Source organism: Intestinibacillus sp. Marseille-P6563 (assembly GCF_900604335.1).
GTDB lineage: Bacteria > Bacillota > Clostridia > Oscillospirales > Butyricicoccaceae > Butyricicoccus_B.
In genome coordinates this window covers 1-230,686 of record NZ_UWOD01000001.1, presented here as the reverse complement: position 1 = coordinate 230,686, position 230,686 = coordinate 1, and the positions used below count along the sequence as shown (strand labels likewise).

The window sequence follows — 230,686 nt, the reverse complement described above, 5'->3', positions numbered from 1 at the left end:
AGGACTGCGTCGCCTGTGCGATGCGCACGGCTGCCTGCTGATTTTCGACGAAGTCATCACCGGATTCCGCTTGGCGCGCGGCGGTGCGCAGGAATATTTCGGCGTACGCGCCGATTTGGTCACGTTCGGTAAAATCATCGGCGGCGGCATGCCGGTAGGCGCCTATGCTGGTCCGCGCTGCATCATGGAAAAGGTGGCTCCGACCGGGCCGATCTATCAGGCCGGTACGCTTTCGGGCAATCCGGTCGCTATGGCGGCCGGTTATAAGCAGTTGGAAATCCTGCAAGCCAATCCGGGTTACTATCGGGATGTAGAGCGCAAAGCCCAGGCCATGGCGCACAGCCTGCGCGACAGCGCGAAGAAGCACGGCGTACCGATGACGGTCAACCAGTGCGGTGCGCTGCTGTGTCCATACTTTACCGACGAGCCGGTGCGCACGTTTGCGGATACACAAAAGTCTGATTTGAACCAATTCAAGCAGTATTTCCATGGCATGTTGGAACGCGGCATGTATCTGGCGCCCAGCCAGTTTGAGGCCACCTTCATCAATGTCAGCCATACCGAGGAGGACATCCTAGCAGTATGCGCGGCAGCGGATGCGGTTTTGGCTACACTTTGATACAAAAGGAGGGCCGTGAAATGAACTTAGAAACAGCGCGCCTGTTGATCGGCGGCACAGGCAGTGGGTGCGGTAAGACGACTGTATCCAGTGCGCTGCTGCGTGCCTGGCAGCGGCGGGGCGTTTCGCTGGCGGCGTTCAAGTGCGGCCCAGATTATATTGACCCAATGTTCCATACTGCGGTTCTGGGACTGCCCAGCCGCAATCTGGACTTGTTTTTCGTCGATGGAGCGGCTTGCCGTGCTGGATTGACGCAGCACATCCCGGCAGGTGGCTGCGGCGTCATCGAGGGTGTGATGGGCTTTTACGACGGCGTGTCTGGCACGACCGATACGGCTTCTGCCGCCCATCTGGCGCGGGAAACGAGGACCCCGGCCGTGCTGGTCGTCAGCCCCAAGGGGCAGTCGCTGACGCTGGCCGCTATGCTGTTCGGCCTGCGGCAATTTGCCGAAAATACGCTGCAAGGCGTGATTTTCAACGGCATCAGTAAAGGGATGTATCCCTTTTATCGAGCAATTGCCGAAAAGGGTGGCTTGCGGGCCTATGGCTATTTGCCGCGTGTCCCGGCAGCTTCTATTCCGGACCGGCATCTGGGCTTGGTGACTGCCGGCGAGATTGCCGACTTGCAGCGAAAGCTGGACCAGCTGGCCGACTCAGCTGAAGAAGGACTGGACTTGGACGGATTGCTTGCGCTGGCACAATCCGCGCCCACGTTGGCCGACCGGATGCTGCCGCTCGAAAAAGCGGCATCTCAGCCGGTGCGCATCGCGGTGGCGCGCGACGCGGCGTTCTGCTTTTATTACGAAGACAATCTGGATGTGCTGTGCGAACTGGGGGCGGAAATCGTCGAGTTTTCCCCGCTGGCGGACGGCCATTTACCAGATGGCATCGATGGACTGTATCTGGGCGGCGGGTATCCAGAGCTGTATGCCGCGAAGCTTGCGGAAAATCAGATGCTTCGGGCTGAACTGCGTGCACGTATCGCGGATGGACTGCCGACCGTGGCTGAGTGCGGAGGATTTATGTATCTGCACGAGCACATCGGTACAAGCGAAGGGAATTATCCGATGGTGGGCGTCATCCCGGGCACAGCCCGGATGACCGGCAAGCTGCAAAACTTCGGGTATGTGACTTTGACCGTGCAGCAGGACGGTTTGCTCGGCCCTAAGAGGACACGGACGCGCGCGCATGAGTTTCATTACGCGGCGTCGGATGATGCGGGGAGCGGCATGGAAGCCAAAAAGCCCAACGGCCGCGCCTGGCCGTGCGTTCATGTGCGCGATACGCTGTACGCGGGCTATCCCCATCTATATTTCCGTTCCAATCCGGAACTGGCTGCAAATTTTGTGCGCAAATGCGCGTCTATGAGGTGAGAAACATGGAGTTACACGAGGCCATCCGCAGGGTACAGCCGTTGTGCGAAGAGAGTATGCAGGCGGCGCGGCACCGGTTTACCAACATTGCCATTCCGCTGGGCAGTCTGGGACTGCTGGAAGATACGATCATCCAGCTTGCAGGCATCCAGCGGCGGGCCAAGCCGGAGATCGATCGCCGGGCGGTCGTTGTGTTCTGTGCCGATAATGGCGTTGTGGCGCAGGGTGTGACCCAGTGCGGGCAGGACGTGACCGCTATCGTGACTGAAAACCTGCACCGCGGCCAAACCACCGTATGCCTGATGGCCAAACGTGCCGGGGTGGATGTCATCCCGGTCGACATCGGCGTAGCGCGCGACGTGGAGGGCGATACCATTCGCCGCTGCAAAGTCATGTATGGCACCAACGATATGACGTGTGAGCCGGCCATGACCCGTGAACAGGCCATCAAGGCCATCCAGACCGGTATCGATCTGGCCGAGAAATGCAAAGAAAACGGCTATAAACTGCTGTGTGTCGGGGAAATGGGCATCGGCAACACGACGTCCACGGCCGCGGTAACGGCCGCGCTGCTTGGTCTGCCCGTGCCGGAAGTCACCGGGCGGGGCGCGGGCCTGTCGAGCGAAGGGCTGCTACGCAAGATCGCGGCCATCGAAACCGCCTTACAACTTCATCAGCCCGACCCGAATGACCCGATTGACGTGGTGCATAAGGTCGGTGGCTTGGACATTGCAGGCATGATCGGTCTGTACATCGGCGGTGCGGCTTGCGGGCTGCCCGTGGTCGTCGACGGCGTGATCGCCTGCGCCGCAGCACTGTGTGCCGTGCGTCTGTGTCCAGCGGCGCGGGACTATTTCATTATCTCCCATCAGTCGGCCGAGCCGGCAGGGGAGAAGCTGCTGCATGCGCTGGATGCCCGGCCATTTATTTCGGCCGGCATGCGCCTGGGCGAGGGAACCGGCGCGGTTGCGACCGTGGCCCTGCTCGATCTGGCGTTGGCGCCGTATCTGGGCATGGTTAGCTTTGAAGAAACCAACATTGAAGCCTACCAGCCGCTGACGTAAGGGGCCGTTATGAAAATCATGATTTCCGGCGGTGCGGCTTCGGGCAAGTCGGCGCACGCCGAGAGGATTCTGTGTCAGCATACGGCTGGCGGCAGCCGCTTGTATGTGGCGGCCATGCAGCCTTTTGGCCCGGCGGCTGAGGTGCGGATTGCGCGCCATCGTGCGCTGCGCGCCGGAAAGGGCTTTGAAACTGCCGAACGGTATACCGATCTCGCGCATTTTACCGCGCCATGCTATTACGACGGCATTTTGCTGGAATGCCTATCCAATCTGCTGGCCAACGAGATGTTTTCCCCCGAAGGGGTGGGAGTGAATGGAGCGGCGGACGCGATTTTGGCGGGCATAGACCATTTGGAAAAGCAGTGCGGTCTGCTCGTGGTCGTAACGAACGATATTTTTTCGGACGGGGAAACCTACCCGTCCGAAACCATGCAGTATATACGCCTGCTCAGCCAAATCAACGGTGCGCTCGCAGAGCGAGCAGACGCTGTGGCCGAGTCGGTGTGCGGCATTTTGGTGCTGCACAAGGGAGAAGATTTACTATGAAAAGCATTGTCAGCGGCTTTTTGGTCGCGTTTTCACTCTATTCTGCCATCCCGGTGCTGCAGGTGAACTGGGAGAAAAAGACTATGCGCTGGGCGCTGTCGTTTCTCCCGCTCGTCGGGCTGGTGATCGGCGGCTTGGAGTGGTTATGGTATCGGTTCTGCGTTTCATTTGGCGCATCGGTGGTGCTGTATGCCATCGTAGCGACGCTGCTGCCGCTCATTGTATCGGGCGGCATCCATCTGGATGGCGTATGCGATACCTGCGACGCGCTGTGCTCCTTTGGCGACCGGGAAAAGCGGCTGGCGATTTTGAAGGATTCCCATGTGGGCGCATTTGGCCCGCTGTGGATGGTTGCCTTTTTACTGGCTGAAGTGGCCTGCTTTGCGCAGATATATGAAACACCGCAGTTTTTGCCTCTCATGATGGTCGGCTTTGCCACCGCCCGTGCGGCAGGCGGCGCCAAGATTGTGACCATGCCGTGCGCAAAAGACTCGGGACTGGCCCATCTTTTTGCCGAAAACAGCGATAAGAAAGTGGTAGCGGTCGTGTTGGTAGCGCAAGCGCTCATGTATCTCATTGCGGCCAGCATGGTACAGTATGCTGTACCGCATGGTATAACAGCGGGAACAGCAGCACTTTTGCTGCTGCTCGTATGGTATTTTGTCCATGACCGCCTGTGCCGCCGTATTTTCGGAGGCATCACAGGCGATCTGGCTGGATTTTTCATTTCTACATCCGAACTGCTGATGCTGGCGGTTGTGGCGTTTGGAGGGTTGGTAGCATGACGGTACTCATCATCGGCGGCGCGCATCAAGGCAAACGCGCGCTGGCTGAGAGATTGTTTTCCCTGCATGAAAGCGATTTTGCGGACGGGGAAACCTGTTCGCTTGCCGACATCCAAGCCGCGCGCGCTGTGGATAGCTTGCATCGTTACACACGGCGGCAGGACGGCTGGGATGCGCAGGCTTTGTTGGATGCACTCCAAGGCAAGATCGTCCTGTGCGATGAGATTGGCTGCGGGGTCGTACCGTTTGCAAAAGCGCAGGATGACTGGCGCGAGCAGACCGGGCGGCTGCTGTGTGATTTGGCTGCACGGGCTGACCTGGTCGTGCGGGTGTATGCGGGTATCGGTCAGGCCATTAAAGGACAGCTGCCGAAAGAACCTTAAAAGGAGGGAAACCAATGCAATATGTGCATGGGGGAGATATATATGGCTATACGGCACAGTATCCCGGACAGAATGTGCTCGATTTTTCGGCCAATATCAACCCGCGCGGCATTCCAGAAGCAGTCCGGCAGGCGATGCTGGACGCTGTGGAACAGTGCGCGCAATATCCCGATCCTTTTTGCCGTGCCTTGACGAACGCTCTGGCCCAGACTTACGGGTTGCCGCCTGAAACATTCTTTTGCGCAAATGGTGCAGCCGAGGTATTTTATCGTTTGGCTGATGTGCTGCGTCCGCAGACCGCTCTCATCACTGCGCCGACTTTTTCCGAGTACGAGGCTGCGCTGACTCATTTTGGCTGCAACGTCCGGCATCATCGACTACGGGCACAGGAAAACTTTGCCGTTACAGCGCGTATTCTGGACGAACTGGACGGCGTGGATGTGTGCATCCTGTGCAATCCGAACAATCCCACTGGCCGGACAGTCGACCCGAATTTGATGGCGTGTATCGTTGCCCAGTGTCAGAAAAAGCGCATCCGTCTGATTGTCGACGAATGCTTTGCGGATTTTCTCTTGGATGAACCGGCGCATACGCTGCTGCCGCAGGTCATGCGCTGCGATTTGCTGGTCGTGGTGCGCGCTTTTACTAAGATGTACGCCGTACCGGGTGTGCGGCTCGGCTGGTGCGCAACTGCCGACCGGCTGCTGCTCGAGCGGCTGCACGCCGCGGGACAGCCCTGGAACGTTTCGGTGTTTGCGCAAGCCTGCGGAGTCGCTGCCCTTGGGCTAAAAGATTATGCTGCACAAACAGCGAAGATGATTGCGCTGCTGCGTCAGGAACTGGCGGACGCACTCGCAGACTGCGGGTTCCGCGTGTTCCCGGGAGAGGCCAATTATCTGCTGTTTTCGACGGCACAGACCGACTTGCGGGAGCGGCTGCTGCCGCGGGGCATTTTGATTCGGGATTGCTCGAATTATATCGGCCTTGGTGCGGGATATTTCCGCGTGGCCGTCAAGACCAAAGAAGAAAACGCCCGGCTCATGCGGGCGGTCAGGGAGGTGCTCACAGATGGCGAAAGCGATCATGGTGCAGGGGACAGCGTCCAACGCCGGGAAAAGTGTGTTGGCTGCGGCCCTGTGCCGCATCTTTAAACAGGACGGCTATCGGGTGGCGCCGTTTAAATCGCAGAATATGGCGCTCAATTCGTTTATCACAGCCGACGGGCGGGAAATGGGCCGCGCGCAGGTCATGCAGGCCGAAGCGGCAGGCATTGCGCCCGATGTGCGCATGAACCCGATTTTATTAAAGCCGACCAGTGACTGCGGTTCGCAGGTGATTGTAAACGGCAAGGCCATCGGCAACCAGACCGCCCGCGAATACTGGGGCAACAAGCGAGCGCTCATCCCGGTGGTGCGCGAAGCGTACGAAAGTCTGGCAGCCGAATACGACATCATCGTGCTCGAAGGCGCCGGCAGTCCGGCGGAAATCAACCTCAAGCAGGACGACATCGTGAATATGGGGATGGCGGCTCTGGCCGATGCGCCGGTGCTGCTCGTGGGCGACATTGACCGCGGCGGGGTGTTTGCCTCGCTGTATGGCACGGTGATGCTGCTTGAGGAAGACGAGCGGGCGCGTATCGGTGGACTGGTCATCAACAAATTCCGCGGGGACGTGGACATCTTAAAGCCGGGACTCACCATGCTGGAAGACCTGACCGGCAAGCCAGTTGTGGGCGTGGTGCCGTATGCCAAGCTGGACATCGACGATGAGGACAGTTTGTCCGACCAGCTCGAACAGACCAACCGGGGCACTCTGCTTGACATCGCCGTGGTGCGGCTGCCGCGGATTTCGAACTTTACCGACTTTTCCGCTTTGCCGCGCGTGCCTGGCGTCGGAGTGCGGTATGTCGACCGGCCCGACCAGCTGGAAGGCGCGGACCTCATTTTGCTGCCGGGCAGCAAAAGCACGATCGCAGACCTCAAATGGCTACGGGAAAGCGGGCTGGAAGCGCAGATTCTCAAACAGCATGCCGCGGGTACGCCGGTGTTTGGCGTATGCGGCGGCTATCAGATGATGGGCCGCGCGATTCACGACCCGGAGGGCAGCGAAGGCGGCGGCTCCATCCGGGGAATGGGCCTTTTGCCGACCGAAACCGTGTTCCGGTCGGATAAGACGACGACTCAGGCGTCCGGTGTCCTGCTCGATATTGAGGGCGACCTCGCGGCGCTGAGCAGCGCGCATACGAAAGGGTATGAAATCCACATGGGCGAAACCACGCTGCTCGAGGGTGCTAAGCCGTTGCAGCGGCTGACCCGGGGCACAGAAACCGTGCTGGATGGCTGTCAGCAGGGCAATGCCTATGGCACCTACCTGCATGGCATTTTTGACGAAAGCGAAGTGGTCCAAGGCTTGGCACAGGCGCTGGCAGATAAAAAGGGTGTCACGCTCGATGCGCATGCCATGGACGTGCGGCAATACAAAGAAATGCAGTATGATAAGCTGGCGGATACCGTCCGTGCAGCACTCGATATGGACAAGATCTATCAGTTATTGGAGGGAAACGCATGAACCAAGTAGGACTGATTCATTTATATCACGGCGATGGAAAAGGAAAGACCACCTGTGCGATGGGCCTGGCGCTGCGGTGTGCCGCGCAGGGAGAACAGATCGTGATCGCCCAGTTTTTAAAGGACGGCACATCGGGCGAATGCCGCATGCTGGCCAAGCTGGACAACGTTGCCGTATTGGCAGCCAATCCGGTTGGTAAGTTTTCCTTTGCCATGAACGAGGAAGAAAAGGAAACCACCCGGCAGGCGCTGGCGCGTACGCTGCGGGCCGCGGCCGATTTTGCCGAGCGGGAACACGCTCGGATGCTGGTGCTCGATGAAGTATGCGGCGCGATTTCGACCGGACTGCTGGATGAAAAGATGGTGCTGGATATTCTGGACCACAAGCCGGAAGAACTGGAAGTGGTCCTGACCGGCCGCGACCCGTCGGAAGAATTGCAGGCACGTGCTGATTATATCTCCGAAATCTGCAAACGGCGGCATCCGTATGATAAGGGCATCACCGCGCGGGAGGGCATTGAGCAATGAATCCCATTTTGAAACCAGCGGATATTGAAAAGCGCAGCTTTGCGATCATTACCGAAGAACTGGGTGACCGGACTTTCCCGGAAGGACAGGCCGAAATTGTGAAGCGGGTCATCCATACATCGGCGGATTTTGACTATGCCGACAATCTGGTCTTTTCGCCCGACGCGGTCGAGAAGGCCAAGGCAGCCCTCATGCAGGAGGCAACGGTCGTAACCGACACCAACATGGCGCTTTCGGGCGTGAGCAAGTCGGTGTTGGCCAAGCTGGGCGGCCGGGCGGTCTGCTTTATGGCCGAAGAAGAAGTGGCACGCGAGGCCAAGGCGCGCGGTGTGACCCGTGCGGTGGTATCTATGGAGCATGCTGCAAAACTGGAAGGCCCAGTCATCTTTGCCATTGGCAATGCGCCGACGGCGCTGATTCGTCTGCACGAGATGATTGAAGCCGGAGAAATCCAGCCCGCGCTTGTGATCGGCGTGCCGGTTGGGTTTGTCAATGTTGTGGAATCCAAAGAGCTGTTTTTGGGCGGACAAACGCCCTATATCATCGCGCGGGGACGCAAAGGCGGCAGCAATGTAGCTGCAGCCATTGTCAACGCACTGCTGTATCAACTGTACACACGGGAGGGCTTTGAATCATGAGCAAAAAAGCATTGGTCGTCATCAGTTTTGGTACGACCTATCCCAAAGCACGTCAGGCGATTGCACAGATCGAAGACAGCTTGCAGCAGGCCTTTCCGGGGTACGATTTTTTCCGGGCCTTCACGTCCGGTATGGTCATTCGCAAGATCGAGCGGGAAGAAGGGGTGCGCATCCTGAGTCCCGCAGAACAGATGGAACAGCTGGTAGCAGCAGGGTATGAGGAAGTGCTGTGCCAAAGCCTGCATGTGATGCCAGGCATGGAATATGAAAAAATGCTCATGCAGCTTTTGCCATACCGCAGCCGTTTCCAGAGCATGAAGATCGGCAAGCCCATGCTATTCCATACAGAGGATTACGCCGAAATCTGCCACAGACTGTTGCAGGAAATCCCCGCGCTGGCACCCGATGAAGCCTATGTTTATATGGGGCACGGCACCGAGCATTTTGCCAATGCGACGTATAGCCAAGTGGAAAATATGTTCCGTTCTCTGGGCGCCGAACGGGTCTATGTCGGCACCGTGGAAGGTTTCCCAGGACTCGACTATATCCGCGGCAGACTGAAACAGCATGGTGTGCGTCGGGTGACGCTGGCCCCCTTTATGATTGTAGCGGGCGACCATGCCCAAAACGATTTGGCCGGGGAAGAAGAGGATAGCTGGAAATCCATTTTGCAGGCCGATGGCTATGCGGTGCAAACCGATCTGCGTGGCTTGGGGGAACTGGATGCCGTCCGGGAATTGTTTGTCAGACATGCGCGGGAGGTCGCTCCGCGGTCCCTTTAAAACCCAAGATGCCTTCGTCACAAACTGGAAAGTTTGTGCATAGACTAGAATGCCTGGAGCCAAAGACTGGTTTCAGGCATTTTAGCCACGATGGACAAAAAAGGACCGGTTGAGATTGCAAGCCGGTTCCGTCCACAGAGTCATTCGGAGGCAATGAAGATGGAGATTCAAACAAAATTATGCAATCGATCCAACTATGGCGGTAAATTAAAAGAAGTTCTCTATATTGTGATCCATTATACGAGCAATGAAGGGGATACGGCAAAAAACAATGCGGATTATTTTGCACGGGAAGCGCTTGGGGCCCCGGCAAGTGCCCATTATTTTGTTGATGAAAAAGAGATCTGGAGCAGTGTTCCAGTCACGCATATCGCCTATCATTGTGGGGCAAAAGTATATGTTCATCCGGAGTGCCGGAATTCCAATTCGATTGGGGTAGAGATGTGTCTGACCGGCAAAGGAATGGCCATTCGGCAGGCGACGATCGATCGAACGGTTCAATTTGTACGCGAACTGATGGCGCAATATAACGTACCACTCGATCATGTGCTTCGCCATTATGATGTGACCGGGAAATACTGTCCAGGTCCCTTTGTTGATCATCCATCCATGTGGCAGGCTTTTCAGAAAGCACTCGCCGGAGAACAGGAGGAAGAAGTCATGAAGGTCTATAAGTATGTGCCGGAAATGCCGAAGTGGGCGCAAGATACCTTTACTCGGCTGGTGCAGTCGGGATATATCGCTAAAGATGAAAAAGGGGAAATCGATGTACAGGAATCTACGTTGCAGCCTGTCGTTTATTTGGATCGATTGACCGGGGGAAAAATTGAAAAATTACCGGAACTGATGAAAGACTTGGGAAAATAATAGAAAGAGTGCAGGCGATGATCGCCTGCACTCTTTTTTATGCAGCACATTTTTGACATGGGGTCAGTCCACGGGATTTGGCATCCGACAGAGTGGTCGATATTGCATTTTTCCCAGCGCAGCTCGCCTTGTAGTGATAACGCTTTCCGGTTCGGGTAATATAAACCGTGGAGGGAACGCCGGGATTGGAATCCGTATCGGGGTCGACGGTAGGCTCACTGGGCGGCGTGGTCGGGATCGATGGCGGTGTTGTAGTAGAGGCTGTGCCTTGGCTGGCCGTCAGGCGGCATGTCTGTCCATCGGTCATCGCAATGATCGTACCGTTTAAATCGGTACGCCAGACCGGAATCCCTGCCAGCTTTTCGAGAGTGCTGGCGCTGGGATGGCCGTACGAATTGCCCGCACCGCAGCTGATAACAGCTGCTTCCGGCGATACTGCCGCCAGAAATGCGTTGCTAGTAGAGGTATCCGAACCATGGTGCCCAACTTTCAGCACATCGCATTGCACAGGAGTGCCAGACGAAAGGATGGTGTTTTCCACTTCGGTTTCAGCATCCCCCATAAACAGGAAAGCAGTATTTTCATAGGTTGCTTTTAAAACAATGGAGGTATTGTTCAGATTGGTCGATTGCTCCGCAGCAATCACAGAAATCTGGGTGTCGCCCAGCGAATAGATAGCTCCTTTTTGTGGCACGGTGACTGTTAGGTTCTTGGCTGCCGCTGCGTCCAGAACATCGGTATACGTCTGTGTATTGGTGACCGTGCTGGGCAAAAGAAGGTTTTCAACGTGCAGATCTTCGATTACATCATCCATCCCGCCAATATGGTCGGCATGAGCATGTGTGCCAACGGCATATTTGAGGGTGTTTGCTCCGACCGATTGCAGATACTGTACAATGTCATCCCCGTCGGAATTGTTACCGGCATCGATCAGCATATATTCGCCATCACTGGACAATAAGATGCTATCCGCCTGTCCAACATCCAGATATTCTACCACCAGGGCATCGTGATCGGGAGTGATCACATAAACGCTTTGGGCGTTCGCATCCCATAGCACACGCGCATCCAGGGATTCGGAGACAAAGCGCGCTGGTACCATCGTGCGGCCATTTATGAGCTGCGCTGGAACATCCAAAGCTTGTGGCTGACCATTGACATAGGCAGTGGTCTGATTGATCGTCACCTGGATTTGTGTGCTGTCTTTTTGGGCTGCAGCAGTCTGGGTGGCGTCGTTCCAGGCAACATCTGCATCCAGCGCTTCAAAAATCGCGCGTAAGGGGACAAGCGTGCGTCCGCTGACAAGGGTAGGTGGTGCATCGGTTTGCAAAGCGCTGCCATCGACATACAAATCGACCGCCCAGGCGTTGCATGCTAGCATCCATAGTGCGAGCCATGCCGCCAGCAGTTTCTTTTTCATGTTTACCACTCCTTTACTTTTTGAAATTATAAAAAAATCCACTCCGTAGTTTTCACAAAAGCACGGAGTGGATATTCATTGTTTTGGCACGCCCGAAGGGACTCGAACCCCCAACATTCAGAACCGGAATCTGACGCTCTATCCAATTGAACTACGGACGCGGATAACATATAGAATAATAGCATATCTCGGAGAATTTGTAAAGAGCTTTTGGAAAAATTTCTATTATAAAGCGGTATACTATCAAACGCCTTGCCAGTCTATACGCTGCATGCCATAGAAAGTTTACAAAATGTTTAGAAGAATCCCGTATTTTGCGAAAGAAAAAAAGGGCGAAATTTGATATAATTGAATCAAATTGTGTTACATCCAAAGGAGGAGCATCAAGATGGCAGAAAATCGCATGCTTACCGTAAATGCCGAGGTCGAAGAATTGGCTGCATTGTGCAAACAAAACAGTCAGATTGATGGCAAACTCTATCAAGATATGCATGTAAAGCGTGGCCTGCGCGATTTAGATGGTAAAGGTGTCGTCGCAGGACTTACCAATATATCCGAAATCATTTCCAAAAAGGTTGTGGATGGAAAGGAAGAATCCTGCGATGGGGAATTGTATTATCGTGGATATAATATCAACGATGTGGTACGCGGCTTCATCAAGGGTGACCGGGATGGGTTTGAAGAAACGGCTTTTTTGCTGCTGTTTGGAGAATTGCCCGATGAACAGCAACTCAAAAATTTTCAAAAACTACTGGCCGATGGCAGAACGTTGCCGACCAACTTTGTACGCGATGTCGTAATGAAAGCTTCTTCTCATGACCTGATGAATACACTTTCGCGGAGCGTACTGACCCTGGCCTCATATGATGATTCCTGCGATGACATCAGCCTGCCCAACGTTTTACGGCAATGCCTGATGCTCATTTCGGTCTTTCCCATGCTGGCTGCATATTCCTATCATGCTTATAATCACTATGAATGCGGCGGCAGTATGTATATCCATTATCCGTCCGACAGTTTGGGCACAGCCGAAAATATCCTGCGAATCTTACGGCCCGACATGCAGTTTACACCGCTGGAATCCCGCGTTTTGGATTTGGCACTGGTTTTGCATATGGAACATGGAGGCGGCAATAATTCTTCGTTTACGACCCATGTTGTCACCTCGTCGGGGACAGACACCTATTCAGCGATTTCCGCAGCCCTGGGAAGCCTAAAAGGTCCCAAGCATGGTGGAGCCAATATTAAAGTTGTGCAGATGTTTGACGATCTGCGGCAGCATGTGGTGCATACCGACGATGAAGAAGAAGTGGCCGACTACCTGCGCAAACTGCTGCACAAAGAAGCCTTTGACAAAAAAGGCCTGATTTATGGCATGGGACATGCTGTGTATTCGCTATCCGATCCACGTGCACAGATATTCAAGAGCTTCGTTGGCCAGCTTGCGCGCGAAAAGCATCGGAACGAGGATTTTGCATTATATGAATTGGTTGAGCGAATTGCTCCGCAGATCATTCAGGAAGAACGCCGGATTTATAAAGGCGTTAGCGCCAATGTAGACTTTTATTCGGGCTTTGTCTATTCCATGCTGGGTCTGCCGCTGGAACTGTATACCCCGATGTTTGCTGCGGCACGCATCGTAGGATGGAGCGCACACCGCCTGGAAGAACTCATCAACACCGATAAGATCATCCGTCCAGCTTATCTGTCCATTCATGGCCAGCGGGACTATGTGCCGTTAGAAGAGCGCTAATGGATGTTTGCTTGTATTTACAGGGGAAAGCATGCTATAATAAGCCGTGCCAAAATGAAATCATTGGGAGAGGGAGAACGCAATGCAGAAAGGCGATCGAAATAAATTAAAGCTTTTACTGGTCGGTATCCGCGCACGGTTAGAGCAGAACCGGGATTATTTTGTCGATGTATCCTATACATTCCGTGCCGGCAAGAAAAAATTTGAGGGCAAACTGTCCTTGCAGGATACCGGATACCGGCTGCATTTTCAAGGGGCAGACCGACAGGTAGACGCCGTACAGGCGACCGAGTTTTTTGCGCAGCAAGCCGAACAATACGAAGAATCGATTCTGCAATATACCGAGCGAGGGGCTGTGCTGACCATTACGTGCAATTCCCGCGGGGTCAATATGAAGCAGGCCGAGCGGCAAAGCACACCGGAAAGTACAGCTGCCGCGGCCAATCCGCTGTTAGCCGGGGGGCGGGAATACTGGATTCGGGTGGATCAGGCCGCCGATTTGCTGCGTGAAATTGGCATCCTGACTGCCGAAGGGAAAATCAAAAACGATATGATCCGCAAGTATAACCAGATCGACCATTATGTCGAACTGGTAGCGCCCATGTTTCAAAAAGACGATAGCGAAGAAATCCTGTTGCTCGATTGTGCCTGCGGAAAATCTTATCTCAGCTTTGTGATGAACTATTACTTGCGGGATGTGCTGCGTCGCCGCTGCCGGGTGATTGGCATTGACATTAACGAACATGTCGTTGCCGAAAGCCGCAAAATGGCCAAACGGCTTGGGTATCATAATATGGAGTTTATTCAGGCCGATTTGCGCACTTATCAGCCGCCCAAGCATGTGACCGCCGTAATTTCCCTGCATGCGTGCGATATTGCGACCGATTTGGCGTTGGGGACCGCGATTCGGGCCCGGGCGAAATACATCGCGTGTGTACCGTGTTGCCATAAAGAACTGCTCGACCAGTATCACATTCCAGGTTTGGAGCCGCTGACCAAATACGGTGTCTTCAAAGCCCGCTTTAACGATGTGCTGACCGATAGCATGCGCGCCCTGAAACTCGAAGCAGAAGGGTATAAAGTATCGGTCGTCGAATATATTTCGCCGCTGGATACGCCGAAAAATCTGCTGATTCGCGGTGTATATACCGGACAAGCCAACGAAAGTGCCCGGGCAGCGTATGAAGCCGTGCGCCGCACGGTGGGGACCGATTCCGAACTCGACCGGCAATGTCGGATGCAGTCCGATTCGTTCTTTATTACAGACGATGATCTCATCGGATAAAAAAACAAGGCCAGTACGTGATGTACTGGCCTTGTTGCTTTACTTGCAGCGGGGCTTGCAGCAACCCGAATTGTTGTTGCCAACATTGGAACCACAACCGGAACCGCAGCCATTGTTGCAGCCGCAGGAGTCGTGATCATCACGCCGCGGCGGGAAGAAGGCATCGACCGGGAACTCGAAGCGGTCAAAGATCTCGCAGGGATCTTCGGTCTCACCGCCAGCGCCCGTGCAGTTGCAGTCACGCTCGGGCATGCAGATGTCATACGCCGGCATCAGCAGCTGAATATCGCGTTCCAGACGCATGATCGAGAACTGACCGATGGTAACAAACAGACGGTTGCCCGAATCGCTCAGATCCAGTTCTTCGCCGCCAAAGCACTGGCAGATCGGAGCCGGAACCGAATTGATTTCGCAGCAGCAGCCGCAGCAATAGGTCGGCTCTACAATCTTTGCTTCCAACAGGATGGGCTCGACGGTTTCGATCACCGCAGTCGGATTGTTGGCGCGCTGCATATACTGATAATCCGGTGCATCGGGCGTATAGCGCGAACTAAAGATGCGCGCGCCGCCTTCGCTGCCGAACAGGATGCAGCGCTTGTCGTATACTGCCAGACCGTTGAGCAGACGCGGGCAGCCAACCGTGGTGTTGGCCTCGACCGAGATGCGATAGAAGAAACGAACATCGACCGAGTAGAAGCCACGATTATATGGACCGCACGCTTTCAACTGGATACGGAAGCCGGGGATAGATCGTCAAGGTAAGGTCGCCCGCAAAACCGGGTGTTGTTCGTTCCGACTTTTGGTAGACGATTTTTTCGATCAGGGTTTTAAGCAGTTCATTTTGTTCACTTGGCGTCAGCTGGGTATAGAGTGCAGAAATAGAAGGAACGGGTATTTGTGGCGCTGTCGGCGCATGCGCGAGGGCATCCAGCGTTTGCTCGATCTGTTTCCGTTCTACATCCAGTGCCGCGATGCGCGTTCGAAATATTTCGGGAGAATACACCCCGGTTTCCAAAAATTCCATTGCGCGCGTTTGTTGCAGGCCAATCCGGTCGAGTCGTTGGTGGAGCCCTGCAAGGCTGTGTGCGCGGATGGCGTGGTCATCCGGCAAATCGGTTGGGTCCCAGGTCAGCGGCCAGGTCTGCAAAACGGCCTGCACGAGGGCTTCCACCGCCTCATAGGAAGAGGATACAGTCGCGCAGCCGCGGCGCATACAAAAAAGATAGGGTTTTCTGGGGCTGTTTTTTCCATATTGGCCGCGCTGCATGCGGGAGCCACAGACCGAACAGTATAAAAGGCCACAAAAGGCATTCGTTTGCCCCTTGCCACGCGGCACCGGGGGCGCGGCATGTGCTTGCAAGCGCTTCTGAGCTGCCTGCCATTGTTCGCGGGAGACCAAAGCTGGATGACGCCCTTCGTAGAACACAAGTTGCTGCGTGTTGCGCGGACGGGTTTTGCGTATAGCGCCATCTCGAATCACAGCCTTGACCGGGCGGCGGGAATTGGTCGTATATCCGGCATAATGGGGATTTCCCAGCAGATTGGCAATCGTTTTGGGATACCAGACGCCGCCGTTCGGACGGGGAACGGCTCCGGCATTGAGCCGTTTACTGATTTCCACCATCGAGAGCCGGTCGGTCAAAAACCAGGAAAAGATTTGCTGCACAATCGGGGCGGTTTGCGGGTCGGGGACAAGGGTAAAGCCTTTTTCGCCGCTCAGCTTTTGTTTAAGATAGCCATAGGGCGGGACCGAACCGGTATACTTTCCTTCGCGCCGGGAAGCCTGCACCCCGGCAGTAAGGCGACGGCGAATGGTTTGATATTCCCGGCGGGACATGAACAGTCCAAACTCTAAAAATTCCTCGTCAAATTCATTGCAGGGGTCGTAAATTTTAGACGGCGTGATGATTTTTGTCCCCGAATATCGAAAGGCGCGGGCGACGATGCCTTGATCGATCGAATCGCCGCGCGCCAGACGTTCGACTTCCATCACCAGCACCGCATCCCATAACCCGGCTTCTACTTCGGAGAGTAAACGCTGCATTTCCGGGCGGGCGGCAATGGTGTCACCCGATACGACTTCTTCATAAATGGCATCGATGGTCAGCTGCATCCGAGCCGCGAGGTCGGTCAAAGTGCGCCGGTGCCGCGCCAAAGTGTTGCCAGCACCCGATTGTTCAGCTTCGATATCGGCTCGGGATTTTCGCAAATATAACACCACATGGGCGCCTGAAACCTCTGTCATGGTCATGACTCCTTTCAAAGATCTCTGTTTCTTCGATATTCATCCGGAAGCCGATTGATGCCAGGTGGACTGAAAGGAAAAAATGCGCATAGGATAAAAATGAGGTGAGGATGATGGGGCGAGAGATTCGAGTCGAGGGCGTCGGTATGGTACAGATCATAACAGATGAGACAGGGTCCGAAACCGAGCGGCAAGAGCGGCAGCGGCAATATCAAAGGGTCGCGGCGCGGTTATATCGGCAAGTTCTGGACCGACAGCAGGAATCTGAATAAAAAAAGACGTGCATCCCGGCAGTTGGAATGCACGTCTTTCTTATTTAAGGTTTACATTGTCCGCAAGGGGAGTACCCTTGGTTGATTAAATCCTCCCGACTGCCTTGGTAAGTCTGTCGGTTGGAGTCCTTGATGGTTGCTGCGTTCGAGCAGTCGGTTGTATGGAATTTCTTAGAGTTCGTGTTGAGAATATATGTATTGGTAGTAGACGCCGAAGAAGCGGCAGAAGAGTCGGCAGGCTGCTTACCATCCAGCCAGTTTTCACCCGTTGCATAGTCGATGGTGATGCCGGGTTGATTGTTGTAAGCATAAATGTTAAAACAGATGCCTTCGCCGTCATCTTCGACCGACAGAGCTTCCATATGGACACCGCTGGCCACTAAATTGTCGCCTTCGAAAATCGGAGTGACCCGATACAAAACATGATTGTCGGTTTCCTTGATGTAGTCGGCTACCATGTTTTCAAACGGCAGCATCCCTTCCACATTGAGGTAGCGCGTGCCTGTAATGAGATTTTTCTCATTGGCACTTTCGCCGGTGAGCTGGTATCCGATCAGATGGCAACGGTTATAAAGATATCGTCCATCGACCAAATCGGCATCGTATTCCCGATTGACCCAACCGGAGGGCTTGACATTGCTGATGCTTTCGCGTTCCTCGGTCGGCATGAGGTCAGAACCAATGTTGGCATAGGCAGTTCCACACCGTCCCAGGGCATCCAACTCGCTGTACGATTCAAAGGAATCGGTATTCGTTTCGTCAAAATGCGGCTGATTGTCATCAATAACAACGTATGGTTCCCCGGAAAATGCAGGAACTGCATCCAGCGAAAAAGAGTCCTCAGGCTCCACCGAAATGGGCGCGCAGCCGCTGAAAAACAGGAAACATACAACAAGGGCGGTCCATTTAGCGATTGTTTTCATGGATATAAACTTCCTTTGTGATTTTTTCATGAGAGTAGCCGCGAAATTCGGTCATTTCGTAGCGTTGCCAGGCAGGAGCCTCCAACACAATCGGGAACTGTGCATCCGATGGATAGTGGCGATTCCAGCGATAGACGATGAGTTGTTCCATTTTATCCAAAGGAGGCAGCCGATCAGGGGATTCGGCAAAATAATACTCGCCCGGCGCGGCTTGCTGAGCGGCATCTTCGGCAATGCAGATGGACGCATCCGGCTCGGTGAATTGACGCGCCGTTGCGGCATCCATCCACAACCGGCGGCCAGCGGCCTGGGTGAGCATGTCCTGCCGCACCAGGCGGTCTTGGCTTTGGCGGCGGCCATGAAACTGCATTCCGTTGCGGTCGTCCAGGCAAACGAGCAGAATCAAAGAATCCTCTCCTTCCAAGAGAAACCGGCGTCTTTGGGCCGCCGGCGCACGATTACTTGTTTGGTTGTAGCACCTGTTGGCGCAGCTTATAGTGCATGAGCTTACCGGTCGCCGTATGCGGCAATTCTTTTACCAACGTATACGACCGCGGCCATTTATACGAGGACAGCATGGGGGACTGGATGCAATATTGTTTGAGTTCTTCGACCGCCAGGCTGTCGTCAGACGGTACGACGTAGGCGGCTACGACTTCGCCGCGCAGCTTATCCGGGATACCGATGACCGCGCTTTCGGCTACCTTGGGATGCTCGTTGAGCACGGCTTCGATTTGCGTCGGATAGATATTTTCACCGGCCGATACGATCATGTCGTCTTTTCGGCCGCAGATGGTGACAAATTCATTGTCATCCCAAGTGGCCATATCGCCGGTATACAGCCAGCCCTTATAAAATTTCTGAGCGGTCATTTCGGCGTTGTTGAAATAGCAAAACGCACTCTTGGCAGGCGAACGGATGATGACTTCGCCTGCGGTCTGGCCATCGCGCGGCACAGTTTCATCCGGCTCGGCATGGGAACCATCTTCATGCACCATAACCACACGGACATCATCATCGGTGCAGGAACGCCCGGCGGAGCCAGACATATCGGGCAAATCATAAGGACGCAGGAAGGTGTTCCAGAAGGTTTCGGTAGTGCCATACCCATTGAAAATATCGGGCGTGAGCAGCTGCATGTATTTTTCGCAGGCAGCTTTTTCAAAGGGAGCGCCCATGGTCACGATACCGCGCAGCGCGGACAGGTCAAAAGGCGTGCGTTCCTGTGTCCGGGCCAGCATGGCCAAAATCGTGGGCACACCGATAAGAAAAGTAACTTGATACTTTTCCGCATATTCCAAGCAGGTGCGCGGGTGGAAATCGCGTAAAATCACGATTTCACCGCCAGCGTACAGGGTAGGGCAGGGGCCGCCCGAATGAATGCCGCCGCGGTGGAACCAGGGGGTCATATTCATCGTGCGGTCGGTCGGCGACAGCGGAAAGTGCATGATGACATCATGGGCCGAAAGGACTTCGTTGATGTTGTTGATCGGCACACCCTTGGGACGGTTGGTGGTACCCGAAGTGTACAGCCGTGTGGTTTCATCGTAAATATGCGGATGGAAATCGATCGGCGGATTTTCATCCGACTGCCCGACCACATAATCACGATATGCAACCGTGCCTTCCGGCGCAGACTTCTCATTTTTATAATCTACGAAGATGACGCGAGACGGTTTGTGTTTGGCAAGCTCCAGAGCCTGGTAGGACAGATCGCCAAAATCCGCATCATAGACAAAGGCTTTGGGACAGCTGTCATCGATGACCAGAGCGATTTCACCAGCGCCTTGACGGTAATTGACCGGGCAGGCAATCGCGCCGATTTTATGGGCTGCCAGATAGAAAAATACAAATTCAGGCGAATTGAGCAGGGTGAACATCACGACATCATTTTTGCCGACGCCGTCCGCCCGCAGCGCATGCGCCAAATGGTTGGCTTCGGCATTCAGTTCCCGATAGGTCCAGCGGCGGCCCGATTGCGGGTCGTGCAGGGCGGGCGCATTGCCAAAGCGGGATACATTGCGTAAAAATCCATTTAAATAAGTGTATTCGGTTTCAAAAGTTTCGCGAAACATCGAAACATCATACGTGTAAGTGCTGGACAAATCGATTTCTCCTTATATTAAGCGCGGTGGTATTTTTTTACGATCAGGCTGGAATTTTGGCCGCCGAAGCCGAGCGAATTGCTCATAGCAGCTTCGATTGTTGCTTTTCGGGCAACCTTGGGCACATAATCCAGATCGCAGTCCGGGTCTGGGGTGTTTAAGTTTAACGTGGGCGGCAGAATACCGTCACGAATCGCCAGAATGCAGGCGATAGCTTCGGTCAAACCACCGGCCCCCATCAGATGGCCGGTTGCCGATTTGGTCGCAGAAATCGGCGGCGCCGATTCCGGACCGCCAAAGACTGCTTTGATGGCCATGGTTTCCGCCTTGTCGCCGAGCGGGGTCGAGGTGCCGTGGGCATTGATATACCCAATGTCCGATGGCTGCATGTTGGCACGTGCAAGGGCGCGCTGCATGCAGGCCGCAGCGCCAGCACCATCCGGACAGGGCGCCGTCACATGATGGGCATCCGAGGTGTTGGCATAACCCGCCAGTTCGGCATAGATGGTCGCTCCGCGTGCCAGGGCATGGGCTTCGGTTTCGATCAACAGGGCGCCGCCGCCTTCACCAATGACAAAGCCATCCCGGTCAGCATCAAAGGGACGGCAGGCACTGGCGGGATCGTCGTTGCGGCGGGAGAGTGCCTTGGCCTGGGACAAGCCGGATACGACAATCGGGCATAGAATGCTTTCCCCACCAACGGCCAGAACGGCATCTGCTTCGCCCGTACGCAGCAGCATGGCTGCCGTCATAACCGCGTCGCCACCTGCCGAGCAAGCGGTATTGAGCGTGAGGCTCGGGCCGTGAATGCCGTGTGCGATGGCGATCTGTGCCGCTGCGATGTTGCCAATGGTCATAGGAACAAAGCGGGGACCTACGCGATGGCCTTCGTCAAAAGAAGCCTGTGTTTGCGCAACCGTGGTCACACCATCCATCGCGGTGCCCATTACGATGCCGATGCGTTCATTTTCTGGTTCAATGCACAGACCACTGTCTTCGAGAGCTTCTTCGGCGGCAGCAAACGCATACTGCATAAATGGGTCCATCGTGCGTGCAAGTGTTTTGGGCATGAAAGCAGACGGATCGAAATCTTTGAGTTCGGCCGCGATCTGAACGGGCAAGTTCGAGGCATCAAATCGGGTGATCGGTCCGATGCCGCACATGCCGCTCGTCAGCGCCTTCCAATAATTCGCCACACCAATGCCGATGGGTGTGACTGCCCCCATGCCAGTAATGACAAGTTTATCCTGTTTCAAACGATGTTCCCCCTTATTTTGAATCTTTTATAATGCTTTATTATAGCAAAATCCCCTTAAAATAAAAAGGGTTTCTGGGCGGCATGCAAAGGTATTTGTGCATTTTTGGTCAAACCTCCTAAAAATAGTCGGTATTGCATGGCCGATTCTCTGGTCGTTTTAGCGACAAGAATGCCCATGTTTTTCCTGCATTAGGATTGAACTGTATGTTATAAAAAGGAAAATCCCCCTGCATCGATACGCAGGAGGATGTGAAAAGCAGGGGGTACTCATTTATACGGTACCTTTTCTACATCGATGTTCACATACAGCAATTCGGCTGCGCGCGGCTTTACCGAAACACTGTTGTTGTTGATGAAGTTCTGAGACTCTGTGGTCAAATAGACGCGCAGGTCACGGATGCATTCCTTGCTTTTGCAGGAATCATAAACCTTATTGGTATGGATACAAACAGCTTCCCGGAAGCAAGAGCCACCGCCAACCGGGCCGGGTGCGATTTTTTCTGACATGAGTATGACCTCCAATTAAGAAATTGAAGAAGCTTTCTTCATTGTCAGACTATGTATCGGGCATACAACTGGTGACTCTTTCTTGGGCAGCGATCGCGATTACATGCCAACCTTCAAATAGCGGCGAGAACACAGTTCAGAATCAGCGATCTCAATGATACGCCAGGGAAACTGATTGGGAGCATCATGCCGCTTCATAAAGCGCAGCGCTGCCGCTTCGGTATGGAACCGGCGCGCGTAATCGGGAAGATACAAAGCCAAACGATGGTTATGCAGGTACATTGTTTTGCCACGGACATTCATCTGTATAAAAAACATTTTGCGCCTCCTAAAGCTTACAGCCCTCCTTTTGGTTGTCCGTGACCCGATGGTCACGGGAGCTGAAAGAAAATTTTTGAAATCCGAAATTCGCTTTCTATCGACAGAGTAACATCTTTTTCAACAAAAAAATACGTTTTTCTACCTTTATGAACCGATTATACCATTGAATGCGCAGAAGAACAAGGGATATTCGATGGGTGTTCAAAATATATTAACCTGTGCAGACCCCTGGAGTGAAAGCGAGAAAATGTTTCAAAATTTACAGTCTGTTCATTTTCACGACATGGATTGTCCAACTCTGAAACTGAAGAATCCGATATAATAATCAGAAGAAGACTTGTTTTCTCAATGATTGTTCCAGCAAATGAGAGAATCCCCATGAAACCCTTATATCATATTCTATGGAATGAATCCCAACGCGGTGGCAGAATCGGCCGCATCGCTCGGTTTGTCCAAGCATTTCTGCCGGGGGCACGGGTCTTGCAGCCCGTATATATACGTATCGATAAATAAAAAGAAAGGTAGTGCAGCAAACTCGCACTACCTTTCTTTTTACGTTACCGGGGATGTGGGGCCGACAAAAAGATGCAACGCTTTTTGATGGTTGACGATCTCAGCAACCTGCGGAGCCCCGCCAAACTCGCCGTCCAAGGTCCAGGGGACTTCGATATCGGACACAAAACGCACATGCTGAGCTTTAAAACGCGTTACAAATTTACATTGCTCCGGTGAAACCAAAATCTCATTGAAGACCATTTGCAATTCGATGGGATTGGTTGGTGCTTTGACCAGGAACACTTCAAATAAGCCGTCATCCAGGCCGACATCGTTGGCAATGATTCCTTTGAATCCACCAACTGTGGTGGCATTGGTGACCATACCAAAGATAAAATCACCTTCCACCGATTGGGATTCGCTTTCCACACGGACATGGTAGTTGCGTAGTGTAGGCAAGGATTTGATGCCTTCCAGAATATAAGCCAACCGGCCGAGCGCATTCTTTGTGTTTTGCGGGGTGGAATAGGACACCTCGGTAAAAGCGCCAAAACCAGCGACATAGGTAAAATAACGGCCATTAAAGCTGCCGACATCCACGCTGGATGGCATGCCGTTTAAGATCAAAGCCGCAGCATCAAGCGGCTTTTTGGGAATTTGCAGACTGCTCGCAAAGTCATTGGTTGTACCCGAAGGGATGTATCCAAGCGCCGGCTTTTCCTCCAGCTGCATCAATCCGCCGACCGTTTCATTGAGGGTGCCGTCACCGCCGCTGCACACGATTAGATCAAAATCGCTGCCGCGGGTAGCGACGATGCGGGTTGCATCGCCGGCTTTTTGGGTTGTGTACAGCGTGACCTCATAGTCAGCTTTGACAAATTGATCGACACAATCCACAACATGCAAACGCATTTCGCCTTTGCCTGAATTCGGATTGACAATAAACAATAACTTTTGCGGCATAGGTCTATATCTCCTTTATTCCGACAAAAGACTGCAAACCGCGTTGGCATAGGCAACCGGATCTTCCGGCGCAATGCCTTCGATGAGTTGTGCCTGGGTATACAGAATGTCGGCATAGGTCTTGAGTTTGTCTTGGTCGCCGGACAGAGCACACAGCTTCTGGAAGATCGGGTGCGTGGCATTCAGTTCCAGCACGCGCTCGGCCTTGACTTCCGGTTCATTGCCCATGCGCTGCGCTTTGAGTACCTTTTCCATTTCCAGCGAAACGGCACCTTCGGTCGACAGGCAGCAGGGATGGCTCTTCAAGCGGGAGGTGAGCTGTACGCGGGTGACTTTGTCGCCCAGAGCGGTCTTAAGATCATCCAGCAAGGTCTTGTTGTCCGCAGAAAGCTTTTCGATCTCCTGTTTTTCTTCTTCGCTTTCCAGGCCGAGATCGCCGTCGGTGATGGACTTGAACTCTTTATCCTGGAACTTCTGCATCATCTTGACGCAGAATTCATCGATCGAATCGGTCATATACAGCACTTCATAGCCCTTATCGCGCAAACGCTCCATCTGGGGCAGCAGGCTGATCTTGGCTGCGCTTTCACCACAAGCATAATAGATGAATTTCTGATCTTCCTTCATGCGGGATACGTATTCTTCCAACGTAACCATCTTGTTTTCGGTCGACGACATATACAGCAGCAGATCCTGCAACAGTTCCTTATGCGTACCATACTCTACATATGTGCCATATTTCAGCTGCATGCCGAACGACTTGAAGAATTCCTCATACTTTTCCCGGTCGTTCTTGAGCAGGCTGAGCAATTCGGACTTGATCTTCTTTTCTAAGTTGTTGGCAATGAGCTTCAAATGCCGGTCGTGCTGCAGCATTTCACGCGAGATGTTCAGCGACAAATCAGCGCTGTCGACCAGACCCCGCACAAAATTAAAATGATCGGGCAACAGGTCGGCGCAGCGTTCCATAATCAAAACACCGTTGGAATACAGCTGCAATCCCTTTTCATAATCCTTGGTATAGTAGTTGAAGGGTGCGCTGGCCGGAATAAACAGCAGGGCATGGAAGGTGACAGCACCTTCGGTGCTCATATGAATATGCCGGACCGGGTCGGTAAAGTCATAGTATTTGGATTTGTAGAACGCATTATAATCTTCGTCCTTAAGTTCGGACTTGGATTTCTTCCAGATCGGCACCATGGAGTTGAGGGTCGTCAGCTCCGTGTAATCCTCGTATTCCGGCTTTTCCGGGTCGCAGCCTTCCTTCATGCGGGTGCGAGGCATCTCCATCTGGATGGGATAGCGGATATAATCGGAGTACTTCCGCACGATTGCCTGAATGCGGAAGGGTTCGAGATATTCGTCAAAATTTTCGTTTTCGGCATTGTCCTTAATGGTCAGGATGATGTCTGTACCGACGGTATCGCGCTGACAAGGAGCGATGCTGTAACCATCCGCGCCATCCGATACCCAACGATTGCATTCATCGGTCTTTTCCGAACGGCTGATGACCTCTACGGTTTTGGCAACCATAAACGCTGCATAGAAGCCTACACCAAATTGGCCGATGATGTCAACATCGTTCTTATCTTTGGCATCCATCTGCTGCTTGAAGGCCAGAGAACCGGAATGGGCAATAGTGCCCAGATTTTCTTCCATTTCTTCGGCCGTCATGCCGCAGCCGTTGTCCGAGATTGTCAGCTTCCGCGCCTCTTTATCGAGTGTGATACGGATGGGCAGCGAATCGCGGGTCACGCCCGTACGGCCTTCCTGCATCGCGCTGTAATACAGCTTATCGGTTGCATCCGATGCGTTGGAGATCAGTTCGCGCAGGAAGATCTCGTGATGGGTATAAATGGAATGGATCATGAGGTCAAGCAGGCGTTTGGACTCGGCCTGAAATTCTTTTTTTGCCATGATTTCAATACACCTCGGGAATTTAAAATTTGGGATTAGCACTCTGATGTGTCGAGTGCTAACAAGATGATAATAATACCAATGCTCCAAAAAATCAAGCCTGAGGCAAAAGATTTACAACACGTTCATTTTTTACCGCAGTTTGTGGCGGCTGATCTGGCGCTTTTGCAAACGGCTGCGCACCGATTGCCGCAACAGGGTATAGACGATCGAAAACAGCGGGATATTGATGATCATACCCACGATTCCCATGGTGCTGGCGCCCAGGGTGACCGCCATGAGCACCCAGATGGAGGGCAGGCCAACCGAGCTGCCGACAACATGCGGATAGATCAGGTTGCCTTCGACTTGCTGCAACACCAGGAACAAAATCAAAAACCATAGCGCCTGAATCGGGCTGACAATCAAAATCAGGAAGATACCGACGCCGCAGCCGATAAATGCACCAAAAATGGGAATGAGCGCGGTCACAGCGATGAGCGCAGAGATGACAAGAGCATAGGGCATACGCAGTAAACTCATGCTGATAAAGAACATCAGGCCCAAAATACAGGCTTCCAAGCATTGGCCAGAAATAAAGCTGGAAAACGTGTCGCGGGTAAGCTGGCAGATCTCCAGGAAGTGGTCGGCTTTGTCTTCGGGTACAAACGAATACAAAACGCGCTTGAACTGTCCGCCGAGGGTTTCTTTTTGCAGCAGAAGATAGATGGCAAACACCAGACCAATGATAAAATTGGTCATGCTGTTGATCACCGACGTTGCAAAACTGAACGTATCATTTACAATGTTCCCGTTGACAAAGAAATTATAGACCTGTTCACCGATTTTCTTCCAATCGATATTGTTCCAGTCGGAGAAGAATTTCTGGATTTCTGCCACGATTTCCGGATAATTGGTCGCAAGATCATTGACATAGTTGATGACTTGCGCCGAAAAAATCGTAATACGCTCGCCCACTGTGACAAACGACCGTGCCATTTCCGGAATGACCATCAGGGACAGAATGCTCAAAACTGCGATTACAAGAGCAAAGGTCAGAATCAAGGAAAAGATACGGCGCACACGATACAATGGATTTAAGCGGCGGCCCCACCGGCGGGGGAACAGCTTGCGTTCCAGAAAGCACATGGGTACATTTAAAATAAAAGCGATGGCGCCTCCCACAACAAACGGCATCACCAGATGAAAGATGGCATGCACGCCGCCGATCACATAATTAAACTTTTGCAGACCGACCAGCAGCAAAATCGTAAATACGATCAAAAGTGCAATCTTTTGCATGTTTTTCCGGTTTAGATCCATCGTCTCACCTCACAAATTTCATCGAAAAAACATCCACAATGTGGATGACTGCGGCTATTATAGCACGGATTGTCAGCCAGAAGCGTTAAGTTTCTGTAAAGATTGCAAAAAAGAAGGATACCGCCATGCAGCGGTATCCTTTTCAGATGCCTTAGGCTGACTGGGAATCGACGTGCAGCATGCGGGAAGCGTTTAAAATAGCAATCACCGCAACGCCGACATCGGCAAACACGGCTTCCCACATGTTCGCCTTGCCAAAGGCGCCCAAGAGAAGCACAAGCAGTTTGATGCCCAAAGCAAAGGCAATGTTTTGCTTGACAATGCGCAGCGTTTTTTTCGCAATGTGAATGGCGGCTGCCAGCTTGGAGGGCTGGTCATCCATCAGGACGATATCGGCCGCTTCGATGGCAGCATCCGAGCCCAGACCGCCCATGGCCACACCGACATCGGCGCGGGAGAGTACCGGCGCATCGTTTACGCCATCGCCCACAAAGACCAATACGCCGCGGGAGGATTTGGATTCCAAAAGCTGCTCGACCGCTTCGACCTTATCCGCCGGGAGCAGTTCACATTTGGCTTCATCCAGTCCCAGCGCCTGGGCAACATGTTCACCCGTTCGGCGGCGGTCTCCGGTCAGCATGACGGTGCGCCGTACCCCGAGACCACGCAGTTTGCGAATCGCGGCAGCGGCATCGGGCTTGACTTCATCGGCAATGGTAATGCAGCCCGCATAAGACCCACCGACCGCAAGATAAATGACCGTGCCAATGGTGTCGTGTATGGGGCAGGAGATACTCTCCCGTTCCATCAGGCGATGATTGCCGGCCAACACCTGCCGACCATCAACCTTGGCACAGATTCCGTATCCGGCAAGCTCTTCGACATCGGATACACGGGACGTATCCAGTGGTTTGCCATAGGCTTCGCGCAACGACGCCGAGATCGGATGCTTGGAGAACGATTCAGCCAGAGCAGCGATTTCCAGCACTTCGGCTGCCGTGCCTTTCGCCGGGAGGACTTCGGTCACCCGAAAAGCGCCTTCTGTCAGGGTGCCGGTCTTATCAAATACAACGATTTCCGGCTTGGCCAGTGCTTCCAGATAGTTGCCACCCTTGACCAAAATGCCTTGTCGGGATGCCCCGCCAATGCCGCCGAAAAAGCTCAGCGGAATGGAGATCACCAGGGCACAGGGGCAGGAAATAACCAGGAAAATGAGCGCACGGTGTACTGAATCGGTCCAGGCAATGTCGGTAAACAGCGGCAGCAGAACTGCAAGCGCCACAGCGCCGATGACCACGGCCGGGGTATAGTAGCGTGCAAATTTGGTGATGAAATTTTCGGCCTTGGCCTTTTTGGCACTTGAGTTTTCCACCAGGTCCAGGATTTTGGAAACGGTCGATTCCCCAAAGGCCTTGGTGGTACGTACACGGAGCAGGCCACTTAAATTGATGCAGCCGCTGATGACTTCACTGCCGGGGCAGACATCCCGCGGGACGGATTCTCCGGTGAGGGCTGCGGTGTCCAGCGAGGAGGAACCCTCGATGACCACGCCGTCGATCGGGATTTTTTCACCGGCCTTGACTACGATCGTTTGGCCGATCTCTACCTCATCCGGGTCAACCGACACAAGCTTGCCGTCTTGCACTACATTCGCATAGTCCGGACGAATATCCATAAGACTGGCGATTGACTGCCGTGACCGGCCGACGGCATAGCTTTGGAACAATTCGCCGATCTGGTAAAACAGCATAACCGCGACCGCTTCTTTTTCTTCCTGCACCAGAAAAGCACCCACCGTTGCCAGAGCCATCAGGAAGTTTTCATCGAATACCTGGCCGTGGGCAATATTGCGGATGGCGCGCCAGAGTACATCCCAGCCGATGATCGCATAGGGGATCAGGTAGAGAAAAAGCTGCATCCAGCGAGTGGCAGGGATCAGTAAAGCCGCGATGTACAGCACCAGGCTGACCACGATCCGGCCGAGCATTTTCTTTTGTTTCTTTGTCATGGGTATCACCTATTTCAAGTACACAGGGAACCGTGTGGTTACATCAGCGCTGGATGGTGCAGTCCGGTTCAATTTTCTTGCAGGCCTTGGCTGCCTGGTCTAAGATGCTTTCAAATTGCGCATCGTCGGCATCCAGAGTCAGCTTCATGGTCATGAAGTTGATGGAGGCCTTGTTGACGCCTGGAATCTTATTGATCGCGTCTTCCATTTTGGCGGCGCAGTGTGCACAGTCCAGGTCAATGAGCTTGAATACCTTTTTCATAATAGAATCCTCCTTTTGTTATATCACTCTAAAACATGTTCCATCCCCTGATCGATGATGCGGCGGACATGGTCATCGGCCAGAGAATAAAAGACGGTTTTTCCTTCCCGGCGGTATTTGACCAGCTTGGCGCTCTTGAGCACACGCAGTTGGTGTGAGATGGCCGACTGGGAAAGGCCGAGTAGCAGGGCGATGTCACAAACGCACATCTCGGCTTCAAACAAGGCATACAGGATTTTGATGCGGGTGGAATCTCCAAAAACCTTAAACAGTTCGGCAAGGTCATACAGAATCTCATCCGCCGGAAGATCCTGATTGACCTGCTGCACAATTTCGTTGTGGACAAATTTTTCTTCGCAGCACGCAATGGTTTCTGGTTGCATGAAGCATCCTCCTTTCATATGAACAAATGCTCATATGTCTATTATATGCTGCCTTTGGGAAAAGTCAAGAGACTAGAGAAAATTTTTGGACACTGGAGCATTGCACGATGCAAACGGGATTGCTATAATAGAAACGAAAAATAGGCGTCTGCCAAGGAGGGCATATCCATGAACACCTGGAAAGGTCTGGCGCATATTGCGCTGTTTACAAGCAATTTGGAGCAGTCCATTGCATTTTATGAAAATCTGGGCGGCGTATGTACCATGCGCAGCCAGGCACAAAAACCGGAATGGGTCAATCTGCTTGCACTGGTCGATCTGCACGGCTTTACTTTAGAAATTGTGCAGCCGGGCGGGGGAGAACCGGCGCAGCCGCAAAACAATGTGTTTGGCCATATTGCGATTGCGGTCGATTCGCTGGAAGATGCGATCGAAGAACTGCGGTCCCGTGGCGTGGATACCTTCTTAGGGGGCATCAATGAATTGCCGGATACATTTGGCGGAGTGCGCAACATCTTTTTCACCGGCCCCGATGGGGAACAAATCGAATTGCTTCAAAAAAGCCGCTAAAATGTAAAAAAAGAGCGCGAAATCTGGTTCCGCGCTTGTTTTTTGGGGACAGGCATGCTATGCTTGAAAGGCAGCAGGAAATCGGGTATGCTGCTGGATTTGGAAAGAGAGGAGTTATTTATGGAAATTACCTACGCAATCGAACCAGATGATTTTGTGGCATTTAATTTGAGTTATATACAAGGGAACCCGGTCATGCGGGCCAATATTCGCAATACTCGCATGATTAGTTCCGGTATTATTTTAATCGGTGGCTGCATCTTGATGCAAGTGCTTCAGGTGCTGAATATTCTGACCGCAGCCGTGTATGTGGCGTTGAGCATTGCCGTGTTCTTTGCTGTGCCGGTACTCATGAAACGGCGGGTGCGCAAAAGCATCCTGCGGATGCTGGCACGTCCGCAGAATAAGAATATCTGCTCGGACAAAACCATGACTCTGACTGAAAACGAACTGATCCTCACCGGGGGCGGGGAAGACAGTCACTATGAATACCAAGTCGTTGAGCGGGTGACCGAAGACGACGGGCATTATTTCATCTATGTAGGGGCCATGGCAGCCCTGATTGTCCCGTTCCGTGCCTTTTCCAATGGCGAGGAAAAAGCGGCGTTCTATAAGGAATTGTGCACACGGATTCAGAATGGCGGCGGCAAAATCGCGGCATAATGCCGAAAATAGTCAAACCCCAAGAATGGCACGTTTCTCCGGTTGACAAATGCGAACAGCCGGTGTATCATAAAACGTAACAAATCGAGAAAAGCGATGAGGGAACTTGCCATCTCATACAAAATCGATTCAGAGAGCGGCTGCCGTGGCTGAAAGCGGCTGTATCGTGGTTGGGATTTTGGCGACCGGCTCCGGAGCTGCGCGGAGGAAACTGAAGTATTTCGCGCCGTGTCGTTCACGTTACGAACTCCGAGCGGCAAAACCGGCATACGCCGATTTTGCAAGCAGGGTGGAACCGTGGGAATTAGACTCTCACCCCTGACACACGTTAGGGGTGGGAGTTTTCTTTTGCCCCGCGAAAACAGGAGGAACTGCAAGATGTCTGAAGCAAACAAGTACACGTTTGAAAACAAGGAATTCCGGGATACGTATCGTCATACGGTATCCCACATGCTCGCACAGGCGGTCAAGCGCCTGTATCCGGAAGTCAAGCTGGCCATTGGCCCGGCGATCGAAAACGGCTTCTATTATGACTTTGATGCGCCGTTCTCCTTCACCCAGGAGCATCTGGACGCGCTCGAGGCCGAAATGAAGAAGATCGCCAAGGAAAAGTTGCCGCTCGAACGGTTTGAGCTGCCGCGCGCTGAGGCCCGCAAGCTGATGGAAGAAAAAGACGAACCGTATAAGGTCGAGCTGATCGATGACCTGCCCGAGGATGCGATTATCTCGTTCTATAAGCAGGGCGAATTTACCGACCTGTGTGCGGGTCCGCATCTGGATTCGACTGGCCGCGTAAAAGGCAATGCGATCAAGCTGACGTCGGCAACCGGCGCATACTGGCGCGGTGATTCCAATCGCAAGATGCTCCAGCGTATTTATGGTACGGCGTTCCCGAAGAAGGACGAACTAGATGCGTATCTCAAGCAGGTAGAAGAAGCACGCAAGCGTGACCATAACAAGCTGGGCCGCGAACTGGAATACTTCACCACCGTGGATGTAATCGGTCAGGGCCTGCCCATTCTGCTGCCCAAGGGTGCCCGTGTCATCCAGCTGTTGCAGCGCTGGGTTGAAGACGAAGAGCAGAAGCGCGGCTATCTGCTGACCAAGACGCCGCTCATGGCCAAGCGTGACCTGTACCGCATCTCTGGTCACTGGGATCACTATCTCGATGGCATGTTCATTTTGGGCGATCCGCATGACGAGGAAAAGGAATGCTTTGCACTGCGTCCGATGACCTGCCCGTTCCAGTATCAGGTATATCTGAATCGTATGCGGTCCTACCGCGATTTGCCGATGCGTTTGGGCGAAACGTCCACCTTGTTCCGCAATGAGGATTCGGGCGAGATGCATGGCCTCATTCGCGTGCGTCAGTTTACCATTTCGGAAGGCCATCTGATTCTGCGCCCCGACCAGCTCGAAGAAGAGTTTAAGGGCTGTCTGGAACTGGCGAAATACATGCTTGAAACGGTTGGCCTGCTCGAGGACTGCACCTTCCGCTTCTCCCAGTGGGATCCGGCAAACCCGAACAATAAGTATGAAGGCACGGCCGAGCAGTGGGATGAAGCACAGCGCGTGATGGGACAGATTCTCGACCACCTGGGCGTAAACTACGAAATCGGCATCGACGAAGCAGCCTTCTATGGCCCGAAGCTGGATATCCAGTGCAAAAACGTCTTTGGTAAGGAAGATACTCTCATTACCATCCAGATCGATATGCTGCTGGCACAGAAGTTCGGCATGGAATACGTGGATCGCGACGGCGAGAAAAAGACGCCGTACATCATCCACCGTACCTCGATTGGCTGCTACGAGCGTACGCTCGCGCTGCTTATCGAGAAATACGCCGGCGCGCTGCCGACCTGGCTGGCACCGGAACAGGTACGCATTATGCCGATGACCGACCGCAATGCCGATTATGCAGCGGATATCCGTGCAGAACTGGAGAAGCAGGGCTTCCGTTGCGAACTGGATGACCGCAATGAAAAGATCGGTTATAAGATTCGCGAAGCGCAGCTGGAAAAGGTACCGTATATGCTGGTGCTGGGCGATAAGGAGCAAGAAGCTGGCGCTGTGGCCGTCCGTGACCGCAAGGATGGCAAGACGACGGTCATGCCGCTGGATGAGTTCGTAGAAAAGCTGGCATATGAGGTCAACAATCGTCTGAAGTAAGCGGTTGTTCCAGGATACGGGATGCCGTTCCGCTTTTGAAAACCTGGACTTGATACAAACCGTCAGGTTCGAGCGGACCAAAGGCGAACCGGCCGAGCGCATCGGTATAGAGTGCGCCAACCGGCTGGTCGGCCTGGTCCGCTCCGCCCGAACGATACACGGTAACCAGTGCATCTTCAACAGGACGGCCATTTTCTCCGCGCACCGTGCCCAAAAGGGCCGGACGGCGATCGGGCTGCAAGTGCACAACGGTTTCGACCCGTTCATGTGCGCCCGGCCGGACAAAAAAGGATTGTTGCAGATTCATTTTGGATTCGACCCCTTTCGTAAAACAGAAAAGAAAAAGGTGATAGATACATGGCAGATAATAAGAAAAAGCTGGTCAGCGAAATCACATCCATGGACGTGGATTTTGCGCAGTGGTATACCGATATTGTAAAGAAAGCCGAAATGATCGATTATTCGTCGGTCAAGGGCTGCATCATCCTGCGTCCCTATGCGCAGGCACTTTGGGAAAACATCCAGAAGACCCTGGATGGCATGTTCAAGGAAACCGGCCATGAAAACGTTGCGATGCCGATTTTTATCCCGGAATCGCTGCTGCTGAAAGAAGCCGATCATGTCGAAGGTTTTGCACCCGAATGCGCATGGGTGACCCATGGCGGTTCGGAAAAACTGGAAGAACGTCTGTGCGTACGTCCGACATCGGAAACCCTGTTCTGTGAGCACTATGCCAAGACCGTTCGTTCGTGGCGTGACCTGCCCAAGCTGTACAATCAGTGGTGCTCGGTGGTACGCTGGGAAAAGACCACCCGTCCGTTCCTGCGCAGCCGTGAGTTCTGGTGGCAGGAAGGACATACCGTCCACGCGACCGAGGAAGAAGCACGCGAAGAAACCATGCGCATGCTCAATGTTTACGCAACCTTCTGCGAAGACTATCTGGCAATTCCGGTGCTCAAGGGCCAGAAGACCGACAAGGAGCGTTTTGCAGGCGCCGTAGAAACCTATACCATCGAAGCGATGATGCACGATGGCAAGGCGTTGCAGTCGGGCACCAGCCATTACTTTGGTGATGGCTTTGCCCGCGCCTTCGATATGCAGTATACCGATAAGAACAATACGCTTCAGTATATGCATCAGACCTCGTGGGGCGTTTCTACCCGTCTGATCGGCGCCATCATCATGACCCATGGCGATAACGAAGGATTGGTGCTGCCGCCGCGTATTGCACCGTTCCAGTTGGTGGTCATTCCGGTCGCATCGCACAAGCCGGGCGTGACCGAAAAGGCGCAGGAACTGCTGGAAACCATCAAGCAGGCTGGCATCCGCGCAAAAATCGATCTGTCGGACAACAGCCCTGGCTGGAAGTTTGCAGAGTATGAGATGAAGGGCTTCCCGCTGCGTCTGGAAGTGGGTCCGCGTGATATTGAAAATGGTCAGTGCGTCCTGGTGCGCCGCGATACCCGGGAAAAGACGATCGTGAAGTTTGAAGATCTGACCACAGTCATCCCGCAGCTTCTGGAGGACATTCAGAATGCCCTGTTCCAGAAGGCGCTCAAGAACCGCGAGGAGCACACCTATTCGGCAACTTCGGTCGACGAAATGAAGCAGATTCTGTCCAAGAATGTGGGCTTTATCAAGTCCATGTGGTGCGGCGATCGTGCTTGCGAAGAGAAAATCAAAGAGGAAACTGGTATGCCGTCGCGCTGCATGCCCTTTGAGCAGGAGCATCTGTCCGATGTATGTCCGGTTTGCGGCAAGCCCGCCCATAAAATGGTCGTTTGGGGCATTGCATATTAAAAATACAAAAGAAAGAGGGGAACTAAGATGTTTCCCTCTTTCCTTGCTCTGAAAGGGGTGTCGGAATGGACGAGAGCACGGTAAATGCTGTGGGCGAAACCATGGAAACTGTGGTCGATGAAGTTGTGCCCAAGACGATTTTGCAGCAGATCAGCGAGTTTTCGCAAACCTGGTATGGCAAGCTGGTCACAACGGCACTGTTCATTGCAGTTGTCGTATTGTTGACCATACTCCTGGTTCGTCTGGTCAATCGATTTTTCCGTCGTACATTTGAAAAAATGCTAGCAGCTGGGAATCCGGGTGCCAGCGCTTTTTCGTATTTGCGGTATTTGGCGCTCGCGGGCATTTATTTTGGCGCGTTTGCAATCATTGTCAGCAACATTCCGCTGCTCGCAGCGGGAATGAATAAATTATTTGCCGCAGGCGGCGTGCTCGCGGTTGTTGTCGGTTTGGCATCCCAGCAAGCCATGGGCTCCATGGTGAGCGGCGCCATGATTTTGGCATTCAAACCCTTTGTGATCGGCGATGTGATCAATGTCGTTTCCAGTGGGGTTTCGGGCACTGTCGAGGAGATCACGCTGCGGCACACGATCATCCGAACCATTGAAAACAAGCGTGTCATCATTCCAAACGATTCGATGAACAGCGCAATCATTGAAAATGCCAATCATACCGAAAACAAAGTATGCTTGATGCTTGATATTGGCATTTCGTATGAATCGGATATCAGCCATGCCATGCAGATCATGCGGGAGGAAATCGCCAATCATCCCAATTATTATGACAACCGTTCGGAAGAGGAAAAGCAGAACCATGCACCTCCGGTTGTCGTCCGGGTACAGGAATTGGGGGACTCTGCGGTCATCCTGCGCGCACAGCTTTGGGCGAAAGACAACGCAACAGCCTTTCCCATGCGCAGCGATTTGCTGCAATCCATCAAAGAGCGCTGCGCGCGTGAAGGGGTGGATATCGCCTATCCCCATCTGGTGGTCGTCAATCAGCGATAAAAAAGAAGCTCTCCTGGGAGAGCTTCTTTCTTTTTACTTGGTCAAGCGAGCTAACACATCGGTGAGCAGCTGATAGAACCGCTCAAAAGAATCCAGAGGTAGATTTTCATCCGGCGTATGACAACCGCGGATGGTAGGACCTACGGCAATGGCATCTAATCCCGGCAGAGCGTCGGAGAACAGACCACACTCCAAACCAGCATGGATGGCTTCAATGCGCAATTCCTGCCCGAAAAGTGCCTGGTAGCTGTCGCAGAAGACCTGCCGGATGGGCGAGTTTTCCGCAAATGCCCAACCCGGATACCGTCCGGTCACTTCGGTGCGGAAGCCAAAGGTATCGGCCAACAACTGAAGCTGCTCCATGGTATCTTCCTGCAGGGAAGTCACCGAGCTACGCGGTGCAAATACCAGACACATCTCCGTGCCCTCAGTCGAAACGATTCCCAAATTGAGCGATGTCACAACGAAATTTCCCTGTTTGGGATTACGGCGGCGCACGCCGTTGGGAGCCAGGCAAGCCGCGGTAATCAGCGCATTTCCATCGGCTTCGGTCAGAACGTCCGCGGTTACCTGCGACTCTCGAGTAATCTCGCAAGAAAAATCGGGCTCGGTGGGATGGATTTCATCTTGCAAAGCGGCAACGAACGCTTGTGCTTCCTGTTCCGCGCGTGCGGCTTGTTCGGCATCGGCAAACAGCAAAGCAGCACTACACTCACGCGGAATGGCATTATCCTTGGTGCCGCCCGCAAAGGAAACCAGTCGACAAGCGCCCAACGAACGCAGATGATGGAGCACACGCGCGGTCAGCTTGACGGCATTGATGCGCTCCAAATCAATGTCCATACCCGAATGACCGCCGAGCAAACCGGAAATCGACAGATGCAGCAAATCACCTTGCTGTGTTTCGCGCTGCATGGGCCGGAAGAGCGAATACCGCATGCCGCCCGCGCAGCTTACGGTGGCGACACCTTCATCTTCCGAGTCCAGGTTGATCATCGTACGGGCCGAGAGCAGGGACTTATCCAGTGCCTGCGCACCATTGAGGCCCACTTCTTCTTCGGTTGTAAAAACGCATTCCAGCGCCGGATGGACCAGAGTGCGATCGTCCAGAATGGCCATCATCGCCGCAACGGCAGCACCATTGTCACCGCCTAATGTTGTGCCATTGGCGCGTAGAACACCGTTTTCTACTACCAGGTCCAGACCATCTTTTTCAAAGTCATGTGCAACCCCGGCGCGCTTTTCGCAGACCATATCCAAATGGCCTTGCAGCATGACCGGGGGCAGGGATTCTGCACCAGCGGATGCAGGCTTGCGGATAATCACATTCCAAGCCTTGTCTTGATGGACCCACAGGTCGCGGGCCTTGGCGAAAGCAACCAGGTAATCACTGACCGCCTTTTCCTGACCGGAACCACGCGGAATCGCGCTGATTTCTTCAAAAAACTGAAAGAGGGAAGCCGGCTGATAGCCGTGAATTTTGTATTGCATCAGAACTCATTCTCCTTATCCTTAAATCGAATGCCGTTCTTATTTTACCGTTTTTTTCGGAAAAAATCAATCGCCCTTAGTATTGATAACGTGGCTGAAACTTTTTCAGGCACTGAATCGATACAGAGATCGACAAAACTTCGGCAATCGGAATCGCCAGCCATAAACCAAGAACCCCAATCGCTTCGGGGAGCAGCAAGATACCGGCTACTAGAAATACAAAGGTGCGGAGGAAGGAAAGAAGTGCTGAAATCGTGCCATTGGACAAGGCGGTAAAAAGGGCAGAAGCAAAAATATTCACGCCCATAAACAAATAAGCCAGGGAAAAATAGGGGAGGCCCTCAACTGCCAGGTCATAGACTTCTGTGCCTGGGCTGGCAAAGATGGAGACCATCGGACGCGCCAAGGTAATCGCCAAACCGGTCATGCACGCGCCAAAAATCACCAGTGCTCGCAGACTGATGCGGCGAATGGCTCGCAGGTTTTCGGTATGATGGTTGCCGTAGTTGTAACTGATGAGCGGCGCCACACCAATCGAATATCCGAAATAAATCGCAACCAGAAGGGCGTCGGTATAAAATACGATGCTGATGGCAGCGACCCCATCCGATCCGAGCAGCCGCAGCATCATCAGGTTGAAGAGAAAGAACGTAACACTGCCGGACAGATTGGTCACCATTTCGGAAGCTCCGTTGGTCAAGCTGTGGAATAAGACCGGCCAGTCCATGGTGGGGCGCACCAAAAACAAGGTTCCGTTTCTCTGCAAGATAAAATACAGAAGTCCCAGCACGCCGGGGACCGAATATCCGATACCGGTTGCCCATGCAGCCCCGGCGATTCCCAGATGCAGCCGAGCAATGAACACATAGTCCAGCACCATATTGGTCAGACCGCCAGCGACGATGACAGCCAGACCCATCCGGGATTTTCCGGCTGTGACAAAAAAGGTCTGAAACAAAATCTGCAACATAAAAGTTGGGATGAATGGCAGCAAAGCCGAAAGGTATGTGATGCAATATTCCGATACCGCTGGGTCAGCTCCCAACATGCGTACGAGCGGATGCCGGAACATCAGTCCCAAGATGCTCAAAACCACACCGACCAGAATGCCGAAAAATACGATCATGGAAAAATTCTGTCGCGCTTCGGTATACCGATCTTGCCCCATCTTACGGGCAATGATGGCGCTGCCGCCCGAAGCTAGCATGATGCCGATGGTCATGACCAGCATCAAAAAGGGAAATACCAGATTGACCGCTGACAGGGCATCGGTCCCCACGATGCGTGAAACAAAGACCCCGTCGACCATGGTGTAAAGATTCATAAAAACCATCATGATAATGGTCGGCAAGGCAAAACCCAATAGGGAGCGCGGCGTAATCGGCCGAGCCAGTGCATTGTTTTCCATAAAAAACACCTCAATTGCTTGCTTTTTTTCTTGACATGAGATATCATAAACGATACAGTAACTGTAAAGTCAAGAGGGAAACATGCACGAAAAAAATAATGTTTTATTTACAGCCGGTCAGTTCGCTAAGATGCACCACATCAACAAACGGACCTTGCACTATTATGATGAGATCGGCCTGTTCCAACCAGCCCATAAAGGTGAAAACGGATACCGCTACTATACCTACTTACAGAGTGCGGCGCTTGAATTTCTTTTGACCCTGCGAGAATTGGGCATGTCCATTGAGGAGATCACTCAATATTTGCAGCATAAGAATGCCGAATCGCTGACGTTGATTTTTGAGAAGAAGCGCCGGGAAATCGATTTGACGATCGAGCGATTGCAGCAAACCAAAGCATTTTTGCAAGAAAAAGAGCGGCAACTGGACGAAAGCCGAAAAGCCCAGATGGGCAGCATTCAAATCGAAGAACGGGAAGCCGAATATCTCGCGCTGAGCGAACCAATCGGCGGAGAACTGGATGAGATCGCTTTTACAGAGGCTTGGCTGGCGCACACGCAAAATATCGGGGAATGCCGGTTATATCATCGCAATTACGGCAGTATGATCCATACCCGAGAACTGCTTGCGGGGGCGTTTGAGCAATATGCGTGTCTATATACCAAAGTTGATCCGCACAACCGGACCGAAGGACTGTTTTGCAAGCCCAAAGGACGATATTTGGTTTTCTATGTACAGGGGGACTGGGATACCCTGCCGCAAGCTTATCAAACGATTTTAGACTATGTGCAGCAGCAGGGGCTGACGTTGACCGGCTACTCCTATGAAGAAGGCCTCAATGAAATGGCAGTTGATCAGATGCAGGACTATATTACAAAAATCGAGATTCAAATTCAGGAATAAAAAAAGGATGTGCCGAAGCACATCCTTTTTTGTGTTTTTTATGACTTGATGTTGGAGTCCACAATGCTTTCCTTAAATGCCGTTGCCAGTCCAGCCAAGCCCTGGATTTCGCTGGGAATAATGATCTTGGTTGCCTTGCCATCTGCTACACTGGAGAAGGCCTCCAATGCCTTGATGCGCAAAACCGCATCCGACGGAGCTGCTTCATTGAGCAGTCGCAACGAATCGGCCAATGCCTTCTGGACAGCCAGCAACGCTTCCGCTTCACCTTCTGCTTCTTTGATCTTGGAAAGACGGGTTGCCTCTGCGCGCAGGACCATCGATTCCTTTTCGCCTTCGGCAACCAGAATCGCCGACTGCTTTTTGCCTTCTGCAACCAGAATGGCTTCGCGACGTTCGCGTTCTGCACGCATCTGTTTTTCCATCGATTCCTTGATGGCTGCGGGCGGAATGATATTTTTCAGTTCTACACGATTGACTTTGATGCCCCAGTCGTCGGTCGCTTCGTCCAGAAGAGAACGCATTTTGGTGTTGATAATATCACGGCTGGTCAGCGTCTGATCGAGTTCCAAGTCGCCAATGATGTTACGCAGCGTGGTGGCGGTCAGATTTTCAATGGCTGCCATCGGGTTTTCAATGGCATAAGTGAACAGCTTGGAATCGGTGATCTGGAAGTATACGACCGTATCGATTTGCATCGTGACGTTATCCTTGGTGATGACCGGCTGCGGCGGGAAATCGACAACTTGCTCTTTGAGCGTCACCTTGCGGGCAATGCGCTCAAAAAGAGGAAGTTTAAAATGAAGGCCGGTGCCCCAGGTGCCCTGGTAAGTACCAAGACGTTCGACGATGTATGCCTTTGCCTGCGGGACAATCACGATATTGGATGCCAGAAAAGCAACCAGGATAATCAATAAGACGATCCACAGGATCGGAAAGAACAAATCAGGCATAGTATTCAATTCTCCTTTCGAGCGTTCATGCGCTCCACAATGGCTTTGACGCCGGAAATCGAACAGATCCGCACGGTTTCTCCCACAGGAATTACCGCGCCATCTGCACTGCGCGCCGACCAGACCTGCCCAAAAACTTTAATGGTGCCTTTGGCTTGCGCGTTGTCGATCTCCTCTGTGACCAAAGCCGCTTCTCCTAAAATACGGTCTGCATTCGTGCGGGCTCCTTTGGGACGGAGCAGATGCCGGGTAAACGGACGGACCAGGGCCAACATCAGTGCCGATACAACCGCAAAGACGAGCAACTGCACAAAGAACGAACCGCCGATGGTCAGTGTCACCAAAGCAGCCAGTGCACCGACCGCAAACCAGATGGAAATCAAATAGAATGTCGCCGCCTCGACTGCGATTCCCACAATGATGACTGCAACCCATAAAAATGCGTTGCCCAAGTTTGATGGAATCAGAATGAGCCCCTCCTATTACAATAAATTTGGACAGGAAAGCCGGGCAGCCAGTCCGGCTTTCCCTCCATCTCGTGCCTAAGCTACAATGAGAGGAGCAACTGGCTGACCTATCCCTCCTTGGGCTTCTATGTCCGTTGGAAAGACTGTTAGCCATCCTCTTGTTGTAGCGTTCGATTTAAGCAGGTTGAGCCACCGGATGCCGGAGAGTTCGCGTCACCCAATAGATTGAATCGGCAGCGAGAAAAGATGGACTCCGGTTGCAGATTCTTTGTATTGGAGGAATATGGATGAACTGCGTTGGCATCGATGTTTCCAAAGGGAAAAGCATGATCGCCGTCATGCGGCCTTTCGGAGAAGTGGTGGTTTCACCTTTTGAAGTACGTCATACCGCCAATGAACTGAGCGAGCTGGCAGGGCTACTCAAAAGCTTGGACGGCGAGACCCGTGTGGTGATGGAATCCACGGGTAATTACCACGCGCCGGTGGCTTGGCTGCTCCACGACGCGGGGCTTTATGTTTCCGTAGTCAATGCAATGTTGGTACACGACTATGGGAACAACAGTTTAAGACGGGCCAAGACCGACAAGAAGGACGCTATAAAGCTGGCCAACTACGGCCTTGACCACTGGCTCACGCTGCCGAGATATGTCCCGGAAGAGGACACTCGTCTCATGTTGAAGGCTTGCTACCGGCAATACCAGCAGTATTCAAAAGTACAGACCATGCTGAAGAATAACCTGATCTCCCTGCTGGACACTACTTTTCCAGATGCAAACCGCCTGTTCACCAGTCCGCCCCGCGACGATGGCCGCGAGAAGTGGATAGACTTTGTAGCTACTTTTTGGCATCGCGAGTGCGTTTGTGACCTGTCTGAGAAGGCCTTTGCCGCCAAATACCAGAAGTGGTGCAAGAAGTACGGCTACAATTTCAGTGAAGGCAAGGCGCTGGACATTTATGCCGCCGCCCGTGGGCACTTCGGTGTCATGCCCAAAACGGATACGGCAAAACTTTTGGTGGAACAGGCTATTTCCCAACTCCGGGCAACTTCCTCCGCATTAGCTGCTCTCAAACAGGAGATGCAGTCCCTGGCGGCTTCTCTGCCGGAGTATCCTGTGGTGATGGAGATGTTTGGTGTTGGCCCTACTCTCGGCCCTCAACTCATGGCTGAAATTGGCGATGTGCGCCGTTTTCATTCCAAGAAAGCGCTGGTGGCCTTTGCGGGCATTGACGCCCCACCCTACCAATCCGGCCAAATGGATGTCCGTAGCCGCAGCATTTCCAAACGCGGATCTGCTTCGCTGCGCAGAACGCTCTTTCTGGTGATGAGTGTCATCCTACAGCATGCTCCAATGAATGAGCCGGTCTACCAGTTCATGAACAAGAAACGCTCCGAAGGCAAGCCCTACCGTGTCTACATGATGGCCTCCGCAAATAAGTTCCTGCGTATCTACTACGCTTCTGTGGAATCCTACTTGGATTCCCTGGAACACGACTGATTTTCTTGTGCTATACCATCTGGCTGGCCGCCGTTTTAATTTTGAGATGCTCAGCGGCTTGATTTTGTGTTGCCTTTTTGCCTCCCTAAAAAATCTGAAATTTCTACTTGACTTTTATTAGCAGGTCTTTCCACAAACACAACATGGAACAAAAATCCTATGCCCAGTATACCACACGCGCCTTGGAAAGTATACAGTGGATTGGTTAAAATCGGTTTACAGTTGCTGTGTTAACTGATAGCTGATAAACTGACGGGCTGTACGGGGCGAACGGCCGTTGCGGCGGAGGGCGAAACGTTCGGCCAGGAGATGCAGCTGCTGTGCCGGCAGCGTTAAGCCGCATTCCTCTGCAAGCTGGTCGACAATCGACAAATACTCATCCTTGTCGGGTACCGAGAAGGTGATCTCCAAACCAAAGCGGTCGGACAGGGAAGTGACGGTTTCCAGCGTGTCACGCACATGAATGTCATCACCCTGCCGGTCGGAAAAGTTTTCGCGAACCAGGTGCCGCCGGTTGGAAGTCGCATATAGGATAACGTTATCCGGCTTGCCGATTAGGCCACCTTCAATAAACGCTTTGAGGGTAGCAAAATTATTGTCTTCCCGGTCAAAGCTGAGGTCATCCATGAATACAATGATGTGGTAAGGGCTGCGGGCAGCTTCGGCGCACAGCTTGGGAAACAAACTGATCTGCTGGGGAGCCAGTTCGACGATCTTAAGACCACGGTCAGCAAACTCATTGCCCACCGCCTTTACAGTCGAGGACTTACCGGTGCCCTTGTCGCCATAAAGCAAAATATTGTTTGCCAAACGGTTTTCCAGGAACGCCAAAGTGTTGGTGATGACCTGATCCTTCTGCCGGACATATCCTTTCAAATCCGCCAAACGGATCGGGTCTGGGTGCAAAACAGCTTCAAACTCTCCAGATAGACCAGCTGTAAAGAAGGAAGCCTTTGCGAAAAGACCGTATCCATTGTTTCGATAATATTCGGCAAGTTGGTCGCCGCTTGTAAAGGGAAGTTCCTTTCCGCGCGGAAAATCCGGCAGACAATCAAGCGCGTTGCCGGCATCCGGGAAGGTCTGTCGTGCCTGGTCGATGAGGTCGTGTCCACACAGGGCGAGTACCGCGCGCAAGGTCTCTAAATCGCGGGTGGCCGCATCCAAAACAGCCGGGTTGGGTTTGTCCAGCGTATCGGTCAATGCGTTGCAATCGCATTGGATGCTTTGCAGCATTTCATGGCCGGGGTCCCCTGTGCGATAAATGTGGTCACAGAGTGCGCCATACGCTTCACCAAATGTAAAAATGTTTTCTGAATAAGCGTGCAGAACTTTACGGTATGCCTGCAAAAGCGGTTTGTCAGACAGGCTGCGCAGCGTGGATAAAAATGCAATGCGCACCTGAAGTGTGTGAAAATCCATCGTTTATCCCTCCATGTTTTTTAAATTGGATTTAGCATAGCACAAAACGAAAGTCTGCGCAACTGCTGTCCGTGTGGCATAGCATAAAAGAGAATCTATCTATTGAGGGAGGACAAAACCATGCGAAGAGCCATGATCGTTTGTCATTCGCAGACCGAAGCGTTTTCTTGTCTGCGAATGTTGGAAGGGGCGGGGGTGAGTGCGGTGCTACGCAAGCCGCTGCGGGCAAAGCAGGATAACGCATGCGCTTGGGGGGTACGCATCCGTGCAGCCGATTTGATGACAGCACAACGACGCATGCAGGAAAAGAATTTCATGCCCATCCGGGTCTATACCTTTGATGATGAGAACGGAGGTTGATATGATCTATTTGGATAGTGCGGCGACCTCGCTGCAAAAACCGCGCGCCGTTTATCAGGCCGTGCAAAAGGCTATGCAAAGCGCAGGGGGATATGGCCGCAGCGGACACCGCCCAGCGCTGTATGCAGGAGAGTTGGTCTATGCCTGCCGGGAAAATGCGCGCCGTTTATTTGGCTTACAGGAACCGGAGCAGGTGGTCTTTACCATGAATGCCACGCATGCGCTCAATCAGGCGATTCATGCTTTGGCGGATGCAAAAACGCGGGCCGCAATCACAGGTTATGAGCACAACTCGGTCGTTCGGCCACTGGTGGAGCGCGGCATCCCTTATCAGGTGCTCGAAAGTCGGCTGTTTGACTCAAACGGTATGCTGCAAGCCGCGCGGCAAGCGTTGGAGGATGGTGCGAATTTGTTTGTCATCAACCATGTATCCAACGTGTTTGGTTCTATTGCTCCCATCGCCGAACTGGATGCCATGCTGGCGGATGCAGGAGTTCCCATGATTTTGGATGCTTCCCAGTCAGCCGGGACGCTTGAGATTCATGCCGACAAGCTGCGATCGGCAGCTGCGATCTGTATGCCGGGGCATAAGGGGCTGCTCGGCCCGCAAGGGACTGGTATGCTGCTGGTCTGCTCGGAAAAGTTGCAAAAACCGCTTATGCAGGGAGGGACCGGGAGCTTATCGCAAGACATGACCCAGCCAAAGCTGCTGCCCGATCGTTTTGAAAGTGGTACGCCCAACGTGCCGGGTATTGCCGGGCTGGATGCCGGTCTGCGTTTTCTGCTGGCGCGTGGGCTTTCGCGTATCCGAAAGCATGAGCAAATGTTGGCAGCCGATCTGACGGATGGTTTATCTACGATTGATGGCGTGGAAGTGTTCTATCATGCGGATCCGGCCCGGCAGGCAGGCGTTGTATCCTTCCGGCATGCCAAGATGCCATGTGAGATTCTGGCGGAAAAGCTGGCCGATCGGGATGTTTGCGTGCGTGCGGGGCTGCATTGCGCACCGCTGGCGCATCGCTCGGCCGGGACGCTGGCAAGCGGTACCGTGCGGGTGTCGTTCGGGCCATTTAATACGCGGCGGGAGGTGCGGGAGTTCACCGGGAAGCTTTGTGAGATTCTTGAGAAATTGTGAAAAGTCGGTGAAATCTATTCACAGTTGGACAGCGGTATGGTAAAATAAGAACAGTCTTTTTGCAAAGGCTTTCTTTGGCATGCAATGGTATGGAAAAACAGGATGATTGTCGGAACAACAGGAAAAACAGGTGTGATAGATGGAATTTTGGGAAAATTATTGGTTGCTGGTCAAAAACGGCTCGATCATTGACCTGATCGATGTCGCCATTGTCGCGTTTCTGGTGTACCATTTGATTCGTTTTGTGCATAACACAAATGCGGAGCGGCTGATCAAGGGCGTCATCATTTTATTGGCAGTCCAGTTCTTCGCTTCCACGGTGCATCTCAATACGATCAGCTTTGTACTCGAAAAGTTGTTTGCCATCGGTATCGTGGCCTTGCCGGTCGTATTCCAGCCGGAGCTGCGCCGCCTTTTGGAGCAGATCGGTATGGGGCATGTCACCCGGCTGCTTGTGCGCCGTGAAAACGGGGAAACCGAGATCGATTTTGCCATTTCGCAGACCATCCTGGCCTGCGAATCGATGAGCTGGTCGCGTACCGGTGCGCTGATGGTCTTTGAACGTATGGAGCGTCTGGGCGAGATCACCAAGACCGGCACCCTGATCGATGCAGAACCATCGGCCGAACTGATTAAAAATATTTTTTATCCCAAGTCGCCGCTGCACGATGGTGCCATGGTTTTGCGCGATGGCCGCATTCATGCAGCTGGTTGTGTGCTGCCGCTGTCCAAGAATCTCAATTTGAGCCGGGATCTGGGTACCCGTCACCGTTCGGCGGTGGGGATGAGCGAAAACTCGGATGCGGTGGTCGTTGTTGTGTCGGAGGAAACCGGGGCTATTTCGGTGGCCATCGGCGGGATGCTCAAGCGGCAGTTGGACCCCGAAACCTTGCGCAAGATTTTGGAAACCGAGCTGGTCCCGGATACCATGGATAAAAAGAAGAAGTGTTGGAGCATTCTGGCGGGCAGGAAGGATAAGGCGAAAAAATGAATTTCTTAAAACAACACAATGTTTTTTTGAAAATACTCTCGCTGTTTGTCGCGGTCTTTCTTTGGTCCTATGTTGTATTGACCGATAACCCGCCGAAAACGCAGACCTTTCCCAATCTGACCGTACAGACCGTTGGTGTGGAAAATTTGGACGAGCGGGACCTTACGGTCGTCACCACAGAAGACCCGAAAATCACCTTGAAGGTTACAGGTACCAGCAAGGATATGGCACAGCTGTCGGTCAACGATATCAAAGCCGAAGTCGACTTGTCCAATATCCAGGAGGCTGGCGTATATTATATCCAGCCCACGATCACGATCGATAAAGATACCGACTCGATTTCGTTTGAGCCGCGCCGCCTGCAAATTACGGTGGAAAATGTGGTATCCAAGGATGTCCCGGTGCGGGTGACAACCATGAATAACCTTTCGGAAGATCGGTTGGTCGGCACACTGACCCCCAGCCAGGAAACCATTCAGATTACCGGTGCGGAAAGCATTGTTTCCACGGTCGGCTATGCGCTGCTGACGGTCGATTTGGATAATATTTCGAAAAATATTGCCCAAACCTGTCGGGTCACCCTGTATACGGAGGAGGATACTTTGGTCGATTCTCCATGGGTGACACCGGAAACCGATACGTTGGATGTTACGATTGGCGTCAATCATGTGGTGACCTTACCGCTGCAGGTATCGCTGATCTCGTCGGCGGATTTGACCAGTGATATGGTCGAAACCACGATTTCTCCAGGTTCTGTCCGGGTTTATGGGGAGAGCGACGCGGTCAGCGCGCTGACCTCTCTGTCTCTGGGTAGTATTGACCTGGGACAAATTGAAAAGGATGGGGAGCAAGTCAAGCTTTCCATCAAGTTGCCGGAAGGCGTACATTTGATGGACGGTGAGCCCAAGCAGGCCAGTGTCCAGATTACCATGAAAGATGATATTACGCGCACGGTAGAAGTCTCGTCCATCAGCCTGAAGGACACCAGTGAAGAAGCAGAAAAACCCATCGTTACCTTGAATACGTCTTCGGTCAATGTCGAGGTGGTTGGTAAAGCGAATGCTGTTTCCAAGGTTACGGCAGAGAATATCCAGGTTGAGGCGACCTTCGACTCTTCCGCGCTTGGCGCAGGAACGCATGAAGTTTCGGCTCAAGTCACGGTACAGGCCGACGGTGTGAACGTTCGTACCGAGGAAGTGACCGTGAGCATCACGATTGTCGCCCAAGAGGAGGAAGAAGAAGGAAGTTGAGCATCTTAGTATCCGGGATTCGTCAGCCGTTTGGTGAACCCAAAGAACAGGCCGTAGAAGCGGCGTGCAAGCAATGTGGCCTTGCACCTGGCCAGGTGACTGGTTCGGTGTATCGGGTGTCAATCGATGCACGACATGGAAAGATCCATCAGGTCTATACCATTTTGCTGGATGGAGCGACAGACGAAGCGGCGCTGGTAGAGCGCTTGCAATCGTCGCAGATCCGCCTGAAGCAAACCATTCCGTTTGCGCCGGTATGTGGACACAAGCGGTTGCCGCATCCGCCGGTCGTGGTCGGTCTCGGACCTGCCGGGTTGTTTGCCGCCTATATTTTGGCGCGATACGGGTATCGGCCAGTGGTTTTGGAACGTGGCGACTGCATTGAAGAGCGCGATGCCGCAGTGCAATCGTTTTGGACCGGCGGCCCGCTGAATCCGAACTCCAATATCCAGTTTGGAGAAGGCGGGGCAGGGGCCTATTCGGATGGCAAACTCACAACACGCATTCACGACCCACTATGTGAAGAAGTTCTGCATACGCTGGTGCGGTTTGGTGCTCCGCAGGAGATCACACGGCTGGCCAAGCCGCACATTGGAACGGATATCCTGAAAGATGTCGTGCGCGCGATGCGGGAGGAAATCCGGCGCTTAGGCGGCACGGTGCATTTCCGCTGTGCGGTAACCGGTGTGCAGGCGCAAAGCGGCACCTTGACCGGATTGCAGACCGCAGAGGGGAGCATTCCGTGCGAACAAGCGGTGCTGGCTATTGGCCATAGCGCCCGGGATACCTTTTATGCACTGCACGAAACTGGCGTTTATATGGAGCCCAAGCCCTTTTCGGTGGGGGTGCGCATTGAACACCGGCAAGAAGACATCGATCGTGCACTGTATGGCAAACTGGCCGAGATGCCAGGGCTTCCGCCAGCAGAATATACCTTGTCCCATCGGGAAAATGGACGAGCCTGTTATTCCTTCTGTATGTGTCCGGGTGGCCAGGTTGTGGCCGCTCAGAGCGAGGAAAACACGGTGGTTACCAACGGCATGAGTTTTCATGCGCGCGATGGCCGCAATGCCAATGCTGCCCTTGCCGTTTCGGTCGACCCGGCCGATTTTGCAGACGGTACGCCATTCGGCGGGATCGCTTTCCAGCGGTCGATCGAACGGGCTGCTTTTGCGGCAACCGGCAGTTATCAGGCGCCTTGCCAAACGGTCGGGGACTTTTTCCAAGACCGGCCGAGCAAACGGTGCGGACGCGTGCAGCCGACTTATCCGGTCGGGGTGGCCTATGGCCGGGTGGATGCTTGTCTGCCTGGGTTTGTCACTGATGCGCTGCGGCGGGGTCTGCATGTATTTGGCCGAAAGATTCGAGGTTTTGACGATGGACAAGCGCTGCTGACTGCTCCCGAAACACGGACCTCTTCGCCGGTACGGCTGTCGCGGGGCAGTGATTTATACAGCCGGACGCTGACCGGTCTTATCCCTTGCGGCGAAGGCGCGGGATATGCAGGCGGCATCATGTCGGCAGCTGTGGACGGTATCCGTGCGGCTTGCCGGATTTTGGAGCAGTATGCCCCCTTGGAGGAATAAAAGAAAGGAATCTGGTTTTTTTATGATACAGAAAGCAGTAGTTAAAAAAATACTCAGCGGCAACTACGCCGAAATCGAAGTGCAGCGGCAAAGCGCGTGTGGACACGACTGTTCTCACTGCGGCGGCTGTGGTGCGCCGCAGGAACGCATCCAGGCAGTTGCCAAAAATGCGGTGGATGCCAAAGTGGGCGATATTGTGACCATCGAGGGGGAGAACAAGGAAATCATGCGTATGGCTGCGATTGTATATACCTTGCCGCTCATTCTGTTTTTTGTGTTTTTCGTGATTGCCAGCCTGTGTGGTTTGGGCGAAGGCGCGTCGGGCGGTTTGGGCTGCCTGGGGCTGGTGGTTGGCATCGCCATTGCAGTTGGTTATAATAAAAAGGTCAAAAAGAATGGCGGCACCCCGTTCACCATCATCAAAAAAGGTTAAATATTTTTGAACATTTTTATGGAGATGGTTGAAAGCGTTATGATCATGAATCATATATTTTCTGCGGAAAAGTACAAGAAACGAAAATATATCCTATAACTCTGTCGTTTTTCTGCTGATTTCGGGTCGATTCTTTGGCAAAGAACACGGCAGAGAAACCTTGCTGCCTGCCCGAAGATGCGAGTGGGCAGTCTTGTTTTTTTGAGAAAAATCTTGTAAAATGGATTGAATACGGTTTGCAGAAACGCAAAAGCAAAGGAAATTATCGACTATGTTTGGATTCATCCGGCCGGTCAAACCCGAGCTGCGAGTGCGCGAGGTGAAGCGGTTTCAGAGCGTATACTGTGGCCTTTGCCACACCATCCGCGCGCGGTATGGACACATCCATACTATGTTTCTCAGCTATGATATGACCTTTTTAGCGCTCGTTTTGGGGAGCTTGGAGCCCGAAGAACCGGCGCTGTGCCGCAAACGCTGCGCGGCCAGTCCGGTCCGCCCCAAAGTGGTCTGCTCCGCCGGGGCTGGCATGGAGCGCACGGCAGATTTGAGCGTACTGCTGAACTATCATAAGCTGCAAGACACCATTGCCGACGAGCGCGGCAGCAAACGGCAGGCAGCCCGCATGTTGTCTGGCTTGGCGAGGCCCGGCTACCGAAAGGCACGAACCCGATTGCCGGAAGAAGACCAAATCATGGCGACTTGTCTGGCTGATTTGGCGGCTTTGGAACAAGCGCAGACCCCATCGCTCGACCGTCCTGCCGATACCTTCGCCCGGTTGCTGGCAGGCGCCGTTCCGCAAGCGGATGATGCAACCATGCGGATTTTGCGGCAGATGTTTTATCATACCGGACGATGGGTGTATCTGATCGATGCCTGCGCGGATCTGACAGATGATTTGCAGCATGGCGCGTATAACCCGGTTGCGCTGCGGTTTGGGCTGACAGCCCCTGATTTGGAACCGGTGCGGGAAACGCTCGAGATCACCTTGCAGCGTTCACTGGCTGATATTTATAATGCCTTTCAACTCCTGGACGTGTACCGCGACCGGGAATTACTGGAGAATATTATTTGTCTGGGCATGCCGCTGGTAACACGGCAGGTCTTGGATGGAACTTATCAATCGAACGGAGGACAAAGCAGGCATGGATCCTTATAAAGTGCTGGGTGTGACCCCGCAGACGAGCGATGACGACGTTAAGCGTGCGTATCGTGAGTTGGCCCGAAAATATCACCCGGATAATTATGTGGGAAGCCCGCTGGCCGATCTTGCGGAAACCCGCATGAAAGAGATCAACGAAGCGTATGACATGATTATGAACGCGCGTGCAGGCGGCGGCAATTCGACATCGGATGCCGGAACAAGCAGCCAGACCGGCAGCTCTTATGGTTCCAATACGTCCAGTGGGTTCAGTGCACAGATCCGGGATGCGATCAACAAGGGCAACCTCTCTTTGGCAGAAGAAATGTTGCAGCGCAGCCCCAACCGCAACGCCGAATGGTATTTCCTTATGGGTACCGTTTATTTCCGCAAGGGTTGGTATGACGAAGCACGTTCGGCCTATATGCAGGCATGTTCCATGGACCCGAACAATGCAGAATACCGCAATGCGCTGAATATGGTCAATATGGGCGCTGGGTATGGAGGCTATCGTCCGATGAACTCCATGTCCATGTGTGACTGCTGCACGACCATGCTCTGCATGAACTGCTGCTGCAATAGCTGCTGCGGTGGAGGCGGATGCTAAGTGAAGCATTCGGTACGTGTTGCATACGGTGGAATGTTGACGGGCATTTCGGTAGTCTTTTTGCTGCTGGCTTCGCTGATGCCAGCGCTTGGCTGGGGCTTGTGCATTGGCGCCGGGATGGTACCTGCCATCCCTTTGGCAAGGCGGCAAGTCCGCATGGGACTCCTCATATATGTAGCCACCAGCCTGCTGTCGGCCATGTTTGTGCCCGGAAAGCGATATGTCGTGGCCTATGCACTGCTTTTCGGCTTTTATCCGCTCGTGAAATATGGAATCGAGCGGCTGCATAAGCTACCGGTCGAATGGGCCTGCAAGCTGCTATATGCAGTTTTATTGCTGGTCGCCTTGTGGTGTTTTATCCGCTGGGGCTTTTTGGTCCCTGAAGCGCAGGTCGCAGCGTTCCCGCCGTTTTTGCTGGCAATTGCCTTTTTCATAGCGTTTGTCTGCTATGATGTTGTTTTTTCAAAAATAATTGCGCTATTTCGTATTCTTTTCCGCGAATAGGTGCACGAAAATATGGGTAAAAAGGATGATGAACCGATGAGAAGCATGACCGGCTATGGCCGCGCGCGTCTGGCGACCGAGGGCAGGGATATTGTAGTAGAGCTGCGTGCGGTCAACCACCGCTACCTGGATGTCAATGTCAAAGCGCCGCGGGGCTATGGCTTTTTGGAAGAAGCGCTCAAAAAGGAAGCCGGTAAGCGTATTTCGCGCGGCAAAGTCGATATTTTTGTAGCGATCACCGATACCGGCGCGCAGGAAACCGCAATCGTCCTGAACAAGGAACTGGCCCAGAGCTATTTGGATGCTCTGGTCGAATTGCGCGATACGCTGCATCTGCATGATGACATCACCGTGATGAGCATTGCACGGATGCCGGATGTCCTGGTCAGTGAACGTCTGGAAGTGGATGCCGAAGCGCTGACCAAGGCCGTGTGCGAGGTCTTTGACCAAGCTGTGAACGAATTTGACGGCATGCGGGCGCAGGAAGGCGAAAAAATGGCAGCCGACGTATCCAGCCGCATGCAGACCATCTTGGGACTGGTCGAAGAGGTGGAGAAGCGTTCGCCCGAGCGTGTGACCGCATATCGGGAACGGCTGGAAAAGCGGATGAACGAAATTTTGGCCGATACTACGGTCGATCCGCAGCGCATCCTCACCGAAGCGGCCATCTTTGCCGATAAGACGGCTGTGGACGAAGAAACCGTGCGTCTGCGCAGTCATCTGGAGCAGCTTCGGATGATGCTGGAGGACGATAAGCCGGTGGGCCGCAAGCTGGATTTCCTGGTGCAGGAGATGAACCGCGAAGCGAATACCATTGGTTCCAAGGCCAATGACACGGTGCTTGCCAATCTGGTAATCGGTCTTAAGGCGGAAATCGAGAAGATCCGGGAGCAGGTGCAGAACATCGAGTAACGGGAGGAAGCGATGAAGCTTATCAATATTGGCTTTGGCAACATGGTGTCCGCCAGCCGTCTGGTGGCCATCGTCAGTCCGGAATCGGCACCCATTAAGCGTATCGTGCAGGAGTCCCGCGACCGGGGCGTGCTGATCGACGCCACCTATGGCCGCCGCACCCGTGCGGTACTGATTACAGACAGCGATCATGTGATCCTGTCAGCCATTCAGCCGGAAACCATTGCCGGTCGGATGGAGACCCGGGAAGAGGAAGGGGAGGACAACAATGCGTAAACGGGGCAACCTTTATGTATTTACCGGCCCGTCCGGTACGGGAAAGGGCACCATTCTAAGTGAGGTACTGGGCAAGGACAAAAACCTGTATTTGTCGGTATCGGCCACGACCCGCACCCCGCGGGAAGGGGAGCGGGATGGTGTGCATTACTACTTCCTGACTCAGGAAAGGTTTGAAGAGCGCATTGCCGCCGGAGCTTTCCTGGAATATGCGCAATATGTCGGGAATTATTATGGTACACTCGAAGGCCCGGTCAACGACCAGCTGGAGGCTGGCAATGACGTTGTGCTGGAAATCGAAGTGCAGGGCGCTATGCAGATCCATGAAAAACGGCCGGATGCGGTCATGATTTTTGTTGCTCCGCCGTCGATGGAAGAACTGGAGCGCCGGCTGAAAGGGCGCGGCACCGAAAGCGAGGACAAAATTCGTCATCGCATGGAAACCGCCGAAAAAGAAATGACCTATGCCGACCGGTTTGATTATATTATTGTCAACGACGACTTGGCATGCGCGATCGATGACCTGATGGCCATTTTGCGCGCCGAGCGTTGCCGGAATAAACCATTGAATTTCAAATAAAGAGGGAGAAACTTATGTTAAAACCGTCCATGAATGAACTGATGAAGCGTGTTGGAAATCGTTATCTGCTGGTCAATCTGGCCGCGCAGCGTGCCCGTGACATCGCGCAGGAAGCCGAAGAAACCGGTGAGCCGCTGCCGGATAAGGCCGTAAAACTCGCGCTGGATGAAATCGCAGCAGGCACGATCGTGCACAAGCCGGGTCCGAAGATCGAAGAGCCCAAGGTGATGATCCCCCGCGAACTTAGCGGTACGTTGGATTTGGACCTGGATTTTGACGAAGACGGTCTGCTCGACGATGAGGAAGAGCACGACGCTGAGGATCACGAGGATATCGGCGAATGAACAGCCTGCAAGGAAAGTCGGTTGTCCTGTGTGTGACGGGGGGAATCGCAGCCTATAAAGCGGCAGATTTGACCTCGAAACTGAAGAAAAAGGGCGCCGAAGTCTTTATCCTGATGACCGAGTCGGCCACCGAATTTATTACGCCCCTGACCTTGGAAGTGCTGTCGAACAATCGCGTGACCGTCGATATGTTCAACCGGGAGTTCCCATGGGAAGTCGAACATATTTCGCTGGCCAAGCGGGCGGATGTGTTTGTCGTTGCTCCGGCAACAGCCAATGTCATCGGCAAAGCTGCGCATGGTATTGCCGACGATATGGTGACCACCACCTTGATGGCGACCAAGGCACCGCTTGTGATTGCACCGGCGATGAATACCGGCATGTATGAAAATCCGGTCGTGCAGCAGAATATCGAGCTGCTTCGTGCGCGTGGCACGCGGTTCGTAGAACCGGCCAGCGGACGCTTGGCCTGCGGGGATACCGGAAAGGGCAAGCTGGCCGACCCGGCGGAAATCGTTCATGCGATTGAATGCGCTGCAACGCCGCAGGATTTGGCGGGCGTATCGGTACTGGTTACCGCAGGGCCAACCCGTGAGGCGATGGACCCGGTCCGTTTTCTGTCCAATCATTCGACCGGTAAAATGGGCTACGCGATTGCGCAGAGCGCCCAGATGCGCGGCGCATCGGTGACCCTGGTATCTGGTCCGGTTGGGCTGGATGCACCGGCAGGCGTGCAGGTGGTTCCGGTCGTGTCCGCGCAGGATATGCGGGATGCCGTGATGGAACGCCTGGATAAGACCGACTGGGTCATCAAAGCAGCTGCGGTGGGCGATTATCGTCCCAAGCAGGCAGCAGAGGACAAACTCAAAAAGAAAAACGACGAAATGTCGGTCGAACTGGTGCGCAATCCGGATATTTTGGCCGAGATTGGCCACATGAAGCGGGACAATCAACTGGTCTGCGGTTTTTCGATGGAAACCCGCGACCTGCTGGACAATTCTAGGGCCAAGCTGGAAAAGAAGAACTGCGATATGATGGTCGCCAACAATCTGCGCACAAAAGGCGCAGGCTTTGCGCACGATACCAATGTTGCCACATTACTGTATCGGGATGGTACGAATGAGTCGCTGTCCCTGATGCGTAAGGATGATTTGGCCGATATCGTGCTCGACCGTCTGCTTCAAATTGCGCAGAGCAAAGGATAATTTTCATGCCCGATCGGATTTGCGCGGTTGCCGTGGATGCGGCGACATTCGCGATCGATAAATTATATACCTATATTTTGCCTGCTGCCTTGCAGGAAGGCGCGCAAGTTGGCTGCCGGGTGCTGGTACCGTTCGGGCGGGCCAGCAAACGGGCCGAAGGCATCATCCTGGCGTTTCGGGACGATGCGTCCCGGGAAAGACTGAAAGCCGTAGATGCCGTGCTCGATGACGAACCGGTACTCAGCGCGGCGCAGATTCGACTGGCCGTATGGATGCGGGAACGCCTGTATTGCACATTTTATGACTGTATCCGCGTCATCCTGCCCACAGGCTTGTGGCTCAAGCGAAACGATACCTACACACTGTGCGTGGAGGACGCAAATGCGCTGGAAGCGCTCAAGGCAGAAGGGTTTGGCCGGCTGCTGGCTGCCTTTGAGGAACAGCCGAGCCGGACGTTGGACGAAATCCGGCAGCTTTTGGGTGGGCGCACACCGGCAGGTCAGCTGGATGCGTTGTGCCGCCGCGGCATACTGGTATATGACAGCAAAATCACACAGCGGACGCAGGATAAAACCGAGCAGATGTACCACTTGGCGCTGGACCCGCAGGAAGCGCTGGCACGTGAAACACGAGCACGGCGCAGCGCGGTGCGACAGGATGTGATTGCCTGCTTGGCCGACGGACAGGCAATGAGCAAGCAGGAACTGCAATATATGACCGGCGTCTCGGACGGTATTTTGCGTACCATGGTCAAAAACAGTATTTTGGAGACCTTTGCCGAGGAGCGAATGCGTGTACCCGATTATTCGGATGTTTCCCTGGAGCCGCCCAAGTCTTTGACCGTAGCGCAGCAGCAGGTCTATGAGGGCTTGCGCGCGCAGCTGATGCAATCGCAGTCTTCGGTCGCTTTGCTGCACGGCGTTACGGGCAGCGGTAAGACGCAGATTTATTTAAACCTGATCGATGATGTGCTGGCAGAGGGCCAATCAGCCATTGTGCTGGTGCCGGAGATCGGATTGACCCCGCAGTTTATCCGGGTATTTGCCCAACGATTCGGCGGGGAAGTGACTGTGCTGCACTCGGCGCTCAGCGCCGGAGAGCGGTACGACAGCTGGAAAAAAATCCGTGCCGGCGCGGCGCGGGTAGTGATTGGCACTCGTTCGGCGGTGTTTGCCCCGGTCAAAAATCTTGGGCTTCTCGTCATTGACGAGGAACAGGACGGCGCGTATCAATCCGACCAGTCTCCGCGGTATCATGCACGCGATGTGGCGCGTTTTATCGCGCACCAGCAAGGGGCGCTGTTGCTGCTCGGTTCCGCTACCCCTTCGGTCGAAAGCTATTATTATGCACAGCAAGGGCGGTATGCTCTGTTTCACTTGCCTGAGCGTTTCGGTAGTGGCGGTTTGCCGCAGGTGACCATCGCCGACATGCGCGGTCTGTCACGCAAAGGGCTGACCGGTTCCATCGGTCCCATCCTGCGGGAGGAGATTGCCCACAATCTGGCGCAAGGGGAGCAAACCATTTTGTTCCTCAATCGCCGCGGCAACAGCCGGGTGATCGGTTGTACGATGTGCGGTTGGGTGCCGGAGTGTCCTTCGTGCTCGACGACCATGACGTATCATTCGGTCAATGGCCGGGCGATGTGTCACTATTGCGGCGCATCAATCAAAGTTCAGGAATTTTGTCCTTCCTGCGGCAGCGCCCATCTGTTTTTGGAAAACCCAGGAACCCAGCGGGTGGAGCAAGAACTGCACGAGTTGTTTCCAGAGGCACGTGTTTTGCGTATGGATGCCGATACGACATCCACCAAGAATGCCCACACCCAGCTTTTGCAAACCTTTGGGGAAGGGCAGGCCGATATCCTGCTGGGTACCCAGATGGTAACCAAAGGGTTGGATTTTGAACGGGTGACCCTGGTCGGGGTTCTGGATGCCGATCAGTCGCTGTATGCGCAGGACTTTCGCGCGCGGGAACGCACGTTTTCGCTGATTACCCAGGTCGTAGGCCGTGCCGGACGGCGCGAAGCGCAGGGGCGGGCGATTATCCAGACCTTCAGCCCGGAGCATCCGGTCATTCTGACCGCGGCCCGGCAGGATTATGCAGCCTTCTATGAGCAGGAACTGGAAAGTCGTCGGGCGATGCAATGTCCGCCCATCCGGGAACTGCTGCTGCTGTCAGCCAGCGGGGAACAAGAACAGGATGTGCTCGCTGCGCTGCTGCGGCTCAAGACCCGGCTGGCTGGCCTGATGGAAGGGCAGTTTGCTGATTTTAAATATCCGGTGCTTGGCCCCGCAGCGGCCAGCATCGTACGCATAGCCGGACGCTATCGGTATCATTTGACGATTCGCTGTCCGGACAACAAGCGGCGCCGGCAGTTGATTGCTGGCGTCATGCGAGAATTTGCCGCCGACCGGCGCAACCGGGGCGTGCATCTATTTGCCAACTTAAATCCGGACACTATGTAAAAAAGGGAGTCATGAAACATGGCGATTCGAAACATACTAACCCAAGGGGATGAAATGCTCAATAAAAAATGTCGCGTGGTTACGGCATTCGACGACCGGCTGCACACCTTGCTGGACGATATGAAGCAGACGCTGACCGAATCGGGCGGTGTCGGCCTGGCAGCGCCGCAAGTAGGTGTTTTGCGTCGGGTGGTCGTTCTGTTGGACATCAACCAGGACCCCGAAGAAATGATCGAGCTGGTCAACCCCGAAGTCATTGAAATGAATGAACTGGAGCCTACGGTCGAAGGCTGTCTGTCTGTGCCGGGCAAATACGGCTATGTGGACCGGCCGACCTGGGCAAAGATCCGCGCACAGGACCGGTTTGGCAACTGGTTTGAGCGCGAGGGTGAGGGCATTGTCGCACAGTGCTTCTGTCACGAGACCGAGCATTTGGACGGCCATCTGTTCACCGAAAAGGTGACCGAATACGTGGATATGGAGCAGGTGAACGAGGAATGAGAATCCTATTCATGGGCACGCCCGATTTCGCGGTGCCGAGTTTGGCCCGTCTCATAGACGATGGCCACGAGATTGTCGGCGTTTTGACCCAACCGGATAAGCCGCAGGGCCGCAAAATGAAACTCACCCCGCCGCCGATCAAGGTGCTCGCGCAGGAACATGGCCTACCGGTTCATCAGCCGCAGACCCTAAAAGACGGGGCGATTGCCGACTTGCTCGAGCAGACGCAGCCGGAACTCATTGTTGTTGTGGCGTATGGCAAGATTTTGCCCGCGTATGTGCTGGATTTTCCGCCGCATGGGTGCATCAATGTGCATGGTTCGCTCCTGCCACGCTGGCGAGGGGCGGCGCCCATCCAGTGGTCGGTCATCGCAGGCGATAAGTATGCCGGCGTTACCACGATGCAGATGGCGCAGGGGCTGGATACCGGTGATATGCTGCTGACCTATCGCACCGAGATCGGTGCGCGCGAAACGGCCGGGGAGTTGTTTGACCGGCTGGCACAGGCGGGCGCAGACTTGCTGCACGATACGATCGAGCAGCTCGATCAGATCACACCGCAGCCGCAGGAGGAAAGTGCAGCCTGCTATGCGTCCATGCTGGATAAAGATATGGCGCGCATCGACTGGTCGAAGTCGGAGCGTGAGATCGATTGCCTGATTCGTGGCCTGAATCCGTGGCCGGTCGCGTTGACCGAGCTCAGCGGCGCACGAATGAAGGTATTTGCAGCCGAGATGGAATCGGCAAAGGGCCGCCCCGGTGAAGTGCTGGAAGCGGACGCCAAAAAGGGATTGCTCGTTGCGTGCGGCGAAGGGGCGCTACGCCTGACCGAAATTCAGATGGTCGGCGGTAAGCGGATGCGTGCGCAAGACTATTTGCGGGGACATGCGATCGAAATAGGGACAGTTTTAGGGGTGTAACACAACAATATTTTGAAGAAAGTAGGTTGTTCTTATGCCTTATTACTATGGTTTTGACTATTACTATATCATTTTGGTTCTGCCTTGTATCGCGTTTGCGATGTGGGCGCAGTTCCGGGTCAAATCCACGTTTGAAAAGTACTCCCATGTATACAGCCGCCGTCAGATGACTGGCGCACAAGCGGCCGCTGCCGTATTGCGGGCTGGTGGCGTCAATGGTGTACGCATTGAACGGGTCGCTGGTCATTTGACCGACCACTTTGACCCGCGGGATAACGTGATTCGCCTTTCCCAAAGTGTCTATGATTCCACCTCGGTCGCATCCATCGGCGTCGCGGCGCATGAGGCCGGACATGCGGTCCAATATGCGGTGGGCTATGCGCCTATGAAGCTGCGCGCCGCCATTATCCCGCTGACCAATTTGGGTTCGACCCTGGCTTTGCCGCTCATTTTGATCGGTTTTCTCTTTAACTATGGTTCACTGATTACGGTTGGCATCGCCTTTTTTGCCTTTTCGACGTTGTTCCAGCTGGTCACGCTGCCGGTAGAGCTCAACGCATCCAACCGGGCTTTGGCAGCTATTCAAGATGGCGGTCTGCTTTACGACGATGAATGTCCGATGGCGAAAAAGACCCTGTGGGCCGCTGCGATGACGTATGTAGCTGCTTTGGCCGTTTCGCTGGCCCAGCTGTTGCGGCTGATCCTGCTGTTTGGAGGTCGAGGACGGAGCGATGATTAAAAAAAGACCGGCAAATGCCCGCGAAACCGCGGCATTTGCCCTATTTGCCGTGGCTGAGGATGACGCCTGGTCGGAAGGTGCACTGCATCACTTCCAACAGGCCGCCGGCCTGAACGGCCGGGATGCTGCGCTGGCAGCCCGGCTGACCTACGGCACGCTGCAAAATCGCTCGATGTGCGATTTTTATTTATCGAAATATTCCAAGATTCGGCTGGGGAAGATCGCGCCCCGTGTGCTGGACGCACTGCGCATGGGGGTCTATCAGCTGACCATGCTCGACCGGATTCCTGCACATGCGGCGGTCGGCGAGACGGTGCAGATTATTCGCCGGTATTGCCGGGCCGATGAGCGGACGGTAGGGTTTGCCAACGGGGTGCTGCGTGCCATCGCGCGCGACCAGGAAGCGGGTAAGCTTCCTCAGCTGGACTGCCCGGATAAAGAAAGCTATTACGCCCTGCGATACAGCCAGCCCGAATGGTTTATCCGCGCTTTGAGTGCACAGTTTGGGCAAAAGGAAGCGGGACAGATCGCTCAGGCCAACAATGAGAGCGCACCATCTTCGGTGCGGGTCAACCGGCGAAAGGCGACACCTTCGGAGGTTGCAGCGCACTTGCAGGCCGATGGGCTGGAAGTCTGCGCACATCCAACCGCAGAAAATATTCTGCTTTGCACAGGCGGCGATGTGTCGACTCATCCGCTGTTTCTGGATGGTACCATCACGGTGCAGGACGCGGCCAGTGTCGTATGCGTGGATACTTTGGACCCGCAGCCAGGCACCAAGGTGGTAGATTGTTGTGCGGCACCGGGCGGTAAAAGCTTTTACATAGCTGAAAAAATGGACGATCGCGGGAATTTGGTATCCTGCGATATTTATGAACATAAGCTGGATAAGATTGCGCAAGGTGCGCGCCGCTTAGGACTGAGCTGCATCCAGACACGTTTGGCTGACGGACGAGAGCCCCAAAACGATCTCATCGGCTGGGCAGATTTTGTTTTGTGTGATGTTCCTTGTTCGGGCTTTGGTATTTTGCGAAAGAAGCCGGAAATCCGCTTCAAAACCGAAGAGGAAATCCGCGATCTGCCGCAGACGCAGGCGGCTATCTTGGAAAATGCGTCCCGTTACGTAAAACCGGGCGGAACGCTCGTTTATTCGACCTGTACGGTGCTGGAGCAGGAAAATGGGGCGGTTGTGCAGCAATTTTTGCAGCAGCATCCGGATTTTTCTCTCGTGCCGTTTTCGCATCCGGTGTTCGGCGCAATCGGAGGGATGATTACTTTATTGCCGTCTCTGCACCAGACAGACGGATTTTTCATTGCAAAATTAAGGAGAGCGCCATGAGCAAGACCGAAATCAAATGTCTTAGCGTGGACGAACTCAAGCAAGCCCTGGTGGAAATGGGGGAAAAGCCCTTTCGGGCCAAACCCATTTTCAAGTGGCTGCATACCCCGGTGAGTTCGTTTGACGAGATGACCGACCAGTCCAAAGCGTTGCGCGAACGGTTGGCGGAACGGTTTGAACTGACAGTGCCCCATGTGGAGCGCAAGCAGCAATCCAAGATCGATGGCACAATCAAATATCTCTGGCGTATGCGCGAAGGCGACTGCGTGGAAAGCGTACTGATGCGCTATGAACATGGCAACACCATCTGCGTGTCCACCCAGGTCGGCTGCCGGATGGGGTGCAAATTTTGCGCTTCCGGTTTGCTGGGACTCAAGCGTAATCTGTCTGCCGGGGAGATTCTCGACCAGGTTTTATTTGCCGAAAAGGATTCGGGCCTGAAAATCAGCAATATTGTGCTGATGGGCACCGGAGAGCCGCTGGATAACTATGAGAATGTTCTGAAATTCCTGCATTTGGTATCTTGCCCGGAAGGGATTCAAATTGGACAGCGCCATATCTCCTTGTCAACCAGCGGATTAGCTGATAAAATAGAAGCGTTGGCAGGAGAAAAATTGCAGATCACATTATCCATCTCTCTGCATGCGCCGGACAACGAAAGCCGTGGACAGATCATGCCGGTCAACCGCAGTTATCCGATCGAACGGCTGATGCAGGCCTGCCGGCATTACTTTGATGTGACCGGACGCCGGATCTCTTATGAATATGCGATGTCCCGCGGGATTAGTGACCGGCCCTGGCAAGCCGAAAAGTTGGCAGCCTTGCTGCGCGGCCGGCCTTGTCATGTGAATTTGATCCCACTCAATCCGGTCAAGGAAAGTCCAATACAGCCTTCCACGCGGGAGGCCGTACGGCGTTTTCAACAAATTTTGGAGAAAAACGGGGTGACAGCAACCGTACGCCGCCGTTTGGGACCAGACATCGATGCGGCTTGCGGCCAGTTGCGCCGCAGGACCCTAGAAGAAGGTGATAGACAATGATCGCTTGTGGTAACACTCATAAAGGCATGGTCCGTCCGACCAATCAGGACAACTATGCGGTCGAATTGTTTGAAGAACTGGATACTGCGCTGTTGGTCGTTTGTGACGGTATGGGCGGCGCCAATGCCGGGAATGTGGCCAGTCGGTTTGCGTTGGATGAATTCCTCATCCAAATGCGGGAAGGCATCCGGACCGATATGGAGCAGACCGATGCAGAAGATTTGCTGCGTGTGGCAGCCCAATCGGCCAATCAGGCTGTTTTTGAATTATCCATCAAGCAGCCGGAATTTCGCGGCATGGGAACAACGCTGGTCTGCGCTTTGGTGCAGGGAGATCATGCCGAAATCCTCAATGTTGGTGATAGCCGCGCCTATCGAATTCATGGAGATTCTATCGAACAACTGACCGAGGATCATTCCTATGTGCAGGAGATGGTGCGGAAGGGGAAGATCACCAAAGAGGAATCGCGTTACCATCCTCATAAAAATTTGATCACACGGGCAGTCGGGGTCGATGCATTTGTTGACAGCGATTTGTTTCGTTATACTTTGGAGCCGGACGACGTTTTATTGCTTTGTTCGGACGGACTATGCGGTATGGTGGAAGATGACCAAATAGCCCGGATCGTTTCGAACGCCGATTCGTTGGAGGAAGCGGTCGACGACCTCATTGGATGCGCTTGTCAGCATGGCGGCGTGGACAATATCACCGTGGTTTTATATCGCCGCGGCGCTTTAGCCGAATAAGGAGAGAAGGAACGTATGGATAAATACATTGGAACCGTTCTTGGGGGCCGCTACGAGATCTTGGATGTACTCGGTGTCGGCGGCATGGCGATCGTGTATAAGGCCTATTGCCGGGTGCTCAACCGGTATGTTGCGATCAAAATGCTCAAAGAAGAGTTTACACAAGACGATGAGTTCCGCCGCCGTTTCTACAATGAATCGCAGGCGGTTGCCAAGCTTTCGCATAACAATATCGTTGCCATTTATGATGTTGTGCACTCGGATGGGCTGGATTACATCGTAATGGAGCTCATTGACGGTATTTCTTTGAAGGAATACCTGCAAAAGAAGGGACATTTATCCTGGCAGGAAACCGTATTCTTTGCGCAGCAGATTGCGCGTGCTCTGGAGCATGCACATAGCCGGGGCATCATCCATCAGGACATCAAGCCGCATAATATCATGTTGCTGCGAGACGGTACTGCAAAGGTCACCGACTTTGGTATTGCTCGCTTGGAAAGCAATCAGGAAACCCGTGTGATGCAGGAGGCCATTGGCTCGGTACACTATATTGCACCTGAACAGGCCAAGGGGTCTCCCATCGATGCCCGGGCCGACATTTATTCGCTGGGTGTTGTCATGTACGAAATGTTGACTGGCAAGCTGCCCTTTGAGGGAGATTCTGCTGTTGCAATCGTCATGCAGCATATCAATTCGGTACCGCTCATGCCCAGTGAGATCATGCCGAACATCCCCAAGGGCATGGATGATATCGTCATGCACGCCATGTGCCCCAATGTTTCCAAGCGCTATGCCACAGCGCAGGAACTGTACAATGATTTGGAGCGGATCAAACAGAATCCGGACGCACAATTTGGTTATGCGCAGCACGATACCCGTGGAGATGGCGCTTTGTTGGATGAAACACGCGCGATTTCCTATCAAAGACATCCGTCTTCGGATATGTCGCACGCAGCCGCGCCGCACCGCAGAGCAGAGGAACGTCCGCGTTCCAAGGAGCCGGCAGATGATTATGCACCGCGCCGTCCCCGCAAGAAAAGGTCCAAATCACCGATGGCGCTTGCCGGTATTGTGGTGGGTCTTGTCGCAGTCATTGCAGTTGTTGCCGGTATCTTTTTGATGATGCCAAGTGGCAGCGAAAAGGTTGCAGTCCCCAACTTCGTTGGTTTGGATATCGACGATGTACTCGCCGAGCAAGATGGCAAGTATGCCGATTTTTATCTGGCAGAAGCCGACAAACGCGAATATGACCCCAAATATAAGGAAGGACAGATCATCAGCCAGGATCCAGAGGAAGGCGAGAAGGTCACAAAGGGCACAAAAATCGTGCTGACCGTTTGCGGTACCGAGGAAGACCAGGAAGAGGAAGAAGGCTATGAACTCATTGACTTCTCCGATATGGAACTGAGTGAGGTTGAACGTCTGCTCAAACAAAATGGCCTGGAAGATGCCTATAAGATCGAAAAAGAGCCAAGCGATGAGATCGAAGAAGGTCGTGTCATCCGTTCGGATCCGGGCAAGGGCACCAAGGTCACCAAGGACGATACGATTACCATCTATGTCAGCAGCGGCAAGGAAACCGAAACGGTCAAGGTACCGGATGTGACCGGTATGACGCTGGATAGGGCAAAAGACATGCTCAAATCGTATGGCTTGACGGTCGGTGAAACCCACAACGAAGAGAGCGATCGTCCGGTCGGTGAAGTATTCCGCCAGTCGATTAAAGAAGGCACTAAGGTGGCAGAAGGTACAGCTGTCAATCTGTATATCAGTAAGGGCAAGACAGAAGAAACGACAGAGCCGGATAGCAGCAACGAAGGTGGCAACAGCGGCACAACGCAAGAGCCGAGTGAGCCCAGTGGCTCGCAGACGGGTACAGCCGAAGTTCCGGTGACGTTGCCCGATAGCGAATCCTGCCATGTAGTCATCTATCTGGGCAACGAAAAGCTGGCAGATAAGACATTGCCGGGTGGAGGCTCGCAGGTCATTCAGGTGACCGGACCGAAGGGTGATCAGATGTTGGACGTTTATATTGACGGCAACAAGACATCCGGCACCTACACGTTTAACTAAGAGGAGCGTGTGCATTGGAAAAACAGGGAACGATTTTAAAGGGCATCGGCGGTTTCTACTATGTAGATACCGCCGATGGCGTTATAGAATGTAAAGCACGCGGGAAATTTCGCAAGACGGTCGGCAAGCCGATGGTTGGAGATCGTGTGAAAATCGAAATGCAGACAGATGGTACCGGGTATCTGATGGAAATTGCACCGCGGCGAAATTATTTGATTCGGCCCGCACTGGCCAACATCGATTTGCTGGTTGCCGTTGCCTCGGCGGCACCGCCGGTAACCGACCCGTTTTTGGTCGATAAAGTGGTGGCGATTGCAGAGAATAAGGGTATTGAGCCGTTGGTCGTCGTGAATAAGACCGACCTAGACGCCGGGAAGGAATGGCTGCAAACCTATCAACTGGCAGGAATTGATGTTCTGGCCGTCAGCGCGGAAACCGGGGAGGGCATCCAGGATTTGCGACAAAAAATATCCGGAAAAACGGCAGCTTTTGCTGGCAATTCGGGCGTGGGCAAATCCAGTCTGCTCAATCAGCTGTTGCCGTCTTTCGGTGCGCAGGTGGGCGCGATTTCCGACCGCATCGGTCGGGGCCGTCATACCACCCGCCACATTGAGCTCGTACCACTGGATACGGGATATTTGGCCGATACCCCCGGCTTTTCTTCGTTTGATACCGAACAAATGGACTTGGTGCTGCGGGAAGATCTGCAATATGCTTTCCGGGAGTTTGCTCCGTATTTGGGACAATGCAAATTTACCGGCTGCGCCCATGTCAAAGAAAAGGGATGCGCCATTCTGGCAGCCGTCGAAGCCGGGGAAATTGCCCGCAGCCGACATGACAGCTATGTGAAACTCTATGAGAGCGTAAAGGATTTGAAAAAATGGGAGCTTGGGAAGGACGCCGGGCGCTGATTTTATCGGCGGCGCCCTGTGAAGATGTCGAATATGTCCGCGAATTTTTGCAAACCCAGAGCGATCCGGTCATTTTATGTGCGGATGGCGGTGTGCGGTATGCGCAGGCATTGGGGCTGATCCCGGATGTGGTCGTTGCAGATTTTGACTCCAGCGCGGGAACACCTAACTGCCGGGAACTCATTCGGCTCACGCCGGAAAAGGATGATACCGATACACAGCACTGCGTGGATGTGGCTATGGAACGCGGTTGCCGGGAACTGACCCTGGCATGTGCAACCGGTGGACGACTAGACCATCTGATGGCCAATTTACTTTTATGCGAAAGCGTGCAGGAGCGGGGCGGACGGTTGACCATTCTGGACAAGCAGAACACCGTTTTTTTACATGAAGGCGGACGCATGCAATTTGCCCGTGCCGATGCACGGAAATATATTTCGATCATTCCGCTGGACCGCAAGTTAGAGGGGGTCACCTTGCGTGGCATGAAATACCCCCTGGAAGATGCAGTCTTACAGCGTGACCGGATCATTTCGGTATCTAATGAGGCCATCGACCCCGTTTTTTCCATCGAGATTGGAAAGGGAAGGGCATTGATCATTTTTGCCGAAGATCGCGAATCCTCCTTGACCTTGTGAAAAAGAACACAGGATTGCACAAAAATTCAGATGAAAATTGTTGACCATGATTTTGCAATTTCTCAGATGCATACTTGCAAAAATGAAAAGTGCATAGTATAATCATTTTGTTAATATAAGGGGGTAGTTGAAAGTGCTACAAGAGTTGAAGCCGATTTCCACGATCGCATCGCAGGTCCAAGCGTCTACCACTCTGGTCATCGACAGCATGTTTAAAGAGATGAAAGCTGCCGGGGTCGATGTGGTTGGTTTTGGTGCGGGAGAACCCGATTTTCCCACGCCGGAGCACATCAAACAGGCAGGTATCTCCGCCATTGAAAGCAATAAGACAAAATATACGCCCGCTTCGGGTATGATGGAACTGAAAAAAGCAGCATGCTACCGTTTGGAGCAGGATTTTGGGCTGCACTACGAACCGAGTTCGATCGTCGTAGCTTCGGGCGCTAAGCATGCCATCTATATCGCGCTGATGGTTTTGTGCAATCCGGGCGATGAAGTGGTCATTGCTGCACCATACTGGGTATCGTACAGTGAAATGGTCAAGCAGGCTGGCGCTGTCCCGGTTATTGTCGCTGCCGGTGAGGAACAGCACTTTAAGATCACCGCAGAACAGCTGGAAGCGGCTATTACCGATAAAACCAAGGTATTTATGCTCAATTCGCCGTCCAACCCCACTGGCATGGTCTACTCCCGCGCGGAATTGCAGGCGATTGCAGATGTTTGTGTCAAGCACAATATCTATGTGATCGCAGACGATATTTACACCAGCCTGGTATACGATGGCATCGAATGCACTTCCATTGCTACCCTGGGTGAGGAGATCAAGCGCCGGTGCATCGTCATCAACGGTGTATCCAAGTCTTATGCCATGACCGGCTGGCGTATTGGCTATGCCTGCGCTGAACCGTCGATCGCGAAGATCATGAGCAATTATTTGAGCCATTCGACTTCCGCCCCGTCTACCATTTCTCAGGTTGCAGCGATTGAAGCGCTCACTGGTCCGCAGGAGGATATTGAAGAAATGCGCAAGGCATTTCAGGCACGGCGTGACCATCTGGTGGAGCGCATGAATCAGATCGAAGGCATTTCCTGCATCAAGCCGCAGGGTGCGTTCTACGTCATGATGAACATGAAAAACTTCCTCGGCAAGACCATGTATGGCCAGAAGATCGAAAGCGATACCGATTTTGCTCGCCTGTTCCTGGAAAAGGGACTGGTGGCAACGGTGCCGTGTGAATCGTTCGCTGCACCGGGCTTTGTCCGCTGGAGTTATGCAACCTCTATGTCTGATATCGATAAGGGCATCGATCGTTTGGAACAGTTCATAAAAAATGCATAAAACTGCGTTTTTTCTTGAAAAAACAGGTGAATAGTGGTAAACTGAGAACGGACTGTGTAAGTCCGTTCTTTTTTACTTTGCAGGGTTCCTTTTGGGGAAACAACCAAAAACGTAGGGTTCGCGTTCCATGAACCGACGGATTTTGTAAGTTGCCCAAAACGAATCCTCAAAGGGTTTGCTGTGAGAAAGACTGCTGTAAAAAACGAGAAAGGAACAAACCTGATGAACAACGTTTATGAAAGCCCGTTTTCCGCACGTTATGCATCCCCCGAAATGCTTTATATCTTCTCGCCGGATATGAAGTTCTCCACCTGGCGCCGCTTGTGGATTTCTCTGGCAAAAGCCGAGATGGCGCTTGGTCTGCCCATTACCCAGGAGCAGATCGACGAGATGGAGGCCAATAAGGACAACATCGACTACGAAGTTGCCCGCCAGCGGGAGAAGGAAGTGCGTCATGATGTCATGAGCCATGTGTATGCTTTTGGCAAGGTGGCGCCTAAAGCGGCCGGCATCATCCATTTGGGTGCAACAAGTGCTTATGTAGGTGACAATACCGATATTATCCAGCTGCGGGAAGGCCTGAAGCTGGTGCGCAAAAAGCTGGTTGCTGTTTTGGAAAAGCTGGGCAAGTTTGCCGATGAACACAAGGCACAGCCGACCCTGGGCTTTACTCATTTCCAACCGGCGCAGCTTACCACCGTCGGCAAGCGTGCGACGTTGTGGATGAATGAACTGCTGATGGACTTGGACGAAGTCGAATACCGCATTGAAAATCTGCGTATGCTCGGTTCCAAGGGCACGACAGGCACCCAGGCTTCGTTTGTAGAGCTGTTCGATGGCGACGATGCCAAGGTGCGCGAACTGGAAAAGCGGATTGCAGATGACTTTGGCTTTGCCGGTGTGGTTCCGGTATCCGGTCAGACCTATTCCCGCAAGATCGATGCGCAGGCGCTGGCGACCTTGTCCGGCATTGCGCAGTCGGCTTCCAAGTTTGCGACCGACCTGCGTTTGCTTCAGCACCTCAAGGAGATTGAGGAACCGTTTGAAAAGAATCAGATCGGTTCGTCGGCCATGCCGTATAAGCGCAATCCGATGCGTTCGGAACGCATCTGTGCACTGGCGCGTTATGTCATCTGTGACAGCCTCAATCCGGCATTCACCGCGGCGACGCAGTGGTTTGAACGCACCCTGGATGACTCGGCCAACAAGCGTATCTCGATCCCGGAAGCATTCTTGGCCATTGATGCGATTTTGAACATTATGATCAATGTTGTGTCTGGTCTGGTGGTATATCCGAAGGTCATTCACAGCCATGTGATGAACGAGCTGCCCTTTATGGCAACTGAGAATATTATGATGGATGTTGTTAAGCGCGGCGGCAATCGGCAGGAACTGCATGAACGCATCCGTGAGCACTCGATGGCAGCTGGCAAGCGGGTCAAGGAAGAAGGTCTGGACAATGACCTGATCGACCGCATTGCAGCCGATCCGATGTTTGGCATGACTCGCGAGCAGATCATGGCGCATTTAGACCCGGTTTCGTATATTGGCCGTTGCCCGGCACAGGTTGAGGATTTCCTGAAGGATGAAGTTGCTCCGCGCATTGCGCCATATCAGCAGGAAGAAGAGATCGAAGTGGAAATCAATCTGTAACCTTCCAAATACGTTGACAAGGGCAACCTCGCAGCGTATAATATACTTCATGTGTAAAGCTCAAGGAGGTTTCAAAAGTGAAGAAAAGTATAATTTCCTTCCTTGCGGTCATGCTCATCATTGTTTTTTTGGGTGTGTCCGTAATCACAGGGCTGTATTTTCCAGGTGGATTCAGCCGGCCGACTGCGGACAGTGCCGCAAGTTCGGATGCAAGTAGCACCACCAGTGAAGAGGTCGATTACAAGACCATTATCCCGAGCATTTTTGACACCGAAAACGGCATTCGGCGTGGCTTGGATCTGGTCGGCGGTTCGTCCATCACGTTTGAAGCACAGCTTCCGGAAGGATATGACACCAGCCGCCTGAGCGCGGATATGAACAGTGCCATTGAAATTTTGCGTTATCGTCTGACCAGCGAAGGATACACCGAAGCACAGGTATCCCAGCAGGGCGATAATCGCATTACCGTTGAGATCCCGCAGATCAAGAACCCGGAAGAAGCGGTTCAGGTTCTGGGACAGACGGCACAGCTTTCCTTCCAGGATGCAGATGGTAAGGAATGGCTGTCGGGCAGCGATATCAAGAGCGCAAGCTCGCAGTATGGCAGCACCAGCGGTTCGGCGATTGCAACCTACTACGTTAGCCTGGAATTTACCAAGGAAGGCCGCGAGAAGTTTGCAGAAGCAACCGAAACCATTGCTGCTCGTACCGATGACAAGAGCATGTACATTGTTCTGGACGATCAGGTCATTTCTTACCCGCAGGTCAACCAGAAGATCGACGATGACGGTTGTGTCATTGAAGGTAACTTCACCGAAGAAAGCGCACGTCAGCTGGCCAACCTCATCGGCAGCGGTGCTCTGCCGTTCTCGCTGGAGCAGGTAGAACTGCGTGCCGTTGGTCCGCAGCTGGGTGCTAATGCACTGAGCAGCAGCGTGAAGGCTGCCATCATCGGTATCATTCTGGTAGCCGTTTTCATGATCATTGTTTACCGGCTGCCGGGCTTTGTATCGGTCATCGCTTTGGGCTTCTATATTGTAATTGAGGCTGTGGTTCTGGGTCTGCTGAAGGTCAACTTGTCGCTGCCTGGTATCGCAGGTATCATCTTGTCCATTGGTATGGCCGTGGACGCCAATGTCGTTATCTTTGAACGTATTAAGGAAGAACTGCGCAATGGCAAGACGGTCAAGGCTTCGATCGATGCAGGCTTTAAGCGTGCGTTCACCGCGATTTTGGACTCCAACGTAACGACCTTGATCGCTGCTGTGGTTCTGTACTTCTTTGGTAGCGGTACGATCGTTGGCTTTGCGACCACCTTTGGTTTGGGCGTTATCATTTCGATGTTTACGGCTCTGACGGTTACCCACTTCCTGCTTAACCGCATGGTCGATTTCAAGATCAAGAGCCCGAAGGCTTATGGCGCGTAAGAAAGGAGGATGAACGAAATGAAAGCAAAATTTCCCATTATCAAGAATTTTAAGATTTTCGGCATCATCTCCATCTTGCTGTGCATCACTGGTTTTGTTAGCCTGATCTTGCTGCCGTTTGGCACCAATCCCTACAATTTGGCGATCGACTTTGCAGGCGGTACCCAGATTGAGTTCAATATGCATACCGAAGTGACGCAAGAGGTTGCCAATGAGATCGCTGCTTTGGTGGAAGAGCAGACCGGTGTAAAACCGGAAGCTCCGGTTGCAACGGGCACGGACAAGGATCATGTTATGATTCGCTCCACCAGCCTGGATACCGAGCAGCGTTCGGCGGTGATCGAAGCGATGAAGGAAAAATATAACCTCACCGACGATGATCTGGACAAGAATGAAGATGTAAGCGCCAGCGTTGGTAACGACCTGAAGCAGAAGGCCTTTGTTTCGGCTGCGATTGCGGTTGTGCTGATGCTGATCTACATTACCTTCCGTTTTGAGTTTACGTCGGGTCTGGCCGCTGTATGCTGCCTGGTACATGACCTTCTGGTGATGCTGTCGGTTTATGTTATCTTCCAGATTCCGCTCAACCAGAACTTCATTGCTGCGGCACTGACCATTCTCGGTTATTCGATCAACGCATCGATCATTGTTTTTGACCGAGTACGTGAGAATCTGCGCGTTTCCCGCAAGGAGAAGTTTGAAGAAGTTGCAGAGAAGTCGATCTGGCAGACCATGGGTCGTACGGTCAATACGACGCTCACGACCTTGTTTACGGTTGGCATGATCTTCATCCTGGGCGTCAGCTCGCTGCGTGACTTTACGCTGCCGCTGCTTGTCGGCATCGTGGGCGGTGCTTATTCTTCGATTTTCCTGGCAAGCTCGCTGTGGACTTTCTTCCGCAAGCACTTGCGCAAAAAGGCTTAATCATCCAGAGGATACCTGAATTCAGGTATCCTCTTTTACAACCAGTCAAGGGAGGTATTCATGAAAATCGGAATTTCGACCGCTTGTTTTTATCCGCAGCCGCTGGAAGATGCCGTGGAGCGTATTACAGCTCTGGGATTGCGGACAATCGAGATCTTTTTCAACACCGAAAGCGAATTTCAGCAACCCTTTCTTGGACAATTGAAAGAACGGCTTGCCTATCACGGCCTATCGGTCGTTTCGGTGCATCCGTTTACCTCTCTGATGGAAGGGATTCTGTTTTTCTCCGAATATGGCAGGCGGGCGGAGGATGGGTTTGCCCAGTATCGCCGCTATTTTCAGGCAGCGCGTGAGTTGGGTGCCCAGTATTTTACACTGCATGGAGAACGATATATGCCCGGCTTATCCGATACGCCGGAGGCTTTTCAGCGAAAGGTCGAGCGATACCGTCGCTTGTGCGAGGTCGCAGCCGACGAAGGCATGATTGTAGCACAGGAAAACGTGGCATGGTGCCGGTCGCGCGAACCGGCTTATTTGGCAAAGCTATATGAACAGGTGCCGCAGCTGCGTTATACGTTGGATATCAAGCAGGCCAACCGCGTCGGGCAAAGCTGGAAGGAATATTTTGATGTGATGGCGCCGCGTCTGGTGAACGTGCATATCAATGATTTCGACCAGACGCATGGCTGTTTGCTGCCGGGAGAAGGCCTACTGGATTATCGGGAAGTATTCCAACATTTAAAAGCTGCGGGTTACGACCGGCAGGTTTTGATTGAAGTATATTCTTCGAACTTTGCAAGCGATGAACAGATTTCCCGTTCGGTCTGCTTTTTACAGAATCAGGCACATGCTGTGGGCTATGCATTGCCTGAAAAATATGAAAAAAGTGCAAGGAACACTTCCATATGCACGAAAAAAATGGTATGATGGTAATAAACAAACGAGGTAGGTGTTGTTCCTGTGAAATGTCCATTTTGCAATTATCAAGATAGTAAGGTTGTGGATTCGCGGCCGACCGATGAAGGGACCAGCATCCGCCGTCGTCGGGAATGTCTGCAATGCGGCAAACGTTTTACCACCTATGAAACCGTAGAACGGCTGCCGCTGATGCTCATCAAGCGGGATGGTACCCGGCAACCGTATAGTCGTGACAAATTGTTGGCTGGGGTTATGAAAGCGTGCGAAAAACGGCCGGTGTCGCAGCAGCGTTTGGAGCAGCTGGTGGATCAGGTCGAACAGAAGTTGTTTGGCACTTTAGAATCCGAGGTATCTTCCAAAACCATCGGAGAAATGGTGATGGAAGAGCTGCGGGAGATCGATGAAGTCGCATATGTGCGGTTTGCGTCCGTCTATCGCCAGTTCAAGGATATCAATACCTTTATGGAAGAACTCAATACGCTGATTCGCGACAAATAAGGCGGTTTGAAAAGGCTGGAGTCTTTGGGACTCCAGCCTTTTTGTGCGAGTGGAGGAATACCGTCGGATTTGGAAACGTTTTGTAAAATTCCAGCAGACACTTTTGAAATTTCCATCCATGTGATATAATCAATACATAGATGCTGAAATGGCGGATTGCAATACAGAAAGAGGGATTGGAAATGAAACGAATTGGTATCCTCACAAGCGGCGGCGATTGCCAGGGATTGAATGCAGCGATTCGTGGCGTTGCAAAGGCGCTGTATGTAGAATTTGGGGACGATGTCGAAATCTACGGCATTTTGGACGGATATCGCGGCCTGATCGAAGGGGATTATCGTCTGATGCATCAGGAAGACTTTTCCGGTATCCTCACATTGGGCGGCACGATTTTAGGCACATCGCGGCAGCCGTTTAAGCTGATGCGTGTTGCAGACGATAAGAATGGCGATAAAGTCGAAGCCATGAAGGCAAATTATAAAAAGATGAAGCTGGACTGCCTGGTGATTTTGGGCGGCAATGGGACACATAAGACCGCACATTTGCTCTCGCAAGAGGGGTTGAACGTGGTAACGCTTCCCAAGACCATTGACAATGACCTGTGGGGCACGGAGATGACCTTCGGTTTTTACAGCGCGCTGGAGCTGGCAACTCAGGTAATCGACTGCATCCATACAACGGCGACTTCGCATGGCCGCGTCTTTATTGTCGAAATTATGGGGCATAAAGTGGGCTGGCTTCCGCTGTATGCCGGCGTGGCAGGCGGTGCCGACATCATCCTGCTTCCGGAAATTCCGTATAAGCTCGATAATATTGTCAAAATGCTGGAGCAGCGCGACAAAAAGGGCAAGCGTTTTTCGATTTTGGCTGTGGCAGAAGGCGCGATTTCGGCAGAAGAGGCACAGATGTCCAAGAAGGAATTTAAAAAGGCTCGTGCAGAATTGACCGATCCGGCAATTTCGTATAAGATTGCACGGGAACTGGGCAAAGAAATGGATCGTGAGATTCGCGTTGTTGTACCCGGACATTTCCAGCGTGGCGGCGGCCCCTGCTCGTATGACCGGGCGTTTGCAACCCGCCTAGGTACCGCGGCAGCCCGCTTGATTGCCGATCGCAATTATGGCAACATGGTCGCACTGCGCAACGAGGAAATCGTTCCGGTACCGCTCAGCGATGTGGCCGGAAAACTCAAAACCGTACCGCTGGATTGCAGCATGATTCGTTCGGCACGCAACATCGGCATTTCGTTTGGCGACTAAAATGAATCGGAAACCGCAGGAATTCATTCCTGCGGTTTTTTCTGTCTGAAAGTGCACATACCATATCGATGGGGCATAGTCTGACAATGCAAATGCGCAGTGAGGAGGATTTTTATGCCGACCATCTATTTGAGTCCATCGACCCAGGAATTTAACCTATATTACGACGGGCAGGGAAGCGAAGAGTATTACATGAACCTGATTGCCGATGCCATGGAGCCATATTTGACGGCTTCCGGTATCCAATATGTCCGAAACACACCGGATATGACCGCCGCTTCGTCCATTCGCGCTTCGAATGCTGGGAATTTTGATGTACATTTGGCGCTGCATTCCAATGCAGCACCCGAAAGTCTGTCTGGAAAGCTGCGGGGATCGGATGTTTATTTTTATCCCAGTTCCGACCGCAGTCGACGTCTGGCGGATATCATTGCAGCAAACCTCAAAGCCATCTATCCACTGCCCGATCGGGTATCGGCCCGTCCGACCGTGTCCATTGGGGAAGTGTCTCGGACCCGCGCACCAGCAGTGCTGGTGGAACTGGCTTATCATGACAATCCCGAAGATGCGGAATGGATTCGCAGCAACATTGGTTTGATTGCCCGAAATTTGGTGCTGTCATTGACCGAGTATTTTGGGATTCCCTTTATTGAACCAGAACCCATTCAAACGGCAACGGTTGAGATCAACAGCGGAAATCTCAATATTCGGGCCAAACCATCCCTGACCGCACCGATTATTGGGCAGACGCCCGATGGGGCACAGCTCTCTGTCCTGGGCAGCTGGAACGGCTGGTATGTCGTGCGCTACGGCACCGTAGAAGGCTATGTGCGCTCGGAATATGTGGTGCTCAATTACATGTAATCCCTAGAATACTTGACTGGTTTCATTCAAAATACCCAAATCTTTTCTTCAAAATTAGCAAAACCCACCAAAAGGTTTTGGCAATTTACCTTGAAAAAGCATGGAGTGATATAGTATAATAGAAGTAATTGTAGAGGAGGTTTGAAATGTACCAGATTCTGAAGAAAAAAACGCTGAATGCGAATACAAAACTGATGGTGATCGACGCACCATTCGTTGCACGCAAAGCACAACCCGGTCAATTCATTATTCTGCGTGTCGATGCAGACGGCGAACGTATCCCGCTGACCATTGCTGAATACGATCGGGAGCAGGGCCACGTAACGATCATCTTCCAGGAGATCGGTGCCACCACCAAGAAGCTGGGTCAGCTCAACGAAGGCGATAGCCTGCATGACTTTGTTGGCCCGCTTGGTCGCGCTTCCGAACTGGAAGGCCTGAAGAAAGTCGCTGTTGTTGGCGGCGGTCTGGGCTGTGCGATTGCTTACCCGCAGGCAAAGGCACTGCACGAAATGGGCGCTGAAGTCGATCTGATTGCTGGTTTCCGCAACAAGGATATTATCATTCTGGAAGATGAGATGAAGGCTGCATGCACAAATCTCCATCTGGTTACCGATGATGGTTCCAACGGCCGCAAGGCGCTGGTAACCGAAGTGCTCAAAGAACTCATTGACGCAGGCAACCAGTATGACGCAGTCATCGCCATCGGTCCGATGATTATGATGAAGTTTGTCTGCGAAACGACCCGTCCGTATGGCATCAAGACCATCGTATCCATGAACTCCACCATGGTAGACGGCACCGGCATGTGCGGTGGCTGCCGTTTGACGGTTGGTGGCGAAACCAAGTTTGCTTGTGTAGACGGCCCGGACTTTGACGGCCATCTGGTCGATTTCGACGAATCCATGCGTCGCTCGGCTATGTACAAGGCACAAGAAAAGGTTGCCATGGAGCATGAATGCAATCTGCATAAGATGGAGGTCAAGTAAAGATGCCGAATATGAATCCGAAAAAATGCCCGATGCCTGAGCAGGACCCCAATGTCCGCAATAAAAATTTCGAAGAAGTTGCGCTGGGCTATACCGCAGAGATGGCGGTAGAAGAAGCAACGCGTTGCCTCAATTGTAAGAATAAGCCTTGCGTTTCGGGTTGCCCGGTTGCGGTACAGATTCCGGAGTTTATTGCACTCGTTGCAGAGGGTAAGTTCCTGGAAGCTGCGGCCAAGATCAAGGAAACCTCGGCGCTGCCGGCAGTTTGTGGCCGTGTATGCCCGCAGGAGAGCCAGTGCGAATGCAAGTGCGTTCGCGGCATCAAGGGCGAACCGGTTGCAATCGGCCGTCTGGAACGTTTTGTTGCAGACTACGCTATGGCACATGATACCGCAGAAGTTGTAAAGCCCGAGCCCAATGGCCATAAGGTTGCTGTGGTTGGCGCAGGCCCGGCTGGTCTGACCTGTGCTGGCGATCTGGCACGTCTTGGCTATGCCGTTACGGTTTTCGAAGTGCTGCATACCGCAGGCGGCGTTCTGATGTATGGTATTCCGGAGTTCCGTCTGCCCAAGGCAATCGTACAGAAGGAAATCGATACCCTGAAGGCAATGGGTGTTGAATTTGTTCTGAACTTTGTCGTTGGCCGTTCGGAAACCATCGACGACCTGTTTGCAGATGGTTATGAAGCGATCTTCGTTGGTTCGGGCGCAGGCCTGCCGAGCTTCATGCATGTACCGGGCGAAAACTTCAATGGCGTTTATTCGGCAAACGAATACTTGACCCGTGTAAACCTGATGAAGGCCTATAAGGAAGGCGCAGATACGCCGATCCTGCGTGCAAAGCGCGTTGCAGTCGTTGGCGGCGGTAACGTAGCTATGGACGCTGCACGTTGTGCAAAGCGTATGGGTGCAGACGAAGTATACATCGTATACCGTCGTTCGGAAAAGGAACTGCCGGCCCGTTTGGAAGAAATCCATCATGCCAAGGAAGAAGGCATTGTCTTTAAGTTCCTGACCGCTCCGCTGGAAGTTCTGGGTGATACCGATACCTATATGGTAAAGGGCCTGAAGTGCCAGGAGATGGAGCTGGGTGAACCGGACGCTTCCGGTCGCCGTCGTCCGGTTCCGGTAGAAGGCAGCGAGTTTACGCTGGATCTGGATGCGATTATTGTGGCAATCGGTACCAGCCCGAACCCGCTGATCCGTTCGACGACTCCGGGTCTGGATACCAATAAGCGTGGCTGCATCGTAGCAGATGAAGAGACCGGCCTGACTTCCAAGGACGGTGTCTTTGCAGGTGGCGACGCAGTAACGGGCGCTGCAACGGTTATTCTGGCGATGGGCGCAGGCAAGCGTGCTGCTGCTGCAATGCATGAGTACATCCAAAAGAAGAACGGCTAAGTTGCAGATTGTCTTGTCGAACTTTGTCGAAAAGTAAAAGAAGTTATGATTTTTGCCGGTGCAGAGCCTCTGCACCGGCATTTTTGTCTTGATTTTTCTATAAAATTGAGATATCTTATTTATGGATAATCTTGAAAAAGGAGGTGGAAAAGGTGAAAAAGAATACATGGTGGACCAAGCTCGTAGCACAGGCTGCTACCGCAGTTGCAGCTGTTGCTCTGGTGATGAGCCAGATCCCGTGCGCAGGTAAGTACTACCAGCCGGTAGTTCCGCAGAAGCTCCGCAAGTAAGAGATTTTTGCAAAGAATGGACAGGCAGCCTTAAAAAGGCTGCCTGTTCCTTTTCAGGCTTGTGTTTTGATAGAAAATAGGGTATCATGGAAGAAAACCATTACAACATCGTATGATATGGGAAAGATTGGGGTATGAGGGATGAAAAAAGGACATGCTTGGGCTCTATTGCCCATCGTTGTATTTCTGGCGCTGTTTATTGGATATGGCATATGGAATGACCATGATTTTTACAAAATGCCTGCCATCGCCGGGTTTGTCACGGCGCTGGTCGTTGCATTTTTGATGAACCCAAAGGTCAGCTTCCATGAAAAACTGAATGTAGCAGCTCGCGGCATGGCGGACGAAAACGTTATGATTATGTGTTTGGTCTTTGTCATGGCGGGTGCGTTTTCCGGTTCGGTGAGCGCTGCCGGTGGCGCAGATTCGACCGTCAATTTCGGCCTGTCGATTTTGCCGAGCAATATTGTTGTGGTCGGTATCTTTTTGATTGGCTGCTTTATCTCGACGTCGATGGGTACCTCGGTTGGCACCATTACCGTTCTATCGCCCATTGCCATTCAGGTTGCGGAAAAAACCAGCCTGCCGGTTGCCCTGTGCATCGGTGCGGCCGTTTGCGGCGCGATGTTCGGCGACAATCTGTCGATGATTTCGGATACGACGATCGCCGCGACCCGTACGCAGGGCTGCGACATGAAGGACAAGTTCCGCGAAAATATCAAGCTGGTGTTTCCAGCCGCGATTGTGACCATCATCATTTTGTTCGCTTGCACGATGGGGTCCAATTACAGAATCGAGGAACCGCTGACCTATGACTTTATCCGCATTGTACCATATTTGGTGGTTTTGATTGGTGCGCTGCTGGGCGGCAATGTTATCATGCTGCTCGCTGGCGGTACGGTATTGTCGCTTGGTGTTGGCCTGTTCTATGGCGATTTTGGTCCCAAGGACATCTTTACTGTCATGGGTGACGGTATCATGAGCATGTATGATATTACCGTCATTTCCATCATTGTGGCTGGCGTGGTTGCGCTCATCCGCATGAATGGCGGTGTGGATTGGATTCTGTATGTGATTCGCCGTCTGGTCCGTGGCAAACGCGGGGCAGAAATCGGTATTGCAGCGCTGTCTGCTGCGGTGGACTGCGCTACGGCGAATAATACCATTGCCATCGTCATTGCAGGCCCGGTTGCCAAGGAAATTGCCGAAGAATATGATATCAGTCCCAAGCGCACGGCATCGCTTTTGGATATTTTCACTTCGGTTTGCCAGGGACTGATTCCGTATGGTGCTCAGATCTTAACCGCCGTCAGCTTTACCGCCGGTACTGCGCTGGAAATCAGTCCGGTCGATCTGATTCCGTATTGTTTCTATCCGATGCTGATGGCTGTTTCGGCACTGCTCTTCATTATATTTGGGCGGAAGGGGAAAAAGACGGAAAAGTCGTAAGCCGAATGCCGATGGAGTGGAAAGCTTATCCTTGTGTTTGGTGATTGAATGTGCTATGATAAAACATACTTAATCGATATGAAATGATCGCCTAGAATGGAGGAAGTTTTATGAGCGTCTTGCAGGACTTTATGGAAATTCTCACCGGACACTTCAATAACCAAGAACAGATAGAAGCGCTGCAAAAGCAGGGTATCACCGATTTTCCTTATGCAGAACATGTGAATACAGCATGCAACGATAAAATTACCGGTTTGCCGCAGGACTTTGCAGGTGTATTTATGGTGGAGGAGAGCTATTACACCACCAACGGTAAGACACATGCGTCGCCGCATCTGTTTTTGTTTACCGAAGCAGAAGGAGAAGTCACGTTAACTTCGTATGACATTCCTGCGGGACAGGATAAGAATACCTTTTCCTATGCTACGATGCAGCTGGTCGCATATGCAGATTTGAAAGCCTCGACCAAGTTTACCCCTGCGGTTTATCGCTGCAAGGATGGCGTATGGGAAGGCGGCAGCGTGAGTATGTTTACCCCGGTTTTGAAATTTACGCTGTTTGAACGTTTTTCTGCCGAAAAGTTGGAAGTTTCGGAATCTATGGAGATGAACGGCAAGCGTACCTTTGGGTTTGATGAACCAATCGTATACAAGAGAAAATAAAGAAAAAAGGCCGGTCGAATGACCGGTCTTTTTCTATGGGCTGGAGAAAATTTTCTTTCCAAAGAGCCATCTTAAAGAAACCTTAAACGATTGGCTACTTTGTTTTTAAATGAAGCTGTGTCATAATAAAAGACAGAAAGGGAGGGGCAAGGATGTACAACATACTGGTTTGTGACGACGACCATGATATCGTTGCGGCATTGAAGATCTATTTGGGGGCAGAAGGATATCAGGTCTTTGCTGCCTACACGGGGGAAGAAGCTTTAAAAATCTTACAGGAAGAAAACATCCATCTGTGTTTGATGGATATTATGATGCCGGTTTTGGATGGCATTGCGGCGACTGCAAAATTACGGGAGATCAGCAATATTCCCGTTATCTTATTGACGGCGAAATCGGAAGATACCGATAAAATTTTGGGACTTACCATCGGTGCAGATGATTATGTGACCAAACCGTTCAATCCCATTGAAGTGGTTGCACGGGTCAAAAGTCAGTTGCGGCGATATACCATGTTGGGGGCGATGCCCACCCAAAATCCCAGTGTGATCACAATTGGCGGCGTGACGCTGGATGATGATAGCAAACGGGTGACGGTGGATGGCGATACCGTCAACCTGACGCCGATCGAATATAGCATTTTGCATTTACTCATGCAGAATGCAGGAAAAGTCTATTCCTCGGCCAAAATCTACGAACTGGTGTGGGAGGGAGCTGCGTATGGAAATTCGGACTCGACGGTCGCCGTACATATCCGGCATCTGCGGGAGAAAATTGAGATCAATCCGGCGGAACCCCGCTATTTGAAGGTAGTATGGGGACAGGGATATAAATTTTGTTCCGAAGGGCGCGGATGAGTTGGAGAACGGTGGGACGCTCTGCAGGTAAGGAGGATGAAAGCGATGAAGATTTATCACATTTATGCAAAGCCAATCAAGGTGGTGGCGGCCCTTGTCATGTTGGCAAGCTTAGTTTTCGCGGCTTTTTGGGGAGGTCAGGCGCTATTCGCGGCTTCCGTAGGCTGTTATTCTGAAGAATACTATAATAATTCGTTTTTCTATCAGGCGCAAGGAGAATATATTATGAATGCGCAAACGTGGTATGAGTACGATCAGAAACAGCAGAAGGATTACAGTGAATTGCAGTTCTATAACGAGCTAACCAAAAAACTGCAGGAATCCAGTTTGCGTGTGATTCTGGTTTATCAGGATGGTACAGAGTATCCAATCGCAGGCACCAAAGTGAATAATACGATGGAGGAACTGCCCTATTATTCCCATTACGAGGAAGATTATGGCTATAAGGTCTATTTGGACACATCTGGAACCTATCAGGACTGTTTTCTGTATCTTCGGGAGCAGTACCTGAATCACGTGCAAAATCGGTGGACGTATTTGATTCATGGCGGTATTTCGTTGGCGATTATGTTACTGGCGTGGATCGTGCTGCTGCTCAGTGCAGGGCGTTCTGCATCGGATGGCACGATCGCTTTGAAAGGATTTCACCGCGTTCCTTTTGATGTGCTGACCGTCGTATTTGCAGTTCTATGCTGCCTGATTACCGTGCCGATCGAAGAATATTTCTCCCTGCCATATTATGTTGGCGTGGAGGCTTATCAGATGCTGCCGTTTATGACCGGGTTAGTCGTCGCGGTCGTTGCAGGGGCAGTATTGCTGGTTTTGTTGTGGATTCATACAGGTGTAGCACGCATCAAGGGGCGGATGCTGCTGCGCAGCACCTTGATTTGGAAAGTTGGCGCGTGGCTTTGGCGGAAGCTGCACGGCGGCGTGGGATGTATGGTACGAGTTGGACAGCGGGCTGTGGCACAGCGGCACGCCAAACAACAAGAAGGCGGCGCGACGGAACCCAAGCCCAATGCTTTGCTTCCTCTTTTACGCAAAGTGCGGCATGGCTTGGGAACGATTTTCGGCCAACTCTCCGACTTGTTCCGGCACTTAAATGTTATTTGGAAACTGGTAGGCATTACGGCGGTATTGCTCATTGTTTTGGAATTCCTGGCATTCCACTCCGTTTATGATGGCGGCTTGTTTTTGCTCATGTTGCTGCTCGATATCTTGATTCTTTTGGGCGTCGGCTTTTTTGCCGTGCAGCTCGACCGGCTCAAAAAAGGTGGGGAGCGACTTGCAGGCGGCGATTTGGATTATAAGGTGCCGACCGATCACATGTATTGGGATTTACAGGACCATGCCCGCAATCTCAATGCGATTTCCGATGGGATGACGGTAGCCGTCGAAGAACGGCTCAAAAGCGAACGTATGCGTTATGAGTTGCTCACCAATGTTTCGCACGATATCAAAACCCCTTTGACATCGATCATCAACTATGTCGATTTGCTCAAGGGGGAACCGGTACCTGATGGTCCGGCCACAGAATATCTTGACGTACTAGACCGGCAATCCGCAAAACTCAAAAAATTGATTACCGATTTGATCGAAGTCAGTAAGGCAACGACCGGCAATATCACAGTTCATGCCGAACGCAGCCATGCTGGCGAACTGCTCCGGCAATGTGTCGGAGAATACGCAGAACGGTTTCAGTCCTGCAATCTGGATGTTGTGCTGAGCATCCCAGAGCAAGAGCCGTCGATTTATGCGGATGGACGCCTGCTTTGGCGCGTGTTTGATAATCTGCTTGGAAATATCACCAAGTATGCTATGCCGGGTACCCGGGTATATATGGATTTGGAAACCCGGTCCAATCAGGTGGTCATTTCTCTGAAGAATATCTCGCGTGAACGGCTCAACATTGCGGCAGATGAGCTGATGGAACGTTTTGTCCGCGGCGACGCTTCGCGTTCGACTGAAGGAAGTGGTTTGGGCTTGTCCATTGCACAAAGTTTGACCGAGCTGATGCAAGGCAAATTTGAACTGATGGTAGATGGCGATTTGTTCAAAGTAATTTTGACCTTCGAAAAGATGGAAGATGATACGTAAAGAGCAGCGGCCTTTTAGGCCGCTGTTTTTTATGCAAAAAAGGATTGCAATTTGTCAGCAGATTTGTTATTATATTTGACAGGTGACAAGACATATTAAAAAGGACGGATTCAAATGAGTAACGTAAAAGAATTTCTGCGGAGGAAGGACATCGAAATCTCCGCAAAACGATATGGTGTCGATGCACTGGGCGCCATGGCGCAAGGCCTGTTTGCCTCGCTTCTGATTGGCACAATCGTCGGTACGCTGGGCACCCAATTGGGCATCGATGTATTTGTCCAAGTGGGTGACTTCGCCAAAGAAACGCACGTTGTCGGCGCAGCGATGGCTTGTGCCATCGGTTGGGCACTGCATTGTCCGCCGCTGGTGCTGTTTTCGCTCATTACCGTTGGCTCGGCTACCAATGAATTGGGCGGCGCCGGTGGTCCACTTGCGGTGCTGATCATTACCGTCATTGCAGCCGAATTGGGAAAGGCGGTATCCAAGGAAACCAAAATCGATATCCTAGTGACGCCGTTTGTCACGATTTTCTCGGGCTGTATGTTAGCGGCTTGGTGCGCACCGGCCATTGGCGCTGCGGCCTCCGCAGTTGGGCAGATCATTATGTGGGCGACCGATTTGCAGCCGTTCCTGATGGGCGTGGTCGTTTCGGTCGTTGTCGGCGTCGCACTGACGTTACCGATTTCGTCGGCCGCCATTTGTGCAGCGTTGGGCTTGACTGGTTTGGCTGGTGGCGCCGCGGTTGCTGGTTGCTGCGCGCAGATGATCGGTTTTGCAGTGATGAGTTTCCGGGAAAACCGCTGGGGCGGCCTAGTTTCTCAAGGATTGGGGACCTCAATGCTGCAAATGCCCAATATTGTACGCAATCCGCGCATCTGGATTCCGCCCACACTGGCGTCAGCGATTACCGGACCAATTGCAACCTGTGTCTTTGGCTTGCAGATGAACGGTGCGCCCGTTTCGTCGGGCATGGGTACCTGCGGACTGGTGGGTCAGATCGGCGTATATACCGGCTGGATTTCGCCGACGAACAATGCAGCCCCCGTATCACCCGGTATGATGGAATGGTTGGGACTTATCCTCATCAGCTTCGTGCTGCCGGCCATCCTGTCCGTCATCTTTTGCGAGATCTTGCGGAAGATGGGATGGATCAAAGAAAACGATTTAAAATTAGAAGATTAAGATCAAACATGCGGCCTGCATTGGAGTAGGCCGCATGTTTTTGTATAAAACAGGTTATTTTGCCGGTTCGGTTGTGCAAAAGCACGATTTGGAGTATACTATATTCAATATCGAAAACTGTGGAATGAGGAAACGCCTATGAAAATCATGGTCATTGATGGCAACAGCATTTTAAACCGCGCGTTTTATGGCGTGCGGCTGCTCACCAACCACGAAGGCTTGTATACCAATGCAATCTATGGGTTTTTATCGACCTTTTTTAAGCTGCAAGACGAAGAATGCCCCGACCGGACAATCGTTTGTTTTGACGTGCGGGAAAAGACCTTCCGTCACAAGAAGTTTGACAGCTACAAGGCGACCCGAAAGGGGATGCCGGACGAATTGGCCGTTCAGCTGCCTGTGATGAAGGATGTGCTGGATAAGCTGGGAGTCACTTGCTGCGAACAGGCCGGTTATGAGGCAGATGATCTGATCGGCACGATCAGCCGGGTGCTCAACGAGCATGGGGACGAATGCGTCATTGTAACCGGTGACCGAGACAGCTTGCAGCTGGTCGGCGGCGGGACGACCGTTCGTTTGGTGACCACCAAGATGGGCCAGACGACCACGACCCGGTACGATGAAGCTTTGTTCCAAGAAGAATACGGATTTGCACCCATCCATTTGATCGATCTGAAAGCCCTGATGGGCGATTCTTCGGATAATATCAGCGGCGTACCGGGCATCGGGCAAAAAACAGCGATGAATCTGCTGCTGCGCTTTGGGTCGCTGGATGCGATTTACGAAAATCTGGACAGCCCCGACATCAAAAAAGGAGTACGGGACAAGTTGGAAGCCGGTGCACAAAGTGCGCGGGACAGCTTTTGGCTTGCGACGATTGATCGCAATGCGCCATTGCCTATCGACCCCACAGCGTTATCGGAAGAATTTATCGATGAGGAAGGGCTGTATGCCTTGCTGACTCGGTTGGAGTTTAAGAGCTTTATCAAACGCCTTGGTCTCACGGTCGACGATGTACCGGAAGCCCCGGAAAGCACGCTGACAATTCAAACGATGGACCAGTTTGAAGCAGGTCTAGCACAGATCAAATCCTGTAATGATACGGTCTATCTGTACATGACCGCCCGGCAGGACGCCTTTTGTTTGTTGCAGGGAAGTCAGGCTTTCGTTTATGTGGAGAACGATTTTTCCTCCGACGAGTGGTTTGAATTGCTGCGCCGTCTATTTTCCGGTGCCGTTCAGCTGGTGGCGCATGATATCAAAGAGAGCTATGTGCAGCTGATGGCCCGGTGCATTTGGCCAGAGGGTGTCGTATTTGACACTTGTCTGGGTGCCTATTTGCTCAATCCAGCCGAAGGAGCCTATGATTTGCAGCGGGTCACCCTGTCTTATTTGAATTTGGAACTGCCGGATGCAGCCTTTGAAAAAGAAGATGCCTTTTCTCCCTTGGGCGGGCGTGAGGAAGCGGTCCGCCTTCTGGCTCGATGGACCGAAGCAGTCAAGCTGGTGCACGATGAGATCGCCAAACGATTGGATGAGCAGCCTGCACTCAAAAAACTATACTTTGATCTTGAATTGCCGCTCATGACCGTGCTGGCCGATATGCAGCACATTGGCTGCAAGGCAGACCCTCAATTGCTGCAGGAGTTTGGCGAGCAGCTCGATGAGCGGATTGAGTCGCTGACCGAACGCATCTATGCGGATGCAGGCGGAACATTCAATATCAATTCCCCCAAACAGCTGGGCGAAATCTTGTTTGAGCGCCTGGGCCTTCCAGTGCAGAAAAAGACCAAGAGTGGCTATTCGACCAGTGCGGAAGTGCTGGAAGCCATTGTGGGATATCATCCCATCGTCGGGGAAGTGCTCGAATACCGGCAGCTGACCAAACTGAAAAGCACCTATGTGGACGGTTTGCTCAAAGTGATCGACCCCAAGGATGGGCGTATTCATTCGCATTTTCAGCAGACCGTGACCGCGACCGGACGGTTATCTTCGACCGACCCCAATTTGCAGAATATTCCGGTACGGACTGAGTTGGGACGGGAACTGCGCCGTATGTTCATTGCTGAGGACGAACAACATGTTCTGATTGATGCCGACTATTCACAGATTGAGCTGCGGGTATTGGCCCATATCGCGAAAGATGAAGCCATGCTGGAAGCTTTCCGGCACGGGCAGGATATCCATGCGGCGACGGCTTCCAAGGTCTATGGCGTGCCGCCGGAAGAAGTCACCAGCCAAATGCGCTCCAGTTGCAAGGCAGTCAACTTTGGTATTGTATATGGCATCTCCGATTTTGCGCTGGCGGGCGATATTGGGGTGACCCGCAAACAGGCGCGGGAATTCATTCAAAGCTATCTGGCGACCTATCCAGGTGTAGACCGATATATGCAGGAAAGCAAAGCGTTTGCCAAAGAACATGGATATGTCGAAACGTTGTTTGGTCGTCGCCGTTATTTGCCGGAGCTTTCCAGCAAAAGCTTTGCGATCCGTTCGTTTGGCGAACGCGTAGCCATGAATACGCCCATTCAGGGGACGGCAGCGGATATTATCAAAATCGCCATGCTGCGCGTCTGGCGCCGCCTGCGAGAGGAAGGATATCGCAGTAAATTGATCTTGCAGGTGCATGACGAGCTGATTTTGGAAGCCCCACTGGAGGAGCAGGAAGTCGTCACCAAGCTTCTGACCGAAGAAATGGAGGGTGCGATAAAAATGGATGCTCCTCTTATCGCAGAAGCGCATACAGGGCATGATTGGTATACTGCAAAGGGATAATTGTACCGTGTAAAGGTTACTGGCAGCAACCTTTACAGAGGTTATATGCATTGACATGGATGGCAAGGTCAATGCCTTGCAAGGAGGGTGAACGATGGACAAAATCGTATTTTTATGTACAGGCAATACCTGCCGCAGCCCGATGGCCGAAGGCCTGTTTCGGGCGCTGGGCGGGGAGGAGAAAACCGGACTGCATGCAGAGTCAGCTGGTATTTTTACCGTGGATGGTTTGCCGGCATCCGAACATGCCCGCACAGCTGCGGCTGAGATGGGAGCCGATTTGTCTGGGCATCATTCGCGAATGTTAAACAGTCAAATTGTTGCGGACGCAAAATATCTAGTCTGCATGACCGGCGCGCACTATGACCGCGTTTTAGCCGAATTCCCGCAAGCGGAAAGTAAATTATTCACCTTGTTGCCGCAGGATATATCCGATCCTTTTGGTGGGGATCTGGATACATACCGCCAGTGCGCTGAACAGATTCGCACGGGGGTATCGGCAATTATTGAGAGGTTATCATGAAAATCAAAATCGCAAAAATGCAGCCAGAGCATATTCCGGCCCTAGCAGTGATTGAGCAGCAATGCTTTCACACCCCTTGGAGCGAAAACGCTTTGGCGGCAGAGTTGGAAGAGGACGGAAGTTTGTTCCTGGTAGCGGAGGGGCCGGAACCGCTGGGATATGTGGGCTGTAAAACCGTGCTGGATGAAGGATATATCACCAATGTAGCGGTTCGGCCGGATGCCCGGCGGCATGGCATTGCCCGCCGTCTATTGCAGGAACTGCAAAAAGCAGCGGAGAAGCAGGGGCTGTCGTTTATTACCCTGGAAGTACGGGTATCCAATGTAGCAGCCATTGCTTTATATGAAAAGGCAGGCTATATTTCTGTGGGCACGCGCAAAGCGTTCTATCATGACCCCAAAGAGGACGCCATGCTGATGACCTTATTTTTGGATAAAGAATCGGCCGATTGATGGACCTTTGGAAGATTGGAATGAAGAATATGGAATTAAAATTTGTAGAAGTTAATCACCCACATTTACACATGTTGACCGCAGAATTGGATGACTTTTTCGTGAAACGTTACGGAGAAGCCACGCGGAAATATCAAAAATATCATGACCTGACAAAAATGGCTGGTGCCGCGGTGGCCTATGTGCAGGAAGTCCCGGTCGCATGCTGCTGCTGGAAAGCGATGGATGCCGTCACAGCAGAGGTCAAACGCATGTATGTCCGCCCTGCATATCGGGAGCAGGGGATCGCACGCCAGCTGATGGAAGCCATCGAGCAGCATGCCGCAGCATCTGGCTGCCATCGGGCGGTGCTGGAAACTGGTTCGGATATGGAAGGGGCAATCACAGCCTATCGCCATCTGGGCTATCAGGTTTGCGACAATTACGGGGATTTTGTGGGCGATTCGAATGTGCTATGTATGGAAAAAGAAATATCGGATGGCACCATGCGTTGACAACAGGATGCCAGACAAAGAAATGGATGATTTGAAATGAAAATTTTAGCGATTGAGTCCTCTTGCGATGAAACCGCCGCTGCGATCATCGAAGACGGACGGCATATTTTATCCAATATCGTAGACAGTCAGGTGGAGACTCATGCCCTCTATGGCGGGGTGGTTCCGGAAATCGCTTCCCGCCGGCATATGGAGGCCGTGGTGCGTGTCATCGATCTGGCCTTGCGGGAAGCCAATATGGATGCATCGGACGTTGACGCTGTTGCGGCGACCTGCGCGCCGGGACTGATCGGTGCCTTGCTGGTAGGCGCCAATTTCGGCAAGTCCCTGGCGTATTCTTTACAGAAACCGTTTATCCCGGTGCATCACATCCGGGGCCATATCGCGGCAAATTATCTGGTGTTTTCCGAGCTGAAGCCGCCGTTTTTAACGCTGGTGGCTTCAGGTGGGCATAGTTTGCTGGTGCTGGTCCGGGATTATACCTCTTTTGAAATTCTGGGCGGCACGCGGGACGACGCAGCAGGAGAAGCTTTTGATAAGGTTGCGCGCGTGCTGGGCGTGGGATACCCGGGTGGACCGAAGATCGATACCATGGCGCGCGGCGGCGATGCGTCCAAATATCCGCTGCCGCATTCCAAAGTCAAAGATGCTCCACTGGATTTTTCGTTCTCGGGCCTGAAAACAGCGGTCATCAATCTGGCGCATAACGCCGAGCAAAAGGGCGAAACCATTGATAAACCCGCTCTGGCGGCCGCATTTTGTGCAGCAGTAGTCGATACGCTAGTGCCCCGGCTGGAGCTTGCGATCGACCAGACCGGTGTGCGGGATGTGGTCTGTGCCGGCGGGGTAGCCGCCAATTCCTGGCTGCGCAAAGCCCTGCATGAAATGGCAGCCCGCCGGAAGATCCAGCTTTATCTGCCACCGCTCCACTTGTGCGGCGACAATGCGGCCATGATCGGAAGCCAGGCGTATTATGAATTCCAAGCCGGCAATCTGGGCACGACCCTGCAAAATGCTTTTGCAACAGCCGAAATCAGCGAAAAGATTTGTCAAAAAATTTCGTGATTTACTCTGGAAAAACAGCGGCTTTTGCGTTAAAATAAGAAGGGTTTCGTTTCGAAAGCCGTTTTTTTACAATTTGGGCACGGCACAACGCCGTGGAGAAGGCTGTGGAAGCCGTCACATAGAGGAAAGCTGCGGCAAGGGTTTGCCGCACGGATCATCATGAGGAGCGATGCAAGACAATGGGAATGACGATTGCAGAAAAAATTCTGAAAGCACATCTGGTCGATGGGGAAATGGTGCAGGGCCAGGAGATCGGTTTGAAAATCGATCAGACCCTGACCCAGGACGCCACGGGTACCATGGCGTACCTGCAATTTGAGGCCATGGGAGTCGACCAGGTCAAGACCGAACGATCGGTTGCCTATATTGACCACAATACCCTCCAGTCTGGTTTTGAGAATGCGGACGACCACAAGTACATCGGTACGGTTGCCAAGAAGCATGGCATCTACTACTCCAAGGCAGGCAACGGTATCTGCCATCAGGTACATCTCGAACGCTTTGGCGCACCGGGCAAGACCCTGATTGGTTCGGACAGCCACACCCCCACCGGCGGCGGCATCGGTATGCTGGCGTTTGGTGCAGGCGGCCTGGACGTTGCGGTCGCCATGGGCGGCGGCGCGTATTACATCCCCATGCCCAAGATGGTACGCGTGACCCTGACCGGCAAATTGCAGCCGTGGGTCGCTGCCAAGGACATCATTTTGGATGTACTGCGCCAGATGACCGTCAAGGGCGGCGTTGGCAAGATTGTAGAGTATGCAGGCGAAGGCGTTGCGACGCTGTCGGTACCCGAGCGTGCAACGATCACCAATATGGGCGCTGAACTGGGCGCCACCACGTCCATTTTCCCGTCGGACGAAGTGACCAAGGCATTTCTGGAAGCACAGGGCCGCGGCGATGTTTATGTACCGCTCGCATCCGACCCGGATGCCAAGTACGATGAAGAATACACGGTAGACCTTAATACGCTGGTGCCGCTGGCTGCGATGCCGCACATGCCCGACAATGTGAAGCCGGTCACCGAGATCGGCCCGATCACGGTCAACCAGTGCTGCATCGGTTCGTGCACCAACTCGTCTTACTATGATATGATGAAGGTCGCTGCCATCCTGAAGGGCAAGACCATTCATCCGGATGTATCGCTGACCATCAGCCCGGGTTCCAAGCAGGTATTTGATATGCTCGCCAAGAACGGCGCCCTGTCGGATATCATTGCAGCCGGCGCTCGTATTCTGGAATGCGCTTGCGGTCCATGCATCGGTATGGGCCAGTCTCCCGAATCGGGCGGCGTTTCGCTGCGTACCTTTAATCGCAACTTCGAAGGTCGTTCGGGTACCCAGGATGCACAGATCTATCTGGTTTCGCCCGAAGTGGCTGCCGCTTCGGCGCTGGCTGGTGTCCTGACCGACCCGCGTACGCTGGGTGAGGCACCGGTCATCGAAATGCCCGAGCATTTTGATATCAACGATAATCTGATTATCAAGCCCGCGGAAGACCCGTCCACCGTTGAAGTACGTCGTGGTCCGAACATCAAGCTCTTCCCGCTGGGCAAGGAACTGGAAGACAGCTATGCTGGTAAGGTCGTCCTTAAGATCGAGGACAACATCACTACCGACCACATCCTGCCGGCTGGCGCCAAGCTGCTGCCGTATCGTTCCAACATCCCGTATTACTCCAACTACTGCTTCATTAACGTCGATCCCAAGTTCCCGGCTCGCTGCCAGGAGCAGGGTGGTGGCGTGATCGTCGGCGGTGCAAACTATGGTCAGGGCTCGTCCCGTGAACATGCTGCACTGGTGCCGCTATATCTGGGCGTTCGTGCGGTTCTAGTCAAGTCGTTTGCCCGTATCCACAAGGCCAACCTGGTCAACTCGGGCATCATCCCGTTGACGTTCGTTGACCCGGCAGACTACGATAAGATCAGCCTGAACGACAGCATCCAGCTGCCGCATATTGCCGAGGAAATTAAAAATGGCAGCCGTGTGACGGTAGTTGTCAATGGCTACACCTTCCAGGCGGAATGCGAAGTTTCCGACCGTCAGCGCGGTGCACTGCTGGCAGGCGGTACGCTCAATTATGCGAAAAAGCAAAACGGCTAAGTCATATTTTTGTCAAAGATACGGTTGCATCAAATTTTTTACCGGCGTCTGACCAAAGGAGTCTGGACGACTCGTTGACAACTAGCTGAAAAATTGTTAAAATAATATCGATTAGTTGGAGGACACCCCAATGGCATTATCTGAAAAAGCAATTGCGCAATATGAAAAAGTCGTAGAAAGCCAGCTCGCGCGCATCCGTGCGATGAAGGAGCAGGGCGATTTCATCGACTATTCCAAGTTGGATAAAATTATCATCGGCGTTTGCGGCGGCGACGGCATTGGCCCGATGATCACCGGTATGGCGCAGCATGCGCTGGAAACCCTGCTGGCCGATAAGGTCAAGGCGGGCAAGGTTGAATTCCGTGTGATCGATGGCCTGACCATTGAGCGCCGTGCTGAACTGGGCTGCGCTATTCCGCCGGATGTCATGGAAGAACTCAAGGCTTGCCATGTCATCCTCAAGGGACCGACCACGACCCCGCGTAAGGGCGATCCGTGGCCGAACGTAGAGTCTGCCAATGTTGCAATGCGTAAGGCGCTCGACCTGTTTGCCAACGTCCGTCCGGTGAAGGTACCCGAACTCGGCATCGACTGGACGTTCTACCGTGAAAACACCGAAGGCGGCTATGCAGTCGGCTCGCAGGGCGTGCAGATCGAGGACGATCTGTTCATCGACTTTACAGTCGCGACTTCGCAGGGCTGTGAACGTATTGCCCGTCTGGCATTTGATTACGCGAAAAAGACCGGTAAGAACCGTGTTTCTTGTGTAACCAAGGCCAACATCATCAAGACGACCGATGGCAAGTTCCTCGATACCTGCCAGAAGGTTGCCGCTGAGTATCCGGAAGTCGTATTTGACGACTGGTATATCGACATCATGACCGCAAAGCTGCTGGACGACAAGCGTCGCCGTGATTTCAAGGTCGTTGTACTGCCCAACCTGTACGGCGATATCATCACCGACGAAGCTGCGGAAATCCAGGGTGGTGTTGGTACGGCTGGTTCGGCTAACATCGGCAAGCGGTATGCGATGTTCGAAGCAATCCATGGCTCGGCGCCGCGTATGGTGCAGGAAGGCCGCGCAAAGTATGCCGACCCGTCGTCGGTACTGCGTGCATCGGTCATGCTGCTCGAACACATTGGCGAGATCGAACTGGCAAAGAAACTCGATCGCGCTTTGGATATCTGTATGTATGAAAAGAAGAAGTATGTGATCACCGGCCGTGATACCGGCGCAACTGCGCAGGAGTTTACCGATTACGTGCTGGAAACCATTGCTTCTCTCGATTGAAATAAGTAGGAGGCTTCGCTTTGGACAAGAAACAGAAGGTATCCCGGGCGGTCATCCACCGCATTCCCCGCTACTATCGTTATGTTTCGAGGCTCCGGGCGAATGGTGTGCAACGTATATCATCCCGTGCGCTTGCGGAATCGATGGGATTGACCGCATCGCAAATCCGACAGGATTTTAATTGTTTTGGCGGATTTGGACAGCAGGGATATGGCTATAACGTGGAAAAGCTGTGCGAAGGCCTGGGAGAGATCTTAGGCATCCATCGTCAGCGAAAAGCAATTTTGGTCGGCGTCGGTAATATTGGCCGCGCACTTTTGAAGAATTTTGATTTCAAAGCCAGCGGTTTTGATTTGATTTGTGCATTTGACGCCGATAAAAAAGTCGTTGGCATGGATTTCGGACCGGTCAACATCCGCGACGTGGCCGAACTGTACGACTATGTCGATCAGCATCATCCAGATGTTGCGGTGTTGACGGTACCGCATGGGATTGCGCCCTATATGGCCAAAAATCTGGTCGACCATGGTATCCGTGGCCTGTGGAATTTTACCGGAGAGGACCTTCATTTGGAAGGATTGGGCATTCCGGTTGAAAATGTGCACTTTTCCGACAGTCTGATGATTCTCTGCTATGCGGTAGATTCTGAGGATGCGAAAGCTGCGGACGAATAAAGCTTCATAAGAAACGACATGGCAGACGCGATGTCGTTTCTTTTTACGTCGGGGCACACCGAGAATTTCTTTCTTGACATTCTTCGCCATCGGGTATATTATTATTAAAGTATGAAATGCAGCAATGCTGTGATCTTTCATGTAAATATTTTTCGACCACCCGTTTTCGGGTTAAGGCCATGCGGACAGCCGGGTCGACTGCCGAGCGGCAACTTTTTCGTTGCCTTATTGATTGAGCCCACAGCTCAAATTTTATAAGTTGGTTACTTTATAACCAGTGTGCAGCGTGCACATCAAGCTTGTGAAACGGTCAATAAGAGTAGTAAAAGTAAAATATTTGCTATATAGACTCTGATCTCATCATTCTGTATCTCATTTTCTTGCAATCCATGGGCTTTTCTGCGGGAAAGTATCGGATTGGGATATGGAATTCAAACGCAAGCACGATGCCGGTGCTTGCGTTTTTTATTTTACTGGAGGAGGGGCCGCCGATGGAACAAAAACTCAAACTCTATGGGTTTAATAATTTGACCAAAGCGCTCAGTTTTAACATTTATGACGTTTGTTATGCCAAAACACCGCGTGAACAAAAGGATTACATCGCTTATATCGATGAACAATATAACTCCGAGCGCTTGACCAATATCCTGACCACACTGACCGACATGATCGGAGCCAATGTGCTGAACATTTCCAAGCAGGATTTTGACCCCCAAGGCGCCTCTGTCACGCTGCTCATTTCCGAGCAATCCATGGTCCCCATTGGAGAGACTCAGGTCGCTCATTTGGACAAAAGCCATGTTACCGTGCACACCTATCCAGAATATCACCCGGAAACCTGTCTGGCGACGTTCCGTGTGGACATTGATGTGGCGACCTGCGGCGAAATCACGCCGCTTTCCACCCTCGACTATTTGATTGGCTCCTTTGATTCAGATATCATCACCATGGATTATCGTGTGCGCGGTTTTACCCGCGATGTAGACGGCCAAAAGCTCTTTTTGGACCACCACATTGCATCGATTCAGGATTACATTGAGCCGGCGACCCTGCGCCGGTATGACGCCGTAGACATCAATGTCTATGAAGCCAATCTGTTCCATACGAAAATGATGCTGAAGGACATCGATCTGCAAAACTATTTGTTCAAAACCGATGCTTATGAACTGCCGCCGCGGGTGCGGCTGGAAATTATGGAAAATATCCGTCGCGAGATGATCGAAATCTTCAGCGGACGCAACATTTACAGCCAAGGAGAAAACGCATGAAGCAATTAACACAGGAACGGGCCCCGATTTACGAAGCATTGGAACGCTTCCGCAAAATGCGTGTGGTGCCGTTCGATGTGCCGGGCCATAAGCGGGGAAGGGGAAATCCCGAACTTGCTGCCTTGTTGGGTGAGACCTGTGTGCAGATGGATGTCAACTCCATGAAGCCGCTGGACAATCTGTGCCATCCGGTTTCGGTCATTCGAGATGCCGAAATTTTGGCCGCAGAAGCATTTGGCGCGGCACATGCGTTCCTGATGGTCGGCGGAACGACTTCGGCTGTGCAAAGCATGGTACTTTCGGTCGTAGCGCGCGGGGAGAAGATCATTTTGCCGCGCAATGTGCATCGCAGCGTCATGGGGGCCTTGGTATTGTGCGGGGCGATTCCGGTTTATGTAAACCCGGCTTGTGACGATCGTTTGGGGATTCCGCTCGGCATGCGGGTGTCGGATGTCGAACGCGCTATCCGGGAAAATCCGGACGCCAAAGCGGTTCTGGTCAACAATCCGACCTATTACGGCATCTGCTCCGATTTGCGTTCGATCGTCGATCTGGCGCATCGCAACGGTATGCTCTGTCTGGCAGATGAAGCTCATGGAACACATTTTTATTTTGGAGAAAATCTGCCGGTGTCTGCCATGGCGGCCGGCGCCGATATGGCGGCGGTGTCCATGCACAAATCGGGCGGCAGCCTGACCCAGTCGTCTCTGCTGCTAGCAGGTCCCGCGATGAGCGAAGGCCATGTGCGGCAGATTATCAACCTGACACAGACGACAAGCGGTTCGTATCTGCTGCTTAGTTCGCTCGATATTTCGCGGCGGAATCTGGCGCTGCGCGGCAAGGCTTCCTTTGCACGAGTCGTAGAACTGGCTGAGTATGCACGCGAGGAGATCAATGCCATTGGCGGGTATTATGCCTATTCGCGGGAACTTATCAACGGCGACAGCATTTACGATTTTGACGTCACCAAGCTGTCGGTACATACGCTCGATATTGGTCTGGCCGGCATTGAAGTGTATGATTTGCTGCGCGATGAATACGATATTCAGATTGAATTCGGTGATTTGGGTAACATTTTAGCCTATATTTCCATCGGCGACCGCGAACGCGAGATCGAGCGTCTGGTCGGTGCCATGGCCGAAATTCGCCGCCGCTTTGGTGGGGATAAGACCGGCCTGATGGAGCAGGAATACATCGACCCAGAGGTCGCCGTATCGCCACAGCAGGCGTTCTATGCGGCGCATGAGTCGCTGCCGCTGCGGGAAACCGCAGGACGGGTATGTAGTGAATTTGTCATGTGCTACCCGCCGGGCATTCCGATTTTGGCGCCCGGTGAACGCATTACCGATCAAATTTTGGATTATATCGAATATGCCAAAGAAAAGGGCTGCTCGATGACCGGGCCAGAGGATGCAGGGATCGAACGGCTGAATGTACTGAAAGGGGTGTGAGCTGGTTTGGATTTTTGGTTTTCAGAAGCGCATACACCGAATGTGAAGCTTTCTATCCGGGTCGACCGGCAGCTTTACAGCGGGAAAAGTGAATTTCAACGCATCGATGTTTTTGATTCGCCCGAGTTCGGACGTTTCCTGACGCTGGACGGCTACATGATGCTGACCGAAAAGGACGAATTTATCTATCACGAGATGATTACCCATGTGCCCATGGCGGTGCATCCGAATATCCGCAAGGTGCTCGTCATTGGCGCGGGCGATGGCGGCGTGGTGCGGGAACTGACCCGCTATGCGTCCATTGAGCACATTGACATGGTGGAGATTGACCCGCTCGTTGTCGAAGTGTGCAAAAAGTATTTGCCGCAGACGGCGTGCCGGTTTGACGACCCGCGCTTGACCATCCATTATGCGGACGGGCTGAAATTTGTTCGCCGCTGTGAGGATGCGTATGACCTGATTATCGTCGATTCGACCGATCCGTTTGGTCCGGGCGAGGGCCTGTTTACCCGTGAATTTTACGGCAACTGCTTCAAGGCTTTACGCGAAGATGGTATCATGGTAAACCAGCATGAAAGCCCGTTTTACGATGCCGATGCGGTCGCCATGCAACGTGCACACAAGCGCATTGTGGAGTCGTTTCCGATCAGCCGGGTCTATCAGGCTCACATTCCGACCTATCCGTCCGGACATTGGCTGTTTGGATTTGCTTCGAAAAAATATCATCCGCTCAAAGACCTGCGGGAAACCGACTGGAATCTATTGGGCTTAAAATGCCGGTATTATACCACCACACTGCATAAGGGTGCCTTTTATCTGCCGGCCTATGTGGAGGAATTGCTGCAAGATGTTGAACGCTAACACCGAAACCTTTTTGGCCTGTGATGCGCCATATGAGCAGGCAAATGTCGTGTTGTTCGGCGCACCGTATGACTCGACAACTTCTTTCCGTCCGGGTACCCGATTTGGGCCTCACGCCATTCGCTCGGAATCGTTTGGACTGGAAAGCTACTCACCGTATCAGGACCGAGATTTGACCGATTATGCGATTTTGGACAGCGGCGATCTGGAGCTTCGTTTTGGCGGACCGGAATCGGCACTTGCGGAGATTGAAGCTTGTGCAGACGGTATTTTACAGGATGGAAAAGTTCCGTTTCTGCTGGGTGGAGAGCATTTGGTGACGCTGGGCGCGGTTCGTGCCTGCGCCAAGCGGCATCCCGATTTGCACATCATTCACTTTGATGCGCATACCGACCTGCGTGAAGACTATTTGGGTGAACCGTTGTCGCATGCCTGTGTCATTCGCCGCTGCTGGGATCTGCTCGGCGATGAACGCATTTATCAGTTTGGGATTCGCTCGGGCGACCGCGAGGAATGGCGCTGGGGCAAAGATCATGTCCGCACCCAACGCTTTAACACCGAGGGGTTGGCGCAGATCGTTGAAAAACTGCGCGATAAACCGGTATATTTTACGCTTGATCTCGATGTGCTCGACCCGTCGGTATTTCCCGGCACAGGCACCCCAGAACCGGGCGGTATCTCGTTTGAAGCGCTGCGCATCGCGGCAACGCTGGTATGCAGCAAGCTGCATATTGTTGGTTGTGATGTCAATGAACTCAGTCCGCACTATGACCCGAGCGGTGCATCGACCGCAGTGGCATGCAAAATCGTTCGGGAAATGCTGCTGGCGCTGCAAGATTAAGATATAGGAGGAACGATAAAAATGGGAAAGGTATTGATTATCGGCTGCGGCGGTGTCGCATCGGTTGCGATTCATAAGTGCTGCCAAAACAGCGAAGTATTCGAGGAAATCTGCATTGCCAGCCGCACCAAGTCCAAGTGTGACGCGCTCAAGGCAAAGCTGGAAGGTACCACCAAGACCAAGATCACGACCGAACAGGTGGATGCCGATAAGGTTGATGAACTGGTGGCGCTCATCCGCAAGGTGCAGCCCGATTTGGTTATGAATATCGCATTGCCGTATCAGGATCTGTCTATTATGGATGCATGCCTCGAATGCGGTGTCAACTACATGGATACGGCTAACTACGAGCCCGAGGACATTAACGACCCGGCTTGGCGGGCTGTTTATGACAAACGCTGCAAGGAAGAAGGCTTTTCGGCTTACTTTGATTACTCCTGGCAGTGGGCGTACAAGGAGAAGTTTGAAAAGGCCGGTCTGACGGCGCTGCTCGGTTCGGGCTTTGACCCGGGCGTTACGCAGGCTTATTGCGCATATGCACAGAAGCATCTGTTCGATCAGATCGATACCATCGATATCCTGGACTGTAATGGCGGCGACCACGGCTATCCGTTTGCAACCAACTTCAACCCGGAAATCAATCTGCGTGAGGTTTCTGCACCTGGCTCGTACTGGGAGAACGGTCACTGGGTCGAGATTCCGGCCATGAGCATCAAGCGCGAGTATGATTTTGACCAGGTGGGCCAGAAGGATATGTACCTGCTGCATCACGAGGAGATCGAGTCCCTGGCCAAGAATATTCCGGGTGTTCAGCGCATCCGCTTCTTTATGACGTTTGGGCAGAGCTATCTGACCCATATGAAGTGTCTGGAGAATGTCGGCATGCTGTCCACCGAGCCGATCGAGTTCGAAGGACATCAGATTGTTCCGATTCAGTTCCTTAAGGCGCTGCTGCCTGACCCGGCAACCCTGGGTCCGCGCACCAAGGGCAAGACCAACATCGGCTGCATCTTTACCGGCAAAAAGGACGGCCAGGAAAAGACTGCGTATATTTACAATGTTTGCGACCATCAGGCATGCTATCAGGAAGTCGGTTCGCAGGCGATCTCGTACACCACCGGTGTGCCGGCAATGATCGGCGCTATGATGCTGCTGACCGGCAAATGGAACAAGCCCGGCGTATACACCGTGGAAGAGTTTGATCCCGATCCGTACATGGATGCGCTTAATAAATGGGGCCTGCCGTGGCAGATCAACGACGCTCCGGTACTGGTGGACTGATGAGCCAAACCTGGAACGATGGCGGTTTCCGCACGCCGTATTATCTCATCGATGAGGAACGGCTGCTGCATAACTTAAAGATTTTAAAGCACGTGTCTGAGCAGGCAGGCTGTAAAATTCTGCTTGCGCAAAAAGCATTCTCCATGTTTGCAGTATACCCGCTATTGCGGCAATATCTAGCCGGCACGACCGCGAGCGGGTTATATGAAGCCCGGCTGGGGCATGAGGAATTCGGCGGGGAAACCCATGTTTTTTCGCCTGCTTACCGCGCAGATGAAATCGACGAAATTTTGTCCTATGCGGACGATATCGTTTTCAATTCACCCGAACAGGTGCGAAAATATGCTGCTGTGGCGCGTGAACGCGGGAAATCGGTCGGTTTGCGTATCAATCCGGAGTGCTCGACCCAGGAAGGACATGCCATTTATGACCCATGTGCGCCCGGTTCTCGTTTGGGAACGACTCGCGCAAACCTGGATGCCGATATTTTGCCGCTGCTGGATGGGCTGCATTTTCATACCCTTTGTGAGCAAAATTCAGATGATTTGGAAACCACGGTTGCAGCCGTAGAAGACAAATTCGGTGATTTGCTGTCGCAGATGAAATGGCTCAATTTAGGCGGTGGGCATCACATCACAAGGGATGATTACGATATCGAACGGCTCATTCGCATTGTCCGCCATTTGCGGGAAAAGTATGGCGTTGAAGTCTATTTGGAGCCCGGCGAAGCCGTTGTGCTGAATGCCGGGTATCTGGTGACGACCGTACTGGAAACCTTGCACAATGGGACGGACATCGCGATTTTGGACGCTTCGGCAGCCTGTCATATGCCCGATGTGTTGGAAATGCCGTATCGGCCGCCGCTCATGAACAGCGGACAGGCAGGGGAGAAGGCGCATACTTACCGTCTGGGTAGTGCGACCTGTCTGGCAGGGGATATCATTGGAGAGTATTCCTTTGACCAGCCGCTTCACGAGGGTGACCGACTGGTCTTCGAGGATATGGCCTTGTACACCATGGTCAAAAATAATACCTTCAATGGTATGCCGCTGCCGTCGATTGTTTACAAACGGCAGGATGGCCGCTTTGAAGTTATTCGTGAATTTGGATATTCCGACTTTAAAATGCGGTTATCCTGATGCCGCGAGAAAGGATAGCTTATGAATCATCAGACCCGTATCCCGCTTTCCAATGGCACAAGTATTCCTTGTCTGGGATTTGGCACCTGGAAAACGCCGGCCGAACAAGCCAAGCAGTCGGTTTTGCATGCACTGGAAGCCGGATATCGCCACATTGACACCGCAACCGCCTATCACAATGAAGAAGCGGTCGGGGAGGCTATTGCAGCATCTGGAATTGCACGCACCGAGATCTTTTTGACCTCCAAGCTATGGAACCCGTCGCAGGGATATCAGTCGACCCTGGATGCGTTTGCCCGTTCGCTCGAATGGCTGCGAACCGATTATCTGGATTTGTATCTGATCCATTGGCCGCACGACCCCAAATACTTCGACGACTGGAAGACCATGAATGTGGAAACTTGGCGTGCCTTTGAAAAGCTATATCGCGATGGTCAGATCAAAGCCATTGGTGTGAGCAATTTCCGGCCGCATCATTTGCGTCATTTGATGGAGCATTGCGAGGTTAAGCCAATGGTTGACCAGGTGGAAATCCATCCCGGGATGCCACAGGATGAAATCCTGGATTTCTGCAAGGAACATGATATGGTGGTAGAGGGTTGGAGCCCGCTGGCGACCGGAAAGATCTTTGCAGTACCCGAAATGCAGGATATGGCCCGCAAATATGGAAAGACGGTGGCCCAACTCTGCCTGCGTTGGAGCGTGCAGCGCGGCGTGATTCCGCTGCCCAAATCGGTCACACCCGCTCGTATCGTAGAAAATACGCAGATTTTTGATTTCACTTTGGAACCGCAAGATATGGAGACAATCAGCCATCTAACCGGCTGCGGCTGGTCCGGACTGGACCCCGATCACTTGGTATATTAAAAAAACGAGCGCAAGGAATGCCTTGCGCTCGTTTTTACGTTTGTGCGTCAATATAGCTGTACAGAGTATATTTGGAAATGCCATAGTATTTGGAGATCTTATCCCCGGACTTGGTGATTAAAAATGCACCCGCTTTATTCAAAAACTGAATGGCTCGAATCTTATCTTCTTTGTTCATCAAAGCGACCGGTTTGCCGACCAAACGGGTCGATTCGGCAATTAGTTCATCCAGCAATTCACCGACACTTTGCACAATGCGGTCCGGTTCGTGCGCAGCAGCGGAGGGTTCGGTCGAAATCAGCGGCTGTAAACTGTTTTCAAACATCAATAAGCCGGAAATGTCAAAATTGATCGATAAAATATATTCGATCTCTCCGCGGGCATTGCGCAAGTAGATGGTGGAACTTTTTAAGATTTTGCCGTCTTTGGTACGTGTCAGATAAGCCAGATGGTCGGCTGCATCGTGTCCTTTTTTGAGTGCTTCCAAAACAACATGGGAAGGTCCATCCCCGAGTTTGCGGCCGGAAACATGACCGTTTTCAATGGCGACGATCGAAGAATCAAAACCCTCTGCGTCCGACTCGGAAAAGGAATGAATGACAACCTCGCAATTCGGTCCAAACTGACAGGCCAAACCTTTGGCAATCTGCTTGAGTGCATCCAGCGAAATATCCACGACCGCGCCTCCTGTCTCTTAAAATGTTGGTATCATCATAGCATACGACCTGCGTGATTGCAATAAAAATTTAGGGCAAAAGAATATTTTTTAGCTATGCGACAGGGCATTTCAGCAAGATGCACAAAAGCTATCAAAAAAATTTTTAGACAGGATAAAAAATATTTTGCGAATGTCGTTGACTTTCCTTGGTCGGATGCTAAAATAAAGGCAAGAGACGATTTTGCCATCGGCAATCGATCATAGGGAGGCAGCAGTCATGGACCAAATTAAATGGGTGAAAAATCAAATGCCCCACACCGATGACCAGCAGCTTGCAGTCATGGGGTTGGACAATGTTGCAAAGGCGCGAGAATTCCATCGGAGTTTTCCACAGTACAAAGTAACTCCCCTGGTGAAACTGGATGGGATGGCAAAGCATTTGGGAATCAAAGGCTTGTTGGTAAAAGACGAGAGTTATCGTTTTGGACTCAATGCGTTTAAAGTACTCGGCGGTTCGTTTGCGATGGCGCAATATATTGCCGAGCAAATTGGAAAAGACGTTTCGGAAACCGATTATACGTACTTAACCAGCGATGATCTACGCTGGCAATTTGGGCAGGCTACTTTCTTTACCGCCACCGATGGCAACCATGGCCGGGGCGTTGCCTGGGCCGCCAATAAATTAGGACAAAAAGCCGTTGTGCTCATGCCGAAGGGCTCGGCACAGTCGCGCTTTGATAACATTGCACGCGAAGGCGCTAAGGTCACGATCGAAGACGTGAACTACGATGAGTGTGTGCGCCGCGCCAATGCGCTGGCCAACCAGACCCGCAATGGCGTGATGGTGCAGGATACGGCTTGGGAGGGTTATGAAAAAATTCCCTCTTGGATTATGCAGGGATATGGTACCATGGCCAGCGAAGCCGATGAACAGCTTCGTGCCCATGGCTTTGACCAACCGACGCATATTTTTATCCAGGCTGGTGTGGGCAGTTTGGCTGGCGCAGTGCAAGGGTATTTTGCCAACCGCTTTGCTGGTTGTGAACCGGTCGTGACCGTGATGGAAGCACAGGCAGCTGATTGTCTGTACCAGGGTGCGAAGGCCGCCGATGGTGCGCCGCGGTTTGTAGACGGCGATCTGCAGACCATTATGGCAGGCTTGGCCTGCGGCGAACCGAACACCATTTCATGGGACATTCTGAAAAACCATGCGTCGTTCTTTGTATCGTGTCCGGACTGGGTAGCGGCAAAGGGCATGCGTATGCTGGGCGCGCCGGTCAAGGGCGACCCGCAGATCGTATCCGGCGAATCGGGTGCGGTTGGTATGGGACTGATTTCTACCTTGCTGACCGATCCGGCCTATCAGGACCTCAAGCAGGCCATGGGGCTGGACGAAAACAGCGTTGTTTTGATGTTCTCGACCGAAGGCGATACCGACCCGGAGAATTATCAGAAAATCGTTTGGGGCGGCGCTTATCCAGAAGAAAAATAAGTAGGAGGAGATAACAATGGATTTTGCAGCAATTCACAGAGCCGCAGAAGGATATCAGGAAAAGATGACCAAGTTCTTACGGGACTTGGTTCGTATTCCGGGTGAGAGTGCAGAGGAAAAAGGTCACGTTGCACGTATCCGTCAGGAAATGGAGAATTTGGACTTTGACCGCGTTCAAATCGACCACATGGGCAACATTCTGGGCTTTATGGGCTCGGGTGAAACCCTCATTGGTTTCGATGCACATATTGATACCGTTGGTATCGGCAATCGCGACAACTGGGATTTTGACCCTTATGAAGGGTATGAGACCGATACCGAGATCGGCGGCCGCGGCACATCCGACCAGCTTGGCGGCATTGTTTCGGCGGTTTATGGCGCCAAGATCATGAAGGACCTTGGCCTTCTCAAGGACAAGTATCAGATCGTTGTCACTGGTACCGTGCAGGAAGAGGACTGCGACGGTCTGTGCTGGCAGTACATCATTCATGAAGATAAGATTCGTCCGGAATTTGTGGTTTCCACTGAGCCGACGGACGGCGGTATCTATCGCGGCCAGCGTGGACGCATGGAGATTCGTGTCGATGTCAAGGGCGTTTCCTGCCATGGCTCGGCACCCGAACGCGGTGACAATGCGATTTATAAAATGGCCGATATTTTGCAGGATGTGCGTGCACTCAACGAAAATAGCGCATCGGACGATGTAGAAGTCAAGGGTCTGGTCAAGATGCTGGACGAAAAGTACAATCCCGAATGGAAGGAAGCCAATTTCCTGGGCCGTGGTACGGTTACGGTTTCGGAAATCTTCTTTACGTCGCCCAGTCGCTGTGCTGTGGCAGATAGCTGCTCGGTATCGCTCGACCGCCGTATGACGGCAGGCGAGACCTGGGAAAGCTGCCTGGATGAAATCCGTGATCTGCCTGCGGTTCGCAAATATGGCGATGACGTGACCGTTTCCATGTATCAGTATGACCGTCCGTCTTGGGCAGGTTGTGTTTATCCCATTGAGTGCTATTTCCCGACTTGGGTCATTTCCGAAGATCATAAGGTCACCAAGGCGCTCGAAGCTGCCTATAAGGGCCTGTATGGGGAATCCCGTGTGGGCTGTGCGGCAACCGAAGAAATGCGCAAGGCTCGTCCGCTGACCGATAAGTGGACGTTTTCGACCAATGGTGTCACGATTATGGGCCGCAATGGCATCCCGTGCATCGGCTTCGGTCCGGGTGCAGAAGCACAGGCACATGCCCCCAACGAACATACTTGGAAGATCGATCTGGTCCGCTGCGCCGCTGTCTATGCAGCGCTGCCGGGCATGTACAGCAGTGTAGAATAAAAAAGGAGAATGCAAAGAATGGACGCAAAGTTACAGGCTTATATCGACAAACTCAACGCGCTGAATTTTAAGGAAATGTATGAAAACGACTTTTTCCTGACCTGGGAAAAGACGGACGATGAGATCGAAGCGGTCTTTACGATTGCCGATACGCTGCGGTACATGCGCGAAAACAACATTTCCACCAAGATTTTTGAATCCGGTCTGGGCATTAGCCTGTTCCGCGACAACTCGACCCGCACCCGCTTCTCCTTTGCTGCGGCCTGCAATCTGCTTGGTCTGGAAGTACAGGATTTGGATGAGGGCAAGAGTCAGATCGCACATGGCGAAACCGTTCGCGAAACCGCAAACATGGTATCCTTTATGGCGGATGTCATCGGTATCCGTGACGATATGTACATCGGCAAGGGCAATGCCTATATGCACGAAGTGGTCAATGCAGTAACCGAGGGCTATGAGGATGGTGTTCTGGAGCAGAAGCCGACGCTGGTTAACCTCCAGTGCGACATCGATCATCCGACCCAATGTATGGCAGATATGCTGCACATTATCCATCATTTTGGCGGTGTTGAGAACCTGAAGGGCAAAAAGGTTGCTATGACTTGGGCATACTCACCTTCGTACGGCAAACCGCTGTCGGTGCCGCAGGGTGTCATCGGTTTGTTTACCCGCTTTGGCATGGATGTTGTGCTGGCGCATCCGGAGGGCTATGAGGTCATGCCCGAAGTCGAAGAAGTTGCTAAGAAAAACGCAGAAGCAACTGGCGGTACCTTCCGCAAGGTCAATTCCATGGCCGAAGCATTTGAAGATGCAGACATCGTTTATCCCAAGAGCTGGGCGCCGTTTGCTGCAATGGAAAAGCGTACCGACCTGTATGCCCAGGGCGATACGGCGGGTATCCAGGCACTCGAAAAGGAACTTCTGGCTCAGAATGCCGAACATAAGGACTGGTGCTGCACCGAAGAGATGATGGCCAAGACCCACGATGGCAAGGCGCTGTATCTGCACTGCCTGCCCGCAGACATCAACGGGGTTTCCTGTGTGGATGGCGAAGTGGAAGCTTCGGTCTTTGACCGCTACCGCGTACCGCTCTATAAGGAAGCATCTTTCAAGCCCTATATCATCGCCGCGATGATCTTCCTTGCCAAGTGCAAAGATCCGCAGGCGATGCTCAAAAAGCTGGCCGACCGCGCAGCAGAGCGCCGTCTGACCACCGAATAACGAGAATCGACACAAGAGGGGCGGGGTCCGAACCCTGCCCCTTGCTGTTTTTTCTGAGAGGAGTTTAACAAATAGTGGGCAAGCGAATTGTTATTGCGCTGGGCGGCAATGCGCTCGGCAACACACTCACCGAACAGATGACTGCCGTACGGCATACGGCGAAGGCCATTGCCGACTTGATCGAACAAGGCCATGAGGTAATCGTATCCCATGGCAATGGACCGCAGGTAGGCATGATTCACCATGCAATGAATGAACTGACGCGTGTCGTGGAGCAGGATTTTCCGGTCATTCCGCTGTCGGTGTGCGTGGCGATGAGCCAGAGCTATATTGGCTATGACCTGCAAAATGCGCTGCGCGCAGAACTGCTCAGTCGTGGGATTCCCAAACCGTGCGCGACCGTCATCACCCAAGTGGTCGTAGACCCGAATGACCCGGCATTTCAGACACCGACCAAACCCATTGGCCGTTTCATGAGCCAGGAAGAGGCCGAGAAACTGCAAAAGGAAAAAGGGTATGTCATGATGGAGGATGCCGGACGTGGTTGGCGGCGAGTCGTCGCCAGCCCCAAGCCACGCGACATCGTGGAGATCGATACCGTGCGTGCGCTGTTTAACGCCGGACAGGTAGTCATAGCCGGGGGCGGCGGAGGCATTCCTGTGACACGGGAGGGCGTCCAGCTACACGGTGCCAGTGCGGTAATCGATAAGGATTTTTGTTCCTGCCTGATTGCACAGCAGGTGGATGCAGACCTGCTCATCATTTTGACGGCAGTGGAAAAATGCGCGATTCATTTTGGTACGCCGGAGCAGCAATGGCTGGACCGAATGACGACTCAAGAGGCGCGCCAATACTGTGCCGAAGGACAGTTTGCAACCGGTTCCATGCTGCCCAAAGTGGAGGCTGCGATCAAATTTGCCGAATCCGCGCCCGGACGGCAAGCTCTCATCACCTTGCTGGAAAAGGCCAAAGATGGTCTGGAAGGCAAGACGGGCACCATCATTGCTTAAATGGTTTCGCAAAGCCAAGACGCGGAATGGCTAGTTCCTGCGTCTTGGCTTTTGTGCACTTTGCGGAAAAATACGTGAAATTTCGAGGTTATATTGACGAAACCGTCTAAAAATGTTATACTATAAAAAACTGTTTGGTTATTTGACCAATGCCCATGGAAAGGAAGGTGGCAGGCCATGAAACAGATTTTATACCATGGGACGGTGATTACAAACGATCCGGCACAAGGCATGCTGGAAAACGGCGCCGTCGCTTGGGAAGATGGAACGATTTTGGAAGTCGGCGCGTCGGATGCGATGCTGCAAAAATATCCGGATGCTCGCCGGTGTGATGCACGGGGCGGTATCATCTTTCCGGCGTTTATCAATACGCATCATCATATTTATTCGGCATTTGCGCGTGGGCTGTCGATTCCCGGCAATCAGCCGACCAATTTTTTGGAAATTTTGGAGGGCACTTGGTGGAATATCGACCGCCATTTGACCCGTCGCATGACGCGATATTCGGCCTACATGACCTTGCTCGAATGCATCCGTTCGGGCGTGACGACCGTATTTGACCACCATGCTTCGTTTGCCGAAATCCCAGGCAGCCTATTGGAAATCGCGCAGGCAGCGCAGGAATTCGGTGTGCGAGCCTGCTTGTGCTATGAAATCTCTGACCGCGATGGCCCGGAAAAAGCCCGCCAATCGGTGCAGGAAAATGTTGATTTTGCGCGAGCCTGCCAAGCGGACACGACTGGGATGCTGGCCGCTTTGTGCGGCATGCACGCCTCGTTTACCATTTCGGAGCAGACCATGGAGCTTGCCCGGCAGCAAACCGAAGGTGGTTTCCACATTCACGTGTGCGAGGGCGCCTATGACCGCGACCACTGCCGGGATACCTACCACGAAACCGTGGTGGAACGACTGGAGCGGCATGGTATTCTGGGACCGCAGACCATTTGCGGTCACTGTGTCTATCTGACAGATTCCGACCGGGAAACTCTGGCGCGTACCGGAACGGCTGTGGTGCACAATCCGCAGTCCAATATGGGCAATGCAGTTGGCGTGACCGATGTGCTGCGCTTGTTCCAAGCCGGTGTGCTGGTCGGTCTGGGCACCGATGGATTTACCAGCGATATGATCGAGTCCATGAAACATGCCAATGTGCTCATGAAGCATGAAAACCATCATCCGTCGGTGGGCTGGAATGAAACCTTTGCCATGGCGCTGACAAACAATGCAGCACTGGCATCTCGGCATTTTGGCGGTACATTTGGCGTTTTGCAGGCCGGGGCTCACGCGGATTTGATTGTTTCCGATTATCAGCCGTTCACACCGCTGCGGGCGGATAATTTCCAAGGGCATCTGCTGTTTGGTATGAATGGCCGCAACATCACCACGACCGTATGCAATGGACAGATTTTGATGGAAAATCGGGAAATTCGCTGTGTCGACGAGGAAAAACTGCGATATGAATGTCAACAAGAAGCCGGAGCCCTATGGCAGGCTTTGTGTGGAGGTGAACCGCAATGAGTGATACAATGCGTGGCGTGCCCTTTCCGGAACTTCTGAAATGTGCATTAGCCGAATACCGGAAAAGCGGGAGTTTTTATCATGTACCCGTACGAAAAGGCACCGGACAAGGACTGATGCAGCTTGCTGGCCGGCCGCTTTCTCTGCCCGTGGGTCCGGCAGCAGGGCCGCATACCCAGCTGGCACAAAATTTGATTGCCGAATTTGCCGCCGGAGCGCGCATTTTTGAACTGAAAACCGTACAAATTTTAGAGGGCGAGGCACTGGGGATTCAAAAACCCTGTATCTATGTGGACGATGAAGCGTATAACATCGAATGGTCGACCGAACTGACCGTCCGCGAAGCCGCCGAAGAATATATCAAAGGCTACCTAGCCTTGCAATTGCTCGCCAAAGAATGCGGTTTAGATGCCGATTTTCAGTTCCATATCAGCGTAGGCTATGATTTGGCAGGCATCCAGAGCCCCAAAATCGACTGGTTTTTAAATACCATGCAGGATGCGTCCAGCACCCCGTTTTGGGAACAGTGTTTGCAGCAAGCCGAAGCCTGTTTGTCCCTGTTTGAGCGGGTAGATGCTGCATTTTTGCGTTCGATCGACCCGCATATCTCAAATCTGGTGACCTTGTCCACCATGCACGGTTGCCCGGCGGATGAGATCGAACAGATCGCCGCGTATTTGATCGAGCAGAAGGGCTTCCATACCTATATCAAATGCAATCCGACCCTAATTGGATACGACAACGTCCGCAAACTGCTGGATGATTTGGGTTATGGCTATGTTTCCTTCGATCATAGCCATTTTGAGCATGATATGAAGCTGCCCGATGCGGTTGCGATGATCGAACGTCTGCAAAAGCGGGCAGAAACGCAGGGCGTCACCTTTGGCGTCAAGCTGACCAATACTTTTCCGGTGCAGATCCAGCACGAGGAACTGGCTGGCGATGCGATGTATATGTCCGGCAAACCATTGTTCCCGTTAGCCATCCATGTTGCTTTAGCGCTCAGTCAGGCGACCGACGGGCGTTTGCCGATTTCTTTTTCGGGCGGTATCGATGCACATAACATGCAAGCAGTTTTGGACTGCGGCATCGCACCGGTAACGGTCGCCACCTTGCTGCTTAAAGCGGGGGGCTACCGCAATCTGGCACGTCTGGCCGATTTGGCGCCTGCGTCCATTCCGGCGCAAGTGGACGTTGCCAAGCTGGAAGCGCTTTGTGCGTCGATTCGGCAAGACCCTTATTATCGCAAACCGGAAGTAGCGAAAAAACAAGTGCCGCCCAGCACACCGCCAATCGCTTGTTTTCGATGCCGCAACTGCGTGGATGTTTGTCCCAATCGGGCCAATGTGCCGCTGCCGGAGCTCAAAGCTGCGGTGCATGTGGATTCCTACTGCAATGAATGCGGCAACTGTGCGTGTCTGTGTCCCTTCGGATACATTCCTTATCGGGATAAATTCACTTATTTTGAAACCGAAGCCGATTTTATGTCTTCTTCGAATGACGGCTTTCTGAATCGGGAAAAATATCGCTGGAACGGAGCGGTTTCGACCGACTTTTCTGCTTTGCCGGAAGATCTCCGGCAAGTTGTGGATACGTTTCTTGCGCAGAAAGACGGGGTGAGCGTATGACGACCGTCATTCGAAACGGTACGCTAGTGTTTGCAGATCGCTGTCAAAAAGCCGATCTCCTGATCGAAGAGGAAACCATCCGTGCGATCGGTGCGGATCTGCAAGGCGATCAGGTAATCGATGCAGCCGGTTGTCTGGTATTTCCGGGCTTTATCGATGGGCACACCCATTTGGACATGCCGGTTTCCGGCACGGTCACATCGGATGACTTTGCTTCGGGCAGTACGGCCGCATTGGCAGGCGGTACGACCATGCTGATCGACTTTGCCACTCAGGATAAAGGCGATACGCTGGCGCACGCTCTGGAAATCTGGCACAGCCGGGCAGATGGTAACTGCTCCTGTGACTATGGTTTTCATATGGCCGTGACCGACTGGAATGAACGTACCCGTGCAGAATTGCATGAAATGGCGAATGCGGGAATCACGTCTTTCAAATGCTATTACGCCTATGATGCTTTGATGCTGAGCGACCCGGAAATGTACGATATTCTGTGTGAAATGAAGCAAATCGGCGGCATCTTAGGCGTACACTGTGAAAATGGCCCGGTACTCAACCGCTTGCGGGAGAAGGCACTCGCCGAAGGGCATACTGACCCATCTTGGCACCCCAAGACCCGTCCCGCTTTGGTGGAAGGGGAGGCGGTCAGCCGTTTCTTGCGCATCGCGGCACTGGCCGATGCGCCGGCATGGATTGTCCATCTGTCGACCGACGATGGCCGGCGTGAAATCGCGCTTGCACGAGCGCGCGGACAAAAAGTCCTGGTGGAAACCTGTCCGCAATATCTGCTTTTGGATGAAAGCGTGTATGAAAAGCCGGATTTCGAAGCTGCCAAATATGTTTGCTCGCCGCCGTTGCGCAGCAAAGCCGATCAGCAGAGTTTGTGGGAAGCGGTGCAGCAAGGTGAAATCGATATTGTATCGACCGATCATTGTTCGTTCCATTTTCACGGCCAGAAAGAAATGGGGCGCAATGACTTTACATTGATTCCAAACGGTATGCCGGGCATTGAGCACCGACCGACTGTGATGTATACAGCTGGTGTGGCTTCTGGAAAAATCACAGCATCTGATCTCTGCCGGATGCTGGCCGAAAATCCGGCGAAAATGTTCGGCCTCTACCCGAAAAAAGGCGTGTTGGCTGTGGGAAGCGACGCGGATCTGGTGATTTTCGACCCAACGAAGCAAACGACGATTTCCGCAAAAGCACAGTATCAAAACTGCGACTATACCCCCTATGAAGACTTCCAAACCGCAGGAGCGGTGCGGGATGTCTTTTTGCGCGGAACGCATGCAGTTCAAAATGGCAAGGTGGTTCAAAAAGGACTGGGCCGCTATGTAAAACGAGAACGATCGAGGTGATTTGGGATGCTGACGAATATCCCGGAAGAGCAGAAGGGCTATCGGTTAACGATCAATGGCAAGACTTATGAGTTTGCCGGCGACCGAAAACTATTGGATGTTCTGCGCAACGATCTGCGGCTCAAATCGGTCAAGGACGGTTGTTCGGAAGGGGCATGCGGCACTTGTACGGTGCTGATCGACGGCAAGCCGGTCAAGGCTTGTGTACAGAAAATCTCCCGGCTGGATGGCAAGACCATTCAAACCGTGGAAGGTCTGAGCGATTATGAAAAAGAATTGTATGTCTATGCCTACGGGGAAGCAGGCGCCGTACAATGCGGATTCTGCATTCCCGGTATGGTAATCTGTACCAAGGCGTTACTGGACAGCAATCCCAACCCCACGCGAGAGGAAATCGCTTTTGCACTACGGAACAATTACTGTCGCTGTACGGGCTATAAGAAGATTATTGACGCGGTTGAGATCGCAGCAGCTCTCAAACGCAGCGGCGGCTCGATTCCAAAACCGGAAGCCATCCATGGGATCGGGCAACGGGCTCATCGCATTGATGTACGAGAAAAAGTCCTGGGGACCGGAAAGTATACCGATGACTTTGATGCCATGGATTTTCCCGGCATGGTCTATGGTTCGGCCGTACGTTCTGCCTATCCGCGCGCGCGAGTATTGTCCATCGACAAAAGCGAGGCCGAAAAAGTCCCCGGAATCTTGTGTGTCGCAACTGCGGCCGATATTCCCGGGCAAAATAAAATCGGCCATATCAAAAACGACTGGGCAACGCTTATTCAAGTCGGTAACATTACGCGATACTTGGGCGATGCCATCGCGCTGGTATGCGGGGAAACTCTGGAAGCGATCGAGCAGGCCAAAAAGCTGGTCAAAGTGGAATATGAAGAATTGCCGGCTGTGTTTGATCCCATCAAAGCCATGCAGCGAGATTCTCCGTATGTTCATAAAGAAGGCAATATTCTGGCATTCGAGCATTTGGTGCGCGGCAATGCCGATGAAGCGATTCTAAATTCGGCTCATGTTGTGACGCGGGAATACGAAACTCCCTTTACAGAGCATGCATTTTTGGAACCCGAATGCGCGGTTGCCTGGGCCGATCGGGAAAAGGGCGAAGTGACCATCTATTCCTCCGATCAGGGTGTGTATGCCACCCAACATGAATGCTCCCTAATGCTGGGGCTGCCGCCGGAAAAGGTGCATGTAATCAATGCGCTGGTCGGTGGCGGATTTGGCGGCAAAGAGGATATGACCGTACAGCATCACGCGGCATTGCTCACATGGATGACCGGTCGACCGGTCAAAGTCAAACTGACACGTCAGGAAAGTATCCTCATCCATCCCAAACGCCATCCGATGAAAATGCGGTTTACAACAGCCTGCGATAAAGATGGCTATCTCACCGGCATGAAGGCAACGATTATCGCTGATACCGGCGCTTATGCCTCCTTGGGCGGTCCGGTCTTGCAGCGTGCCTGCACCCATGCGGCGGGGCCTTATAATTACCAAAATGTATCCATTGAGGGCACGGCAGTCTATACCAACAATCCGCCTGCCGGTGCATTCCGAGGATTTGGCGTCACACAAAGCTGTTTTGCCACCGAATGCAACCTCAATTTACTCGCTGAGATGATGGGTATTTCGCCTTGGGAAATTCGCTATCGCAATGCCATCCGTCCGGGGCAGGAACTGCCCAATGGGCAAATCGCAGAGCCCGGAACTGCACTGGTAGAAACGTTGGAAGCCGTCAAGGATGTCTTTGAAAGCCATCCGTATGCTGGCATTGCCTGTGCGATGAAGAATGCTGGCGTTGGCGTCGGGCTGCCTGACTGGGGACGCTGCCGCTTAACTGTCGAAGATGGACGGATTCATATTCGTTCGGGTGCTTCCTGCATTGGGCAGGGCTTGGGTACGGTTCTCATGCAGATCGCCTGCGAAGCGACCGGTTTCCCCGTGGATAAAATCGTCTATGAAATTGCAGAAACCAACAACGCTCCGGATTCGGGTGTCACATCGGGGTCGCGTCAGACCCTGATCACTGGCGAAGCTTGCCGGCGCGCCTGCGTGAAACTACTAGATGCTTTGCAGGGCCAGCCCCTCGATGTGCTCAATGGCCAGGAATTCATCGGAGAATATCTGGCTGCGACCGACCCCATGGGCGCACCGAAGAAGAATCCGGTGTCCCATGTCGCGTATGGATATGCCACCCAGGTGGTCTGCTTGCGTGAGGACGGCACCGTAGAAAAAGTCGTTGCAGCACACGATGTCGGCCGGGCAATCAATCCGCTGTCGGTCGAAGGGCAGATTGAGGGCGGCGTTGTCATGAGTCTGGGCTTTGCACTGACCGAGCAATTCCCGCTCGAAAATGGGCTTCCCAAGGTCAAATTCGGTACGCTGGGGCTCTTTCGAGCCAATAAAACACCGGATGTCCAGCCCATCATCGTCGAAAAGAATACCCCTAAGCTTTCGTATGGCAGCGTCGGAATCGGCGAAATCACGTCCATTCCTACGGCACCTGCCGTACAGGGCGCCTATTATAAATTGGACGGTCGATTCCGTACCACATTGCCGTTAGAACATACGGCGTACAGCAAAAAATAATTCTGAGGAAAGGCGACGAAACCGTCGCCTTTCTTGACTTTTGCGGCAGATCAGCGTATGCTGAACATGCAAAACGATGTGGAAAGGGTGGCAAGGTTGACCGCAACTGAAATCATTACCATTTCGATCGATATCGGCCAGCGACTGCTGGAAAGCGGGGCAGAGATTTACCGGGTCGAGGAATCCATAGCGCGCATTTGCCGGGCTTATGGGGCAAAAGATATTCAGGTTTATGCTGTACCAACAGCCATCATTGCTTCCATGGTGCCTGCGGAAGGCAATCCCATCACCCGTGTCACGCGCATTTATCATCGCAGCACCAATTTGGGACGGCTTGACCAGCTCAATGCCTTGTGCCGCAGCCTTTGCAAAGAGCCGATGGATTATGAATCTATTCAGGAACAGCTGCATTTGATCGATCAGCATGCAAATTTCCGTGCTGCCGAGTTGTGTTTGGCTACCGGCGGTTCCGGACTATTTTTTACGTTGCTGTTTGGCGGTAGTCTGGCCGAAGCCTTATGCGCCTGCTGTACGTGCCTGGTACTTTGGGGGCTGATAACCTCTATGAACCGAATCCATGTCAATGGACTATTTTTGAACGTCGCGGGTGGCTTTTGGGTAGCGCTGTCGGGCTTGCTTTGTTATCGTTTTGGATGGGTCGGGCAGTATGATACCATGATTGTAGGGTCGATCATGGCTTTGGTGCCTGGACTACCCATGACCAACGCGATTCGCGATCTGATTGCTGGCGATATTGTTGCAGGCATTACAAAATTTACCGAAGCCCTTTTGGTCGCAGCCGGTATCGCTGTGGGGGCAGCCATGCCGCTGAGCCTTGCCGGTATGCTGGGAGGATAAAAGATGGCCGATCTTGTCTATCAATGTGTGATGAGTTTCTTTGCCAGCGTTTGTTTTGGAATCATTTTTCAGGTGCGTGGCCGCAAGTTATTTGTTGCCGGGCTGGGTGGTTCCTTGGGCTGGCTGGTATATCTGTTGGGCGCTTGGCCTTTTCCTGCCAGTGCGATTCCGCGTTATTTTATTGCTACATTGGCGATTACGATTTTTGCCGAATGGGCTGCACGGACTCTGCGTACACCGGTGAGCGTTTTTCTGGCAGTTTCATTGATTCCTTTGGTGCCCGGCAATGGCATCTATCAGACCATGTTATTCTGTATTCGTGGGCAAACTTCCCAAGCGGTTCGGGAGTGCATCAATACGGTGGGCATTGCCGGTGCCTTGGCGATGGGTGTCGTTGTGGTGTCTTCCATTGTCAGTCTATTTGGCGCAAAAGCTAAAAAATAAAGGACGTATGATTTTTTCATACGTCCTTATTTTAAAACTTCATCCAGGGAGAGGATTTGCAAAGATGGGGAAACGGCCTCATCTGTGAGCACACATCCGCCCAAGCGATATTCTTCTGAAAACGGGTGCAGAAAAAGCTGGGCGGACGTTTCCAGACCGCATACTGACGGAGTCGGCGTCAAGGATACCGCAAAGCGGGAAAACGGAAAATGCATCCCGGTTCCCAACGCTTTGACGACGCTTTCCTTTAAGACCCACAGTTTACAAAAAGCATCCTCCTGCTGTGACTCTGGGAGAGTATCAAAAAACTTCTTTTCCTGCTCATGGAAGAAGCGGGCCACGACCGGAGCACCACCTTTCCCGGTTTTCTCCAAATCAATACCAAGCGGTACATCACTGACCGCCAATACTGCCCATTCTTCTGCATGGGACAAACTGAATGCGAAATCTGGATTTTCCCGAAAATATGGTTTGCCTTGTGGCAGATAACTGCGCAGCGGAGGGCTTGGCACATGGGCAGGGCGCATATGCCGCACTGCCCAGCACAGCAGCAGTTCCGCTGCTAAGGAACGGGCACGCGCTTCGGGACGAAGCATTCGGTTGCACTCTAACAGACGGGAAGGCGCAATCGGGTAGGAGGGGAACTGCAACGCCCCTTCAATGGGCAGAGCAAAAATAGAAACTGTTTTCATGAGCGGGCACGCGGGCGGGGAACGGCACGCCGCAATATTTTGCAGACGGCTCTCCAAATATCATCCCCATTGAGTACGACAATGGTAGCGAACAATAAGATCTCAATCGGAATCCAAAGCGGCACTTCGCGCAGCATAAAAAAGCACTGCAAAACCAAAACCAGCCCAGAGACCACAAAGCGAAGATATTCCCATCGTAGGGTGATGTAACGCCGGCTGTGAATCGCACGGATGAGAAACATTAGGATATAACTGATCGCGGTTGCCAAAGCAGCACCCTGGGGACCATACGACGGAATCATTAAAATATTCAGCCCGATATTTACGATGGCTCCCAGAACAACGGTCGCCATCGTGCAGGTGCTTTTTTTCTCAAGAGTATAGACACTGTTCACAAAGTTCGATAGACAAGCAAACCCCGAGCCGATTACAAGCAGCGGGATAAAGGTCCAAGCCTCATAATACGAAGGCGCGGCAAATAGAAAGACGAACACCTTGGAAAACAGGATGATTCCCGAAACCAAAACCACGACGAGCGCCTGATAAATGTTCCCGACCGTAGTGAAAAAGTCCTCTTGCTCCTTGCGGCTGCTGCCATTGATGGTCGAAATCTGCCAGGCATCAATAAAAATGCTCGAGATCAGGATCATAATCGTAGGAATGCGGGAGGATACCGCATATAAGCCCAATTCATGCGAAGAACGCATGGCTTCAATAAAGAATCGGTCGGACATGCTGATGATCCAGTTGCACTCGGTCGCAAAAATCAGCGGCAGGGAATAGGCCAGCATGGAGCGTGCCATCACCGGATTTAAATACCGCAGGCGGAAAAATCGCGGCAATCCATCGATTGCACTAAGCGCTACAATGGACAGCGCATCGGCAACAATGATGCTCAAGACATATCCAGTGATGCCGAGTCCCAATACACTCAGGAACAGCACATTAAATACAATGGTGCACACGGTGCGAAAGATGCCGTCCAGCGCGTACAGCCGCACATGACCGCGGGCACGCACAAACTGATGACATACCTGCTGCAACGAAGAGGTCAAAACATAGAGATAAATGAGCACCAAATAGGGAGATAGCACATCGATCTTCCCGAGCAGGGGAGAGAACAGCAACAGGATTGTATAGCCACACAGTACCGTAACGACACCGATGGAGAAAATCTCGCGTTTATCATTGGCTTTGACCAACCCAAACCGAATCACACCAGAGGTAATGCTGACCGTTGCGATCGGGATGAGCACATTCGCCGCCTGGGTAATCAGATCGCTGATACCAAAGTCCGATGTGCTTAAGACAGCGGTGTAGTACCGCATCATCAGAAAAACAAGGATTTTCGACGCAAAGGTGCCGATCGCAAAAATCAAGGTATTGCCCATCAACTGGGCATATTTATTTTTCTTCATGGAGTGCTCCTCGACTCATGATTCCACACGGGAAAGATAAAATTTTTGAACCAGATAGGTTGCCAGACATCCCAATGCAATACCCAGCAAGCTGCCGCACAAAACGTCGGACGGATAGTGTACACAGACATAAAGCCGGGAAATGGCAATGCAGGCCGCCAGGAAAAGCAGAACAATCCCCAGCCATTTGCGCCCATGCCGGCGGAAAAACAGAAAAGCCGATGTCGCTGCTGCAAAAGAGGACATAGCATGCGCAGAAGGGAAGGAGTAGCCACCTTGCGGCACCAAATTGGTCAGTTCCGGATAGGTTTGGAAAGGTCTCGGACGCGCAACCAGATTCTTAATTGCAAGGTTGCCTATCAAAAGGCCCAGAACCAGCGCCAGCAGAATGATAATCCCGCAAGGCCGGGTTTCCCGGCGCAGCAGGCATAGCACTGCTACCACAAGCCACAGAGCGCCCCCATCCCCAAAATGGGTAATGAACAGGAAAATCGGGGTTAAAAATGCAGATCGGACATGTTCGATCAGAAAAAGCAGAACCTCGTAGTCGAAGGATTGGATCAGTTCCATAATATACTCCTACATCACTTGCGATAATAATTTTGATTATATCGCATTTTGCAAGCGGATTCAACCTGGATTTACCCGCGGTGAAAAAAGCATCAAAAATATGCAAATTCCCCCTTGACAGGCAGCCGTGGATTCGATAAACTATAAACAGATTTTTAAATGTGATGAACTGGTATAGTAGTCATCAAAAGATTTCAGAGAGCCGCCGGTTGGTGTAAGACGGTATTGGATGATGATGAAACTCGCCAGGGAGTAGCCTGCTGAACGCATTTATTGCCTAGGTAAGGACGGAATTCCCTCCGTTATCGGGGAAGCGCATTGTTTGATGTGCACAGAGTGGTCGCCCCTTGGCGGCAATAAGAGTGGTAACGCGGAGTTCAGGCTTCGTCTCTTAAGGATTAAGGGACGAAGCCTTTTTTGTCCCGATTTTACAAATTCATCCCTATTAAAATCGATTGGAGGAAACTGAAATGGGAAGAACGATTCGAATTTTTGACACTACGCTGCGTGATGGTGAGCAGTCGCCGGGCTGCAGCATGAATTTAAATGAAAAGATTGAAGTTGCAAAGGCACTGGAAGCCATGAAGGTCGAGATCATCGAAGCAGGCTTTGCTGCTTCTTCGCCTGGTGATGCGGCTGCGGTTGCTGCAATCGCTGATATCGTCCATGGTTCGACGATCTGCTCGCTGGCCCGCTGTGTGGAAAAGGATATTGACGCGGCTTGGAACGCCATCCGCCGTGCCGAATCGGCCCGTATTCATGTATTCCTAGCCACTTCGCCCTTACATATGGAATATAAGCTCAAGATGACCCCCGAGCAGGTCATTGAAGCGGTAGCACATAATGTGGCGTATGCCAAGAGCCGTTGCTCGGACATCGAATTCTCGGCAGAGGATGCGACCCGTTCCGATCTGGATTTCCTGTGCCGCGTGTTTGAAACCGCCATCAAGGCTGGCGCAACAACAATCAACATTCCGGATACCGTTGGTTATATGGTTCCCGACGAATACGCTGCTCGCATCCGTTACATCCGCGAGCATACACCGGGTATTGAAAATATCATTCTGTCCTGCCATATGCACAATGACCTCGGTATGGCAGTCGCCAACTCGCTGGCCGGTGTACAGGCAGGCATCGATCAGATCGAATGCACCATTAACGGCATCGGCGAACGTGCCGGCAACGCTTCCATGGAAGAATGCGTTATGGCACTCAAGACGCGCAAGGATCACTTCGGTGTGGACTGCGCCATCGACACCACGCACATCTATCGCGCAAGCCGTATGATCGAAACCATCACCGGTGTTTCGGTTGCACCGACCAAGGCGATTGTGGGTGCCAATGCGTTTGCGCATGAGGCCGGCATCCATCAGCATGGTGTCATGGCGAATCGTGAAACCTATGAGATTATGACGCCCGAGTCGATTGGTCTGCCCAAGACTGCTCTGGTACTCGGCAAGCATTCGGGCCGCCACGCTTTCGAAGAGCGCCTGAACGAACTGGGTTATACGCTCAGCAAAGAAAAGCTGGATAAGGCCTTTGAAAAGTTCAAGATTCTGGCTGATAAGAAAAAGACGGTCAAGGACCGCGACCTGGAAGCAATTATCGGCGTAGCACCGGTATCCGGCGCAGAACGCTATACGCTTGTGAACTTTGTCATCAATTCGGGTAATTCCATTACTTCGACGGCGGTTATTAAGATGAAGAAGGGCGATGAAGTCTTTGAGCGCGTTGCTGCTTCGGATGGCCCGATCAATGCTGCATTCCGTGCGATCAATAAGATTGTTGACAAGAACATTGTGCTGGAAGACTACTCGCTGAAGTCCATGACCGACGGTGAAGATGCACAGGCAGAAGCAATCGTTAAGATCACCGTGGATGGCAGCCCGATGGTCACTGGCCGCGGCGTATCGACCGATATTGTCGAAGCGTCGATCAAGGCGTATATCAATGGTATCAATAAGTTCTTCATGGATTAATAGAGGGAGATACAGACAATGGGAATGACAATGAGCCAAAAGATCCTGGCCCATCATGCGGGACTGGATCAGGTAACCGCCGGACAGCTGATCGAAGCCAATCTCGATCTGACGCTGGCAAATGACATCACCGGCCCGGTCGCTATCCGCGAGATGGAGAAGGCTGGCTTTGAAAAGGTTTTTGACCGCACCAAGATTGCGCTGGTCATGGACCACTTTGCACCGAATAAGGACATCAAGTCGGCACAGCAGTGCTTGGAATGCCGCGAATTTGCCCACAAGCATGACATCGTAAACTTTTACGATGTTGGCGAGATGGGTGTAGAACATGCACTTCTGCCCGAAAAAGGCCTGACCGCTCCGGGCGAACTCATCATCGGCGCAGACTCGCACACCTGCACCTATGGTGCACTGGGTGCGTTCTCGACCGGCGTTGGTTCGACCGACCTGGCAGCCGGCATGGCGACCGGTAAGGCATGGTTTAAAGTGCCCAGCGCCATCCGCTTTGTCCTCAAAGGCAAGAAGGCTCCCTGGATTTCGGGTAAAGACGTCATTCTGCACATCATCGGCAAGATCGGCGTAGATGGCGCACTGTACCAGTCCATGGAATTTACCGGCGAAGGCGTTGCCGAACTGTCCATGGATGATCGTTTCACCATCTGCAACATGGCCATTGAAGCTGGCGGCAAAAATGGTATCTTCCCGGTGGATGACAAGACCATGGCTTACATCAAGGACCGCGTCCAGCGTCCGGTAACGGTCTTTGAAGCCGACGAGGATGCGGAATATGTCGCAACGTATGAAATCGACCTGTCCACCCTGCGTCCGACGGTTGCTTGTCCGCACCTGCCCGAAAACACCAAGACGGTCGATGAACTGGGCAAGATCGAAGTACAGCAGTCGGTCATCGGTTCGTGCACCAATGGCCGCATCGAAGATATGCGCATTGCAGCCGATATCCTCAAGGGCCGTCACGTGGCACGCGATGTGCGTACCATCGTCATCCCGGCGACTCAGGAAGTCTATCTCCAGTGCATCGAAGAAGGTCTGGCCAAGATCTTCATCCAGGCGGGCGCCATCATTTCCACCCCGACCTGCGGTCCGTGCCTGGGTGGTTATATGGGTATTCTGGCCCAGGGCGAACGTGCCATCTCGACCACAAACCGCAATTTTGTCGGCCGTATGGGCCATATCACGAGCGAGATCTATCTGTCCAGCCCCGCAGTCGCAGCCGCTTCGGCCGTCAAGGGCTACATCTGCTCGCCCGAAGACCTGGACTAAGGGAGGAGAAACAACATGGTTGTAAAAGGTTCTGTTTTTAAATATGGCGACAATGTCGATACCGACGTTATCATCCCGGCACGGTATCTGAACATTGCAGACCCCAAGGAATTGGCTACCCACGCAATGGAGGACATTGACACCGAGTTTGTCAAGAAAGTACAGCCGGGCGATATCATTGTTGCAACCCGCAACTTTGGCTGCGGCTCGTCCCGTGAACATGCCCCGCTGGTCATCAAGGAAAATGGGGTGTCCTGCGTCATCGCTTCCTCGTTTGCCCGCATTTTCTACCGCAATGCAATCAACATTGGTCTGCCGATTCTGGAATGCGAAGCAGCCGCCAATGCGATTCAGGCGGGTGATACGGTTTCGATCGACTTCGATACCGGTATCATCACCAACGAAACCAAGGGCGAAAGCTATCAGGCAGTCGCTTTCCCGCCGTTTATTCAGAACATCATTGCAGACGGCGGCCTGCTCAAGAGCCTGAAAAAGAGAGGGTTTTAAACGATGAAGTATCAAATTGCAGTTGTAAAGGGCGATGGCATCGGCCCGGAGATCGTTTCCGAGGCCATGCTGGTGCTCGAAAAGATCGGGGAAAAGTTCGGTCATGAATTTTCCTTCCAGGAAGTGCTGGCTGGCGGCTGCTCGATTGATGCAAACGGCATTCCGCTGACCGAGGAAACCATCGAAGTCTGCAAGGCAGCCGATTCGGTACTGCTCGGCGCTGTGGGCGGTCCGAAGTGGGATAATGTGCCGTCCGAAAAGCGCCCGGAAAAGGCACTGCTCGGCCTGCGTGCGGCACTCGGTCTGTTTGCGAACATCCGCCCGGCGATGATGTACAAGGCTCTGGCAGAAGCCTGCCCGATCAAGCCCGAAATCATCGGGGATGGTTTTGACATCGTGGTTTGCCGTGAATTGACCGGTGACGTTTATTTCGGCGAACACGGTCGCCGCGAAAGCGACAAGGGCTGGGGTGTGGTCGGCTACGACGACATGAACTACTCGGTGTATGAAATCGAGCGTATCGCGCGCCGTGCGTTTGAAATGGCGCGTGTGCGTTCCAAAAAGGTAACTTCGGTCGATAAGGCCAATGTGCTGGAAACCTCGCGTGTCTGGCGCGAAACGGTCACCCGCATTGCAGCCGAATATCCGGACGTAGAACTGAACCATATGTATGTCGACAATGCTGCCATGCAGCTTGTACGCAATCCGGGTCAGTTTGACGTGATCGTGACCGGCAATCTGTTCGGTGATATTCTGTCGGACGAAGCTTCCATGATCACCGGTTCGATTGGCATGCTGCCGTCGGCTTCGCTTAATGAGAGCGGACGCGGTATGTATGAGCCCATCCATGGTTCGGCGCCTGACATTGCAGGGAAGGGCATTGCCAATCCGATTGCAACCATTCTGTCGTGCGCTATGATGCTGCGGTATTCGTTCGGTCTGTCGGCAGAAGCGGATGCTATCGAAGCGTCCGTTGAGAAGGCTCTCAACGATGGATACCGTACTGCGGATCTGGCTGCGAAGGGTGAAAAGGCGCTCAGCACCCACGAAATGGGCGAAATCATTCGCGGGAACCTATAAAAAAGAGCTGCAAGCAAAGGGCACTCCTCTGGAGTGTCCTTCTTTTTCCGCCCAATAAAACCAAAGACTAAGCGAAAAACAGGCAAAATATGTGCATTTTGCAAATAGTTTTCCGATCGACTTGAGATTTTTCGGAAAATGAGATACAATAATATCGATTATCATGTCATGTGAGTGGGGAGATCTAGATTTGAGTAAAGCGAATATTATGGGCGTTAACTTTGACGCCGTTACGCTCACACAGGCTGCCGATCAGGCCATGGAGCAAATCCGCGCCGGACGGAAGGGCTATGTGGTGACTCCAAACCCGGAAATCGTGTATCAGGCCATGGAAGATCCGGATTTTCAGGATCTAGTCAATCATGCATCGCTGGTTCTGGCCGATGGAATCGGCGTTATTTATGCTGCCAAAATTCTGGGGAAACATTTGCCGGGACGTGTGCCGGGTGTGGATTTTGCCGGACTGCTGATGCACCGGATGGCACAGGAAAAAATGCGTCTATTTTTATTGGGTGCTAAGCCGGGCGTAGCCGAAATGGCAGCGGAAAATCTTAAGAAAAAATATCCCGGTCTTGTGATCGCCGGTACCAAGGATGGATATTTTAAGAATGACAGCGAGGCAGTGGCGGCCGTCAACGCAGCCGGTGGCGCGGATGTGATGTTTGTTTGTCTGGGTGCGCCCAAGCAGGAGCGTTTTATGTCCAAGCATCAGAAGGAACTCAATGTGACCCTGTGCTGTGGCTTGGGAGGTTCTCTCGACGTGTTTGCCGGAACGGTACAACGCGCTCCGGATATCTTTATTAAGCTGGGTCTGGAATGGTTCTACCGGCTGTGCAAGGAGCCCAAACGAATTGGCCGCATGATGAAGCTACCGCTTTTCATGTTATTGGTGATCCGGAAAAAGCTGTTCGGCGGAAAGGAGTCGTAATATGAAAGTACGTTTATTATCATATACACCCGACCCCGAGCGCTTGATTGCTGCCGCGGCAAAGAATTGCTATTCGGCTGCCGATGTCGATGGGATTCTGGATGGTCTGACCGAAGAAAAGACCCAGTCTTTTTTGCAGATGCTCACCGAGATTGGTCACGAAAGCCCGATTGAACATGTCAGCTTTTCTTTTGCGATTGAAGGGGTGTCGCGTTCGCTTTTGGCACAGATTACTCGTCATCGACTGGCATCGTATAGTGTGCAGTCCCAGCGTTATGTACGTGAATGCGGATTTGAATATGTCGTACCGCCGGAAATCGAAAAAATTCCGCAGGCCAAGGAAAAGTTCATCGCTGCTATGGAAAGCGACCAGCAGACCTACGAAGAACTCACGGCTGTTTTGATGCAGGAGCATTTACAGACCCTTCTCGCATCGGGTGTGCCTGAAAAGCAGGCCCGCAGCCAAGCTGAAAAAAAGGCCATCGAAGACGCGCGCTATGTTTTGCCAAACGCTTGCACGACTCGCATTGTGATGACCGTCAATGCCCGGTCGCTGCAAAACTTCTTCCGTCTGCGTTGCTGTAATCGTGCGCAATGGGAAATTCGTGCGCTGGCAGAGGAAATGTACAAACTGGTTTATGCTGTCGCGCCGACGCTGTTTTCCAAAACCGGTCCATCCTGCGTAGATGGTGCTTGTACGGAAGGGAAGATGTGCTGCGGGCAGGCTTCGCAGGTCCGGGCACATTATTTGGCGCTCCGCGAAAGAATAAGAGAACAGGCCTGAGGGGATACTCAGGTTGTTAAAGTGAGGAAGAACAAAGTTTATGTTAGAATTTCGAGATATTACGCTGGAGGATAAACCGCAGGTGGATGCCTGCGCCCGTGCGTATTCTTATCATTTGTGTGAACACTGTTTTACCGATCTGTTTATTTGGCGCGGGCACTATAAAACCCGTATTTGCTTTTGGGAAGGGTTTCTTTTCGTACGCATGCAGACATTGACCGATCAATCGGTGATGTATCTGGCCCCGATTGGCGAAGGGGATCTGGCTGCGGCGATTGGAATGCTGGAGCAGGATGCGCGCGACAACGGCGTGCCCTTTGCGATGTGCTCCATTGCGGAAGAAATGAAGCCGCGTATTGAACAGGTAATGCCTGGTCGTTTTGAATATTCGACTGACGAAAGCGGATGGGACTATATCTATCTGAGCGAGAAATTGCAGACCTTATCCGGGAAAAAGCTGCAATCCAAGCGCAATCTGGTCAATCGTTTCCAGGCGGCTTATGAAGGCCGTTGGAGTTATGAGGATATTTCGGAAGCCAATACGCATGACGCATTTCAGTTCCATATCAAGTGGTGTGAACAAAATGGCTGCATGCGAGATCAGGAATTTTGGGGCGAGACCTGCGCCATTGGTACGGCGCTCAATTACTTTGACGCACTGGATATGCGCGGTGGAATCCTGCGGCTGGATGGCGAAGCGATCGCCTTTACTTTGGGATGTCAGGCCACCGATGACATGTTTGTCGTGCAGATTGAGAAAGCCGATCATGAGATTGCCGGTGCTTATCAGATGATCAACCAGCAGTTTGTCAAACGCAACTGTACACACGTGAAATATGTGAACCGGGAAGAAGATTTGGGACTGGAAGGGCTGCGAAAGGCCAAGCGTTCCTATCACCCGGAGATGATGGGAGTCAAATATTGCGCCAGAATCAAGAATTAACCATTCGTTTTGCAAATGACGGGGATACGCCTGCTGTTATCGCGCTGTGGGAGCAATGTTTTCCGGGTGAAGCCGCGTTCCAGAACTACTTTTTTTCTAGGCTTTATCGACCAAAATGCAATCTTCTGCTTTTGCGAGAAGGTGTGCTATGCGCCATGGCACAGATGCTGCCATACACCCTGCAAAATGGTTCGATTGCCGAAGAAGTAACCTATATTTATGGGGCTTGTACCCATCCTGCGCATCGGCGGCAGCATCTGATGGACCGGTTGCTCCATGAGTCGTTTGCCATCGATCGTGCCAATGGCAGGGCTGCTTCCATCCTTATCCCACAGGAAGAGTGGTTGTTTGGGTTTTATGCGCAATTTGGATACCAAACGGCGTTTCCTATCTCCTCCATGACTATACAGGAAAAAGTAACTGCTCCCGCATTGTCTGTACGTCCGGTGCAGGCTGCGGATTTTTCTGCAATGGATTGTCTGTACCATCGCTTTCTGGGACCTGGTCCATATTTGCGTCGTTCGGAAGCGGAATGGGACAAACAACTATCCCTTTTCCAGAATACCGGCGGGGAAGTCCTGTGCGCCTATGAGGCGGATACTTTGGTCGGGTATGCCTTTGTTTGGCCAACCGAAGAAGAGGTGTGGGCGCAAGAGCTCATTTGTGCGCCATCGCTCATACAATCCTGGTTTGCCACCCTGCAACAGCGCTATGGAAAGACCATATGCCGGGCAACCGGCCTGCAATTCCCGAATCTGCAACCGCTGGGCTGTATGCTTCGATATGATGGAGTTCAGCCAGCGGATGGATATATAAACTTGATGCTTAACTAAGGAGATGCAACACATGGTATACGTATTTTTAGCAGATGGTTTTGAAGAAGTTGAGGCTTTGACGCCTGTGGATTTGCTGCGTCGCGCAGGAGCAGAAGTCAAGACCGTGGGAATCACGGGCAAAACCGTAACGGGTGCGCGCGGCGTCCCGGTTGTAGCGGACATCCTGCCGGAAGAAGTCGACCGGGATGAAATGGACATGATCGTCCTGCCGGGAGGTATGCCGGGGACGATGAATTTGAACGAATCTGAATTCGTACGGGATACTGTTCAGTTCTGCGCCGATCATGACCGCTATATTGGAGCCATCTGTGCAGCACCGTCGGTGATTTTGGGCGGCATGGATCTGCTGCATCATCGGCGCGCCATCTGCTATCCCGGGATGGAAGATGGGATGACCTGCGCGAATGTCGTGCATCAGAACTGCTGTGTGGATGGACGCATCATCACAGGGCGTGCGGCAGGCGCTGCTTTTGATTTTGCGCTCGCATTGTGCACGGCTGTCATGGGGAAGGCAGCTGCAAAACAGGTTGCAGAATCGGTCTGCTATGACACTGCCGCAGAATAAACAGCAACTTCGGCAGCAGATGAAGCGGCTTCGGCAAAACTTATCTTCTGCCGAGCGGAAGGCACAAAATCACGCCATTGCTCAGCGTGTCCTGAGCGACCCTGCATTTTTACAGGCAAAAACCGTATTTTGTTATTGCTCGACCGCGCAGGAGATCGATACATACCCCATTTTGCAAGCTGCTCTATCCCAGAAAAAACAACTCTGTTTGCCGCGTACCCTACCATTGGGACAAATGGAAGCTCGCCAGATTTTTCATCTTGAACAGTTGCAGCCTGCATCCTACGGCATCTTAGAGCCGGGATGTGATTCTCCTCTGATTGCACCAGAGGAGATCGATCTTTGCATTATTCCATGCCTGGCAGCCGATTTAAACGGGCATCGTTTGGGGTACGGCGGCGGCTATTATGACCGCTTTTTGCCGCGCACACATGCTACTCATATGGTACTTTGCGCGCAGGCCCGTCTATTTTCACAAATTCCCTCGCAGGAACACGATATCACCTGCGATATCATTCTTACAGAAAGTCAGGTGATACGCTTCCATGAAAAATAGAGCGGCTTTTTTGGCAGGACTTTCCCTTTTTCTCTGCTTTTGCTTGTTGGTCGCAGGCGGCAACGTCGGGACCTGGGCTAGCAAAGGGCTGATTGCTTGGGGGATTTTATTAGCAGAAGTCGCTGCCTTCCTGGTGCCGACGGTCCTACTGATTTTACCGCTTCGAAAAGGAGAGCGGTTGCAGATTCCGGTTTCAACCAAGCGGCTGAATGTCCGAACGGTGCGACTTTCCATCCGGCTTGGTATCGCGGTTTCTCTGATCTCGTTTTTGCTCAATCTGGTGTGCCTACATCTGTTTGGACAAGATGTGTCGTCCATCAACCCGGCCTCTTTCCATGCATCGGATATTGGCGGTCACTTCCTTCTATATTTGTTCGCCATTGTCATTATTCCAGCTATTGTCGAAGAAATCTATGTGCGTGGCGCAATTTTTCGGATTTTTAATCGCTATGCCGGCACGGGGCTGAGTATTGTATTATCTGCCTTAGTATTTGCCATGCTGCATGGTTCGTTCTACAACTTCCTGGGACCTTTTGTCGCAGGTATTGTCTTTGGCTGGCTGACCTTTGTGTATGATTCTATCTGGCCGTCTGCCATTGCCCATTTGGTCAATAATCTGTTTTATCTGATTATCCTGTGGTGCACCGATGTATACAGTGTATTCGGCATCTGGAACTATTTCCCGGCTATTTGTCTGATTTTGGTTCTGCTTTTTATTTACTTATCACTCGGTTCGGTCGAACGTCTGTTGCTCGCCGGTCGAGTGCCTCATTTTGCGCAAGGACAACATACTCTGGTTGCCATTCGCACTCTGATCGGAAACCCTGCATCGATTGCGTTTATTTTGGCCTTTTTGGCGAAAACGGTGTTCGGTGTGATTTAAAAGATAAATCAATTGGAGGATTGTATGGATTCACAAGATAGGACCCCGGAATATTATCGGATTAGCTCATCCGAGCGCCAAACACCTTCCCGGAGACGTCGAAAGAAAAAGCGTTCCCCGAATGGTTGCGGCGGTGCACTTGTATATTTGCTTGCTGTTGTTCTCATTTCGATTGTGCTTTCGGTGATCGTCATTTTTGTAACCAACGATGTGTTTGCATTGGTCAAGGACGAAAGTACCATTCAGTTTACTGTCGAAGAGAATACCAAAATCTCAAAATTAAGCGGTGAACTGGACAAAGAGGGAATCGTCAATTACGGTCTGATTTTCAAACTGTTCCTGACCGTGACCAACAAAAACGAAGATGTGCTGGCTGGCACCTATGAACTCAGCCCTGCCATGGACTATAACCAGATTGTTTTGGCACTTCGCAACGCGGATAAAAAGCAAACCGTAGAAGTGACCATTCCCGAAGGTTATAGCTTGCAGCAGATTAAGGAAACGCTGGTGGAAAATCATGTTTGCACCGAAGAAGATTTGGATGAGGCACTCAATGATTATCCGTTTAAGCATGAATTTTTGGAGGATAAGCTGCCGCCCGAAGACAACTGGCTGGAAGGCTATCTCTTCCCGGATACCTATACCTTCTATAAAAACGGCGATGCTGTCAAGGATGTTGTCAATAAAATGCTGAACAACTTCGATGAACGCTATGATGATGCGATCAAGGAAGGTGCAGAGAATCTCGACCGTTCGATGGATGAGATTGTAACCATTGCTTCCCTTGTCGAACGCGAAGCGAAGGTACCCGAAGAATTTGCAATGATTGCCGGTGTTATCTATAACCGTTTGAATAGTTCTCGGTTCCCGTATCTGGAAATCGACGCTTCGGTATTGTATGGTCTGGGTCGTACCAGCGGTACGCTGACCGCGGCTGACTTGGAAACCGATACGCCGTATAATACCTATCTGCATGAAGGCTTGCCGCCGGGACCGATCTGTAATCCGGGTTATAATGCGCTTTATGCAGCATCGCATCCAGCTGACCACGATTATTATTTCTACGTCGCAATGCCCGATGGTTCGCACCTGTTTGCAACCACCAACAGCGAACATGAACGCAACAAGGAAAAGGCCGCCGAAGCTTTTGCAGAAGCAGCCAATAGCAGCGGTGAGGAGGATACCGGGGAATAACATGAAGCAAAAACCTGAGATTTTAGCGCCGGCAGGAGACTTTGACAAACTGCGCTTTGCAATCGCTTATGGAGCCGATGCGGTATACATGGCCGGAAAGTCGTTCGGCATGCGCGCGGCTGCTGCAAACTTTGATGACGATGCCCTCCGAGAGGGCATCGCCTATGCGCATGCGCGCGGTGTGAAATGTTATATTACGGTCAATATCATTCCTTCTAACGAAGACCTGAAAGTCCTTCCGGCCTATTTGGAATTTTTGCAGGAAGCAGGCGCTGATGCGCTGATTGTTGCTGACGTGGGTGTTGTGGCAATGGCAAAACGGTATGCACCGCGCGTACCGCTTCACATCAGCACCCAAACCAGTATCCTCAATCATGAAGCGGCAAACTTCTGGGCCGATTTAGGGGCGGAACGTATTGTACTGGCCCGGGAACTAAGTCTGGAAGATATTGCAGAGATTCGGCAAAAAACGCCCAAATCTCTGGAAATTGAGGCGTTTGTCCATGGTGCTATGTGCATTTCCTATTCGGGACGCTGCCTGATTTCGCAGTATCTGACCGGACGCGATGCCAACCATGGCGCGTGTGCACAGCCGTGCCGCTGGAAATACAATCTGGTCGAAGAAAAGCGACCGGGCGAGTATTTTCCGGTTGTGGAAGGGGAGGGAGGAACCTACCTCTACAACTCCAAGGACCTGTGCATGATCGATCATATTCCGGAACTGGTCGACGCAGGCATTACCTCTTTCAAAATTGAAGGGCGTAATAAAACCGCGTATTATGCGGCTGGTATTACCTCGGCTTACCGCCGCGCGGTGGATGCCTACTGTGAAAATCCGGAAGGGTTCGCACTGCCGGCCGACATTCATGAGGAAGTCGGCAAAGTCAGCCATCGCAATTACTACACCGGCTTTTACTTTGGCGATCCCAACGGGCAGTATTATGAAGACAGCCAATATCTGCGCGATTGGGAAGTGACCGGTATGCCGATTTCGGTGGATGGTTCGCGCGCGACCTTTGCGCTGAAAAATCGGTTCTATCGCGGTAATGTGCTGGAACTGGTGCAGCCGGGCAAACCGCCTTACACCTTCACCGCTGATGCGGTCGTTGATGAGGCGGGAGAAGCTTTGGATGTGTTTCATCATCCTGAAATGCGGTTTACCATCGAGTTCCCGTTTGAGGTGGACCCGTTTGCTATCCTGCGACGGGAAAAAGAACCCCAGACTTCCAAATCCGAAGCGTGAAAAACTGCCGAGAATGATTGACAAATCCGTAAAATGTGGTACAATAATGAAGCAATATGTCATAGACGATGATGAAACGAGTGCTGCAAAGTAGTCCAAAGCGAGAGGGGAACGGTGAAAGCCCTTGGCCAAACGTGCAGGACAGCCATTTCGGAGTTTCTTGTGATAAGCAAGACGTATTCCCGCGTTAAGGGACCTGAGATGCCGGATTTTCCGGTAATTAGGGTGGTACCGTGAAGCAGAGCCTTCGCCCCTAGATTTGGGCGGAGGCTTTTTCTATTTTTTTAAGATTATTGGAGGAATACCGCTATGCAGTACAGAGGCTTAAATGAGCTTCGAGAAATGTATCTGAAATTTTTTGAAAGCAAGGATCATCTGCGTCTGCCCAGCTTTTCGCTGATTCCGCAGAACGATGCTTCTCTGCTCCTGATCAACTCGGGTATGGCGCCGATGAAGCCCTACTTCACCGGCGAAATTGAGCCGCCCCGTCACCGTGTTACCACTTGCCAGAAGTGCATCCGTACCGGTGACATTGAAAACGTCGGTAAGACCGCCCGTCATGGTACTTTCTTTGAAATGCTAGGCAACTTCTCGTTTGGCGACTATTTCAAGCGGGAAGCAATCCACTGGAGCTGGGAGTTCCTGACCTCTCCGGAGTGGGTAGGCATTGATCCGAATCTGCTGTATCCGTCTATCTATCAGGACGATGAAGAAGCTTTTGAAATTTGGAACAAGGAGATTGGCATTCCGGCAGAGCGTATCTTCCGCTTTGGCAAGGAAGATAACTTCTGGGAGCATGGTTCCGGTCCCTGTGGTCCGTGTTCGGAAATCTACTACGATCGTGGCGCAGAATTTGGCTGCGGCAAGCCGGGCTGCACGGTTGGCTGTGACTGCGACCGCTATATGGAAGTTTGGAACAACGTTTTTTCCCAGTTTGATAACGATGGCCATGGCAACTATACCGAACTGAAGCAGAAGAACATCGATACCGGCATGGGTCTGGAACGTCTGGCCTGTGTGGTACAGGGTGTTGGTTCGCTGTTTGAAGTGGATACGGTCCGCAACATCATGAAGCATATCGAGCGCATTGCTGGTGTGGAATATCACAAGGACGAAAAGACCGATATTTCGCTGCGCGTTATCACTGACCACATCCGTTCGACCGTTATGATGGTTTGCGATGGCGTCATTCCGTCCAACGAAGGCCGCGGCTATGTACTGCGCCGCCTGCTGCGCCGGGCAGCCCGTCATGGTAAGCTGTTGGGCATCAATCGTCCGTTCCTGTGCGAAGTTTGCGATACCGTAATCGAAGAGAGCGGCGGAGCTTATCCGGAACTGCATGAGAAGAGCGCTTATATCCATAAGGTCATTGAGATGGAAGAAGCGCGCTTTGATGCGACGATTGACTCTGGTCTGTCGATCCTCAATGATATGATCGCAGCCGTCAAGGGCGAGGGCAAGACCGAACTGCCCGCAGCGGATGCCTTCAAGCTATATGACACCTATGGCTTCCCGATCGACCTGACGCTCGAAATCCTGGAAGAGCAGGGCATGACCACCGATCGTGTTGGTTTTGATGCCTTGATGGACGAGCAGCGCAAGCGTGCGCGCGAAGACCGCAAGAAGATGGGCGATCTTGGCTGGGCGAGCGAAGATCTTGGACTGGACAAGTCGCTCAAGACCCAGTTTGATGGATATACCGTTTTTGAGGAGCAGGCCACCGTTCTGGCGATTGTTGCAAATGGCGAACTGGCTGGCTCGGCAGCGACTGGTGAGAAGGTCACGATCGTACTCGACCATACGCCGTTCTATGCGGAATCGGGCGGACAGGTACCGGACCACGGTACGCTCACCAGCACCAAGGGCGCGGTTGTTACTATTCAGGATGTGCAGAAGACCAAGGACGGCAAATTCCTGCATAGCGGCGTGGTAGAAACGGGCGTACTTGCCGTAGAAGATACGGTGGATGCCAAGATTGATCTGGCACGCCGTCAGGCAATTGCACGTTCGCACACTGCGACCCACTTGCTGCAAAAGGCATTGCGCACCGTTCTGGGCACCCATGTTGAACAGGCTGGTTCGTATACTGATGCGGATCATGTTCGCTTCGACTTTACCCATTTTGCTGCACTGACTCCGGAAGAGCTGACCCAGGTAGAAGAAATGGTCAACGATGCGATTCTGGCAGGCTATCCGGTTGTCACTGAAGAGATGCCGATTGATGAAGCCAAGAAGCGTGGTGCCATGGCACTCTTTGGTGAAAAGTACGGCGATCGGGTGCGCGTGGTTCAGGCAGGCGACTTCTCGATCGAATTGTGTGGTGGTACCCATCTGTCGAACACGGCACAGGCTGGTATCTTTAAGATCGTCAGCGAAGCTTCGGTTGCAGCTGGTGTGCGTCGTATTGAGGCGATTACCGGTAAGGGCGTGCTGGCATTTATCAACGAAAAGCAGCGCATGATTACCGATGCAGCCAAAGCACTGAAGACTACGCCGGCTGAAATGCTCCAGCGTGTGGAACAGGTAATGGCCGACATCCGTGAGATGGGCAAGAATATCGATAAGCTCTCAGCAAAAATCGCTAATATGCAACTTGTGGATCTGTTCAATGTATCCCGCGATGTCAAGGGCGTGAATGTCATTGCCGTGAAGCTGGATGATGTGAACATGGATACCATGCGCCAGATGGGCGATACCATCAAGGAACGTGCGCCCAAGATGGTTGCCGTTCTTTCGACCGTTATTGGTGGCAAGATCAATTTCTTGTGCGTCTGCGGTCCGGAAGCGGTCAAGACAGGTGCTCATGCAGGTAAGATCGTAAAGGCAACGGCAGCCATTTGCGGTGGTGGCGGCGGCGGCCGTCCGGACAGCGCAACGGCTGGCGGCAAGAATGTTGATAAGTTGGAAGAAGCACTGGAAGCTGTGAACAACATTGTTGCAGAACAGCTTGGTTAAAAAAGAATCTCAAAGGGAGGTCTTTGTATGAGTGATTGCATCTTCTGTAAGATTGCCGGGAAGGAGATCCCATCTCGACCGGTGTATGAGGACGATCTGTGTTATGCTTTCTATGACCTGGAACCGCAGGCGCCGACCCATTTCCTGGTCATTCCAAAGCAGCACATTGCCTGTGCGTTGGATATTGATGCATCCAATGCTGCAATCGTCGGCCACTGTTATGCGGTGATTGCCAAGGTAGCCAAACAGCTTGGTATCGAAAGCTATCGCGTGGTCACCAACTGTGGCGAACAAGCCGGACAAACGGTATTCCATCTGCATTTTCATGTTCTGGCTGGCCGAGATATGACTTGGCCGCCGGGCTAAAGAAGTAACGGAAAAGGGGAGCGGCCAATCGCCGCTTCCCTCTTTTCCTTGTAAGTGGGGAGGGAATTTTTGCATGTGGTATTTGCCGTTGTTCACGCTGACCTTTTTATGTGCCGTGTGGGTGGAAATACAATACGATCCTGTGATTCAGCATTTGTGGTTCTTGCCCGTATGCATCCTGATTGCCGCGATGGTCGTTATCCTTTGCCGGCACTGGAAGAAGCGCAATCTGCTCATCAGCCTGCTTTTGGGAGGATGTGTTGGATTTGCCTACGCCGGATTATTTGTGGGCATGGTTCATGCGCCACTGGCCAGTCTGGATGGTCAAAAGGCACGGATTTCGGCTATTGTCACCGATTATGCCGAGCAATATGAAGATACACAGCGCGTTTCCCTGAAAGTCGATACGAAGGCATCCGGCATCTCTTTTTGGATGTCTTCGTTTGATACGATGGCGTATCTTCCTTTGACCGATACCGAACTGGAGCCCGGCGATCGGATTGAAGCCAAGGTTTCTTTTTATGAAGGCTCAAACAATGGGGGATTTGACCGGGCATCGTATTATTCCGGCCGCAACATGCACATCTTGGCCACATGCGAAAATGCTTTGACCTTTGAAGTCGAAAAAGCTACTTCTGTCCCATGGACACTGCGGCCGTTGGTTTGGACGCATTCTCTCAAACAAAACCTACATGATGCTTTATCGGATACCGATGCCGCATTTCTAGAAGCGTTATTGTTCGGTGATAAAGATGCGTTGCCGCTCTCTATCCAACAGGATTTCCAAAAGGCTGGCCTAAGTCATGTGATGGCTGTATCGGGCATGCATGTAGGTTTTCTGGTCATGTTTTTCCTGCTCATTTTGGGTCGGCGCATCGGACTGTGTGTTTCTTTACTCGCTCTTGTGATCTTTGTCCCCATGACAGGCGCTACACCTTCGGTCATTCGTGCAGCGATTATGTACGCTTTCGTGGCGATTGGTTTCTTTTTACGGCGGGAACACAGTGCGCTGCATTCTTTATGTGCCGCTTTGTTGGTCCTGCTATGCTACAATCCTTATGCACTGCAAAGCTTGAGTTTGCAGTTGTCTTTTTTGGCAACCTTGGGCCTGATTCTGTTTGGAACACCTCTGCAAACCAAAATGCTGGCGCCGTTAAAGGAACGGGAATGTCCCTTCTGGATTTATAAAATCTTGCGAGTATTCGCCGGTGCAATCGCCTGCTCGATCTGCGCCTCGATTTTTACAGTGCCAGTCTTGCTCCATTCCTTTGGATATGTATCGGTTGCATCGATTGCGGCCAATCTATTGACCGTTGGTGTATTTGCGGTTTTGTTTGTCGCAGGCTTCGGCATTTGTTTTAGTATCCCGGTTTTGGGAAATGTCTTAGCGGTTTGTATCTATGGGTTGTGTGCGTATGCGTTTTCGGTTGCGCATGCAATCGGGAATATTCCATCTTTGCTGCTATACGGCGATTTTTGGTACGTGCAAGCTGGCATTGTATTACTGTATGGGGCTGTGATCGCGGCTTGGCTGCTTAGGCGCTATGTTCGATTTTCCTATGCAGCCGCGCTAGCATGCACCATCTTGCTTTTGACCTTAGGCATCAATGCGGATACACTCTCTCGAAAATATGACATTCAAGTGTTCTCCAGTGGCAGCGGACAATGTATTGCTGTTTCCTATGCCCAAAACAGCTTAGCCGTGATTGACTGCGCTACCGCACAAAATGCAGTGGATAGCTTAACCCAGTACATGGACTGGAATGGATTTTCCAAAATCGAACTGCTGATCATCACTTCGCTCGACAAGACCCATGCCCGCGACTTGCCAGAGTTATTGCAAACTGTTCCGGTCGGCCATCTTATTCTGCCATCTGACTACACAGAAAATGATTTTTCTGCGGAGGTTTTACAGCTTGCCGAACAAAAACAGGTTCCCGTAACCGTTTGGCAGGGGGAGGGAGAACTACCGGTTGGTGATACGCGGTTTGGCCTTTCTCTGATTGACGGGATACCGAAAAAATTAGGTGTCCGTATCCGGCAAGGAAATCAAGAACTTTTGACATTACATAGCTTTACACCCAAAATGCTCGAAGAACTTTTCAGTCTGCAACAGGTGACCTGCGATTCGGTCATTCTTTCGAAGTCGTTTCTGGACGAAGCTCCAGACCAACTGGTGCAGCAGCTTCAACCGCAGCAAATCTATCTGCCAACTCCTTATGAGGACAGCGGAAAGATTGCTGGCATTCCCATACAGACTACAAAGCAAAGTGGGGATTTATTGTTCCGAGAGATTTTACCGCGTGGAGGTGTGTGATGGCAACGAAAAAAATCAAAGGGTCCGAACAGCTGAAAAATGATCTTAAAACGCAAAATTTTCAGAATCTCTATATTTTTTATGGGGAAGAGGACTATTTAAAAAATTATTATTTGCATGCTCTGAAAACTGCATTGGTACAGGAGGACTTTGCCGAATTTAATTTGATTGAATTCGATGGTAAAAATTTGACTCCGGAAGCGTTGACGGAGGCCGTAGAAGGCTATCCGGCATTTGCAGAGCGCAAGCTGGTAATTGTCCGCGACTTTGACGTATACAAACCGCCTGCTGCTTTTCAAACCATCCTAATGGATTTGCTGCAGGACCTGCCAGACTATATCTGTTTGGTGTTCTATTATGATACTCTGCCATTTAAGGCAGACAAGCGGACAAAAATGCATAGTTTACTGGGTAAGACGGCCTGCTTTGCTGAATTTTCTCACCTGGAGGAGCGGGAATTGATGGCCTGGGTCCGGCGGCGGATACGTGCGCTGGATAAAGACATCGATGCGGATACCTGTGCGTATTTTCTATTTTTGTGCGGTAATTCCATGACAAATCTCATTACAGAGATCGAAAAAGTGACTGCACATTCTACCCTGCATGAAATTAAGCGATACAACATCGACGAAGTCTGCACCCGGGTGCTCGATGCCGTGATCTTTGATCTCACCGACGCAATCACACAGAAACGTTTCGAAAAAGCGATTGCAATTGTTGGGGATCTCCTGGCCCAGAAAAATTCGGAAGTCGCTATCTTTTCCGCCGTATTACGTCATATTCAGCGGCTCTATGCTGCAAAACTGAGTCAGCAATCGCATGGCAATTCCAAAGAACTGTTGACGCTGATCGGCTCCAATTCCAGCTTTTATGCGCAAAAACTAACATCGGCTGCCAGAGGAGTATCACTGGCCTGGTTACGGGAAGCGGTTCGGATTTGTGGCGAAACCGATGCTGCACTTAAGAGCAGTGCGGCCGATAAGCAAAAAATCATTGAATTGGCGCTTTTGCAAATGGCGTCGACAATCTGAGAGGTATTATGATTCAAATTAAAGAAGCCATTCTGGTGGAAGGCCGTTATGATATCCAGACCTTACGGCAAATGGTCGATACGGTGGTTTTAGAAACCGGCGGTTTTCGGATTTTCAAGGACCGGGAACGCCTGGAAATGATTCGAAAAATTGCAGCCCGTCGCGGCATTCTGATTTTGACCGACAGCGATGGCGCCGGATTTACAATTCGCAATTTTTTGCGCGGCGCCATCCCGAAGGACCAAGTCAAGCATGCGTACATTCCCGAAATCCAAGGGAAGGAACGTCGCAAGCGCCATAGTTCCAAAGAAGGCCTGCTGGGAGTAGAAGGCATGTCGCAAGACATTCTGCAAAACGCCCTGGAGCGTGCTGGCGCGACGATTTTAGGGGAAGAGTCTGGACAAGCCCTCCGCGCCAACCGTTTGGAAAAGGCAGACCTTTATGCCATGGGGCTTTCCGGTCAACCAGACAGTGCGCAAAAACGCAAACGCCTGCTCAAAGCGCTTGGGTTACCACAGTATCTGTCTGCAAATGCTTTACTTGATTTTATGAATGCGGTGAGCAATCGCGAAGAGGTCTTGCAAACATTCCAACAAATTTCACAAGAGGATATTGACAATCCGCATTCGTGATGTATAATATGATTATCAAATTTATATGAGTTCTGTTTCAGGGCGGAGTGAAATTCTCCACCGGCAGTGAAGAGATCTTTGCATCTACAAGTCTGCGAGCCGAAAGGCATGATGGGTTCGATTCCCAACCGACGGTTATAGTCCGGATGAGAGAAACAGACGTATTATTTTGTGCGTCTGCGCCCTTGGAAAGAAATGATTTCCAAGGGCTTTTCTTTTTCCTCACAGAACAGGAATGGAGAGTGTTTTTGTATGACCAAAACCATGAAAATCACCTACACGGCGATCTTCGCTGCCATTGCTGCGGTACTGATGTACTTTGAATTTCCGCTTCCGTTTATGCCACCATTCTTAAAAGTGGACCTCAGCGGTGCGGCAATTCTTATTGGTGCTTTCATTTTTGGAATTGGGCCTGCGATTATGATGATTTTGATCAAAGACCTGATTCATGTGACACAGACCCAAACGGGTGGCTCGGGTGAGTTGCAGGATTTCATTTTGCTTGCCCTGTTCGTTATTGTAGCTGTTTCGGTCTATAAGCGTTATCACACCCGTAAGGGCGCGATTATTGGCTGTCTGCTTGGTACCTTGGTGATGTCTGTTGCAGGCATGGCAACCAATTATTTGTTCATTATTCCGTTCTATTCGAAGGTTATGATGATGCCGCTCGATGCGATTTTTGGCGCATGTGCTGCGGTCAATCCCCATATTTCCGGGATGAGTACGTATCTGCTGATTGGTGTACTGCCATTTAATATCGTGAAGGGCGGATTGATTACTTTCATCACCGTGATCGTCTACAAAAAGTTGAGCGTCTTTATTAAGTCCAAGCAGTTTGATCTGCATCGCCACACCGAAACCGCAAAGTAAATAAAAAAGAAGCCGGTTAAAACCGGCTTCTTTTTTTATCGGAAATTACAAATTACCGACGAGATTTCTGCACGAGTGATTTGTGCATTGGGCTTGACACTGCCATCGGTATAACCATTGATGATCCCTGCCGAGGTCACATAGTTTACCGAATCCTTTGCCCAGGAAGGAATAGAGGCCGCATCGGTAAAGGTTGCATTTTTCGCCGCATAGCCACGAGGCAGACACCGCGAAATAACGCTCATCACTTCTGCACGCGTAATCTGTGCATTGGGATTAAAATTGACTTCTCCAGTATTCGGATTGGACTGCCCACTCATGACGCCAGCTTCCGTGACGGCAGCAATGGACGCCTTCGCCCAGTCTGGAATGGATGCCGCATCATCAAACGGCAGATTGGATGCCGACGAGGTGTCCAATTCCAGAACATTGGCCATCAGCACAGCAAATTCGCTTCGCTTGAGGTTTTGTTCCGGATTGAAACGCCAGGTTCCATCGGATAATTGCTCTCCGTTCATAATCCCGCGATCGGACAGGAGATTGATATATCCGGCAGCCCAGCTTGTAGAAACATCGGTGAATTTCGAACTCGTCCGAGTACCGGCGGTGATGGTCACCGCTTTTCGGCTGCAATTTCCGGCATCATCCTGCACTTCCAGGATGATCATATGGGTCCCTGCCGAAAGCGCATCAGTCTTGACATCAATGGCTGCCGTAGAGGTGTGATAGGTTGCCGAAGACAATTTCCCATCAATGTAGGCACGCACCTGATTGGTTCGTACCGGATAGGCTCCACTATCCTGCGTAATCTTTGCGGTAATGTACGCCGATTCGCCAGCATTCACCGTTGTCTTGCTATCTGTGATCGTAATCTGCGGTGCATCGGTGTAATCCACCGGATCTTCACTGAGAAGAATATGATCCAAATACAAGGTGCTATCCGCTGTTGCCTGAGACAGGCGGATACCCGTCAGACGGACTGCTTGCTCCGGAACCGTAACTTTCAGCTGTCGATACGAAGACTGTACCGAAACACTAAACGGCTCGACCAGTTCTGTCCCGTTCTCATCTTCAAAGACTGCGGTCAAATCTCCCTGTCCACTGGACAGCTTTGCCCAAAGCGTTAAGGAGGTCATCCCTTCCACACTGGTAGACGGAACAGACAGAGAACAGGAGGTGCCCGAATAGGTCGCAGCTAAGGCTTTATATCCGCGCGATACATCGCTCTGATTGCTGGTCACGGACAAGGTAACACCATCTTGCGCGGTAAGCGGCTGGCTGCTTTCAAAGTCTGCAATGGTCGTGATATCCTGTAATTCGCCCATGCCCGAAACGGTAACCGCAATGGACTTGGACATGCCATAGCAGGAAACTTGAATCGTACCGGTACCTGCATGGGTCGCTGTAAACAGGCCAGACTTGGAAATCGTACCAATACCGCCGGTCACACTCCAAACCATCTGCGTGTTTGCCGAGGCGATCGGAATGGCATTTCGATAAACAGTAGCATCAATCTGTGCGGTTTGTCCGTTTTGCAAGGAGAGGGAAGACACAGCCTTGCCATCCTTGAGAACCGCCATGGACGTGGGTTCATTGGTCACATACAGATCCATGGTTCCGGTCGCGTTTCCAGCGTTCGCTGTAACCTGTACTGCACCGGTGGTAAGCGGTGCTACATATTTCCCGGCCGAAACGCTACCTGCTGTTGCGGTGTATGCTACATCCTGCGCCGCTGACGTCTTTTTAAAGCCGCCATCTAACGTAGTCGTCGAAAATTCAACCGTACCGCCAGGCAGAACGTAATGTGTCGTGGGTTCCATGTGCAGATAGGTCGGCACACCATCTGCGGTGGCATTGTTGATGAGGAAAATATAGGTAGAACATTTTCGCTCACTGCCGTCGGATGGTCGAGTCACGGTCACCGATTTATCTGCACTGGGATTTTTAATTGTCATCGCGGAAGAACCGCCGCCATCGAGCGCAACTGCCGAAACACAGCCCAAGCTGGTCAGTTCACTGGCAAGTTGCTTGGCTGTCAAACCACGGCTATAACTGGATTGTGCGCCATCGACTTCATATAGGACGACTTTCCCGTCATTACGGATACCGACCGCCGAGCGCGCTGCCAGCGAAGTGCCGGAGTCGATGCCACTGGTTGTCACGGTGCCATTGGTAATCAGTGTCTTGCCGCCAACAGCATACTGGACATCGCCCCAGCGCGGGTCGTTGGTTTCAAAGATAATGGTAATGCGTTCTCCAATCTGGAAATCAACCCAGGGCATGCTGGTGCAGTCATCCCGTCGGGAAAGTACCATCTGATTTTCTCCAATGGCAAACGAATCACTACCCGACACCTTGTCAACAACGGTCAGTGTAATGGGCTGCCCGATTTTCAGCGTCGAGAAATCATCATATTCCATGATAATGCTCTGACCTGGAGAACCAAAATGGGTGGTATCCGAGTAATACCGGTCTAGCAGGCAAAGTCCGCGTGAAGTACGGGTCTTATTGTAGTCAAAAACCGCAATCTTCCCGCTTTCACCAGAGACGACAATATTGGAAATGGGGTCTCCTATAATCGCTGAACCATCGGCCATAAATCCAACCGCAGCTTCCCAGTCGGTCGAGGAGATGACACGTCCGTTATCAATAAACAGTCCGGTCGGCACGCCATCCGAAAACGAAAAGAAGTCCGCATTGATGCCACCGATGACATCATACCCTTGCGATTCCAGCGAAGAGGAAATTTGCGAAATCGATTTACGGCTGCCATAGAACTGTTCACCAGACTTCACGCCGATCGGGGAAACCGACGCATTGGGGGTGTAGGTAATAATCGAAGCTTTTTGCAAGCCGCTATCGTTATAACCTTCCTGTCTAGAATAGGTGGTTCCAATCCCGATCGGATAGGAATATGTAAATCCACCGGACAAGGCCGCAGCAGAACTGGTCAAAAGGATTGCACCAGTGACGCAAGCAGCCAAGATCCGCTTTGCTCTTGAAAATTTCATAACCAATTCCTTTCCTAACATGCAGGGGTGAATGGCTTAAATGCTTTGCAATAACCGGTCGATGAGTTCACTCAGCCGCGGGCTGCGAACCGATCGGTCGGATACGCGATGATAAATATTTTTCCGTTCGTTGTAAAGGCGGCGGGTTTCGGCCAGCTTATCTGCACTTTGATCCAAAAGCGGACGATGGGTCGAACCCGACAAGTTTTTCACGATGCGGAAAAACGGTGTATTTAGGTGAATCAAAAAACCTGATTCTTTGATGATTGCCACATTTTCAGGCCGCAGTACCGCGCCCCCTCCCAGCGATATTACGACCCCATCTTTGGCACAAATCTCCCGCAGGTATTGGGTTTCCAAATCGCGGAACGCGGCTTCGCCTTGGGTAGCAAAGATTTCAGAAATGGTCTTTCCGGTTTTTTGTTCCAAATAGGTGTCTGCATCGATATGGGTCAAGCCGGTCAAGCGAGCCAGCTTCCGGCCCACTGTTGTCTTGCCGCTGCCCATAAAGCCGCACAGGACAATATTCTTCTTCTGATATCGCTCGTGCAGACGTTTGACCGCCATTTTTGCCAAAACACGGCGCGCAATCTGGTCATACACGGTGCTTTCAAACTGTGTGCCGTTCCAGATGGTCTGCGCGGCGGCAGCCTGCATGACGAGCATATAGATCCCGTTTCTAGTGCGGGTACGTTTGTTGGTCGCCAAACGCATGGTCGATGTCTGCGGCGGGTTGTAGATGGCATCAAACACATATTCGGTTTTGCGCGGAAGGAAATACAGCGGCTTTTTTTCCTCTTGCGGAAACATTCCAAGCGGAGTGCCATTGACAACGATTTGAATATCCTTCGGGATTTTGCGCCGTGTGCAGGTATAAATTTTCGCCTGCGGCAGGGAAGAGAGCAGCTGCTGCCGAAGCTGCTCGGCTTTGTCCAGATTTCGGCCGGTAATGTACAGCTGCGCCCCGGCATGCGCACAATGGTACGCCATCACGCTGGCTGCGCCGCCATACCCCAACATCAAAACTTTGCGATTGCGTAATTCGACCCCATCTTTTTCTAAAGAAGCTGCAAAACCAAAAATATCGGTATTGTAGCCGATTGCGCCCTCGTCACTAAAATGCACGGTATTGACCGAATGCAAATCCATGGCGCTTTGATCGACCGCATCCAAAAGCGAAATAACCGCCCGCTTATGCGGAATGGTCAAATTGATGCCCTTGAGTTTTTTGCGTGCCAACTCCATAGCTTCTTTCAGCTTTTCCGGCGGGACAGCGACTGCAATATAATCGGCATCCACGTGGGCCGCCTGAAAAAGCTGCGCATGCAATTCTGGACTCATCGTATGCCCAAGCGGCCATCCGAATAGACCAAATGTGGTTCGTTTCGGAGTGAACGCCTGAAATTCTTCGTAGGAAAGCAACATATCTTACCCTCCCAGCGCAGAAAGCGTATCAAAGAAATTGGGGTACGAGATGGCAACTACATCGGGATTTACAATCTCGCTTTCTCCTGTGCATCCCAATGCACAAACTGCCATACTCATCGCAATGCGATGATCGTGATAGGTTTCAAAAGCAGCGCCATGCAGCGGTTTCCCACCTCGGATGATCATACCGTCTTCAGTTTCTTCCGCATCAGCGCCCGCTCGGGTCAGTTCGGTCACCATCGCAGCGATGCGATTGGATTCCTTGACCTTGAGCTCCTGCGCATCACAAATGCGGGTTTCCCCTTCGGCAAAGGCCGCGGCAACCGCCAGGACCGGCAGTTCATCGATCAAACGCGGAATGAGATCTCCGCCAATCGTTGTGCCATGCAGTTTGGATGCCCGGATGGTCAAATCGCAGACCGGTTCCATATCATCTCGTACATTGGTCATGGTGATGTCGGCCCCCATATCGCGCAGTACATCCAAAATACCAGTACGGGTTGGATTGATACCCACATTTTGAATGGTAATCTCCGAGCCGGGAACAATTGCACCAGCAACCAAGAAAAACGCAGCCGAAGAAATATCTGCTGGAACAGCGATATCTTTGGCCTGCAAATCCTTGAGCGGATGAATGCGCACGGTACAGCCATTGCTCTCCACCTGGGCCCCCAAAGCACGCAGCATCCGTTCAGTATGGTCCCGGGAGGGGGCAGGTTCAATCACACAGGTCGGGCCATCGGCATACAGACCTGCCAGCAGAATAGCGCTCTTAAGCTGTGCCGATGCGACCGGCATGGTATACTCGATGCCGTGCAGCTGCGTGCCCGCGTGAATGGTCAAGGGACAGTAATTGCCGTTTACCCCATCAATAATGGCTCCCATCTGACGAAGGGGCGCGATGACACGTCCCATTGGACGCTTTTGGATGGACGCATCCCCCGAAAGCGATACATCAAAATTCTGACCAGCTAAAATGCCGCACAGCAGACGCGTGGTCGTTCCGGAGTTGCCGGTGTACAAAGACTGCGCGGGCGGGGTCAGACCATGCAGGCCTACGCCATGCACAACAACTTCAGCATCCGACACTTCAATTGAAACCCCCATGCGCCGGAAACAATCGATCGTAGACAGGCAATCTTCGCCCATCAGAAAGCCTGTGATATGGGTCGTACCCTGCGCCAAGGCACCAAACATGACCGCACGATGCGAGATCGATTTATCCCCCGGTACGGTAATTGTGCCGCGCAGCGGTTTTGCTTGCGATAATTGCATCAAGTTGGACAATCCTCCTTGGTTTGGGTGATTTGATAACTGCCCAGCAGACGGAGTGAGCGCAGCTCTTCCGAAAGCTGATAAATCAGGGACCGGACATTTTCACTGGCCAGGCTGCCTTCCAAATCGACATAGAACCGATAGTTCCATGGTGTTTCTGGCAGGGGACGGGAGTGAATTTCGGTCAGATTGATATTGTGATCCGAGAACATGGACAGCGCGGCCGACAGCGTGCCCTGCTGATGTGGGAGCGTGAAAGCCAAGCTGACACGGTTATCGGTCTCACAAGCCGACAGCTGACGGCTAACTGCGACGAAGCGGGTCTGATTGGTGCAGTCATCGTTAATAGCTGCCGCCAGAATCTTCAAACCATACAGCCTGGCGGCATCTTCCGAACAAACCGCCGCACACGAGGGATCGTTCCATTCCTGCACCTGCTTGGCAGCGACCGCCGTATTGGCAGCCTTGCACAGCGTAAATCCATGCTGCCGCAGGTAGTTTTGGCATTGATCCAGGGCGGGTTCAATGGAATACACTTTTTCAACCGTATCCATTGTAGCATGTTTGCAACCGGCAAGGCAATGCCGAATCGCATTGATATGGGAATGCGAAATATATAGATCATATTTCATCAGCAGGTCGCAAACCTCATTGATGGTACCGATCGACGAGTTTTCAATCGGCACGACTCCCACATCGGCGCGGTGCTCGGCTACCGCACGAAAGACATCTTCAAAGGTAGAAACATGGTCAATCGTCTCCGCTTGGGGAAACATCACTTGTGCCGCCTGCGACTGATAGGAGGCAGGTAAGCCCTGATATACCACGCTTTTGGTCATTTGCAGCCGTTCTGCTACTGGCAGGGTAAGCTTTGCCGGGTCTTTTGACAGGATATGCTCATATTGATGCATCCGGCTGACCCGAATCAATCCCTTGAGCATGGAGACATATTCGGGCTGCAGGGAAGCGGGGACTTGCTGTTGTAAGGTTTCCAGCATGGCCTGCTCCCGGTCGGGCTTGAGCACTTTGTCGCCCGTTACCATTTTACACTCCGCGACCTGCTCGGCCAGTTCCATCCGCTGTAAAAACAGGGCCTGCATCTGTGCATCGATTTGGTTGATGTCCTGCCGAATCTCATTCAGACTGCGCATAACCATATCCCTCCAAATACAGATCGGTCAGCGCAACGGCAGCAGCCGCTTCGATCACCGGAGCCGCACGGGTCACGATGCACGGATCGTGGCGGCCCTTGATGCACAATTCTTCCACTTCACCCGTCGACAGATTGAGTGTACGCTGCGGCTTGGCGATGGACGGGGTGGGCTTGATCGCCGTACGGAAAATCAGCGGCATCCCGCTCGTAATGCCACCCAAAACGCCGCCATTGTTGTTGGTTTCGGTAACGACTTTTTCTTCATCGGTCAGGGTAAAGGTATCGTTGGCATGCGAACCACGGAATTCGGCAAATCCGAATCCCACGCCGAATTCCACGCCCTTTACCGCCGGCACCGAAAACAGCAGGGAAGCCAGACGGCCTTCTACCGAATCCAGCATGGGGCTGCCCAGACCAGCCGGCACACCGACCGAAGCGCATTCGATCACGCCGCCCACCGAATCCTGATCCAGCCGTGCTTCTTCAATCGCTGCCAGCATGGCTTTCTGTGCGAGCGGGTTGATAATAGGATACTCCTGCATGCGCAGCTGTTCCAGCTGCTCTGCCGAAACCTCTACATCATCAAACGGGGTATCCTGAATCTGCGCAATCGATTGAATGTGTGCGCCCACCGTAATGCCCTTGGTTTTGAGATACAATTTGCACATCGCGCCGGCAAATACCAGCGGTGCGGTCAGTCGGCCTGAGAAATGACCACCGCCGCGCGGGTCGTTATATCCGCCAAACCGGACCAGTCCAGTATAGTCGGCATGACCCGGACGGGGATGGGTGGAAAAATCCTTATAATCCCCCGAGCGGGTATCGGTATTTTCAATCATCGCGCAAATCGGTGTGCCTGTGGTATAGCCCTGATAGATACCCGATAAAATTTTCGGAAGATCAGCTTCTTTTCGTGCCGTGGACTGTTTGTTTTTCCCCGGCGCCCGGCGGTCCATTTCACGCAGGACAAAATCCTCATCAAAAAGGATGCCCGACGGAAAACCGTCGAGCACCACGCCAATGCCGCCGCCGTGAGATTCGCCAAAGATGGAAATTTTCAGTGCATTTCCCCAGATAGAACCCATGGTGGTGCCTCCTTTTAAATAGACAGAATCATTTGATGCAGTGTTTCTACATCGATTTGTTCAATATCGGCACGACCGAGTGACCGCACCAAAATAAAGTTTACCGTTTGTCCCATTTTCTTTTTGTCCGAAAGCAGGGCCTTAAAAATCGCTTCCCGCGGATAGGGGAGATCGACCAGCAATCCGACCTCCTGCAAAAGGGAGGACAAATAATCATCCAGATCGTTGTTTGTACCCAACTGCTGCGCGATCTTCATCGCTGCGACCATACCCATTGCCACGGCCTGACCATGCGTATGCGCGGTATAATTGCCGATTTTTTCAATGGCATGTCCAATGGTATGCCCAAAATTTAAAATCATACGCAGTCCGGTGTCATGCTCATCGACTTCAACCACATCGCGTTTGATCTTGACGCATTCGTAAATCAATTCCTCAATATTCTCGCGATAGTGAGGCATGCGCACCATATCCAGAATTCCGCGGTTTTTGATGCAGCCATATTTGATGACTTCGGCCATGCCGTCAATAAAGGTCGCATCCGGCAGCGTTTCGAGTACTGTCGGGTCGATGAGAACCAAACGAGGCTGATAAAAAGCGCCGACCAGATTTTTGCCTTCCGGCAGATCGACCGCCGTTTTCCCACCAACCGAGGAGTCCACCTGCGCCAGGAGTGTTGTCGGAATCTGGCAGAGGGGGACCCCACGCAGGAAAGTGGCCGCAGCAAATCCCGTGACATCCCCAGTCACCCCGCCGCCCAGTGCAATCACCAGATCTTTTCGGGTCATGCCTGCGGACAGCATGTCGTGATAAATCCCTTCCACGGCTTCCAGACGCTTGTATTCTTCACCAGCGGGAAGGATCGTCGAGGATACCGGCAGGTCGAACTGCTGCGCCACCGCATCCAAATACAGAGGCGCCACATGGGAATCGGTTACAATATGTACCCGGCTAGGCGAAAAAACACGGGCACATTGTGCGGCTGTCGTTTGAAGCAGTCCGGCCGCGATCAAAATATCCGACGACCCAGCCGAACCGTTAAGCGTAAGCTGTTTCATTATCTTTTGTCCTCAAACACAGGGTTAAATCTCGCGTCCCATCGCCGATGCAATGCCGCGCAGAGAGTTCATCGTTTCGGCGAACGATTCGTAAGTTAGCGACTGTGCACCGTCCGACAGTGCATGCGCCGGATCGTTGTGCACTTCGATCATCAGACCGTCTGCGCCAGCTGCAATGGCGGCACGGGCCAGGGGAGCGACCATCCAGTAGATGCCGCCTGCATGGCTGGGGTCGACAATAACCGGCAAATGGCTCATGCGCTTGAGTACCGGCACCGCCGAAATATCCAGCGTATTGCGGGTATAGGTCTCATAGGTACGGATACCGCGTTCGCACAGGATGACGTTTTCATTGCCGCCTGCCATCAAATATTCCGCAGACATCAGGAATTCCTCGATCGTATTGGCAAAGCCGCGCTTGAGCAGAACCGGCTTTTGGGTCTGGCCCAATTCTTTGAGCAGTTCGAAGTTCTGCATATTGCGGGCGCCGACCTGGAAGCAGTCGCACTTGTCCATGAATAGATCGATATGGGCCGGGTTGGTGATCTCGGTGACAACCGGCAGACCGGTAGCCTGATGCGCTTCGTGCAGCAGTTCCAAGCCCTCGGCTTTCAGACCCTGGAAAGAGTACGGAGAAGAGCGGGGCTTCCAGGCACCGCCGCGGAGCACGGTTGCCCCTTGTTCCTTGACATGCTGTGCAACATCAATGATTTGTTCCTTGCCTTCTACCGAGCACGGACCTGCCATGACAACGATTTTATTGCCGCCAACTTCGACATTCTCACCGATTTTGACAATCGTATCCAGCGGGTGCATCTTGCGGTTGGCCAGTTTAAACGGCTCCTGTACCTTGGTGATACGCTCGACATATTCGTCGCGCAGCAGGGCATCTTTGTCCACCGAAGCGGTATCGCCCACAAGCGCCAGAACCGTGGTACCTGTGCCATAGATGGGATTGACATGCACACCGAAACGATTGGTCAGCCATTCGGACAACTGTGCAATATGTTGATCGGACGCTCCATTTTTCATTACAATAATCATAACATCGCTCTCCTTTGAAATTGTATACACAATGTAGATATTGCTTTACAAGCATAAAAAAAGCCTTTCGCCCAAAAAGGGACGAAAGACAAACTTCCGCGGTACCACCCACATTCGGCAAAAGCCGCACTTTTCCGATACAAATATATCGTATCCAGATAACGGAGGAACCCGGTAAAGCCTACCGCAGATGTTTCAGCTTTACAGCTCAAGAGGGAACTTCACTAAGCCCGCGTCTGCATCTGCTTACAGTCTGGACAGATACTCCCTGAAAGCCGCTTGTGGCCTTGCTACTTCCTCTATCATCGCATTCACAATATTTGAATTTATTATACGAATCTTTATACCTTTTGTCAAGAGAAAATACACAAAAATCCAAACGGTCTTCCGGCATATGCAGCCATGTCCTCGCATAGGATGGGGATAGGTGATGAACATGAAAGGAAAAGAAGTCCAAATCAAGCGTTTTGTACAGGCCATTGGCTGTCTGACACCTCGTCTTCAAAATATCGCCCTGCATCTGAGCGAATCCCAGCAGGCGACCTGCGAAGAACTCCATCTGCGCGCCGGACATCCTCTGCATATCCAAGTCGATGGCGCCGAGCGGGAGATCCCGTCCCCGCTCATCCAAACCGAAGAACTGCGCGAGATCGTCAGCCGCGCTGCTCGGTATTCGGTACATAGCTACGGCGAAGCCCTGGCACAGGGATATTTACCGCTCGAAGGGGGGCATCGCTTGGGGGTATGCGGTACTGCGGTGGTCAAAGAGAGGGCAATCACCGGGATCCGTACCATCTCCTCGCTCAATTTGCGCGTGGCACGTCAAAATCCAGGGGTCGCTTCGTCCATATTGCCAAATATTCTGCAAGCTGGCCGGGTGCGCAGCACACTCATTCTTTCTCCTCCCGGTTTTGGGAAAACCACCATCTTACGGGATCTGATCCGGCAGCTTTCTGGACAGGGCATCCGCATAGCGGTCGCCGACGAACGCGGGGAGATCGCCGCCATGCAGGATGGTACGCCCCAATTTGATGTGGGACCGCAGACCGATGTACTGGACGGGTGCCCCAAAGCCCCCGGTATGATGATACTCCTGAAAACTATGTCGCCGACCGTTTTGACATTGGATGAGATCACATCACCTGCCGATGTAGACGCAATCACCTTTGCCGGGCATTGCGGAGTCAGTATTTTGGCCACAGCGCATGCCATTGACCTGGAAGATTTAAAGCGAAGGCCACTTTATCGAGATTTGATGCGTCTTTCCATTTTTGAACTGGCTTTGTGCATCTCCAAAGATGGTGCAAACCGAAAATATGAAATCCAAGAGATTGGAGGAATATGAATGCTGAGGATGCTTGGAATGGTTTTGGTCGTTGGAGCTAGCACAACACTGGGGCTTTCTGCCAGGCAGCGGCTAAGCCATCGGGTACGTAGTCTGACCCAGTTTATTCAGGCTTTTGATCTGCTCATTGCAGAGATGCAGTCCAATCAAACGCCTTTACCCCAATTAATTTCCATGCTCACCCAGGAGGATATCGGGGAAAGCACTCGGTTTTTTAAAATCTTACAGAAACGGATGCAGGCCAATACCGATCTGTCCTTTTCCTACCACTGGCAGACGACGGCGCGTGATCTGGCGGAAGACCTGGGGCTGGAAAGCGGGGAAGTGGATGTGCTGCGGCAAGCAGCTTCCTACTTAGGCCGCTATCAGGCTGAGCAGCAGCTTGCCGGGCTCATGCACACCCGGGAACAACTGGTCGGTATTTGCAGACAAGCTCGCCAGACGCTCGAAACCAAAGGCAATCTATATCGCACCTGCGGCATCGCGGTCGGTGTTGTTGTCGTACTGATGATGCTGTGAGGTGATTGCCATGCAGATCGATTTGATTTTTAAAATCGCAGCTGTCGGAATTTTGGTTGCGGTTTTCAATCAGCTTTTGATTCGTTCCGGACGAGAGGAACAGGCTTTGATGACAACGCTGGCTGGTTTGGTCGTTGTCATGATGATTCTGGTGCAGGAAATCGGAAATCTCTTTAATATGATGAAATCTGTCTTTGGGTTTTAGCTATGGAACTATTGACTTGGGTAGGCATTGCAGTCACGGCCGCGATTTTGTCCCTGACCTTAAAGCCCTATCAGCCGATTTTTGCATTTCTGACTGCTTTGGCTGCTGGATTGTGCTTATTGACCGCAGCAGCACAAGCGGTTTGGCAATTGTCCGGGGCAGTCACAAATTTAGCATCGGCAGCCGGCATCTCGGATTCCATTTATCTTCCTGTTATAAAGGTCGTGGGCATTGCGACGGTGATTCGCATTGCGGGGGCTATTTGCAAAGATGCCGGACAAGATGCCCTTGCTGTGAAATTGGAACTGGTGGGGGGTATCGCGGCACTGGTTGCCTGTTTCCCGCTCATTGACGAACTGGTCGCCCTGGTAAACAGCATTTTGCAATGATAAGGAATCGAAAATTTATGCGAAAATTTGTTTGGATGCTTATTCTGCTCGCCGGGCTCCTGCTTCCACGCGCCTCTGCCTATGATACGGACTCTGTTTTGCAAGATTTAGGATTTTCCGATGCGATGCAAGCACTGCCCGGCGAAGCTTCGTCCATGTTGGATGGTGTCGATCTTACCCAGGCAGCCAGTGATTTGGGCAGCGGCATTGCCCAGCTTCTGGAACAGGTCGATGAAAGGAAGCTATGGACCAGCGCAGCGCGCAGCTTGACAAAAATGCTGCTGATTGCAGTTGTGATCGGGGCTGCCAATGGCTTTCATAGTATCACCGGGAATCAGGAATTTCCTGTGATTGCGATTGCCGGAGCTTTGGGGATGACCGGCGTGTTGTTCCGCGATTTGCAAGGGATGTTGGCGCTTTGTACGCAAACCTTGGAACAAACTTCGGTCTTTTCCACGACGCTTTTGCCTGTGATGGCCGGGGCACTTACCATATCCGGTGCGCCCGCAACCGCCAGCGCAACGCAAGGCATTACCATGCTGGCAATGGATCTTTTGATTCGGTTTATCAATACGGTGCTGGTTCCTGCTGTATGCGCATACATTGCGATCATTACGATGAATGCCGCATTGGGAAACGATATCTTAAGCGGACTTGCGAATTTTATAAAATGGCTGACTACTGGCAGTTTAAAACTCATGCTCACCGTTTTTATCGCATATCTATCTATATCCGGTGCCATCGGGGGCAGCGTGGATGCTGTTACCCTCAAAACCGCTAAATTTGCGGTTTCCGGTTCGGTCCCTGTGGTCGGCGGCATTATTTCCGATGCGACCGAGTCCATGCTGGCCGGTATGGTGACCATTAAAAATACAGTCGGCATTTTCGGGATGTTGGGCGTGGCGGCGATCTGTATCTTGCCCTTTCTGCAAGTCGGCATCAATTACTTATTTTTCAAGGCTGGCAGCGCGGTATTATCGCCGATTTGCAGTCCTTCTCTAAGCAAATTGATGTCTGGCATCGGGGATAGCTTTGGACTGATGCTGGGAATGCTGGGCACGTGCAGCGCGATTTTGTTTTTTGAACTAGTCTTTTCAATTTTGATGGTGAAACCAATATGAGTGGAATTTTAAAAGCCCTGATATTAAGCGTGGCGGCAGCAGCCCTTTTCGCTGCCATTGCCATGACATTCATTCAAGCCGGCACCCTCAAAGAGATCGTGCGTTTCGCTGCAGGGCTTATGATCACTTTGGCGCTCTTGACGCCGATTTCCAAGCTGCAGCTTTTTCCTTGGCGGCAGCTTGCCATTCAAAGCACCGAAACTGTTGACCAGCATATTGAACAGGCCCAGCAGCAGCGCAGCACTTGGATGCTCCAATCGGCATCGCAGGAAATACAGTCCTATATCGCCGGACGACTGCGTGAACACGGGATCACCTGCGAAATCCAAGTAGAATTATCCTATGCCTCTGAGGATTCTATCGCCCTGCAGCAGGTCACTCTATCTCAAATTCCAGAGCAAACAGACACGCAAACCATACAAAAAATCCTAGAAGAGGAATGCGGAATCGAAAAGGAGAAGCAAACGTATGTGGAAACAGAAGGCTCTTGAATGGACAACCAAAATAACCCCGTACCTACAAAAATACCGTTATGTCTGGATCATCCTGCTGGTCGGTGTATTCATATTATATATGGGAGCCCCCCGGGATGCACCGGAGGAACAGACCACCTCTTCATCCGCTCAAGCCGAATCCACAAATTTTGATTTGGAAGCGTTTCAGCAGACCTTACAAGAAAAGCTTTCCATGATCGACGGTGCGGGCCAGGTGGAACTGATGCTTTCCATGGAAGATACCGAAGAGGTCGTTTACGCTTCCAATACACGACAAAGCACCAGTGGAGAGCAAACCTCATCGTATGAAAATAACCTGTCCGTCTTATCCGACGGCAGCTATGGAGAACAGCCCGTCCGTGTCAAAAGCGTCTGTCCCACGTTTCGCGGTGCGGTCATTTTATGCGAGGGAGGGGATGATACCAAAGTCCGGTGGTCAATCACCGAAGCGGTTTCAGCCGCATGCGGTTTGAGCACAGATAAAATTACTGTTCTCAAAATGCAATCCAAATGAAAAGAAAGGGCGAGGTACAATGAGTAAATTAAAAAAACGTGGCGCGATTTATGGAATCATTGCCGTGATGCTAGGTGTTGCTGTATACTTAAACTGGAGTTATGTCAGCACGCCGGACGATCTTCTGGTCGCCGGACAGGTCGACTCTGGCAACACCAGTGAAGAAAGACCAAAGGAAGAAACAACCGAAGAGACCGCCGATACGGCTGAAACGGTTTCTGCTTCGGACTATTTCGCACAATCCCGCCTATCGCGCGAACAGGCGCGTGATGAAGCGATCAGTATCTTAAAGGAAACGCTGCAAGATGAAACGACCGATGAAAAAGGGAAGGAGCTCGCTACTGCGCAAATTTCGCAAATGGCCGATGATTCAGTGACCGAAGCGCGCATTGAAAGCCTGATCAAAGCCAAAGGCTATCAAGATGCGGTTGTATTTTTGGGAAGCGACAGCGTTAACGTGATCGTCGCTCCGCCGCAGGCCGGATTTACCGAAACCGATGCGTCCAAAATTCGGGATATTGTCGTTGCAGAAACTTCTCTGCGGGCCGACCAGATCAAGATCGTGGAAGCTGCTTGATTTTGCAGATTAACCCTTGGCTTTTGCGGGAATACTGTGGTATAATATTGGCATCAAAACTCACAAAAAACAGGTTCCGTTTCGCCGACCTATTTCGGCAAGCGGATTGTTGTGATAAAAGGAGCGTTGTATATGTCGGACCACAAGGATTATTGGACGACCGCGGGCGATCAGGGCACAATCAAAATTTCCGAAGATGTTGTTGCATCCATTGCAGCGATTGCAGCGTCAGAAACAGAAGGGGTCAGTGGACTCTATTCCAGTTTTACAGACGATATTGCGACTTTTTTAGGTAAAAAAAATCTGGCAAAGGGCGTCAAGGTGCAGCTGCATCCGGATGACACGGTCGAAATTGACATCTGTTTCCTAGCGCAGTTTGGTTATAACATTTGCAGCATCGCCAAAAAGGTTCAGGAGGCCGTACATTCTTCGATCGAAGCAATGACTGGCCTGAATGCAACCTGCATCAACATCCATGTCGGCGGCGTTACGTTCGCTCTTCCCGAAGAGCAGTCGGTTGTGCCGGTCAGCACACCGGAAGAAGGGGAATAATGTCGAGCGCGAAGAACTGAGCTTCTTCGCGCTTTTTTATCGGGTGACTTGCTTTTGAAAGCCAATCCGTGTAAAATGAAATACTACCAGTTACTTTTCGAAGGATTCAAATGACATTTTTATATTTTGGAGGGACACGATGAGTAGAAAAAAAGCCAGAGAGATCGCGCTCCACTTGGTTTTTGAAATGGGATTTCGCGAATTTGAAGCAGAAGAAATTCTGATCGATCGTTTGAATGAAAATATTATGCAGTCCATCAGCGGTGATATTGCCCTGTATGCTGGAAAGCTGGACTCCAAACAAACCGCATATATTGTGGATGTTGTGAAGGGCGTTGCCGCGCACTTGTCGGAAATCGATACGCTGATTGAGCAAAATGCCCGCGGCTGGAGCATGCAGCGCATTTCCCGCATGACGATGGCTGTTCTGCGTTTGGCTATCTATGAAATGAAATATGTGCCGGATGTGCCGATTGGCGCTGCGATCAATGAGGCGGTCGAATTGGCAAAAACCTATGAAACCGAGGATACCGGCGCCTTTGTCAACGGTATTTTGGGTACCATCGGCCGCTCCTTGGAACAGGAGTCGGAATGAGCCGCTGGTATTTGGGTATTGATACTTCCAATTATCGTACATCAGCAGCGCTGTTTGATGCCGAGCATTGCTGTCATGAAAATCACGGACGACTTTTGGACGTGCCCCAAGGCAAGCTTGGACTGCGTCAATCTGAGGCGCTTTTCCAGCATACGATCCATTTACATGGACAAATTGCACAGCTGACAGAAGGAATCGGGACTCAAATCCGCGCAGTTTGCGTCAGTACGCGCCCTCGCGCAGTAGAAGGGTCGTATATGCCATGCTTTTTGGCTGGCGAAAACGTTGCCCGCAGCATCGCACATATTTTGGGCGTTCCGTTGTATATTTGTTCTCATCAACAGGGTCACATCGTAGCAGCAGCATATAGCGCCAAACAGCTTTCGCTTCTGGACAAGCCTGTGCTGGCATGGCATTTATCCGGCGGTACAACCGAATTGCTGCTTGTAACGCCGGGAGCCGATGGCTTGCCTTGTGCACAGATCATCGGTGGCAGTACCGATATTTCTGCGGGGCAGCTCATCGATCGAGCGGGTGTGCTCTTAGGTCTGGAATTTCCCGCTGGACCGGCACTGGAAAAACTGGCGCAGGATTCGGACAGCGTCAAGCCTTTTCCGGTCAAGGTGAGCGATTCGTATTTTTCTCTATCCGGGATGCAAAATAAAGTTGAGCAAATGTTCGAAGAGCAGCATCCTGCCAGTGATATTGCGCAGTTTACCTTGGAAACTGTCCTTTATGCTGTCAAAAAGGCAACTGCAAATGCCAAACGGCTGTATGATGTTCCGGTTCTATGCGCGGGTGGGGTCATGAGCAACCGCCGAATCCAAACTCAGATGCAGCAGACGTTTTCCGCTTTTTTTGCCACACCGGAATTATCGGGAGATAATGCTGTCGGCGCTGCAATTTTAGCCGCACAACAGAATGGAGAGTGCTTATGGCGGGTTCCCGCATCTATACCGTCAGTCAATTAAATCAGGAAATTAAAAATTTATTGGAGAGCAACCCTTCTTTTCTCAATCTATTTGTTCGCGGGGAGATCTCCAACTACAAAGCGCATCCTTCCGGGCATCACTATATGACCATCAAAGATGAAGGCGCTGCGATTTCCGCTGTATTGTTTCGCTCGGACGCAGCAAAGCTTCGGTTCCGGTTATCCAACGGATTGAAAGTTGTCGCACGTGGCCGCATCAGTTCCTTCCCCAAAAGTGGGCAGGTTCAGCTTTATCTGGCAGACCTGATGCCCGAAGGGGCTGGCTCTTTGCATCTTGAGTTTGAACAGCGCAAAGAAAAGTTATATCAAGAAGGTCTGTTCGATGTGTCGCACAAACAAAGCATCCCGGCATATCCGGAACATATCGCCATTATTACATCCCCGAGCGGAGCGGCGATTCAGGATATGCTACGCATTTTGAAGCGCCGCTGGCCGCTTGCGGAGGTGACCGTTTTTCCGGCTACGGTCCAGGGACCATCCTCCCCTCGAGAGCTTATCGCAGCTCTGCAAGCTGCAAACGCACAAGGAAAGGCCGATGTCATCTTGCTGGGGCGCGGCGGCGGTTCCATGGAAGACCTTTGGGGATTTAATGATAAGTCTTTGGCACGGGCGATCTATCATAGTACGATTCCCGTCATTTCGGCTGTGGGCCACGAACCGGATGTCACGATTGCGGACTTTGTTGCAGACCTACGGGCTCCAACGCCGTCCGGCGGCGCCGAACTCGCTGTACCGGACCGCAACGACGTGATGTCCAGCGTACGCCGCCTAGACAAGCGATTGCAAACCGCTTTTGAGCGTCACATCGACCGTCATCGTTCTCAATTGACCCTTCAGATGCACCGACTGAAAAGTCATGCACCGATTCGGTATGTGATGAATCGCCGACAGGCGGTTGACAGTCTGCAAAACCGTTTGCAGAAAGGGATGCGCAACACATTGCAAGAAAACAATCTAGCAGTTGATTGGGCAGTCCAGCAGCTCGAACATGCGATCACACATCGAATGGAAAAGGCGCGTGCCCAATATCAGCATCATACCGCACTATTGGATGCATACAGTCCCTTAAAAATACTCAGCCGCGGCTATTCAGTGGCTTTGGATACGACTGGAAAAGCAGTGACCAATGCTGCTGCTTTATCAATTGGAGATCATCTTACTGTATGCTTTAAAAAAGGACAGGCCCGCTGCCGCATACAGGAGATCGTAAAAAGCGAGGAACAAATACATGGCAACCAAAAAGAAAATGACGTTTGAGCAGACCATGCAGCGATTGGAGGAAATCGTCCAAACCCTGGAGCAGGGGGATGCCCCTTTGGAGCAGAGCGTTGCCCTGTTCGAGGAAGGCACCAAACTTTCTGCCAAACTGCATGAAATGCTGGATACAGCTGAACAAAAAGTCCAAATGGTCAATCAGCCTGCTGAAACCGAACCCGAAGCATCAATTCCCACAGAAGGGGAGGGAGACGTATGACATGGACGCATCAGCTGGATGCTTATATCCAGCAAGTTGAAACCTTTTTATCCCACTACTTGCAGACCGATGGCTGTGTAGGGCAGGAAAAAATCGTAGAAGCGATGCGATACTCCGCACTCGCAGGCGGCAAACGGCTGCGCCCTGCGATCACGTTGGAGTTCTGCCGCATTTCCGGCGGCAAGCCCGAACGCGCCCTCCCGTTTGCTGTTGCGCTTGAAATGATTCATACGTATTCTCTGATTCATGACGATCTTCCTTGCATGGATGACGATGATTTGCGGCGTGGGCAGCCTACCAACCATAAAGTGTACGGGGAAGCAATGGCTGTGCTGGCAGGGGATGCTCTATTGACACAGGCATTTGAATTGGCTTCCAATCCTGGATACACCGCTGGACTGGATGCGCGCGTCACATTGCAGGCAATTCATTGTCTGGCACAGGAAGCTGGTGTTCTGGGAATGATTGGCGGACAGGTGCTTGACTTACAGGCCGAAGGACAGGAGATCGGGGCACATGCTTTGATCCAGCTGCAAGAGCGGAAAACAGGCGCTTTGATCCGCGCAGCGGCGCAAATGGGCTGTCTAATCGGCGGCGCTTCGGAAAAACAGATGCAGGCCGCGACGCAATATGCAGAGCAGCTTGGCTTGGCATTCCAAATTCAGGATGATATTTTGGACATCGAAGGCGATGAAGCAACGCTCGGAAAGCCGATCGGCTCGGATCAGGCCAATGAAAAATCGACCTTCCCGTCGCTTTTGGGACTGGAAGCATGCCACGAAAAGGTGCATGAGCTGACCAATGCCGCAATCGCTGCCATTGAAGCAAATTTTGCGGACACCGACTTTTTAACCTCTCTTGCCCAGTCGCTGGCAGATCGGCAGAAATAAAAAATTTACAACTTGCCTGCATGATTATACAGAAATTTACGCATACCTACTTGAAAGTGCTGGATGGTATCTGCTATAATACAGATTGTTGATTTGGGGATATTTGTAGATATCCTTTCTGCGGGTGACGCAGTATTCTAGTCAGTGCATACGATCCCGAAAGCGGGCCTAAAAATCCGTTAAAGGGCACATCGATGAAGTCCCTGGTGCTTGCTTCTTACGCCCAGTCTGGGGTGGGTGCTGGGGGTTAAGGCTTTAGGGCGCGTTTCAATGGCATGAAATACCGACCCTATTGCCGTGGAGACCCGTGGCTGTCGGGCACCTATAGCACCCTGTTATGGGGTTGATGGATGTCCAACGGTGCGGGGTGAAACCTGTATTGCGGTGTGGCGGCAAACGATGCAATACCTCTGTTTTTACAGCTCGGCTGCATCGGAAAGACCAAAATGCTGTGTGCAGAGTAGCCTGCCTTGCGTGGTTATGGTGGATGGAGTACCTGCTTTGCAGTGCACGGCCATGTGCTGCAAAGAATCGATCTTGAAACCATGGCTGCAAAAGAGGCTAAGGATCGTGTTGGCTGTAGTGGAAATCACCTAGACTGTCCACCAGGGCAGGCGAGGGATTGCAGTACGGACTAAGTGGCAATTCGGTCCCGGATATGGTAACATACCGGCTCGGCTTTTAAAGGGAAACCGCCAGAGCGGCGACGCATGGTAAGCCGCGGGGAAATCCAACCGAACCTCAAGCCGTAAGATTTACCTCGTCTGTCGTCACCCTCTATTTCGAAATAAAGACTGGCTCGAAACCGTGGTTTCGAGCCTTGTTTACATATTTTGTAGCTAGGAGTATTGTGTAAATTGGACGCCAAAGATAAAAACCGTAAAAAAAGCAGCAAGCCCTCTTCAGGGGTGTTGCGTCAGGTCAATTGGAAATGGGTCGGTACGATCACCGTTCTCAGCTGCCTGATTTCTGCATCCATGTCCTATATTTCATCGGAAGCGTTGAACAATGTCGGAAATATCGTCGCGTTCATCATCCTGCTGCTTTTTATTGCCATTGGCATTTTATTCGATGTGATCGGCATGGCAGCTGCATCGGCCACCGAAAAAGAATTTCACTCCATGGCCGCAAAAAAAGTGGCTGGTGCCAAGGAAGCCGTCTGGCTTTCGCGCAACGCCAACAAAGTCTCCAGCATCTGTAACGATGTGGTCGGCGACATTTCGGGTATCATATCCGGCGCCACCGGCGCGATTATTGTCGCGCATTTGACCGCCGGTATGGACCCGATTCCGGTCACGGTAATTTCCTTGACAATCACAGGTCTGATTGCTGCTTTAACCATTGGCGGTAAAGCGGTTGGCAAAGGATTTGGTATTGGATACAGCATTCAAATTGTCTTTGCGGTGGGACGCATCCTGTCCTTTTTGCCCATCCGTTTGGATAAGAAATAAGAGATCTGGTTTTACAACATTCGAAAAAACCGGATAAGGAGAAAGTATGAAGCGATATGGCATTTTAGACCGCATCCAGTCGATTGCAGACTTGCGGGATCTATCCTATGAAAATTTAAATGAGCTATGCGCTTCTTTGCGTGAGTTTATTGTAGATCATGTTTCCCAAACCGGCGGCCATTTGGCATCCAATTTGGGCATTGTAGAATTGGCGGTAGCGTTGGAACGGGAATTCGATTCACGCAAAGACCGGATTGTATATGATGTCGGGCATCAATGCTATGTGCATAAAATTTTGACCGGCCGCAAAGAGGCATTTACTCATTTGCGGCAATATGGCGGAATTTCCGGCTTCTTACGCCCTCAGGAGAGCGAAACCGATGCTTGTATCAGCGGACATGCCTCCAACTCTGTTTCGGTCGCGCTGGGTATGGCCCACGCCCGCACCATTCGCGGCCAGAAATACCATGTGATCGCCGTCATTGGAGATGGCGCATTGACGGGCGGTATGGCCTATGAAGCACTCAATAGCGCGGGGGGCAGCGGTGAGCCTTTAATCGTTGTGCTCAACGATAACAATATGTCCATTGATAAAAATGTCGGTGCTTTGAGCCGTCATCTGGCCAAACTGCGTATCAGTCCACGCTATATGCGTACCAAGAATCGTGTCAAGCAGGCTTTTCGCGTATTACCTGGCGGCAAGGCGCTGACCCGTACCATTTCCTGTGTCAATAGTGCCGTGAAATCGGTGATGCTGCCCAGTTCTTTGTTCGAAGACATGGGGTTTGCATATTTGGGTCCTGTGGATGGTCATGATATCAAAGCCGTCTGTGAGTTGCTCCAGCTGGCAAAATCCATGAAAAAACCTGTACTTATTCATGTCATGACCAAAAAGGGAAAGGGATGCCAATATGCCGAAGAACATCCCGATGCATTCCATGGGGTATCCCAGTTTGATCCACTTACCGGACAGACGGCAAAAAAAAGTTCTGCTTCCTTTTCTTCGGTCTTTGGTGAGACCCTTTGTGAGTTAGCCCGCAAAGATGGCCGCATTTGTGCGGTTACGGCTGCGATGCCTACTGGCACCGGTCTTTCACAATTTTCCGAGCAATTTCCCAATCGTTTTTTTGACGTTGGAATTGCCGAAGAACATGCCGTTGCCATGACAGCCGGTATGGCCAAGCAAGGACTGAAACCGGTGTGCGCCATCTATTCTACCTTCTTGCAGCGCGGATACGATCAGCTTATCCATGATATTGCCATTGATGGTACGATTCATGCGGTGTTTGCCATCGACCGGGCAGGCATCGTGGGAGCCGATGGAGCGACCCATAATGGCGTATTTGATATTGCATACCTGCAATCCATTCCGGGATTTAAAATCCTTTGTCCGTCCAATTTTGCTGAACTTCGCACGATGATGACACAGGCAATTTACCACAGCAATTGCGCGGTTGCCATTCGATATCCGCGCGGCGGGCAAGGACCTTTCGAGGAGGATACAGCGGAACACTGGGCAGTCTGTGTGCGCGGTCAACAGCATGCTTGCCAAATTACCATTATCACTTATGGTATCTTAATCAACGAAGCCTTCCGTGCGGCGGAACTTCTTGAAGCACAAGGAATTTACACGCAAATATGGAAAATCAATGAGATTTCCGAGGAGCATCGGTTGCTTTCACCGGAAATGATTGCGCAGCTTTGCGACAAAATCCTGGTTTTAGAAGATGTTGTACACAACGGATGCTTTGGACACAACGTCATAGAAGCGGTTGACGGACAAAAAGAAGTACGCTGCTGTAACACCGGAAACCGTTTTCTTCCGCATGGTAATGTTGCAAAGGTGTATGCCGATTGCGGAATTGATGGCGCTCATGTAGCTGCACAAATTCAGCAATGGCTGAATTCCAAATAAAAAAATAGTACGGGATGGAGAAGAGCATGGCAAAAAAACGTTTGGATGTATTATTATTTGAAAAAGGGCTTGTTCCGTCCCGCGAACGGGCAAAGACAACCATTATGGAAGGTCTTGTTTATGTCAACGGACAGAAAGCCGATAAAGCGGGCGAAAATGTAGCCGAAGACGCACAAATCGAAGTGCGCAGCAATGGCAAGACCTTTGTATCCCGAGGCGGCAAAAAAATCGAAAAAGCCCTTGGATATTTCCAAATCGATCCGTCGAGATTGGTTTGTATGGATATCGGTGCATCGACCGGTGGCTTTACCGATTGTCTGCTGCAACGGGGTGCGGTCAAGGTATATTCGATTGACGTAGGGTATGGTCAGCTTGCATGGAGTTTGCGACAAGACCCCCGTGTCAAGTGCATGGAACGAACCAATATTCGCTATGTTACACCAGATATGCTGGAAGAAACGCCCTCTTTTGCCGTAATCGATGTTTCTTTTATCTCGTTGGGGTTGGTGTTGCCAGTTGTCCACGACCTGTTGTCCGAAGATGGACACATTGCCTGTTTGATTAAGCCGCAATTTGAAGCCGGAAAAGGAAAGGTCGGAAAAAAAGGCGTCGTGCGCGACCCTGCGATCCATCAAGAAGTCTTGCAAGGTTTTGTTGCGCATGCACATGATGCAGGGTTCCACGTTCTTTCTCTCACTTTTTCTCCCATCAAAGGTCCGGAAGGCAATATTGAGTTCCTAGGTTATCTGGGCAAATGCGAGCCAGAAGGCATCTATGATATCACTGATGTTGTAACACAGGCGCATGAATCCCTCAATTAAAGGAAGATCCGATGAAAAGCGTATTTATTAGTCCGAATTTAAGAAAAATAGGGATTCTCAGTGCAATACAGGATACCTGCCAAATTCTCTATAATTATGATGTGCGTATTATGATGCCTCTTCAGGCGCAGGCCATCGTTCCAGACGATCCCAAGATTTGTTTTTTAAATAGTGCCGATGCCATCCCGCAAGCAGATTTTATCATCTCTCTGGGAGGAGACGGGACGATCTTACGAATCGCGCGGCAAGCAGCCGTGCATCAAGTGCCACTGTTGGGCGTGAATGTTGGGCACGTTGGCTTTATGACCGAATTGGAACGCGAAGAAATCCACTTAATCTCGAAAGTCTTGCAGGAAGAATATACAATCGACAGCCGCATGATGTTGGAACTATCGATTCTGCGCAAAGGACATGTTGTGTATTCGCAAACTGCCCTCAACGATGTAACCGTCACAAAACACAATCCATTTCACGTTATCTGCATCGATATTAGTGCAGACAGTGTGCCGGTCACCGGCTTTCGAGGAGATGGTGTGATTATTGCAACGCCTACGGGAACAACCGCCTATTCTTTGGCAGCCGGAGGACCGATTATTGAACCATCCGCCGAAAATATTGCTGTAACTCCCATTTGTCCACATGCCTTGCAGGCTAAGTCGTTTGTATTTTCTCCTGAGCGTGAGATTGCGGTAACGGCTTCCGGTCTGGATGGCAGTGCAGTTTGTGTGTCCGCCGATGGCGATGGCGGCATCGAAGTGCGGCCGGATGATATTGTTATCGTCCGCCGTTCCAAGTTAGATACGCATCTGATTCGGATCAAAGGTAAAAGCTTTTATCATATCTTGCGAAAAAAACTTTCCGACGGAGGGAATAAAGATGAAATTCCAACGGCAGGCTAAAATATTAGACTTAATTGACCAATTTGAAATCGAAACCCAGGAAGAACTGTCGGAACATTTGCGCGATCTGGGATATACAACCACACAGGCAACCGTATCCCGTGACATCAAAGAACTGCGGTTGATCAAAATTTTATCTTCGACCACCGGAAAATACCGCTATGCCGTAGCGACCTCGGAAGTAGAAAACAGCTTTACCAATCGCTTGCGGAATATTTTTAAAGAATGTGTTACCGAAATCAGCTATGCCCAAAATATGGTCGTTATCAAAACCTTACCTGGTCTGGGACAGGCTGCGGCGATGGCCATCGATGCCATGCGCGATAAGCGCGTGATTGGTACTTTGGGAGGCGATGATACGGTATTTATTGTCATGCGGGATGAAAGTGTAGCCAGCCAATTCTGCTCCGAAGCACAAAAAACTTTACTGTAACACGGTTTATGCAGGAGAAAAATACCTATGCTCAGTCTGCTTCATATTGAGAATATTGCTGTCATCGAACAGGCAGATCTGGAATTTGAAAATGGCTTGACCATTCTAACCGGTGAAACGGGTGCTGGTAAATCGATTATCATTGATTCGATCGGGGCTATTTTAGGACAACGGGCCGGAAAGGGGTTCATTCGTTCGAGTGCCTCCAAGGGATTTGTCAGCGCGGTTTTTTCCAATATTTCGGATGAATTATCTCAGTGGCTCCACGAAAACCAGTTGGATGGAGAAGAGAAAGATAGTATCCATATCCAGCGGCAAATCTCTGCCGATGGTAAGTCAGTTTGCCGGGTCAATATGAAGCCTGTATCGGTTTCGGTGCTGAAACAAATCGGGCCATATCTGATGAACATTCATGGTCAACATGATGGTCAGCGACTGCTGGATGAAACATGTCATATCGATTTTTTGGATTGCTTTGCGGGCTTGCAGGATGATTTGCACGTTTATCAACCGCAATATCAACGGCTTTTGGCTTTGAAACGCCAAATCAATGAACTGGATAAAAGTGAGCAGGAACGATTGCAGCGCTTGGATATGCTGCGTTTTCATGTGCAGGAAATCGAAGAAGCAGCGCTGATCGATGGGGAAGAAGAACAACTCACCGAACGCAAGGCTTTTTTTGACAACGTTGGCCGTTTAGTACAAACTCTGGAGCAAGCGTTTCAGGCGTTGGACGGGGAAGAGGATTATGTCACAGGTGCCTGTGATTTACTCAATGATGCAGCCAACCGTTTAGGCAGTCTGGCGGATGTATCCAGTGAATTCAGTGAACTGTCTGAACGTGCGGAAGAAGTGAAATATTTGGCACTTGATCTGCGGAATGCTGTATCCCAAATCCGCTCCCGGACAGATTTCTCAGTAGAAGAGCGCACGGCGGTAGAAGAACGTCTGGATTTGATCTATCGCCTGAAACTCAAATATGGACCAAGCATTTCGGACATTCTGGCGTATGCGCAAGCCGCTCGCACAGAACTGGATACGCTGGAATCCGCAGATGGAACCCGCGAAGCTTTATTGCAAGAATATAAGGAGCTTTTGTCGCAGGCTCGCGAAAACGCTCGTGTAATATCGGCCAAACGCCGGGAAAGTGCCCGCATTTTGGAACAGCGTATCATTGCGGAATTGTCCGACTTGGATATGACCAAGGTCCGGTTTGCTGTACGTATGGAAACCGGCAGCAAACTCAATCCCAAGGGATTTGATGGGGTATCCTTTTTGATTTCTGTAAACCCTGGCGAGCCGCTGCAAAGTATCTCCAAAGTAGCTTCGGGTGGTGAACTATCCCGTATTATGCTTGCAATGAAAAATGTTCTGACCGAGCAAGAATCGGTGGACACATTGATTTTTGATGAAATTGATACCGGTGTATCCGGTCGCGCCGCCCAAAAGATTGCGCATAAACTAGCTCAAATCGGCACCAAAAAACAGACCTTGTGCGTGACGCATTTGCCACAGATTGCAGCCATGGGCGCCCATCATATGCTCATTACAAAAAGCGTTCATGGAGAACGCACCTATACCAAAGTACAAATCATGACCGATGAGCAGCGTGTGGAAGAAATTGCACGGATGATTTCGGGGGACCAGATTACCGATACTTCCCGTAAAAACGCGCGGGAATTGCTGCAAGCATCGCAAATATAAAGGATGTATGTTATGATTATTATTCATGAAAATTTTAAGGAACGAGCCCCTTGACATCATAGCTGGATTTACTGCAATTTACAAAAAGGAGTTTATCAAATATGACCGTTTTTGAAGAACTGAAAGCGCGTGGCTTGATCGCGCAATGCACGAATGAAGAAAAAGTACAGGATTTGCTGGATAACCACCAGACAACATTCTATATTGGTTTTGATGCAACCGCAGACAGCCTGCATGTAGGACATTTCTTGCAGCTCGTTGTCATGAGCCGCTTACAAAAAGCCGGCCATCGCCCGATTGCCCTGATTGGTGGCGGTACAACCATGATTGGTGACCCAACCGGCAAGACTGATATGCGTAAAATGCTCACCAAGGAAGAAATCGAGCATAATGCAGAATGCTTCCGCAAGCAGATGCGCCGCTTGGTCGACTTTACGGACGGCAAAGCCTTGATGATGAACAATGCGGATTGGATTTTGAAGTTTAATTACATGGATTTCCTGCGGGAAGTCGGCGTTCATTTCTCGGTCAACCGCATGTTGACGGCTGAGTGCTTCAAATCGCGCCTGGAAAAGGGCCTTAGCTTTATTGAATTTAACTACATGTTGTTGCAGTCTTACGATTTCTTACATCTTTACCGCACAATGGATTGCCACTTGGAACTTGGCGGCGATGACCAGTGGTCCAATATCATCAATGGCGCCGACCTGATCCGTCGTGTGGATGGTAAGGACGATGCCTATGGTTTGACCTTTACACTGCTGACCACATCGGAAGGCAAAAAGATGGGCAAGACCGAAAAGGGTGCTGTCTGGCTCGATCCGGAAAAGACATCCCCCTATGATTTCTTCCAGTACTGGCGTAACGTCGACGATTCGGATGTCATTCGCTGCCTCAAGCTTTTGACCTTTGTGCCGCTGGATGAGATTGCAGAATTCGAAAAGTTGGAAGGCGCCGAGCTCAATAAGGTCAAGGAACGCTTGGCATATGAAATCACCTCCATGGTGCATGGTAAGGAACAAGCCGATCAGGCTCTGGCGGCTGCAAAATCTCTGTTTGAGGGCGGCGCCGCGGATGCCAATATGCCGAGCACCATTTTGCAGGATGCCGACTTTACCGACGGCATGATCGGCGTATTGACCCTTTTGGTTAAGTGCGGCCTGGCTTCGTCGAACGGGGACGCTCGCAAGCTGATTCAGGGCGGTGGTATCTCGATCGACGGCGAAAAGGTAAGCGATCCGAAGACCCAGCTTTCGCAGGATGATTTTGCAGACGAACGCATTCTCAAAAAGGGTAAGAAGACCTACCACAAAGTTATGTTGGAACACTAATTTTCGTACGCCGCAGACTGTATTAGTCTGCGGCGTATTTCCATGTCTGCGGTTCATATCCTTGCATAAAATCCCCATTTTAACTCAATACTATGTACAGCCTTGCACTATAAAATTCTTGCGTTCAGGAAAGGTGATTATCTGTAAAATTTACACTTTCGAAATGCGAAAAAATTTGCTATAATGACAAGGTATATGATTGAGGAGTTCATTATGGACATTTTTGAGGAAATTACCAAACTGCGAGAGCAGCTACAATATCATAACCGGAAATATTATGATGAAGACGCCCCAGAGATTTCCGATTATGACTATGATATGATGCAGCGAAAACTGCGCACGTTGGAGGCAGCACATCCAGATTTTATTACGCCTGAATCGCCTACCCAACGTATCGGCGGCCATGCAAGCGATAAGTTTTCCAAAGTAGTACATGCTTATCCCTTGGAAAGTCTGCAAGATGTGTTTTCTTTTGAAGAATTGCAGGATTTTTATACGCGGGTCGAAAATGTGACCGAGCAGACTGAATACGTTGTAGAATTGAAAATTGACGGTCTATCGGTCGCGTTGGAATACCAGGACGGTGTGTTTGTGCGCGGCGCAACACGCGGTGATGGCCAAGTCGGTGAGGATGTCACCGAAAATCTCATGACCATTGCTGATATTCCGCACATTTTGCAGAATGCGCCACCGCGTTTGATCGTGCGCGGTGAAGTCTATATGCCCCGGTATGTCTTCGAGGAGCTGAACGCGGAACTGGAATTGCAGGAAAAACCGCTGCTTGCGAACCCACGTAATGCCGCAGCGGGGTCCTTGCGGCAAAAGGATAGTAAAATTACCGCCAGTCGGAAACTCTCGATCTTTTGTTTCAATATCCAGAATAGTGAGGAGCTTCCTCTGCAAAGCCATACCGAATCGCTGGATTATTTGAAAAAGCTTGGATTTCCGGTCAGCCCCTATTATCCGCTGTTTTCTGACCCAAAGGATGTGCAGCAGGAAATCGAACGGATGGGAGAACTGCGCGGAGAACTCGACTTTGACATTGATGGCGCTGTCATTAAAGTAAACTCGTTTGCGCAGCGGGAAGCTTTGGGTTCCACTGCAAAATTTCCGCGTTGGGCAGCGGCCTATAAGTATCCTCCGGAAATCAAGGAAACGCTACTTGAGGATATCGTGATTTCGGTCGGACGTACCGGTGTGCTGACACCAAATGCTGTGTTGCGGCCTGTTCATTTGGCTGGTACGACGGTTTCCCGTGCCACGCTGCACAACCGTGATTTTATCCGGGAGATGGATGTACGCGTTGGAGATACGGTATTAGTCCGCAAAGCGGGTGAAATCATTCCGGAAATTATTGGCGTACAAAAAGAAAAGCGACCGCCAGAAGCTGTACCGTTTGAAATGCCGTCGGTATGCCCAGCTTGTGGGGCACCGGTATTTCACGATGAAGAAGAGGCGGCGATTCGATGCACTGGGGTAGAATGCCCCGCACAGCTTTTGCGAAACTTGATGCATTTTGCTTCTCGCGATGCAATGGATATCGATGGATGCGGACAGGCTGTTTTGCAGTCTTTGATCGATGCCAAGTATGTGCACTCGGCAGCGGATTTGTATTATTTGTCGGTCGATGATATCATGGCACTGGAACGCAAAAAAGAAAAATCAGCGAATAATTTAATTTCCAGCATTGAGCAGAGTAAATCCCGGGATTTGTCACGGCTTTTATTCGCTTTTGGTATTCGGCACGTCGGCCAAAAGGCAGGGAAAATACTTTCCAATCATTTTGGTGATTTGGATCATTTGTTAGCTGCTTCTCTGGAAGAATTGACCGAAATCCGCGATATCGGCGCAACCACAGCGGAGTCCATTGTTTCATGGCGAGAACAGGAACAGTCCAAACATTTGATTGAACGACTGCGCGCCGCAGGCGTAAACTTCCAAGGGGAGAAAACGGCTAAATCGGATGAGTTGGCTGGTAAGACAATCGTAGCGACCGGCAGCTTGCAACTCTTTACGCGAAAAGAAATCAACGAACTGATCGAATCTTTGGGCGGAAAGGCCGCTGGATCGGTTTCGAAAAAAACCGATTTTGTCGTTGCTGGAGAAAATGCTGGTTCTAAACTCAAAAAGGCAAATGAATTGGGTATTCCCGTATTGACGGAAGAAGAATTCAAACAGCTTATAGAAAAGAAATCATAAGACAGGAGGCTTTTTATATGGCAATCGAACGGAAAGAAATTGAGCATATCGCACAGCTTGCGCGATTAGATATCGGCGGTGAAAATTTTGATCACCTTGCCGAAGATATGCAGGGGATTGTTGCCATGGTCGATCAGCTGCAGGCTCTGGATTTGGGAGATGTCACCGATGTGATCGATACCGAGCGTAAAAATGCATTCCACGAGGATGTTGCTGTACAGGAATTTACGCCGGAAGAATTGATTGCACCCAATGCGCCAGACTTCCAAGCTGGCGGCGTTGCCGTTCCGCGCGTTGTGGAATAACGAGAGGGGGATTACGATGGAATTATTTAAAAAGACAGCATCGGAACTTTCGTCCATGCTTCAAGCAAAAGAAATCAGCTCGGTCGAGCTGACCAAAGATCTGCTGGCCCGTACCGAAGCCGTAGAGGGCAAAGTGCAGGGATATGTGACCCGTACACCCGAATTAGCGCTTGCACAGGCCGAGCAGGTTGACCAAAAGCGTGCCGCCGGGGAGGAACTCTCGGCTTTGGCCGGTATTCCGCTTGCAATCAAAGACAATATTTGTACCAAGGGCACTCTGACGACCTGTGCTTCCAAAATGCTGTACAACTTCAACCCGCCTTACAATGCAACGGTCGTTGAAAAGTTGTCGGTACATGATGTCGTTATGATGGGTAAGGCGAACATGGACGAATTTGCTATGGGCTCGTCTTGCGAAAATTCGGCTATGCATCCGACGTATAACCCGCATGATCTGTCCCGTGTACCAGGCGGCTCTTCGGGCGGCTCGGCTGCTGTTGTAGCAGCTGGTGAAGTACCGCTGTCGCTCGGTTCGGATACTGGCGGTTCGATTCGCCAGCCGGCATCGTTCTGCGGCGTTGTTGGCTTGAAGCCCACCTATGGTGCCGTATCCCGTTATGGCCTGATCGCTTTTGCTTCTTCGCTGGATCAGATCGGTCCGTTTGGCCGCAGCGTTGAGGACGTGGCAATGCTGTTGGATGCCATTACGGCGCATGATCCCCGTCACGATTCCACCTCGGTACAGGTGCCGTTTGCGGGAACGACGCGCGCTAATCTCAATCCGGATATGGCTGGTATGAAGATCGGCCTGCCGACCGAATACTTCGGTGAGGGCATCTCGGAAGATGTTCGGAAAAATGTACTTGCTGCTGCCGATGCGTATAGGGCAATGGGCGCCGAAGTGTTTGAAATTTCTCTGCCGCTTTCGGAGTATGCGCTGCCGATTTACTATATCCTGTCCTCCGCGGAGGCTTCTTCCAATTTGGCTCGCTTTGATGGCGTGAAGTATGGTTACCGTACCCCGCACGCAGAGGAAGATCTGATTGCTCTGTACACCAAATCGCGTTCGGAAGGCTTTGGTCAGGAAGTGCAGCGCCGCATTATGCTGGGCACCTATGTGCTTTCTTCTGGCTATTATGACGCCTATTACAAAAAGGCTCGCGCCGCACAGCGCAAGATCAAGGCAGAGTTTGCCGCAGCATTTGAAAAGTGCGACGTCATCCTGACCCCGGTTGCACCGACTACGGCTTATCCGGTTGGCTCCAAGACCACCAATCCGCTGGAAATGTATGCGGGCGATATTTGTACGGTTTCGCTCAACATCGCAGGTCTGCCGGGCTTGGTACAGCCATGCGGTTTCGATGCGAACCATATGCCGGTCGGTATGCAGCTGATTGGTCCGCGCTTCGGCGAACAGAAGCTGCTCAACGCTGGTCTGGCGTTTGAGCAGGCAGCAGGTATTAAGAACCTGGTTGCCGAACTATAAAAGGAGGAAAAGACTTTATGAAATACGAAGCCGTCATTGGCCTGGAAGTACATGCGGAATTGTCCACAGAAAGTAAGATCTATTGCTCCTGTTCGGCAAAATTTGGTGCAGGAATCAATACTCACACTTGCCCGGTCTGCACTGGTATGCCGGGTGCGCTGCCTGTTTTAAATAAGCAGGTCGTTCACTATGCAGCTAAGATGGGTCTGGCAACCGGCTGCACGATCAACCGTCTTTGTAAGGCAGACCGTAAGAATTATTTCTATCCCGATCTTCCGAAAGCATACCAGATTTCGCAGTTCGATGTGCCGATTTGCGAAAATGGCGAAGTATTCTTCTATGTAAATGGGGAGAAGAAGTCCTGTCGTTTGGAACGCATCCATTTTGAAGAAGACGCTGGCAAGCTGCTCCATGACGAGATCGACGGTACCGTGGTTGACTTTAACCGCTGTGGCGTGCCGCTGATTGAAATGGTTACCAAGCCTGACCTGCATTCTTCGGCAGAAGCCAAAGAATTTCTGGAAATGATTAAGACAACGTTGTCTTATCTGGACATCTGTGACTGTAAGATGGAAGAAGGCTCCATCCGTTGCGACGTAAACGTTTCCATTCGCCCGGAAGGTTCTCAGGAACTCGGAACCCGTGTGGAGATGAAAAATATCAATACCTTCTCTGGTGCCGTTCGCGCAATCGACTACGAGATTGCACGCCAGATCGATGTTGTGGAGCATGGCGGAGAAATTCAGCAGGAAACCCGTCGCTGGGATGACGTGAAGCTGAAGAACACGGTCATGCGTACCAAGGAAGATGCACAGGATTATCGTTACTTCCCGGATCCGGATTTGATTGCTGTGGAAATCGATGATGCTTGGTACAAGCAAATCGAAAGTGAAATCCCGGAACTTCCGATTTCCCGCTATGAGCGCTATTGCAATGAATATGGTATGACGGCAATGGAAGCTCGTCAGCTCATGGATTCGTTCCCCAAGGCCAGCCTGCTCGATGCCGCTGCGGCTTCTGGCAAGGTAAAGCCCAAGGCTGCTGCGAACTGGATTCTGTCCGACATCTCCAAGTATCTCAACGATAAGGAAGTTGAGCTGGAAGATACTCGTCTGACCGCGGATAAGCTCGTCGATTTGATCTGCCTGATCGATTCGGGTACCATTTCGGGTGCAGCTGGTAAAAAAGTGCTGGTTCAGCTTTTCGAAACCGATGAATCGGCCGAACAGACCGTAGAGCGTCTGGGTCTTAAGCAGGTATCGGATGAAGGGGCCATTCTGGCTCTGGTACAGGATGTACTGGCCAAGAATCCCAAGACCATTGAGGACTATAAGGGCGGTAAGAAGAATGTTACCGGCTTCTTAGTTGGCCAGTGCATGAAGGCCTCCAAGGGGCAGGGCAACCCGCAGATCATCAATAAATTGTTAGCACAGGAACTGGCTAAGCTTTAAAATATTTTGCCGATGTATCCCACCCGCAAAAAACAGCCCAAATCTGCCAGATAAAACTGGACGAAAAAAGAGACTCAAGGCAAAAAGCCTTGGGTCTTTTTTGCGTTTATGGGGGGATTTCGCGGGGGGAGAGGAGCGGAGCAGAGATAGAGGGAAATGAATGGAAGTGGCCTGTGCATCAGGAGATTGTTGGTAGCTGAAAAGTGAAGAAAATAAAAGGATTTAGCGGAAAGTGACAGGAAGTATAGAAGAAAAGTAACGAAATCATAGGAGCGGATACATTGCCGACGCCGCCGGTGGTGGTAAAAGCATGGCAGCAGAAACGAGCAGAACCTTTCAAATCCCGCCATCAATCGGTCGCAATCAGTGCATTTCCAATTATTAACTTGTGTCAGCTTTGCTTGGCGGAATGTGTCGGTTTTTCAAGGGGGGATGACAGAGTGATTAAGAATAATTCGAATTATTCTGAACTTGAGAGGGGGCGTTTGAGAAATATTGGTAAATACCCCTATGTTTTTCGGGATAATTCAGAATGAATGATGAATTATTCCGAACTTGAGAGGGGGGTATTTGAGAAATACTGGTAAATACCCCCTACGTTTTTCGGGATAATTCAGAGTGAATGATGAATTATTCCAAACTTGGAAGGGGGTATTTGAGAAAAAGTGGAAGATAAATATGGCGGGGTGAAAGTCAAGTATGATAATTCGTAATTCAAAACTTCATGAGTATCGGACCTTCAGCCAGAAGTGTCTGAAAATGATAATCACATACTCGACATGGGCAAGGGACTATGCGAAGTGGCTGGAACATGAGCCTTGGGTTGATACATATGAGGCAAATATCCCATTGAACATGCAGCGCTTTAAATATATACCTACCATTGGTATTCGCAGCGAATATTTTGATTACACCTGGATGACGGATTTCAAGATAACCACTACAGATGGAAGGGTATTGATTCGGGAATTGGCAACCAAATCGCAGCTGCAAAGGCGGATGTTCGTAGAGCGGCTGGAATTTTCACGACGTTATTGGAAAACATTAGACATCTCTGAATGGAAAATCGTAATTTTGGAGGATTGAGTATGGCTACTTTTTACGAAGCAAGAGATTCCGGGCGTTTGTTTAACTTGTTGCTGAAAGAAGATGCAGGTGGGTGGCTCATCTCCTACGACGAACCGGCAGCGCCCTTTTTGGTGCATTGGCCAGCATTGGAGGTGCAGTACATCCGCGCACAGACACCTTTGGAATATGAGAAGTACGCATGTGACGCAGCCTCAACACCGGCAAGAAAATACCGGATAGAGATGATCTCGCCATTGCTGGAGGACAACACCTGCATCACCGACAAAAAAACGCGGAAAGCCAAGGCGCAGGAAATAGCTGAAAAATACGCAGTATCAATACGCCGGGTTCTTCGTGTGTATTATCGCTATCTTGCGACCAGAGTGTTAACTGCGGAGAAAAGGAGAAGCCCTGTTGATAAGCCTGACTTTGATTGGGCAATACGTACATTTTATTACTCGTCAAAACGCCTGTCTTTACGGGCGGCTTATGAATCCATGCTCCTTGCGAAATATTCGGATCCCAAGGGGGGACTAAAGGATCATTACCCATCTTGGCGAAGCTTTGAAAGGTATTATTATGCGCGCGGCTATAACAGAGACCCCGGCAGATTTATTGCGCGGGAAGGAAAGTCGGCATATGAAAGGAATCGGCGGCCTATATGGGGGACGGCAAAGGGCTGGCGGACATCTGTAGGATCTTATCAGATGGATGCTACGCAGGCAGATATCTATCTCGTATCACGGTCAGACCGGAGCACTGTTATTGGCCGCCCATACATCTATCTGGCGGTAGACACAGCTTCGCAAATCATTGCCGGTGTTTATATCGGCTTTGACGCAGGTCTGAAATCAGTTATCTCATGCCTGGCAAATGCTGCCCGGGATAAGAAAGAATTTTGTGCAGAATACGGGATCGATATAGCGGAGGAACAATGGCCGAGCAAAGGCATCCCGTATGAGATTATCACAGATCAGGGAAGAGAATTCATCGGAGAGGGGATGGACAGTTTCTGCATGCGGTATGGTACAGAACTGCATGTGCTGCCGCCATTCAGGCCCGACCAAAAGGGGATTGTCGAAAAGACCTTTGACCTGCTTCAAGCGCGCTATAAGCCGCTGCTCCGCGGGAAAGGCGTTATAGAGGCAGACGCACAGGAACGATGGGCAGCTGACTACAGAAAACAAGCCGTGCTCACCATAGATGAGTTCACTGCTGTCGTTATCAACTGCATTATAAATCTAAACAGCGGTCGGCTCCTTGCATCCGGAAAAACTGCATCACAAACATGGATGCACATGCCGAACCGGTTGCTGCAGGTTGACAGCGAGGAAGTGTACCATATGGGGTTAGCCCAGATGGAAGCCAAGATATCGCGAAAAGGTATTGGCCACAATGGGTTCTGGTACACTCCCAATCCGGAATGCCAGCTGCGCATTGGAGATAAATGCAGAATTGCAGTTGACTCAGATCATATTGACACGATCTTCATTGTGGTGAATAATCGGTTCTACCCTTGCAGCTTAACGCCTTCCTGTCAGGAGTTTTTGGGCATGGATGCTGTCGAAGCACAAGTGATCAAACAACAGATCAGTATAAGGCGGAAACGCAATGAAGTGAGTGAGCTGAACGCCAACATACAACTGATGGACTCGATCACGAATATTGTCAATCATGCGATGGAAGGCCATTTTCCAAGATGAAGGAGACTGAACAATGAACCAATACCCTAAGACAGCCGTAGTGCAAGCCCAATACAGTGGGCAGCAACGGGGGAATCCCTTTTTGGAAGCAATGCCTTCGGTCATGTCATACAAAATGCTGATGGATGAAATAGCATCCAGCCCCTTGATACCCGTTCAATTGCCGGAAATGTCATTGGAAGAGCGGCGCATGTCAATACCCAGGCTCAACAGCCTTTTCATTCCGATGGACTATATGTATACCATCTATGATACACTGTATCGGTCCATGCTAAGCTCCTACTCCAACCTCTCTTTGGTTGAAACGATAAGGCAGCAAAATGCCATTTTCATGGACCAACAATCTGAGCGCTTCTCAACACAGGCGGAGAGCTGTTCCATCTTAGGCGTGCCGGGGATAGGAAAAACGTCGACGATCAGGCGCTGCCTCCATCTGATCCCTCAGGTAATAGAGCATACACAGTATAGAAATGAGCCCTTTTATTGTAAACAGGTGCTGTATCTCATGGTCGAATGTCCGTCCGATTGCTCGGTCAAGACGCTTGCATACAGCATCTTTGCAGCTCTTGATAAGGCGCTGGGATCAAACTATCTGGAGAGGACAATGCACGCCAAAAGCATGTCTGTCAGTGCGGCTACGACGCAGATAAAAATCCTGTGCATGACGCATCATGTAGGGATGATTTTGGTAGATGAAATACAAAACGCTGTAACAACAGCGCGTCGTCAGGGCCAGGTAAAGCCTCTGATCAAATTCCTGGTGGAGCTGACAAACGACACGAGTACCGGCGTTTGTTTTGTTGGGACCGATCTTGCGGAAGAAATATTTACAGAACAAGAGCATTTGAGACGACGGACAAGAGGGCTCCGGCTGACACCTATGAAACCAGATGCAGGATACCGCAAATTCATCACATCTGTTTGGCAGTATCAATTTACGAGGGCACATGCACCGCTGACAGATAAGCTGGCAAACAAAATCTATGACCTGTCAGGTGGAATACCTGCATATGTAACGGCAATATTTCGTGAAAGCCAGGTACATGCGCTTATGTGCGGGGAAAAATGTATTACCGACCAATGCATCCAGTACGCCGCAGATGTGTTAGGGCTGCATGTGCCTAAGACGTATGCAAAAGGCACCTCTATCTCTGAAATTCAATTGCAATGCGATGAGTCGTTACACGACAATGAAGAAAGTCGTCTGAAAGAATCGGCCATTCGTGAAAGCCTAACCCTGCCGGATAATCAGGTAATCATCACTGATGCGCAAGCCGGGAACCCTGACACATTACAGTGTAAAAGATTGTATGCGAACAAACGAGGGCGTAAAGCAGTACAAAGGGATACGGATGATCTGCTTGTCGCTTTTTCGAAGGGCGTTGATTTGGTCGAATTTATTATCCCAAACGGGCTGGCGGAGAGCAGGGATACGGAGTGTTGACCTACTTTCCGACACCATACCCGGATGAGTTGTGGTATAGCGTAATAAGCAGGTATTTGGTCAGATCCGGAGTGAAAAATTCTGCACCGGTGTTATTTGAATTATATGGACAGTATAAAATACCCCTTGAGTTGTTCCCAAGTACAGGGCCGTATCGGATAGCGCAGAAACTTCCGGTAGGCGTGATTGACTGCAAAACCATACTGCTGGAACATACTTTGCTGCCCTACCTGACCCGTTTTTTCTCAGAGGATAAAAAAGCACAAGCCTTGGATTCGCTGATGAAAGGCAGTCCAGCGGAATCACTTTACTTTGTTTCTAATGAATGGCAAGGGCTGCAATACTGTCCGATTTGCTATCGTGAAGACTCGCAGAGGTATGGGGAGCCGTATTGGCACAGGGAACATCAAATTTCGCTTATGCCACTGTGTCCAAAGCATAAATGCCGGCTATTGCGATATGAGGCCTCACATCAGACGATAAAGAGCAAGTTGATCCCGCTTTGTTCCATTCAATGCGAAAATACAGATTTGATTGTAGAGAAATGGGAAACACAGCTTACTGATATATTAAACACCTTTCTGACATTGCCTTAATATCCCTTGTCCAGTTCGGTTGTTGTCAGGCAGGGATAGAGCGTCGAGCACCGGCACAGGGCTTCCTCCTGTGCACTGCTGCCCCGGGTGACGCCGCCGCCGGGATTGGTCGCAGAGGCAAAATTCAGTACCGCTGCACGGCTTCCCGGATTGCGGATCAGGAGATCCTGCGCTGCCTCGAACGTCCGCTGTGGGGTGACGGTGACTTTGGTCTTGCTGCTTTTGCTGATCTCCGGCAGGTCAGGCATCTGCTGCGCCGGATAGAGGACGGTATGCATGATGCTTTTCTGCACGGCATCAGAAAGCGCCGGCTCGTGTCCGATCCAGTCCATCGAGTCCTCGAATATGGCGATATTCTGTTCTTTTCTGTTCATGTGGGATGCACTCCTGTTCGTTCAGTAGTTTCGGTTTATCATATTGTGGTGGAATTTGAAGCACGCGATGTTAATCCTCGTTTTCCGATTCAGCAGCCCTGCGCCGTTCAGCTTCCTCTGCGAGAGCCGTTTCATACCACTGCAGCAGGTCGTCCTGTGTCCATATCTTCCCGGCAATGGCATCCTGTATCATCGGCTCGGGGATGCAGGCCGCGTTGCAGACAGCAAACAGTTCTTCTCTGCTCTGGGCGATGTCGAGAGCACGCTGCAGCACGCCGGTGTGTATATCGATTTCTGTGTAGCCTTTTATAAATTCCTGAGAATAGCCTTCCATGATATAGTCGATCCAGCCGGATGAATATTGCTGCGCGTACTGTTCGTACTTGGAAGAATAGCTTCCTTTAAGGGAGTATCTGGCGCCGTTCAGCCAACACCAGACGAAATCCTCATGCAGCATCCGGTCCAGCAGGCTGTCCGGCTCAGGCTGTATCTTCATACCAGCCATGTGGTCGAGCAGTTGTTGGATCTCAGACGGTGCATTGCGGGTGGTAATGCTCCGGCTGAAAGAGAGGATATGGATCTGCCAGCAGCTGTCCATGAGCCTTGTTTCTGAATCGCCCACAGCCATAGGGACGATGCGGCAGTAAGACTGCCCGAGACCTACGATATCTATATCGCTGATCACAATGGAACAGGTTGGATCAGAAACCCCCGTTGATAAGCGCAGTTCATCCACCAGATGTTTCGGGTCGAACAGATTTGCGCTGAGAGAGACCAGCATCTTGCCTCTCAAGCGGACATACAGGTCTGCGAATGGATAACAGAAATCCCACGGCATTTCTTTAGGCCAGCAAGGTAGTTGCACTGTCTTATCCAGCAGGACACTGAGGAAATGCTCCAGAAGCGGTTTGTTGGAAAGAATACGCGGGAGATGTTCCAGATGGATATGTTTAGCAATCATTTCGCGTTCCTCTTTACTGCTGCTGGCGCCAGCGCATTGCCATCTCAACGGCACGGCTGACAAGGCTATCATTGACGATCGTGCAGCCGCTGTCATCTGGCTCTATGCCCTGCAACAGGGCAAGACAGAGCCGGTCATGTTCCTGCCTCAGCTGGAGAAGATCAGAACCGAGTTCCAGACGCAGCTTTCCGGCATTTTCCTTGTATTTCTGAAAGAGCAAATAATCTGCTTCCGACATTTTGACATGGATTTTCATATTGCATCCTCCTTCGAATGGATAAGCTGTTTGATTTGCATTTTACATGAGAGGTGCCTGTGGTTAACGGAACCAAAGCTCCGGATGCCCGGTCAGGTTGATCCCGTAACAGGATACCTTGCTGATAAGAGCCAGCAGGGGCTTTCATTGTGGCACACCTCCGATATGGATCGTCTGGATGCCAGGGATGTCATACAAAGACAGCTGCACACCGGTCATGACGCGCCAACCTGAACGATGGTGGGGCACAGGCACATTTGGAATGCCTTTGGGATGCGGGGGCGGTACAGGTTTAGGTTTGTTTTTACGCATTTTCGATTCCTCCTTTTGTTTGTCCGGATAAATGGATGCAAACAAAAATACCGTGCAGGTTTAATTCCCTACACGGTATTTGCTGGAGGACGGTACGGCCAATACGCACCGAAGGAAAAGCTGCCCTGAATCTTGCCAAAACGGCGAAAAAAGGGTATACTTATCCCAGCGGTGCGGATTTGATCCGTTGTGTAGGTGGTGTGCTCACCTGCGCAGGTACAGGGGAGCGCCAACTCCCTTGTACTGCCGTTATTTTTGTTTTTCTGACTATATTATACTACCGAACAAATGTTCTGTCAATTATAATGTGAAGAAATATGTGAATATTTTGCTTAAAACAGAAAAATTCATAACTTTTTAACGAATAAAATGAAATCAGGTATTGACAGTTCAGCTTGGAAGTGGTAGTAGCAACAACTGCTCCGTATGCCTCTGTAAAGGTATACACAGTACATATAAAGTGCGCAATTACCCCTTGATCTGATAGCAGGGTATTTGCGCACTTTTCTAATTTTCGTCAAAGGCCCCGGAAAGGTGCGTTCCGTGCGAAGTACAGTATCTCTATCGCGCGGATCTGGAGAGTCTCCTTACATTTGTGACCTTCCTCTTCTAATGTTTTTTGCGAGTTCCTTTAATTCTTGTGGGGTTTCTTTAACAGAGCTGGGAAAATCGCTATCTCCGATCATACTCGCTATTTATCAGTGGGGAGAGCAGTTGTTCATCAACGCCGGGCTCCAAAACCCCTGCAATACAGAAGATATTGTGCGTATGCGGGTGATTATTGACGATATGAACCAGAAACCGCAGTAACTTTTGTTCAAAGCCATTGTAAATGCTTGAGGGCAGCAGATGTTATTTCTGCTGCCCTCGTAATGTTTTTATCAAAATATTTACTGAATCGATTTGCCAAGTTCATATGCCTGCTGGATTTCCGGTTTGCCATTGATGTCGCCCGCGTTCATGTTCCCGCCGGCGAGAACATGGCCGAGGTTTTTCCAGCGCAAATGCTCCATCAGATGGTCATAATAGTTCAGCACATCCTCGAATCCATGACCTTCGGCGGCCATCAGCAAAGCAGAGGCCCGGTCGTGCCCTCTGAGAAGGTTGCCGTCGCCTTCCTCCAAAGCGAATAAACGGTCAACAGCGGTTCTGATCTGACCGCTCATATTCCAGTAGTAGAGCGGAGTCGCCAGCACTACCACATCACATTCTTTTACTGCCGGATAGATCCGAGCCATATCGTCCTTTTGCACACACGGACATGCTTTGCTGCTGTGTCCGCCAAAGCATCCTTTGCAGCCATGAATATCCATGCTGTCAAGGAAGAACTCTGTCACCGTATTCCCGGCACTTTCCGCGCCTTCGGTAAAAGCCTGCACAAGCATGGAAGTATTGCCTTTCCTGCGGGGGCTCCCATTCAGTATTACGATTTTTTTGCTCATCTCAAGCACTCCGTTCCGTTCAAATTTTTTCAGCGAGGGCAGCCGCCTGCTGACAGCCGTCTGTTTTCTCAATATCACCGGTATTCAGAACGCCGGGGATCAGCACTTCGCCGGCCATTTTCCATTTCATAAGCGCAGCAGAACGTTCCACAGGAATCCGCACACCGTCCAGAACCGACATATCATCTTCCTCACAGCAGGCGATCAGCATACATTCCTTTCCGGCAATGTCTTTTCCGGCAACACAGAAGGAATACAGCTTATCAATCACGGCCTTGATCTGCGCCGGGATCGAATACCAGTAGACTGGCATGGAAAAGACGACCACATCCGCGTCCAGCACAGCAGGGGCAATTAGATTGAAGTCATCATCAAAGGAACACGCTTTGCCTATCTTGTAGCAGGTTTCACAGGCCTGGCAGCCGCCTATATTCATTTTGGCGGCGTCAAACCGCGTAACATGATGGCCTTTTGCCTCGGCTGCTTGGATAAACGCATCCGTCATGGCAAAACTGTTGCCGTTATTTCTGGGGCTTCCGGTGACTACAACGATTTTCTTACACATTTGTATCTGCCTCCTTTGGTATTTCACGGCTGTTCAAACAAAATTGACTTTTTCGGGTCCTGACAGTATAATCATAGCAAGAATGAAACGAAAAACAAGTACGCACATTTAAGTGCGATACTTACAATCGCGTTCAATACTTACCTAAAGGAGAGCGTAAAATGAAAGACAGATGCATTGCAAACGAATGCCTTAGTTCGACTGGTTTCAGTTACACTCTGTCACTGATCAACGGGAAATACAAAATGACGATATTATATACGCTGATGGAGTTCGGTGTGGTCCGGTTCAATGAAATGAAAAAGTATATCGGTGAAATCTCTTACAAGACGTTGAGTTCCACACTGAAAGAGCTCGAAGCTGACCAGCTTGTGCATCGGGAAGAATACCCGCAGATCCCGCCCAAGGTAGAGTATAGCTTGACGGAGCGGGGCAAATCTTTAATTCCGATTTTAGATGGCATGTGTGAATGGGGAGATAAGAATAGACTGCCGTGAAAAAGCGGGTTGAAATCAGAGGCCTTTCCTTTTGCGTGTTCTGCGGTGTTGCCTTAAAAAAATTGGACGTTATTTTTGAAAATGCTCTTTTGCGAACTCCATGTCCTGTACCAATTCAACCGTTCCAAGATAATTTTCGTTATGATCTCTCACGGCCAGATAGGTAACGAGCATGGTTCGATTTCCTTTGTCCATCCAGACAGCAACTTTATCCCGTTTTCCAACGCGAAAATCATCAATAATGGAGCGCACCATAGGTTCAATTTTAGGCGGATGACAAGAGAAAACCTCGCGGTCAATCGCCATACTGGGACGCTTAAATACCTTCGGCCCCTCGTTAAAAAACCTGTTGATATTCTCTGCATCAATAAAACTGATTTCCATCGGTATGGTATTGAGCAGTGCCGTCAGCTGCTCCAGAGTCATGTGGCCTCCAGGCATGACGATTTCATTGCTCAGAGATCCTGCCCGTTTACGAATATTTTTCTCAGCTGGTTTCCACACCTCGTTATCCACGCCGAAACAGGTATCATAATCCTTGGAATCATAATAAATTCCAAACCACTCATCCTCCGTGAAGTTTACCGCACAAATTGGGAACAAGATGTTTTGTTCTTGATAAATCATTCCCGCAGCACGTTTCAGTACGGAGTCAATGCGGCTGTTCCAGTTTGTGTCGCGGTTAGTTTCTTTCGAAAGGTCAGCAAGTTCGTCTCGGATCTCGTCGTCTGTCGTCCACATCACATCAGAAGGACCGGCAATCCCGTATTTAACCTTTAGGTGTGGGTAAAGAAGATCACCTTTTTTGGCATAGTGGATGGAGATCTCGCAAATTCGCTCCAAAAGGTCGTCTGCTCTCGTTTCGCTGAACTGAGTCAGCAGCGTGGAAAAGGCATCGTTTTCTCTCTTGAAGGTGTAAAGCGGATGCCCCGGTACTTCTGCCAGAGCAGCAGCGCGAGCGGCTTTATCTGAATAATCACGTTTAGGGAACAAATCCCTTTTGGCCAACTCTTTCTGTGCTTGTTTTTGCAGGGACGCATCGTGAACTGCTTTTGAATCATCAATTTGTCGAGATATTGGAATCACCTCCATAGCTGCATAAGATAAATAATTTTTTATAAGAAAAAGGCTGGAAATATCTCTCTACAATTAGTATTACCAAATTCCCAAGAAATGCTGCAAAGAAAGTGTAACTGCAGTAATACCAATCCAGCAACAAAAACCCAGCACCAAAGGCTTCGAACCGGTTTTTACAAGTTTTACAATGTTGGTATTCAGTCCCACAGCGCTCATCGCCAGAATGATAAAGAACTTGCTCAAAGATTTTAGCGGAGCAAAAAATTCTACCGGAACGCCAAAGGATGAAGCAAGCGTTGTAATGATGGACGCAATGACAAAGTACAGAATGAACATCGGGAAAACAGCAGATAGCTTCACTTGGCTGTCGTTGGATTCTGACTTGCGAGTGCGCACAAAGGCCAATACCAGCGTAATGGGGATAATTGCCAATGTACGGGTCAGTTTTACTGTTACTGCTTTATCCAATGTAGCCGAACCAAGCCCATACAGGGAATCCCAGGTGGATGCAGCGGCAGTCACAGAAGAAGTATCATTGACCGCAGTTCCTGCAAAAATACCGAACGCTTCTCCACTTGTGGTGGAAAATCCTAATAGCGCACCCAATGTGGGGAAGAGCAGTGCAGCGAGCATGTTGAAGAAAAAGATTACCGAGATCGATTGTGCCACTTCTTCATCATTTGCGTCGATTACCGGCGCAGTGGCAGCGATTGCGGAGCCGCCACAAATGGAAGATCCTACGCCTACCAAGGTCGCAGTCTTACTTGGAATACGAAGCAGTTTATGCAGCACGAATGCAATAATTAAGGATGTGCTAATTGTGCTCAGAATAATGGGCAGTGATTGTCTGCCCGTCTCCAAAACAACAGACAGATTCAGTCCAAAGCCCAAAAGTACCACGGCATATTGCAGAATTTTTTTGGATGTAAATGTAATGCCCGGCTGTAAGCTGGATTTATCCTTCAAGAACAGCGTAATCAGCATTCCTGACAGAATACCAAAAACCGGTCCTCCCACAATGGGAAATAGATTCCCTAAAAACCAACAAGGAATGGATATTGCCAAACACAGAGCAAATCCTTTCCAAACATTTTTAATCTTTGTCAAAATAGTACCCCCTTTGTCGGTGTCGACATAGCACTGCCAGCACTGACAAGATATTTTTTATTAAGCATAAACATATATTATGTTGTAATAACAGGCTTTCATTTGCTCAAACTTACAGTTTCGTATGAACTGGAGTTCTTTTTGCTTTCCCTGTCACACATTCTGGACAAATCACATACACGCCGGTTTTGTCCCATGCTGCCTGGATATACTGCATTCCTTTTTCTAGAAAATCTTTGCTGTACTTTTCAAGCAATGCGACTAGGCTGGCCTGCTTGTCCTTTGACGGCATCATTTGACCGGTCAGAATGACACTCTCATACAAAGTACCAAACTTTTCGGGCTGCACTGTGGTATCCCCAACGACCACAAAACAAACATCCGAGCAGTAGGAAATGTTCTCGAGCTTTTTTCCCACATTTGCAGCACAGTGTAGATGGATCAGCCCATCCCTCCAGGCATAACTGAGCGGGACTGCATACGGCTTTCCATCAGGTCCAACCGTGGATAGAATTCCGTATTCTCCCTTTTGGAGAATCATTTCCATTTCTTCGCCCACAATTTCTCTGTCTTTCCGGCGCATATCAGTACTTCACACCTTTCCAGTACATGGGTGTCATAACTTCTGCGATATCCGGCAAGGTGACATCCCGCAAGGCCCACCGCTTAAACTCCTCAAAGCCGGTGCGGTCTACGATATAGCCTATGTGCTCTTTGCCACCGGGCGCGTTGGGGTCAATGTACTCCTTCACATAGTCGTAGGTGTTGAGAATGATCTTGATAATGCTGTCCTCGTCCACCCACTTGATGAAATCCTCTCCCAGACGTGGATTCTTCTTACCCGTTCTGCCCAGCAGAGTGAGTCGATAATACTTTTTGTCACTGCGGGTCCATGCGGCATTGGGACAGGCCAGCACACACTCACCGCAGCCGATGCAGCGCCGTGCGTCTCGCTGGGGACGGAAGTTCACCGGAGTCAGAGCTTCCACGGACTTCTTTTTACAGGCTTTCACACAAGCCCCACAGCTGACGCAACGGTCAGGCTCAAACTGAGGTACTGTCATACCCATAATGCCAAAGTCGTGCATCCGAACCTTGGCACAGTCGTTGGGGCAGCCGGTCAGAGCAATCTTAAAATGCAGATCATTGGGGAACACCGCTTTCTCAATGCGCTGGGCAAAGGCTGTGGTATCATAGCAAGCGTAGGGACAGACACGGTTGCCCACGCAGGCGGTGATATTTCGAGTACCGGAGGCGGGATAACCGTGACCTGCCTCGTCCTGATTGATATCCAGCCCGTCGATCAGGATCTGAAGAGCAGCATTGACCTCCGGCATTTTCTCAAAAGGAATACCGGGGATCTCAAAGCCCTGGCGGGAGGTAATATGAACGGTACCGTTGCCGTAGGTTTCCGCAATTTTCTGGATTTCTCCGAGATATTTGGCATCCAGATGGCCGCCGGGGACACGGATGCGGGAGGCGGTCATGCCACGCTCCTTGGTGACGCGAAATGCGTTCTTTTTCAGTGCTTTTGTATTGATGTCCATGTTTTCCCTCCTTAATCCACCAGGAATTTTCCTTTGGTATAGTTGAACACCGGCCCATCCAGACAGACATAGGTATTGCCAATCTTACAGTGGCCGCATTTGCCCAAGCCGCAGCACATCTTCCGCTCCTGAGAGATCCAAATGTTTTCCTCCGGCAGGCCAATGCCCAACAGACCCTGCACAGAAAAGCGCATCATGGCAGGAGGCCCGACTACAACGGCCACGGTATTCTGTACATCGCCCAGTTGAATCTGAGGAATATACTGGGTGACCAGTCCTACATGGCAAGCTACGTCCTCTTCTGCGCAGTCAACGGTAAGGATGACATCCATGTTCTTTTCCCAGTGCTTCAGATCATCACGGAAGAGAATATCATGGGGCGTTTTGAAGCCTGCGATTAGGGTCATATGGCCTCTTTGCTCCGAATGTTCGGCAAAGTAATCTACTACGCCTCGGACAGGAGACAGGCCCGTACCGCCAGCCATGACAATGATGTCCTTGCCCATATAATCGGATACATCAAACCCGTTTCCATAAGGGCCGCGCAGCAGAAGGGTATCGCCTACATAGCGCTCAAACACTTCATTAGTGACCTTGCCCACCCGTCGGATGGTTAAATCCACAAAGCTTTTCCCAATGCCGCTGACCGAGATGGGAGCCTCTCCGTACTTGGGGATGGATACCTCAAAAAATTGTCCCGGCTTGACTTCCCCCTGAAATTCCATACGGAAGGTATACTCAATCTCCGTGTGCCGGATGACCTCCAAAATCTTAGAAGGAAACGGGATATAATCATTTTTCATCATTACTTTGTCACCTCCGCCATAGCATTGTCCAATTTGTTGATGCAGCCCGAGAAAGAGATGTACTCCGGGCAGATATCATCACACCGACCACAACCCACACACATGTGATAGCCATTGCGCTGCTTATAGTCCAGTACCTTGTGCAGCACCTTGAACCGCATCCGCTCTCCATTCTTCTTCCGGTAGCTGCCGCCGCCAGCCACATCGGTAAAGCCATCCACCATACAGGAGGCCCAGATACGGCGACGTTCACCTACCTTACCGTTCTCACTGTAAAAGAGATCCTGCATGGTGAAGCAGGTACAGGTGGGACACACAAAGTTACAGCGTCCGCAGTTGATGCAGCGGCTATCGTATTCCTTCCATATGGTGCTTTTGGCGACCTCTGCGGTCAGTTGTTCTGGAATCTGCACGGTGACACTGTTTTCTTCCACATGGCTCGGAATAACCTCCAACCGAGGAACCTCCGCAGTCTCCAGCTGCTGTGTCCATGCCTCATCCTTGCAATCCACCAGGTAAGTACCGTCCGGCTGGGGATCAATGCTCATGTCATAGTTGGTGCTGACATTGGTACCCATGCTGACACAGAAGCAGTTTTCAAAGGAATGTGTGCAGCCCATCAGTACGATTTTGATATTCTCCCGCAGGCGCTGATAATAGTAATCAGCAGGGCCGTTGTGCAGGTACATATCGTCCAGCCGCTTAAGGGCGTGGAGATCACAGCTGCGCAGGAAAATGACTGCCCCTTTTTGGGGCGCATCTGCTTCCTTGGTCTCCCCTTCCGTAAAGAAAAACAGTGTCTGAGAGATTGGCATCAGAATCTCCTTGAAGGAATATTCAGATTTTTTGTCAAATACAATCTCATCCACATGGTTGATCTTTCCGTAACGAATACAATCCGTATCCGAAAAACGCCCGCCACCAGAAAAATTGCGGGGAGCATAGATGTGATAATTGGTTTGCCATGTCTGAAATAATGCATTCAACTGCATATCGGTAACATGAAATCCCATAGATTTTCCTCCTTATATTGAAATCAGCGCGTAACCACTACAACAAAAATACCACAAAAACAGTCGGAGCCATGTTGCGTGCGCAACACGACTCCGAACTCTTTGCTCATCATAATGATAAGTAGGGATTTTGCAGCTGTTTTCCAATTTTCATTTAATTTTTGTAGCAATTGTTAAATTTACCAAACTTTTTCTGCAATCTGCTTTACAAGAGCCAATTTGTTCCACTGCTCATCTTCAGTCAGTTTATTACCAATCTCACAGGAGGCGAATCCACACTGCGGACTCAGGCATAGGTTGTCCATCTGCACAAATCGGGCAGCCTCATGTATGCGGGCAATCACGGCTTCTTCCGATTCCAACACTGGAGATTTGGAAGTCAGCAATCCAAGCACCACCTTTTTATCATTAGGGACAAAGCGTAGCGGTTCAAATCCACCGGAGCGTTCATCGTCAAACTCCAAATAAAAAGCATCTACATTTTCCTGACCAAACAGAATCTCCGCAATAGGTTCATAGCCACCCGACGAAGCCCAAGTGGAATGATAGTTTCCACGGCAAATATGGGTAGTAACAACAAGATCGTCCGGCCTTCCCTCAAGTGCAAGATTGTTGAGATAAAGAAACTTTTCTGCAGTTTCCGTCAGACCGACTGCCGCGTTTTGTCTGGTTTCCCAATATTTTTTGTCACAGAACATACCCCACGTGCAATCGTCAAATTGAATATTTCGACATCCTGCTTTGTATAACTCCCCAATCACAGTTCGATACGCAGCAGCAATATCACAGATTAACTTTTCATCATCGGGATAGTATCGCCTTGTATTTTGTCCGTTTTTTTCACGAAACAGTTCTGCGTAGAGCTGTGCGGGAGCAGGAATCGTCTGCCGTGCGACTGTATTTTTATCTTCGAATTGTTTTACAAATTTGAAATGTTCAACAAAAGGATGGTTTTCGCCGCTGATGGTACTGGTAATAGCAATAGAACCGTGTGTAGTCTCTTCTCCATGGAAGAAATAGCCGTGGTCCAGTTCAATCTGTTCAATACCCTGGAACCCCCACATAAAATCAAGATGCCAATAACTGCGCCGAAATTCACCATCCGTAATAACGTGATAACCAGCGGCTTTTTGTTTCCGAATCAATTGCTCAACTTCTTCATTTTCGATTCGCGTCAAATCATCAATTGTAATGTTTCCTGTCGTATAATCGCCCCTTGCTTTTTTAAGGCAAGCAGGCCTTAAAAAACTTCCAACGAAATCATATCTAAATGGTGCATTTTCTTTATACATTGTCGCTACCTCACTTTGTTTTGATTTTCTATAATTACACCACAATGTTGTGTCATTGTAAAATATATAAAAATACCGTCTTGCTATAACTTAAAATTATAACAAGGCGGTTGAATATCAGTTATTGTCGGTATATTTTTTCAATGTCTCGATGTAATATGCCCCCAACCTGCTTAAAGTCGCTTTCTTATGCGTAATTACGCCAATATGCATCTCTCCTTCAGCCTGTAATGGCACTGCGACAATATTCTCCCCATTTAGTTCTCGATCGATTACACCGCTGCAAATCGTATATCCATTCAGACCAATCAACAAATTAAAAAGTGTGGCTCTGTCCATGACGCGAATATTTTTTGAACGAATTTCGGTGCTGAAAATTTCTTCTGAAAAATAGAACGAATTATGTTTTCCCTGTTCATAAGAAAGATATGGATATGGAGTTAGATCCTCCATTTTAACAAATGATTTTTGGGCAAGTGGATTGCGAGAGCTAACAAAAATATGCGGCTTTGCAGTAAACAATTGCGTGAATCTAAGGTCATTTGATTTTAATAGTTTTTCAATTACCATCCGGTTGAATGCATTGTAATATAAGATGCCAATTTCACTATTCATTTGAGAAACGTCTTCGATAATATTAAATGTTTGTGTTTCCCTCAAACTAAAATCGTATTCATTTCCACCATATTTTTTGATCAAATCAACAAAGGCATTTACCGCAAAGGAATAGTGCTGGGTTGAAACACGGAATTTTTGTTTTCCACCCGCATGATTTTTGTATTTTTCCTCAAGTAAAGCGGCTTGCTCTAATACTTGCCTTGCGTATCCCAGAAAGATTTCACCTTCTTTTGAGACAGATATTCCTTTATTTGTACGATCAAAAATCGTAATTTTCATTTCTTTCTCAAGCTCTTTTATGGATTTTGTGAGACTGGGCTGAGAAAGAAACAATAGCTTTGCCGCTTCACTAAAAGTTCCTGTTTCAGCAACAGTTACTGTATATTTTAGTTGTTGTAGTGTCATTTACTCACCCGCTACTTTATCATTACTCCTTAAAGTTAATAACTGTAATTCCTCATAATATCTCAAATGTACTTTTCTCATAAAAAATCAAACCATCCTTTTGCATATAGGATAACTCCCGAGTCAACGCACTACGATCCGCACACAGGTATTCAGCCAATTCGAGCCGTCCCAAAGGAATTGTAAATTGTTTGCTGCTCTGCTCCATAGCCTGTTGTCGTAAGTATGCTAATATTTTTTCTCGAAGCGTTTTTTTGGAAATTACTTCAATCTTTTGCATTAGTTGAACATTTTTATCTCCAATTAATCGCACCATGTTTTCGATCAACCGATGATGAAATGTACAGCTCATTTTGCATGAGTGGATGATTTTGTAGAAAGGCAGGAACAACACAGTACATGATGTTGCTGCAAAAAAGCTGACGCGCGCATCCAGATGGCTTCCGCATGAAAAAGATTCCCCAAACAGTTCTCCTTCCTTCATTGTTACGAGAAGTGTCTGATAACCTTCTGAATCTTCCTTAACCATGTGTACAACTCCAGACAATATAATGCCAACATTACGAACTTCATTGCTTTCCAAAAGAACAATTTCGTCTTTTTGATAATTTTTTTGAAAACTCCCCAAGCAATTTAGCATAGCTGGAAGATCTTCTTCACAGATACCACAAAAGATTGGAAGTGAAATAAGTTGTTTAAAATCAAGCTGCATATTACTCCTCCGTTTCTTAAGATTAAGTATAGCATTTTGGCCTTCATGTTGCAAGCGCAACACAGAGTTGGTGGAAAATGCTGTATTCTCATAGAAAGAAATCTGATATCTTTTTGAGAAAGGACGCTTGTCAACGTGATTAATAACGAAACCAATCTTTTGCGTAGTGTGCTGTGCTATGAGCAAGGTCATGTAAGGCGCACACAGCACATTCTTAAGGTTTTCGCATTGGCAAAATTATTTGGGGAGCAAGAAAAACTCTCTGTCGAAGAGCAACAGATATTGCAAGCAGCCGCTATTTTACATGATATTGCAATCAAATATTGCAAAGAACACTGCAATGGGGATGCAAGTCAAGATAATCAAAAACGCGTAGCCCCGATTCTTGTCACTCGTTTTTTAAAAGAAGCAAACTATCTTCCCTCATATATTCCAAGAATTATCGACTTAGTTCTCTGTCACCATGACTACGACAATGCAAAAAGCAAACTCTTGCAACTTCTGATTGAAGCCGACCTGATTGTAAACTGTTATGAAAGTAGACCGGATCACAAAAAAGCAGAGTATGTGAAAGCAATTTTTCAAACCGATAGCGGAAAGGAATTGCTGGCGCTTTGTTTGAAAGAAGAAATAAAATAGGAGGGCATTATGTATCGGCAAAATATCATTGATATGTTAACACAAAGAATGATTCATTTTAATCGAAATGATCCCCAGCGTATTCAGCACCTAATAAAAGTGCATCGTTTTGCACAGATGATTGGTCGTATGGAACAGCTGGATGAGCACACCCAGTTCTTAATCGAATGTGCAGCATTGGTACACGATATTGGTATACGACCGGCAGAAGAAAAGTATGGAATGTGCAACGGAAAACTGCAAGAACAGGAAGGGCCCGCTTATGCTGAAAAAATGTTAGGAGACATGGAGCTTGAGAAAGCAGATATCGAACGCATCTGTTATTTAGTTGGCCATCATCATACCTACACAAATATAGATGGGATTGACTATCAGATTCTTGTTGAAGCAGATTTTTTGGTGAATTTTTATGAAGATAATCTGGAAAAGAACACAATAGAAACTACCTTACAGAAGATTTTTCGAACAGAGTCAGGAAAAGCACTGTGCAGGCTCTGTTATTTCAGTCACTGAGGAAATATGGCTATGGAAGATAAAAAGCAAACTCAAATTTTGTTGATCAATGATATGGCGGGGTATGGTAAGGTCGCTTTATCTGTTATGATTCCTGTTTTATCTCACTTGAAATTTGAAACTTTCAATTTGCCGACTGCACTTGTTTCCAACACTCTGGATTATGGCCAGTTTGATATTTTGGACACAACAGAATATATGGAAAATACGCTTCTGGTATGGAAGAAACTCATGTTTTCTTTCGACGCAATCTGTACAGGATTTATTGTGTCAGAAAGGCAATCATGTCTCGTATATGAATACTGCAAGAGTCAACAAAAATCAGGTACTTCGATTTTTGTTGACCCTATTATGGGGGATGACGGAAAACGATACAATGGTGTGACAGATCAAGCAGTTACTTATATGAAACGGTTGTGTTCTATTGCGGATGTAATTGTTCCTAATATTACAGAGGCGTGTTTTTTATCCGAATACACAGTTAAACATACTTATTCTGAACCGGAAATTGAAGTAATCGCAAATCGACTACATACGCTTGGTGCTAAATCAGTTGTGATTACCAGTGCAAACATTAACGGAAGAATGTTTACTGTTGTAAAAAGTTCTCCGAAAAATTCGTGTGTCTTGCTCCCTTATGAAGAAATACCGGTGCGTTTTCCAGGTACTGGGGATATTTTTATGGCAATTGTAGTAGGGCATTATTTAAAATCAGGTCAGCTCTTAGAAAGCGTACAAATTGCAATGAGACGACTCGAAAAAATTATTTATGCTAACCTGCATAATACCGACAAATACAAGGGAATTCCCATTGAACAATTTTTGGAGGAAATTAACAATGAAAAAGCCTAAAATTAAAATCAGTTTAATTGATCAAAAGGGTCATATGGGGTGTCACCGTGGTCATCGAATTGGAGACACCTTTGACTTTGACACCGAAAGAGGCAATCTCTGTCCAATGGCCATGCATGTGGCTTTCCCTTACATTGATATTCTGCGATATGGGGGAAAACTTCCCAGCCAACCGGATGGCTCCATTGTATTCTGCTGTCCGGATGTGGACGTTATCAATGTTTTTAAAATTGAAATAGAGGAGGAAAAGGACTGAAATGAATCCTTATATTGAACAAGCAAATCAGCAGTTTGTTCCTGTATATAATCGTTATCCAATTGTATGGGATCATGGCGAAGGTATGTACCTTTATGATACAGAGGGAAAACGGTATTTGGATTTCGGATCGGGAATCGGTGTGTGTGCTCTGGGATATCACGATCCGAATTACACACGTGCACTGCAAGAACAGATGGAGAAGCTGCTGCACACGTCTAATCTTTTTTATAATGTTCCGGCCATTGAAGCTGCAAAGCTGTTCAATCAGGCATCTGGTATGGAGCAGGTGTTTTTTACCAATTCTGGAACGGAAGCAATCGAAGGTGCAATTAAAATTGCTAAGAAATATCATTTTTTGAAGCATAATAATCATAATGGAGAGATTATTGCCATGAAAAAATCCTTTCATGGCAGATCTATGGGGGCATTATCCATAACAGGGAAAGCAGCCTATCAGGAACCTTTTGCTCCTATGCTTGCTCATGTTAAATTTGCTGATTTCAATGATCTGGACAGCGTCAGACACTTGATTACAAAAAATACCTGTGCAATTTTTATGGAAACCGTGCAAGGTGAGGGTGGAATTTATGCTGCCACCGATTCCTTTATCAAAGGAGTTCGACAGCTCTGCGATGAAAACGAAATTTTGATGGTTTCGGATGAAATTCAATGTGGTATGGGCAGAAGCGGGAATATGTTTGCGTATCAGTTGTATGACATTGTTCCTGATATTGTGGTTTCGGCAAAGGCTTTGGGGTGCGGAGTTCCGGTAGGTGCAATTGGAACAAGAGGGGCAGCGACCGGTGTATTGCGCGCAGGCGATCATGGCACAACTTACGGTTCCAACCCTCTAGCAGCAGCCGCCGTTGTTGCTGTATTCAAACTTTACCAACAGTATGGCATATTAGCAAATGTCAAGGCCATGACGACCTATCTGGATAAAGCACTATCTGAATTAGCGGCTCAAAAAGCGGTGATCAAAGAGGTGCGCGGGCTAGGGCTTATGAAAGGAATCGAGCTGTCTATCCCTGCTGCACCCTACATAAATGCTTTACAAGAATCGGGGATTATTGTAATTCCCTCTGGTTCTCATGTGATTCGTCTGTTGCCTCCGTTGATTTTGCAGAAAGAGCATGTTGATGTGTTGGTAAATGCACTTAAGACAATATTGTAACTTGAGTATAATACATGTACGAGAGCACAGCGTGAGCTGATTGTGAATAGCATTTTAATAGTTTTACACACCAGGGAGGGATAGCAGTGAAAAAAATCGAAATCATCGCCCGAATTACCGAAGATAATGGTGCAACAACAGAGAATCCATTGATGATTTGGGAGAATGACGGTGATCATAAGGGCTATCCGTTTCTCTCCTCTACACTGACTTATCCAGGGTTGGAAATTCGACTTCACCAGCGACGGGCACTACGCGATGGAAAAGATGTAAGGTTGTCAAGGTATGAGTATGGTGTTTTAGTCTTTCTGGCACAGCGCCCCGGCTGGTTATGCAGTAAAGAGCAGATATTTGAGAATGTTTGGCATGAGGATAGTGAGAGCTACTTGACAGCCATCACCAATACTATCAGCAGAATCCGTCAGAAGATTGAGCCAGACAAGGAACATCCGGTTTACATACAGACAATATCCAACCTGGGGTATATTTTCGCAGCAAAGCCATTGATAAATTACTGTAGAGAAACATACGGCAAACCTTAATGGATAGAAAATGACCAAAGTAACAAACGATCTGTTGCGTAGGGATTCAGAAGCTATCATTTGAAGAGAAGTTGCAACTCAGGAGTGTATCTAACTTTAATGAGGGATATTTATTTAGATATCAGACGATATAGCAATCTTAATATTGTAAGCGCTTAATAACGACCCGCCTATAAAAAAGAGGCAGAATCTGAGACAATACTCACAGGACTTGAAAAGCTCACGGTGAGTTTATCGAGAGCAAGGACGAGAGGTGTCACAGATGGAAGACATATTACAAGTGCGGGAAGAATACCGTCTGCAGCAGTGGGGACAGATTGTGCAACAATGCAGAGAAAGCGGCATGAGCAATCGGGATTTTTGCCGTCAAAACGGAATCACAGAGAAAACGTACTATTACTGGCTGCGGAAACTGCGCATGGCAGCAGCCGGCAAAGATTCGCCCCGGCTAGTTGAACTGGAAAAGCCGGATTCAGCCAGGGACATGATCCACGTCCGGTTTCGAGACGCGGAGATGACTTTGCCTGCGGGTACGGATGCGGATGCCATTACAGCGATTCTCCGCTCGCTGCAGCAGCTATGATCGATCTGAGCCGGGTTGAAAAATACTATGTAGCCTGTGGATATACGGACCTGCGCCGAGGGATAGATGGGCTGGCTGCTATCGTGTCCCAGCAATATGGCAGAGATCTCTGCGAGGACAGCCTGTTCCTGTTTTGTGGCCGGCGTACAGACCGCATCAAAGCGCTGTACTATTCCGGGGATGGGTATATACTGCTGTATAAGCGGCTCAACAACGGTGCATTCGAGTGGCCGAGGGCGGAACAGGAACTCCGGCTGTTGGATGCGCGTAGTTTCCGCTGGCTGATGGAGGGGCTGAAAATCGACCAGCCGAAAGCAATTCAAAAAGGAAAAAGAAAGGAATTATTTTAAGCAAATAGCTGTACTTTTTGAGCGTTTTATGGTATAATTTCACCATAAGATGATAAGAAACGGTGGTGTTGGCAATGGGCAGGAAAGCATCTTCCTCTCAGGCCGGCGCCACCTCTTTTTCGCAGCTGCAGATAGAAAATGAAGCGCTCAAAAAAGAGGTTGCAGAGCTGCATAGAAAACTGGAGCGCATGAGTGAATTGCTGCTCAATGCGCAGCGTACCCGGTTTGGACAGTCCAGCGAGAAACGCTCCTATGTGATGCAGGGCGGCCAGCAGCTGAGGCTTTTTAACGAGGCGGAAGCAGAGCAGGATCATAAGGCTCCTGAACTGACAGAAGAGACAGTCGCGGTATCAGCCCATAAGCGGAAGCCGAAGCGGACAGTGGCCGAACTGACTGCAAACCTGCCTGTAGAGGAGATTCTGATCACCCTGCCCGAGTCCGAACTGGTATGTGACAGATGCGGCGGGAAGCTGGTCATGATTGGGAAGAAGCTGGAGTCCCAGCGGATACAGGTCATTCCCCGCCAGTGCAAGCTGCTGAAATATTACAGCTGCACATACGCTTGCCGGAAGTGCGAGGAAAAGACAGGCTTTGGAAATCTTATAACAACCGTAACCCCGCCCTTTCTGCTGAAGCACAGCCTAGCGACTGCTTCTTCGGTTGCCGATGTGATGATCCGGAAGTACGTGGATGGGCTGCCTTTAGCCAGACAGGAAAAGATCTGGGCGCGGGAAGGGCTGGAATTATCCCGCGCAACCATGTCCAACTGGGTAATCCAGACCGCACAGTGCTGGCTGAAGCCGCTGTACCGCTCGCTGAAAAAGCAGCTGCTGGGCTGTTCTGTGATCCATGCAGATGAGACGGTTGTACAGGTCCTGAAAGAAGAAGGAAAGCCGGCTGCCTCAGAATCGAGGATGTGGGTCTATGCCAGCAATGACCGCAGCGGCAAACCGATCCGATATTTTGAATACCAGCCGAGCCGCAGCGGCAAACACGCAGCAGCTTTTTTGAAAGGGTTTAACGGTTGCCTGGTAACAGATGGCTACGCCGGATACAATCAGGTAGAAGGCGTGGTGCGATGCGGATGCTGGGCGCATATGCGGCGGAAATGGCGGGAGGCCATGCCGAAAGGAGCGACGAAAGAAAACTCCAAAGCCGCCATAGGATACGATTACTGCAATAAGCTCTTTGCCGCAGAGAAGAAGTATGCCGGATTGAGCGATGCAGAACGAAAAACGGCGCGTCAGGTGGGGGTGGAGTCCCTGCTTGAGGCCTATTGGTGCTGGGTGGAAACCCTGGAGCCGGTTCCCGGGAGCAAACTGGCGGAAGCAGTTGCTTATGCCCGGAACCAGAAGCCGTATTTGAGCGCATTCCTCGACTACGGCGAAGTAGACATTTCCAACAACTTTGCAGAGAATGCTATCCGGCCGTTCACGCTCGGCCGAAAAAATTGGCTGTTCTGTGATACGCCGAAGGGCGCGGATTCCAGTGCGATCGTCTATACGCTGGTGGAGACTGCAAAGGCTAACGGCCTTGAGCCCTATGCTTATCTGCTTCAGGCACTGACGGAATTGCCATACCTCGGAAAAAGTCCAAGCCAGGAAGATCTGAATGCTTTTTTGCCATGGAGTGCAAAGATGCAGGCTGCCTGTGCTGCGAGAAATACGGCAACCGCTGGGGACCTCTATTGAGGCCCCCCAGTTTTTTGTGGACGGGGGATTATTATGCGCTTACGAAGAAACGGTCGAACCATCCTGTGAGTTTGGCGGCGGTGTTCGTCACATCTGTTCGGTCTGTGGATCCAGCTATACGGAGATCTCGACACCGGCACTGGGACATACACCTGTCGCAATCCCGGGCACTCCCGCTACTTGTACAGAAGCTGGTATTACTGAAGGCAGTAAGTGCTCGGTCTGCGGCGAGATTCTGACTGCCCCGGAAGACATCGCACCACTGGGCCATGAGCTCGAAATTGCGCAGCCTGTGGACGGGGAAAATCACAGCAGCATCTGCTCACGCTGTCAGAAGACGATTATAGAACCTCACAGCTGGGATGAGGGTGAAGTCATCAAAGAAGCTACAACGAGCCAGACCGGTGAGATGCGCTACACCTGCACGGTTTGTAAGGCAACAAAAACCGAACCGATTCCTCGTTTGTCAAGCTCTTCCGGCGGCGGTTCGTCTTCCGGAAGCTACACGGTTTCTGTGGTGTCCGGTATCGACAACGGCACGGTAACCGTTTCCCCGAAGAGTGCATCCAAGGGCGATACAGTCGTCATCGCGGTTAACCCGGACGATGGTTATGAGCTGGACACCCTGACTGTCACCGACAAGAATGGCGATAAGATCAGCGTGGCCGATAAGGGCAACGGCAAGTACACTTTCACCATGCCGTCCGGCAAGGTAACGATTGATGCAACATTCATCAAGGTAGCAGAAACTCCCGAAACGCCCGATCAGGTCGATTCGTTCACGGACGTGCACACGAATGACTGGTTCGCTAATGCGGTCCAGTACATGCTGGACAACGGCATGATGAATGGCGTTACGGATACCACGTTTGCCCCGAACACGACCACCACCCGCAGCATGATTGTTACCATCCTATACCGTCTGGAGGGTGAGCCGGATGCAGCAGCGTCCAGTTTCACCGATGTTGCAGCGAATATGTACTACGCGGATGCGGTTGCGTGGGCACAGGCAAACAGCATCGTCACGGGTATTACGGAAACTACCTTTGCCCCGGATCAGTCAATCACCCGCGAACAGATGGCTGCTATCCTGTACCGTTATGCACAATACAAGGGCTACGACGTAACGGCAAGCAACGATTTGAGCAGCTACACGGATGCTCCCCAGATCAGCGAATACGCAATTACTGCGATGCAGTGGGCAAATGTTGAGGGTTTGATCACGGGCAACACCAACACAACGATCAACCCTAAGGGCAATGCAACCCGTGCAGAAGTGGCTACCATTCTGATGCGTTTCTGCGAGAATATCGCACAGTAAGTAGAGCGGCAAATCTATAATTACACAAAAGGCCGACTGGATAAAACCAGTCGGCCTTTATCTTTTGCGCCGTAAGAAACCATGCGTTGGTTCTGGGAGCACGTCGCCTGACATCGCCCAACACGCTTGAATTTTTCAAACAATTTACACATTGCTACTTTTCGATTTTTCAGCGCAAAGATTATAATTTAGAAAAAAGAGAATGATTTTCTCTCTGTCTGAAAACATAATTGCAAGAAAAAAAGTAAAGAAGATAGTCAGTCGCTCGTATGGAAACTGGCGAAATCAGGAGGGTTAAAAATGAACGGTTTAGATAAAGCACGTGAAAAACTGGAAAAAGTAGGATTTGCAGGGCAGACATTGAATCGGGCAATGGAGCTGCTGGAGCGGACGAATGCTTCCATGCTAAGCAAAATCCTAGTCAAGATGGTAACTAAACGGGGATTAACGCCTTCTATGGCTTTGTATGAGGCCGAGAAAGGTCTGCGGGAAGCCGAGGAAAAACTAGGGTTTTCGTCTGAAAATCGGTCGTGATTCTCTTGACAAACCTTGACGACCTTACCATGTTTTAACTGGATGCATGATTTATGGCGGAAAATCCATTGTATATACATGCAAAAAGCCGGCTGGTTAATAATCCAGTCGGCTTTTGTTGTATTGCAGTGCATGGATGATCGTTGACCCGATCTGTCACCTGTGTTAAAAAAGGCACAGGAGGGAGAAAGCTGAAAGAAGCTGCCAAGAATGTTGGCGCTGATCAGATGGATAATGACCAAGGGGTGGCGGATGAGGACGAAAACGATCAAGCTGACTCGTCATATAGTGAGACGATTACCTCGCATGGACGGATGAATTCTCCGGACAAAGCAGAATCTGAGAGCAATGACGAGGTAAGCGCAGAAGCTGTATTTAGCGAGATGAGCGCCCAGATCGCCAAGCAAGCCGCAGAAGACGGGATGGAACAGGCGGTCGAGACCGCTTTGAAAAATGAGTATACAAACGACCTCAATCTTGCAAGCCAGACATCCCCGCATCGTGGCCGCCCGATCTTTGTCCGCCGTACGCATGAACCAACGGCTTCAGACATAAGTAAGTATGAGCGCGTCCTGAAAGTAGTAAAACCGTACTCCATACAGGCTCAGCGGCGCATTGTCCCCCTCTTGGAGGAACTGAGAAGCGGTAGTGTGGAACGCCATCGTCCCTTCGGACGGACCGTTGAGTCCAAGGACGGATACCGGCCGGACGGGAAGTTCTTCAGCAAGATCAAGCTACCTCAAGACCTTCCCGACATGGCTATTGCGATCCTCGTAGATCAATCCGGCTCTATGCATGGCGCCCGCCTCGATCAAGCCCAGAAAGCAGCAGTCCTGTTGGATGATTTCGCTACTTCTATCGGTATCCCGACTCTGGTAGTTGGGCATAACACGCACAACGCCAGCAAGGATAGGGTAGAAGGCACTGCACTGTACCTCCACGCTTTGTTCGAGCGGGTAAGTAACAAGGATAAGGCGCGGCTTGTCATGATGAAAGCAGATGGCTCTAACCGCGATGGTATGGCCCTCAACGCTGTCTCTGAAATCCTTGCCAAACGGCCCGAGGAGTATAAGATCCTGATCATCATTTCTGATGGATTGCCCAACTCTCAGGATTACGGCGGGGAATTGGCAGAGCAGGATATCCGGAACATTGTGGCTGCGGCCAAACGGAAAGGCGTACAGACCTTTGCAGCAGCTATTGGCTCGTCCAAGGAGAATATCCGTCGGATTTATGGCGAAGGTTTCCTAGACATCACTGATCTGTCTACGTTGCCAAGAAATCTGCTCAAGATTATTTCGAAGCGGATAATTTAATAGTGTATTAACGGACAATAGCCCTACCTGATTAAATCGGGTGGGGCTACTGCCAATTAGGGGATAAATGTCGCATTCTTCGAACCGAAGCAAGAAATTTTACAGAGCGAAAAATAAAAGCGTTTACAAAACCAAAAATACCAAAAATGTAAAAACCTTTTAAGAATTGTGTAAAATGTACAGTAAAACGCCAGATTTTTATTGAAAATATGGATGATTTATGCTAAGTTCGTAGTGGCAAATCTATTATGAACAACAAGGGTAATTCTTATATTGTTGGTTTCACTGGACAATAAAAGAAAACGCTTAAGTTTTGTGGGGTTAAGAAAATATATGAACCCGACTATCTATGATGTAGCGCGACTAACTGGCTTATCTATTGCAACAGTTTCCCGTGCATTTTCCAATCCCGAGCTAGTGCGGGAAAAAACCAGACAAAGAGTCTTTGAAGCAGCAGGAGTTCTCCACTATTCACCTAATGCCATCGCCCAAGCTATGGCACTTCAGCGGACAAACAAGATTGCCTTTCTCATTTGCAAGGAGGGCGCAACAATCTTGGACGAATTCTATGCCGGAATCTGCAACGGTATTATGCGCGCGACGAACCGGCTGGATTATGAACTTGTTATTTCTACAGCAGCAGATTGGAAGTCGGCGGCTGGCACTTCGAAAAACAAGCAAGTAGAGGGCGTGATTCTGGGAGGAAATGCTCGACCAGATATGATATCGGAGTTCCAGAGCCGAAAGGTGTCTGTGGTGCTGGTAAACAACCTCATTCCAGGGCTGGGTGTCCCTTGTGTGGTATCCGACGAATACGGTGGAGTCCGTCAGGCGCTGGAATATCTTATCAATCAGGGTCATCGCAACATTGCTATGCTGGCAGGGCGCTTTTCCCCCTATATCTTAAATGAGCGGTATCGGGCGTTTTCAGAAATCGTCCAAGCGCATGGTCTGCCTGTTGACACTTGCTATATAAAGTTGTGTGACCCTACAGTGGAGGGCGCTGCGGAGGCCTGTCGGGAGCTGTTATCTCGGGAGGATCGCCCCACAGCCATTTTCAGCACCAACGATGTAGTAGCGGTTGGAGCCATGAAAGCAGCCCGACGTCTGGGCCTGCGTATTCCCGAAGACTTGGCAGTAACAGGACTCGATGATAGCTCCGTATGTCGGATGTTAGAGCCGGAGTTGACCTCCGTTCACATCGACTGTTGTGAGATGGGGGAACTAAGCGTGAGGATAATGAAAGAACTGCTATCTGGAGAAAAAGGGGTGCCACAGGTTACGGTAGTTCCTACGGAGCTACAGATCCGGGGCTCCGCCTGAGCAACAGCGGTACAGCGATTCCACAAGAAAATGCCGCCCGCCATGGTGGCAGAAATAGGAGGGCAAGAGAATATGAAAGCGAAAAAACGAATAGGAACGGTGGGGAAAGCTATTGGCTGCGTAGTGCTGCTGATGGTTGCCTTGTTTCCCATCTACTGGCTCATAGCTATGGCCATCCGCCCTACGGAAGAAATGCAGGGGCACATCGCACTGATTCCGGATTCCCTGACCATTGAACATTTTGTCAGCCTGTTTGCTGATAAGGGATTTGGCGAGGCAACAATCAACAGCTTGCAGACTACCCTTAGTTCTCTAGTGCTGTCGTTGTTCGTGGGGATCTGTGCTGCGTACATCTTGGCTAGACGCAGGTTCCGGTTTGGACTAAAAAAGCCCATGACCTACTGGGTGCTACTGGTCCGCGTTCTGCCGCCGGTAGCGTTCACCATTCCCCTGTACACCATGTTCAGCAAGATTGGGCTACTAAATACCAAAATACCCGTGACGTTAGCTTGTGTACTAATCAACGTACCATTGATTATTTGGTTCCTTATCAGTTTTTTTCAAGACCTGCCGGAAGAGGTGGAGGAAAGCGCCAAGGTGGATGGAGCCACAGAGTGGCAACTTTTTGTGCGGATCGTACTGCCTCTGGTGGCGCCAGGCATTGCAGCGGTTGCAATGCTGTCCTTCATGTATGCTTGGAATGAGTACACCTATACCGTGATCTTCACCCGCAGTCCATCCAACTATACGGTGCCTCTGGCATTGTCTGTCCTAAATACAGAGGATAATCTGACTAACTTCGGCTTGGTGGCCGCTGGCGGTGTGGTCTCCGTCATACCCATTACCCTGTTTGTGATCTTTGCACAGAACTACTTGATCAGTGGTCTTTCAAGCGGTGCTGTCAAAGAGTAACAAAATATACGCAATCATGTTCCAAAACTATGAAAAGCGAAAATGTAGGAGGAAAAAAGAAATGAAAAGACTACTGACGTTGGTCCTGGCACTGTCCATGACCCTATCTCTGGCGGCTTGCGGCGGGGGTAACGATGCAGCTGGCGGCACCGGTGAAGATACCGGATCCGGCGAACCTACCAAGATGACCCTGATTCTGCGAGGCGGTGCTTATGGCGAGTCTCTGGAAGCCATGCTGCCCGACTTCGAGGAAGAGCATAATGTAGACATCGAGGTGCAGCTCCTGTCCTTTGATGATCTGCATACCGGTATTGCCTTGGACGCCGAAAATGAGACCGGCACCTATGACCTGTGCATGGTGGACGGCTCCTGGATGGCTGAGTTCACCGCCAACGGCGTTCTGGCAAATTTGAGCGAGATGGGCTATAGCTTCGACGATGACATTATCCCTGCTACCACCGAGATCTGCAAAGTAGGCGACGATATCTATCTCGCTCCCTATTATGGCAACGTGACGGTCATGATGTACAATAAGGAGCTGCTGGAAGCCGCAGGATATGCTCCCGAAGACATTGACTCCTTCGCTGACATCCAGGATATCGCTCAAAAAACCCGGGCGGCGGATCCCAACAAGAATGGTTTCTTGATCCGCGGTGGCAGTGCTGACAACATCCTCTCTGACTTCTTGCCCCACTTGGTAATTCATGGCGGCTGGGTTGTGGACGAGAATAACAACCCCACTGTTGATACTCCTGAGTTCAAAGCGGCTATGGAGGACTATCTGGCACTTTACAATGTAGGTGGCACTCTGGATAAGGACGACATCGTGGCTTCTGTTACCTCCGGCGAGACTGCTATGGCTCAGATCTGGCCCGGCTGGTATACTCCCACCGCTGATGGCACGGCTGACTACACCACCATCCCCACCAAGTTGACGGATGACTCTCAAGCTGTTGACGCTGTGGCTCTTGAGGGCGTATGGTGCATCGGCATTCCTGAAAACGCCCCCAATAAGGATCTGGCTTTGGAACTGCTGGAGTACATCATGAACCCTGAGGTGCAGCTGGCTTCCATTGAACATGACGGTGTTCCGTGCCGCTATAGCTGCCTGACTGACCCAACTGTCCTGGAGACCTATCCGCATCTGGAAACCGTCTGCGGCGCGTTGGAAACCGGCGTATACCGTCCTGTGATCGAAGAGTGGACTCAGTTTACCAACATTCTGGGTACGGAGATGGACAGCATCATCCAAGGTACTAAGACTATGGATGAGGCTCTGGCTAACGCCCAGGAGCAGCTGGAGCAGCTGATGGCTGGCTAACTATTCCCTGCAGACCGTAGTAATACCACCCCAGCGAATATTCATGCGGCCGGGGCGCCGTCACGGCGTCCCGGTTCGTTCATCTTTACGCTCCGAAGATGCTGGGCGAACCCTCCTGAATTTGTGAGGCTATTGTATGAAGAGATATGAAATCAGAAAATTGAATAGCGCAAGCGTAACAACGACCCGGTTTGGAATTAGTATGCTGACGCCCACCATGATCTTACTGCTGGTCATGACGGCGTACCCCATGATCTTCACATTTATTTACAGCTTTACTGATTACAATTATCTGAAAGGCACGGATCAGGCCTCTTTTATCCTTTTCAATAACTATACCAAACTTTTCAATAACGGATATTTCCAGCAGGCAGTTTGGAATACCATCATTTTTACTGTTTTGGCAGTGATTTTGGAGATGGGGTTGGGCCTCCTGATTGCAGTATTTATAAATTCCCTGCGGCGCGGGCAGAAGATCATGCGGACATTGTTGCTTCTGCCTTATCTGTTACCTGCTGTCACGGTGGCTTTGAGCTGGCGGCTGATGCTCTCGTCCAACTATGGAATAGTCAATCAATTCCTGGAAGCCTTGGGGCTGCCAGTCTTCAACTGGTTTATGGACACTAAGACAGCTTTCGCCACGATTTTGGTAATTGACGTGTGGCAGAATGTGCCGTTTGTGTTCCTGCTGCTATACGCCTCTTTGCAATCTGTTTCGGAAAATCAGTATGAGGCGGCGCGGATTGACGGCGCTGGCTTCTTTCAACAGTTCTGGTATGTAACCCTGCCTAACATCAAAAGTAGCTTAGCGTTGTGCGCTCTGCTGCGTACCATTGATACCTTCCGCCTGTTTGAGAAAGTGAATGTACTTACCGGCGGTGGACCGGCAGGTACTACCACAACGATCACGCAGTTCCTCTATACTTACGGGATCAGGTCTCTGGACTTCGGCTTTGGTAGCGCAGGCGCCATTGTTATGACGATCCTGGTGCTGATTCTCTCCAGCTTCTACATCAAACGGGCAATGGGTTGACGCCTATGGAGGGACTGAGACTGACCTTTGTCAACGTGGGCTATGGGGAGGCCATGGTGCTGGAATGTCCGGATCCGTCTTTCCCTGGCAGCACATTTGTGATGGTGATCGATGGCGGCAGCGGTGAGGCGGGGGAATACCAGACCAGCGACACAGGCCGTATCCCGTTGGGCGCCTATCTTGCCCGGCATGGTGTGGATCACATTGATGCAATGGCTGTCACACACATCCATGAGGACCATCTGTGCGGCCTGTTGCCGGTGGTGGAGCATCTGACACCCAGAGCCTTTTGGCAGACTTTGCCGGGGGATTTCTGGAAGCATATGCGCCCGCTGACAATCCCGACTGCAGGGCAGGCCATATCCCGGAGGAAGTTCCTTCAAGCACTCAACGATTATCAAATCATTTGCCGCCGCTTAAAAACAGAGGAATGCTGTAAAAGGACCTTGGCGGCAGGTGTCGTGCTGAACCCGTGCAAGGATCTGACGATCCGGGTGCTGGGGCCGTCAACCATCCGGGCGAAGCATCTGGAAAAGCTCTGCCGGGAATTGTATCAGGAAACGGAAGAGATTGCTTTCTGGCGGCGGTTGGATCAGTTGGACGATGTCATGAACAATTGCAGTCTGATCCTGCGTATAGAATACCGGGGAGTCCGGCTCCTGCTGCCGGGAGACACCAACTACATGGGATACGGTGATCTCACGGGAGAGGATCTTCGGGCAGATTTGTTCAAGGTGGGCCATCATGGTCAGCAGGACGGAATCTCCCGGAACCAGATCCAGCAGATTGCTCCAAAGGCGGTAGTGTGCTGCGGCTCCAGTGACCGACGTTACAACAGTGCAGAGCCGGGTATTTTGCAGATGATGGCAGACAGCGGCGCTACGCTGTACTTTTCCGACTGTCCCCCAAAGCCGGACGGTACAACGCCTCCCTCTCACCAAGCTCTGGTGTTTACGGTGGACGTTGATGGAACATTACATGGATCTTACCTGCCTTAATTTTACAACGAATATTTATTCATCGTATTTTGAAATTTTCACTCGATTCGGCACTCCACAAACTGACGAATTGAGGTAAAAAAGGAGGAATATCCGCTTGGCTTGCGGTGCGGCAGTGTGGAGACCTGTCGCAAATGCGTACCGGACTTTCACCGGACGTGAGGGGGAAGACGCGGAGGCGCTGCTCCCAAAGCCCAGTAACATGGCAGAAGTAATTTTAAGAAATATTAAAAAAGTCTATCCTCACCTGGAACCCAAGAAAAAGAAGAAGGGGGTTGAGGAGAAAAAGACAAACCTCCAGATTACCAATGAGGGCGTGCTGGCAGTCCAGGACTTTAATCTTGACATTGCGGACAAAGAGTTTATCGTGCTAGTAGGTCCTTCCGGCTGCGGCAAGTCCACCACACTGAGAATGATTGCCGGTCTGGAAGACATCAGCGGCGGCGAACTGTACATCGATGGCAAACCTATGAACGACGTGGCGTCTAAAGACCGGGATATTTCCATGGTATTTCAGAACTACGCACTATATCCTCACATGACAGTGCGGGAGAATATAGCCTTCCCACTGAAGCTGCGGAAAGTTGCCAAAGATGAAATTGACCGCCGGGTAAATCAGGCCGCGGAGATCTTGGGTATCACGGAGTATCTGGATCGCAAACCCAAAGCTCTGTCCGGCGGACAGAGACAGCGAGTAGCTATCGGCCGAGCTATTGTTCGAGAGCCCAAAGTGCTACTGATGGACGAGCCCCTGAGTAACCTGGACGCTAAGCTCCGCAACCAAATGCGAGCGGAGATCATCAAGCTGCGCCACCGCATCAACACCACCTTCGTCTACGTCACCCATGACCAGACAGAGGCCATGACGCTTGGTGACCGGATCGTTATCATGAAAGACGGCGTCATCCAGCAGATCGGCACGCCGCAAGAAGTCTTTGATCATCCTGCAAATCTGTTTGTAGCCGGCTTCATCGGAATGCCGCAGATGAACTTTTACAACGCAGAATTGGTGAAAGAGAACGACCGCTATGCCGTGGTACTGGAAAATGTCCGGGTAGAGTTGTCGGATGAGAAGCAGGCTAATCTGGAGAAAAACCAAGTCGCCCCGCAGCCCATTACTTTAGGTGTCCGTCCGGAGCACATTTCAATGGCTTCCGATGCTGCTCAGGCGGTGCATGGTACTGTGGACGTGGCAGAAATGATGGGTTCCGCTGTACACTTGCATGTGAGCGCTTGTGGAACTGACTCTATTGTTATTCTCCAAATGTTAGATCTCCATGCGACCGGTCATTCCATACCCTCTATCGGGGACACATTGAACTTCACTTTCCAAGGTAATGTTGTCCACCTTTTTGATCGGAACACTGCTCAAAACTTGGAGAAGTTTTCTGACTGACGGGCCGCAGTAATCCGCAGCGAAGTAGCATTTCCAGTACTGGATAGGGGAAAGGGTATCGCTCCTTTGTTGAAGACGCTATTGCATGGATGGAATGTTGGGTACATAATTCTCCAGCACGAGACCGAATGTTCATAATGGAAGGAGTTGCACGCAGTTGAGATCATTAAAATGGCTTATTTGTAGCATATGCATGATTGTGTTATCTGGACAAAGCGCCTTTGCAGCCGATGACGCGCTTAATATGACATACCGTGATAATGCGGTTGTTTTATCCGCAACCTCTGGCAATAAGATCCTAGGGGGAACTTTTCAAATTTCAGATTTCTGCATTACCCCCGGCCAAGACCCAGATCAAAAAAACTATATTGGGAAGACAGTCGCATTGGAAGGCAATGAATTCCATTTTCAAGTTGGTCGCAGCGGTTCCGAAGAGGTCGCGGACTGGTTTAATCAACGATTTTCCGGATATAACGATGATAGCTTAAATGGCGACCGGACGACTTTCGACCATACAGCGGGAGAACTCAACTTTGCATTTATGGGAGATCTCGTCCTTGAGGTTTCAACTACTGAATATCCTGGCGGATTATCTGTGACGTTTCCAGATGTTGTTTTTGCGCAGGGCAGTACCTTGTTCAGCAACAACTGGTGGTTCGGACAATTGAAAGGTCAGCATACCTTAGACAGCGATGGCCCTGAGCGGATGCTTGTTATCGGCAATGACGCACACGGAAATACAGTATTTGCATCATTCCAACGTGGCGGAAATGATGTGAATGAGGTAACCCTCTGTGCAATTGCAGCTGTGGAGGACTCACGACAATATGCCCAGATGCTATCAAATGTGCAAGATTCCTTTGCGTCTCTCCCAATTCAGGGAACCCAAGTGAATCTTAGCGGATTTCCTGGAAGCTATGATCCAATTGTGAACCATATTCAGGGCTATGCCCAATATGAGACAACAGATCAGGAATCCTATGTGATTTTAACACATAGCGTTGGAACAGCAGATTATGGTCACATTGTAATCGGCCCGAAAGATGACAATGAGAAATTAGGCTACAAGACCTACTTGAAAAATTGGCAACACCCTGGCGGTATTCAGATCATTGGCGACTACTTGATAGTTCCGAACGAGCAAGAGACGAGCGCAACTATTGCCATGTACGACCTTCGTGCCTTGGCCGTCGGCGAACTCCGACGTGTAGAGTCCTTTGATCTGCAAGTAAACCATAAAGTAGGTGCTTTGGGGATTACCTCCTATGAAAACGAGCATGGCGATATATATTATGTCTTAGTGGCTGCCCATTTGGACGGTGCCAATAGTGTTTACCATGTTTATCAAGCACCTGCCGAAGGTGGCATTGAGTCAGCGGTATTTCAACAAGTTGGCAGTTTTGCGCTCGATAAGGACTTTCAGGGGTTTGGACTTGTCACGGAATCCAGCACAAATCGCATTTATATGATTGGCCTTTGGTCAACTACAGAGGGCGCCTCTTATGCGGACTATGCATATCTATATGAACTGGATACGGACACTTGGAGTATTAGCCAGGAATTGAGTTCACACCATCTTGTAAGCACAGGCGGGGCTGTGGGTGTTATGGGCGTCCATTTCCGATATGGGGCAGGCGTTTCAGTTTCTGAAGAAGGAGAACTAACTATCTCTGCTACAGAACGCAATTCTGTGCTGGGTAGTTCATTAGCAACCAATGAATGGCTCTCGTGACGCGCTCCCCGCACTAAAGTACGGGATCTTACGGCTCGAAAGATAAAAATTCGATAATTTTCAAGATCCGCTGGGCGAGATATACCCAGCGGATTATTTGTCGCCTAAAACCACTCGATAGGCGAGTGTAATAGGTTGCAGTGGTCAGTAGTATTCCGTGCGGGTCTACTTTCGGCATTTCTGAGATTTCTTCATGTGTCGCGTGATCTTCTTCTTTGGGGCTTCCGGCTGCCCGAATTGCTTTGCAAGCTGTGAGTCAGTCGCTGTAGGAATTTCTTCGCCCTGGCTTCCAGCAGCTCGTTGGGACAATTCTGCGATGATTAAAGTATGTTGTAAAAAATTTTCCTTTCGAAGCAAAAAAGAGCAACCGATTTGTGCGATTGCTCTCAGAATTGATAATATAATTTTACAAAAGTTCTAATAGTTCTATATGAATGTGTCCATTTGTCGCTACCACACTGCTGCCTTTTTTCGGCTCAAGAGTTTTTCCCATAAAATCAGTTGCTTTTCCACCTGCTTCTTGAACTAAAAGCATACCAGCGGCATAATCCCATGGATTTAAGTATATCTCGAAATATCCTCCTTGCCTGCCGCAAGCGGTATATGCCAGTTCCAGTGCGCCAGAACCAATCCTACGAACATCTTGACATGGGCCAAATACCCTGCGGAAGCGAGCAAAGTTTTCGTCAGCCAGTTCTCTTTTGGATGTTCCCACTCCAATTATTGTGTCGGATAGTTTTTCTGAGTTAGATACGTGTATGGGGTGTCCATTCAAGAAAGCTCCCTTTCCTTTAATTGCTGTAAACATTTCTTCATGAAAAGGGTCGTATACAATTCCCATAGTAATTTCTTCTTGTTGGCAGAGCGCCAAAGATACAGCACTATGCTGATAATCGTTTATCAAATTTCATGTGCGTACGGGTGTCGTCATACAATCTCCTCTTTGCTTGATCGTTTTGGAATATACGGCTGTGTCCAAAGAATGGCGGAGAGCGAGTTCTACCTCCAGCAGGCGGGATATAATTGCTCGCCAATCGTCGGATAAAATATCCGCCGACAATCGGATTTTTGCTAAAAAAGCAGCCTCATTTCGAGGCCGCTTTTTTACTTGGCAGGAAACTCATATCCCATGCCGGGTATTTGCCATCCCATCTTAATGTGAGTTTGGCGTCATATGTGCCAGCACCATTCTTTTTCGGAATATTCTTCACCGTAATCGGCTTTCCAGCGAGCAGTTTCTTCATTTCTGCTGCCGTGACTCGGTGGTTTTGCAGTGGCGAGAACTTCGTGTTCACTCGGGGGACATAGAACTTGCAGGGTGGATCCGCCTTGTAATTCATGCAGCCGTAACCGGTACGCCCCTCAATGACCTTGCCGCCACAAACAGGGCATGCACCAAGTGTTTCCTTCTGGGCAATGCTTAATTTCCACTTGAGACGGCGTGTAGGCTGGTCAACATCAAGCTGGAGCTGCGCGTTATACGTGCCTTTCCCGTCTTTCCGTGGCGCCTTCTTCACGATAATGCTTTGCCCGGAAAACAGCGCTTTTGCTTCCTTCTCAGTGATCGTGTGTTTGGAAAGGGGCAGGAATTTCGGGTTGTTTGCAGGGAGGTAGCAGTGGCAGGCATCCTCTTCTTTCTTATAATTCTGACAAACAAACCCTTTTGCGATTGTCACCACTGTCCCGCCGCAAACTGGACATACTCCCACAGGCGTATGTGTAGCTGCGTTCTGTCCTTCGTAAGTAACCTTGGGAATGGGGGCGGACAGAAAGCGTTTCACAGACTCGAATACTGAGAGGATCAGATCGTCAGGCTTTGCCCGGCCTTCCTTGATATCTTCCTGCACGGCCCACCATTTGGCGGTGGTATCTGCAAGCCGGAACTCGTCGGGCATGGCATTATAGAGGGCGCGTCCCTTTGGTGTGGAAATCAGTTTCTTGCCATCTTCGCGCAGAAAATCGTTCTTGATCAGCGTACGGATGATGCTTTCACGGGTAGCGGTTGTGCCGATAGAGCCATTTTCGCCTGTGCGTTCCCTGTCCTTTTCGATTAGCAGTTTCTTGGCCTCTGGGTCAACAACATATTTTGCAATACGGGACATATCCTCTTCAAGCGTTGCAATCGTATAGCGGGGCGGTGGTGTAGGCAGGTGTTGCTGGGCGATACCTGCCTGTTACTTTATATGATACTCGTGATATTCATTTTCAAGCGGAGCCGAATCAGTTCAGCTGCCAATCCCGAATATCGGTGTGGTGTATCATATGAAGAAGAAATCAATCAAAGGATTTATAAATTCCCCACGTCACACATCAAAGTGAAAAATCGCAAGAGTTCCTACTTCGAGGTCATTACGAGTTTACAATTCGAAGCCTGCAACGAAGCTTTACAGCGAATAGTTCCTCGTATCGACCTTACTCGAATAGGCACCATTATAGATGAAAATTTATTTCGCCAAGTTGCCGAGGAGTTTCGCGGCCATAAAATCACGGAGCAGGAAGCCATGAGTCGTGTGGGGATTGCGTCAAGATCCACGTTTTACAGGAGACTTAAAGAATTTGTTCAGATGGCAGATTAAATATCATGGCTGGGCTCAGACACATCTTGTTTATGCCTCATATAAACGTGAACCGGTGTTAGTAGGGTACTTTGCATTAGCAGATAAGTATATTCATATTTGAAATATTTAAGGTAACTGTTTCCCGTCCTAGTGCTACCAACACAAGGGCGGGAATTTTACTTCTATTAATTCATGTCTCAGCGACAGATCAAGAGTATCTGTTAAAATCCATTAGGACTAGACAGGCAGAAAACATGACGCCAGCTGAATCAAAGTACGAGGCACATCTACAAAAGTGGGCAGAGACGATTCGGAAATACGAAGCTCTCTAACTCCGTGCAAGTGGTTCGCTGTAGCCGATTTTTGCAATAGGTACCCACGATGAAGGATTTTGACAGGTAAAATCCACTTAAAGAGATACTCCAAGGTGACGTAAAAAACAGAAGAAATATTTAAAACTTGTGCTTGGGGATTATTGCTCAATATTATACAGCATATTTGATTGGATGCTCTGGAGGCATACAGGTGTTATTATAAAAAATAGTTTCGTTGTTATAACAACGGACTTTCAATTTCTTTTATCATATACTAAATTCACAAACATTAGAGGAGGATGGATTTAAACTGAAAAACTAATGCAGACTGTTTCACTGAAAATATCCAGAACATGACCATTGTGCGGATGAAAGTCCTTCGCTGCAGTGGAGTGGAAGGTAACGCTTCAAAAGCGTTGCAAATGAGCATGAATTTTATCCCATGATAATTGACACCCCTCTCAATTGATGGAAGATTTCGGAATAAGCGCTCGTTCGGTTTTTTTCCGCCTGTGAAACATATCTGACAGCAAAACCCAAACTGTATTGGAGGCGATTGCTATGAGTATGAAAATAAAAAACATTGCGAAATCAGAGATCTTGGTGCTGAAAGAGCAGATATCCTATCAGGAGGGGCAGGTTGTCAGCAAAACGCTGGCGCAAAACCCTGCGGTGAGTATCACGCTGTTCTCCTTTGCAAAGGGCGAGGAGATCAGCACCCATGAATCGGGTGGAGATGCTTTTGTTACCTGTCTGGATGGTGCTGGTAAAATAACCATTGACGGCACGGAATACCTGCTGCACGAAGGGGAATCTATCGTCATGCCAGCCGGACACCCTCATGCGGTATATGGGCAGGAAGCATTTAAGATGCTTTTGATTGTTGTATTTTGAACAAATGAGCCGCGCAGCAAGCATCCGGCCCCAAAGCGTACCAAAAGCTTGAAATGGGTGAACAAGGCTTTCTAAATTGAGACAAACCAAGTCATTTGAAATTTTAATAACCGTACAAGGAGATCTAGTGTTATGGAACAAAAAATGTTTTGCTATCAGTGTCAGGAAACTGCAGGGTGCAAGGGCTGCACAATGTCCGGCGTATGCGGAAAGAAGCCCGATGTGGCGGCCATGCAGGACCTGCTGGTCTATGTCACGAAAGGAATTTCGGCGGTTACAACTGCACTGCGCCAGGAAGGCAAACAGGTACCCACAGAGATCAATCATCTGATTACTTTGAACCTGTTTACGACTATCACCAATGCAAATTTTGACAAAGAGAGCATTGAAGCAAGAATTCGCGCTACACTGACGGAAAAAGAAGTATTGCTGAATCAGGTGACAAATCTCTCCGCCTTGCCTGAAGCTGCAAAATGGGATGGCTCCAGTGACTGGGAGGAAGAGGCGCGAACAGTTGGCGTGCTCTCTACCAAAGACGAGGATATCCGTTCTTTGCGGGAGCTGATCACCTACGGCCTGAAAGGTCTGTCCGCTTACTCAAAACATGCGAATGCATTGCTGAAGGATGACGACGAGGTCGACGCGTTCCTTCAGCGGGCATTGGCAGCTACGCTGGATGACAATCTCAGTGTAGAGGACTTGATTGCCCTGACGATGGAAACCGGAAAACACGGTGTCTCTGGCATGGCTCTGCTGGACAAGGCCAATACGGAAGCTTATGGAAATCCTGAGATCACAAAGGTGAACATTGGCGTTGGGAAAAAGCCCGGTATTCTGGTATCCGGCCACGACCTGCGGGATTTGGAAATGCTGCTGGAACAGACGCAGGGAACCGGCGTGGATGTTTATACCCATTCCGAGATGCTCCCCGCCCACTATTACCCGGCATTCAAAAAATATCCCAACTTTATCGGCAACTACGGCAATGCGTGGTGGAAGCAGAAGGAGGAATTTGAATCCTTCAACGGCCCCATCCTGATAACGACCAACTGCATCGTGCCGCCCGGGGACAGCTACAAGGACAGACTCTATACCACCGGCGCGGCTGGGTATCCGGGCTGTACCCATATCCCGGGAGAAATCGGGGAGCAGAAAGATTTCTCCGCCATCATTGAACACGCAAAAAGATGTTCTGCGCCCACCGAGATTGAAACGGGAGAAATCATCGGCGGATTTGCACACGCTCAGGTCTTGGCTCTGGCGGATCAGGTCGTTGCGGCGGTAAAAAGTGGCGCGATCAAAAAGTTCGTTGTGATGGCGGGCTGTGATGGCCGTGCCAAGAGCCGGGAATACTATACCGAATTTGCCAAGGCGCTGCCGAAGGATGCCGTGATCCTGACAGCCGGGTGCGCGAAATACAAGTACAACAAGCTGGATTTGGGCGATATCAACGGCATTCCCAGGGTTCTGGATGCCGGACAGTGCAACGACTCGTATTCTCTGGCCGTTATCGCATTGAAGCTTAAGGAAGTTTTCGGCCTTGACGATATCAACGACCTGCCCATCGTCTACAATATCGCATGGTATGAGCAGAAGGCAGTCATCGTCCTGCTGGCGCTTCTGTATCTTGGCGTGAAGAATATCCATCTCGGCCCCACTCTCCCGGCATTCCTCAGCCCCAATGTGGCAAAGGTTTTGGTAGAAAACTTTGGTATTGCGGGAATTGGCACCGTGGAAGATGATATGAATCTGTTCTTTGGTGCGGATCAAAGTTGAGAAAGTGAATAACTGCAATCATATCGTCAGATGTAAGAACAGCACCTATGTCGGAAAATGTTTGACATAGGTGCTGATATTTTTTGGGGGGGGGGGGATACCATACAAAGGAAAAAACGATAAACAGAAAATAGGAATCTCGATTTATACCGTATGCGTCCATTGAGATTCTCCTGGATAATCCTCAGCCTCGAGTGGTCGTTTTCACCGGACCCGAACATCGTGTTACGATCAAAGGCTTTCAAAGTATTGCAACGATCAATCATTAGCTTCGCAAGAATCTTTTACAGATTTTAGCGCGTGATGATGGAGCCCCACTAGGAGCGGGGAAGCTGACCTGTTCCGTCCGGCTAAAGGCCACCCCCTGCCACGGCTGCAAACGCTACGGGGAGGGATGCATCCTGCCCTGTTACCGGGGCGTGACGGAGCAGGCGGCGTCCACAAAAAAATCTTTGTAAACTTTTTGCCTTTTTGGCCTTTTTGCCTGTCCTCTGTATAGTTGCACATAATTATGATATAATAATGTGCAAAGGGGGGGTGGCGATATGCCGCAGATCAGACCGATTACAGACCTTCGCAACACCAATGAGATTTCGGACATCTGCCATGCACGCCGGGAGCCGGTATTCATCACGAAGAACGGGTATGGCGATCTGGTGGTGATGAGTATCGAAACTTATGAGGCGATGTTGGAAAATGCAGCGATGGACACAGCGATTTCAGAAGCAGAGACCGAGTTTGAACGGGATGGACAGCTCCATGACGCAAGAGAGGCGCTGGCTTCTTTAAGGAGGAAGCATTTTGGATAAATACAGCGTCAAACTGATGAGCCGGGCGCTGCGGGATCTGGACGGCATCTATTATTACATCGCCCACACACTACTGGAGCCGGGAACGGCCCTTAATCTGGTGGACTGGATCGAGGATGTCATCTTGTCATTGGAGACGGTGCCCTACTACTGCTCAGCATGGAAACGAGGGGCTTATGCCAACCGGGGATACCGGCAGCTCTTTGTGGAGAATTACACCGCTGTTTTTCGGATTGATGAAGCAAAGAAAACCGTGATCGTGGTGACGGTCCGCTATTCCCCAAGTGAATTTTGAACTGAATAATGGATTGCGCGGAAAGCAGTCTGTGAAAACAGGCTACTTTTTGCATTCTGACCCCATTCCTCGCGTGTAATACATGTAAAATTTCTGAATACAAATATCGCTATCCAGCTCTCAAACAGCGAGCAGGATACTGGCGTTGTTGCTTAGGCTCGGAGATTTGACAATTACCTCCTATCCACCGGCATCGGTGCCTCCGTCACGCTGCTCTCGGGAAACAGCTTCCGGAGCACGTTGCCGTACATCGGATAGCCAAGGAACCAGGGCAGCTCCGAACCGTTGGCAGATGCATCCAGCACAGCAGCCAGCAGGGTGACATTGAGCGGCAGGGCGCAAAACGTGTCATGTCCGAGAATGCACAGCGGGGTGATGGAATCCAAATTACTGTAGACGGTCGCAGATGGGCCCACAGGTGCCGCGGCGCGAATGATCTCCTTGTGCGCAAAATCAGGATCAAGCAGGAGCTGGCGCAAAATATTTAGGCCGTCGCGTGTGAACGGAATTGCATAAAGTCGCTGATATGGCCGTCCCAGCACCTTGTAATCCAATGCACTGCCCAGCCGCTTGCCCTGCAGGAAGTTCATCAGTTCACGATCATTGCGGTAGAACAGGATGGCTTCATTGACCCGGAAATCATATCCGAATGTTGCGCCCTTCGTGTGGCGTGCAAATAGCTCTGCACCTTTCGCGAAATTTTTTTCAGAACGCTCGATCCAGCTCATACCACCGTGCCTGGGCGTGCAATAAACTGCCAGCGCACGGTTGCGGCTTGACAGGACACCAACGGCAGGGGAGAGGATCGTTGCAGGATCCTTGGATGGATTCTCCAGACGGGAGATCTCAACAGATCTGTAAAAGCAAAAGTCTGAGATCTGATCATATTTTGATCCGATGCTCGGGAAGAAAACTCCCTCCCTGTACAGCCCGCAAGCGGCTTCGTTCAGATCCAGCCCGATCAGCTGTGTGCGGCAGACCGGAGACTTTTCAGAATGGCCAAATACAGCAGGCAGGTCAATATCGCGCGGGTCTATCAGGGTGCGCACACCGGCTGCCGAGCAGAACTGTTCACACTCGATGATGCGGCACAGACGATTGATTGTATACGAGTCGCGCACATAAGGTGTCAACGGACCTATCTTGCCCGGACCGAGTGGATACAGATTCAGGTATTCAAGGGCAAGATCGGACTGTAGGAACAGCGATGGGAAGAAATCCAACACTGCCTTCCCGGTCAGCTTATAGTAGGATACCGTGTGCTTTTCCGACTTGCGATCCTTGACCGTACAGCTGCACGAAACCAGATAGTGCTGGTCGACGAGCTTTTTCATGGCAGCCCGGACCGATTGCCCGCTCAGATGTGGCAAGGCATTTTGTGCTGCGGTTGCAGTCAGGATACCGCTCGGAAGAGAGGCGAGGATAATCGTTTGCTGGGTAGTCAGGTTACTGGGAATCAAGGTAAAGACCTCCTGAAATTGTTCGGCGTCTGCGGTGGCATAGATCTTAAACCCACAGACGTAAATTGCTTGATGGATTGCATGGGGTGGATTGTGATGCTTGCAGTCCCACATGTGCTCAAATAGAGCACATGTGCTCCGGGATGTGAGGTGCAGCGGTCAGGACCACATGTGCTCAAATAGAGCACAAGTGCTCCGGGATATGGGGTGCAGCGGTCGGTCCCACATGTGCTCAAATAGAGCACAAGTTGCTCCTGAGGGGGGTAGATACTAAATCCGCATCCGTCTTCGCCTGTCGTGCACAGGATGGATCGAAACAGATCATGCAGATCTGTTCCGATACGGTTCCGGAAGATAAGGGATGGGGTCATCGCAGCGGGACAGAAAGCCTAAATCCATTGAGATGATCCCGTGCGTTATCACTTAAAATACGGCTTCCGCCCCGCAGCTTTTTATGATTGAGATGATGGCCGGAACCGTCAGCAGCCGCCAAAGATTGATGGGGTTCAAGATGGGTCTTTGCATATAGGGCGGCTGCTGTCCTCTGCACAGTCTGTTTCCCAGTGTTGGATTTGGTTCTGAAAACAGCGGGTTTTTGTCGGAAAAGCGTCTGTATATGAGGCGAATCGAACAGGAGCTTCGCAGAGTGGGGCTTCAAACTCCGGGGCTGGGAAATTCCCGGATTTTGCAGCCACTTTTTACTGCATTGTGACTGCAAATCGGGCGGTGCAAGGCCAGCTTCGCAGCGGATTAAGCACGCAGCAGACGCTCTTTGACCGATGGGAAGGACAGGAACGAGGCAAGGTCCGAGTCATTGGGAACGACGAAAACATAGGTAAGCGGGGCAAGATCGTCGTCCAGCGCAGTAGAGTGAAAAAGCGCGAGCTCAGTGCCGATATCCTGCAGGCCGAACACCGCGCAGATGAGGTCAATGATGGACTTCGATAAAAAATTATCGTTGTCCGGGTAGCTGATACAGCTTTGATGGTTGCTGCGGCTGTACACATGCCAGAAAAATACCGTGCATGGACTGGGAAGACAGCTGTTTGCGAGCAGACCGGCGTGGTATGCCTCCGCATGTGCCTGTTCCAGAGCCAGCTGGATCTCCTGGTCGTAAGGAGAGCCGGAAGCGGTTCTGGAATAGCGTGTGATCGGGTGGACCGTGCGCAGTAGGAGAACACCGTCGGCATCCACCTGAGCAGAGATGCCGAGACGGCGGCGTTCCGCATCTACTGATTTATGGAGCTGCTCCATAAGTGGTTCCAACGCAGGCGGAGCAGAGAAAACCTGGGGTCCCATGTGCTCGTAGAAACGGTGAAAAGCGTTGCAGCACGCGGCAGTTTCACTGATCAGATCGGAAATAACCTGTCTGGCTGCAGTGTCAGAGAGCGCAGGAGAGTTGCTGCGGATCAGGTCTTCCAGTGAACGGTTACAGCGTGATAGCCTGGACTGTGCCCGCTTCAATGCCGCAGAGAGTACATTGCCAGCATCCAGCGCGGAAGACAGCCAGCAGACAGTGTTCAAGTTCATTTTTCTCCTCCTCAAAGAGATTCACCGATCAGATGGGCGCCAAAAGCTGGATCGGAAACGGCTTAAGGCAGCAGCAAGGTGTACGGTTGCAGATTTTTTCGTCTGCGGGCAGCCGGACAACGCGCTTACTGCTTCGCGCAGCCAGACTGAAAGGTTACATAGAAAAACAAAACGGGGGTGCCAATACACCTCCGTCCTGACGCGGTAACACACTGTGAACCAGTAAGTTACCATTGTAATCCGGCAAAAATGTCGGATATTTGTACCCCTTTTGGCTGCAAGCAGGCAATACAGGCCTGTCAAAATAAAAAAAGACGCATCAAACCCAGTAGGGCAAATGCGTCCGTTGCGTTACTCAATTAAATAAATTAGGAGAAAAGCATATACGCTTTCCCGAATACTTCTTAATGCTTAATTATACTATACCACAGATTGACTTAAAGGTCAATATAAGTTTGAGAAAAATGTCAAATATCCTGCTTTTCAGCAAAATAAAGGAACATTTGTTCCGATGTTAAAATGCACAAACTATTGCTGCCACGAAAAAAGATGAACTGCTTCTCAGGTGCTGGTATGGGAGGGTATTTCAATTAATTTTTGATAAAAGTATGGATTAGGTGCTTCATAGGCGCAAGTATGAGAGAATATTTTCAAGCAAAAAAATGTCTGAAGTGCTTCATAGGTGCTAGTATAAGCGTATTTTTTTCGTAATAGTATGCTGAAGGTGCTTCACAGGTGCTAGTATAGCAGCTAAATTCCGAACGCTTGAGATGTGGATTTTCTGCACAATATTTAGCGGAAAACAGGAAAAAGACTTAATATTGTACGGATTTTGGAATGTTTTCCTGAAAACAAGATAATTGCATTGATGAAAATAAATTCTAATAAATCGAAAAATAATTGCTGAAAAATAATTATTTTGATTTTCCATCTTTTTTACAGCCTAAATTCGCGTAAATTTTTGTTTGTATCTCCGCCCGACTTGTGCTCAAATTGAGCACAAGTTGCTTCATTTCGAACAAGTGACCCGCCATAGACGCTGCGGAGGTTTGCTTACGACAATCCAGATTGATATCTTTCATGTTCTCGCCGAGCACAGATTTCCGGATATCATGACCGACTACATAGCCTAGCTATAAAAATAGAAGTATAGTCATTGCAGACTGAAATTTCAGTTTTCCAAGATCTACTCATTGCGCAGAGAAATGGCGGCATGGAAAAAGCCATCCCTGGGGGATGGCTTTTAAACCTGATGTGCAAGTATCCAGTGCAGTAGATCGGATGATTTTATTTCTCCGGCAGCCAGTTGAAGAATAACATCGGAAAGCTCCGTCTGCGAATACTGTAATTCGATACCGTTAAGAGCAAGGAACACCAGCATGACGTGAGCGCCAATCCGTTTATTTCCATCAATGAAGGGATGGTTTTTCACAAGGCCAAAACAGAGATGGGCTGCCTTTTGCTGAAGAGCGGGATAGACATCTTTTCCGTCAAAGGTCTGGAAAGGTGCGTTCAGTGCAGAGTCCAACATCCCTTCATCACGCAGGCCGGAAGAGCCGCCGGTCGCTGCAATGAGCTGTTCATGCAGCAGAAGTATCTGTGATTTGGATAGTCGGATCATTTGGCAAGTACCTCATAGGCCTGACGGTTTTTTTCTATCAGACGTTTTGAAATGGACATGACATCCTCATCGGCAGCAAGCTGCTCCTGTTCGGCGGCGCTGAATTCCATGACAAGATACCGGGGAACGTTATTTTTTAAAATGACGACAGCACCGCTTTCGTCAACAAGGCGGGCAACTTTAGAAAAATTCTGGTTTGCTTCCGTAATGGAGACCAGGTTTTTGGTGTTGATGTTCATAGGGAAACCTCCTTGCTTTCGTTACTTTTATTATAGCTAAAAGTAGGAGAAATTCAACCTATTTTCTGTAAATTTTTATGGTGGAGTGGCGGCTAAAGACAGGGTGCATGTAGAGCGTGTGGAAGACACTGTCAGACAATCATGTGTCAGTGTGAGAGAAAATGATATTAGACAATTCCTTCGGTAGCCGGTGAAAGAATAACGAGGGGCTTGATTGCAATGGAGAACGCTGTATTCGAATACCACAACCGAATGAAAAACTTTTCGTTTTATCTGTCGATTTCTTGCGGAGAAAATATTTTATCAGTTATAACCGTTAAAATTTAATTTGGTTGATTGAAAATACGGCATATCCGTGATATTATGAAAACAATCCAGAAAGGGGCAGAGCATTATGATTAAGCGAGAAACCTATATGAGCCGTATCCGTCCTTTCATCGGAAGCGACTTGGTAAAAGTCCTGACTGGTATCCGGCGAAGTGGAAAGTCGGTCATGCTGGACCTGATCAAAGAGGAACTGTGCGCCTCCGGCGCAGACAGCAGCCAGTTTATTTCTATCAATTTTGAAAACATGAGTAATGCGTATCTCTGTACTGCGACGGCACTCCACGATGAGATCATCCATCGAGCCTCGGAAATTGAAGGCAAGGTCTATCTCTTCTTTGATGAGATACAGGAGGTGGATGCATGGGAAAAATGCATCAATTCCTTCCGGGTAGAACTGGACTGTGATATTTATATCACCGGCTCTAATGCCAAACTGCTTTCTGGTGAGTTGGCGACCTATCTGGCCGGGCGGTATGTGGAGTTTGTAATCTATCCATTCTCCTTTGCGGAATTTATCGAGCTGTACCATACGATCTACCCGGATGCGGATATTCGTCAGTGCTTCAGCAAGTATCTGACCACAGGCGGTATGCCATATCTGTCCAACCTGCGCTATGATGAAACGGCCAGCCGTCAATATCTGCGGGACTTATTCAACTCTGTAGAACTCAAAGATGTTGTTAAGCGAAACAACATCCGGGATATAGACATGCTGGAACGGATCATTGCCTATGTCACCTCCAATATCGGAACCACCTTTTCCTCTACTGCCATTTCCAAGTATCTGAAAAGCGAAGGCCGTTCCGTATCGCCGGAGACGGTGTTGGGTTACATCCGGGCTTGCACCGAAGCCTTTCTATTCTATCAGGTGAAGCGTCAGGATTTACAGGGCAAGAAGATTCTCACTGTCAATGAGAAATACTATGTAGCCGATCATGGCATCCGGGAAGCTGTGTTCGGTGGTAACATGAAGGATATCAATCTGGTTTTGGAGAACATTATTTACATGGAGCTCCTGCGCCGGGGCTATGCCGTTACCATCGGCAAGGTGGGTGATAAGGAGATCGACTTTGTGTGTGAGGATCAGGGGCAGAAGCTGTATATACAGGTCGCATACCTGCTGGCCTCGGAAGATACCATAGAGCGGGAGTTTGGCGTCTATGACCGTGTTCGCGATAACTATCCCAAATACGTCGTCACCTTGGACGAATATGATATGAGCCGCAACGGAATTAAGCATCGGAATATCCGAGACTTTCTGCTGCAAGAGGAATGGAACTAATACAGTGGTCGGATAGTTCACAACGATTTATGCCTGTGGGATTTTGAACCGAAGAAGGGAAATGGACAGGTTTTGGGGGTGTGCCTGATGCCTATAAGTGAAGGGGAGAAAAGGAAAGGGTTGCTTGCATTTTGCTTACACTTTTCGGATGTTTCACGGGAGAATTGATGCCGAATACGGACTGCCAAAAGTGTAAACGAAAACACATGGTTTTGATTGCACAGTTGAAGCAATATTCGAAATGTGCAAGTGCCTGTGTTGCGTAGCACAATAATATTCTCTTTTTTTATAGACTTATCATGGGTAGACGGAAAACATAGAAATCATTTGTATACTTTGATATAATAATTCCAGAAATATAATCTTTTGATATATATTAGTAAATAATAACAGCGACTTATAAAAAGGGGGATGTTATATGCCGGTAGGGTTAATTACTTGGGAACAGTTCATTGCAACAAATACAGATTCTCGTGGCATTCGTTATAAATTTGAAGATTTGTGTCGTCAGTTATTTGCAAACGAATATATCTCTCATAACAAGAAAATAAAATTTCTTCATTGCAATCCCAATAATGCCGGACTTGAAACTGACCCTATTTTTGATGAAACTAACCAAAGATGGATTGGTTTTCAAGCTAAGTTTTTCGATAATCGGCCAGGATATGACCAGATATTGCATTCCGCTGAAAAAATAGTTGAGAATTATAAAGGGAAAGTTGATCATGTTATTTTGTATTGTAATAAGCCATTATCTATCGAGGCGGAAAACTATAAGCGATCCCAAAAACTTTTAGAAGATAATAATATCTCTGTTGAATTGGTAACAGATGATACTATATTAGATCAAGTAAGAAAATATCCTTATTTGGCAAACTATTATTTTGGGAGCCATTCAATTACCTATGAATGGGTTGTGAGTCACAATAGACATATGTTTGCTACACTTGGGGAGCGGTTTAATACTGATTTTAATGTCGATACAGAGTTCTCACTTCAACTGTCATTATTCGTTCATGATGAAAATGCAATTAAATATATTAATTCAAAGAAAGAGCATTTAAAGGGAAAAATTAATTCATTAAAATGGAAGTATAGTCAATATTATGACTATCTTCAAAAAATAAGAAATATTGTTGATGGTTTTGAGGATATTGAATACGACAATATAATGGATTCTTTTGGTTGGGAACATATTATTAAAAAAACTGTCGAGCTGGAACTAGAAAAATTTCAAGTCATGAAGGCTCAGCTTGAAGAAGAACAGACTAAATTGCATTCAATTGCTTTTGAAAAAAATGACATATCAAAAGAGGAAAGAGAACATGCAAAAAACAAATATTTTGATATTGAAAGAGAAATAAAATCACTACATACGCTTTTAGACTTGCCAAACGTTCTAGCAATTTCAGATGTTGAGCGTCGAATGATTACTGGTAAAATTCTTGCTATAACCGGAGAAGCTGGAATTGGAAAATCGCAGCCTTTTGCAAATGAAACCGCTATTCTACTGGATAAAAGAAGATATGCGCTTTTACTGTTGGCGGGTTCGTATTTTACTGATGAACCAATTTGCGAACAAATAATTAGAAATTGTGAATTGGATTGTTCATTTAACGATTTTATTGATATTTTTGAGGCTATAGGGGAGAAACAAGGAACTATAATTCCAGTGTTTATTGATGCCCTTAATGAAACTTGGAACAATGCCTTATGGAAAAACTCTCTACCCCAAATGATTGATAAGATTGAAAGCTGTAAATATGTAAAATTAGCATTCTCATTTCGCACAGAATATAGAAGTCAACTTATGAATCAATCTTTGATTGATAAAATATGCAATGGTGATATTTCCCATATAGCTCATATGGGATTTGAAAGGAATAGTATCGAAGCAACAAAAAAGTTTTTTGATTTTTATGGAATTCCATTTACTCCATCCGAATATTTTGCGTATGAGATGACGAATCCGCTTTTTTTAACATTATACTGTCGCACATATAGAGGGGATGAGATTGATCTTCCCACACTATATGATCGCCTTATTTCTGATGCAAATGATAAGATACAAACAGCTATGGCGAAATCTTTAAGAGTTAAAGGATACTCAGGAACAGAGGATTTATTAACTCCATTTGTTAATGAACTGGCTGAGTGGTTTGCTCAAAAAGGTGTTCGATTTATATCCAAAGAAGAATTGATTAGCTTGAACTACTGGAGACAGTATGGGATTGTTGCACCGCCATTTGTTCAGCAGGTTGTTAGAGAACATATTCTTCACAGCTATATATACAAAGGGAAGGAAGAGCTATACTTCGCTTATGACCAGATGAATGATTACTTCTGCGCAAAAGCAATTGTTAATGGATCAGAATCAAAGGATGAAATACGGAAAAAAGTAATTAATGATGTGTTGCAGATAAGAAATGGTAAAATAACTAATTTAGGAAATAGCGATGTTTTTATCAATATTTGTGCTCTTTTTGCGACGAAATATGAAGAAGAATGTATCGATTTAATTGATGAAGTTCGCAACGTAGATGAAAAAGCTCGTTTGATTAGTCGATATATTCAATCATTCCGATGGAGAAGTATGAAGAGTATAGCTAAACAAAGTTTTTTAAATTGTATCATCAAGTATTCTCCCGAGCCGAAAGATGTGTGGGAAGTATTGATTGGGAATAGTGTTAAGACAGAACATCCCTTAAATGCAAATTTTCTTCATGATTTTTTAAGTAGATATGAATTAAATAAAAGAGACTATATTTGGACTACATATATAAATATGCTCTTTTCGGATGAGTCCAACAGAGTAACCCAGTTGATTCAAATGTATGACAAAGGCGATTCTATTGCTATAAAAGATAAAAAGCAAACAGAACTTTTATTGACTCTATTTGGCTGGCTTCTTACATCTTCGGATAGATCGCTTAGGGATTATACATCTAAAGCTATGATAGAGTTATTAAAGGAGAATTTCGATTTATGTGAAGTTTTATTAAAGAAATTCGAGCATGTAAATGATCCATATGTATTCCAGCGCTTATATGGAGTTGTATTTGGAGCTTGTTGCAAGCGTAGGTATGCTCAGATGAAGGTGTTCTGTTCGCTTTCTGAATATGTTTATTTAACGATCTTTGACCAAAAAAATGTGTATCCAGATATTTTGCTACGAGATTACGCACGGCTGATAATAGAGAGATTTCTTTGGGAAAAATCTGATTATAGTGGAATCATTGACAGAGCGATGATTGCCCCACCATATAAATCTGATCCGATTCCTGTTGTAGACCAAGATTATACGAAGATGAATTTTAAGGGCGGATTATTTGCGATTAGCATGTCCATGAGATTCGAAAACATGGGCATGTATGGTGATTTTGGAAGATATGTTTTCCAGAGTGCATTGCGTTATTTTATGGTTGATCATCGGCAGATATTCAACTATGCTATGTCGTTTATCATTAATGATCTGGGATATAAAGAAGAGTGGTTTGGTGACTTCGATCAGTATAGGAAAAGATATAATTATAGTCGACATGATACAATAAAGGTTGAACGCATTGGCAAGAAATATCAATGGATTGCCATGTACAACATTCTGGCCCGAGTTGCTGATCATTATAAAATGAAAGAGCCGTTCAGCAGGGGGACTGATAAAGAGCTTGTGTTTACAGGGGCATGGGATCCCTATGTTCGTGATTTTGATCCGACATTAAATCCTAATTTTATGTGTTGTGAAGCTGCTCCGATTTTTAAACAGATAAATAAGTTTATCGCTACAGCCCGGAATGAAAATAAACGTATAGCGCTACAAAGTATGAATAATCAAAGAAAGTGGTTGGAAGACAAAGGAGCGTTTATTAGCAATCTAAAAGATACGTTGATTCTTACAGACGACCGAGGTGTGCAATGGGTTTCACTAACTAAAAATCTGACTACGGGACGCGAGAATATACGGGATGAGAAACTTTTAGTCTGGAGCTGGTTATTTGCTTATTTTGTAACGCCAGAGCAAGAAATGGAATTCTTGCACGGCGTAGATAAGAGAGTAGATTTATTAAATACGGAGTTGACTTTTATTAATCAGATAACTTCACTATATAATCGAGAATATCCGTGGGCACCTAGTTGTGAATCAATAAAAAAAGACTCATGGATTAATGCTACTATTAAGACGGGTGAAATTATTACAGAAACCGTACAGGTACCAGACTTATCTTCTTTAGATGTCATTCTTAGAGTATTAGATTCTAGTGAGTATGTAGAAAACGAAGATAAAGGGGATGTATTCGATAACTGTACGGGAGAAAAGGCGTTAGACGTAAATGATGAGGTTCAAATTCCTGAAATTAAATACAAGAACAAAATTATAGAGAAAGAAGATGAAAAGGAGATCGGAAGAATATTATATGCCGTGGCAAATTTATTATGGGAAGAAGAGTTTGATGCTTCTAAATCGGATTCATTATCTTGGAGCGTTCCGTGCGCAGAAATAATTGAAACATTTCACCTAAGACAATTAGAGTATGATGGATTCTATTATGATGAAGACGGAGAATTAGCAGCATTTGATACTACATTGACTCAACTTCAGGGAGGCGTCGTTATTCGAAAAGATTTGTTAGATAAATTTCAGGAGAAAAAAGGGATGAAACTTATATGGCTTTTGAATGGCAATAAAGAAATTCATAATTCAGATTTAAGTATATCTAAGTGGAGTGAATGGACAGGCCTATTATCATATGATAAAGATAATGTAAAAGAGAATATTTATATGATAAAAATAAAAGCATGAGATATGTGTGCAGATACGAAAGAAATTGAAACATTTGAGCATGTAAAAAGGAAACTCTCTTTATCTAAAAGTGTAGGAGCGATATGCATCTAGTATCAAATAATTATATCGTTTTCATTTGTGAGTATCTTAGTAAATATTCTTGTGTTTTTACCTGCGTTATGGTACAATACAGGCACGGGAATGATTCGCCTTAATCTCTATGTATCCCACCCGCAAAAAACAGCCCAAATCTGCCAGATAAAACTGGACGAAAAAAGAGACTCAAGGCAAAAAGCCTTGGGTCTTTTTTGCGTTTATGGGGGGATTTCGCGGGGGGAGAGGAGCGGAGCAGAGATAGAGGGAAATGAATGGAAGTGGCCTGTGCATCAGGAGATTGTTGGTAGCTGAAAAGTGAAGAAAATAAAAGGATTTAGCGGAAAGTGACAGGAAGTATAGAAGAAAAGTAACGAAATCATAGGAGCGGATACATTGCCGACGCCGCCGGTGGTGGTAAAAGCATGGCAGCAGAAACGAGCAGAACCTTTCAAATCCCGCCATCAATCGGTCGCAATCAGTGCATTTCCAATTATTAACTTGTGTCAGCTTTGCTTGGCGGAATGTGTCGGTTTTTCAAGGGGGGATGACAGCCGAAAAGACGGGCTTTTCATGAGTCCGTCTTTTTTCCTTCATAAAAATATTCATTTGGAATTTTTGCTGCATTATTTACTTTCATGCAGTAATGTGTTACGATAATTATAAATGAAGTTGCGGAGGGTAGGCAGCATGAATAGCAAATTGAAAGATGGACATATGGACGAATTGTTTACTGGCATCCTGTCCCTGAATACTGTCGAAGAATGCTATAATTTCTTCGAAGATTTATGTACGATCACCGAGCTGCGCGCCATGGCACAGCGTTTCCAAGTGGCCAAAATGCTGGATCAAGGGCAGATTTACAGCGATATTGTTCGTGAAACTGGAGCCAGCACAGCCACTATCAGCCGTGTGAACAAGTGCCTGATTTACGGCACCGATGGATATCGTATGGTTCTGGACCGTACGAAGGAGAAATAATGGATAGTTATCGCTTTCTTTCTTCTTATTATGATCGTTTTACCGAGGACGTAGGATATTCCCAGTGGGCGGATTTCTTTGAGCAGATTTTTGCACAAGCAGGACTTTCGCCACATTTGATTTTGGATTTGGCCTGCGGTACGGGTAGCCTGTCCGCAGAACTGGCCTGCAGAGGCTTTGAAATGATTGGTGTGGATGCATCTGAGGAGATGCTGATGCAAGCCATGGACCACACCATTGATTTAGAGCCCCGGCCAATCTTTCTCAATCAGCGCATGGAAGACTTGGACTTGTACGGTACCGTAGATGCCTGTGTCTGCTGTTTGGATAGCATCAACTATATTACGGATATCTCCACGCTCCGAGAGGCGTTTCGGCGTGTGGAGTTATTTTTAGAGCCCGGCGGTATTTTTATTTTTGATGTAAATACAAAACACAAGTTTGATTCCATGCACGGGGAGTGCTATGTCCGGGAAGACGAAGATGTATTTTGTGTGTGGCAGGCTGATTTCAATGGTGACCTTTGTCACTATGATTTTGATATTTTCGTTCGTTCAGGTGAACAATGGTCACGTTACCAAGAAGAACATGTAGAGAAATATTATAGCTTATCTTGTTTAAAAGAAATGCTGGACGAAATTGGCTTTACCCAAATCGAGGTATATCCCGAATTGCAAATTGCAACGCTAGACCAAGAAGCACTCGACCGAGAAAATCGAGTTTTTATCTCAGCAAGAAAGAGGAAATAAAATTTATGGATAAACGTATTCGTGCAATTGCTGCTAATGCAGCGATTCAAATCACGGCTGTCACCAGTACGGAGACCATAGAACGAGCACGCATGATTCACAAAACCTTGCCTACGGCAACCGCCGCTCTAGGACGGGTTCTCACGATTTGTTCTATGATGGGCAGCCAATTAAAAGTGGACGATGGGTCGGTAACCGTTCAATTCAAGGGAAATGGTCCCCTTGGGTCGGTTGTTTGCGTATCCGATTCAGAAGGCAATGTTCGTGGGTATCTGCAAAATCCTGCATGTGATTTGCCCCTGCGTCCGGATGGCAAATTAAATGTTGGTGCTGGTATCGGCCAAGGTTATGTCATGGTAATCAAAGATATCGGGTTAAAAGATCCTGTAACCGGGACGACGGTTTTAGTCAATGGCGAAATTGCCGAGGACATGACCCGTTACTTTGCCGAGAGCGAGCAAATTCCTTCGGCCTGTGCACTGGGTGTTCTAGTTGGCACAGATCAACATGTATTGCAGGCTGGGGGATATCTGGTGCAGCTCATGCCGGGTTGCCTAGATGAAGATATTGACCGGCTAGAGAAAAATATTCAGCAAGCTGGTGCAATGACTACCATGCTGGAAAAGGGTATGAGCTTGCAGGATATTGTTCGGACTATTTTGGATGGATTCGAAGTTGAATTTTTGGAAGAATCCTCTTTTGAATATCGCTGCAATTGTAGTCGAGATAAAGTAATCCGTGCCCTGATCAGCATGGGACGTAAAGAATTAACGGGCCTGTTGGAGGATGAAAAAGAAACCGAAATCACTTGCCAGTTCTGTGACAAAGTTTATCGGTTCTCCAATGAAGAAATTCAAAATATTTTAAATCAAGTGTAAATAATGGTTGACATAGCGCCGAATATGCTATATAATAATATTCGGCGCTGATGAGATGGAAGTTTAGCTCAGCTGGGAGAGCATCTGCCTTACAAGCAGAGGGTCACAGGTTCGAGCCCTGTAACTTCCACCATGAGTTGGCCCGGTAGCTCAGTCGGTTAGAGCGCTGGCCTGTCACGCCAGAGGTCGAGGGTTCAAGTCCCTTCCGGGTCGCCAATTTTGCCTCTGTAGCTCAGTCGGTAGAGCAGGGGACTGAAAATCCCCGTGTCGGTGGTTCGATTCCGCCCGGAGGCACCAAAATTTGCGGATGTAGCTCATCTGGTAGAGCGCCACCTTGCCAAGGTGGAGGTAGCGAGTTCGAGCCTCGTCATCCGCTCCATATGGTACCATAGCCAAGCGGTAAGGCGTGGGACTGCAACTCCCTGATCCCCAGTTCGATTCTGGGTGGTACCTCCAAATAAAAAGACTATACCCAAAGAGGGTATGGTCTTTTTTATTTGTTCTAACCAATGAAGCACCCAATCGCGCTGAGTCTGATCAACGACGCAAAAGGCTTTTTCATGATTCGTGAGATTCTTGCCATTGGACTGAGCAAACGCACCCGGCAGCAGCAAGCTTTGCTGGATGATTACCGCCATGCGTATTCTGTAACCACGGATTTTCGCTCAGATTATTTCAAGTCGGTTGCTGAAATCAACCAGCGAGTCGAACAATAACGGTTATTTTGTATACTTACCGTGAGCGCTGGCTGTATGCCGCAGATCGGCTGCGCCGGCAGCAGCCGGAGGGGGCTGTCAAGCTGGCCGAATCTGCGGCATAGGAAACTATACAAAATGGCACA

At 50.5% G+C, this 230,686-nt stretch carries 219 protein-coding genes, 6 tRNA genes, 1 riboswitch and 3 other annotated features (1 of these 229 cut by a window edge); of the genes, 171 read left to right on the top strand and 54 right to left on the bottom strand.

The features are described from left to right. From hemL to EFB11_RS01070, 12 genes are all read left to right on the top strand, one after another. On the top strand, positions 1 to 619 hold the final stretch of the coding sequence (gene hemL / locus EFB11_RS01125) for a glutamate-1-semialdehyde 2,1-aminomutase (protein ID WP_122788551.1). 668 nt of this gene lie to the left of the window's left edge; only the last 619 of its 1,287 coding nucleotides appear in the window; its start codon lies off the left edge, out of view; the stop codon is at positions 617 to 619. Positions 620 to 639: 20 nt separating this feature from the next. Continuing rightward, positions 640 to 1,992 carry a cobyrinate a,c-diamide synthase gene (locus EFB11_RS01120; RefSeq protein ID WP_122788550.1) on the top strand — a complete coding sequence of 451 codons (1,353 nt, stop codon included), beginning with the start codon at positions 640 to 642 and terminating at the stop codon, positions 1,990 to 1,992. 5 nt (positions 1,993 to 1,997) lie between these two features. Next, positions 1,998 to 3,056, top strand: coding sequence for a nicotinate-nucleotide--dimethylbenzimidazole phosphoribosyltransferase (gene cobT, locus EFB11_RS01115; protein ID WP_122788548.1), 1,059 nt, complete (start codon positions 1,998 to 2,000; stop codon positions 3,054 to 3,056). Positions 3,057 to 3,065: 9 nt separating this feature from the next. Further along, positions 3,066 to 3,602, top strand: a complete 537-nt coding sequence (locus EFB11_RS01110; protein WP_122788546.1) for a bifunctional adenosylcobinamide kinase/adenosylcobinamide-phosphate guanylyltransferase — start codon at positions 3,066 to 3,068, stop codon at positions 3,600 to 3,602. Beyond that, positions 3,599 to 4,387: an adenosylcobinamide-GDP ribazoletransferase gene (locus EFB11_RS01105; protein ID WP_122788545.1), complete on the top strand. Its 789-nt coding sequence runs from the start codon at positions 3,599 to 3,601 to the stop codon at positions 4,385 to 4,387. The genes EFB11_RS01110 and EFB11_RS01105 overlap by 4 nt, the downstream gene beginning before the upstream one ends. After that, positions 4,384 to 4,770, top strand: a complete 387-nt coding sequence (locus EFB11_RS01100) for a bifunctional adenosylcobinamide kinase/adenosylcobinamide-phosphate guanylyltransferase (protein ID WP_122788544.1) — start codon at positions 4,384 to 4,386, stop codon at positions 4,768 to 4,770. The genes EFB11_RS01105 and EFB11_RS01100 overlap by 4 nt, the downstream gene beginning before the upstream one ends. Positions 4,771 to 4,784: 14 nt before the next feature. Then, positions 4,785 to 5,921 (top strand): threonine-phosphate decarboxylase CobD, encoded by a 1,137-nt coding sequence (cobD, locus tag EFB11_RS01095; RefSeq protein ID WP_122788542.1) that lies wholly within the window; start codon positions 4,785 to 4,787, stop codon positions 5,919 to 5,921. Then, entirely contained in the window at positions 5,839 to 7,338 is a 1,500-nt protein-coding gene (locus EFB11_RS01090) for a cobyric acid synthase (protein WP_122788541.1), read from the top strand. Before cobD ends, EFB11_RS01090 begins: the two co-directional genes overlap by 83 nt. Next, positions 7,335 to 7,865, top strand: coding sequence for a cob(I)yrinic acid a,c-diamide adenosyltransferase (locus EFB11_RS01085; RefSeq protein ID WP_122788539.1), 531 nt, complete (start codon positions 7,335 to 7,337; stop codon positions 7,863 to 7,865). The genes EFB11_RS01090 and EFB11_RS01085 overlap by 4 nt, the downstream gene beginning before the upstream one ends. After that, on the top strand, positions 7,862 to 8,503 hold the full coding sequence (locus tag EFB11_RS01080) for a precorrin-8X methylmutase (RefSeq protein ID WP_122788537.1): 642 nt from the start codon (positions 7,862 to 7,864) through the stop codon (positions 8,501 to 8,503). The genes EFB11_RS01085 and EFB11_RS01080 overlap by 4 nt, the downstream gene beginning before the upstream one ends. After that, positions 8,500 to 9,285 (top strand): sirohydrochlorin cobaltochelatase, encoded by a 786-nt coding sequence (locus tag EFB11_RS01075; RefSeq protein ID WP_122788536.1) that lies wholly within the window; start codon positions 8,500 to 8,502, stop codon positions 9,283 to 9,285. Before EFB11_RS01080 ends, EFB11_RS01075 begins: the two co-directional genes overlap by 4 nt. Positions 9,286 to 9,444: 159 nt before the next feature. After that, on the top strand, positions 9,445 to 10,152 hold the full coding sequence (locus EFB11_RS01070; RefSeq protein WP_164706536.1) for a peptidoglycan recognition protein family protein: 708 nt from the start codon (positions 9,445 to 9,447) through the stop codon (positions 10,150 to 10,152). Positions 10,153 to 10,189: 37 nt separating this feature from the next. Here the strand turns inward: EFB11_RS01070 and EFB11_RS01065 are convergent, their stop codons facing one another. Both EFB11_RS01065 and EFB11_RS01060 read right to left on the bottom strand, forming a co-directional pair. Next, complete coding sequence (locus tag EFB11_RS01065; protein WP_122788533.1) at positions 10,190 to 11,572, bottom strand: stalk domain-containing protein; 1,383 nt, start codon at positions 11,570 to 11,572, stop codon at positions 10,190 to 10,192. 84 nt (positions 11,573 to 11,656) lie between these two features. After that, positions 11,657 to 11,733 (bottom strand) — tRNA-Arg (locus tag EFB11_RS01060). Between the two features lie 227 nt (positions 11,734 to 11,960). On the opposite strand from EFB11_RS01060, the gene EFB11_RS01055 reads away from it, so the two are divergent. Both EFB11_RS01055 and EFB11_RS01050 read left to right on the top strand, forming a co-directional pair. Then, entirely contained in the window at positions 11,961 to 13,325 is a 1,365-nt protein-coding gene (locus tag EFB11_RS01055) for a citrate/2-methylcitrate synthase (RefSeq protein WP_122788531.1), read from the top strand. Between the two features lie 82 nt (positions 13,326 to 13,407). Continuing rightward, positions 13,408 to 14,610 carry a class I SAM-dependent methyltransferase gene (locus EFB11_RS01050; protein WP_122788530.1) on the top strand — a complete coding sequence of 401 codons (1,203 nt, stop codon included), beginning with the start codon at positions 13,408 to 13,410 and terminating at the stop codon, positions 14,608 to 14,610. A 39-nt stretch (positions 14,611 to 14,649) separates the two neighbouring features. On the opposite strand, the gene EFB11_RS01045 is transcribed toward EFB11_RS01050, so the two are convergent. Both EFB11_RS01045 and EFB11_RS01040 read right to left on the bottom strand, forming a co-directional pair. Beyond that, entirely contained in the window at positions 14,650 to 15,336 is a 687-nt protein-coding gene (locus EFB11_RS01045; RefSeq protein ID WP_122788528.1) for a hypothetical protein, read from the bottom strand. Next, positions 15,314 to 16,855, bottom strand: a complete 1,542-nt coding sequence (locus EFB11_RS01040; protein WP_164706535.1) for a recombinase family protein — start codon at positions 16,853 to 16,855, stop codon at positions 15,314 to 15,316. The genes EFB11_RS01045 and EFB11_RS01040 overlap by 23 nt, the downstream gene beginning before the upstream one ends. A gap of 110 nt (positions 16,856 to 16,965) precedes the next feature. On the opposite strand from EFB11_RS01040, the gene EFB11_RS16650 reads away from it, so the two are divergent. Further along, positions 16,966 to 17,127, top strand: coding sequence for a hypothetical protein (locus EFB11_RS16650; protein WP_164706534.1), 162 nt, complete (start codon positions 16,966 to 16,968; stop codon positions 17,125 to 17,127). A 44-nt stretch (positions 17,128 to 17,171) separates the two neighbouring features. On the opposite strand, the gene EFB11_RS01035 is transcribed toward EFB11_RS16650, so the two are convergent. The 12 genes from EFB11_RS01035 to EFB11_RS00980 form a co-directional block, all read right to left on the bottom strand. Continuing rightward, complete coding sequence (locus tag EFB11_RS01035) at positions 17,172 to 18,050, bottom strand: DNA/RNA non-specific endonuclease (RefSeq protein WP_122788526.1); 879 nt, start codon at positions 18,048 to 18,050, stop codon at positions 17,172 to 17,174. Beyond that, entirely contained in the window at positions 18,034 to 18,456 is a 423-nt protein-coding gene (locus EFB11_RS01030) for a ribonuclease Z (RefSeq protein WP_122788524.1), read from the bottom strand. The genes EFB11_RS01035 and EFB11_RS01030 overlap by 17 nt, the downstream gene beginning before the upstream one ends. A gap of 52 nt (positions 18,457 to 18,508) precedes the next feature. Next, the gene (locus EFB11_RS01025) at positions 18,509 to 20,155 is read right to left on the bottom strand and encodes a class I adenylate-forming enzyme family protein (RefSeq protein ID WP_206424137.1); all 1,647 of its coding nucleotides are present in this window, start codon (positions 20,153 to 20,155) and stop codon (positions 18,509 to 18,511) included. Between the two features lie 17 nt (positions 20,156 to 20,172). Next, entirely contained in the window at positions 20,173 to 21,411 is a 1,239-nt protein-coding gene (gene fabF / locus EFB11_RS01020; protein ID WP_122788523.1) for a beta-ketoacyl-ACP synthase II, read from the bottom strand. Positions 21,412 to 21,680: 269 nt separating this feature from the next. Next, positions 21,681 to 21,920 (bottom strand): hypothetical protein, encoded by a 240-nt coding sequence (locus EFB11_RS01015; protein WP_122788522.1) that lies wholly within the window; start codon positions 21,918 to 21,920, stop codon positions 21,681 to 21,683. Between the two features lie 99 nt (positions 21,921 to 22,019). Further along, on the bottom strand, positions 22,020 to 22,238 hold the full coding sequence (locus EFB11_RS01010) for a hypothetical protein (RefSeq protein ID WP_122788520.1): 219 nt from the start codon (positions 22,236 to 22,238) through the stop codon (positions 22,020 to 22,022). Between the two features lie 555 nt (positions 22,239 to 22,793). Next, positions 22,794 to 23,699, bottom strand: coding sequence for a diacylglycerol/lipid kinase family protein (locus tag EFB11_RS01005; RefSeq protein WP_122788519.1), 906 nt, complete (start codon positions 23,697 to 23,699; stop codon positions 22,794 to 22,796). A gap of 15 nt (positions 23,700 to 23,714) precedes the next feature. Next, positions 23,715 to 25,616 carry a molecular chaperone HtpG gene (gene htpG, locus EFB11_RS01000; protein ID WP_122788518.1) on the bottom strand — a complete coding sequence of 634 codons (1,902 nt, stop codon included), beginning with the start codon at positions 25,614 to 25,616 and terminating at the stop codon, positions 23,715 to 23,717. Positions 25,617 to 25,748: 132 nt separating this feature from the next. After that, positions 25,749 to 26,918 carry an AI-2E family transporter gene (locus tag EFB11_RS00995; protein WP_122788517.1) on the bottom strand — a complete coding sequence of 390 codons (1,170 nt, stop codon included), beginning with the start codon at positions 26,916 to 26,918 and terminating at the stop codon, positions 25,749 to 25,751. A 151-nt stretch (positions 26,919 to 27,069) separates the two neighbouring features. Further along, positions 27,070 to 28,926: a heavy metal translocating P-type ATPase gene (locus EFB11_RS00990; RefSeq protein WP_122788516.1), complete on the bottom strand. Its 1,857-nt coding sequence runs from the start codon at positions 28,924 to 28,926 to the stop codon at positions 27,070 to 27,072. A 43-nt stretch (positions 28,927 to 28,969) separates the two neighbouring features. Beyond that, a complete protein-coding gene (locus tag EFB11_RS00985) occupies positions 28,970 to 29,188 on the bottom strand; it encodes a cation transporter (RefSeq protein ID WP_122788514.1) in 219 nt (72 codons plus the stop codon). A 23-nt stretch (positions 29,189 to 29,211) separates the two neighbouring features. Further along, positions 29,212 to 29,571: an ArsR/SmtB family transcription factor gene (locus EFB11_RS00980; RefSeq protein WP_122788513.1), complete on the bottom strand. Its 360-nt coding sequence runs from the start codon at positions 29,569 to 29,571 to the stop codon at positions 29,212 to 29,214. A gap of 168 nt (positions 29,572 to 29,739) precedes the next feature. Between EFB11_RS00980 and EFB11_RS00975 the strand changes: the two genes are divergently transcribed. From EFB11_RS00975 to thrS, 3 genes are all read left to right on the top strand, one after another. Continuing rightward, positions 29,740 to 30,141: a VOC family protein gene (locus EFB11_RS00975; RefSeq protein WP_122788512.1), complete on the top strand. Its 402-nt coding sequence runs from the start codon at positions 29,740 to 29,742 to the stop codon at positions 30,139 to 30,141. Between the two features lie 120 nt (positions 30,142 to 30,261). Further along, positions 30,262 to 30,804, top strand: coding sequence for a YcxB family protein (locus EFB11_RS00970; RefSeq protein ID WP_164706533.1), 543 nt, complete (start codon positions 30,262 to 30,264; stop codon positions 30,802 to 30,804). 378 nt (positions 30,805 to 31,182) lie between these two features. Beyond that, positions 31,183 to 32,973, top strand: a complete 1,791-nt coding sequence (thrS, locus tag EFB11_RS00965; RefSeq protein WP_122788509.1) for a threonine--tRNA ligase — start codon at positions 31,183 to 31,185, stop codon at positions 32,971 to 32,973. Here thrS and EFB11_RS00960 read toward each other — a convergent pair. Further along, positions 32,954 to 33,280 (bottom strand): carboxypeptidase-like regulatory domain-containing protein, encoded by a 327-nt coding sequence (locus tag EFB11_RS00960; RefSeq protein WP_122788507.1) that lies wholly within the window; start codon positions 33,278 to 33,280, stop codon positions 32,954 to 32,956. The two genes, thrS and EFB11_RS00960, sit on opposite strands and share 20 nt — an antisense overlap. A 50-nt stretch (positions 33,281 to 33,330) precedes the next feature. On the opposite strand from EFB11_RS00960, the gene proS reads away from it, so the two are divergent. Both proS and EFB11_RS00950 read left to right on the top strand, forming a co-directional pair. Beyond that, the gene (gene proS, locus EFB11_RS00955) at positions 33,331 to 34,773 is read left to right on the top strand and encodes a proline--tRNA ligase (protein WP_122788506.1); all 1,443 of its coding nucleotides are present in this window, start codon (positions 33,331 to 33,333) and stop codon (positions 34,771 to 34,773) included. A 65-nt stretch (positions 34,774 to 34,838) separates the two neighbouring features. Beyond that, positions 34,839 to 35,780 carry a mechanosensitive ion channel family protein gene (locus EFB11_RS00950; RefSeq protein WP_122788505.1) on the top strand — a complete coding sequence of 314 codons (942 nt, stop codon included), beginning with the start codon at positions 34,839 to 34,841 and terminating at the stop codon, positions 35,778 to 35,780. 33 nt (positions 35,781 to 35,813) lie between these two features. Here EFB11_RS00950 and EFB11_RS00945 read toward each other — a convergent pair whose 3' ends face one another. Beyond that, entirely contained in the window at positions 35,814 to 37,271 is a 1,458-nt protein-coding gene (locus EFB11_RS00945) for an aminoacyl-histidine dipeptidase (RefSeq protein WP_122788504.1), read from the bottom strand. Positions 37,272 to 37,347: 76 nt separating this feature from the next. Next, complete coding sequence (locus EFB11_RS00940) at positions 37,348 to 38,679, bottom strand: MATE family efflux transporter (RefSeq protein WP_122788503.1); 1,332 nt, start codon at positions 38,677 to 38,679, stop codon at positions 37,348 to 37,350. An 82-nt stretch (positions 38,680 to 38,761) separates the two neighbouring features. Here EFB11_RS00940 and EFB11_RS00935 point away from each other — a divergent pair, with 82 nt between their 5' ends. Next, the gene (locus EFB11_RS00935) at positions 38,762 to 39,583 is read left to right on the top strand and encodes a MerR family transcriptional regulator (protein ID WP_122788502.1); all 822 of its coding nucleotides are present in this window, start codon (positions 38,762 to 38,764) and stop codon (positions 39,581 to 39,583) included. 38 nt (positions 39,584 to 39,621) lie between these two features. Here EFB11_RS00935 and EFB11_RS00930 read toward each other — a convergent pair whose 3' ends face one another. Further along, positions 39,622 to 40,536, bottom strand: a complete 915-nt coding sequence (locus EFB11_RS00930; protein WP_122788501.1) for an SPFH domain-containing protein — start codon at positions 40,534 to 40,536, stop codon at positions 39,622 to 39,624. Between the two features lie 5 nt (positions 40,537 to 40,541). Beyond that, positions 40,542 to 40,952: an NfeD family protein gene (locus EFB11_RS00925; protein WP_164706532.1), complete on the bottom strand. Its 411-nt coding sequence runs from the start codon at positions 40,950 to 40,952 to the stop codon at positions 40,542 to 40,544. A gap of 338 nt (positions 40,953 to 41,290) precedes the next feature. On the opposite strand from EFB11_RS00925, the gene EFB11_RS00920 reads away from it, so the two are divergent. Then, positions 41,291 to 42,499 carry an IS110 family transposase gene (locus EFB11_RS00920; protein ID WP_122788497.1) on the top strand — a complete coding sequence of 403 codons (1,209 nt, stop codon included), beginning with the start codon at positions 41,291 to 41,293 and terminating at the stop codon, positions 42,497 to 42,499. A gap of 216 nt (positions 42,500 to 42,715) precedes the next feature. Here EFB11_RS00920 and EFB11_RS00915 read toward each other — a convergent pair whose 3' ends face one another. Continuing rightward, complete coding sequence (locus tag EFB11_RS00915) at positions 42,716 to 43,918, bottom strand: ATP-binding protein (RefSeq protein ID WP_122788496.1); 1,203 nt, start codon at positions 43,916 to 43,918, stop codon at positions 42,716 to 42,718. A 120-nt stretch (positions 43,919 to 44,038) separates the two neighbouring features. On the opposite strand from EFB11_RS00915, the gene EFB11_RS00910 reads away from it, so the two are divergent. The 55 genes from EFB11_RS00910 to EFB11_RS00640 all read left to right on the top strand — a co-directional run bounded on the left by EFB11_RS00910 (position 44,039) and on the right by EFB11_RS00640 (position 101,503). Continuing rightward, positions 44,039 to 44,278 carry a putative Se/S carrier-like protein gene (locus EFB11_RS00910; RefSeq protein ID WP_122788494.1) on the top strand — a complete coding sequence of 80 codons (240 nt, stop codon included), beginning with the start codon at positions 44,039 to 44,041 and terminating at the stop codon, positions 44,276 to 44,278. A 1-nt stretch (position 44,279) separates the two neighbouring features. Beyond that, on the top strand, positions 44,280 to 45,413 hold the full coding sequence (locus EFB11_RS00905) for an aminotransferase class V-fold PLP-dependent enzyme (RefSeq protein ID WP_122788493.1): 1,134 nt from the start codon (positions 44,280 to 44,282) through the stop codon (positions 45,411 to 45,413). Positions 45,414 to 45,552: 139 nt separating this feature from the next. Beyond that, positions 45,553 to 46,404 carry a diadenylate cyclase CdaA gene (gene cdaA / locus EFB11_RS00900; RefSeq protein WP_122788492.1) on the top strand — a complete coding sequence of 284 codons (852 nt, stop codon included), beginning with the start codon at positions 45,553 to 45,555 and terminating at the stop codon, positions 46,402 to 46,404. Next, positions 46,401 to 47,654, top strand: a complete 1,254-nt coding sequence (locus tag EFB11_RS00895; protein ID WP_122788490.1) for a CdaR family protein — start codon at positions 46,401 to 46,403, stop codon at positions 47,652 to 47,654. Before cdaA ends, EFB11_RS00895 begins: the two co-directional genes overlap by 4 nt. Then, on the top strand, positions 47,651 to 49,240 hold the full coding sequence (locus tag EFB11_RS00890; protein ID WP_122788489.1) for an NAD(P)/FAD-dependent oxidoreductase: 1,590 nt from the start codon (positions 47,651 to 47,653) through the stop codon (positions 49,238 to 49,240). Before EFB11_RS00895 ends, EFB11_RS00890 begins: the two co-directional genes overlap by 4 nt. A 22-nt stretch (positions 49,241 to 49,262) precedes the next feature. Next, a complete protein-coding gene (locus EFB11_RS00885; RefSeq protein ID WP_164706531.1) occupies positions 49,263 to 49,673 on the top strand; it encodes a SoxR reducing system RseC family protein in 411 nt (136 codons plus the stop codon). 271 nt (positions 49,674 to 49,944) lie between these two features. Continuing rightward, positions 49,945 to 50,829, top strand: a complete 885-nt coding sequence (locus tag EFB11_RS00880; RefSeq protein WP_122788487.1) for a DUF5685 family protein — start codon at positions 49,945 to 49,947, stop codon at positions 50,827 to 50,829. Continuing rightward, positions 50,816 to 51,418 (top strand): J domain-containing protein, encoded by a 603-nt coding sequence (locus EFB11_RS00875; RefSeq protein WP_122788485.1) that lies wholly within the window; start codon positions 50,816 to 50,818, stop codon positions 51,416 to 51,418. Before EFB11_RS00880 ends, EFB11_RS00875 begins: the two co-directional genes overlap by 14 nt. A 60-nt stretch (positions 51,419 to 51,478) precedes the next feature. Beyond that, positions 51,479 to 51,922 carry a hypothetical protein gene (locus tag EFB11_RS00870; protein ID WP_164706530.1) on the top strand — a complete coding sequence of 148 codons (444 nt, stop codon included), beginning with the start codon at positions 51,479 to 51,481 and terminating at the stop codon, positions 51,920 to 51,922. A 12-nt stretch (positions 51,923 to 51,934) separates the two neighbouring features. Then, positions 51,935 to 52,834, top strand: coding sequence for a YicC/YloC family endoribonuclease (locus EFB11_RS00865; RefSeq protein ID WP_243115138.1), 900 nt, complete (start codon positions 51,935 to 51,937; stop codon positions 52,832 to 52,834). Positions 52,835 to 52,846: 12 nt separating this feature from the next. Next, positions 52,847 to 53,110: an extracellular matrix/biofilm regulator RemA gene (gene remA, locus EFB11_RS00860; protein ID WP_122788482.1), complete on the top strand. Its 264-nt coding sequence runs from the start codon at positions 52,847 to 52,849 to the stop codon at positions 53,108 to 53,110. Continuing rightward, the gene (gene gmk / locus EFB11_RS00855; RefSeq protein ID WP_122788480.1) at positions 53,103 to 53,690 is read left to right on the top strand and encodes a guanylate kinase; all 588 of its coding nucleotides are present in this window, start codon (positions 53,103 to 53,105) and stop codon (positions 53,688 to 53,690) included. The genes remA and gmk overlap by 8 nt, the downstream gene beginning before the upstream one ends. 14 nt (positions 53,691 to 53,704) lie before the next feature. Beyond that, positions 53,705 to 54,034, top strand: a complete 330-nt coding sequence (rpoZ, locus tag EFB11_RS00850; RefSeq protein WP_122788479.1) for a DNA-directed RNA polymerase subunit omega — start codon at positions 53,705 to 53,707, stop codon at positions 54,032 to 54,034. Further along, positions 54,031 to 55,239: a bifunctional phosphopantothenoylcysteine decarboxylase/phosphopantothenate--cysteine ligase CoaBC gene (gene coaBC, locus EFB11_RS00845; RefSeq protein ID WP_122788477.1), complete on the top strand. Its 1,209-nt coding sequence runs from the start codon at positions 54,031 to 54,033 to the stop codon at positions 55,237 to 55,239. Before rpoZ ends, coaBC begins: the two co-directional genes overlap by 4 nt. A gap of 5 nt (positions 55,240 to 55,244) precedes the next feature. After that, positions 55,245 to 57,704, top strand: a complete 2,460-nt coding sequence (gene priA, locus EFB11_RS00840; protein ID WP_122788476.1) for a replication restart helicase PriA — start codon at positions 55,245 to 55,247, stop codon at positions 57,702 to 57,704. A gap of 18 nt (positions 57,705 to 57,722) precedes the next feature. Continuing rightward, positions 57,723 to 58,205: a peptide deformylase gene (def, locus tag EFB11_RS00835; RefSeq protein ID WP_122788474.1), complete on the top strand. Its 483-nt coding sequence runs from the start codon at positions 57,723 to 57,725 to the stop codon at positions 58,203 to 58,205. After that, positions 58,202 to 59,125, top strand: coding sequence for a methionyl-tRNA formyltransferase (gene fmt / locus EFB11_RS00830; protein ID WP_122788472.1), 924 nt, complete (start codon positions 58,202 to 58,204; stop codon positions 59,123 to 59,125). Before def ends, fmt begins: the two co-directional genes overlap by 4 nt. A 34-nt stretch (positions 59,126 to 59,159) precedes the next feature. Next, positions 59,160 to 59,864 carry a zinc metallopeptidase gene (locus tag EFB11_RS00825; RefSeq protein WP_122788470.1) on the top strand — a complete coding sequence of 235 codons (705 nt, stop codon included), beginning with the start codon at positions 59,160 to 59,162 and terminating at the stop codon, positions 59,862 to 59,864. Beyond that, on the top strand, positions 59,857 to 61,203 hold the full coding sequence (rsmB, locus tag EFB11_RS00820; RefSeq protein WP_122788469.1) for a 16S rRNA (cytosine(967)-C(5))-methyltransferase RsmB: 1,347 nt from the start codon (positions 59,857 to 59,859) through the stop codon (positions 61,201 to 61,203). Before EFB11_RS00825 ends, rsmB begins: the two co-directional genes overlap by 8 nt. Then, complete coding sequence (rlmN, locus tag EFB11_RS00815) at positions 61,200 to 62,243, top strand: 23S rRNA (adenine(2503)-C(2))-methyltransferase RlmN (RefSeq protein WP_122788467.1); 1,044 nt, start codon at positions 61,200 to 61,202, stop codon at positions 62,241 to 62,243. Before rsmB ends, rlmN begins: the two co-directional genes overlap by 4 nt. After that, on the top strand, positions 62,240 to 62,989 hold the full coding sequence (locus EFB11_RS00810) for a Stp1/IreP family PP2C-type Ser/Thr phosphatase (RefSeq protein ID WP_122788465.1): 750 nt from the start codon (positions 62,240 to 62,242) through the stop codon (positions 62,987 to 62,989). Before rlmN ends, EFB11_RS00810 begins: the two co-directional genes overlap by 4 nt. A 15-nt stretch (positions 62,990 to 63,004) precedes the next feature. Beyond that, positions 63,005 to 65,062 (top strand): Stk1 family PASTA domain-containing Ser/Thr kinase, encoded by a 2,058-nt coding sequence (gene pknB / locus EFB11_RS00805; RefSeq protein WP_122788464.1) that lies wholly within the window; start codon positions 63,005 to 63,007, stop codon positions 65,060 to 65,062. A gap of 14 nt (positions 65,063 to 65,076) precedes the next feature. Beyond that, positions 65,077 to 65,973 (top strand): ribosome small subunit-dependent GTPase A, encoded by an 897-nt coding sequence (rsgA, locus tag EFB11_RS00800; protein WP_122788462.1) that lies wholly within the window; start codon positions 65,077 to 65,079, stop codon positions 65,971 to 65,973. Then, complete coding sequence (locus tag EFB11_RS00795; RefSeq protein ID WP_122788461.1) at positions 65,943 to 66,611, top strand: thiamine diphosphokinase; 669 nt, start codon at positions 65,943 to 65,945, stop codon at positions 66,609 to 66,611. The genes rsgA and EFB11_RS00795 overlap by 31 nt, the downstream gene beginning before the upstream one ends. Before the next feature lie 133 nt (positions 66,612 to 66,744). Continuing rightward, entirely contained in the window at positions 66,745 to 67,950 is a 1,206-nt protein-coding gene (locus EFB11_RS00790; protein ID WP_243115137.1) for a pyridoxal phosphate-dependent aminotransferase, read from the top strand. 222 nt (positions 67,951 to 68,172) lie between these two features. Then, entirely contained in the window at positions 68,173 to 69,603 is a 1,431-nt protein-coding gene (gene purB, locus EFB11_RS00785) for an adenylosuccinate lyase (RefSeq protein ID WP_122788459.1), read from the top strand. Between the two features lie 77 nt (positions 69,604 to 69,680). Then, on the top strand, positions 69,681 to 71,030 hold the full coding sequence (secD, locus tag EFB11_RS00780; protein ID WP_122788458.1) for a protein translocase subunit SecD: 1,350 nt from the start codon (positions 69,681 to 69,683) through the stop codon (positions 71,028 to 71,030). An 18-nt stretch (positions 71,031 to 71,048) separates the two neighbouring features. Next, positions 71,049 to 71,954, top strand: a complete 906-nt coding sequence (gene secF / locus EFB11_RS00775; protein WP_164706529.1) for a protein translocase subunit SecF — start codon at positions 71,049 to 71,051, stop codon at positions 71,952 to 71,954. 60 nt (positions 71,955 to 72,014) lie between these two features. Further along, on the top strand, positions 72,015 to 72,881 hold the full coding sequence (locus EFB11_RS00770) for a sugar phosphate isomerase/epimerase family protein (protein WP_122788456.1): 867 nt from the start codon (positions 72,015 to 72,017) through the stop codon (positions 72,879 to 72,881). Between the two features lie 33 nt (positions 72,882 to 72,914). Beyond that, positions 72,915 to 73,370: a transcriptional regulator NrdR gene (nrdR, locus tag EFB11_RS00765; RefSeq protein ID WP_122788454.1), complete on the top strand. Its 456-nt coding sequence runs from the start codon at positions 72,915 to 72,917 to the stop codon at positions 73,368 to 73,370. Positions 73,371 to 73,552: 182 nt separating this feature from the next. Then, entirely contained in the window at positions 73,553 to 74,629 is a 1,077-nt protein-coding gene (locus EFB11_RS00760) for a 6-phosphofructokinase (RefSeq protein WP_122788453.1), read from the top strand. A 114-nt stretch (positions 74,630 to 74,743) separates the two neighbouring features. Further along, positions 74,744 to 75,493 carry an N-acetylmuramoyl-L-alanine amidase gene (locus EFB11_RS00755; RefSeq protein ID WP_122788451.1) on the top strand — a complete coding sequence of 250 codons (750 nt, stop codon included), beginning with the start codon at positions 74,744 to 74,746 and terminating at the stop codon, positions 75,491 to 75,493. 146 nt (positions 75,494 to 75,639) lie between these two features. Beyond that, positions 75,640 to 76,482 (top strand): sulfide/dihydroorotate dehydrogenase-like FAD/NAD-binding protein, encoded by an 843-nt coding sequence (locus tag EFB11_RS00750; protein ID WP_122788449.1) that lies wholly within the window; start codon positions 75,640 to 75,642, stop codon positions 76,480 to 76,482. A gap of 2 nt (positions 76,483 to 76,484) precedes the next feature. After that, entirely contained in the window at positions 76,485 to 77,882 is a 1,398-nt protein-coding gene (gltA, locus tag EFB11_RS00745) for an NADPH-dependent glutamate synthase (RefSeq protein WP_122788447.1), read from the top strand. Between the two features lie 152 nt (positions 77,883 to 78,034). After that, complete coding sequence (locus EFB11_RS00740; RefSeq protein ID WP_122788445.1) at positions 78,035 to 78,172, top strand: AgrD family cyclic lactone autoinducer peptide; 138 nt, start codon at positions 78,035 to 78,037, stop codon at positions 78,170 to 78,172. A gap of 141 nt (positions 78,173 to 78,313) precedes the next feature. Further along, positions 78,314 to 79,621 (top strand): Na+/H+ antiporter NhaC family protein, encoded by a 1,308-nt coding sequence (locus EFB11_RS00735; protein WP_122788444.1) that lies wholly within the window; start codon positions 78,314 to 78,316, stop codon positions 79,619 to 79,621. A gap of 110 nt (positions 79,622 to 79,731) precedes the next feature. Beyond that, the gene (locus EFB11_RS00730; protein ID WP_122788443.1) at positions 79,732 to 80,283 is read left to right on the top strand and encodes a hypothetical protein; all 552 of its coding nucleotides are present in this window, start codon (positions 79,732 to 79,734) and stop codon (positions 80,281 to 80,283) included. A gap of 152 nt (positions 80,284 to 80,435) precedes the next feature. Next, entirely contained in the window at positions 80,436 to 81,140 is a 705-nt protein-coding gene (locus EFB11_RS00725; RefSeq protein WP_122788442.1) for a response regulator transcription factor, read from the top strand. A gap of 225 nt (positions 81,141 to 81,365) precedes the next feature. Then, positions 81,366 to 83,237 (top strand): sensor histidine kinase, encoded by a 1,872-nt coding sequence (locus tag EFB11_RS00720; protein WP_164706528.1) that lies wholly within the window; start codon positions 81,366 to 81,368, stop codon positions 83,235 to 83,237. A gap of 114 nt (positions 83,238 to 83,351) precedes the next feature. After that, a complete protein-coding gene (locus EFB11_RS00715; RefSeq protein WP_122788440.1) occupies positions 83,352 to 84,419 on the top strand; it encodes a PTS transporter subunit IIC in 1,068 nt (355 codons plus the stop codon). A 138-nt stretch (positions 84,420 to 84,557) separates the two neighbouring features. Next, the gene (polA, locus tag EFB11_RS00710; RefSeq protein ID WP_122788439.1) at positions 84,558 to 87,194 is read left to right on the top strand and encodes a DNA polymerase I; all 2,637 of its coding nucleotides are present in this window, start codon (positions 84,558 to 84,560) and stop codon (positions 87,192 to 87,194) included. 94 nt (positions 87,195 to 87,288) lie between these two features. Then, a complete protein-coding gene (locus EFB11_RS00705; RefSeq protein ID WP_122788438.1) occupies positions 87,289 to 87,717 on the top strand; it encodes a low molecular weight protein arginine phosphatase in 429 nt (142 codons plus the stop codon). Further along, positions 87,714 to 88,169: a ribosomal protein S18-alanine N-acetyltransferase gene (gene rimI / locus EFB11_RS00700; protein ID WP_243115136.1), complete on the top strand. Its 456-nt coding sequence runs from the start codon at positions 87,714 to 87,716 to the stop codon at positions 88,167 to 88,169. Before EFB11_RS00705 ends, rimI begins: the two co-directional genes overlap by 4 nt. Beyond that, positions 88,169 to 88,663 carry a GNAT family N-acetyltransferase gene (locus EFB11_RS00695; protein WP_122788437.1) on the top strand — a complete coding sequence of 165 codons (495 nt, stop codon included), beginning with the start codon at positions 88,169 to 88,171 and terminating at the stop codon, positions 88,661 to 88,663. Before rimI ends, EFB11_RS00695 begins: the two co-directional genes overlap by 1 nt. A gap of 36 nt (positions 88,664 to 88,699) precedes the next feature. Continuing rightward, on the top strand, positions 88,700 to 89,728 hold the full coding sequence (gene tsaD / locus EFB11_RS00690; protein WP_122788436.1) for a tRNA (adenosine(37)-N6)-threonylcarbamoyltransferase complex transferase subunit TsaD: 1,029 nt from the start codon (positions 88,700 to 88,702) through the stop codon (positions 89,726 to 89,728). Positions 89,729 to 89,907: 179 nt separating this feature from the next. Beyond that, positions 89,908 to 91,830: an aconitate hydratase gene (locus tag EFB11_RS00685; RefSeq protein WP_122788435.1), complete on the top strand. Its 1,923-nt coding sequence runs from the start codon at positions 89,908 to 89,910 to the stop codon at positions 91,828 to 91,830. A 130-nt stretch (positions 91,831 to 91,960) separates the two neighbouring features. Then, on the top strand, positions 91,961 to 93,121 hold the full coding sequence (locus tag EFB11_RS00680) for an isocitrate/isopropylmalate family dehydrogenase (protein WP_122788434.1): 1,161 nt from the start codon (positions 91,961 to 91,963) through the stop codon (positions 93,119 to 93,121). 20 nt (positions 93,122 to 93,141) lie between these two features. After that, a complete protein-coding gene (locus tag EFB11_RS00675) occupies positions 93,142 to 93,795 on the top strand; it encodes a redox-sensing transcriptional repressor Rex (protein ID WP_122788433.1) in 654 nt (217 codons plus the stop codon). Between the two features lie 491 nt (positions 93,796 to 94,286). Next, complete coding sequence (gene speD / locus EFB11_RS00670) at positions 94,287 to 95,063, top strand: adenosylmethionine decarboxylase (RefSeq protein WP_122788432.1); 777 nt, start codon at positions 94,287 to 94,289, stop codon at positions 95,061 to 95,063. Then, on the top strand, positions 95,060 to 96,514 hold the full coding sequence (locus EFB11_RS00665) for an aminotransferase class I/II-fold pyridoxal phosphate-dependent enzyme (protein ID WP_122788431.1): 1,455 nt from the start codon (positions 95,060 to 95,062) through the stop codon (positions 96,512 to 96,514). The genes speD and EFB11_RS00665 overlap by 4 nt, the downstream gene beginning before the upstream one ends. Before the next feature lie 6 nt (positions 96,515 to 96,520). Beyond that, positions 96,521 to 97,375: a polyamine aminopropyltransferase gene (gene speE, locus EFB11_RS00660; protein ID WP_122788430.1), complete on the top strand. Its 855-nt coding sequence runs from the start codon at positions 96,521 to 96,523 to the stop codon at positions 97,373 to 97,375. Continuing rightward, positions 97,362 to 98,216, top strand: a complete 855-nt coding sequence (gene speB / locus EFB11_RS00655; RefSeq protein ID WP_122788429.1) for an agmatinase — start codon at positions 97,362 to 97,364, stop codon at positions 98,214 to 98,216. The genes speE and speB overlap by 14 nt, the downstream gene beginning before the upstream one ends. 21 nt (positions 98,217 to 98,237) lie before the next feature. Then, the gene (locus tag EFB11_RS00650; RefSeq protein WP_122788428.1) at positions 98,238 to 99,497 is read left to right on the top strand and encodes a saccharopine dehydrogenase family protein; all 1,260 of its coding nucleotides are present in this window, start codon (positions 98,238 to 98,240) and stop codon (positions 99,495 to 99,497) included. Beyond that, a complete protein-coding gene (nspC, locus tag EFB11_RS00645) occupies positions 99,497 to 100,636 on the top strand; it encodes a carboxynorspermidine decarboxylase (protein WP_122788427.1) in 1,140 nt (379 codons plus the stop codon). Before EFB11_RS00650 ends, nspC begins: the two co-directional genes overlap by 1 nt. A gap of 21 nt (positions 100,637 to 100,657) precedes the next feature. Beyond that, the gene (locus tag EFB11_RS00640) at positions 100,658 to 101,503 is read left to right on the top strand and encodes an aldo/keto reductase (RefSeq protein ID WP_122788426.1); all 846 of its coding nucleotides are present in this window, start codon (positions 100,658 to 100,660) and stop codon (positions 101,501 to 101,503) included. A 34-nt stretch (positions 101,504 to 101,537) separates the two neighbouring features. Here EFB11_RS00640 and EFB11_RS00635 read toward each other — a convergent pair whose 3' ends face one another. Continuing rightward, positions 101,538 to 102,179: a helix-turn-helix transcriptional regulator gene (locus EFB11_RS00635; RefSeq protein WP_122788425.1), complete on the bottom strand. Its 642-nt coding sequence runs from the start codon at positions 102,177 to 102,179 to the stop codon at positions 101,538 to 101,540. Positions 102,180 to 102,438: 259 nt separating this feature from the next. Between EFB11_RS00635 and dpaL the strand changes: the two genes are divergently transcribed. From dpaL to EFB11_RS00585, 10 genes are all read left to right on the top strand, one after another. Then, positions 102,439 to 103,653 (top strand): diaminopropionate ammonia-lyase, encoded by a 1,215-nt coding sequence (dpaL, locus tag EFB11_RS00630; RefSeq protein WP_122788424.1) that lies wholly within the window; start codon positions 102,439 to 102,441, stop codon positions 103,651 to 103,653. Between the two features lie 16 nt (positions 103,654 to 103,669). Beyond that, positions 103,670 to 104,986 (top strand): YgeY family selenium metabolism-linked hydrolase, encoded by a 1,317-nt coding sequence (locus EFB11_RS00625; RefSeq protein WP_122788423.1) that lies wholly within the window; start codon positions 103,670 to 103,672, stop codon positions 104,984 to 104,986. Positions 104,987 to 105,004: 18 nt separating this feature from the next. Then, positions 105,005 to 106,207: a knotted carbamoyltransferase YgeW gene (gene ygeW, locus EFB11_RS00620; RefSeq protein WP_122788422.1), complete on the top strand. Its 1,203-nt coding sequence runs from the start codon at positions 105,005 to 105,007 to the stop codon at positions 106,205 to 106,207. Positions 106,208 to 106,281: 74 nt separating this feature from the next. After that, complete coding sequence (arcC, locus tag EFB11_RS00615; protein ID WP_122788421.1) at positions 106,282 to 107,217, top strand: carbamate kinase; 936 nt, start codon at positions 106,282 to 106,284, stop codon at positions 107,215 to 107,217. Between the two features lie 177 nt (positions 107,218 to 107,394). Continuing rightward, a complete protein-coding gene (gene ssnA, locus EFB11_RS00610) occupies positions 107,395 to 108,735 on the top strand; it encodes a putative aminohydrolase SsnA (protein ID WP_122788420.1) in 1,341 nt (446 codons plus the stop codon). Next, positions 108,732 to 110,363, top strand: coding sequence for a selenate reductase (locus EFB11_RS00605; RefSeq protein WP_122788419.1), 1,632 nt, complete (start codon positions 108,732 to 108,734; stop codon positions 110,361 to 110,363). The genes ssnA and EFB11_RS00605 overlap by 4 nt, the downstream gene beginning before the upstream one ends. Beyond that, positions 110,360 to 111,724, top strand: a complete 1,365-nt coding sequence (hydA, locus tag EFB11_RS00600) for a dihydropyrimidinase (protein WP_122788418.1) — start codon at positions 110,360 to 110,362, stop codon at positions 111,722 to 111,724. The genes EFB11_RS00605 and hydA overlap by 4 nt, the downstream gene beginning before the upstream one ends. A gap of 6 nt (positions 111,725 to 111,730) precedes the next feature. Then, on the top strand, positions 111,731 to 114,328 hold the full coding sequence (gene xdh / locus EFB11_RS00595; RefSeq protein ID WP_122788417.1) for a selenium-dependent xanthine dehydrogenase: 2,598 nt from the start codon (positions 111,731 to 111,733) through the stop codon (positions 114,326 to 114,328). A gap of 57 nt (positions 114,329 to 114,385) precedes the next feature. Further along, entirely contained in the window at positions 114,386 to 115,186 is an 801-nt protein-coding gene (locus EFB11_RS00590) for a threonine/serine exporter family protein (protein ID WP_206424136.1), read from the top strand. 3 nt (positions 115,187 to 115,189) lie between these two features. Further along, a complete protein-coding gene (locus tag EFB11_RS00585) occupies positions 115,190 to 115,630 on the top strand; it encodes a threonine/serine exporter family protein (protein ID WP_122788415.1) in 441 nt (146 codons plus the stop codon). 26 nt (positions 115,631 to 115,656) lie between these two features. On the opposite strand, the gene EFB11_RS00580 is transcribed toward EFB11_RS00585, so the two are convergent. From EFB11_RS00580 to EFB11_RS00570, 3 genes are read right to left on the bottom strand one after another with little or no spacing between them, the layout of a single operon-like run. Beyond that, entirely contained in the window at positions 115,657 to 116,322 is a 666-nt protein-coding gene (locus EFB11_RS00580) for a 4'-phosphopantetheinyl transferase family protein (RefSeq protein WP_122788414.1), read from the bottom strand. Further along, a complete protein-coding gene (locus EFB11_RS00575) occupies positions 116,319 to 117,740 on the bottom strand; it encodes a lipopolysaccharide biosynthesis protein (protein ID WP_122788413.1) in 1,422 nt (473 codons plus the stop codon). The genes EFB11_RS00580 and EFB11_RS00575 overlap by 4 nt, the downstream gene beginning before the upstream one ends. 15 nt (positions 117,741 to 117,755) lie before the next feature. Next, complete coding sequence (locus tag EFB11_RS00570) at positions 117,756 to 118,310, bottom strand: phosphatase PAP2 family protein (RefSeq protein ID WP_122788412.1); 555 nt, start codon at positions 118,308 to 118,310, stop codon at positions 117,756 to 117,758. A 155-nt stretch (positions 118,311 to 118,465) separates the two neighbouring features. After that, positions 118,466 to 118,705, top strand: a binding site (T-box leader). Positions 118,706 to 118,780: 75 nt separating this feature from the next. Between EFB11_RS00570 and EFB11_RS00565 the strand changes: the two genes are divergently transcribed. The 19 genes from EFB11_RS00565 (at position 118,781) to EFB11_RS00475 (ending at position 139,260) form a co-directional block, all read left to right on the top strand. After that, on the top strand, positions 118,781 to 120,289 hold the full coding sequence (locus tag EFB11_RS00565; protein WP_122788411.1) for a 2-isopropylmalate synthase: 1,509 nt from the start codon (positions 118,781 to 118,783) through the stop codon (positions 120,287 to 120,289). Between the two features lie 18 nt (positions 120,290 to 120,307). After that, on the top strand, positions 120,308 to 121,570 hold the full coding sequence (gene leuC, locus EFB11_RS00560; RefSeq protein ID WP_122788410.1) for a 3-isopropylmalate dehydratase large subunit: 1,263 nt from the start codon (positions 120,308 to 120,310) through the stop codon (positions 121,568 to 121,570). Between the two features lie 15 nt (positions 121,571 to 121,585). Then, positions 121,586 to 122,077 carry a 3-isopropylmalate dehydratase small subunit gene (leuD, locus tag EFB11_RS00555; protein ID WP_122788409.1) on the top strand — a complete coding sequence of 164 codons (492 nt, stop codon included), beginning with the start codon at positions 121,586 to 121,588 and terminating at the stop codon, positions 122,075 to 122,077. Between the two features lie 3 nt (positions 122,078 to 122,080). After that, complete coding sequence (leuB, locus tag EFB11_RS00550; RefSeq protein ID WP_122788408.1) at positions 122,081 to 123,157, top strand: 3-isopropylmalate dehydrogenase; 1,077 nt, start codon at positions 122,081 to 122,083, stop codon at positions 123,155 to 123,157. 190 nt (positions 123,158 to 123,347) lie between these two features. Beyond that, positions 123,348 to 124,085 (top strand): WecB/TagA/CpsF family glycosyltransferase, encoded by a 738-nt coding sequence (locus EFB11_RS00545; protein WP_243115135.1) that lies wholly within the window; start codon positions 123,348 to 123,350, stop codon positions 124,083 to 124,085. Position 124,086: 1 nt separating this feature from the next. Further along, positions 124,087 to 124,869, top strand: a complete 783-nt coding sequence (gene thyX / locus EFB11_RS00540) for an FAD-dependent thymidylate synthase (protein ID WP_122788406.1) — start codon at positions 124,087 to 124,089, stop codon at positions 124,867 to 124,869. Positions 124,870 to 124,909: 40 nt separating this feature from the next. Then, positions 124,910 to 125,812 carry a DUF2156 domain-containing protein gene (locus tag EFB11_RS00535; RefSeq protein WP_122788405.1) on the top strand — a complete coding sequence of 301 codons (903 nt, stop codon included), beginning with the start codon at positions 124,910 to 124,912 and terminating at the stop codon, positions 125,810 to 125,812. Next, the gene (locus EFB11_RS00530) at positions 125,791 to 126,645 is read left to right on the top strand and encodes a GNAT family N-acetyltransferase (protein ID WP_164706525.1); all 855 of its coding nucleotides are present in this window, start codon (positions 125,791 to 125,793) and stop codon (positions 126,643 to 126,645) included. Before EFB11_RS00535 ends, EFB11_RS00530 begins: the two co-directional genes overlap by 22 nt. Before the next feature lie 13 nt (positions 126,646 to 126,658). Next, entirely contained in the window at positions 126,659 to 127,213 is a 555-nt protein-coding gene (locus EFB11_RS00525; protein ID WP_122788403.1) for a DJ-1 family glyoxalase III, read from the top strand. Then, positions 127,194 to 127,769 (top strand): 5-formyltetrahydrofolate cyclo-ligase, encoded by a 576-nt coding sequence (locus tag EFB11_RS00520; protein ID WP_164706524.1) that lies wholly within the window; start codon positions 127,194 to 127,196, stop codon positions 127,767 to 127,769. Before EFB11_RS00525 ends, EFB11_RS00520 begins: the two co-directional genes overlap by 20 nt. Then, positions 127,759 to 128,652 carry a CPBP family intramembrane glutamic endopeptidase gene (locus tag EFB11_RS00515; RefSeq protein ID WP_122788401.1) on the top strand — a complete coding sequence of 298 codons (894 nt, stop codon included), beginning with the start codon at positions 127,759 to 127,761 and terminating at the stop codon, positions 128,650 to 128,652. The genes EFB11_RS00520 and EFB11_RS00515 overlap by 11 nt, the downstream gene beginning before the upstream one ends. A 147-nt stretch (positions 128,653 to 128,799) precedes the next feature. Next, positions 128,800 to 129,846 (top strand): endolytic transglycosylase MltG, encoded by a 1,047-nt coding sequence (gene mltG, locus EFB11_RS00510; protein WP_164706523.1) that lies wholly within the window; start codon positions 128,800 to 128,802, stop codon positions 129,844 to 129,846. Position 129,847: 1 nt separating this feature from the next. After that, the gene (locus EFB11_RS00505) at positions 129,848 to 131,089 is read left to right on the top strand and encodes a peptidase U32 family protein (protein WP_122788399.1); all 1,242 of its coding nucleotides are present in this window, start codon (positions 129,848 to 129,850) and stop codon (positions 131,087 to 131,089) included. A gap of 59 nt (positions 131,090 to 131,148) precedes the next feature. Further along, positions 131,149 to 131,347, top strand: a binding site (T-box leader). Positions 131,348 to 131,398: 51 nt separating this feature from the next. Further along, on the top strand, positions 131,399 to 134,044 hold the full coding sequence (alaS, locus tag EFB11_RS00500) for an alanine--tRNA ligase (RefSeq protein ID WP_122788398.1): 2,646 nt from the start codon (positions 131,399 to 131,401) through the stop codon (positions 134,042 to 134,044). Positions 134,045 to 134,071: 27 nt separating this feature from the next. After that, the gene (locus EFB11_RS00495) at positions 134,072 to 134,410 is read left to right on the top strand and encodes a histidine triad nucleotide-binding protein (protein ID WP_122788397.1); all 339 of its coding nucleotides are present in this window, start codon (positions 134,072 to 134,074) and stop codon (positions 134,408 to 134,410) included. A gap of 73 nt (positions 134,411 to 134,483) precedes the next feature. Continuing rightward, a complete protein-coding gene (locus tag EFB11_RS00490) occupies positions 134,484 to 136,727 on the top strand; it encodes a ComEC/Rec2 family competence protein (protein WP_122788396.1) in 2,244 nt (747 codons plus the stop codon). Further along, the gene (gene holA, locus EFB11_RS00485) at positions 136,727 to 137,758 is read left to right on the top strand and encodes a DNA polymerase III subunit delta (RefSeq protein ID WP_122788395.1); all 1,032 of its coding nucleotides are present in this window, start codon (positions 136,727 to 136,729) and stop codon (positions 137,756 to 137,758) included. Before EFB11_RS00490 ends, holA begins: the two co-directional genes overlap by 1 nt. A gap of 8 nt (positions 137,759 to 137,766) precedes the next feature. Then, entirely contained in the window at positions 137,767 to 138,390 is a 624-nt protein-coding gene (locus EFB11_RS00480) for a toprim domain-containing protein (protein ID WP_122788394.1), read from the top strand. A gap of 29 nt (positions 138,391 to 138,419) precedes the next feature. Then, a riboswitch (FMN riboswitch) is annotated at positions 138,420 to 138,552 on the top strand. A 90-nt stretch (positions 138,553 to 138,642) separates the two neighbouring features. Further along, complete coding sequence (locus tag EFB11_RS00475; RefSeq protein WP_164706522.1) at positions 138,643 to 139,260, top strand: ECF transporter S component; 618 nt, start codon at positions 138,643 to 138,645, stop codon at positions 139,258 to 139,260. A gap of 35 nt (positions 139,261 to 139,295) precedes the next feature. On the opposite strand, the gene EFB11_RS00470 is transcribed toward EFB11_RS00475, so the two are convergent. Genes EFB11_RS00470 through aroF form a run of 7 tightly spaced genes read right to left on the bottom strand, consistent with a single transcriptional unit; the run spans position 139,296 to position 149,314 of the window. Next, positions 139,296 to 142,271 carry an S-layer homology domain-containing protein gene (locus EFB11_RS00470; protein WP_164706521.1) on the bottom strand — a complete coding sequence of 992 codons (2,976 nt, stop codon included), beginning with the start codon at positions 142,269 to 142,271 and terminating at the stop codon, positions 139,296 to 139,298. A 36-nt stretch (positions 142,272 to 142,307) separates the two neighbouring features. Further along, positions 142,308 to 143,696, bottom strand: a complete 1,389-nt coding sequence (locus EFB11_RS00465; protein ID WP_122788391.1) for a shikimate kinase — start codon at positions 143,694 to 143,696, stop codon at positions 142,308 to 142,310. A gap of 3 nt (positions 143,697 to 143,699) precedes the next feature. Then, positions 143,700 to 144,974, bottom strand: coding sequence for a 3-phosphoshikimate 1-carboxyvinyltransferase (gene aroA / locus EFB11_RS00460; RefSeq protein WP_122788390.1), 1,275 nt, complete (start codon positions 144,972 to 144,974; stop codon positions 143,700 to 143,702). Next, on the bottom strand, positions 144,974 to 146,125 hold the full coding sequence (locus tag EFB11_RS16645) for a bifunctional chorismate mutase/prephenate dehydratase (RefSeq protein WP_164706520.1): 1,152 nt from the start codon (positions 146,123 to 146,125) through the stop codon (positions 144,974 to 144,976). Before EFB11_RS16645 ends, aroA begins: the two co-directional genes overlap by 1 nt. Further along, positions 146,109 to 147,212, bottom strand: a complete 1,104-nt coding sequence (aroC, locus tag EFB11_RS00445; protein ID WP_122788388.1) for a chorismate synthase — start codon at positions 147,210 to 147,212, stop codon at positions 146,109 to 146,111. The genes EFB11_RS16645 and aroC overlap by 17 nt, the downstream gene beginning before the upstream one ends. Positions 147,213 to 147,226: 14 nt before the next feature. Then, positions 147,227 to 148,270, bottom strand: coding sequence for a 3-dehydroquinate synthase (gene aroB, locus EFB11_RS00440; RefSeq protein WP_122788387.1), 1,044 nt, complete (start codon positions 148,268 to 148,270; stop codon positions 147,227 to 147,229). A 24-nt stretch (positions 148,271 to 148,294) separates the two neighbouring features. Next, positions 148,295 to 149,314, bottom strand: coding sequence for a 3-deoxy-7-phosphoheptulonate synthase (gene aroF / locus EFB11_RS00435; RefSeq protein ID WP_122788386.1), 1,020 nt, complete (start codon positions 149,312 to 149,314; stop codon positions 148,295 to 148,297). A 74-nt stretch (positions 149,315 to 149,388) separates the two neighbouring features. Continuing rightward, positions 149,389 to 149,629 (bottom strand) — a binding site (T-box leader). Between the two features lie 121 nt (positions 149,630 to 149,750). Here aroF and EFB11_RS00430 point away from each other — a divergent pair. The 29 genes from EFB11_RS00430 to EFB11_RS17470 all read left to right on the top strand — a co-directional run bounded on the left by EFB11_RS00430 (position 149,751) and on the right by EFB11_RS17470 (position 177,786). Further along, positions 149,751 to 150,659: a stage III sporulation protein AB gene (locus tag EFB11_RS00430; protein WP_164706519.1), complete on the top strand. Its 909-nt coding sequence runs from the start codon at positions 149,751 to 149,753 to the stop codon at positions 150,657 to 150,659. Continuing rightward, the gene (locus tag EFB11_RS00425; protein WP_122788384.1) at positions 150,660 to 151,178 is read left to right on the top strand and encodes a stage III sporulation protein AB; all 519 of its coding nucleotides are present in this window, start codon (positions 150,660 to 150,662) and stop codon (positions 151,176 to 151,178) included. Between the two features lie 10 nt (positions 151,179 to 151,188). Next, positions 151,189 to 151,383: a stage III sporulation protein AC gene (gene spoIIIAC / locus EFB11_RS00420; RefSeq protein WP_122789691.1), complete on the top strand. Its 195-nt coding sequence runs from the start codon at positions 151,189 to 151,191 to the stop codon at positions 151,381 to 151,383. 2 nt (positions 151,384 to 151,385) lie between these two features. Then, entirely contained in the window at positions 151,386 to 151,772 is a 387-nt protein-coding gene (locus EFB11_RS00415) for a stage III sporulation AC/AD family protein (protein ID WP_122788383.1), read from the top strand. Positions 151,773 to 151,789: 17 nt separating this feature from the next. Further along, positions 151,790 to 152,893 (top strand): stage III sporulation protein AE, encoded by a 1,104-nt coding sequence (locus tag EFB11_RS00410; protein ID WP_164706518.1) that lies wholly within the window; start codon positions 151,790 to 151,792, stop codon positions 152,891 to 152,893. After that, on the top strand, positions 152,890 to 153,384 hold the full coding sequence (locus EFB11_RS00405; RefSeq protein WP_122788381.1) for a stage III sporulation protein AF: 495 nt from the start codon (positions 152,890 to 152,892) through the stop codon (positions 153,382 to 153,384). The genes EFB11_RS00410 and EFB11_RS00405 overlap by 4 nt, the downstream gene beginning before the upstream one ends. Further along, a complete protein-coding gene (locus EFB11_RS00400; protein ID WP_122788380.1) occupies positions 153,362 to 153,901 on the top strand; it encodes a hypothetical protein in 540 nt (179 codons plus the stop codon). The genes EFB11_RS00405 and EFB11_RS00400 overlap by 23 nt, the downstream gene beginning before the upstream one ends. A gap of 19 nt (positions 153,902 to 153,920) precedes the next feature. Further along, the gene (locus EFB11_RS00395; protein ID WP_122788379.1) at positions 153,921 to 154,478 is read left to right on the top strand and encodes a SpoIIIAH-like family protein; all 558 of its coding nucleotides are present in this window, start codon (positions 153,921 to 153,923) and stop codon (positions 154,476 to 154,478) included. 132 nt (positions 154,479 to 154,610) lie between these two features. Continuing rightward, positions 154,611 to 155,030, top strand: a complete 420-nt coding sequence (locus EFB11_RS00390) for an Asp23/Gls24 family envelope stress response protein (protein ID WP_122788378.1) — start codon at positions 154,611 to 154,613, stop codon at positions 155,028 to 155,030. 139 nt (positions 155,031 to 155,169) lie between these two features. Beyond that, positions 155,170 to 155,625 carry a transcription antitermination factor NusB gene (gene nusB, locus EFB11_RS00385; protein ID WP_122788377.1) on the top strand — a complete coding sequence of 152 codons (456 nt, stop codon included), beginning with the start codon at positions 155,170 to 155,172 and terminating at the stop codon, positions 155,623 to 155,625. Continuing rightward, positions 155,622 to 156,596 (top strand): Kae1-like domain-containing protein, encoded by a 975-nt coding sequence (locus tag EFB11_RS00380; protein WP_122788376.1) that lies wholly within the window; start codon positions 155,622 to 155,624, stop codon positions 156,594 to 156,596. Before nusB ends, EFB11_RS00380 begins: the two co-directional genes overlap by 4 nt. Then, positions 156,560 to 157,873, top strand: a complete 1,314-nt coding sequence (gene xseA, locus EFB11_RS00375) for an exodeoxyribonuclease VII large subunit (protein ID WP_122788375.1) — start codon at positions 156,560 to 156,562, stop codon at positions 157,871 to 157,873. Before EFB11_RS00380 ends, xseA begins: the two co-directional genes overlap by 37 nt. After that, positions 157,845 to 158,090 (top strand): exodeoxyribonuclease VII small subunit, encoded by a 246-nt coding sequence (gene xseB, locus EFB11_RS00370; RefSeq protein WP_122788374.1) that lies wholly within the window; start codon positions 157,845 to 157,847, stop codon positions 158,088 to 158,090. Before xseA ends, xseB begins: the two co-directional genes overlap by 29 nt. Beyond that, positions 158,087 to 158,980 carry a polyprenyl synthetase family protein gene (locus EFB11_RS00365; RefSeq protein WP_122788373.1) on the top strand — a complete coding sequence of 298 codons (894 nt, stop codon included), beginning with the start codon at positions 158,087 to 158,089 and terminating at the stop codon, positions 158,978 to 158,980. The genes xseB and EFB11_RS00365 overlap by 4 nt, the downstream gene beginning before the upstream one ends. A gap of 857 nt (positions 158,981 to 159,837) precedes the next feature. Continuing rightward, on the top strand, positions 159,838 to 160,431 hold the full coding sequence (locus tag EFB11_RS00360) for a hypothetical protein (RefSeq protein ID WP_243115134.1): 594 nt from the start codon (positions 159,838 to 159,840) through the stop codon (positions 160,429 to 160,431). Between the two features lie 46 nt (positions 160,432 to 160,477). Then, the gene (gene dxs, locus EFB11_RS00355; RefSeq protein WP_122788372.1) at positions 160,478 to 162,346 is read left to right on the top strand and encodes a 1-deoxy-D-xylulose-5-phosphate synthase; all 1,869 of its coding nucleotides are present in this window, start codon (positions 160,478 to 160,480) and stop codon (positions 162,344 to 162,346) included. 26 nt (positions 162,347 to 162,372) lie between these two features. After that, the gene (locus EFB11_RS00350; protein WP_122788371.1) at positions 162,373 to 163,167 is read left to right on the top strand and encodes a TlyA family RNA methyltransferase; all 795 of its coding nucleotides are present in this window, start codon (positions 162,373 to 162,375) and stop codon (positions 163,165 to 163,167) included. A gap of 11 nt (positions 163,168 to 163,178) precedes the next feature. Further along, complete coding sequence (locus EFB11_RS00345) at positions 163,179 to 164,066, top strand: NAD(+)/NADH kinase (protein WP_122788370.1); 888 nt, start codon at positions 163,179 to 163,181, stop codon at positions 164,064 to 164,066. After that, positions 164,044 to 164,499 (top strand): arginine repressor, encoded by a 456-nt coding sequence (locus tag EFB11_RS00340; protein WP_122788369.1) that lies wholly within the window; start codon positions 164,044 to 164,046, stop codon positions 164,497 to 164,499. The genes EFB11_RS00345 and EFB11_RS00340 overlap by 23 nt, the downstream gene beginning before the upstream one ends. A gap of 27 nt (positions 164,500 to 164,526) precedes the next feature. Then, the gene (recN, locus tag EFB11_RS00335) at positions 164,527 to 166,203 is read left to right on the top strand and encodes a DNA repair protein RecN (RefSeq protein ID WP_122788368.1); all 1,677 of its coding nucleotides are present in this window, start codon (positions 164,527 to 164,529) and stop codon (positions 166,201 to 166,203) included. Positions 166,204 to 166,304: 101 nt separating this feature from the next. Continuing rightward, entirely contained in the window at positions 166,305 to 167,534 is a 1,230-nt protein-coding gene (tyrS, locus tag EFB11_RS00330) for a tyrosine--tRNA ligase (protein ID WP_122788367.1), read from the top strand. Between the two features lie 213 nt (positions 167,535 to 167,747). Next, positions 167,748 to 169,733, top strand: coding sequence for an NAD-dependent DNA ligase LigA (ligA, locus tag EFB11_RS00325; RefSeq protein ID WP_122788366.1), 1,986 nt, complete (start codon positions 167,748 to 167,750; stop codon positions 169,731 to 169,733). Positions 169,734 to 169,750: 17 nt separating this feature from the next. After that, on the top strand, positions 169,751 to 170,038 hold the full coding sequence (gene gatC, locus EFB11_RS00320) for an Asp-tRNA(Asn)/Glu-tRNA(Gln) amidotransferase subunit GatC (RefSeq protein WP_122788365.1): 288 nt from the start codon (positions 169,751 to 169,753) through the stop codon (positions 170,036 to 170,038). A gap of 16 nt (positions 170,039 to 170,054) precedes the next feature. Beyond that, positions 170,055 to 171,524 (top strand): Asp-tRNA(Asn)/Glu-tRNA(Gln) amidotransferase subunit GatA, encoded by a 1,470-nt coding sequence (gene gatA / locus EFB11_RS00315; protein ID WP_122788364.1) that lies wholly within the window; start codon positions 170,055 to 170,057, stop codon positions 171,522 to 171,524. A 17-nt stretch (positions 171,525 to 171,541) separates the two neighbouring features. Continuing rightward, the gene (gene gatB, locus EFB11_RS00310) at positions 171,542 to 172,975 is read left to right on the top strand and encodes an Asp-tRNA(Asn)/Glu-tRNA(Gln) amidotransferase subunit GatB (RefSeq protein WP_122788363.1); all 1,434 of its coding nucleotides are present in this window, start codon (positions 171,542 to 171,544) and stop codon (positions 172,973 to 172,975) included. A gap of 759 nt (positions 172,976 to 173,734) precedes the next feature. Continuing rightward, on the top strand, positions 173,735 to 174,061 hold the full coding sequence (locus EFB11_RS00305; RefSeq protein WP_122788362.1) for a hypothetical protein: 327 nt from the start codon (positions 173,735 to 173,737) through the stop codon (positions 174,059 to 174,061). A gap of 2 nt (positions 174,062 to 174,063) precedes the next feature. After that, entirely contained in the window at positions 174,064 to 175,746 is a 1,683-nt protein-coding gene (locus EFB11_RS00300) for an integrase catalytic domain-containing protein (RefSeq protein ID WP_122788361.1), read from the top strand. A gap of 13 nt (positions 175,747 to 175,759) precedes the next feature. Beyond that, positions 175,760 to 177,190 carry an AAA family ATPase gene (locus tag EFB11_RS00295; protein WP_122788360.1) on the top strand — a complete coding sequence of 477 codons (1,431 nt, stop codon included), beginning with the start codon at positions 175,760 to 175,762 and terminating at the stop codon, positions 177,188 to 177,190. Further along, on the top strand, positions 177,184 to 177,786 hold the full coding sequence (locus EFB11_RS17470; RefSeq protein WP_164706517.1) for a TniQ family protein: 603 nt from the start codon (positions 177,184 to 177,186) through the stop codon (positions 177,784 to 177,786). Before EFB11_RS00295 ends, EFB11_RS17470 begins: the two co-directional genes overlap by 7 nt. Here the strand turns inward: EFB11_RS17470 and EFB11_RS00285 are convergent. The 6 genes from EFB11_RS00285 to EFB11_RS00260 form a co-directional block, all read right to left on the bottom strand. Beyond that, entirely contained in the window at positions 177,783 to 178,160 is a 378-nt protein-coding gene (locus EFB11_RS00285; RefSeq protein ID WP_243115133.1) for a TIGR02452 family protein, read from the bottom strand. The two genes, EFB11_RS17470 and EFB11_RS00285, sit on opposite strands and share 4 nt — an antisense overlap. Positions 178,161 to 178,230: 70 nt before the next feature. Continuing rightward, positions 178,231 to 179,121 (bottom strand): hypothetical protein, encoded by an 891-nt coding sequence (locus EFB11_RS00280; protein ID WP_122788358.1) that lies wholly within the window; start codon positions 179,119 to 179,121, stop codon positions 178,231 to 178,233. Positions 179,122 to 179,134: 13 nt separating this feature from the next. Next, complete coding sequence (locus EFB11_RS00275; RefSeq protein WP_122788357.1) at positions 179,135 to 179,377, bottom strand: hypothetical protein; 243 nt, start codon at positions 179,375 to 179,377, stop codon at positions 179,135 to 179,137. Positions 179,378 to 179,521: 144 nt separating this feature from the next. Beyond that, a complete protein-coding gene (locus tag EFB11_RS16640; RefSeq protein ID WP_164706516.1) occupies positions 179,522 to 179,689 on the bottom strand; it encodes a hypothetical protein in 168 nt (55 codons plus the stop codon). Between the two features lie 890 nt (positions 179,690 to 180,579). Then, positions 180,580 to 181,131, bottom strand: coding sequence for a flavodoxin family protein (locus tag EFB11_RS00265; RefSeq protein WP_122788355.1), 552 nt, complete (start codon positions 181,129 to 181,131; stop codon positions 180,580 to 180,582). A 19-nt stretch (positions 181,132 to 181,150) separates the two neighbouring features. Next, positions 181,151 to 181,696 carry a flavodoxin family protein gene (locus EFB11_RS00260; RefSeq protein WP_122788354.1) on the bottom strand — a complete coding sequence of 182 codons (546 nt, stop codon included), beginning with the start codon at positions 181,694 to 181,696 and terminating at the stop codon, positions 181,151 to 181,153. 161 nt (positions 181,697 to 181,857) lie between these two features. On the opposite strand from EFB11_RS00260, the gene EFB11_RS00255 reads away from it, so the two are divergent. Further along, the gene (locus EFB11_RS00255) at positions 181,858 to 182,193 is read left to right on the top strand and encodes a winged helix-turn-helix transcriptional regulator (protein WP_122788353.1); all 336 of its coding nucleotides are present in this window, start codon (positions 181,858 to 181,860) and stop codon (positions 182,191 to 182,193) included. Between the two features lie 69 nt (positions 182,194 to 182,262). On the opposite strand, the gene EFB11_RS00250 is transcribed toward EFB11_RS00255, so the two are convergent. The 9 genes from EFB11_RS00250 to EFB11_RS00210 form a co-directional block, all read right to left on the bottom strand. Then, positions 182,263 to 183,285: a PAS domain-containing protein gene (locus tag EFB11_RS00250; protein WP_122788352.1), complete on the bottom strand. Its 1,023-nt coding sequence runs from the start codon at positions 183,283 to 183,285 to the stop codon at positions 182,263 to 182,265. Between the two features lie 63 nt (positions 183,286 to 183,348). Further along, positions 183,349 to 184,377 carry a YeiH family protein gene (locus EFB11_RS00245; RefSeq protein ID WP_122788351.1) on the bottom strand — a complete coding sequence of 343 codons (1,029 nt, stop codon included), beginning with the start codon at positions 184,375 to 184,377 and terminating at the stop codon, positions 183,349 to 183,351. Between the two features lie 112 nt (positions 184,378 to 184,489). Next, positions 184,490 to 184,960, bottom strand: a complete 471-nt coding sequence (locus tag EFB11_RS00240; protein WP_122788350.1) for a pyridoxamine 5'-phosphate oxidase family protein — start codon at positions 184,958 to 184,960, stop codon at positions 184,490 to 184,492. A 1-nt stretch (position 184,961) separates the two neighbouring features. Next, positions 184,962 to 185,924 carry a sulfite reductase subunit C gene (gene asrC / locus EFB11_RS00235; RefSeq protein WP_122788349.1) on the bottom strand — a complete coding sequence of 321 codons (963 nt, stop codon included), beginning with the start codon at positions 185,922 to 185,924 and terminating at the stop codon, positions 184,962 to 184,964. Positions 185,925 to 185,935: 11 nt separating this feature from the next. Beyond that, positions 185,936 to 186,727, bottom strand: coding sequence for an anaerobic sulfite reductase subunit AsrB (gene asrB, locus EFB11_RS00230; protein WP_206424154.1), 792 nt, complete (start codon positions 186,725 to 186,727; stop codon positions 185,936 to 185,938). A gap of 2 nt (positions 186,728 to 186,729) precedes the next feature. Next, positions 186,730 to 187,743 carry an anaerobic sulfite reductase subunit AsrA gene (gene asrA, locus EFB11_RS00225; RefSeq protein WP_122788347.1) on the bottom strand — a complete coding sequence of 338 codons (1,014 nt, stop codon included), beginning with the start codon at positions 187,741 to 187,743 and terminating at the stop codon, positions 186,730 to 186,732. A gap of 179 nt (positions 187,744 to 187,922) precedes the next feature. Further along, complete coding sequence (locus tag EFB11_RS00220; protein WP_122788346.1) at positions 187,923 to 189,035, bottom strand: 5-methyltetrahydropteroyltriglutamate--homocysteine S-methyltransferase; 1,113 nt, start codon at positions 189,033 to 189,035, stop codon at positions 187,923 to 187,925. 117 nt (positions 189,036 to 189,152) lie between these two features. Then, positions 189,153 to 190,058 carry a LysR family transcriptional regulator gene (locus EFB11_RS00215; RefSeq protein WP_122788345.1) on the bottom strand — a complete coding sequence of 302 codons (906 nt, stop codon included), beginning with the start codon at positions 190,056 to 190,058 and terminating at the stop codon, positions 189,153 to 189,155. A gap of 52 nt (positions 190,059 to 190,110) precedes the next feature. After that, positions 190,111 to 190,770, bottom strand: a complete 660-nt coding sequence (locus EFB11_RS00210; RefSeq protein ID WP_122788344.1) for a Crp/Fnr family transcriptional regulator — start codon at positions 190,768 to 190,770, stop codon at positions 190,111 to 190,113. Positions 190,771 to 190,905: 135 nt separating this feature from the next. Between EFB11_RS00210 and EFB11_RS00205 the strand changes: the two genes are divergently transcribed. The 19 genes from EFB11_RS00205 to EFB11_RS00115 all read left to right on the top strand — a co-directional run bounded on the left by EFB11_RS00205 (position 190,906) and on the right by EFB11_RS00115 (position 209,259). Next, the gene (locus EFB11_RS00205; RefSeq protein WP_122788343.1) at positions 190,906 to 191,409 is read left to right on the top strand and encodes an HD domain-containing protein; all 504 of its coding nucleotides are present in this window, start codon (positions 190,906 to 190,908) and stop codon (positions 191,407 to 191,409) included. Positions 191,410 to 191,418: 9 nt separating this feature from the next. Next, a complete protein-coding gene (locus tag EFB11_RS00200) occupies positions 191,419 to 191,922 on the top strand; it encodes an HD domain-containing protein (protein ID WP_122788342.1) in 504 nt (167 codons plus the stop codon). A 12-nt stretch (positions 191,923 to 191,934) separates the two neighbouring features. Further along, complete coding sequence (locus EFB11_RS00195) at positions 191,935 to 192,774, top strand: pyridoxamine kinase (protein WP_122788341.1); 840 nt, start codon at positions 191,935 to 191,937, stop codon at positions 192,772 to 192,774. Then, on the top strand, positions 192,761 to 193,030 hold the full coding sequence (locus EFB11_RS00190) for a TIGR04076 family protein (protein ID WP_122788340.1): 270 nt from the start codon (positions 192,761 to 192,763) through the stop codon (positions 193,028 to 193,030). Before EFB11_RS00195 ends, EFB11_RS00190 begins: the two co-directional genes overlap by 14 nt. A gap of 1 nt (position 193,031) precedes the next feature. Further along, positions 193,032 to 194,207 carry an aspartate aminotransferase family protein gene (locus tag EFB11_RS00185; protein WP_122788339.1) on the top strand — a complete coding sequence of 392 codons (1,176 nt, stop codon included), beginning with the start codon at positions 193,032 to 193,034 and terminating at the stop codon, positions 194,205 to 194,207. Between the two features lie 86 nt (positions 194,208 to 194,293). Continuing rightward, positions 194,294 to 194,749 (top strand): winged helix-turn-helix domain-containing protein, encoded by a 456-nt coding sequence (locus tag EFB11_RS00180; protein ID WP_122788338.1) that lies wholly within the window; start codon positions 194,294 to 194,296, stop codon positions 194,747 to 194,749. Between the two features lie 262 nt (positions 194,750 to 195,011). Next, positions 195,012 to 195,332 (top strand): IS66 family insertion sequence element accessory protein TnpA, encoded by a 321-nt coding sequence (gene tnpA / locus EFB11_RS00175; RefSeq protein ID WP_122788337.1) that lies wholly within the window; start codon positions 195,012 to 195,014, stop codon positions 195,330 to 195,332. Further along, positions 195,329 to 195,682: an IS66 family insertion sequence element accessory protein TnpB gene (tnpB, locus tag EFB11_RS00170; protein ID WP_122788336.1), complete on the top strand. Its 354-nt coding sequence runs from the start codon at positions 195,329 to 195,331 to the stop codon at positions 195,680 to 195,682. Before tnpA ends, tnpB begins: the two co-directional genes overlap by 4 nt. 74 nt (positions 195,683 to 195,756) lie before the next feature. After that, a complete protein-coding gene (tnpC, locus tag EFB11_RS00165) occupies positions 195,757 to 197,373 on the top strand; it encodes an IS66 family transposase (protein WP_122788335.1) in 1,617 nt (538 codons plus the stop codon). 16 nt (positions 197,374 to 197,389) lie between these two features. Further along, complete coding sequence (locus EFB11_RS00160; RefSeq protein ID WP_164706515.1) at positions 197,390 to 198,694, top strand: S-layer homology domain-containing protein; 1,305 nt, start codon at positions 197,390 to 197,392, stop codon at positions 198,692 to 198,694. A 300-nt stretch (positions 198,695 to 198,994) separates the two neighbouring features. Further along, entirely contained in the window at positions 198,995 to 199,228 is a 234-nt protein-coding gene (locus tag EFB11_RS00155) for a hypothetical protein (RefSeq protein ID WP_122788333.1), read from the top strand. Between the two features lie 143 nt (positions 199,229 to 199,371). Next, complete coding sequence (locus EFB11_RS00150) at positions 199,372 to 200,544, top strand: cobaltochelatase CobT-related protein (RefSeq protein ID WP_122788332.1); 1,173 nt, start codon at positions 199,372 to 199,374, stop codon at positions 200,542 to 200,544. Positions 200,545 to 200,817: 273 nt separating this feature from the next. Further along, positions 200,818 to 201,867 carry a LacI family DNA-binding transcriptional regulator gene (locus EFB11_RS00145; RefSeq protein ID WP_164706514.1) on the top strand — a complete coding sequence of 350 codons (1,050 nt, stop codon included), beginning with the start codon at positions 200,818 to 200,820 and terminating at the stop codon, positions 201,865 to 201,867. A 72-nt stretch (positions 201,868 to 201,939) separates the two neighbouring features. Continuing rightward, positions 201,940 to 202,779, top strand: coding sequence for a carbohydrate ABC transporter permease (locus tag EFB11_RS00140; RefSeq protein WP_122788330.1), 840 nt, complete (start codon positions 201,940 to 201,942; stop codon positions 202,777 to 202,779). Positions 202,780 to 202,840: 61 nt separating this feature from the next. Next, positions 202,841 to 204,100: an extracellular solute-binding protein gene (locus EFB11_RS00135; protein WP_122788329.1), complete on the top strand. Its 1,260-nt coding sequence runs from the start codon at positions 202,841 to 202,843 to the stop codon at positions 204,098 to 204,100. A 136-nt stretch (positions 204,101 to 204,236) separates the two neighbouring features. Continuing rightward, the gene (locus tag EFB11_RS00130) at positions 204,237 to 205,133 is read left to right on the top strand and encodes a carbohydrate ABC transporter permease (protein ID WP_122788328.1); all 897 of its coding nucleotides are present in this window, start codon (positions 204,237 to 204,239) and stop codon (positions 205,131 to 205,133) included. Between the two features lie 5 nt (positions 205,134 to 205,138). After that, the gene (locus EFB11_RS00125) at positions 205,139 to 206,131 is read left to right on the top strand and encodes a ComEC/Rec2 family competence protein (RefSeq protein WP_122788327.1); all 993 of its coding nucleotides are present in this window, start codon (positions 205,139 to 205,141) and stop codon (positions 206,129 to 206,131) included. 202 nt (positions 206,132 to 206,333) lie between these two features. Further along, positions 206,334 to 207,527, top strand: a complete 1,194-nt coding sequence (locus tag EFB11_RS00120) for an ABC transporter ATP-binding protein (RefSeq protein WP_122789688.1) — start codon at positions 206,334 to 206,336, stop codon at positions 207,525 to 207,527. A 157-nt stretch (positions 207,528 to 207,684) separates the two neighbouring features. After that, positions 207,685 to 209,259 (top strand): hypothetical protein, encoded by a 1,575-nt coding sequence (locus EFB11_RS00115; protein ID WP_122788326.1) that lies wholly within the window; start codon positions 207,685 to 207,687, stop codon positions 209,257 to 209,259. 406 nt (positions 209,260 to 209,665) lie between these two features. Here EFB11_RS00115 and EFB11_RS00110 read toward each other — a convergent pair whose 3' ends face one another. Both EFB11_RS00110 and EFB11_RS00105 read right to left on the bottom strand, forming a co-directional pair. Continuing rightward, entirely contained in the window at positions 209,666 to 210,163 is a 498-nt protein-coding gene (locus tag EFB11_RS00110) for an inositol monophosphatase family protein (RefSeq protein WP_279220520.1), read from the bottom strand. A 181-nt stretch (positions 210,164 to 210,344) separates the two neighbouring features. Continuing rightward, entirely contained in the window at positions 210,345 to 211,361 is a 1,017-nt protein-coding gene (locus EFB11_RS00105) for a DNA topoisomerase (protein ID WP_243115131.1), read from the bottom strand. Positions 211,362 to 211,409: 48 nt separating this feature from the next. Between EFB11_RS00105 and EFB11_RS00100 the strand changes: the two genes are divergently transcribed. The 5 genes from EFB11_RS00100 (at position 211,410) to EFB11_RS00080 (ending at position 215,905) form a co-directional block, all read left to right on the top strand. After that, on the top strand, positions 211,410 to 211,835 hold the full coding sequence (locus EFB11_RS00100) for a hypothetical protein (RefSeq protein ID WP_122788324.1): 426 nt from the start codon (positions 211,410 to 211,412) through the stop codon (positions 211,833 to 211,835). 857 nt (positions 211,836 to 212,692) lie between these two features. Beyond that, positions 212,693 to 213,025 carry a cupin domain-containing protein gene (locus tag EFB11_RS00095; RefSeq protein ID WP_122788323.1) on the top strand — a complete coding sequence of 111 codons (333 nt, stop codon included), beginning with the start codon at positions 212,693 to 212,695 and terminating at the stop codon, positions 213,023 to 213,025. Between the two features lie 132 nt (positions 213,026 to 213,157). Then, the gene (hcp, locus tag EFB11_RS00090) at positions 213,158 to 214,801 is read left to right on the top strand and encodes a hydroxylamine reductase (protein WP_122788322.1); all 1,644 of its coding nucleotides are present in this window, start codon (positions 213,158 to 213,160) and stop codon (positions 214,799 to 214,801) included. A 545-nt stretch (positions 214,802 to 215,346) separates the two neighbouring features. After that, complete coding sequence (locus EFB11_RS00085; RefSeq protein WP_122788321.1) at positions 215,347 to 215,610, top strand: type II toxin-antitoxin system prevent-host-death family antitoxin; 264 nt, start codon at positions 215,347 to 215,349, stop codon at positions 215,608 to 215,610. Next, a complete protein-coding gene (locus EFB11_RS00080) occupies positions 215,603 to 215,905 on the top strand; it encodes a type II toxin-antitoxin system RelE/ParE family toxin (RefSeq protein ID WP_122788320.1) in 303 nt (100 codons plus the stop codon). The genes EFB11_RS00085 and EFB11_RS00080 overlap by 8 nt, the downstream gene beginning before the upstream one ends. A 173-nt stretch (positions 215,906 to 216,078) precedes the next feature. Here EFB11_RS00080 and EFB11_RS00075 read toward each other — a convergent pair whose 3' ends face one another. The 4 genes from EFB11_RS00075 to EFB11_RS00060 form a co-directional block, all read right to left on the bottom strand. Next, complete coding sequence (locus EFB11_RS00075) at positions 216,079 to 217,365, bottom strand: hypothetical protein (protein WP_122788319.1); 1,287 nt, start codon at positions 217,363 to 217,365, stop codon at positions 216,079 to 216,081. 750 nt (positions 217,366 to 218,115) lie between these two features. Beyond that, on the bottom strand, positions 218,116 to 218,895 hold the full coding sequence (locus EFB11_RS00070; protein ID WP_122788318.1) for a hypothetical protein: 780 nt from the start codon (positions 218,893 to 218,895) through the stop codon (positions 218,116 to 218,118). Between the two features lie 1,243 nt (positions 218,896 to 220,138). Beyond that, positions 220,139 to 220,516, bottom strand: a complete 378-nt coding sequence (locus tag EFB11_RS00065) for a type II toxin-antitoxin system death-on-curing family toxin (protein WP_122788317.1) — start codon at positions 220,514 to 220,516, stop codon at positions 220,139 to 220,141. Further along, positions 220,513 to 220,755 carry a type II toxin-antitoxin system Phd/YefM family antitoxin gene (locus EFB11_RS00060; RefSeq protein ID WP_122788316.1) on the bottom strand — a complete coding sequence of 81 codons (243 nt, stop codon included), beginning with the start codon at positions 220,753 to 220,755 and terminating at the stop codon, positions 220,513 to 220,515. Before EFB11_RS00060 ends, EFB11_RS00065 begins: the two co-directional genes overlap by 4 nt. Before the next feature lie 394 nt (positions 220,756 to 221,149). Between EFB11_RS00060 and EFB11_RS00055 the strand changes: the two genes are divergently transcribed. From EFB11_RS00055 to EFB11_RS00005, 11 genes are all read left to right on the top strand, one after another. Continuing rightward, the gene (locus EFB11_RS00055; protein ID WP_122788315.1) at positions 221,150 to 222,364 is read left to right on the top strand and encodes an ATP-binding protein; all 1,215 of its coding nucleotides are present in this window, start codon (positions 221,150 to 221,152) and stop codon (positions 222,362 to 222,364) included. 418 nt (positions 222,365 to 222,782) lie between these two features. Then, entirely contained in the window at positions 222,783 to 227,162 is a 4,380-nt protein-coding gene (locus tag EFB11_RS00050) for a hypothetical protein (RefSeq protein ID WP_122788314.1), read from the top strand. Between the two features lie 765 nt (positions 227,163 to 227,927). Further along, on the top strand, positions 227,928 to 228,218 hold the full coding sequence (locus tag EFB11_RS00045; RefSeq protein ID WP_122788313.1) for a YerC/YecD family TrpR-related protein: 291 nt from the start codon (positions 227,928 to 227,930) through the stop codon (positions 228,216 to 228,218). Next, positions 228,218 to 228,967, top strand: coding sequence for a class I SAM-dependent DNA methyltransferase (locus EFB11_RS00040; RefSeq protein ID WP_122788312.1), 750 nt, complete (start codon positions 228,218 to 228,220; stop codon positions 228,965 to 228,967). Before EFB11_RS00045 ends, EFB11_RS00040 begins: the two co-directional genes overlap by 1 nt. 5 nt (positions 228,968 to 228,972) lie before the next feature. After that, positions 228,973 to 229,845 (top strand): Hsp33 family molecular chaperone HslO, encoded by an 873-nt coding sequence (gene hslO / locus EFB11_RS00035; protein WP_122788311.1) that lies wholly within the window; start codon positions 228,973 to 228,975, stop codon positions 229,843 to 229,845. A 57-nt stretch (positions 229,846 to 229,902) separates the two neighbouring features. Further along, positions 229,903 to 229,978 (top strand) — tRNA-Val (locus tag EFB11_RS00030). 6 nt (positions 229,979 to 229,984) lie between these two features. Then, a tRNA-Asp gene (locus tag EFB11_RS00025) sits at positions 229,985 to 230,061 on the top strand. A 5-nt stretch (positions 230,062 to 230,066) separates the two neighbouring features. After that, positions 230,067 to 230,142: transfer RNA gene (locus EFB11_RS00020), tRNA-Phe, on the top strand. A 6-nt stretch (positions 230,143 to 230,148) separates the two neighbouring features. Next, positions 230,149 to 230,224, top strand: a tRNA-Gly gene (locus EFB11_RS00015). A 3-nt stretch (positions 230,225 to 230,227) separates the two neighbouring features. Next, positions 230,228 to 230,301 (top strand) — tRNA-Cys (locus EFB11_RS00010). Positions 230,302 to 230,405: 104 nt separating this feature from the next. Beyond that, entirely contained in the window at positions 230,406 to 230,561 is a 156-nt protein-coding gene (locus EFB11_RS00005) for a hypothetical protein (protein WP_164706513.1), read from the top strand. Positions 230,562 to 230,686: the final 125 nt, after the last annotated feature.

What these genes read in the sequence shown, in the direction of transcription:
- EFB11_RS00705 (WP_122788438.1), top strand. Translation starts at nt 87,289, where the DNA reads ATGGACAAAATCGTATTTTTATGTACAGGCAATACCTGCCGCAGCCCG.
- thrS (WP_122788509.1), top strand. Translation starts at nt 31,183, where the DNA reads ATGTCTGAAGCAAACAAGTACACGTTTGAAAACAAGGAATTCCGGGAT.
- EFB11_RS00120 (WP_122789688.1), top strand. Translation starts at nt 206,334, where the DNA reads ATGGCAGAAGTAATTTTAAGAAATATTAAAAAAGTCTATCCTCACCTG.
- EFB11_RS00505 (WP_122788399.1), top strand. Translation starts at nt 129,848, where the DNA reads ATGAAGCAAAAACCTGAGATTTTAGCGCCGGCAGGAGACTTTGACAAA.
- EFB11_RS00980 (WP_122788513.1), bottom strand. Translation starts at nt 29,571, where the DNA reads ATGCAACCAGAAACCATTGCGTGCTGCGAAGAAAAATTTGTCCACAAC.
- EFB11_RS00405 (WP_122788381.1), top strand. Translation starts at nt 152,890, where the DNA reads ATGAGTGGAATTTTAAAAGCCCTGATATTAAGCGTGGCGGCAGCAGCC.
- EFB11_RS00640 (WP_122788426.1), top strand. Translation starts at nt 100,658, where the DNA reads ATGAATCATCAGACCCGTATCCCGCTTTCCAATGGCACAAGTATTCCT.
- EFB11_RS00960 (WP_122788507.1), bottom strand. Translation starts at nt 33,280, where the DNA reads ATGAATCTGCAACAATCCTTTTTTGTCCGGCCGGGCGCACATGAACGG.
- EFB11_RS00565 (WP_122788411.1), top strand. Translation starts at nt 118,781, where the DNA reads ATGGGAAGAACGATTCGAATTTTTGACACTACGCTGCGTGATGGTGAG.
- EFB11_RS00680 (WP_122788434.1), top strand. Translation starts at nt 91,961, where the DNA reads ATGGCATTATCTGAAAAAGCAATTGCGCAATATGAAAAAGTCGTAGAA.
- EFB11_RS00665 (WP_122788431.1), top strand. Translation starts at nt 95,060, where the DNA reads ATGAAGCAATTAACACAGGAACGGGCCCCGATTTACGAAGCATTGGAA.
- polA (WP_122788439.1), top strand. Translation starts at nt 84,558, where the DNA reads ATGAAAATCATGGTCATTGATGGCAACAGCATTTTAAACCGCGCGTTT.
- EFB11_RS00810 (WP_122788465.1), top strand. Translation starts at nt 62,240, where the DNA reads ATGATCGCTTGTGGTAACACTCATAAAGGCATGGTCCGTCCGACCAAT.
- recN (WP_122788368.1), top strand. Translation starts at nt 164,527, where the DNA reads ATGCTCAGTCTGCTTCATATTGAGAATATTGCTGTCATCGAACAGGCA.
- EFB11_RS00295 (WP_122788360.1), top strand. Translation starts at nt 175,760, where the DNA reads ATGAACCAATACCCTAAGACAGCCGTAGTGCAAGCCCAATACAGTGGG.
- aroC (WP_122788388.1), bottom strand. Translation starts at nt 147,212, where the DNA reads ATGGGTTCTATCTGGGGAAATGCACTGAAAATTTCCATCTTTGGCGAA.
- EFB11_RS00875 (WP_122788485.1), top strand. Translation starts at nt 50,816, where the DNA reads ATGGATCCTTATAAAGTGCTGGGTGTGACCCCGCAGACGAGCGATGAC.
- EFB11_RS01055 (WP_122788531.1), top strand. Translation starts at nt 11,961, where the DNA reads ATGGCAGAAAATCGCATGCTTACCGTAAATGCCGAGGTCGAAGAATTG.
- EFB11_RS00470 (WP_164706521.1), bottom strand. Translation starts at nt 142,271, where the DNA reads ATGAAATTTTCAAGAGCAAAGCGGATCTTGGCTGCTTGCGTCACTGGT.
- EFB11_RS00865 (WP_243115138.1), top strand. Translation starts at nt 51,935, where the DNA reads ATGGGTAAAAAGGATGATGAACCGATGAGAAGCATGACCGGCTATGGC.
- EFB11_RS00905 (WP_122788493.1), top strand. Translation starts at nt 44,280, where the DNA reads ATGATCTATTTGGATAGTGCGGCGACCTCGCTGCAAAAACCGCGCGCC.
- fmt (WP_122788472.1), top strand. Translation starts at nt 58,202, where the DNA reads ATGAGAATCCTATTCATGGGCACGCCCGATTTCGCGGTGCCGAGTTTG.
- EFB11_RS00195 (WP_122788341.1), top strand. Translation starts at nt 191,935, where the DNA reads ATGGAAGATAAAAAGCAAACTCAAATTTTGTTGATCAATGATATGGCG.
- EFB11_RS00125 (WP_122788327.1), top strand. Translation starts at nt 205,139, where the DNA reads ATGGAGGGACTGAGACTGACCTTTGTCAACGTGGGCTATGGGGAGGCC.
- EFB11_RS01110 (WP_122788546.1), top strand. Translation starts at nt 3,066, where the DNA reads ATGAAAATCATGATTTCCGGCGGTGCGGCTTCGGGCAAGTCGGCGCAC.
- ligA (WP_122788366.1), top strand. Translation starts at nt 167,748, where the DNA reads ATGGACATTTTTGAGGAAATTACCAAACTGCGAGAGCAGCTACAATAT.
- EFB11_RS00430 (WP_164706519.1), top strand. Translation starts at nt 149,751, where the DNA reads ATGAAAGGAAAAGAAGTCCAAATCAAGCGTTTTGTACAGGCCATTGGC.
- EFB11_RS00970 (WP_164706533.1), top strand. Translation starts at nt 30,262, where the DNA reads ATGGAAATTACCTACGCAATCGAACCAGATGATTTTGTGGCATTTAAT.
- aroA (WP_122788390.1), bottom strand. Translation starts at nt 144,974, where the DNA reads ATGCAATTATCGCAAGCAAAACCGCTGCGCGGCACAATTACCGTACCG.
- EFB11_RS00390 (WP_122788378.1), top strand. Translation starts at nt 154,611, where the DNA reads ATGTCGGACCACAAGGATTATTGGACGACCGCGGGCGATCAGGGCACA.
- purB (WP_122788459.1), top strand. Translation starts at nt 68,173, where the DNA reads ATGAACAACGTTTATGAAAGCCCGTTTTCCGCACGTTATGCATCCCCC.
- EFB11_RS01120 (WP_122788550.1), top strand. Translation starts at nt 640, where the DNA reads ATGAACTTAGAAACAGCGCGCCTGTTGATCGGCGGCACAGGCAGTGGG.
- EFB11_RS00265 (WP_122788355.1), bottom strand. Translation starts at nt 181,131, where the DNA reads ATGAGCAAAAAAATCGTAATACTGAATGGGAGCCCCCGCAGGAAAGGC.
- EFB11_RS00625 (WP_122788423.1), top strand. Translation starts at nt 103,670, where the DNA reads ATGGATTTTGCAGCAATTCACAGAGCCGCAGAAGGATATCAGGAAAAG.
- EFB11_RS01100 (WP_122788544.1), top strand. Translation starts at nt 4,384, where the DNA reads ATGACGGTACTCATCATCGGCGGCGCGCATCAAGGCAAACGCGCGCTG.
- EFB11_RS01050 (WP_122788530.1), top strand. Translation starts at nt 13,408, where the DNA reads ATGCAGAAAGGCGATCGAAATAAATTAAAGCTTTTACTGGTCGGTATC.
- EFB11_RS00475 (WP_164706522.1), top strand. Translation starts at nt 138,643, where the DNA reads ATGACCAAAACCATGAAAATCACCTACACGGCGATCTTCGCTGCCATT.
- ssnA (WP_122788420.1), top strand. Translation starts at nt 107,395, where the DNA reads ATGAAACAGATTTTATACCATGGGACGGTGATTACAAACGATCCGGCA.
- EFB11_RS00490 (WP_122788396.1), top strand. Translation starts at nt 134,484, where the DNA reads ATGTGGTATTTGCCGTTGTTCACGCTGACCTTTTTATGTGCCGTGTGG.
- xseB (WP_122788374.1), top strand. Translation starts at nt 157,845, where the DNA reads ATGGCAACCAAAAAGAAAATGACGTTTGAGCAGACCATGCAGCGATTG.
- alaS (WP_122788398.1), top strand. Translation starts at nt 131,399, where the DNA reads ATGCAGTACAGAGGCTTAAATGAGCTTCGAGAAATGTATCTGAAATTT.
- nspC (WP_122788427.1), top strand. Translation starts at nt 99,497, where the DNA reads ATGAGCCAAACCTGGAACGATGGCGGTTTCCGCACGCCGTATTATCTC.
- gatA (WP_122788364.1), top strand. Translation starts at nt 170,055, where the DNA reads ATGGAATTATTTAAAAAGACAGCATCGGAACTTTCGTCCATGCTTCAA.
- pknB (WP_122788464.1), top strand. Translation starts at nt 63,005, where the DNA reads ATGGATAAATACATTGGAACCGTTCTTGGGGGCCGCTACGAGATCTTG.
- EFB11_RS00995 (WP_122788517.1), bottom strand. Translation starts at nt 26,918, where the DNA reads ATGGATCTAAACCGGAAAAACATGCAAAAGATTGCACTTTTGATCGTA.
- EFB11_RS00155 (WP_122788333.1), top strand. Translation starts at nt 198,995, where the DNA reads ATGAACGGTTTAGATAAAGCACGTGAAAAACTGGAAAAAGTAGGATTT.
- EFB11_RS00465 (WP_122788391.1), bottom strand. Translation starts at nt 143,696, where the DNA reads ATGTTGCTTTCCTACGAAGAATTTCAGGCGTTCACTCCGAAACGAACC.
- EFB11_RS00735 (WP_122788444.1), top strand. Translation starts at nt 78,314, where the DNA reads ATGAAAAAAGGACATGCTTGGGCTCTATTGCCCATCGTTGTATTTCTG.
- EFB11_RS00650 (WP_122788428.1), top strand. Translation starts at nt 98,238, where the DNA reads ATGGGAAAGGTATTGATTATCGGCTGCGGCGGTGTCGCATCGGTTGCG.
- EFB11_RS00910 (WP_122788494.1), top strand. Translation starts at nt 44,039, where the DNA reads ATGCGAAGAGCCATGATCGTTTGTCATTCGCAGACCGAAGCGTTTTCT.
- EFB11_RS01010 (WP_122788520.1), bottom strand. Translation starts at nt 22,238, where the DNA reads ATGTTTTTTATACAGATGAATGTCCGTGGCAAAACAATGTACCTGCAT.
- dxs (WP_122788372.1), top strand. Translation starts at nt 160,478, where the DNA reads ATGAAGCGATATGGCATTTTAGACCGCATCCAGTCGATTGCAGACTTG.
- EFB11_RS00070 (WP_122788318.1), bottom strand. Translation starts at nt 218,895, where the DNA reads ATGAACTTGAACACTGTCTGCTGGCTGTCTTCCGCGCTGGATGCTGGC.
- EFB11_RS01040 (WP_164706535.1), bottom strand. Translation starts at nt 16,855, where the DNA reads ATGACAGAGGTTTCAGGCGCCCATGTGGTGTTATATTTGCGAAAATCC.
- EFB11_RS00395 (WP_122788379.1), top strand. Translation starts at nt 153,921, where the DNA reads ATGAGTAAATTAAAAAAACGTGGCGCGATTTATGGAATCATTGCCGTG.
- EFB11_RS00795 (WP_122788461.1), top strand. Translation starts at nt 65,943, where the DNA reads ATGGGAGCTTGGGAAGGACGCCGGGCGCTGATTTTATCGGCGGCGCCC.
- EFB11_RS00480 (WP_122788394.1), top strand. Translation starts at nt 137,767, where the DNA reads ATGATTCAAATTAAAGAAGCCATTCTGGTGGAAGGCCGTTATGATATC.
- EFB11_RS00210 (WP_122788344.1), bottom strand. Translation starts at nt 190,770, where the DNA reads ATGCAGCTTGATTTTAAACAACTTATTTCACTTCCAATCTTTTGTGGT.
- EFB11_RS00280 (WP_122788358.1), bottom strand. Translation starts at nt 179,121, where the DNA reads ATGATTGCTAAACATATCCATCTGGAACATCTCCCGCGTATTCTTTCC.
- EFB11_RS00410 (WP_164706518.1), top strand. Translation starts at nt 151,790, where the DNA reads ATGCGAAAATTTGTTTGGATGCTTATTCTGCTCGCCGGGCTCCTGCTT.
- EFB11_RS00520 (WP_164706524.1), top strand. Translation starts at nt 127,194, where the DNA reads ATGACACTGCCGCAGAATAAACAGCAACTTCGGCAGCAGATGAAGCGG.
- nusB (WP_122788377.1), top strand. Translation starts at nt 155,170, where the DNA reads ATGAGTAGAAAAAAAGCCAGAGAGATCGCGCTCCACTTGGTTTTTGAA.
- EFB11_RS00105 (WP_243115131.1), bottom strand. Translation starts at nt 211,361, where the DNA reads ATGTCCCGTATTGCAAAATATGTTGTTGACCCAGAGGCCAAGAAACTG.
- secF (WP_164706529.1), top strand. Translation starts at nt 71,049, where the DNA reads ATGAAAGCAAAATTTCCCATTATCAAGAATTTTAAGATTTTCGGCATC.
- EFB11_RS01090 (WP_122788541.1), top strand. Translation starts at nt 5,839, where the DNA reads ATGGCGAAAGCGATCATGGTGCAGGGGACAGCGTCCAACGCCGGGAAA.
- EFB11_RS00350 (WP_122788371.1), top strand. Translation starts at nt 162,373, where the DNA reads ATGGCAAAAAAACGTTTGGATGTATTATTATTTGAAAAAGGGCTTGTT.
- EFB11_RS01035 (WP_122788526.1), bottom strand. Translation starts at nt 18,050, where the DNA reads ATGAAAACAATCGCTAAATGGACCGCCCTTGTTGTATGTTTCCTGTTT.
- EFB11_RS00730 (WP_122788443.1), top strand. Translation starts at nt 79,732, where the DNA reads ATGAGCGTCTTGCAGGACTTTATGGAAATTCTCACCGGACACTTCAAT.
- EFB11_RS00425 (WP_122788384.1), top strand. Translation starts at nt 150,660, where the DNA reads ATGCTGAGGATGCTTGGAATGGTTTTGGTCGTTGGAGCTAGCACAACA.
- EFB11_RS01005 (WP_122788519.1), bottom strand. Translation starts at nt 23,699, where the DNA reads ATGCCGCAAAAGTTATTGTTTATTGTCAATCCGAATTCAGGCAAAGGC.
- EFB11_RS00750 (WP_122788449.1), top strand. Translation starts at nt 75,640, where the DNA reads ATGTACCAGATTCTGAAGAAAAAAACGCTGAATGCGAATACAAAACTG.
- spoIIIAC (WP_122789691.1), top strand. Translation starts at nt 151,189, where the DNA reads ATGCAGATCGATTTGATTTTTAAAATCGCAGCTGTCGGAATTTTGGTT.
- EFB11_RS00065 (WP_122788317.1), bottom strand. Translation starts at nt 220,516, where the DNA reads ATGATCCGACTATCCAAATCACAGATACTTCTGCTGCATGAACAGCTC.
- EFB11_RS00825 (WP_122788470.1), top strand. Translation starts at nt 59,160, where the DNA reads ATGCCTTATTACTATGGTTTTGACTATTACTATATCATTTTGGTTCTG.
- EFB11_RS00400 (WP_122788380.1), top strand. Translation starts at nt 153,362, where the DNA reads ATGTGGAAACAGAAGGCTCTTGAATGGACAACCAAAATAACCCCGTAC.
- EFB11_RS00940 (WP_122788503.1), bottom strand. Translation starts at nt 38,679, where the DNA reads ATGGAAAACAATGCACTGGCTCGGCCGATTACGCCGCGCTCCCTATTG.
- EFB11_RS00220 (WP_122788346.1), bottom strand. Translation starts at nt 189,035, where the DNA reads ATGTATAAAGAAAATGCACCATTTAGATATGATTTCGTTGGAAGTTTT.
- EFB11_RS01075 (WP_122788536.1), top strand. Translation starts at nt 8,500, where the DNA reads ATGAGCAAAAAAGCATTGGTCGTCATCAGTTTTGGTACGACCTATCCC.
- EFB11_RS00535 (WP_122788405.1), top strand. Translation starts at nt 124,910, where the DNA reads ATGTTAGAATTTCGAGATATTACGCTGGAGGATAAACCGCAGGTGGAT.
- EFB11_RS00715 (WP_122788440.1), top strand. Translation starts at nt 83,352, where the DNA reads ATGAGTAACGTAAAAGAATTTCTGCGGAGGAAGGACATCGAAATCTCC.
- EFB11_RS01085 (WP_122788539.1), top strand. Translation starts at nt 7,335, where the DNA reads ATGAACCAAGTAGGACTGATTCATTTATATCACGGCGATGGAAAAGGA.
- xseA (WP_122788375.1), top strand. Translation starts at nt 156,560, where the DNA reads ATGGCGGGTTCCCGCATCTATACCGTCAGTCAATTAAATCAGGAAATT.
- EFB11_RS00990 (WP_122788516.1), bottom strand. Translation starts at nt 28,926, where the DNA reads ATGACAAAGAAACAAAAGAAAATGCTCGGCCGGATCGTGGTCAGCCTG.
- leuB (WP_122788408.1), top strand. Translation starts at nt 122,081, where the DNA reads ATGAAGTATCAAATTGCAGTTGTAAAGGGCGATGGCATCGGCCCGGAG.
- EFB11_RS01015 (WP_122788522.1), bottom strand. Translation starts at nt 21,920, where the DNA reads ATGTCAGAAAAAATCGCACCCGGCCCGGTTGGCGGTGGCTCTTGCTTC.
- cdaA (WP_122788492.1), top strand. Translation starts at nt 45,553, where the DNA reads ATGGAATTTTGGGAAAATTATTGGTTGCTGGTCAAAAACGGCTCGATC.
- EFB11_RS00570 (WP_122788412.1), bottom strand. Translation starts at nt 118,310, where the DNA reads ATGGAACTGATCCAATCCTTCGACTACGAGGTTCTGCTTTTTCTGATC.
- speD (WP_122788432.1), top strand. Translation starts at nt 94,287, where the DNA reads ATGGAACAAAAACTCAAACTCTATGGGTTTAATAATTTGACCAAAGCG.
- hcp (WP_122788322.1), top strand. Translation starts at nt 213,158, where the DNA reads ATGGAACAAAAAATGTTTTGCTATCAGTGTCAGGAAACTGCAGGGTGC.
- hslO (WP_122788311.1), top strand. Translation starts at nt 228,973, where the DNA reads ATGGATAAACGTATTCGTGCAATTGCTGCTAATGCAGCGATTCAAATC.
- leuC (WP_122788410.1), top strand. Translation starts at nt 120,308, where the DNA reads ATGGGAATGACAATGAGCCAAAAGATCCTGGCCCATCATGCGGGACTG.
- EFB11_RS00755 (WP_122788451.1), top strand. Translation starts at nt 74,744, where the DNA reads ATGCCGACCATCTATTTGAGTCCATCGACCCAGGAATTTAACCTATAT.
- tyrS (WP_122788367.1), top strand. Translation starts at nt 166,305, where the DNA reads ATGACCGTTTTTGAAGAACTGAAAGCGCGTGGCTTGATCGCGCAATGC.
- EFB11_RS00260 (WP_122788354.1), bottom strand. Translation starts at nt 181,696, where the DNA reads ATGTGTAAGAAAATCGTTGTAGTCACCGGAAGCCCCAGAAATAACGGC.
- remA (WP_122788482.1), top strand. Translation starts at nt 52,847, where the DNA reads ATGAAGCTTATCAATATTGGCTTTGGCAACATGGTGTCCGCCAGCCGT.
- EFB11_RS00345 (WP_122788370.1), top strand. Translation starts at nt 163,179, where the DNA reads ATGAAAAGCGTATTTATTAGTCCGAATTTAAGAAAAATAGGGATTCTC.
- EFB11_RS00945 (WP_122788504.1), bottom strand. Translation starts at nt 37,271, where the DNA reads ATGCAATACAAAATTCACGGCTATCAGCCGGCTTCCCTCTTTCAGTTT.
- EFB11_RS00515 (WP_122788401.1), top strand. Translation starts at nt 127,759, where the DNA reads ATGAAAAATAGAGCGGCTTTTTTGGCAGGACTTTCCCTTTTTCTCTGC.
- EFB11_RS00975 (WP_122788512.1), top strand. Translation starts at nt 29,740, where the DNA reads ATGAACACCTGGAAAGGTCTGGCGCATATTGCGCTGTTTACAAGCAAT.
- EFB11_RS00140 (WP_122788330.1), top strand. Translation starts at nt 201,940, where the DNA reads ATGAAAGCGAAAAAACGAATAGGAACGGTGGGGAAAGCTATTGGCTGC.
- tnpB (WP_122788336.1), top strand. Translation starts at nt 195,329, where the DNA reads ATGATCGATCTGAGCCGGGTTGAAAAATACTATGTAGCCTGTGGATAT.
- leuD (WP_122788409.1), top strand. Translation starts at nt 121,586, where the DNA reads ATGGTTGTAAAAGGTTCTGTTTTTAAATATGGCGACAATGTCGATACC.
- EFB11_RS00380 (WP_122788376.1), top strand. Translation starts at nt 155,622, where the DNA reads ATGAGCCGCTGGTATTTGGGTATTGATACTTCCAATTATCGTACATCA.
- aroB (WP_122788387.1), bottom strand. Translation starts at nt 148,270, where the DNA reads ATGAAACAGCTTACGCTTAACGGTTCGGCTGGGTCGTCGGATATTTTG.
- EFB11_RS01080 (WP_122788537.1), top strand. Translation starts at nt 7,862, where the DNA reads ATGAATCCCATTTTGAAACCAGCGGATATTGAAAAGCGCAGCTTTGCG.
- EFB11_RS00200 (WP_122788342.1), top strand. Translation starts at nt 191,419, where the DNA reads ATGTATCGGCAAAATATCATTGATATGTTAACACAAAGAATGATTCAT.
- EFB11_RS00095 (WP_122788323.1), top strand. Translation starts at nt 212,693, where the DNA reads ATGAGTATGAAAATAAAAAACATTGCGAAATCAGAGATCTTGGTGCTG.
- EFB11_RS00300 (WP_122788361.1), top strand. Translation starts at nt 174,064, where the DNA reads ATGGCTACTTTTTACGAAGCAAGAGATTCCGGGCGTTTGTTTAACTTG.
- EFB11_RS00415 (WP_122788383.1), top strand. Translation starts at nt 151,386, where the DNA reads ATGGAACTATTGACTTGGGTAGGCATTGCAGTCACGGCCGCGATTTTG.
- EFB11_RS00005 (WP_164706513.1), top strand. Translation starts at nt 230,406, where the DNA reads ATGATTCGTGAGATTCTTGCCATTGGACTGAGCAAACGCACCCGGCAG.
- EFB11_RS00185 (WP_122788339.1), top strand. Translation starts at nt 193,032, where the DNA reads ATGAATCCTTATATTGAACAAGCAAATCAGCAGTTTGTTCCTGTATAT.
- gltA (WP_122788447.1), top strand. Translation starts at nt 76,485, where the DNA reads ATGCCGAATATGAATCCGAAAAAATGCCCGATGCCTGAGCAGGACCCC.
- tnpA (WP_122788337.1), top strand. Translation starts at nt 195,012, where the DNA reads ATGGAAGACATATTACAAGTGCGGGAAGAATACCGTCTGCAGCAGTGG.
- EFB11_RS00575 (WP_122788413.1), bottom strand. Translation starts at nt 117,740, where the DNA reads ATGAAGAAAAATAAATATGCCCAGTTGATGGGCAATACCTTGATTTTT.
- EFB11_RS00190 (WP_122788340.1), top strand. Translation starts at nt 192,761, where the DNA reads ATGAAAAAGCCTAAAATTAAAATCAGTTTAATTGATCAAAAGGGTCAT.
- priA (WP_122788476.1), top strand. Translation starts at nt 55,245, where the DNA reads ATGCCCGATCGGATTTGCGCGGTTGCCGTGGATGCGGCGACATTCGCG.
- EFB11_RS00915 (WP_122788496.1), bottom strand. Translation starts at nt 43,918, where the DNA reads ATGGATTTTCACACACTTCAGGTGCGCATTGCATTTTTATCCACGCTG.
- EFB11_RS00930 (WP_122788501.1), bottom strand. Translation starts at nt 40,536, where the DNA reads ATGCCTGATTTGTTCTTTCCGATCCTGTGGATCGTCTTATTGATTATC.
- EFB11_RS00895 (WP_122788490.1), top strand. Translation starts at nt 46,401, where the DNA reads ATGAATTTCTTAAAACAACACAATGTTTTTTTGAAAATACTCTCGCTG.
- EFB11_RS00045 (WP_122788313.1), top strand. Translation starts at nt 227,928, where the DNA reads ATGAATAGCAAATTGAAAGATGGACATATGGACGAATTGTTTACTGGC.
- hydA (WP_122788418.1), top strand. Translation starts at nt 110,360, where the DNA reads ATGACGACCGTCATTCGAAACGGTACGCTAGTGTTTGCAGATCGCTGT.
- EFB11_RS00525 (WP_122788403.1), top strand. Translation starts at nt 126,659, where the DNA reads ATGGTATACGTATTTTTAGCAGATGGTTTTGAAGAAGTTGAGGCTTTG.
- EFB11_RS00255 (WP_122788353.1), top strand. Translation starts at nt 181,858, where the DNA reads ATGAAAGACAGATGCATTGCAAACGAATGCCTTAGTTCGACTGGTTTC.
- EFB11_RS00885 (WP_164706531.1), top strand. Translation starts at nt 49,263, where the DNA reads ATGATACAGAAAGCAGTAGTTAAAAAAATACTCAGCGGCAACTACGCC.
- tnpC (WP_122788335.1), top strand. Translation starts at nt 195,757, where the DNA reads ATGGGCAGGAAAGCATCTTCCTCTCAGGCCGGCGCCACCTCTTTTTCG.
- tsaD (WP_122788436.1), top strand. Translation starts at nt 88,700, where the DNA reads ATGAAAATTTTAGCGATTGAGTCCTCTTGCGATGAAACCGCCGCTGCG.
- aroF (WP_122788386.1), bottom strand. Translation starts at nt 149,314, where the DNA reads ATGATTATTGTAATGAAAAATGGAGCGTCCGATCAACATATTGCACAG.
- EFB11_RS00050 (WP_122788314.1), top strand. Translation starts at nt 222,783, where the DNA reads ATGCCGGTAGGGTTAATTACTTGGGAACAGTTCATTGCAACAAATACA.
- EFB11_RS00935 (WP_122788502.1), top strand. Translation starts at nt 38,762, where the DNA reads ATGCACGAAAAAAATAATGTTTTATTTACAGCCGGTCAGTTCGCTAAG.
- EFB11_RS16640 (WP_164706516.1), bottom strand. Translation starts at nt 179,689, where the DNA reads ATGCGTAAAAACAAACCTAAACCTGTACCGCCCCCGCATCCCAAAGGC.
- EFB11_RS00985 (WP_122788514.1), bottom strand. Translation starts at nt 29,188, where the DNA reads ATGAAAAAGGTATTCAAGCTCATTGACCTGGACTGTGCACACTGCGCC.
- asrB (WP_206424154.1), bottom strand. Translation starts at nt 186,727, where the DNA reads ATGAAAAATGATTATATCCCGTTTCCTTCTAAGATTTTGGAGGTCATC.
- EFB11_RS01070 (WP_164706536.1), top strand. Translation starts at nt 9,445, where the DNA reads ATGGAGATTCAAACAAAATTATGCAATCGATCCAACTATGGCGGTAAA.
- EFB11_RS00585 (WP_122788415.1), top strand. Translation starts at nt 115,190, where the DNA reads ATGGCCGATCTTGTCTATCAATGTGTGATGAGTTTCTTTGCCAGCGTT.
- EFB11_RS16650 (WP_164706534.1), top strand. Translation starts at nt 16,966, where the DNA reads ATGATGGGGCGAGAGATTCGAGTCGAGGGCGTCGGTATGGTACAGATC.
- EFB11_RS00130 (WP_122788328.1), top strand. Translation starts at nt 204,237, where the DNA reads ATGAAGAGATATGAAATCAGAAAATTGAATAGCGCAAGCGTAACAACG.
- holA (WP_122788395.1), top strand. Translation starts at nt 136,727, where the DNA reads ATGGCAACGAAAAAAATCAAAGGGTCCGAACAGCTGAAAAATGATCTT.
- EFB11_RS00340 (WP_122788369.1), top strand. Translation starts at nt 164,044, where the DNA reads ATGAAATTCCAACGGCAGGCTAAAATATTAGACTTAATTGACCAATTT.
- EFB11_RS00215 (WP_122788345.1), bottom strand. Translation starts at nt 190,058, where the DNA reads ATGACACTACAACAACTAAAATATACAGTAACTGTTGCTGAAACAGGA.
- rsmB (WP_122788469.1), top strand. Translation starts at nt 59,857, where the DNA reads ATGATTAAAAAAAGACCGGCAAATGCCCGCGAAACCGCGGCATTTGCC.
- dpaL (WP_122788424.1), top strand. Translation starts at nt 102,439, where the DNA reads ATGGACCAAATTAAATGGGTGAAAAATCAAATGCCCCACACCGATGAC.
- EFB11_RS00055 (WP_122788315.1), top strand. Translation starts at nt 221,150, where the DNA reads ATGATTAAGCGAGAAACCTATATGAGCCGTATCCGTCCTTTCATCGGA.
- cobT (WP_122788548.1), top strand. Translation starts at nt 1,998, where the DNA reads ATGGAGTTACACGAGGCCATCCGCAGGGTACAGCCGTTGTGCGAAGAG.
- asrC (WP_122788349.1), bottom strand. Translation starts at nt 185,924, where the DNA reads ATGGACATCAATACAAAAGCACTGAAAAAGAACGCATTTCGCGTCACC.
- rimI (WP_243115136.1), top strand. Translation starts at nt 87,714, where the DNA reads ATGAAAATCAAAATCGCAAAAATGCAGCCAGAGCATATTCCGGCCCTA.
- ygeW (WP_122788422.1), top strand. Translation starts at nt 105,005, where the DNA reads ATGGACGCAAAGTTACAGGCTTATATCGACAAACTCAACGCGCTGAAT.
- EFB11_RS00725 (WP_122788442.1), top strand. Translation starts at nt 80,436, where the DNA reads ATGTACAACATACTGGTTTGTGACGACGACCATGATATCGTTGCGGCA.
- EFB11_RS00685 (WP_122788435.1), top strand. Translation starts at nt 89,908, where the DNA reads ATGGGAATGACGATTGCAGAAAAAATTCTGAAAGCACATCTGGTCGAT.
- EFB11_RS00880 (WP_122788487.1), top strand. Translation starts at nt 49,945, where the DNA reads ATGTTTGGATTCATCCGGCCGGTCAAACCCGAGCTGCGAGTGCGCGAG.
- EFB11_RS00770 (WP_122788456.1), top strand. Translation starts at nt 72,015, where the DNA reads ATGAAAATCGGAATTTCGACCGCTTGTTTTTATCCGCAGCCGCTGGAA.
- EFB11_RS00365 (WP_122788373.1), top strand. Translation starts at nt 158,087, where the DNA reads ATGACATGGACGCATCAGCTGGATGCTTATATCCAGCAAGTTGAAACC.
- EFB11_RS00590 (WP_206424136.1), top strand. Translation starts at nt 114,386, where the DNA reads ATGCTGAACATGCAAAACGATGTGGAAAGGGTGGCAAGGTTGACCGCA.
- EFB11_RS00580 (WP_122788414.1), bottom strand. Translation starts at nt 116,322, where the DNA reads ATGAAAACAGTTTCTATTTTTGCTCTGCCCATTGAAGGGGCGTTGCAG.
- EFB11_RS00695 (WP_122788437.1), top strand. Translation starts at nt 88,169, where the DNA reads ATGGACCTTTGGAAGATTGGAATGAAGAATATGGAATTAAAATTTGTA.
- EFB11_RS00720 (WP_164706528.1), top strand. Translation starts at nt 81,366, where the DNA reads ATGAATGCGCAAACGTGGTATGAGTACGATCAGAAACAGCAGAAGGAT.
- EFB11_RS00085 (WP_122788321.1), top strand. Translation starts at nt 215,347, where the DNA reads ATGCCGCAGATCAGACCGATTACAGACCTTCGCAACACCAATGAGATT.
- EFB11_RS00040 (WP_122788312.1), top strand. Translation starts at nt 228,218, where the DNA reads ATGGATAGTTATCGCTTTCTTTCTTCTTATTATGATCGTTTTACCGAG.
- proS (WP_122788506.1), top strand. Translation starts at nt 33,331, where the DNA reads ATGGCAGATAATAAGAAAAAGCTGGTCAGCGAAATCACATCCATGGAC.
- EFB11_RS00060 (WP_122788316.1), bottom strand. Translation starts at nt 220,755, where the DNA reads ATGAACATCAACACCAAAAACCTGGTCTCCATTACGGAAGCAAACCAG.
- gmk (WP_122788480.1), top strand. Translation starts at nt 53,103, where the DNA reads ATGCGTAAACGGGGCAACCTTTATGTATTTACCGGCCCGTCCGGTACG.
- EFB11_RS00240 (WP_122788350.1), bottom strand. Translation starts at nt 184,960, where the DNA reads ATGCGCCGGAAAGACAGAGAAATTGTGGGCGAAGAAATGGAAATGATT.
- EFB11_RS00305 (WP_122788362.1), top strand. Translation starts at nt 173,735, where the DNA reads ATGATAATCACATACTCGACATGGGCAAGGGACTATGCGAAGTGGCTG.
- EFB11_RS00760 (WP_122788453.1), top strand. Translation starts at nt 73,553, where the DNA reads ATGAAACGAATTGGTATCCTCACAAGCGGCGGCGATTGCCAGGGATTG.
- thyX (WP_122788406.1), top strand. Translation starts at nt 124,087, where the DNA reads ATGAAAGTACGTTTATTATCATATACACCCGACCCCGAGCGCTTGATT.
- EFB11_RS01065 (WP_122788533.1), bottom strand. Translation starts at nt 11,572, where the DNA reads ATGAAAAAGAAACTGCTGGCGGCATGGCTCGCACTATGGATGCTAGCA.
- EFB11_RS00135 (WP_122788329.1), top strand. Translation starts at nt 202,841, where the DNA reads ATGAAAAGACTACTGACGTTGGTCCTGGCACTGTCCATGACCCTATCT.
- EFB11_RS16645 (WP_164706520.1), bottom strand. Translation starts at nt 146,125, where the DNA reads ATGCGCAGTCTGAATGAGATTCGGCAGGACATCAACCAAATCGATGCA.
- EFB11_RS00275 (WP_122788357.1), bottom strand. Translation starts at nt 179,377, where the DNA reads ATGAAAATCCATGTCAAAATGTCGGAAGCAGATTATTTGCTCTTTCAG.
- EFB11_RS00950 (WP_122788505.1), top strand. Translation starts at nt 34,839, where the DNA reads ATGGACGAGAGCACGGTAAATGCTGTGGGCGAAACCATGGAAACTGTG.
- def (WP_122788474.1), top strand. Translation starts at nt 57,723, where the DNA reads ATGGCGATTCGAAACATACTAACCCAAGGGGATGAAATGCTCAATAAA.
- EFB11_RS01105 (WP_122788545.1), top strand. Translation starts at nt 3,599, where the DNA reads ATGAAAAGCATTGTCAGCGGCTTTTTGGTCGCGTTTTCACTCTATTCT.
- EFB11_RS00250 (WP_122788352.1), bottom strand. Translation starts at nt 183,285, where the DNA reads ATGGAGGTGATTCCAATATCTCGACAAATTGATGATTCAAAAGCAGTT.
- rlmN (WP_122788467.1), top strand. Translation starts at nt 61,200, where the DNA reads ATGAGCAAGACCGAAATCAAATGTCTTAGCGTGGACGAACTCAAGCAA.
- coaBC (WP_122788477.1), top strand. Translation starts at nt 54,031, where the DNA reads ATGAACAGCCTGCAAGGAAAGTCGGTTGTCCTGTGTGTGACGGGGGGA.
- gatB (WP_122788363.1), top strand. Translation starts at nt 171,542, where the DNA reads ATGAAATACGAAGCCGTCATTGGCCTGGAAGTACATGCGGAATTGTCC.
- EFB11_RS00285 (WP_243115133.1), bottom strand. Translation starts at nt 178,160, where the DNA reads ATGAACAGAAAAGAACAGAATATCGCCATATTCGAGGACTCGATGGAC.
- EFB11_RS00605 (WP_122788419.1), top strand. Translation starts at nt 108,732, where the DNA reads ATGAGTGATACAATGCGTGGCGTGCCCTTTCCGGAACTTCTGAAATGT.
- gatC (WP_122788365.1), top strand. Translation starts at nt 169,751, where the DNA reads ATGGCAATCGAACGGAAAGAAATTGAGCATATCGCACAGCTTGCGCGA.
- EFB11_RS00920 (WP_122788497.1), top strand. Translation starts at nt 41,291, where the DNA reads ATGAACTGCGTTGGCATCGATGTTTCCAAAGGGAAAAGCATGATCGCC.
- speB (WP_122788429.1), top strand. Translation starts at nt 97,362, where the DNA reads ATGTTGAACGCTAACACCGAAACCTTTTTGGCCTGTGATGCGCCATAT.
- htpG (WP_122788518.1), bottom strand. Translation starts at nt 25,616, where the DNA reads ATGGCAAAAAAAGAATTTCAGGCCGAGTCCAAACGCCTGCTTGACCTC.
- cobD (WP_122788542.1), top strand. Translation starts at nt 4,785, where the DNA reads ATGCAATATGTGCATGGGGGAGATATATATGGCTATACGGCACAGTAT.
- EFB11_RS00495 (WP_122788397.1), top strand. Translation starts at nt 134,072, where the DNA reads ATGAGTGATTGCATCTTCTGTAAGATTGCCGGGAAGGAGATCCCATCT.
- xdh (WP_122788417.1), top strand. Translation starts at nt 111,731, where the DNA reads ATGCTGACGAATATCCCGGAAGAGCAGAAGGGCTATCGGTTAACGATC.
- asrA (WP_122788347.1), bottom strand. Translation starts at nt 187,743, where the DNA reads ATGGGATTTCATGTTACCGATATGCAGTTGAATGCATTATTTCAGACA.
- rpoZ (WP_122788479.1), top strand. Translation starts at nt 53,705, where the DNA reads ATGTTAAAACCGTCCATGAATGAACTGATGAAGCGTGTTGGAAATCGT.